The sequence below is a fragment of the Pseudomonas sp. HN11 genome, assembly GCF_021390155.1.
GTDB lineage: Bacteria > Pseudomonadota > Gammaproteobacteria > Pseudomonadales > Pseudomonadaceae > Aquipseudomonas.
This window is the reverse complement of record NZ_CP089985.1, coordinates 515,544-746,229: the sequence shown is the minus strand read 5'-3', so window position 1 is coordinate 746,229 and position 230,686 is coordinate 515,544. Positions and strand designations below refer to the sequence as shown.

186 protein-coding genes, 2 tRNA genes, 2 pseudogenes and 1 riboswitch (2 of these 191 only partly in view) are annotated in these 230,686 nt (G+C 60.6%); of the genes and pseudogenes, 95 read left to right on the top strand and 95 right to left on the bottom strand.

Translation table 11 applies throughout. From position 1 onward, the window contains the following. The 6 genes from LVW35_RS03275 to LVW35_RS03250 all read left to right on the top strand — a co-directional run. Nucleotides 1-214, top strand: the final stretch of a protein-coding gene (locus LVW35_RS03275) for a LysR family transcriptional regulator (protein ID WP_233893711.1). The gene continues 707 nt to the left of window position 1, outside the view; the window shows 214 of its 921 coding nt (coding positions 708-921); its start codon lies beyond the left edge, outside the window; it ends in the stop codon at nucleotides 212-214. Nucleotides 215-294: 80 nt separating this feature from the next. Next, nucleotides 295-1,689 carry a uracil-xanthine permease family protein gene (locus LVW35_RS03270; RefSeq protein WP_233896384.1) on the top strand — a complete coding sequence of 465 codons (1,395 nt, stop codon included), beginning with the start codon at nucleotides 295-297 and terminating at the stop codon, nucleotides 1,687-1,689. A gap of 87 nt (nucleotides 1,690-1,776) precedes the next feature. Continuing rightward, on the top strand, nucleotides 1,777-2,436 hold the full coding sequence (locus tag LVW35_RS03265) for a TetR/AcrR family transcriptional regulator (RefSeq protein WP_233893710.1): 660 nt from the start codon (nucleotides 1,777-1,779) through the stop codon (nucleotides 2,434-2,436). Between the two features lie 12 nt (nucleotides 2,437-2,448). Then, nucleotides 2,449-3,030 (top strand): IMPACT family protein, encoded by a 582-nt coding sequence (locus LVW35_RS03260; protein ID WP_233893709.1) that lies wholly within the window; start codon nucleotides 2,449-2,451, stop codon nucleotides 3,028-3,030. 34 nt (nucleotides 3,031-3,064) lie between these two features. Further along, nucleotides 3,065-3,751: an SDR family oxidoreductase gene (locus tag LVW35_RS03255; protein WP_233893708.1), complete on the top strand. Its 687-nt coding sequence runs from the start codon at nucleotides 3,065-3,067 to the stop codon at nucleotides 3,749-3,751. A 145-nt stretch (nucleotides 3,752-3,896) separates the two neighbouring features. Continuing rightward, a complete protein-coding gene (locus tag LVW35_RS03250) occupies nucleotides 3,897-5,252 on the top strand; it encodes an 8-oxoguanine deaminase (RefSeq protein ID WP_233893707.1) in 1,356 nt (451 codons plus the stop codon). On the opposite strand, the gene LVW35_RS03245 is transcribed toward LVW35_RS03250, so the two are convergent. Further along, complete coding sequence (locus LVW35_RS03245) at nucleotides 5,253-6,344, bottom strand: calcium:proton antiporter (protein WP_233893706.1); 1,092 nt, start codon at nucleotides 6,342-6,344, stop codon at nucleotides 5,253-5,255. Nucleotides 6,345-6,538: 194 nt separating this feature from the next. Between LVW35_RS03245 and LVW35_RS03240 the strand changes: the two genes are divergently transcribed. After that, a complete protein-coding gene (locus LVW35_RS03240; RefSeq protein ID WP_233893705.1) occupies nucleotides 6,539-7,492 on the top strand; it encodes an adenosine deaminase in 954 nt (317 codons plus the stop codon). A 24-nt stretch (nucleotides 7,493-7,516) separates the two neighbouring features. On the opposite strand, the gene LVW35_RS03235 is transcribed toward LVW35_RS03240, so the two are convergent. Together LVW35_RS03235 and LVW35_RS03230 are read right to left on the bottom strand one after the other, a co-directional pair. Next, a complete protein-coding gene (locus tag LVW35_RS03235; RefSeq protein WP_233893704.1) occupies nucleotides 7,517-8,206 on the bottom strand; it encodes an ArsR/SmtB family transcription factor in 690 nt (229 codons plus the stop codon). Nucleotides 8,207-8,343: 137 nt separating this feature from the next. Beyond that, a complete protein-coding gene (locus tag LVW35_RS03230; protein WP_233893703.1) occupies nucleotides 8,344-9,270 on the bottom strand; it encodes a LysR family transcriptional regulator in 927 nt (308 codons plus the stop codon). 118 nt (nucleotides 9,271-9,388) lie between these two features. Between LVW35_RS03230 and LVW35_RS03225 the strand changes: the two genes are divergently transcribed. The 3 genes from LVW35_RS03225 to LVW35_RS03215 all read left to right on the top strand — a co-directional run bounded on the left by LVW35_RS03225 (nucleotide 9,389) and on the right by LVW35_RS03215 (nucleotide 11,046). Further along, nucleotides 9,389-9,682, top strand: coding sequence for a putative quinol monooxygenase (locus LVW35_RS03225; protein WP_010213420.1), 294 nt, complete (start codon nucleotides 9,389-9,391; stop codon nucleotides 9,680-9,682). A 21-nt stretch (nucleotides 9,683-9,703) separates the two neighbouring features. After that, nucleotides 9,704-10,717, top strand: a complete 1,014-nt coding sequence (locus tag LVW35_RS03220; protein ID WP_233893701.1) for a zinc-binding alcohol dehydrogenase family protein — start codon at nucleotides 9,704-9,706, stop codon at nucleotides 10,715-10,717. Nucleotides 10,718-10,863: 146 nt separating this feature from the next. After that, nucleotides 10,864-11,046, top strand: coding sequence for a hypothetical protein (locus LVW35_RS03215; RefSeq protein WP_010213424.1), 183 nt, complete (start codon nucleotides 10,864-10,866; stop codon nucleotides 11,044-11,046). 8 nt (nucleotides 11,047-11,054) lie between these two features. Here LVW35_RS03215 and LVW35_RS03210 read toward each other — a convergent pair whose 3' ends face one another. Further along, entirely contained in the window at nucleotides 11,055-12,248 is a 1,194-nt protein-coding gene (locus tag LVW35_RS03210; protein WP_233893699.1) for a multidrug effflux MFS transporter, read from the bottom strand. 85 nt (nucleotides 12,249-12,333) lie between these two features. Beyond that, the gene (locus tag LVW35_RS03205) at nucleotides 12,334-12,531 is read right to left on the bottom strand and encodes a heavy-metal-associated domain-containing protein (protein WP_233893698.1); all 198 of its coding nucleotides are present in this window, start codon (nucleotides 12,529-12,531) and stop codon (nucleotides 12,334-12,336) included. A gap of 147 nt (nucleotides 12,532-12,678) precedes the next feature. Here LVW35_RS03205 and LVW35_RS03200 point away from each other — a divergent pair, with 147 nt between their 5' ends. The 3 genes from LVW35_RS03200 (at nucleotide 12,679) to cueR (ending at nucleotide 15,726) form a co-directional block, all read left to right on the top strand. Next, complete coding sequence (locus LVW35_RS03200; protein ID WP_233893697.1) at nucleotides 12,679-13,059, top strand: hypothetical protein; 381 nt, start codon at nucleotides 12,679-12,681, stop codon at nucleotides 13,057-13,059. A 67-nt stretch (nucleotides 13,060-13,126) separates the two neighbouring features. After that, nucleotides 13,127-15,328 (top strand): heavy metal translocating P-type ATPase, encoded by a 2,202-nt coding sequence (locus LVW35_RS03195; RefSeq protein WP_233893696.1) that lies wholly within the window; start codon nucleotides 13,127-13,129, stop codon nucleotides 15,326-15,328. Further along, on the top strand, nucleotides 15,325-15,726 hold the full coding sequence (gene cueR / locus LVW35_RS03190) for a Cu(I)-responsive transcriptional regulator (protein ID WP_233893695.1): 402 nt from the start codon (nucleotides 15,325-15,327) through the stop codon (nucleotides 15,724-15,726). The genes LVW35_RS03195 and cueR overlap by 4 nt, the downstream gene beginning before the upstream one ends. Nucleotides 15,727-15,805: 79 nt before the next feature. Here cueR and LVW35_RS03185 read toward each other — a convergent pair whose 3' ends face one another. Both LVW35_RS03185 and LVW35_RS03180 read right to left on the bottom strand, forming a co-directional pair. Continuing rightward, a complete protein-coding gene (locus LVW35_RS03185; protein ID WP_014716761.1) occupies nucleotides 15,806-16,705 on the bottom strand; it encodes a PA4780 family RIO1-like protein kinase in 900 nt (299 codons plus the stop codon). Between the two features lie 124 nt (nucleotides 16,706-16,829). Continuing rightward, complete coding sequence (locus LVW35_RS03180; protein ID WP_233893694.1) at nucleotides 16,830-18,107, bottom strand: acetyl-CoA C-acetyltransferase; 1,278 nt, start codon at nucleotides 18,105-18,107, stop codon at nucleotides 16,830-16,832. 113 nt (nucleotides 18,108-18,220) lie between these two features. On the opposite strand from LVW35_RS03180, the gene LVW35_RS03175 reads away from it, so the two are divergent. The 4 genes from LVW35_RS03175 (at nucleotide 18,221) to LVW35_RS03160 (ending at nucleotide 24,207) form a co-directional block, all read left to right on the top strand. Beyond that, nucleotides 18,221-19,564 carry a 3-oxoacyl-ACP reductase gene (locus tag LVW35_RS03175; RefSeq protein ID WP_233893693.1) on the top strand — a complete coding sequence of 448 codons (1,344 nt, stop codon included), beginning with the start codon at nucleotides 18,221-18,223 and terminating at the stop codon, nucleotides 19,562-19,564. 2 nt (nucleotides 19,565-19,566) lie between these two features. Further along, nucleotides 19,567-20,415 carry a MaoC family dehydratase gene (locus LVW35_RS03170; protein ID WP_233893692.1) on the top strand — a complete coding sequence of 283 codons (849 nt, stop codon included), beginning with the start codon at nucleotides 19,567-19,569 and terminating at the stop codon, nucleotides 20,413-20,415. A 300-nt stretch (nucleotides 20,416-20,715) separates the two neighbouring features. Then, nucleotides 20,716-22,341, top strand: coding sequence for a collagen-like triple helix repeat-containing protein (locus tag LVW35_RS03165; RefSeq protein WP_233893690.1), 1,626 nt, complete (start codon nucleotides 20,716-20,718; stop codon nucleotides 22,339-22,341). A 183-nt stretch (nucleotides 22,342-22,524) separates the two neighbouring features. Further along, nucleotides 22,525-24,207: a ShlB/FhaC/HecB family hemolysin secretion/activation protein gene (locus LVW35_RS03160; RefSeq protein WP_233893688.1), complete on the top strand. Its 1,683-nt coding sequence runs from the start codon at nucleotides 22,525-22,527 to the stop codon at nucleotides 24,205-24,207. A gap of 61 nt (nucleotides 24,208-24,268) precedes the next feature. On the opposite strand, the gene LVW35_RS03155 is transcribed toward LVW35_RS03160, so the two are convergent. Together LVW35_RS03155 and LVW35_RS03150 are read right to left on the bottom strand one after the other, a co-directional pair. Further along, entirely contained in the window at nucleotides 24,269-24,676 is a 408-nt protein-coding gene (locus LVW35_RS03155) for a response regulator (protein WP_233893687.1), read from the bottom strand. Nucleotides 24,677-24,723: 47 nt separating this feature from the next. Then, entirely contained in the window at nucleotides 24,724-24,921 is a 198-nt protein-coding gene (locus LVW35_RS03150) for a Flp family type IVb pilin (RefSeq protein ID WP_233893686.1), read from the bottom strand. 332 nt (nucleotides 24,922-25,253) lie between these two features. Between LVW35_RS03150 and cpaB the strand changes: the two genes are divergently transcribed. The 8 genes from cpaB to LVW35_RS03110 are packed head-to-tail and all read left to right on the top strand — an operon-like array spanning nucleotide 25,254 to nucleotide 32,672. Further along, nucleotides 25,254-26,195, top strand: coding sequence for a Flp pilus assembly protein CpaB (cpaB, locus tag LVW35_RS03145; protein ID WP_233893685.1), 942 nt, complete (start codon nucleotides 25,254-25,256; stop codon nucleotides 26,193-26,195). A 19-nt stretch (nucleotides 26,196-26,214) separates the two neighbouring features. Further along, on the top strand, nucleotides 26,215-27,432 hold the full coding sequence (locus LVW35_RS03140; protein ID WP_233893684.1) for a type II and III secretion system protein family protein: 1,218 nt from the start codon (nucleotides 26,215-26,217) through the stop codon (nucleotides 27,430-27,432). Beyond that, entirely contained in the window at nucleotides 27,429-28,622 is a 1,194-nt protein-coding gene (locus LVW35_RS03135) for a pilus assembly protein (protein ID WP_233893683.1), read from the top strand. Before LVW35_RS03140 ends, LVW35_RS03135 begins: the two co-directional genes overlap by 4 nt. After that, on the top strand, nucleotides 28,619-29,890 hold the full coding sequence (locus LVW35_RS03130) for a CpaF family protein (protein ID WP_233893682.1): 1,272 nt from the start codon (nucleotides 28,619-28,621) through the stop codon (nucleotides 29,888-29,890). The genes LVW35_RS03135 and LVW35_RS03130 overlap by 4 nt, the downstream gene beginning before the upstream one ends. Before the next feature lie 10 nt (nucleotides 29,891-29,900). Further along, nucleotides 29,901-30,782: a type II secretion system F family protein gene (locus tag LVW35_RS03125; RefSeq protein WP_233893681.1), complete on the top strand. Its 882-nt coding sequence runs from the start codon at nucleotides 29,901-29,903 to the stop codon at nucleotides 30,780-30,782. A gap of 1 nt (nucleotide 30,783) precedes the next feature. Beyond that, entirely contained in the window at nucleotides 30,784-31,671 is an 888-nt protein-coding gene (locus LVW35_RS03120; protein ID WP_233893679.1) for a type II secretion system F family protein, read from the top strand. 10 nt (nucleotides 31,672-31,681) lie between these two features. Then, entirely contained in the window at nucleotides 31,682-32,392 is a 711-nt protein-coding gene (locus tag LVW35_RS03115) for a tetratricopeptide repeat protein (RefSeq protein WP_233893678.1), read from the top strand. 10 nt (nucleotides 32,393-32,402) lie between these two features. Further along, nucleotides 32,403-32,672: a DUF3613 domain-containing protein gene (locus tag LVW35_RS03110; RefSeq protein ID WP_233893677.1), complete on the top strand. Its 270-nt coding sequence runs from the start codon at nucleotides 32,403-32,405 to the stop codon at nucleotides 32,670-32,672. Between the two features lie 3 nt (nucleotides 32,673-32,675). Here the strand turns inward: LVW35_RS03110 and LVW35_RS03105 are convergent, their stop codons facing one another. Further along, entirely contained in the window at nucleotides 32,676-33,464 is a 789-nt protein-coding gene (locus tag LVW35_RS03105; RefSeq protein ID WP_233893676.1) for a response regulator transcription factor, read from the bottom strand. A gap of 125 nt (nucleotides 33,465-33,589) precedes the next feature. Then, nucleotides 33,590-34,039 carry a prepilin peptidase gene (locus LVW35_RS03100; protein WP_233893675.1) on the bottom strand — a complete coding sequence of 150 codons (450 nt, stop codon included), beginning with the start codon at nucleotides 34,037-34,039 and terminating at the stop codon, nucleotides 33,590-33,592. A 72-nt stretch (nucleotides 34,040-34,111) separates the two neighbouring features. Here LVW35_RS03100 and LVW35_RS03095 point away from each other — a divergent pair, with 72 nt between their 5' ends. Next, the gene (locus tag LVW35_RS03095) at nucleotides 34,112-34,555 is read left to right on the top strand and encodes a TadE/TadG family type IV pilus assembly protein (protein WP_233893674.1); all 444 of its coding nucleotides are present in this window, start codon (nucleotides 34,112-34,114) and stop codon (nucleotides 34,553-34,555) included. Beyond that, the gene (locus tag LVW35_RS03090) at nucleotides 34,552-37,269 is read left to right on the top strand and encodes a PAS domain-containing sensor histidine kinase (RefSeq protein ID WP_233893672.1); all 2,718 of its coding nucleotides are present in this window, start codon (nucleotides 34,552-34,554) and stop codon (nucleotides 37,267-37,269) included. Before LVW35_RS03095 ends, LVW35_RS03090 begins: the two co-directional genes overlap by 4 nt. On the opposite strand, the gene LVW35_RS03085 is transcribed toward LVW35_RS03090, so the two are convergent. From LVW35_RS03085 to pbpC, 6 genes are all read right to left on the bottom strand, one after another. Continuing rightward, entirely contained in the window at nucleotides 37,266-39,215 is a 1,950-nt protein-coding gene (locus LVW35_RS03085; protein ID WP_233893671.1) for a pilus assembly protein TadG-related protein, read from the bottom strand. The two genes, LVW35_RS03090 and LVW35_RS03085, sit on opposite strands and share 4 nt — an antisense overlap. A gap of 104 nt (nucleotides 39,216-39,319) precedes the next feature. After that, the gene (locus LVW35_RS03080; protein WP_233893669.1) at nucleotides 39,320-39,877 is read right to left on the bottom strand and encodes a DUF4136 domain-containing protein; all 558 of its coding nucleotides are present in this window, start codon (nucleotides 39,875-39,877) and stop codon (nucleotides 39,320-39,322) included. Nucleotides 39,878-39,922: 45 nt separating this feature from the next. Then, nucleotides 39,923-40,525, bottom strand: a complete 603-nt coding sequence (locus LVW35_RS03075) for a DUF4136 domain-containing protein (RefSeq protein WP_233893668.1) — start codon at nucleotides 40,523-40,525, stop codon at nucleotides 39,923-39,925. A 24-nt stretch (nucleotides 40,526-40,549) separates the two neighbouring features. Beyond that, entirely contained in the window at nucleotides 40,550-41,299 is a 750-nt protein-coding gene (locus LVW35_RS03070) for a methyltransferase domain-containing protein (RefSeq protein ID WP_233893667.1), read from the bottom strand. After that, a complete protein-coding gene (locus tag LVW35_RS03065; protein WP_233893666.1) occupies nucleotides 41,292-41,600 on the bottom strand; it encodes a MazG-like family protein in 309 nt (102 codons plus the stop codon). Before LVW35_RS03065 ends, LVW35_RS03070 begins: the two co-directional genes overlap by 8 nt. Nucleotides 41,601-41,651: 51 nt before the next feature. Beyond that, nucleotides 41,652-43,982, bottom strand: a complete 2,331-nt coding sequence (pbpC, locus tag LVW35_RS03060; RefSeq protein ID WP_233893665.1) for a peptidoglycan glycosyltransferase PbpC — start codon at nucleotides 43,980-43,982, stop codon at nucleotides 41,652-41,654. 89 nt (nucleotides 43,983-44,071) lie between these two features. Between pbpC and LVW35_RS03055 the strand changes: the two genes are divergently transcribed. Next, on the top strand, nucleotides 44,072-44,365 hold the full coding sequence (locus LVW35_RS03055; RefSeq protein ID WP_233893664.1) for a hypothetical protein: 294 nt from the start codon (nucleotides 44,072-44,074) through the stop codon (nucleotides 44,363-44,365). Nucleotides 44,366-44,436: 71 nt separating this feature from the next. Here LVW35_RS03055 and LVW35_RS03050 read toward each other — a convergent pair whose 3' ends face one another. After that, nucleotides 44,437-49,335, bottom strand: a complete 4,899-nt coding sequence (locus tag LVW35_RS03050) for an alpha-2-macroglobulin family protein (protein WP_233893663.1) — start codon at nucleotides 49,333-49,335, stop codon at nucleotides 44,437-44,439. Nucleotides 49,336-49,512: 177 nt separating this feature from the next. Between LVW35_RS03050 and LVW35_RS03045 the strand changes: the two genes are divergently transcribed. After that, entirely contained in the window at nucleotides 49,513-50,850 is a 1,338-nt protein-coding gene (locus LVW35_RS03045; RefSeq protein WP_233893661.1) for an MATE family efflux transporter, read from the top strand. Here the strand turns inward: LVW35_RS03045 and LVW35_RS03040 are convergent. From LVW35_RS03040 to LVW35_RS03020, 5 genes and pseudogenes are all read right to left on the bottom strand, one after another. After that, a pseudogene (locus tag LVW35_RS03040) lies at nucleotides 50,795-51,244 on the bottom strand (alpha/beta hydrolase); the annotation flags it as partial. The gene LVW35_RS03045 and the pseudogene LVW35_RS03040 overlap by 56 nt on opposite strands. 177 nt (nucleotides 51,245-51,421) lie before the next feature. Then, nucleotides 51,422-53,335, bottom strand: a complete 1,914-nt coding sequence (speA, locus tag LVW35_RS03035; RefSeq protein ID WP_016977003.1) for an arginine decarboxylase — start codon at nucleotides 53,333-53,335, stop codon at nucleotides 51,422-51,424. Nucleotides 53,336-53,478: 143 nt separating this feature from the next. Further along, complete coding sequence (locus tag LVW35_RS03030; RefSeq protein WP_233893660.1) at nucleotides 53,479-53,850, bottom strand: translation initiation factor Sui1; 372 nt, start codon at nucleotides 53,848-53,850, stop codon at nucleotides 53,479-53,481. Between the two features lie 182 nt (nucleotides 53,851-54,032). Next, complete coding sequence (locus LVW35_RS03025) at nucleotides 54,033-54,569, bottom strand: NUDIX hydrolase (protein WP_233893659.1); 537 nt, start codon at nucleotides 54,567-54,569, stop codon at nucleotides 54,033-54,035. Between the two features lie 2 nt (nucleotides 54,570-54,571). Further along, complete coding sequence (locus LVW35_RS03020; protein WP_371262171.1) at nucleotides 54,572-55,549, bottom strand: DUF2333 family protein; 978 nt, start codon at nucleotides 55,547-55,549, stop codon at nucleotides 54,572-54,574. A gap of 324 nt (nucleotides 55,550-55,873) precedes the next feature. Here LVW35_RS03020 and LVW35_RS03015 point away from each other — a divergent pair, with 324 nt between their 5' ends. The 13 genes from LVW35_RS03015 to LVW35_RS02955 all read left to right on the top strand — a co-directional run bounded on the left by LVW35_RS03015 (nucleotide 55,874) and on the right by LVW35_RS02955 (nucleotide 72,675). Further along, on the top strand, nucleotides 55,874-57,544 hold the full coding sequence (locus LVW35_RS03015; protein WP_233893657.1) for a response regulator: 1,671 nt from the start codon (nucleotides 55,874-55,876) through the stop codon (nucleotides 57,542-57,544). A 1,466-nt stretch (nucleotides 57,545-59,010) separates the two neighbouring features. Then, a complete protein-coding gene (locus tag LVW35_RS29055; RefSeq protein WP_406958492.1) occupies nucleotides 59,011-59,559 on the top strand; it encodes a methyl-accepting chemotaxis protein in 549 nt (182 codons plus the stop codon). Between the two features lie 144 nt (nucleotides 59,560-59,703). Next, nucleotides 59,704-60,159 (top strand): type II 3-dehydroquinate dehydratase, encoded by a 456-nt coding sequence (gene aroQ, locus LVW35_RS03005; protein WP_010213488.1) that lies wholly within the window; start codon nucleotides 59,704-59,706, stop codon nucleotides 60,157-60,159. A 24-nt stretch (nucleotides 60,160-60,183) separates the two neighbouring features. Next, a complete protein-coding gene (gene accB, locus LVW35_RS03000; RefSeq protein WP_233893655.1) occupies nucleotides 60,184-60,648 on the top strand; it encodes an acetyl-CoA carboxylase biotin carboxyl carrier protein in 465 nt (154 codons plus the stop codon). 17 nt (nucleotides 60,649-60,665) lie between these two features. Beyond that, nucleotides 60,666-62,027 (top strand): acetyl-CoA carboxylase biotin carboxylase subunit, encoded by a 1,362-nt coding sequence (accC, locus tag LVW35_RS02995; RefSeq protein WP_233893654.1) that lies wholly within the window; start codon nucleotides 60,666-60,668, stop codon nucleotides 62,025-62,027. 278 nt (nucleotides 62,028-62,305) lie between these two features. Beyond that, a complete protein-coding gene (gene prmA / locus LVW35_RS02990; RefSeq protein ID WP_233893652.1) occupies nucleotides 62,306-63,184 on the top strand; it encodes a 50S ribosomal protein L11 methyltransferase in 879 nt (292 codons plus the stop codon). A 30-nt stretch (nucleotides 63,185-63,214) separates the two neighbouring features. Continuing rightward, the gene (locus tag LVW35_RS02985) at nucleotides 63,215-64,447 is read left to right on the top strand and encodes a DUF3426 domain-containing protein (protein ID WP_233893650.1); all 1,233 of its coding nucleotides are present in this window, start codon (nucleotides 63,215-63,217) and stop codon (nucleotides 64,445-64,447) included. A 185-nt stretch (nucleotides 64,448-64,632) separates the two neighbouring features. Next, nucleotides 64,633-65,646, top strand: a complete 1,014-nt coding sequence (gene dusB / locus LVW35_RS02980; protein WP_233893648.1) for a tRNA dihydrouridine synthase DusB — start codon at nucleotides 64,633-64,635, stop codon at nucleotides 65,644-65,646. Beyond that, nucleotides 65,643-65,963: a DNA-binding transcriptional regulator Fis gene (fis, locus tag LVW35_RS02975; RefSeq protein WP_002555375.1), complete on the top strand. Its 321-nt coding sequence runs from the start codon at nucleotides 65,643-65,645 to the stop codon at nucleotides 65,961-65,963. Before dusB ends, fis begins: the two co-directional genes overlap by 4 nt. A gap of 82 nt (nucleotides 65,964-66,045) precedes the next feature. Then, nucleotides 66,046-67,653, top strand: coding sequence for a bifunctional phosphoribosylaminoimidazolecarboxamide formyltransferase/IMP cyclohydrolase (gene purH, locus LVW35_RS02970; RefSeq protein WP_233893647.1), 1,608 nt, complete (start codon nucleotides 66,046-66,048; stop codon nucleotides 67,651-67,653). 185 nt (nucleotides 67,654-67,838) lie between these two features. Continuing rightward, nucleotides 67,839-69,131: a phosphoribosylamine--glycine ligase gene (gene purD, locus LVW35_RS02965; protein ID WP_233893646.1), complete on the top strand. Its 1,293-nt coding sequence runs from the start codon at nucleotides 67,839-67,841 to the stop codon at nucleotides 69,129-69,131. Nucleotides 69,132-69,231: 100 nt separating this feature from the next. Beyond that, nucleotides 69,232-72,003: a hybrid sensor histidine kinase/response regulator gene (locus tag LVW35_RS02960; RefSeq protein WP_233893645.1), complete on the top strand. Its 2,772-nt coding sequence runs from the start codon at nucleotides 69,232-69,234 to the stop codon at nucleotides 72,001-72,003. A gap of 75 nt (nucleotides 72,004-72,078) precedes the next feature. After that, on the top strand, nucleotides 72,079-72,675 hold the full coding sequence (locus LVW35_RS02955) for a MarC family protein (RefSeq protein ID WP_003217330.1): 597 nt from the start codon (nucleotides 72,079-72,081) through the stop codon (nucleotides 72,673-72,675). On the opposite strand, the gene LVW35_RS02950 is transcribed toward LVW35_RS02955, so the two are convergent. The 5 genes from LVW35_RS02950 to cobG all read right to left on the bottom strand — a co-directional run bounded on the left by LVW35_RS02950 (nucleotide 72,672) and on the right by cobG (nucleotide 78,022). Further along, nucleotides 72,672-73,451 (bottom strand): hypothetical protein, encoded by a 780-nt coding sequence (locus LVW35_RS02950; protein ID WP_233893644.1) that lies wholly within the window; start codon nucleotides 73,449-73,451, stop codon nucleotides 72,672-72,674. The two genes, LVW35_RS02955 and LVW35_RS02950, sit on opposite strands and share 4 nt — an antisense overlap. Nucleotides 73,452-73,688: 237 nt before the next feature. Then, nucleotides 73,689-75,326 (bottom strand): precorrin-3B C(17)-methyltransferase, encoded by a 1,638-nt coding sequence (gene cobJ / locus LVW35_RS02945; RefSeq protein WP_233893643.1) that lies wholly within the window; start codon nucleotides 75,324-75,326, stop codon nucleotides 73,689-73,691. Further along, a complete protein-coding gene (locus LVW35_RS02940) occupies nucleotides 75,326-76,057 on the bottom strand; it encodes a precorrin-2 C(20)-methyltransferase (protein WP_233893642.1) in 732 nt (243 codons plus the stop codon). The genes cobJ and LVW35_RS02940 overlap by 1 nt, the downstream gene beginning before the upstream one ends. Then, nucleotides 76,057-76,683 (bottom strand): precorrin-8X methylmutase, encoded by a 627-nt coding sequence (locus tag LVW35_RS02935; protein ID WP_233893640.1) that lies wholly within the window; start codon nucleotides 76,681-76,683, stop codon nucleotides 76,057-76,059. The genes LVW35_RS02940 and LVW35_RS02935 overlap by 1 nt, the downstream gene beginning before the upstream one ends. After that, nucleotides 76,676-78,022: a precorrin-3B synthase gene (cobG, locus tag LVW35_RS02930; protein WP_233893638.1), complete on the bottom strand. Its 1,347-nt coding sequence runs from the start codon at nucleotides 78,020-78,022 to the stop codon at nucleotides 76,676-76,678. Before cobG ends, LVW35_RS02935 begins: the two co-directional genes overlap by 8 nt. Before the next feature lie 38 nt (nucleotides 78,023-78,060). Between cobG and cbiE the strand changes: the two genes are divergently transcribed. The 9 genes from cbiE (at nucleotide 78,061) to LVW35_RS02885 (ending at nucleotide 86,003) form a co-directional block, all read left to right on the top strand. Then, nucleotides 78,061-79,266: a precorrin-6y C5,15-methyltransferase (decarboxylating) subunit CbiE gene (gene cbiE / locus LVW35_RS02925; protein ID WP_233893636.1), complete on the top strand. Its 1,206-nt coding sequence runs from the start codon at nucleotides 78,061-78,063 to the stop codon at nucleotides 79,264-79,266. Continuing rightward, nucleotides 79,263-79,982, top strand: a complete 720-nt coding sequence (locus tag LVW35_RS02920) for a cobalt-precorrin-6A reductase (RefSeq protein ID WP_233893635.1) — start codon at nucleotides 79,263-79,265, stop codon at nucleotides 79,980-79,982. Before cbiE ends, LVW35_RS02920 begins: the two co-directional genes overlap by 4 nt. Nucleotides 79,983-80,413: 431 nt before the next feature. Then, on the top strand, nucleotides 80,414-80,722 hold the full coding sequence (locus tag LVW35_RS02915; RefSeq protein ID WP_233893634.1) for a type II toxin-antitoxin system RelE/ParE family toxin: 309 nt from the start codon (nucleotides 80,414-80,416) through the stop codon (nucleotides 80,720-80,722). Next, nucleotides 80,719-81,006 carry an addiction module antidote protein gene (locus tag LVW35_RS02910; protein WP_233893633.1) on the top strand — a complete coding sequence of 96 codons (288 nt, stop codon included), beginning with the start codon at nucleotides 80,719-80,721 and terminating at the stop codon, nucleotides 81,004-81,006. Before LVW35_RS02915 ends, LVW35_RS02910 begins: the two co-directional genes overlap by 4 nt. A gap of 97 nt (nucleotides 81,007-81,103) precedes the next feature. Next, nucleotides 81,104-81,499, top strand: coding sequence for a DUF2946 domain-containing protein (locus LVW35_RS02905; protein WP_233893632.1), 396 nt, complete (start codon nucleotides 81,104-81,106; stop codon nucleotides 81,497-81,499). Between the two features lie 46 nt (nucleotides 81,500-81,545). Further along, nucleotides 81,546-82,028: a copper chaperone PCu(A)C gene (locus LVW35_RS02900; RefSeq protein WP_233893631.1), complete on the top strand. Its 483-nt coding sequence runs from the start codon at nucleotides 81,546-81,548 to the stop codon at nucleotides 82,026-82,028. 11 nt (nucleotides 82,029-82,039) lie between these two features. Continuing rightward, on the top strand, nucleotides 82,040-82,429 hold the full coding sequence (locus tag LVW35_RS02895) for a DUF2946 domain-containing protein (RefSeq protein WP_233893630.1): 390 nt from the start codon (nucleotides 82,040-82,042) through the stop codon (nucleotides 82,427-82,429). 93 nt (nucleotides 82,430-82,522) lie between these two features. Beyond that, nucleotides 82,523-84,583, top strand: coding sequence for a TonB-dependent copper receptor (locus LVW35_RS02890; protein WP_233893629.1), 2,061 nt, complete (start codon nucleotides 82,523-82,525; stop codon nucleotides 84,581-84,583). 43 nt (nucleotides 84,584-84,626) lie between these two features. Next, a complete protein-coding gene (locus tag LVW35_RS02885) occupies nucleotides 84,627-86,003 on the top strand; it encodes a PepSY-associated TM helix domain-containing protein (protein WP_233893628.1) in 1,377 nt (458 codons plus the stop codon). Between the two features lie 163 nt (nucleotides 86,004-86,166). On the opposite strand, the gene LVW35_RS02880 is transcribed toward LVW35_RS02885, so the two are convergent. From LVW35_RS02880 to LVW35_RS02870, 3 genes are all read right to left on the bottom strand, one after another. Then, nucleotides 86,167-90,120 carry a DUF4329 domain-containing protein gene (locus LVW35_RS02880; RefSeq protein ID WP_233893627.1) on the bottom strand — a complete coding sequence of 1,318 codons (3,954 nt, stop codon included), beginning with the start codon at nucleotides 90,118-90,120 and terminating at the stop codon, nucleotides 86,167-86,169. Between the two features lie 401 nt (nucleotides 90,121-90,521). Continuing rightward, a complete protein-coding gene (locus LVW35_RS02875; protein WP_233893626.1) occupies nucleotides 90,522-97,724 on the bottom strand; it encodes a DUF4329 domain-containing protein in 7,203 nt (2,400 codons plus the stop codon). Between the two features lie 112 nt (nucleotides 97,725-97,836). Continuing rightward, nucleotides 97,837-103,323 (bottom strand): DUF4329 domain-containing protein, encoded by a 5,487-nt coding sequence (locus LVW35_RS02870; RefSeq protein WP_233893625.1) that lies wholly within the window; start codon nucleotides 103,321-103,323, stop codon nucleotides 97,837-97,839. Between the two features lie 262 nt (nucleotides 103,324-103,585). Between LVW35_RS02870 and urtA the strand changes: the two genes are divergently transcribed. The 11 genes from urtA (at nucleotide 103,586) to ureC (ending at nucleotide 113,567) form a co-directional block, all read left to right on the top strand. Further along, nucleotides 103,586-104,851, top strand: a complete 1,266-nt coding sequence (urtA, locus tag LVW35_RS02865) for an urea ABC transporter substrate-binding protein (protein ID WP_233893623.1) — start codon at nucleotides 103,586-103,588, stop codon at nucleotides 104,849-104,851. Nucleotides 104,852-104,995: 144 nt separating this feature from the next. Next, a complete protein-coding gene (gene urtB, locus LVW35_RS02860; RefSeq protein WP_233893621.1) occupies nucleotides 104,996-106,498 on the top strand; it encodes an urea ABC transporter permease subunit UrtB in 1,503 nt (500 codons plus the stop codon). After that, entirely contained in the window at nucleotides 106,498-107,565 is a 1,068-nt protein-coding gene (urtC, locus tag LVW35_RS02855) for an urea ABC transporter permease subunit UrtC (protein ID WP_233893619.1), read from the top strand. Before urtB ends, urtC begins: the two co-directional genes overlap by 1 nt. Continuing rightward, nucleotides 107,562-108,395 (top strand): urea ABC transporter ATP-binding protein UrtD, encoded by an 834-nt coding sequence (gene urtD, locus LVW35_RS02850; RefSeq protein ID WP_233893618.1) that lies wholly within the window; start codon nucleotides 107,562-107,564, stop codon nucleotides 108,393-108,395. The genes urtC and urtD overlap by 4 nt, the downstream gene beginning before the upstream one ends. Nucleotides 108,396-108,511: 116 nt before the next feature. After that, the gene (gene urtE, locus LVW35_RS02845; protein ID WP_233893617.1) at nucleotides 108,512-109,210 is read left to right on the top strand and encodes an urea ABC transporter ATP-binding subunit UrtE; all 699 of its coding nucleotides are present in this window, start codon (nucleotides 108,512-108,514) and stop codon (nucleotides 109,208-109,210) included. A gap of 31 nt (nucleotides 109,211-109,241) precedes the next feature. Continuing rightward, the gene (locus LVW35_RS02840) at nucleotides 109,242-110,081 is read left to right on the top strand and encodes an urease accessory protein UreD (protein ID WP_233893616.1); all 840 of its coding nucleotides are present in this window, start codon (nucleotides 109,242-109,244) and stop codon (nucleotides 110,079-110,081) included. A gap of 3 nt (nucleotides 110,082-110,084) precedes the next feature. Beyond that, nucleotides 110,085-110,387 carry an urease subunit gamma gene (locus LVW35_RS02835; RefSeq protein ID WP_010213535.1) on the top strand — a complete coding sequence of 101 codons (303 nt, stop codon included), beginning with the start codon at nucleotides 110,085-110,087 and terminating at the stop codon, nucleotides 110,385-110,387. 9 nt (nucleotides 110,388-110,396) lie between these two features. Continuing rightward, the gene (locus LVW35_RS02830) at nucleotides 110,397-110,909 is read left to right on the top strand and encodes a GNAT family N-acetyltransferase (RefSeq protein ID WP_326489599.1); all 513 of its coding nucleotides are present in this window, start codon (nucleotides 110,397-110,399) and stop codon (nucleotides 110,907-110,909) included. Between the two features lie 5 nt (nucleotides 110,910-110,914). Then, nucleotides 110,915-111,448 (top strand): GNAT family N-acetyltransferase, encoded by a 534-nt coding sequence (locus tag LVW35_RS02825; RefSeq protein WP_233893614.1) that lies wholly within the window; start codon nucleotides 110,915-110,917, stop codon nucleotides 111,446-111,448. Continuing rightward, nucleotides 111,445-111,750: an urease subunit beta gene (locus LVW35_RS02820; protein ID WP_233893612.1), complete on the top strand. Its 306-nt coding sequence runs from the start codon at nucleotides 111,445-111,447 to the stop codon at nucleotides 111,748-111,750. Before LVW35_RS02825 ends, LVW35_RS02820 begins: the two co-directional genes overlap by 4 nt. 116 nt (nucleotides 111,751-111,866) lie before the next feature. Next, on the top strand, nucleotides 111,867-113,567 hold the full coding sequence (gene ureC / locus LVW35_RS02815) for an urease subunit alpha (RefSeq protein ID WP_233893611.1): 1,701 nt from the start codon (nucleotides 111,867-111,869) through the stop codon (nucleotides 113,565-113,567). A gap of 281 nt (nucleotides 113,568-113,848) precedes the next feature. Here the strand turns inward: ureC and LVW35_RS02810 are convergent, their stop codons facing one another. Both LVW35_RS02810 and LVW35_RS02805 read right to left on the bottom strand, forming a co-directional pair. Continuing rightward, entirely contained in the window at nucleotides 113,849-121,879 is an 8,031-nt protein-coding gene (locus LVW35_RS02810; protein WP_233893610.1) for an NEL-type E3 ubiquitin ligase domain-containing protein, read from the bottom strand. Nucleotides 121,880-121,964: 85 nt separating this feature from the next. After that, the gene (locus LVW35_RS02805) at nucleotides 121,965-122,900 is read right to left on the bottom strand and encodes a DnaJ C-terminal domain-containing protein (protein ID WP_233893609.1); all 936 of its coding nucleotides are present in this window, start codon (nucleotides 122,898-122,900) and stop codon (nucleotides 121,965-121,967) included. A 237-nt stretch (nucleotides 122,901-123,137) separates the two neighbouring features. Between LVW35_RS02805 and LVW35_RS02800 the strand changes: the two genes are divergently transcribed. Continuing rightward, nucleotides 123,138-124,406, top strand: coding sequence for an Hsp70 family protein (locus LVW35_RS02800; protein ID WP_233893608.1), 1,269 nt, complete (start codon nucleotides 123,138-123,140; stop codon nucleotides 124,404-124,406). An 84-nt stretch (nucleotides 124,407-124,490) separates the two neighbouring features. On the opposite strand, the gene LVW35_RS02795 is transcribed toward LVW35_RS02800, so the two are convergent. The 3 genes from LVW35_RS02795 to LVW35_RS02785 form a co-directional block, all read right to left on the bottom strand. After that, a complete protein-coding gene (locus tag LVW35_RS02795; protein ID WP_016976954.1) occupies nucleotides 124,491-125,504 on the bottom strand; it encodes an AI-2E family transporter in 1,014 nt (337 codons plus the stop codon). Between the two features lie 123 nt (nucleotides 125,505-125,627). Next, complete coding sequence (locus LVW35_RS02790; RefSeq protein ID WP_017849707.1) at nucleotides 125,628-125,927, bottom strand: PsiF family protein; 300 nt, start codon at nucleotides 125,925-125,927, stop codon at nucleotides 125,628-125,630. A gap of 71 nt (nucleotides 125,928-125,998) precedes the next feature. Continuing rightward, nucleotides 125,999-126,787 (bottom strand): AraC family transcriptional regulator, encoded by a 789-nt coding sequence (locus LVW35_RS02785; RefSeq protein ID WP_233893607.1) that lies wholly within the window; start codon nucleotides 126,785-126,787, stop codon nucleotides 125,999-126,001. Between the two features lie 97 nt (nucleotides 126,788-126,884). Between LVW35_RS02785 and LVW35_RS02780 the strand changes: the two genes are divergently transcribed. After that, nucleotides 126,885-127,754 (top strand): DMT family transporter, encoded by an 870-nt coding sequence (locus LVW35_RS02780; protein ID WP_233893606.1) that lies wholly within the window; start codon nucleotides 126,885-126,887, stop codon nucleotides 127,752-127,754. Here the strand turns inward: LVW35_RS02780 and LVW35_RS02775 are convergent. Then, nucleotides 127,751-128,641 (bottom strand): esterase/lipase family protein, encoded by an 891-nt coding sequence (locus LVW35_RS02775; protein ID WP_233893605.1) that lies wholly within the window; start codon nucleotides 128,639-128,641, stop codon nucleotides 127,751-127,753. The two genes, LVW35_RS02780 and LVW35_RS02775, sit on opposite strands and share 4 nt — an antisense overlap. Before the next feature lie 168 nt (nucleotides 128,642-128,809). On the opposite strand from LVW35_RS02775, the gene LVW35_RS02770 reads away from it, so the two are divergent. Beyond that, the gene (locus LVW35_RS02770) at nucleotides 128,810-129,340 is read left to right on the top strand and encodes a ferritin-like domain-containing protein (protein ID WP_233893603.1); all 531 of its coding nucleotides are present in this window, start codon (nucleotides 128,810-128,812) and stop codon (nucleotides 129,338-129,340) included. A gap of 60 nt (nucleotides 129,341-129,400) precedes the next feature. Here the strand turns inward: LVW35_RS02770 and LVW35_RS02765 are convergent, their stop codons facing one another. Further along, nucleotides 129,401-131,470: an AsmA family protein gene (locus LVW35_RS02765; RefSeq protein ID WP_233893602.1), complete on the bottom strand. Its 2,070-nt coding sequence runs from the start codon at nucleotides 131,468-131,470 to the stop codon at nucleotides 129,401-129,403. 360 nt (nucleotides 131,471-131,830) lie between these two features. On the opposite strand from LVW35_RS02765, the gene LVW35_RS02760 reads away from it, so the two are divergent. Continuing rightward, nucleotides 131,831-132,283: a hypothetical protein gene (locus LVW35_RS02760; RefSeq protein WP_233893601.1), complete on the top strand. Its 453-nt coding sequence runs from the start codon at nucleotides 131,831-131,833 to the stop codon at nucleotides 132,281-132,283. A 48-nt stretch (nucleotides 132,284-132,331) separates the two neighbouring features. Here the strand turns inward: LVW35_RS02760 and LVW35_RS02755 are convergent. Next, nucleotides 132,332-133,554 (bottom strand): IS3 family transposase gene (locus tag LVW35_RS02755; RefSeq protein WP_233892000.1). Its coding sequence is split into 2 segments (ribosomal slippage): nucleotides 132,332-133,203 and nucleotides 133,203-133,554, totalling 1,224 coding nucleotides; the frame shifts between segments, so codons are not numbered across the junction. Between the two features lie 196 nt (nucleotides 133,555-133,750). Between LVW35_RS02755 and LVW35_RS02750 the strand changes: the two genes are divergently transcribed. Further along, nucleotides 133,751-134,383, top strand: a complete 633-nt coding sequence (locus tag LVW35_RS02750; protein WP_233896383.1) for a TetR family transcriptional regulator — start codon at nucleotides 133,751-133,753, stop codon at nucleotides 134,381-134,383. A 5-nt stretch (nucleotides 134,384-134,388) separates the two neighbouring features. Here LVW35_RS02750 and LVW35_RS02745 read toward each other — a convergent pair whose 3' ends face one another. After that, nucleotides 134,389-134,886, bottom strand: coding sequence for a C40 family peptidase (locus LVW35_RS02745; protein ID WP_233893600.1), 498 nt, complete (start codon nucleotides 134,884-134,886; stop codon nucleotides 134,389-134,391). A 276-nt stretch (nucleotides 134,887-135,162) separates the two neighbouring features. Here LVW35_RS02745 and ureE point away from each other — a divergent pair, with 276 nt between their 5' ends. The 5 genes from ureE to LVW35_RS02720 all read left to right on the top strand — a co-directional run bounded on the left by ureE (nucleotide 135,163) and on the right by LVW35_RS02720 (nucleotide 138,801). After that, a complete protein-coding gene (ureE, locus tag LVW35_RS02740) occupies nucleotides 135,163-135,663 on the top strand; it encodes an urease accessory protein UreE (protein ID WP_233893599.1) in 501 nt (166 codons plus the stop codon). Then, nucleotides 135,660-136,334: an urease accessory protein UreF gene (locus tag LVW35_RS02735; protein ID WP_233893598.1), complete on the top strand. Its 675-nt coding sequence runs from the start codon at nucleotides 135,660-135,662 to the stop codon at nucleotides 136,332-136,334. The genes ureE and LVW35_RS02735 overlap by 4 nt, the downstream gene beginning before the upstream one ends. A gap of 12 nt (nucleotides 136,335-136,346) precedes the next feature. Next, nucleotides 136,347-136,961, top strand: coding sequence for an urease accessory protein UreG (gene ureG, locus LVW35_RS02730; protein ID WP_016972570.1), 615 nt, complete (start codon nucleotides 136,347-136,349; stop codon nucleotides 136,959-136,961). A 22-nt stretch (nucleotides 136,962-136,983) separates the two neighbouring features. Beyond that, complete coding sequence (locus tag LVW35_RS02725; protein WP_233893597.1) at nucleotides 136,984-137,556, top strand: HupE/UreJ family protein; 573 nt, start codon at nucleotides 136,984-136,986, stop codon at nucleotides 137,554-137,556. A gap of 126 nt (nucleotides 137,557-137,682) precedes the next feature. Next, nucleotides 137,683-138,801, top strand: coding sequence for an AGE family epimerase/isomerase (locus tag LVW35_RS02720; protein ID WP_233893596.1), 1,119 nt, complete (start codon nucleotides 137,683-137,685; stop codon nucleotides 138,799-138,801). Here LVW35_RS02720 and LVW35_RS02715 read toward each other — a convergent pair. The 9 genes from LVW35_RS02715 to amaB form a co-directional block, all read right to left on the bottom strand. Next, nucleotides 138,773-139,678 (bottom strand): cation diffusion facilitator family transporter, encoded by a 906-nt coding sequence (locus tag LVW35_RS02715; RefSeq protein ID WP_233893594.1) that lies wholly within the window; start codon nucleotides 139,676-139,678, stop codon nucleotides 138,773-138,775. The two genes, LVW35_RS02720 and LVW35_RS02715, sit on opposite strands and share 29 nt — an antisense overlap. Before the next feature lie 197 nt (nucleotides 139,679-139,875). Then, nucleotides 139,876-140,640, bottom strand: a complete 765-nt coding sequence (locus tag LVW35_RS02710; protein WP_233893593.1) for an SDR family oxidoreductase — start codon at nucleotides 140,638-140,640, stop codon at nucleotides 139,876-139,878. A 721-nt stretch (nucleotides 140,641-141,361) separates the two neighbouring features. Continuing rightward, a complete protein-coding gene (locus tag LVW35_RS02705) occupies nucleotides 141,362-142,078 on the bottom strand; it encodes an ABC transporter ATP-binding protein (RefSeq protein WP_233893592.1) in 717 nt (238 codons plus the stop codon). After that, nucleotides 142,075-142,950, bottom strand: a complete 876-nt coding sequence (locus tag LVW35_RS02700) for an ABC transporter ATP-binding protein (RefSeq protein WP_233893591.1) — start codon at nucleotides 142,948-142,950, stop codon at nucleotides 142,075-142,077. The genes LVW35_RS02705 and LVW35_RS02700 overlap by 4 nt, the downstream gene beginning before the upstream one ends. Then, nucleotides 142,947-144,224 carry a high-affinity branched-chain amino acid ABC transporter permease LivM gene (livM, locus tag LVW35_RS02695; protein WP_233893590.1) on the bottom strand — a complete coding sequence of 426 codons (1,278 nt, stop codon included), beginning with the start codon at nucleotides 144,222-144,224 and terminating at the stop codon, nucleotides 142,947-142,949. The genes LVW35_RS02700 and livM overlap by 4 nt, the downstream gene beginning before the upstream one ends. A 2-nt stretch (nucleotides 144,225-144,226) precedes the next feature. Continuing rightward, nucleotides 144,227-145,141: an ABC transporter permease subunit gene (locus LVW35_RS02690; protein WP_010213575.1), complete on the bottom strand. Its 915-nt coding sequence runs from the start codon at nucleotides 145,139-145,141 to the stop codon at nucleotides 144,227-144,229. Nucleotides 145,142-145,255: 114 nt separating this feature from the next. Continuing rightward, complete coding sequence (locus tag LVW35_RS02685; RefSeq protein WP_233893589.1) at nucleotides 145,256-146,392, bottom strand: branched-chain amino acid ABC transporter substrate-binding protein; 1,137 nt, start codon at nucleotides 146,390-146,392, stop codon at nucleotides 145,256-145,258. Between the two features lie 374 nt (nucleotides 146,393-146,766). Beyond that, complete coding sequence (gene amaA / locus LVW35_RS02680) at nucleotides 146,767-148,044, bottom strand: L-pipecolate oxidase (protein ID WP_233893587.1); 1,278 nt, start codon at nucleotides 148,042-148,044, stop codon at nucleotides 146,767-146,769. A 102-nt stretch (nucleotides 148,045-148,146) separates the two neighbouring features. Then, the gene (gene amaB / locus LVW35_RS02675; RefSeq protein ID WP_178955045.1) at nucleotides 148,147-149,637 is read right to left on the bottom strand and encodes an L-piperidine-6-carboxylate dehydrogenase; all 1,491 of its coding nucleotides are present in this window, start codon (nucleotides 149,635-149,637) and stop codon (nucleotides 148,147-148,149) included. Between the two features lie 153 nt (nucleotides 149,638-149,790). On the opposite strand from amaB, the gene LVW35_RS02670 reads away from it, so the two are divergent. The 4 genes and pseudogenes from LVW35_RS02670 (at nucleotide 149,791) to nadE (ending at nucleotide 154,399) form a co-directional block, all read left to right on the top strand. Then, nucleotides 149,791-150,681 (top strand): LysR family transcriptional regulator, encoded by an 891-nt coding sequence (locus LVW35_RS02670; protein WP_233893586.1) that lies wholly within the window; start codon nucleotides 149,791-149,793, stop codon nucleotides 150,679-150,681. A gap of 65 nt (nucleotides 150,682-150,746) precedes the next feature. Continuing rightward, nucleotides 150,747-152,122, top strand: a pseudogene (locus LVW35_RS02665) (IS3 family transposase). A 231-nt stretch (nucleotides 152,123-152,353) separates the two neighbouring features. Continuing rightward, entirely contained in the window at nucleotides 152,354-153,568 is a 1,215-nt protein-coding gene (pncB, locus tag LVW35_RS02660) for a nicotinate phosphoribosyltransferase (RefSeq protein WP_233893585.1), read from the top strand. A 3-nt stretch (nucleotides 153,569-153,571) separates the two neighbouring features. Further along, a complete protein-coding gene (nadE, locus tag LVW35_RS02655; protein ID WP_233893584.1) occupies nucleotides 153,572-154,399 on the top strand; it encodes an ammonia-dependent NAD(+) synthetase in 828 nt (275 codons plus the stop codon). Between the two features lie 136 nt (nucleotides 154,400-154,535). Here the strand turns inward: nadE and azu are convergent, their stop codons facing one another. After that, complete coding sequence (azu, locus tag LVW35_RS02650; RefSeq protein ID WP_233893583.1) at nucleotides 154,536-154,982, bottom strand: azurin; 447 nt, start codon at nucleotides 154,980-154,982, stop codon at nucleotides 154,536-154,538. A gap of 332 nt (nucleotides 154,983-155,314) precedes the next feature. On the opposite strand from azu, the gene LVW35_RS02645 reads away from it, so the two are divergent. After that, complete coding sequence (locus tag LVW35_RS02645; RefSeq protein WP_233893582.1) at nucleotides 155,315-155,497, top strand: hypothetical protein; 183 nt, start codon at nucleotides 155,315-155,317, stop codon at nucleotides 155,495-155,497. A gap of 46 nt (nucleotides 155,498-155,543) precedes the next feature. On the opposite strand, the gene LVW35_RS02640 is transcribed toward LVW35_RS02645, so the two are convergent. The 13 genes from LVW35_RS02640 to rnr form a co-directional block, all read right to left on the bottom strand. Then, the gene (locus LVW35_RS02640) at nucleotides 155,544-156,434 is read right to left on the bottom strand and encodes a transglutaminase family protein (RefSeq protein WP_233893581.1); all 891 of its coding nucleotides are present in this window, start codon (nucleotides 156,432-156,434) and stop codon (nucleotides 155,544-155,546) included. After that, nucleotides 156,434-158,920, bottom strand: coding sequence for a circularly permuted type 2 ATP-grasp protein (locus tag LVW35_RS02635; protein WP_233893579.1), 2,487 nt, complete (start codon nucleotides 158,918-158,920; stop codon nucleotides 156,434-156,436). Before LVW35_RS02635 ends, LVW35_RS02640 begins: the two co-directional genes overlap by 1 nt. A gap of 96 nt (nucleotides 158,921-159,016) precedes the next feature. After that, nucleotides 159,017-162,307 carry a transglutaminase family protein gene (locus LVW35_RS02630; RefSeq protein ID WP_233893578.1) on the bottom strand — a complete coding sequence of 1,097 codons (3,291 nt, stop codon included), beginning with the start codon at nucleotides 162,305-162,307 and terminating at the stop codon, nucleotides 159,017-159,019. A gap of 186 nt (nucleotides 162,308-162,493) precedes the next feature. After that, nucleotides 162,494-162,943, bottom strand: a complete 450-nt coding sequence (locus LVW35_RS02625) for a hypothetical protein (RefSeq protein ID WP_233893577.1) — start codon at nucleotides 162,941-162,943, stop codon at nucleotides 162,494-162,496. Continuing rightward, complete coding sequence (locus tag LVW35_RS02620) at nucleotides 162,940-163,860, bottom strand: NAD synthetase (RefSeq protein WP_233893576.1); 921 nt, start codon at nucleotides 163,858-163,860, stop codon at nucleotides 162,940-162,942. Before LVW35_RS02620 ends, LVW35_RS02625 begins: the two co-directional genes overlap by 4 nt. A gap of 211 nt (nucleotides 163,861-164,071) precedes the next feature. Beyond that, entirely contained in the window at nucleotides 164,072-166,375 is a 2,304-nt protein-coding gene (locus LVW35_RS02615; RefSeq protein WP_028615522.1) for a YgiQ family radical SAM protein, read from the bottom strand. 96 nt (nucleotides 166,376-166,471) lie between these two features. After that, entirely contained in the window at nucleotides 166,472-167,869 is a 1,398-nt protein-coding gene (gene dnaB, locus LVW35_RS02610) for a replicative DNA helicase (protein ID WP_233893575.1), read from the bottom strand. 109 nt (nucleotides 167,870-167,978) lie between these two features. Further along, nucleotides 167,979-168,425, bottom strand: coding sequence for a 50S ribosomal protein L9 (gene rplI / locus LVW35_RS02605; RefSeq protein ID WP_003171376.1), 447 nt, complete (start codon nucleotides 168,423-168,425; stop codon nucleotides 167,979-167,981). An 18-nt stretch (nucleotides 168,426-168,443) separates the two neighbouring features. Next, on the bottom strand, nucleotides 168,444-169,337 hold the full coding sequence (locus tag LVW35_RS02600) for a hypothetical protein (protein WP_233893574.1): 894 nt from the start codon (nucleotides 169,335-169,337) through the stop codon (nucleotides 168,444-168,446). Nucleotides 169,338-169,373: 36 nt separating this feature from the next. Further along, nucleotides 169,374-169,604, bottom strand: coding sequence for a 30S ribosomal protein S18 (rpsR, locus tag LVW35_RS02595; protein WP_002551829.1), 231 nt, complete (start codon nucleotides 169,602-169,604; stop codon nucleotides 169,374-169,376). A gap of 28 nt (nucleotides 169,605-169,632) precedes the next feature. Next, nucleotides 169,633-170,055 (bottom strand): 30S ribosomal protein S6, encoded by a 423-nt coding sequence (rpsF, locus tag LVW35_RS02590; protein ID WP_003236224.1) that lies wholly within the window; start codon nucleotides 170,053-170,055, stop codon nucleotides 169,633-169,635. A gap of 200 nt (nucleotides 170,056-170,255) precedes the next feature. Continuing rightward, nucleotides 170,256-171,020 (bottom strand): 23S rRNA (guanosine(2251)-2'-O)-methyltransferase RlmB, encoded by a 765-nt coding sequence (gene rlmB / locus LVW35_RS02585; RefSeq protein ID WP_233893573.1) that lies wholly within the window; start codon nucleotides 171,018-171,020, stop codon nucleotides 170,256-170,258. Beyond that, complete coding sequence (gene rnr, locus LVW35_RS02580) at nucleotides 171,017-173,644, bottom strand: ribonuclease R (RefSeq protein WP_233893572.1); 2,628 nt, start codon at nucleotides 173,642-173,644, stop codon at nucleotides 171,017-171,019. The genes rlmB and rnr overlap by 4 nt, the downstream gene beginning before the upstream one ends. Before the next feature lie 224 nt (nucleotides 173,645-173,868). Here rnr and LVW35_RS02575 point away from each other — a divergent pair. From LVW35_RS02575 to LVW35_RS02560, 4 genes are all read left to right on the top strand, one after another. Next, a tRNA-Leu gene (locus LVW35_RS02575) sits at nucleotides 173,869-173,955 on the top strand. Between the two features lie 152 nt (nucleotides 173,956-174,107). Further along, nucleotides 174,108-174,194 (top strand) — tRNA-Leu (locus LVW35_RS02570). Nucleotides 174,195-174,352: 158 nt separating this feature from the next. Further along, nucleotides 174,353-175,378 (top strand): extracellular solute-binding protein, encoded by a 1,026-nt coding sequence (locus tag LVW35_RS02565; RefSeq protein ID WP_233893571.1) that lies wholly within the window; start codon nucleotides 174,353-174,355, stop codon nucleotides 175,376-175,378. Beyond that, nucleotides 175,378-176,943 (top strand): ABC transporter permease, encoded by a 1,566-nt coding sequence (locus LVW35_RS02560; RefSeq protein ID WP_233893570.1) that lies wholly within the window; start codon nucleotides 175,378-175,380, stop codon nucleotides 176,941-176,943. The genes LVW35_RS02565 and LVW35_RS02560 overlap by 1 nt, the downstream gene beginning before the upstream one ends. A 93-nt stretch (nucleotides 176,944-177,036) precedes the next feature. On the opposite strand, the gene LVW35_RS02555 is transcribed toward LVW35_RS02560, so the two are convergent. The 12 genes from LVW35_RS02555 to LVW35_RS02500 form a co-directional block, all read right to left on the bottom strand. Next, nucleotides 177,037-178,971, bottom strand: a complete 1,935-nt coding sequence (locus LVW35_RS02555; RefSeq protein WP_233893569.1) for a methyl-accepting chemotaxis protein — start codon at nucleotides 178,969-178,971, stop codon at nucleotides 177,037-177,039. Between the two features lie 140 nt (nucleotides 178,972-179,111). Next, entirely contained in the window at nucleotides 179,112-180,401 is a 1,290-nt protein-coding gene (locus LVW35_RS02550) for an adenylosuccinate synthase (protein ID WP_233893568.1), read from the bottom strand. 54 nt (nucleotides 180,402-180,455) lie between these two features. Next, nucleotides 180,456-181,643, bottom strand: coding sequence for an ATP phosphoribosyltransferase regulatory subunit (locus LVW35_RS02545; protein WP_233893567.1), 1,188 nt, complete (start codon nucleotides 181,641-181,643; stop codon nucleotides 180,456-180,458). A gap of 293 nt (nucleotides 181,644-181,936) precedes the next feature. Beyond that, on the bottom strand, nucleotides 181,937-182,803 hold the full coding sequence (gene hflC, locus LVW35_RS02540; protein ID WP_025857365.1) for a protease modulator HflC: 867 nt from the start codon (nucleotides 182,801-182,803) through the stop codon (nucleotides 181,937-181,939). Next, complete coding sequence (gene hflK / locus LVW35_RS02535) at nucleotides 182,803-183,978, bottom strand: FtsH protease activity modulator HflK (RefSeq protein ID WP_028615515.1); 1,176 nt, start codon at nucleotides 183,976-183,978, stop codon at nucleotides 182,803-182,805. The genes hflC and hflK overlap by 1 nt, the downstream gene beginning before the upstream one ends. Nucleotides 183,979-184,074: 96 nt before the next feature. Continuing rightward, nucleotides 184,075-185,376, bottom strand: a complete 1,302-nt coding sequence (gene hflX, locus LVW35_RS02530) for a ribosome rescue GTPase HflX (protein ID WP_233893565.1) — start codon at nucleotides 185,374-185,376, stop codon at nucleotides 184,075-184,077. 12 nt (nucleotides 185,377-185,388) lie between these two features. Next, nucleotides 185,389-185,649 carry an RNA chaperone Hfq gene (gene hfq, locus LVW35_RS02525; RefSeq protein WP_034105706.1) on the bottom strand — a complete coding sequence of 87 codons (261 nt, stop codon included), beginning with the start codon at nucleotides 185,647-185,649 and terminating at the stop codon, nucleotides 185,389-185,391. Nucleotides 185,650-185,744: 95 nt separating this feature from the next. After that, nucleotides 185,745-186,716, bottom strand: coding sequence for a tRNA (adenosine(37)-N6)-dimethylallyltransferase MiaA (gene miaA / locus LVW35_RS02520; RefSeq protein ID WP_233893563.1), 972 nt, complete (start codon nucleotides 186,714-186,716; stop codon nucleotides 185,745-185,747). Continuing rightward, nucleotides 186,716-188,632, bottom strand: a complete 1,917-nt coding sequence (gene mutL / locus LVW35_RS02515; protein WP_442799585.1) for a DNA mismatch repair endonuclease MutL — start codon at nucleotides 188,630-188,632, stop codon at nucleotides 186,716-186,718. Before mutL ends, miaA begins: the two co-directional genes overlap by 1 nt. After that, nucleotides 188,632-190,053, bottom strand: coding sequence for an N-acetylmuramoyl-L-alanine amidase (locus LVW35_RS02510; RefSeq protein WP_233893562.1), 1,422 nt, complete (start codon nucleotides 190,051-190,053; stop codon nucleotides 188,632-188,634). Before LVW35_RS02510 ends, mutL begins: the two co-directional genes overlap by 1 nt. A 15-nt stretch (nucleotides 190,054-190,068) precedes the next feature. Beyond that, on the bottom strand, nucleotides 190,069-190,539 hold the full coding sequence (gene tsaE, locus LVW35_RS02505; protein WP_233893561.1) for a tRNA (adenosine(37)-N6)-threonylcarbamoyltransferase complex ATPase subunit type 1 TsaE: 471 nt from the start codon (nucleotides 190,537-190,539) through the stop codon (nucleotides 190,069-190,071). Beyond that, nucleotides 190,527-191,387 carry an NAD(P)H-hydrate dehydratase gene (locus tag LVW35_RS02500; RefSeq protein WP_233893560.1) on the bottom strand — a complete coding sequence of 287 codons (861 nt, stop codon included), beginning with the start codon at nucleotides 191,385-191,387 and terminating at the stop codon, nucleotides 190,527-190,529. Before LVW35_RS02500 ends, tsaE begins: the two co-directional genes overlap by 13 nt. 63 nt (nucleotides 191,388-191,450) lie before the next feature. Here LVW35_RS02500 and queG point away from each other — a divergent pair, with 63 nt between their 5' ends. Beyond that, a complete protein-coding gene (queG, locus tag LVW35_RS02495; RefSeq protein WP_233893559.1) occupies nucleotides 191,451-192,515 on the top strand; it encodes a tRNA epoxyqueuosine(34) reductase QueG in 1,065 nt (354 codons plus the stop codon). On the opposite strand, the gene LVW35_RS02490 is transcribed toward queG, so the two are convergent. Further along, nucleotides 192,512-193,129 carry a trimeric intracellular cation channel family protein gene (locus LVW35_RS02490; protein WP_175403002.1) on the bottom strand — a complete coding sequence of 206 codons (618 nt, stop codon included), beginning with the start codon at nucleotides 193,127-193,129 and terminating at the stop codon, nucleotides 192,512-192,514. The two genes, queG and LVW35_RS02490, sit on opposite strands and share 4 nt — an antisense overlap. Nucleotides 193,130-193,164: 35 nt before the next feature. Beyond that, nucleotides 193,165-193,707, bottom strand: a complete 543-nt coding sequence (gene orn / locus LVW35_RS02485) for an oligoribonuclease (protein WP_233893557.1) — start codon at nucleotides 193,705-193,707, stop codon at nucleotides 193,165-193,167. A 109-nt stretch (nucleotides 193,708-193,816) separates the two neighbouring features. On the opposite strand from orn, the gene rsgA reads away from it, so the two are divergent. Beyond that, nucleotides 193,817-194,848 carry a small ribosomal subunit biogenesis GTPase RsgA gene (gene rsgA / locus LVW35_RS02480; RefSeq protein WP_233893556.1) on the top strand — a complete coding sequence of 344 codons (1,032 nt, stop codon included), beginning with the start codon at nucleotides 193,817-193,819 and terminating at the stop codon, nucleotides 194,846-194,848. Between the two features lie 51 nt (nucleotides 194,849-194,899). On the opposite strand, the gene motB is transcribed toward rsgA, so the two are convergent. Together motB and motA are read right to left on the bottom strand one after the other, a co-directional pair. After that, nucleotides 194,900-195,919 (bottom strand): flagellar motor protein MotB, encoded by a 1,020-nt coding sequence (gene motB, locus LVW35_RS02475; RefSeq protein ID WP_233893555.1) that lies wholly within the window; start codon nucleotides 195,917-195,919, stop codon nucleotides 194,900-194,902. Between the two features lie 3 nt (nucleotides 195,920-195,922). Beyond that, nucleotides 195,923-196,774 carry a flagellar motor stator protein MotA gene (gene motA / locus LVW35_RS02470; RefSeq protein WP_016976894.1) on the bottom strand — a complete coding sequence of 284 codons (852 nt, stop codon included), beginning with the start codon at nucleotides 196,772-196,774 and terminating at the stop codon, nucleotides 195,923-195,925. 166 nt (nucleotides 196,775-196,940) lie between these two features. Here motA and LVW35_RS02465 point away from each other — a divergent pair, with 166 nt between their 5' ends. Genes LVW35_RS02465 through asd form a run of 3 tightly spaced genes read left to right on the top strand, consistent with a single transcriptional unit; the run spans nucleotide 196,941 to nucleotide 200,225 of the window. Continuing rightward, entirely contained in the window at nucleotides 196,941-198,476 is a 1,536-nt protein-coding gene (locus LVW35_RS02465) for an HDOD domain-containing protein (RefSeq protein WP_233893554.1), read from the top strand. 57 nt (nucleotides 198,477-198,533) lie between these two features. Continuing rightward, the gene (gene rhdA / locus LVW35_RS02460; protein ID WP_233893553.1) at nucleotides 198,534-199,349 is read left to right on the top strand and encodes a thiosulfate sulfurtransferase; all 816 of its coding nucleotides are present in this window, start codon (nucleotides 198,534-198,536) and stop codon (nucleotides 199,347-199,349) included. Between the two features lie 15 nt (nucleotides 199,350-199,364). After that, nucleotides 199,365-200,225, top strand: a complete 861-nt coding sequence (asd, locus tag LVW35_RS02455; protein ID WP_233893552.1) for an archaetidylserine decarboxylase — start codon at nucleotides 199,365-199,367, stop codon at nucleotides 200,223-200,225. Between the two features lie 124 nt (nucleotides 200,226-200,349). Here the strand turns inward: asd and serB are convergent, their stop codons facing one another. Next, a complete protein-coding gene (gene serB / locus LVW35_RS02450) occupies nucleotides 200,350-201,564 on the bottom strand; it encodes a phosphoserine phosphatase SerB (RefSeq protein ID WP_233893551.1) in 1,215 nt (404 codons plus the stop codon). Between the two features lie 133 nt (nucleotides 201,565-201,697). Here serB and LVW35_RS02445 point away from each other — a divergent pair, with 133 nt between their 5' ends. From LVW35_RS02445 to LVW35_RS02435, 3 genes are all read left to right on the top strand, one after another. Next, nucleotides 201,698-203,203, top strand: a complete 1,506-nt coding sequence (locus LVW35_RS02445) for an AhpA/YtjB family protein (protein ID WP_233893550.1) — start codon at nucleotides 201,698-201,700, stop codon at nucleotides 203,201-203,203. A gap of 195 nt (nucleotides 203,204-203,398) precedes the next feature. Continuing rightward, a complete protein-coding gene (locus LVW35_RS02440) occupies nucleotides 203,399-204,730 on the top strand; it encodes an IS4 family transposase (RefSeq protein WP_233893548.1) in 1,332 nt (443 codons plus the stop codon). 93 nt (nucleotides 204,731-204,823) lie between these two features. Then, nucleotides 204,824-206,046, top strand: a protein-coding gene (locus LVW35_RS02435; protein WP_233892000.1) for an IS3 family transposase whose coding sequence is annotated in 2 segments (ribosomal slippage) — nucleotides 204,824-205,175 and nucleotides 205,175-206,046 — 1,224 coding nt in all. Because the reading frame shifts where the segments join, the coding sequence is not laid out codon by codon here. Between the two features lie 48 nt (nucleotides 206,047-206,094). Here the strand turns inward: LVW35_RS02435 and LVW35_RS02430 are convergent. The 8 genes from LVW35_RS02430 to LVW35_RS02395 form a co-directional block, all read right to left on the bottom strand. Further along, the gene (locus LVW35_RS02430; RefSeq protein WP_233893547.1) at nucleotides 206,095-206,805 is read right to left on the bottom strand and encodes a PqiC family protein; all 711 of its coding nucleotides are present in this window, start codon (nucleotides 206,803-206,805) and stop codon (nucleotides 206,095-206,097) included. Between the two features lie 176 nt (nucleotides 206,806-206,981). Continuing rightward, nucleotides 206,982-209,246, bottom strand: coding sequence for a DNA topoisomerase IV subunit A (gene parC, locus LVW35_RS02425; RefSeq protein WP_233893546.1), 2,265 nt, complete (start codon nucleotides 209,244-209,246; stop codon nucleotides 206,982-206,984). A gap of 70 nt (nucleotides 209,247-209,316) precedes the next feature. Continuing rightward, nucleotides 209,317-210,312 carry an esterase-like activity of phytase family protein gene (locus LVW35_RS02420; protein WP_233893545.1) on the bottom strand — a complete coding sequence of 332 codons (996 nt, stop codon included), beginning with the start codon at nucleotides 210,310-210,312 and terminating at the stop codon, nucleotides 209,317-209,319. Continuing rightward, nucleotides 210,312-212,219: a DNA topoisomerase IV subunit B gene (gene parE, locus LVW35_RS02415; protein WP_233893544.1), complete on the bottom strand. Its 1,908-nt coding sequence runs from the start codon at nucleotides 212,217-212,219 to the stop codon at nucleotides 210,312-210,314. Before parE ends, LVW35_RS02420 begins: the two co-directional genes overlap by 1 nt. 46 nt (nucleotides 212,220-212,265) lie before the next feature. Next, nucleotides 212,266-212,874 (bottom strand): YqiA/YcfP family alpha/beta fold hydrolase, encoded by a 609-nt coding sequence (locus LVW35_RS02410; protein WP_233893543.1) that lies wholly within the window; start codon nucleotides 212,872-212,874, stop codon nucleotides 212,266-212,268. A gap of 112 nt (nucleotides 212,875-212,986) precedes the next feature. Continuing rightward, nucleotides 212,987-213,802, bottom strand: coding sequence for a 3',5'-cyclic-AMP phosphodiesterase (gene cpdA, locus LVW35_RS02405; protein ID WP_233893542.1), 816 nt, complete (start codon nucleotides 213,800-213,802; stop codon nucleotides 212,987-212,989). A gap of 97 nt (nucleotides 213,803-213,899) precedes the next feature. Next, nucleotides 213,900-214,349: a DUF1249 domain-containing protein gene (locus LVW35_RS02400; RefSeq protein WP_233893540.1), complete on the bottom strand. Its 450-nt coding sequence runs from the start codon at nucleotides 214,347-214,349 to the stop codon at nucleotides 213,900-213,902. Continuing rightward, nucleotides 214,340-214,957 carry an NUDIX domain-containing protein gene (locus LVW35_RS02395; protein WP_233893539.1) on the bottom strand — a complete coding sequence of 206 codons (618 nt, stop codon included), beginning with the start codon at nucleotides 214,955-214,957 and terminating at the stop codon, nucleotides 214,340-214,342. The genes LVW35_RS02400 and LVW35_RS02395 overlap by 10 nt, the downstream gene beginning before the upstream one ends. Before the next feature lie 193 nt (nucleotides 214,958-215,150). On the opposite strand from LVW35_RS02395, the gene LVW35_RS02390 reads away from it, so the two are divergent. Then, nucleotides 215,151-215,888 carry an RsiV family protein gene (locus LVW35_RS02390; RefSeq protein ID WP_233893538.1) on the top strand — a complete coding sequence of 246 codons (738 nt, stop codon included), beginning with the start codon at nucleotides 215,151-215,153 and terminating at the stop codon, nucleotides 215,886-215,888. Here the strand turns inward: LVW35_RS02390 and cytX are convergent. Continuing rightward, entirely contained in the window at nucleotides 215,857-217,134 is a 1,278-nt protein-coding gene (gene cytX / locus LVW35_RS02385; protein WP_233893537.1) for a putative hydroxymethylpyrimidine transporter CytX, read from the bottom strand. The two genes, LVW35_RS02390 and cytX, sit on opposite strands and share 32 nt — an antisense overlap. A 104-nt stretch (nucleotides 217,135-217,238) precedes the next feature. Next, nucleotides 217,239-219,143 carry a phosphomethylpyrimidine synthase ThiC gene (gene thiC, locus LVW35_RS02380; RefSeq protein ID WP_233893536.1) on the bottom strand — a complete coding sequence of 635 codons (1,905 nt, stop codon included), beginning with the start codon at nucleotides 219,141-219,143 and terminating at the stop codon, nucleotides 217,239-217,241. 149 nt (nucleotides 219,144-219,292) lie between these two features. After that, nucleotides 219,293-219,398, bottom strand: a riboswitch (TPP riboswitch). A gap of 195 nt (nucleotides 219,399-219,593) precedes the next feature. On the opposite strand from thiC, the gene LVW35_RS02375 reads away from it, so the two are divergent. Then, nucleotides 219,594-221,033 (top strand): TolC family outer membrane protein, encoded by a 1,440-nt coding sequence (locus LVW35_RS02375; protein WP_233893535.1) that lies wholly within the window; start codon nucleotides 219,594-219,596, stop codon nucleotides 221,031-221,033. A 43-nt stretch (nucleotides 221,034-221,076) separates the two neighbouring features. Here LVW35_RS02375 and waaA read toward each other — a convergent pair whose 3' ends face one another. Then, the gene (gene waaA, locus LVW35_RS02370; protein ID WP_233893534.1) at nucleotides 221,077-222,354 is read right to left on the bottom strand and encodes a lipid IV(A) 3-deoxy-D-manno-octulosonic acid transferase; all 1,278 of its coding nucleotides are present in this window, start codon (nucleotides 222,352-222,354) and stop codon (nucleotides 221,077-221,079) included. A gap of 23 nt (nucleotides 222,355-222,377) precedes the next feature. Further along, on the bottom strand, nucleotides 222,378-223,268 hold the full coding sequence (locus LVW35_RS02365) for a LysR family transcriptional regulator (RefSeq protein ID WP_233893533.1): 891 nt from the start codon (nucleotides 223,266-223,268) through the stop codon (nucleotides 222,378-222,380). A 102-nt stretch (nucleotides 223,269-223,370) separates the two neighbouring features. Here LVW35_RS02365 and LVW35_RS02360 point away from each other — a divergent pair, with 102 nt between their 5' ends. From LVW35_RS02360 to LVW35_RS02345, 4 genes are all read left to right on the top strand, one after another. Continuing rightward, entirely contained in the window at nucleotides 223,371-223,706 is a 336-nt protein-coding gene (locus LVW35_RS02360) for a DMT family transporter (protein WP_012721885.1), read from the top strand. A gap of 137 nt (nucleotides 223,707-223,843) precedes the next feature. Further along, entirely contained in the window at nucleotides 223,844-225,013 is a 1,170-nt protein-coding gene (locus LVW35_RS02355) for an NAD(P)/FAD-dependent oxidoreductase (RefSeq protein WP_233893532.1), read from the top strand. Further along, entirely contained in the window at nucleotides 225,010-225,822 is an 813-nt protein-coding gene (locus tag LVW35_RS02350) for an aldo/keto reductase (protein ID WP_233893531.1), read from the top strand. Before LVW35_RS02355 ends, LVW35_RS02350 begins: the two co-directional genes overlap by 4 nt. Nucleotides 225,823-225,863: 41 nt before the next feature. Next, nucleotides 225,864-226,823 carry a metal ABC transporter ATPase gene (locus tag LVW35_RS02345; RefSeq protein ID WP_233893530.1) on the top strand — a complete coding sequence of 320 codons (960 nt, stop codon included), beginning with the start codon at nucleotides 225,864-225,866 and terminating at the stop codon, nucleotides 226,821-226,823. Nucleotides 226,824-226,897: 74 nt separating this feature from the next. Here LVW35_RS02345 and LVW35_RS02340 read toward each other — a convergent pair whose 3' ends face one another. From LVW35_RS02340 to msbA, 3 genes are all read right to left on the bottom strand, one after another. Then, the gene (locus tag LVW35_RS02340) at nucleotides 226,898-227,833 is read right to left on the bottom strand and encodes an NAD-dependent epimerase/dehydratase family protein (RefSeq protein ID WP_233893529.1); all 936 of its coding nucleotides are present in this window, start codon (nucleotides 227,831-227,833) and stop codon (nucleotides 226,898-226,900) included. Continuing rightward, on the bottom strand, nucleotides 227,826-229,250 hold the full coding sequence (hldE, locus tag LVW35_RS02335; RefSeq protein WP_233893528.1) for a bifunctional D-glycero-beta-D-manno-heptose-7-phosphate kinase/D-glycero-beta-D-manno-heptose 1-phosphate adenylyltransferase HldE: 1,425 nt from the start codon (nucleotides 229,248-229,250) through the stop codon (nucleotides 227,826-227,828). Before hldE ends, LVW35_RS02340 begins: the two co-directional genes overlap by 8 nt. 309 nt (nucleotides 229,251-229,559) lie before the next feature. Next, nucleotides 229,560-230,686, bottom strand: the 3' portion of a protein-coding gene (gene msbA / locus LVW35_RS02330; protein ID WP_233893527.1) for a lipid A export permease/ATP-binding protein MsbA. The gene runs 682 nt beyond the window's last position; the window shows 1,127 of its 1,809 coding nt (coding positions 683-1,809); the start codon falls outside the window, past its right edge; it ends in the stop codon at nucleotides 229,560-229,562.

Here is a 230,686-nt window from a genome sequence, read left to right as displayed (position 1 = left end):
CCGCGAAGGCATGGCCTTCCTGATTCTTACCGGCCGTTACATCGGCTACCTGCCCGACCACTACGCCAGCCTGTGGGTACAACAAGGCCGACTGCGAGCGATGAAACCGGCTACACGTTTTTACGACTTAAGCCTCGCATCGGTCACGCGCAAGGGCCGTCGCCCCCATTTGGTGCTGGAAAGCTTCCTGGAAAGTCTGGCGGCAACCCGCTAACCCGGCCTCACAGCTGAAAACTGAGCAGTTGGACAGCTTTTTGCAACACCCCAAGGACATAGACCTTGAGTTTGCCCGCCATGCCACCAGAATCCTCCAGCCCCAGCGACCTGATCTACGGCCTCAACGATCGCCCGAAACCCGCCCCGGCATTCCTCGCGGCACTGCAACACGTGCTGGCGGCCTTCGTCGGCATCATCACCCCGCCGCTGATCATCGGCTCCACTCTGGGGCTCACTGCCCATTTGCCTTACCTGATCAGCATGGCGCTGATGGTTTCCGGCGTCGGTACTTTCATTCAGGCACGTAGGCCATTTGGCATCGGTGCCGGGATGATCTGCCTGCAAGGCACCAGCTTTGCGTTTCTCGGCGCAGTGTTGTCGGCGGGCTTTCTGGTGAAACAACGTGGCGGCAGCCCGGAAGACATCATGGCGATGATCTTCGGCGTGTGCTTTTTCGGCGCGGTGGTGCAGATTGTGCTGAGCCGTTTTATCGGGCAACTGCGCCGAGTCATCACGCCATTGGTGACCGGGATTGTCATCACCCTGATCGGCATCAGTTTGATCAAGGTAGGTATCACTGACCTGGGCGGCGGCTTCAATGCTCCCGACTTCGGCGCCCCCACCAATCTGGCGCTGGGCGTATTCGTCGTGTTGACGATCATTCTGCTCAACCGCTCCAACACACCGTGGGTGCGCCTCTCGGCAATCATCATCGGCTTGGCCCTCGGCAGTCTTGCAGCCTGGTTCAGCGGCAAGCTCGTGCCCCAAGCCCTGCCCGAGCTGCCCTTGGTCAGCCTGCCGATCCCGTTCCGTTTCGGGTTCGACTTCGACTGGGGCGCTTTCCTACCCATCGCGCTGATTTATCTGATCAGCAGCATCGAAACCGTCGGTGATCTCACCGCCAACTGCATGATCGCCCGACAGCCCATCAGCGGCCCTTCTTATATAAGCCGGCTTAAAGGTGGCGTACTTGGCGATGGCGTGAGCTGCATGATCGCCGCCACGTTCAGCGCTTTCCCCAACACCACCTTTGCGCAGAACAACGGCGTGATCCAACTCACCGGTGTGGCCAGCCGTTACGTCGGCTTATATATAGGCGTGGTGCTGTTTTGCCTCGGATTGTTTCCGTTGATTGGCGCGGTACTGCAACAAATCCCTAAACCGGTATTGGGCGGCGCGACTCTGGTGATGTTCGGCAGTGTGGCCGCCGCCGGTGTGCGCATCCTCGCCCAGGCGCCGCTGGACCGGCGCTGCATGCTGATTATCGCAACGTCGTTTGGCGTCGGTCTGGGCATCGCCGCCCAACCGAACCTGCTGCACCTGATGCCAACGCTGGTACAGAACCTGTTCGACTCCGCCATCACCAGCGGCGGCTTGACCGCCATTGTGCTGTGCCTGTTATTGCCCGAAGCCAAAGCAACCGAGGCTGCCGCAAACTACGCGCCGGAAAGCGACACACTGGAACCGCTTTGACGGTTTTATTGCATCAGGACTTGTCTGAGGCTTGAGGGTGGGTTATCTGTGCACACGTCGTCTCTATCGATCAGCACGGAAACCTCCATGAGCCTCGAAGTTCCTGCCCACAGCAACCACGCCGGTAAACCCGCCAGCCGCATTCGGCAAAAGAACGAACAAGCGATTCTCCAGGCTGCTGAAGATGAGTTCGCGCGCCATGGCTACAAAGGCACCAGCATGAACACCATTGCTGCCAGTGCCGGGTTGCCAAAGGCCAACCTGCATTATTACTTCACCAACAAGCTGGGCCTGTATATCGCTGTGCTCAGCAACATCCTCGAACTGTGGGACAGCACCTTCAACGCGCTGACCGCCGAAGACGACCCGGCCGTGGCGCTCAGCCGCTACATCCGCACCAAGATGGAGTTTTCGCGTCGCCAACCCCAAGCCTCGCGGATTTTCGCGATGGAGATCATCAGCGGCGGCGAATGCCTCACCGAATATTTCAGCCAGGACTACCGCGCCTGGTTCAGCGGGCGGGCGGCGGTGTTCCAAGCCTGGATTGACGCAGGGAAGATGGACCCGATCGATCCGGTGCACCTGATCTTCCTGCTGTGGGGCAGCACCCAGCACTATGCCGACTTTGCCACTCAGATCTGCCGCGTCACCGGTCGCACCAAGCTGACCAAACAGGACATGGAAGACGCCGGCACCAACCTGATCCACATCATTCTCAAGGGCTGCGGCATCAAGCCCGCCTATTAAACGAAGCGACTTATGCCTTTCACGCTTACCGGCCTTTGCGAGTTTCGCGAAGAAATACGCAAAAGCCGCTTTATCACCCTCGCCGCACCGATCAGCAGTCCGCATGACGCCCAGGCGTTTTTCGAGCAGCACAGCGACCTGAACGCCACACACAATTGCTGGGCCTGGAAACTCGCCGACCACTACCGCAGCAACGACGACGGTGAGCCCGGCGGCACTGCGGGTCGACCGATCCTGGCCGCCATCGAGGCCCAGGGCTTTGATCAGGTCGCGGTGCTGGTGATCCGCTGGTACGGCGGCATTCAGTTGGGCACCGGCGGTCTGGCACGTGCCTACGGCGGCGGCGCCAATAAATGCCTGCAGACTGCCGAACGTATCGAACTGATCAGCCGCGTGCCCTTGAGCTGCGCTTGCGGTTTTGCCGAGCTGAACCTGGTGAAACTGCGCGTGGCTGAAATGGGCGGACTGGTGGTCGAAGAAACCTTCACCGCCAACGGCGTCGAGCTACAACTCGCCTTGGGCGAAGCGCATATCGACACCCTGCAAATTCAACTCGCCGACCTCAGCCGTGGGCGTATCCTGCTACAACGCTGAACTCCCTGAAACGCGACGCTAAAGGAAGCTTTTCATGTCTACGCCAAAAACCGCATTGATCATCGGCGCCTCGCGCGGGCTGGGCCTTGGCCTGGTCAAGCAACTGCTCCAGGACGGCTGGGACGTGACCGCCACCGTGCGAGATCCGAGCAAGGCCGATGCCCTGAAAGCCGTGGGCCCGGTACAGATCGAGAAACTCGACATGGACGATCAGCAAGCCGTGATCGCCCTGAGCCAGCGCCTCAAGGCACGCACCTTTGACCTGCTGTTCGTCAACGCCGGCGTCAAAGGCCCTGCCAATCAGGAGCCGGGCCACGCCACATTGGCGGAAGTCGGCCAACTGTTCTTCACCAACGCAGTGGCGCCGATCAACCTGGCCCAGCGCTTTGTCGGGCAGATCCGCAAAGACAGTGGCGTACTGGCCTTCATGAGTTCGGTACTCGGCAGTGTGACCATCCCCGACGGCTCCGACCTGGCGCTGTATAAAGCCAGCAAGGCGGCACTCAACTCCATGACCAACAGCTTTATCACCCAGTTGGGCGACCACAAGCTGACGGTGCTGTCGCTGCACCCGGGCTGGGTGAAAACCGACATGGGCGGCGAAAACGCGCACATCGACGTAGACACCAGCGTGCGCGGCCTGGTGGACCAAGTGAACGCCTACACCGGTAAAGGCGGCCATCACTTCGTCGATTACAAAGGCGACACCATCGCCTGGTAAACCGCTGGGGATCGTTATCGACCGATTGCCGTCGGTAACGATCCGCGCGTAGACTGCCCCCTCGCCTTTACCGGCGACCCTGGATCAGCAGACAGGGCAACACTGAGCTGGCAAACCTGAACCCATCATTCAGAGGAGCCGGCCAATGCCTGCGACCCGTACCTGGTTAAAAAACCCCCTCGCGATTTTCACTGCCAATGGCCTCGACGCCCGTGGCGGCCTGGTGCTGCAAGACGGTGTGATCACCGAAGTGCTGGCCCAAGGCCAAGAACCCGCGCTGCCCTGCAGCCAAGTGTTCGATGCGCGTGAACATGCGGTCCTGCCGGGGCTGATCAACACCCACCATCACTTCTATCAAACCCTGACCCGCGCCTGGGCGCCTGTCGTCAATCAGCCGTTGTTTCCCTGGTTGAAAACCCTGTACCCAATCTGGGCGCGGCTTACCCCGGAAAAACTCGCCCTCGCCAGCAAAGTCGCGTTGGCCGAATTGCTGCTTTCAGGCTGCACCACGGCGGCAGACCACCACTACCTGTTCCCCGACGGCCTGGAAAACGCCATTGATGTGCAAGTCGAGAGCGTGCGCGAATTGGGCATGCGCGCCATGCTCACCCGCGGTTCCATGAGTTTGGGTGAAGCCGACGGCGGCCTGCCACCGCAACAGACCGTGCAGCAAGGCCAAGTCATCCTTGAAGACAGCCAGCGCCTGATCCACGAATACCACGAGCGTGGTGACGGCGCACAAATCCAGATCGCACTGGCTCCGTGCTCACCCTTTTCTGTCACCCCGGAAATCATGGAAGCCAGCGCCGAACTGGCCAACCGCCTGGATGTACGCCTGCACACCCACCTGGCCGAAACCCTCGACGAAGAAGATTTCTGCCTGCAGCGCTTCGGCCTGCGCACCGTGGACTACCTCGACAGCGTCGGCTGGCTCGGCCCGCGCACTTGGCTCGCGCATGGTATTCACTTCAATCCGGATGAAATTGCGCGCCTGGGCGCCGCGGGCACCGGTATCTGCCATTGCCCAAGCTCGAACATGCGCCTGGCGTCCGGCATCTGCCCCACCCTGGACCTCCTCGCGGCGGGCGCGCCCATCGGCCTGGGCGTGGACGGTTCGGCCTCCAATGATGCGTCGAATATGATCCTTGAAGCCCGTCAGGCCTTGTACATCCAGCGCCTGCGTTACGGCGCGGAAAAGATCACCCCGGAAGGTGTGCTCGGCTGGGCAACCCGAGGTTCGGCGCAGTTGCTGGGTCGTACGGATATCGGTGAACTGGCCGTGGGAAAACAGGCCGACCTGGCGCTGTTCAAGCTCGATGAGCTGCGCTTCTCCGGCAGCCACAATCCGATCTCGGCGCTGCTGCTGTGCGGCGCGGACCGTGCGGACCGGGTGATGATTGCAGGCAAATGGCGCGTTATCGACGGCCAGGTCGAAGGCCTGGACCTCAAAGGCCTGATCGCTGATCACACCCAGGCCGCGCGGCAGTTGATCGCTGGCTGATTACAACCCCAGCAGCGACAGCATGATAAAGGTCGCAAACAGCACAAAATGGGTCATCCCTTCGATGGCGTTGGTTTCGCCATCGTTGAGGTTGATTGCGCTGACAATCAGTGTGATAAACACCATCACGGTCTGTACCGGAGTCATTGCCATCTGGAACGGCTGGCCGGTGTAGAGCGCCATCGCCTCCATCACCGGCACCGTCAGGATCACGGTCGACAGCGAAGCACCCAACGCAATATTGACCACCGACTGCATGCGATTAGCCAACGCGGCGCGCAATGCCGTCAGGATCTCCGGCGCCGCTGAAATCGCCGCGACCACAATCGCCGTAATCACCGGCGGCGCCCCCGTGCCTTCCAAGCCCAGGTCCAGCGTCTTGGACATCACCTCGGCCAGTGCGCCGATCACAATCACCCCAAACACCAGGGTGCCGATGGAAAACGCCAGGTTGACTGGCGGCGCCTGCTCTTCTTCCGGCAGTTTCTTGCGGCGTTTTTCCGGGTAGCTGTAGCTGAAGAAATAACTGTGCGGCCCCACCTGCATGCGCAGGAACAGGGTGTACAACACCACCATCGCGCCAATGGTGAAGGCCGAGTAAATCTTCCAGTCGGCTTCGGGGATGAATTCCGGAACGACCATCGACACGCCCATGGCGGTGAGGATCATCACGCTGTAGGTACGAGCAGAATCATCGTTGTAGGACTGTTCGCCGTGTTTGATGCCGCCCATCAGCGCGGCCAGGCCCAGGATGCCGTTGATATCAAGCATCACCGCTGAATAGATAGTGTCCCGCACCAGGGTGGGCGACGGTTCATTGCTCATCATGATCGCCAGGATCACCACTTCCACCAACACCGCGGCGAGGGTGAGGATCATGGTGCCGTAGGGGTCACCGACTTTTTCCGCCAGTTGCTCGGCATGGTGGGCCACGCGCATCGACGCCACTACGATAAAGCCGATCAACACCACGCCGGCCAGCAACGCCGTGATCTGCCCGCTGTGCAGCATCCAGTGTTCCAACGGGTAGGCGGCGATGGCGGCAATCAGCGCCAACAGCATGAATTTTTCTTGCTTGAGGGATATGAGCATTCCGGGCCTTTTAGTGCGGCAAATCAGTCATTGATGGGGTACAGACTGCGTCACGCCGCTAACGTTTCGTTACACCTTAGTTCACGCAGCCTTTGCGCGAATGCAACGAAAACAATCCTGCTGGTCAGGTTTTGCCGATTATTTCGGCCATGGCCTGTAGAATGCCGCCATTGCACCTGATGAGAATTAAGAAAATGTACGATTGGCTCAACGCCCTGCCCAAGGCTGAACTGCACCTGCACCTGGAAGGCTCCCTGGAGCCTGAGCTGCTGTTCGCCCTGGCCGAGCGCAACAAGATTGCGCTGCCGTGGAACGATGTCGAAACCCTGCGCAAGGCCTACGCCTTCAACAACCTGCAAGAGTTTCTCGACCTGTATTACAAGGGCGCCGATGTGTTGCGCACCTCACAGGATTTTTACGACCTGACCTGGGCCTATCTGCTGCGCTGCAAAGAGCAGAACGTGATCCACACCGAACCCTTCTTCGATCCGCAGACCCACACCGACCGTGGCATCCCGTTCGAAGTGGTGCTCAACGGCATCGCCGCAGCACTCAAAGATGGCGAGCAGCAACTGGGCATCACCAGTGGCCTGATCCTCAGCTTCCTGCGCCACCTGAGCGAAGCCGAGGCCGAGAAAACACTGGACCAGGCCTTGCCGTTCCGTGACGCATTCGTGGCCGTGGGCCTGGACAGCTCGGAAATGGGTCACCCGCCGAGCAAGTTTCAGCGCGTATTCGACCGTGCTCGCCATGAAGGCTTCCTCACCGTGGCCCACGCTGGCGAAGAAGGTCCGCCGGAGTACATCTGGGAAGCCATCGACCTGCTGAAAATCCAGCGTATCGACCACGGCGTGCGCGCCATCGAAGACGAGCGCCTGATGCAGCGCATCATCGACGAACAGATCCCGCTGACCGTGTGCCCACTGTCCAACACCAAGCTGTGCGTGTTTGACGACATGGCCCAGCACAACATCCTCGACATGCTTGAGCGTGGCGTGAAGGTGACGGTGAACTCGGATGACCCGGCGTACTTCGGCGGTTATGTCACCGAGAACTTCCACGCCCTGCACACCTCGTTGGGCATGACCCAGGACCAAGCCAAACGCCTGGCGCAGAACAGCCTGGATGCACGCCTCGTAAAGCCGTAACCAGGTAGAAAAGGATTGGCCATGTCACGCAGGCATGGCCAATCGCGTAATTTCCCGATGTCCTACGGCGTTGACCCGTAAAGCCTGGGACTCGTTGATCACACTGATCCAGTTCGACTGCAGAAATAATTGCAACAACCCCACCCCCAACGCACCACCCAGATGAGGTTGGTGCTGACTCCAGTCGTAACAATTACATACCAGCGGCGACGCCAGGCCTTGGGTAAAAATCCCCAGGTTTGCCAGGCGCTGCGCGCCTTTGACCGTGATATCGGCACGCTGCTCATGGTGCTCGATCCAGCCGGCGTCCAGCAGATGTTGATACAACTGCGCGCCCAATTCCCCGCCGAGGTGTCCATGGCACAACCGGGCATGACGTAACAGCGCCGGAGCAATCAGGGCCGGCGGTAAGGCATCCGGTGCATTGCGTGCGGCGCAAGCCATGGTGGTCCTGGCCAAGGCATCAATGGCAGCGCTGACATCAGGTGCCGCTACGCGAAACAGGCGCTTGCCACGCCTGGCCTCTACCCGCAGCAAACCACCGGCAGTCAGTCGCGCCAGGTGCGCATTGGCGGATGTCGGTGACAACCCGGCGAGCATCGCCAGCTCTACCGGCGACCTGGCCGAGCCATCCATCAACGCCCATATCATGGCGGTGCGCTTGGGTTCGGCGAGCAAGCTGGCGATGCGACTGATGCAAGGTGCTTCTTCCATCGTTTCACTCCCTATTGGCTTATTTTTCTAATGAGGTTGACGCCAAAGTATAGGACCGCAAATCGCCGGTTCCACGGCGTCTGACAGCCTGGATAGGGACGGGATCTGAGTGAAATTTCCTGCTGTGGTGGAGGGCGTTACGTAGAGCTCAATCGTTCCGGTAATTGAGCGGTCAACGTCGCACAACGGGAGACAAGCATTTCCCGCAACAGGTTGATGGGCTTGCTCAGTTGTGCGCGATGAGCACACAACAGATTGAGCGGGGTACGCTCGCCACGCAGCTCCGGCAGGATCAGGCGCAAACGCCCGGCCAACACGTCGGTACACACATCCAGCCAGGATTTGTAGGCAATGCCCACGCCCGCCACCGCCCAGCGGCGGACCACATCCGCATCATCACTGAACCGGTCGCCGGTGACGGTCAGACTGACTTCGCGTTTACCGTCGTGAAAGGTCCAGTGGTCGTGGACCCGGCTACCGAGCATATACAACAGGCAATTGTGCTGGGCCAGTTGCTCCAGGTGCCGGGGCTCGCCGTAGCGCGCAAGGTAGCCGGGCGACGCGCACAGCACACGGACGTTGTTCGGCGCGACGGGCAGTGCAATTAGGCTGGAGTCTTCTGGCTCACCGTAACGCAAGGCGATGTCCACCGGCTGGCGGAACAGATCGGCAATCCGATCACCCAATAACAGGCGCACGGTAAGTTGTGGGTACTCCCGCTGGAATTCATCCAGCCATGGCAGCAATTGGTTGCGCCCAAAATCCGAAGGGGCCGACAGTTGCAGCACCCCGCTGACATGGTCCTGGCCGCTGGCCAATAAGCGCCGCCCCTCGTCCAGCGAGCTCAGCGCAGCGCGGGCATATTCCAGAAAGCCTTCACCTTCGGCGGTCAGGCGCAGGCTTCGGGTGGAGCGTGCGAGCAAACGCGTACCCAGTTGCTGTTCGATACGCTTGAGTGCCGCACTCGCCACGGCAGGCGACAAGTCCATCACCCGTGCCGCAGCCGACAGGCTGCCCAAGTCAGCTGCACGCACAAACAATTGCAAATCATCAAAACGCAGCATGCATCCCCGCCAATTTTCAATATTTTGTTGAAACAGACTGCTGTTTTAGCCGCTTTTATCTGTACGGGAAATAGCCAATCATCTCTGCATCCCGTTCATCACCTGTCTGGAGCTGAAGATGCCCACCGCCTTTAACGTCATCGCCACGCTGATCGCCAAACCTGGCCAACAGGCCACCCTGGAAACTTTGCTGCGCGGCCTGCTGGAACCCACTCGCCTGGAAGCCGGTTGCGAGCAATACGACTTGCACCAGGATCTGCAACACCCCGAAACCTTCTACATGCTCGAACGCTGGAGTGACGACGCGGCGCTGGCCGACCACGACCAGAGCGCGCATATCCAGAGCTTTCGCGCCAAGGCCGCTGATGTGATCGAACACTTCGAACTCAAGCGCCTGAAGTTTCTCGCCTGATCCCCCTTTTCTGGAGCCATCATGAAAGCCATTGCCTACTACGCCTCACTGCCGATCAACGATCCCAACGCCCTGCAAGACATCGAACTGCCAGCGCCCGTCGCTGGCCCGCGTGACCTGTTGGTGGAAGTCAGAGCCATCTCGGTCAACCCGGTGGACACCAAGGTGCGCCAGAACGTCGCCCCGGAAAATGGCGCCGCCAAGGTGCTGGGCTGGGACGTGGCCGGTGTGGTCAAGGCCGTCGGCAGCGACGTGACGCTGTTCAAGGCCGGTGACAAGGTGTTTTACGCGGGTTCACTGGTGCGTCCGGGCGGCAACAGCGAACTGCACACCGTGGATGAACGCATCGTCGGCCATATGCCGAAAAGCCTGGGCTTTGCCGAAGCCGCCGCGCTGCCGCTGACCGCCATCACCGCCTGGGAGTTGCTGTTCGAACGCCTGCAAGTCCAGGAAGGTCAACAGAATGAAGGCCAGAGCCTGCTGATCGTTGGCGCTGCCGGTGGCGTGGGATCGATCCTGACCCAACTCGCCAGCCAGCTCACCGCGTTGAAAGTGATCGGCACCGCTTCTCGCCCGGAAACCCAAGAGTGGGCCAAGGCCCTCGGCGCCGACCTGGTGATCGACCACAGCCAACCGCTGAGCGAAGCGTTGAAAGCCGCCGGCCACCCGCAGGTGACCCACGTCGCCAGCCTGACCCAGACCGATCATCACCTGGACCAGTTGGTCGAAGCTCTGCAACCCCAGGGCAAGCTGGCGCTGATCGACGATCCCAAGGCGCTGGACGTCAGCAAGCTCAAGCGCAAGAGTCTGTCGTTGCACTGGGAGTTCATGTACACGCGTTCGATGTTCGAGACCCCGGACATGATCGAACAGCACAACCTGCTCAACCGCGTGGCCGAACTGATCGACGCCGGCACCCTGAAAACCACGATGGGCGAGCACTTCGGTGTGATCAATGCGGCGAACCTGCGGCGCGCCCATGCATTGCTGGAAAGCGGCAAGGCCAAGGGCAAGATCGTGCTGGAAGGTTTCTGAAATAATAGCTGTCAGGGTCGTCCATTATTCATGTGAGTAATGGACGACACCGCTAGTCAGAGAGTTGACCTTTGTCATCTTTGTGAGCGTATTCGGGTTTATATTGGCCGCCTTTGCCACGATTCTTTTACGTGAGGAAGTCAGCAATGAAAATCCTGATAAAAGCGTTAGCAAAATCCGCAGGCAATAAATGGCAGGTCCGTCTCGACCAGGACGCCTTCACCTTCCGCACCGAGGCCGAGGCCCGTGCCTTTGCCGACACCCTGCAAGCGCGTATCCAGGCCCCTCACCGTTTTCCAAACAGCCAGCAGCGCTCCGCCGCTGGCTGATCCACTGTTCAGACCTGCGCCTGCAAAGCCCGTTTGCGTTGCAGGCGTTGGGTCGACATCGCAATCGTCACCGCCAACACACCGCACAAGCTGATGACCATGGCCATCGGCATCGCCGTGCCGTCGTGCAGAACCCCGACCAACGACGCCGCTCCCGCCGCCACGCCGAACTGGATGCAGCCGAGCAACGCCGAAGCGCTGCCGGCCCGTGCACCCTGCCCGCTCATGGCACAGGCCGAGGTATTGGGCAGAATGCAGCCCAGACTGGCGATGCAGATAAACAAGGGCACCAGCAATGGCCACAGCGCATCGGTGCGCAACGCCGCGATACCCAGCAAAGTCAACGCTGCCAGCAGATAGACCCACACACTGCGCGACAACAGAAACGCCGGGCCACGCTTGGACAGCAATCGCGCGTTGACTTGCGCCACCAGGATAAAGCCCGCAGCGTTGGAACCAAACAGCCAACCATAATGCTCAGCAGGCACGCCGTAGAGCTGGATGAAGACGAAAGGTGAACCGGCGATGTAGGCAAACATCCCGGCAATCGAAATACCACCGGTGAGGGCATACCCCAGATAAACCCGGTCCGACAACAGCGCGGCATAGCGACGCAACGACCCGGACAACGGCTGACGCGGTTGATGGGCCGGGAATGTTTCCGGCAGCCCGACGGCCACGGCGATGGCCGCCATCACGCTGAAGATCGACAGAGCGAGAAAAATCGACTGCCAGCCCCATATTCCCACCATCAGCCCGCCCGCCAGCGGTGCAAGGATCGGCGCCAGCCCGGTGACCAGCATTAGTTGGGAAAACACTTTGGCCGAGCCGACCGCGTCGCATTTGTCACTGACCACCGCGCGGGAAATCACCATGCCGGCGCAGCCACCGAGGGCCTGCACGAAACGCGCGCCGATCAGCCATTCCAGGGATGGCGCAAAGGCGCAGGCAAACGAAGCCAGGGTAAACAGCGTGACACCACTGAGCAGCGGACCGCGTCGACCAAAGCGGTCCGCCAGCGGGCCATAGATCAATTGGCCGATGGCCAGGCCACCGAAATACACCGCCAGGGTCAGTTGGATGTGTTTTTCATCGGTCGCGAAGGCCTTGGCCATGGCCGGAAAACCGGGCAGGTAAAAATCGATCGCTAATGGCGCGAAGGCGCTCAAGGCACCCAAAATCAGGATTATGCGTAGGTTCATCGGGCACCCAAGTGAGACGGCAGCCCGATAGTCTAGCCGCGCTTGGGTGCATTGAACACGATAGCTCGCTAACTATTTGTTCGCGTCAGGCGAGCCTGGCGCTATAGCCCTCTTCGGTGATTGTCGCGATCACTTGCTCGGCAGACAAGCGGCTTTCGACGCCCACTTCCTTGGTCGCCAGGTCGACTTTCACGCTGGCCGCCGGATCCTGGCTCTGCACTGCCTGGGTCACCGCTCGAACGCAATGGCCGCAGGTCATTCCTTCAACGCTGAATACTTGCATGACATGACTCCTTTGATGAGGTAGGACCCAGTCTCGACCTTGCCACGATGGCAAGGTCAAGTTCCGCAAACTTCTGCCGGGCTGGTATTTGGCCGCTTCAAAGGCCAAGCTTCACCCATCTTTGATTCACACCACGGAGCATTCGCCATGCGCTGGTCGTTTTTTGCCCTTGCGGGCCTGATGAGTTTGTCGGCCGCTGCGCCCCAAGCCTTCGCCGCAGAAGACTATGCGGTGTTGATCATTTCCCGGGAACGCCTGGAAGTGCCGACCAACTGCGAAATCGGCCTGTACCTGAATGACCAGCTGGCGGGCCGGCTGTTCCAGGAGCAAGCCACATCGTTCAATCTGCCGGCAGGCAATCTGTCCTTGCGCCTGAAGCTGCTGCCAGGCCAATCCCCTGGCTGCCTGCCGGGCATGTTGGCGCCGCCGGCGCAGAACATCACGCTCAAGGCCGGTGACGTGCGCAAATTGCGTATCGCCCAGGGTCCGGATGGGATGTACCTCAAAGCCGCCAGTTTGGAATATTAAAGGGCGCTTGACCTTCCCCACAGGTCAAGGTTGATCCTAGGCGCAACTTCTCTTGGAGGACTGCCCCATGAATGGATCCACCACCTTTGATCTGCCCATCAGCGGCATGACCTGCGCCAGCTGTGCCGGCCGGGTCGAGCGCGCGTTGGGCAAGGTACCGGGGGTGCAAAGCGTCAGCGTCAACCTGGCCAATGAACGCGCCCACGTTGAAGTGCTGGGCCAGATGGACCCCGGTGTGTTGATCGCCGCTGTCGACAAAGCGGGCTACACCGCCACCCTGTCCCAAAGTGAAACGATCACCGAGGCCCATCAAGCCCAACACCTGCAGCGCGAGCGTTGGTCGCTGCTGCTGGCGATCCTGCTGGCATTGCCACTGGTGCTGCCGATGCTGGTGGAACCGTTTGGCCTGCACTGGATGCTGCCGGCTTGGGCACAGTTCGCCTTGGCTACGCCCGTGCAATTCATCTTCGGCGCACGCTTTTATATCGCCGCCTGGAAAGCCGTGCGTGCCGGTGCCGGTAACATGGACCTGCTGGTGGCCATCGGCACCAGCGCCGGTTACGGCCTGAGTATGTATGAATGGCTCACCGCCCAGCCCGGCATGGCGCCACACCTATACTTCGAAGCCTCGGCGGTGGTGATCGCCCTGGTGCTACTGGGCAAATACCTGGAAAGCCGCGCCAAGCGCCAGACTGCCAGCGCTATTCGCGCCCTGGAAGCCCTGCGTCCTGAACACGCGATTCGGATCATTGAAGGCCGTGAAGAAAATGTCGCCATCAATGCGTTGAAGCTGGGCGACCTGGTCATGATCAAGCCTGGCGAACGCTTCCCGGTGGACGGTGAAGTGGTCGAAGGCCAAAGCCATGCCGACGAATCCTTGATCAGCGGCGAAAGCCTGCCCGTACCGAAACAGCCTGGCGATACAGTCACCGGTGGTGCTATCAACGGCGAAGGCCGCCTGCTGGTGCGTACCCTGGCCCTCGGCGCCGAAAGCGTACTGGCGCGGATCATCCGTTTGGTCGAAGACGCCCAGGCCGCCAAGGCACCGATCCAGAAGCTGGTGGATAAAGTCAGCCAGGTCTTCGTCCCGGCCGTGCTGGTGCTGGCATTGGCCACCCTGGTGGGTTGGTGGCTGTACGGCGCGCCGCTGGAAACCGCGATCATCAACGCCGTGGCCGTGCTGGTAATCGCCTGCCCGTGCGCCCTGGGCCTGGCCACGCCGACTGCGATCATGGCCGGCACGGGTGTCGCCGCGCGCCACGGCATCCTGATCAAGGACGCCGAAGCCCTGGAACGCGCCCATGAGGTGAGCGCCGTGGTCTTCGACAAAACCGGCACCCTCACCTCCGGCACGCCGAAAATCGCCCACCTGGCGGCGCTGGATGCCAACAAGGCTTTACTGCTGCAACAAGCTGGCGCGCTGCAACGCGGCAGTGAGCACCCGTTGGCCAAGGCGGTGCAGGAAGCGTGCAAGGAGCAAGGCCTGGCAGTGGCGGATGTGACAGCCAGCCAATCCCTGACCGGGCGTGGCATCGCTGGCACGCTGGACGGCCGGCAACTGGCCCTGGGCAATCGGCGCCTACTGGAAGAAAGCGGCTTGAGCACGGGTGACCTCGCCGACTCCGCCAACGCCTGGGAAGCCGAGGGCCGCACGCTGTCCTGGTTGATTGAACAAGGTGCTCAACCGCGTGTGCTGGGTTTATTCGCGTTCGGTGACACCCTCAAACCCGGTGCGCTGGAAGCCGTGCAACAACTCAAGGCCCAGCACATCAGCAGCCATTTACTCACCGGCGATAATCGCGGCAGCGCCCGTGTCGTCGCCGAGGCGTTGGGCATCGACAATGTGCACGCCGAAGTGCTGCCCGCCGAAAAAGCCGCCACCGTCGCCCAGTTGAAAAAAACCGGCGTGGTGGCCATGGTCGGCGACGGCATCAACGACGCTCCCGCCCTGGCCGCCGCCGATATCGGCATCGCCATGGGGGGGGGCACCGACGTGGCCATGCACGCCGCCGGTATCACTCTGATGCGCGGCGATCCGCGCCTGGTTCCCGCCGCCCTTGAGATCAGCCGCAAGACCTACGCAAAAATCCGTCAGAACCTGTTCTGGGCATTTGTGTATAACCTTATCGGCATTCCCCTGGCGGCGTTCGGCTTGCTCAACCCGGTATTGGCGGGCGCGGCAATGGCGCTGTCGAGCGTCAGCGTGGTGAGCAATGCATTACTGTTGAAGACTTGGAAACCCAAGGACTTGGAGGATCAACGCCCATGAACATCGGCCAAGCCGCACGCCAGAGCGGGCTCAGCGCCAAAATGATTCGCTACTACGAATCCATCGGCCTGCTCAAAGCCGCCCACCGCACCGACAGTGGCTATCGCGTGTACGGCCAGGATGATTTGCACACGCTGGCGTTTATCAAGCGCTCGCGGGATCTGGGGTTTTCATTGGAAGAGGTCGGCAAGCTGCTGACCCTGTGGCAGGACCGGCAACGGGCCAGCGCTGATGTGAAGGCGTTGGCGCGCCAGCATATCGATGCGCTGAACCAGAAGATTCTGGAACTGGGGCAACTGCGCGATACCTTGCAGGACCTGGTGGAGCACTGCCAGGGCGATCATCGACCGGATTGTCCGATTCTCAAAGAGTTGGCTTCGGGGAATTGTTGCGCCTGAGGGAGTCTATCTGAATACATGCAAACCAAATGTGGGAGCAGGCCCGCTCCCACATTTTTGATCTTCATCTACCCAAAAATCACTGCATCCACGGCGGTGGCGGTGGCTCGTCCGGCACCTTGCTCGGTGGCGCATCATCCGCCGCGCGGATCGCCTGGCGACGTTCTTCATCCAGCCGAGCCGCTTCGATCTCCCGGATCACGCCGCCCACATCCGCCAGTTCTTCCGGCTCGTCGAACTCGCCGGTCAACACGCTGGCCGGGTGCAAGGTACCGGCTTCGTATAGCGCCCACATTTCCTTGGCATACTTGGTCTTCTTCAACTCCGGGGCAAAGCGCCCGAAGTACGAAGCCATGTTGCCCACATCCCGTTCCAGCATACTGAATGCGTGGTTGTTGCCCGCTGCATCCACCGCCTGGGGCAAGTCGATGATCACCGGACCGGTTGGGGTGAGCAGCACGTTGAATTCGGACAGGTCGCCGTGCACCAGGCCGGTACACAGCATCAGTACGATCTGGGAAATCAGGAAGGCGTGGTATTCGCGCGCTTGGTCCGGTTCCAGTACCACGTCGTTCAGACGTGGGGCCGCATCACCGTATTCGTCGGCCACCAACTCCATCAGCAGCACGCCTTCGAGGAAGTCGAACGGTTGAGGCACGCGAACGCCCGCACCGGCCAGGCGGAACAACGCCGCCACTTCAGCGTTCTGCCAGGCATCTTCGGTTTCTTTCTTACCGAACTTTGACCCCTTGGCCATGGCCCGGGCCTGCCGGCTGTTACGGACCTTACGGCCTTCCTGGTATTCGGACGCTTGACGAAAACTTCGTTTATTCGCCTCCTTGTAAACCTTGGCGCAACGCAATTCGTTGCCGCAGCGCACCACATAAACAGCTGCTTCTTTACCACTCATGAGTGGGCGCAGCACTTCGTCGACCAGACCGTCTTCGATCAGGGGTTCAATGCGTTTAGGAGTCTTCATCAGCTTTTATTGTGGGTCCTTTATTACCAAATACGCGTATGGCACTCGTTATACGGCAATCAGCTCGCCGGTGGGAGAGGCTACCGACCATTGATCACTTAAGAATGCATCCTACATGCCAGTTTCAGCGCTCAATGATCGCTGTAACACCCTGCCCACCCGCCGCACAGATGGAAATCAGCCCTCGCCCCTTGCCCGCCGCATCCAGCAACTTGGCCAGATTGGCAACGATGCGTCCACCCGTGGCGGCAAATGGGTGCCCGGCGGCCAGGGAACTGCCCTTCACATTGAGTCGACTGCGGTCGATGGCGCCCAGGGGGGCGTCAAGGCCCAGGCGCGTTTTGCAGTAGTCCGCGTCTTCCCAGGCTTTGAGCGTGCACAACACTTGGGCGGCAAAAGCTTCGTGGATCTCGTAGTAATCGAAGTCCTGCAGCGTCAGACCGTTCCTTGCCAGCAAGCGCGGCACCGCATACACCGGCGCCATCAGCAGGCCTTCGGCGCCGTTGACGAAATCCACTGCCGCCGCTTCGCCATCGCGCAGATACGCGAGGATCGGCAAACCCCGCTCCTGGGCCCAGGCCTCACTGCCCAACAACACCAACGACGCACCATCGGTGAGCGGCGTGGAGTTGCCGGCGGTGAGTGTGCCTTTTTCGCTGCGTTCGAAGGCCGGCTTGAGGGCGGCGAGTTTTTCCAGGGTCAGGTCGGGGCGCAGGTTGTTGTCGCGGGTCAGGCCGAGAAAAGGTGTCAGCAAATCGTTGTGCCAACCTTCGGCGTAGGCGGCGGCCATTTTCTGGTGGCTTTCCAGGGCGAGTTGGTCCTGCTCGGCGCGGGGGATCTGCCAAGTCTGTGCCATCAATTCGCAATGTTGGCCCATTGACAGGCCGGTGCGGGGTTCGCCGTTGCGCGGCAGTTCCGGTTTGAGGTGGTGAGGACGAAGTTGTAACAGGACTTTTAATTTATCCGCCACGGATTTGCTGCGATTGGCTTGCAGCAAGATCTTGCGCAGGTCTTCATTCACTCCAATGGGCGCGTCAGACGTAGTGTCCACTCCGCCAGCAATCCCGCACTCAATCTGGCCCAGGGCGATCTTGTTGGCCACCAGCAGTGCCGCTTCCAGGCCCGTGCCGCACGCCTGCTGAATGTCATAGGCCGGCGTTTGCGGCGACAGCCGAGAGCCCAGCACACATTCACGGGTGAGGTTGAAGTCCCGCGAATGCTTGAGCACCGCCCCGGCAGCCACTTCGCCGATGCGCAGACCGTGCAGGTTGTAGCGTTCGATCAGGCCTTCCAAGGCGGCGGTCAGCATCGCCTGGTTACTCGCCGTGGCATAGGGGCCGTTGGAACGGGCGAAAGGAATGCGATTACCGCCAATGATCGCCACACGGCGCAATTGAGTCATGGAAAGCTCCCTGATGGTTGTGGGTGGAATCACCCAGCCTAGCCTAGGCTGATCGAACGACTGCCACCCCGGGGTGGTCAACCCTTTGAACCCCAGCCTTCGGAGAGCGTTCCATGTCTGACCGTTATATCGACTTCGCCAACTCAAGCCTCGGCCATCGCCTGGTCGCCGCCATTGGCCTGCCGTCACCGGTACGCCTGGAACGCTGGCAAGCCGGGCGTCTGCGCCCAGTGGAAGGTGCGTTGTTGCTAGGCGGCGGCGCGCTGGCGGGCAAGGTCCAGGCGTTTGCCCACAAGCTCACCGATGCGACTTATACCTACGGCGCCCAGACATCGACGTGGATCCCCGGCCACGGCCCCAAGCTCAAGGCCGTGGTGTTCGACGCCAGCGAATTGCAGCACACCGACCAACTCAAGCAACTGCGCGAATTCTTCCAGCCGCTGCTGAAAAACCTGGATAACAGCGCACACCTGGTAATCCTCGGGCGCGCTCCGGAAAGCCTCGGTGATGCCTTCGCCGCCAGTGCCCAGCACGCCCTGGAAGGTTTCAGCCGCTCGCTGGCCAAGGAACTGCGCAACGGCGGCGTGTTGCAATTGCTTTATGTGGGCAACGGAGCCGAGGACCAACTGGAAGGCGCATTGCGTTTCTTCCTCTCACCCAAAAGCGCCTACATCTCTGGCCAGGTCATTCGCCTGCAAGCCTGCGACACGCCGGTCGAGGATTGGACGCGGCCCCTGGCCGGGCGCAAAGCGCTGGTCACTGGCGCAGCCCGAGGCATCGGTGCATCCATCGCCGAAACCCTGGCCCGCGACGGCGCCGAGGTGATCCTGCTCGACGTGCCCCAGGCCAAGGCCGATCTCGAAGCCCTGGCCGCACGTTTGGGGGCTCGCACCGTCGCGCTGGATATCTGCGCTGAAGACGCCGCCAGCCAGTTGATTGAACACCTGCCCGATGGCCTCGACATCCTGGTACACAACGCCGGGATCACCCGTGACAAGACCCTGGCCAACATGACGCCGGATTACTGGGACGCGGTGCTGGCGGTCAACCTCAATGCGCCGCAGGTGCTGACCAAGGCGCTGCTCGACAGCGGAACCCTGCATGACAACGCCCGCGTGGTGTTGCTGGCATCGATCAGCGGCATTGCCGGCAACCGAGGGCAAACCAACTATGCCGCCAGCAAGGCGGGGTTGGTCGGCCTCGCACAAGCGTGGGCACCGCTGCTCAAAGAGCGTGGTATCAGTATCAATGCGGTGGCCCCCGGTTTTATCGAAACCCAGATGACCGCACACATTCCTTTTGCCTTGCGTGAGGCCGGGCGGCGCATGAGTTCGTTGGGCCAGGGCGGCCTGCCGCAAGACGTCGCCGAAGCGGTGGCCTGGCTGGGTCAACCGGGTTCCGGTGCAGTCAGTGGTCAAGCACTGCGGGTGTGTGGTCAAAGTCTTTTGGGAGCGTAGGTATGCAATGGAAGACATTAGGCTCTTCGCCGCTTCTGCCGCCGTTGTATTGGCGTGCGGCGCTCAAGCGCAAGATCACCGGCAGCACGTTGCCCGAGCAGGGGTTGCGCTGCCGGGTAAACATCAATCCCAAACAGGTAGCGGCGTATCGCAAAGTCTGTGGTTTCGCCGACAGTCCGATTTTGCCGGCGACCTATCCGCATATCCTGGCGTTTGGTCTGCAGATGCAGTTGCTGACGGACAAAAGCTTTCCCTTCCCGCTGCTGGGGTTGATTCACCTGAGTAACCGCATCCGCATCCATCGCCCCCTTGGTGGCGTAAGCGAGCTGTCCGTCGCCGTACACACGCAGAACCTCAAGCCCCACCCCAAGGGCGCGACTTTCGATTTGGTCACCACCGTTGAGGACGCCCTCGGCCTGCTGTGGGAAGCAGAAAGCCGCATGTTGTGTCGGGGCGTAAAACTGGAAGGTGAACCTGAGGATCACGCCCAGCCCTCCCCTAACCAGGTCAGCGAACTGACCGGCTGGAAAGCCCCCGCCGATATCGGCCGCCGTTATGCGCGGGTGTCCGGCGATTACAACCCGATTCACTTGAGTGCCCTGACCGCCAAACTGTTCGGTTTCCCCAAGGCCATCGCCCATGGGCTGTGGAACAAGGCGCACACCCTCGCCGCCCTCGGCGAACACCTGCCCGCCGCCAATATCGAGATAGACGTCGAATTCAGGAAACCCGTGCGTCTGCCCGGTGAAGTGACGTTATTGTCCAGCGCCGCTGGCTCCAACGGTGAGTTGTGGTTGAAAGGCGCTGGTGATATTGAACATATGATAGGGAAGTGGCAGCCGATCGCCTGAAACAAACTGATTAATTGTATATATACACCCTAAGTAATAGCGGACTTTTTTACGTCCGCTTTTTTATTCAACCTATTGATTTATAGGATATTTACATCTTGATACATCCCACCCATACACCCTTGGTATTAGTCGCTTAACCGGTATACCGCTGCCGTATACAAATCGTTAATACCAAGTAGAGCATTGAGAGAAAGCACCGCCGAGGCTGTGATAGCCACACGGACAAACACATCGCTACCCGAGAAGTCGTGAGTGTTTGAAGACAACCAAGGTTGTACAGGTGCAAGGAACTCAATCATGAAAACTCAAGTCGTGTTTTGGAAAGCAAGTACCGCGCTGGCCCTGGCAGTAGCACTGGCACTCGGCGGCTGCAGCAGCGGAGGTGGTGGCCACAAATCCAGCGTGGCAGCGTCCTCACCGGATGCGGGTGCAGGAACAGGTGGTGGCACCGGCGGTGGTGATGGTGGAACCGGTGGCGGTACTGGCGGCGGTGATGGTGGAACCGGTGGCGGTACTGGCGGCGGTGATGGTGGAACCGGTGGCGGTACTGGCGGCGGTGATGGTGGAACTGGCGGAGGTACTGGCGGAGGCACTGGCGGCGGCACTGGCGGAGGCACCGGTGGCGGCACGGGTTCGACAACCACTCCTCTGGTGACTGGCCAGATTGCCGGCACTCTGGGCGGTACTGTGGGTAATGTGGGCGCTGCGGTCGGCGACCTTGGCGACACCTTGAACAACATTCCCATCGTTCGCACTACCGCTGGCGGTCTCGTCACCGCTACCGGCAACGCCGTTACCAGCATTGGCACCGGGGTCACTGGCGGCCTGGGCTCTCTGGGCACCAACGCCAACTCCCTCGGCATCACCGTGGCGGGAGTCGGTAACGGCGTTGCCGACTTGGGCGACGGCCTTTCGGTTACCGGCAAATCCCTGTCGACCACACTGGGCGGCATTCCGGTGGTAGGTGGTTTGACCGGCGGTGTCGGCGGTGCCGCCGGCGGCGTGGTCGATAAGGTGGGCCAGACCGTCACCATGCTAGGCGATACGTTGAGCACCGCCAGCACCACCGGGCCGCTGGGTTCTCTCACTAACACGGTCGGCGGCAAAGTGCTGGTGCCTGTAGTCTCGCTGGTGGAAAACACCACCGGCAACCTCGGCAAGGCCACCAGCCTTGGCACCCCGGTCAACGGCCTGCTGGATAAAGTCGGTTCGACAGTGACCGGCCTGGGTGGCCAAGTAGCCAGCGCGGGCGGCACCGGCAACCCCGTCACCAGCATCGTCGGCGGTGCGCTGAGCGGGGTGGGTGGCGTGCTCGATAAGTCCGGGGGCTATGTCGCTCCGACGGGTGGCGCCTCGGCACCTGGCTTGCCTGAACTGGTGGGCGGCCTGGTGGCAAACGTCGGCAGCGGGCTGAATGCCGGCAACACCAATGGCACCGTCAGCGCGGCAGGCGTGACCGGTGGCGCACTGGGCGGCACCGTCGCCTCCCTCGGCACCCTCATCGGAGGCACTGGCGTCGCCAATACGGCCGCCACGGCGCCAGTCGCAGGCCTGACCACCAACGTCGGCGCAGCCCTCAACCCTGTGACTTCGGGTGTCGCCAGCCTGACGCAAAACATTGGCACCACCACCGGCATCGGCGCCCCAGTCAACGGTCTGGTGACTAACGTGGGAGGTGCTGTGGCTAACGTCGGCGCTGCGCTGACCGGAGCCAATGCCAACCCGATCACCAACGCCCTGGGCGGTACCGTCAGTGCAGTCGGTGGCACCGTCAGCTCGGTCGGCGGCCTGGTCACTGGCGGTACCGGCAGCGGTGGCGGTCTGCTCGGCGGCTTGAACGTCGACGCCACTGCCAGCGGCAGTGCAAGTGCGAACACGAACACCGGTGTAGGCGGTCTGTTGAAAGGCCTGACCGGCCAATAGAAATGCACCTGGCCGATTAGACGGCCTCACCTACAGCGCCTACGCTTGGTTGAGACGAGAGACCCCACTAAGTCTCTCGTCTTTTTTATGGCCGCCGCTGGAATGGACATGGCCTCCCCCGAACCGCGTCCAAGAACCCGGCGGGCCGAAAAACGCTGCTGCAGTTTGACCATGGAGTGTCCTATGCGCGTGTTGACCCCGTTGTTATTGCTTACCCTGAGTGCCTACGTTCAGGCCGAGACCCTTCCCAACTTCCTCAACAGCAACGACACCATCCGCACCTTGCCAGTGCCCAACCTGCCCGCCGACGCCTATCGACCGGTCACGCCGCAAACCCAGGTGCCCGAAGCACCGCCCACCCAAGGCGAGCCGCTGTTGATGGACACCAAGGTCACGATTGGCAAGCTGCAGATCGAGGGTGGCACGATCTACCCGCTCGCCGAGACCGCCAAGGCCTACGAACCGTTGATTGGCCATGAGACCAACCTGGCGCAACTCATCGAAGCCACCCGGGGTATTACACGTCGCTACCAGCAAGACGGGTACCTGTTGTCCTACGCATTCCTGCCACAACAGAACTTCGAAAATGGCCTGGTGCGCGTGGTTCTGGTGGAAGGCTATATCAGGGACTACCAGCAAAGTGGCGATATCGGCTCGGTCTCGGTTTACGTCGACAAACTGGCCAATAAACTCCTGGCCGAACGCCCACTGACCCGCAAGACCTTCGAACGCTACACCACACTCATGGGCCGTATCCCCGGCGTCACGCTGCAAGCGCAAGTACCGCCGCCCGGCACCACCGACGGCGGCACGCACATGCAGATTACCGCCAGCCGCAAGCCCTTCACCAGCAGCATGAGCATGACCGACGACAGTCGCGGTGGCCTGCAGGCCCTGCTCACCGGCACAAGCAACTCCCAGACATCAATGGGCGAGCAGCTCAACATCAGCGGGCTGTTCCCACCTGGTGAGGATAAAGAGCACTACTACCGCGTGGGCTACAGCCAGTTCATCAATGCCGAAGGTACCCAGCTGGCGCTCGCCGCCGAACGCTACCGCGCCGACCCCAAGACCCACCTGCAACTGGATGGCGGCTTCGAGCTCAAGCCGCACCAATCCATTGATCGCTATTCCATCGGCCTCAGCCACCCGCTGATTGCCTCACCGAATGAATCGCTGACCCTCGGCACGCGCCTCTACGCTGTGGACCAGACCACACGCTACAAACTGTTGGGCTACCCCCAGCGTTTCGACATTGAAACCGACCTACGCGCCCTGGCCTTCGAGGGTGACTGGCGCAAGTCCGACACCCGCCAACTGCGTATTCTCAGCGCCGGCCTGTATCAGGGCATAAATGGCATGGGCGCCAGGATTCACAGCGATTTCGAAGGGCTCAAGCCCGACCTGGACTTTTTCCGCCTGCGCCTGTCCGGCGTACAAAGCGACAAGTTCTTCGATAATTGGCAAGGCGTCCTATCGGGGGCTTTTTACTGGAGCAATGACACCCTGCCTGATAGCGAACGCGCCACGTTCGGCGGGCAGAACTTTGGTCGTGGTTACCCTGACGATCAGGGTTCCGGCGACAAGGGCTGGGGGGTGGCGTATGAGGTCAATTACAGCTACAACCGAGCCGGCGACTGGGTGAGGATTCTGCAGCCCTACATCGTGCTCGACCGCGCCAAGACCTGGTTCAACGATCTACCGGTCAAGAGCAACGACATGTCGTCGGCTGCGGTAGGGCTACGCTTCGGGGACAACAAGTACTACAACATAGCCCTGGAAGCGGCCAAGCCGATGTCGGATATCGCGCTGGACAGCTTTAATCGCCGCCCGCGGTATTCGTTGAGTTTCAGCTATCAGCTCTGACGAGAGCGGCAAGCAACAAGCAAAGGCCGTGTCCGCCAGCTTGCCGCTTGCCGCTTATCGCTTATCGCTTGACGCTGGTAGCTGCTTTCTTCGGAAACAGGGTGTTTAACGTATCGATCAACCGCACCAGGTAGATCGGCTTGCGAAACAGGTCCAGCACCTGCAGGCGCAGCATGTCGCTTACATCATCCATTTCGGCATGACCCGACATCACAATCACCGGTAGGTGTGAGCGCGAAGTGTGCTCGCGCAGGCGCTTGATCAAGGAGATGCCGCTTTCCTCGGGCATGCGCAGGTCAGTGATGACCAAGGCGATATCCGGATGAAGTGTCAATTCTTGCAGGGCGAAGGTGACGGAAGTGGCGGTGAAACAGACAAATCCCTCATTTTCGAGGGATTCGGCGAGTTCGATCAAGGCGTCCTCTTCGTCGTCCACCAATAAAATTTGCTGGCGTGAAGACGCGCTCATGGCATCACCTGCAAGAGGAGATAATCATAACGGCCACCCCAACTAACTCAAGTCCCGGTCGGCATGCTAGACGTCATGTTGGTGAAAATGGTCTTTATCTTATCTCCAAGCCCCGCCCCTGCACCTACAATAACCAGTGCAACCAACGCTACAACAATCGCGTACTCAATACCTGAAGCACCCTCTTTGCGACCAAAAAAAAGTTGGGTTTGGACATACACTTTCAACATAAGCTCAAGGAACATAAGACTTCTCCCTAAAACGCCACTGGAAGCCGAAAGGGCTCTAGTACCAGATGATCGCGGCGTGCCATTAGAGCATTGTCAACAAAGCGCAGCCTCACAACTGTAATAACGGATTAATCACAAAGTATTAGTCGCAACGTTGACGCCACAAATCTGTAATTTGAACGGGCACTTCAAGAGTTCAGATAAATTTTTCCTGGGGGTAATGGCATTTCGTCCTAGCTGAGCTACCTTCAAATAGCCAAATCGTTAGATGTTCATCACAGCCAGGTTGCGGAATAACCCAATTGGATTAAACGGGTGTGCAGTGCAACAGGAAAGGGAGAGCCGTCATGAACAGTCGCATCAGCATGGTCCTGGCCGGCTTGCTGCTGATCGGGGCATTGATCGCAGGGTACTGGGGGCTTGTTCTGAGCCGCGCACCGGTGCCCGTCGCAGCCCCGGCTGAACCTGTCGTTTCCGTTGGTAATACCGTCGCTGCCGTTGAAGATCAGACCCGCCAACCGGTGGTGGTCCTGGTGCATGACGTGCCCGCCTTTATGCCGCTGACCGCCGCCGACCTGGCCGTAGAAAAACTGCTCACCGCGCCTGCCGGCAGCCTGACCCAACTCGACCAAGCCATCGGTCGTATTCCCTTGCGAACCCTGGGCGCAGGCGCTTGGCTCACCGAAGAAAGCTTCAGCGGCGGCGGCCCGCTCGCACGCATGATCCGCCCCAACGAACGCGCCCTGGCCGTGGCCGTGGATGAGGTGAGCGGCGCCGGAGGCCAACTGACGCCCGGTGATTACGTAGATGTGCTGCTGTTCCTGCGCCAGGATGCCGGCAACGCCGAACAGTCGGCGCAGATCGTCCTTCCGGCCATGCGCTTGCTCAGCGTCGGCGATCAACTGGGCCTGGCCAACGATGGCAAACCCGCTGTTCCGCCCCCAGCTACGCCTGAAGAACGCGCCCAGGCCGCCCAACGCCGAGCTGGCGCACGCACGGTGGTGTTGGCGGTGCCGGAACCACTGTTAAGCCGCCTGATGCTCGCGGCGCAAGCCGGCGTGTTGCGCCTGGCCGTACGCAGCGCCGAGGAACAACTACTCAGCCGCTACTGGGCCGGCGAAAGCGACGCGTCAGAAAGACTGGAAAGCGCCAACCGCGACCTCTACCAATTTGCCCAGCTGGCCCTGACCGGCCCGCCCAAACGCGTCGTACAAGCCACCGCGGGGCCCGTCGTACGCCGTGGCATTGAAGTGATTCGCGGTGCCCAAACAGCGCCACAAAACCCGTAATCGAGCAAGGATGCCGTGAATGAGCCATCGCTACGCCCACCTGTTCACGCACATGGCCTGGGCCCTGATGCTGTCGAGCCTGCCGGTCGGCATAGCGTTGGCGGCGCCGGGCAACTGCAGCGCCCTGGGCCAGTTGCCCGCCGTGGTCGAGGTGGGAGAAGGCCTGCAACAAGAGCTGCAATCACCGGTGGCAATTACGCGCCTGGCTATCGGCGACCCGAAAATTGCCGATGTGCGGGTCAACGGCGACCGGAACTTCCTGTTGACCGGTGTTTCCAGCGGTGCCACCAGCCTGATGGTATGGACCGCCTGCGCCAGCGCGCCGCGCCAAAGCATGGTGTTCGTCAAAGGCAAAGCGACGTCGGCGCTGACCAGCTTGTCGCTGTCGCCGTCGGAAGATCCGCTGTTGCCCAACCAGGTGCAGACGGATATCCGCTTTGTCGAGGTCAGCCGTACCAAACTCAAGGAAGCCAGTACTCGACTGCTGGGCTCGGGCGCAAACTTTTTCCTCGGCAGCCCCAACCTGTTATCGCCCTCGGAAGGCGTGTTCAAACTGCCGGTGAATACAGAAAGCTTCAACGTCGGCTTTGGCGGGGGTCGGGTCAAAGCCATGATCAACGCCCTGGAACGCAGCGGCTTTGCCTACACCCTCGCGCGCCCGAGCCTGGTGGCCATGAGCGGCCAGAGTGCCTCCTTCCTCGCCGGCGGCGAGGTGCCGGTGCCGGTACCCAGCGCCGGCAGCGACACCATCTCTATTGAATACAAGGAGTTCGGCATCCGCCTGACCCTGACTCCCACGGTGATTGACCGCAATCGCATTTCCCTCAAGGTCGCACCCGAGGTCAGCGAGCTGGACTATAGCAACGCCGTACAGATCCAAGGCATCCAGGTGCCGGCCCTGACCGTGCGCCGCACCGACACCAGCGTGTCCCTGGCCGATGGCGAGAGTTTTGTGATCAGCGGCCTGATCAGCAGCAATAACCGCTCCACCATCAACAAGTTTCCAGGGCTGGGCGATATCCCGATCCTCGGTGCGTTCTTCCGCGACTCCAATATCAGCCGTGAAGAAAAAGAACTGCTGATGATCGTCACGCCGCATCTGGTGCAGCCGCTGGCGGCCAACGCCCAACTGCCCTCTTTGCCCGGCGAAAAACTGCGCAGCTATGACCCAAACTGGTATCGCCTGTTTTTCCTCGAAAACGGCAATTTCGACCGTCGCAGTGGACTTTCCCAATGAGCGATAGCCTGAGCCAGACCTTTCTCGCCATCACCCGCAACACCACTGACCTGGAGTGGCTGCAGGGCGCCCTGGCGCCTCTTGGCCAAGTGGTCAGCGCCGGCACCGGCAGCCTGGACGAGCTATTGGCCCTGGTGGACGTGACCTTCGCCAGCCTGGTATTCGTCGGTCTCGACCGCGAAAACGTCGTAGCGCAGAGCGCGCTGATCGAAGGCGCCTTGGAAGCCAAGCCGATGCTTGCCGTGGTCGCCCTGGGCGATGGCATGGACAACCAGCTAGTGCTCAATGCAATGCGGGCCGGCGCCCGCGACTTCGTCGCCTACGGCTCGCGCTCCAGTGAAGTGGCAGGCTTGGTGCGACGCTTGAGTAAGCGCCTGCCCACCGTCACGCCCAGCACACAGTTGGGCGGCCTGACCGTATTGTTCGGCACCCAAAGCAACGCCGATGGGGCAATGCTGGCCACCCACCTGGCGTTGGTCGTACAGAAAAGCGGGCAGCAAACCCTATTGCTCGACCTCGGCCTGCCGCGCAGCGACAGCCTGGCATTGCTGGGCCTGGAGAGCACGTTCAATTTCGGTGATGCGTTGCGGCATTTGCGTCGTCTCGATACCACCTTGATCAACAGCGCCTTCACCACTGCCCTGGATGGCTTGCGCATCCTGGCGTATGCCACCGGTGATGAGCCACTCAAACTCACCAGCGCCGCCGAACTGTTCATGTTGCTCAGTGCGCTGCGCCAACACTTCCAGCACATCGTCGTAAATATCACGGGGCAACCCGACAGCGAAGCCCTGCGCACCTTCGTCAGTCACTGCGACAAGCTGCTGTGGTGCACCGACCAGAGCGTACTGGACTGCCGCCGCAACCTGGCGATACTCAGCCGCTGGCGTGAAAAAGGCATGAAGCTGGAGCACGCCAAATTGGTGGTGGACCGCTACATCAAGGCCTGCGCACCCAACACAGAAGCCCTGGAAAAAAGCTTCGGCCTTGAGTGCATCGCCGTACTGCCCTTGAGTGCCGAGCTGCGCCTGAATGTGAAAAACCAGGGCCAGACCCTGTTTGCCCTGGCCCCCCGTGAACCCTTGACCCAAGCCGTGCGCACCTTGGGCGAGCGCCTGGCAAAACGCTCCGAGGGCCTGGCAAAGCCCTCTATGCGCTGGTTTGAACGCATTCTGGGGTCAGGACGATGAACGGCGAAAAACTGTTTGGCGGCCCGGCCCGCGCTGCCGGTGGCAACAGCGATCACGATGGCCTGAAGCTGGTGCTGCACCGCTACATCATCGACGCCATCGAGGAGTCGGGTAAAAACCTGCTGGAAGGCACGCGCCAGTCCCTGGCGCAATTTGTCATCGACAAGGTCTCCGAATACATCACACGCATGCGCCTGGCGATCTCGCGTTATGAGATGGAACGGCTGGCCGAAGAGATCGTCGACGAGCTCACCGGTTTCGGCCCGCTGGAAGTGCTATTGCGTGACCCGTCGGTGACTGAAATCCTGGTCAACGGCCCGCATCGCGTGTTTATCGAACGCGATGGTCTGCTGCACCAGAGCGACCTGCGTTTCATTGACGACCACCATGTGGAGCGTGTGATGCAACGTGTCCTCGCGCCGCTGGGTCGGCGCCTGGACGAGTCCTCGCCGATGGTGGATGCACGCTTGCCGGACGGTAGCCGGGTCAATGCGATCATCCCGCCGATTGCCCTGGACGGGCCATGCCTGTCGATTCGTAAATTCCGCAAGGACATGCTCAAGAGCAGCGACCTGGTCGCCATGCAGACCATCGACCAGAGCATTTTCGAATTTTTCCAGGAGGCCGTGGGCAAGCGCTGTAACATCCTTATCAGCGGCGGCACCGGTACCGGCAAGACCACGCTGCTGAACATCCTAAGCCAGTTGATCAACCCCCATGAGCGCCTGGTGACCATCGAAGACGTCGCCGAGCTGCAATTGGGCCATCCGCACGTAGTGCGCCTGGAAACCCGCCCGCCCAATGCCGAAGGCCATGGCGAAGTGCGCTCCAGCGACCTGATCCGCAACGCTCTGCGGATGCGCCCGGACCGCATCATCCTTGGTGAAATCCGTGGAGTGGAAGTGCTCGACGTGATGACGGCCATGAACACCGGTCACGACGGTTCCATGAGCACCGTGCACGCCAACAATGCCCAGGATGCCTTGCTGCGCCTGGAGACCCTGGTGGGACTGACCGGTCGTGTGGTCGCGGAAAAAACCCTGCGCCAGATGATCTGCGCCGCGCTGGACGTAATCATCCAATTGACACGTATGCCCGATGGACGCCGCTGCGTGAGCGAAGTGGTGGAAGTGGTCGGCGTGCGCGAAGACGTGTACGTCACTAACACCCTGTTCCGGCTGGACCGACGCACCGGCTTCGGTTTCCTGCGCGAAGCCATCAACCCCGCTGGCGACAAACTGCGCCGCGAATCGGCCTTGCAATCCTAGGGAGCACCAGATGATCGGACCCGTGTTGCTCCTTCTCTGCCTGCTGCTGATCGGCCTGTCGTTCTGGCAATTCCAGCACGGCCTGCGCAAGGCCCAGACGGACCGCGTGCTGGAACGTCTCGGCGACAGTCAGCCCGAGGTTCAGAAAGCCAACACCACCTGGACGGGCCTTGAGCGCATGTTTCAGCGCGCGGGGATGGGCACACCCACGGACCGCCTTGGCCTATGGCTGAGCGCCTGGGTGATCGGCGCACTGCTGGGCTGGCTGTTTGCCGACGTGTTGGGCCTGATCGCGATGATCGTCGGGCCGCCCTTGTTTCTGCGGGTGTACATCGGCTGGTCTTATCAACGTCGCGTGCAACGCATGGTCGAGCAACTGCCTCAATTGCTCGACCACAGCGTGCGCAGCCTCAAATCCGGGCGAACCTTGGCCGACGCGGTACTGGGCGGCGTCGAAAGCGTTGAAGACCCGCTCAAGGAAGCCATAGGCCGTGTGCAGCGCAATGTGCGCATGGGCGTCAGCCTGCCGGACTCGGTCAGCGATTTTGCCGAGTTTTACGAACAGGACGAATTCCGCCTGTTCGCCCTGGGGCTGAAGGTCAACCACCGCTACGGCGGCAATGCCAGCGAACTGCTGGAAAACCTGATCAAAATGATCCGTGAACGGGAACAGGGCGCGCGTCAACTCAAGGCCATGACCGGCGAAACACGCATGACCGCCTACGTACTGGGCGGGTTGCCGATACTGATCGTGGGCTATTTCATCATGGTCAACCCCGATTACCTGATGACCCTGTGGAACGACGATACAGGGCGGATCATGTTGTTCAGCGCACTGGCCATGGACATCAGCGGCACCGTGCTCATGTGGCGCATGCTGAGGAGTGTCTGAGATGGCGCTGCTGGCCTGTGCCTTGTTGTTGCTCGCCGCCTTGGTCCTGGTGGGCGGCCAGTTGCTCGAAAATCGCCGCCGCGAGCGTCGGGTGGCTGAACGCCTGCAAGGGCGCATGGCCGGCGACGCCAGGTTCGGCACGTTCATGCGTCAACTCGGCGGGAGCGCCCTGGCTCAGCGCTCGGTCAGCCTGGACAACGAGACCCAGGCGCTGCTCAACCGCATTGGTTGGCGCAAGGCCAGCCAACGCTCGCTGTATGCAGCCTTTCAGATCGGCTTGCCCGTCGTTTTCTTAGGCTTGTCCCTCCTCGGCCAGCCGATTTTTTTCCCTGGCATGGACCCCGCCTGGATCGCTCCCCTGTTTGGCCTGGGCATCGGCTACCTGCTGCCCAAACGGGTGCTGGCCGCCGCTGCCAAACATCGTCAGCAGACCATCGCCAAGGAAATCTCTACCTTCATTCCGCTGCTGCGCATCCTGTTCGAGTCGGGCATGGCGGTTGAACAGTCGCTGCGCGTATTGGGCACCGAAGCACAGCGCCTACTCCCCCACCTCACCCACGAATTGCGCCTGATCCTGGCGCGGGTCGACTCCGGGTTGGAGCTGGGCGAAGAACTGGGCAAGACCGCGCGCATGCTGGAAGTGGATGAGTTCACCGACACCTGCATCATCCTCCAACAATTGATCCAGCAAGGCGGCGGTGCGATGAAGTCCTTGCTGGCGCTCAAGCAACTGCTCGACGACCGACGCCTGACTCGCCTGCAGGAATACATTTCAAAGATGTCGGCAAAGATGTCGGTGGTGATGATGGTGTTTCTGTTCCCCGCGTTACTGATCGTGCTCGGCGGCCCGGCCTTTATCGGCATCGCCCGTGCGTTGGCGCATTTTTGAGGAGATGTTGATGAGAGTACTGATTGCCGGCTTGGCCTTGTTGATGCTAGGCGGCTGCGCCACCAATGGCCAATCATCCTGGGCAGCATTGACCTCACCAGGCAGTTGCGCCAAGCCGAATTCGGAGCAGGAACTGGCGCTCAACCTGTCCGATGATTTGGCCAACGAAGGCAAGCTGCACGCCAGCCTGGCCAACCTGCAAAGCCTGCCCGAGGGCTTGCCCCAGGTGCGCCAGCGCAAGGCCCGCACTTACCGCCTGCTCGGGCGCAGCGAAGCCGAACCGCTGTACCGCAGTTTGCTCGGCACCTGTATGACCGCCGAAGGCGAGCACGGCCTGGGGCAATTGGCGGCCGCCAAGGGCGACAATGGCCTGGCCATGACCCACCTGCAACGGGCGGCCCAACTGGCGCCCACGGACGAAAAGATCCGCAATGACTTGGGCGTGGTTTACCTCAACCAATTGCGCATGGACGACGCCCGCTTTGAATTCATGACCGCCATCGAACTCAAGCAGGGCGACCCGTTGGCCGCCGTCAACCTGGTGACGTTGTTGATCTACCAGAACGACTGGGGGCAAGCGGCCAAGGTCGTCAGCCAGTTGGGCCTGAGCCGCGAGCAAGTCACCGATGCCCAGGCCCGCGCGGAAAAACTCAAGGGTGCCCGCACAGCGGCGCGCAAAATCGCGGGGGGGCCAAATGTCCTGCCGGTGAGCCTCAAGTAAGGAGTGATCGATGAAAGCACACTACCTGATCGGCCTGGCGCTGTTACCGCTGGGCGTTATGGCCATCGAACCTGGTCCGTCGTCCCCGCAACAGGCGGAAACAGAAAACTGGATGGCCTTGCAGATCAACGGACGGGCCGCTTCACCGACACCGCAAAGGGCCACGCCCGCAGAACGGGAGCAGGCCTCGCAGCGTTGGCTGGACAGTTACAAACATCCGATTCCGGATTTTTTTGAATCGGAGTCGGGCGGGGGGTCTAAAGGCGGGAAGGGCCAATGATGCTCAATGGGCAGTCACCCGCTGGCGCATCGCCAAGTTGGTCGGCGACAAGGCCAGTGCCAGTTGGGTACGGTTATGCATATGCGTCAAGCGCAGCACCTGGGACACGTACAGCTTGACGGTGTTTTCGGTGATCCCCAGCTCACAGGCGATCTGGTAATTGGTCTGGCCCTTGCCCACCAGCCGCGCAACGTCCAATTGGCGTGGCGACAGCTGGTTGAAGATGGTCGGGACTTCCACCGGACCGGCTTCTTCGCCGGGCAGGTCGGCATCATCTGCCAAGGTGGCACCTGGGCTGCGACGCACTTTGTCGAGGTCCTGGTACAGGTCATTGATGGATTCGGAAAGGTATTGCAACTTCTGGTTCAGGTGCCCCAGTTGCAGCTCTTTGCGCCGCTCTTCCAGCGCCGCTTCCTGGCGCTGCAGGCCTTCGAGCAACTCATCGAGGTTGATCGGCTTCTGGTAGTAGTCCGAGATCCCCGCGCGCAGGGCCTTGATCACGTCCTGCTTGTCGGCCCGTCCGGTGAGCATGATCGCCTCGAATGCCCGCGCCTTGCCTGCCATCTTTTGCATGGCTTGTACCAGCTCGATGCCGTCGATGTCCGGCATGTGCAGGTCGCACAACACCAGGCCGATCTCGGCGTCTTCGCTGAAGCGCTGCAAGGCGTGTCGGCTGGACTCACAAGGCACGCAGCGGTAACCACTGGTTTCAAGAAATTCGCAAAGCTCTTCCACGATCAACGGTTGATCGTCGACCACGAGCACTTTCACCGCCGAGGTAAGCTTGTTCACGCGCTACTCCATGCCTGGCAAGCCAAAAGATTGACCTATCCTTTTTGACGAAATTTCCTACACATCTACTCAATAAACGTAGACCACTTTCCGATTATGTACATAGCAATAGAGGCCTTGTTCGACTAATGGATCCAAAACCAGTAGAGCGTAAATCCTATCCATACAAAGGGGGCAAAAGGCTGCTTTGTTGACGCGCGCAGCGACGATACCTGTCGGTGTGCGCTAAGCCTTTGATGGATAAGCACCCAGGCGCCCTGACACGCTGCGGCACCGATCAACGACCACAACAAAGCATCCAGATGACTCGACAAAGCCAGCGCGACCAGCAACTTCACATCCCCTGCGCCAAATCGGCCCAGCGCATAGCCCGGCAAGGTCAACAGCAAGGCCACGGCAAAGGCCCACCCCCCGTCGCCAGCGGGCGCCCCGAGCCAGGTCGTGCCCCTCCATAGCAGGTAGATCAATGCCAGCAGCGCCGCCCCCAGGGTCAGGCCATTGGCGATTTGCCGTTGACGGATGTCCTGCAACGCACAGAGCCCCAGCCAGATCAGAATCACCACGCTATGGATCACGTAAAAAACATCCCTTTTCGCTGAATGATTCTATGCTGATATCAAGTAGTAGCCGTCAGGGTAGACGCAGTCATGAAAACAGGCCTCCCTAGAAAACAAAAAGGTGCAGCGGCGATTGAGTTCGCCCTGGTCTTCGGGATCTTTTTTGCGGTGTTCTATGGGTTGATCAGCTATAGCCTGCCGCTGCTGATGGTGCAGTCGTTCAACCAGGCGGCGGCGGAGGGCGTGCGCCGGGCCATGTCGGTGGACCCGGTGGCGGCTGGCACCGGTTACTCCGCGCAGGTGACCACAGTCGCCAAAACAACAGTGAAAAACCAGTTGAAGTGGATTCCGGCCAGCTTCCAGTTTTCTGACGACTTAATCACCGCCACCTACACCGGCACCACGCTGACCGTCACGATCAAATACCCCACCAGACGCCTCAATTCGGTATTCCCGACGCTGGTGTTGCCGGTCATCGGTACCGTGCCGAATCTACCGGCTAACCTGCTGGTCAGTTCGAGTCTGCAGTTTTGACGTCGGGGGACAAGCTCTTCGGGCGTCTGCTCGGCCGCAGCAACGCGCTCGCACTCGACGCGCCCGGCACACCCACGCCAGGGCTGCACCTGCAACTGGACGCTGTGGGCCACGTGCTGGGCGTCAGCGGTACCCTGCGCCCACTGCTCGCACCCCATGAACCACGCCCGTTGCTGCGCGAACTGTTATGCGCCAGCAGCGCCTTGAGCATCGAAGGCAACCCCGCCGACTGGCAACGCCAGAGTCTGGACCTCGACTTCCAGGGCGCCGCGGGCCAGATCCTGCACACCCGTGGCTGGGTCGAACCCGAGGACGATGGCTGGAGCTTGCGCCTGCTGGACGTCAGCGACTTGCTGGCCGGCAGGCAATTGACCCAACACCGCGAGCAAAACCATCAACTGGCCTGCCAGATGAGCGAGCAGTTACGGGTATGCAGCCTGACCCGCCTGCCCGAGGTGTTCAACGAGCACCTGCGCAGCCTGGCCCAACGCTGGCGAATCCCTTGCGTGGCCATGGCCTTGCTTGATGAAGAAGACCAAAGCTGGCGGGTCTACAACAGCTACGCCGCCCACGATGCCCCGGCGTTGTGGCAGACCGGTCAGCACCTGGGCAACAGCCTGGACAGCGCCAATGGCAACATGCCGGTGAGCCTGGCCCAGGAACGCAGCGACAACCCGCGCCTGCACAGCATCTTTGGCAATGCCGATGGATTGCTGGTGCCTTATCGTGACAGCCAGGGCGTCGCCGCCTGGTTGCTGTGCGGCGTCTACAGCGGCCAGCAACACACCAGCGAACGCGACTGGCTGAACCTCACAGCCGCCCTCGCCGCCCCATTGCTGAGTCGCTTGCGCGAGCAGCGCTACCACCAACAGCTCGACCGTATGGAGGCCTTGCAAAGCCTGCTCGGCACCGGCTGGTGGGAACTGTTGCCGGCCACCCAGGAGATCCAGCTCGCCCCGCAGTTGCTGCGCAGCCTCAGCCTGGAAGACGGTCCACCCCGCCAGCCGCTGGACCAATGGCTTGAACTGGTCCACCCCGCCGATCGCCAGGCGCTCAACAGCCGCCTCCACGACCTGCAGGCCCTGGGCAAACCCCTACTGAGCAGCGTGCGCCTGCAGCGTACCGACGCCGAGCAAAATCCTCTCTGGTATCGCGTCCAGGGCCAGGTATTGGGCGTGGGTGATAACCGGCGCTGGATCGGCTTCATGCTCGACATCAGCGACATCAAGAACCAGCAACTGCAAGCCGCCGCCGCCCATGCACGCCTGGAAAACCTGATCGCCAGCTCACCGGCGGTGATCTATGTGCAACGTTATGCCAGCGGCGCCCTGCACTCGTCGTTCTTCAGCGACAGCCTCCTGCCACTGCTGGGCTGGTCTCTGGCCGACTGCAACCACGACAGCCTGGCCTCGCTGATCCACCCCGAAGACCGCGAACTGTACTTCGAACGCAGCCGCCAGTTGTTGCGCGAAGGTAGCGTACGCAGCCGCTACCGCCTGCGCGATAAACAGGGCAATTACCATTGGCTGCTGGACGAAGCCAAGCTGCTGCGCGACGACCTCGGCCTGCCAGTGGAAGCTGTTGGCCTGTGGCTGGACGTCACCGAGGCGACGCTGGCTGCCGAGCAGATCAAACAGAGCGAAGAACGCTATCGCATCCTGGTCGAAGACTCCCCGGCGATGATCTGTCGCTACCGCCCGGACCTGACCCTGACCTTCGGCAATACACCGCTGACCAACTACCTGGAATGCCCGCCGGCGCAATTGCCGGGGCTGAATCTGGGGCGTTGGCTGTCGGACGAACAGCGTCAGGCCTTTGTGCAACGTATCGGTCAGTTGACCCCGGAATTCCCGGTCAGCACCGCCGAAATCAGCCTGCAATTGCCCGGACGCGAACACGCCTGGTGGGTGTGGTCGGACCGTGGCGTATTCGACGAACAAGGCACATTGGTGGAAGTGCAAGCGGTGGGCCGCGATAACACCGAAGTGCGCCGCTCCCAGCAGCAACTGACCCAAAGCGCCAAAATGGCCACCCTCGGCGAAATGGCCACCGGCCTGGCCCATGAAATCAACCAGCCGCTCAACGTGATGCGCATGGCCATCGTCAATGTGCTCAAGCGTCTGAGCCACGGCGATGCGCAGATCGACTACCTCACCGAAAAGCTCCAGCGCATCGACACCCAGGTGCAGCGCGCGGCACGGGTAGTGGACCACATGCGCGTGTTCGGCCGCCGCTCGGAAATCGAGCAACAACCCTTCGACCCGTCTCAGGCAGTGGAAGGCACTCTGTCGCTGCTCGGCGAAGGCCTGCGCGGCAAGGGTGTGGAACTACGCATCACCCCCGCGGACTTCGAGGTGCAAGTCAAAGGTCATGTCGACCAGCTTGAGCAAGTGCTGATCAACTTGATGGTCAACGCCCGTGATGCGCTGGCGAACAAGCGGGAAAAGGATCCCGGGTTCCGCCCGTGGATCGCCGTGCATTGCGAGCATGACAGCCGGCATGTGCGCATCTGGGTGGAGGATAACGGAGGCGGCATTGACCCACGGTTGCTGGAGCGGATTTTCGAGCCGTTCTTTACCACCAAGCCGATTGGCGTGGGTACGGGATTGGGGTTGTCGGTGAGCTACGGAATTGTGGAAAACATGGGCGGACGCCTGAGCGTCGCCAATGGGGAGCACGGCGCGAGGTTTTGTGTGGAGTTGCCGGTGAATTAGATCACCAGGTAGGCGCGGCCCATGTGGCAACTGAGGTTGGCGCCGACTTCGGCGTTGCCCAGGCTGATGCCGAGGGCTTTCAACAGAGTGTTGACGATAGGATCGAGAATAGGCGCCAGGACATTCTGCACCAGGGTCACCACCGAACTGACAATGGTTGCCAGTGCATTGGTAACGGTGCCGTTCGCCGGGTTGGGTGTGCTGCCGCTTGGCGGTACGTAGGTTACCTGCAGACCGTTCAACGTATCCCCCAGGCTATAAAGGATATTGGCGGTGCCTGGCGCGTTTTTATAGGTCGGCGCCATGTTCATTTCGGCCACAGGTAAAAACAGCATCGAGTTGGTTTGCGCCGCCACATTGGACAACGCCTTCACATTCAACCCCCCGCCTACGCCGGCTGTACGCGGGCCGCAGATCAGCGTGAGCACAACGCAATGACGCTCGCCAAAGTCGATCAGCCTGAGGGGTTGCACGGTGGCGGGCGCCGATGAAGAAAATGCGGCAACCGGGTCCACAGAACCTACGCCCAATGTGGCCAACGACGTGGTGGTTTTAACCGTCAACGACTTGGTGGCGGGCGTGGCACAGTTGTAGTCCGTGACATAGCTTTGCGCACTGGCCGCCTCGATATAAATGGACAGGGTTTTATTAATGTCGACATCCGTGACATTGCACGCCACCAGGCACAAGACACCGCCGACGACCGCCGGAATATTCAGGTTTAAAAGACCGCTGACCACCTTCGACACCGGCGTCCCCAGCCCCGAGAGGATCGATGTGACGCCCGAAACCACCTTGATGATCGGCGCATCAATCGTGACCAACGTGCGTACCTGGGCCGTACGTACAAAGATCTGATCCGTCGCCGGATTATTCAAAAGCCCCATCTTGGCCTTGTCCGGATTGCCAATCGCCGACAGTTGCGGCGGCTCGATGACTTTGGTCTGGATCGAGACGGTACCGACCAGCGGAATATTCACCTGGGCTGCCGCACTGACCGCACTTTTGCTACTGGAGAGCTGCGCCACGGTCTCCAACAACTGAAACAATTGCACGCTGGTGTTCAAGGCGGCAGCCGGCGTTCCGGTGGCGACTTTCAGCAAGTCTCCAACTTTCAGAAGCTGGGTATTCGCAGCGATGGCTTTCACTGTAATCAGATCGTTGATGACTGCCGTGGCCACCGCGCCGTTTTTTTGCAGGATCTTCACGGCGGCGTCGAGCAACTGGCTGGCAGAGACAGCGGTGCTCAGCAGCGCATCGTAGTCCCCCGCTTTCACATTCAATTCAATCGCCAATTGATCCAGATAATTGAGCAGATTCACATTGGTCGTCAGCAAGCCATTCCAGCCCGCGGCCGTCAGTGACAGGCTGCCGCCCAACAGATTGCCGATGACCATGTTCAATAGCGCAGAATTACCCGAGTTCACGGATGCCAGGCTGTTGCGAATCGTCAGTTGCGCCACTGGTGGCGCCGTCGCGGCCACGGCGGTGGCACTCAAGATCGTCCGGGTGGCGCCCGGCGCGCCGCTGAACATATTCCAGATGCCGCTGGCGAGACTGGTCATGACACTGCGCGACGCAACCACGCGCACGGCGTCATTCTTGGTCGCATCGGCGACGAACACGCGGATGTTGCTGGCATTGGTAGGCAAGGTGCCGCAGGTCACGGCCAGGCCCCGACTGTTGTCGCCGGCGACCACGGTGAAACCGTTGCGTGCGGCGTTTTCCTTGGCGTAGTCACTGGCCGTGGTGGTGGGTGTGCACAGGCCGCCACGACTGGCCGCCTCCAACGCCGCGGTGTCGGCGATGGACTGCAACCTGCGTTTTTCCAGGTACAGGCGGCCGCTGTCCACCGCCAGCAGCATAAAAACCATGGCCACCGCCAGGGTGCCTGCCGCCATCAAGCCAATTGCACCACGCTGCCGGGAACCAAGTCGGGGAGACATCAGGCACTCCTTAGCACTTACTCTCCGTAGTTGGGTTGGAGTGTAGACAAGGCTTCAGGTGCGCGCTGGCCAGTCGCCACATTGGCGACTGGCGGGTGTTTTTTCTAGTGCGGAGGGTAGCTGGAGAGGACGCGGGTGACGGTGGTGCGAATGGCTTTGTCACGGTCCTGGGGGTTGGGCGAGCTGGCCATCATCTGTTCGTCGCTGCCGCGCCACACCAACTTGCCGTCCTTGCCGTCGAGCAGGTCGATCTGGAGGGTGGCGACTTTGTAGGTGATGTTGCGCGTTTCATTATACATCGGCGCGCCCCAATAGCCGTTCCACGGTCCGCCCCAGGCGCCACCGTAGTTGGTGGTGACTTGTTGCTGACGGTCCTCGACGATCAGGTAGGCCTGCACGCTCAGGTCAGCCCTGCTGCCCGGTGCCGCTGGACGCAGGCCGCGCTGGTCGAGTTGTTCGCCCACGGCTTGGCGGATGCGTTGTTCGGTGAGGTCGCTCCTGATGCGCGGGTCATCCGGGCGATATTGCAGGGCCGGGTCTTTCCAGACCCAACTGCGGTAGGCGCCGAAATCCCGGCTGGCGTCAAAATCGTGGTTGACCTGGCTGGTCTGGCAACCGCCCAGCAGCACTACAACAGCAAGCGTAGCGATACAACGAAACATGGTTTTTCTCCGAAGAAAGACCCGCGCTAAAGATGAGAATAGCTGTTAACTGGGAGGATACGCCGTCATTGCCTTTTGCACCGCCTGGCGCAAAGCATCTCTCCGCTCGCTGAGGCTTCCCTGGCTGCCAGTTTCCGCACTGGCACTCCACACTGGCTGGCCGGTGCGGGCATCGAACAGATTGATGCGAACCACCACGACCTGCACTTCATAGGTGCGCACGATCGGCACCGAGTTGTACATGCCGTAGCCGTTGCCATAGCGGTTGTAGCCGCCGTAACCGTAGCCGTAGTCATCCTGGACCTGCTTGAGGCGCTTCTCCAGGCGCACATCAGCGCTGACAAACAGGTCTGCCGGGCGATTGTCATGCAACGGGCGCAGTCCGCGTTGATCAAGGGCGCCGCTGACCGCTTCGGCAATCTGCGCCGAATCCGCCCAGGCTGTGCCCGCCGGGAGCTGGCCGTTACGCCAGGCCCAATTGCGATAGGCGCCATAATCGCGCACCGGCGCCGGGTAGGCGCTGGCATCAAAGGTGTTGGCCGCCTGGGGCGGCGCCGGAGGAATAGGTGCCGAAGCGGCGACATAGGGGTTCGGGCTGGAACACGCGCCCAAACCCAGGGAGAACAGGATCAAACAGAGACGACGCATTTCGACCTCCGCAAACTGGGCCGCTTAAACCGGACGGCAGATCCAGTGCAAATAACGCCCAAGTCCGGCAAAGCTCGGGTGACGACGGTGAGCGAGTTCCATCTCCAAAAGGTCCTGCAAATCGGCGCGGGCCTGGAATTCCAACGGCATATAGTCGTGGAACACTCGCACGCCACTTTGGCTTTCGACCTGCCAAAGGCTTTCGAGTTGCGCCGCCAATTCACGTGGGTCGAGCGGCTGTTGCGGTGTGAGGCTCTGCTTTTCGCCGGCCATGTCGTTCTTGCGCATTTTGCGGAAGTGGCCTTTGAGCAGGTTGCGGTAAATCAACGCATCGCGGTTGTAGAACGCCAGAGAAAGCCAGCCGCCAGGGGCCGTGAGCTGGTGCAGCACCGGCAGGATCGCATGGGGTTCGGCCAGCCATTCCAGTACGGCGTGGCACAGCACCAGGTCGTAGGGTTCGGTGAGTTGGCCGAGCAGCTCTTGCCAGGGCGCATGGATGAAAGTAGCGGTCTGTCCGGCCTCCGCGAAGCGTTGCCGGGCGCCTTCGAGCATCGGCTCGGCAGGCTCGGCCAGGGTGACCTCATGGCCTTGCTCGGCCAGCCACAGCGACATGTGGCCCAGGCCAGCGCCGATATCCAGTACGCGCATAGGGCGCTTGGGCAGCACTTCAGTCAGGTCGGCCTGGAGCACCGCCAGGCGAATCGCGCCTTTGGCACCGCCGTAGATTTTCTCGGCGAAACGCGTGGCCAATTGGTCGAAATGACGATCACTCATGGGCAAACCGCCGTTCGCTGTCGGCCAACTTGGCGCGCACCACCTCGTTCATGTCCAGGCCCAACTCGCTACACAACAACAGCAGGTACAGCACGATATCGCCGACTTCCTGCCCGGCATGGGCGAGTTTGTCGGCCGGTAGCTGGCGCGATTGGTCTTCGGTCAGCCATTGGAAGATTTCCACCAGCTCGGCCATTTCCACGCTGGCGGCCATGGCCAGGTTTTTCGGGCTGTGAAACTGCTTCCAGTCGTTGTTATCGCGGATGCGGTGCAGGCGTTCGGTGAGGTGGTCGAGGTTCATGCGGGGCTCCTGAAGGTGGATAGCTTCGGGCCGAAAGCGCCGGAAGGCAAGTTAATCCACCACACTGAACTCGATCCTGGCCGTCTGCCCCGCCTCATCCAGCACACTCAACTGATAGCGGCCCAGGCGCTCGAAACTGGTGTTGATAAAGTCCTGGTTGGCGCTGTCCCCCAACGGCGCGCCATTAAGGAACCACCAACGTCGGCCACTGCCGCCCAAGGCCGATATTTTCAGATGAAGGGCCTGCTGGCTGGCGACGGGCAGGCGCAGTTGATCGCCTTCGCGCACGCCTACAATCGACAGCGGCGACGACGCGGCCAGCGCGGGTGGCGGGCAATCCGGGTCGGCGGCCGGGATGCGTGCTTCGCGGCGTTCGGCCCGTGGCAGCCAGGGTTCCAGGGGCGCGGGCCACAGGGCGATGTTTTTGCGCTCGGCGCCGGGGCAATGGGCGTCTACCCGCAAGCCCTTGGCATTGACCCACACGCTTTCCATCAAGCCCATACTCAATGGTTGGTCCAATGCCTGCAGCGTCGGCGGCGTGGTGTTATCCAGGGTCCAGGCAAACCGCTGGCGGCGGCAATTGGGGTCGCCGCGGCTCATGGGCTGGCCCAGGGGCCAACAGATCGCCGCCACGCCGACATTGGCCGGCACCGGCTTGACGGGCGCGCTGATACCGCGCTGGCTGTCGCGGTTGGTCAGCACGTCGTGCACCTGCAACATCAACGGCGCGGCCGAGGCCAGGCCAAACTGGCCCGGCACCGGCGTGCCGTCCGGGCGGCCGATCCACACGCCGATTAAATAGCGCGGCCCCACGCCGATGGCCCAGGCATCGCGAAAACCGTAGCTGGTGCCGGTCTTCCAGGCCAGCACCGGGCGCTGCACTAGCTCGGCACGCGGGTCACGGTCGGGCCGCGCCTGGCCGCTGAGGATGCGTCGCACAATCCAGGCGGACCCTGGCGACAACAACGGCCGCTCCCTGAGCGTATCGTCCGGCTGCAATCGGATTGTGGCGCTCCTGCCGTCCCGGGCAAAGGCACTGTAGCCACTCACCAGGTCTTCGAGGCGACTGCCTGCGCCGCCCAGAATCAGTGCCAGGTTCGGTTCGGCCAGCGCCGGCAGCGCCAAAGGCACGCCGCCGATGCGCATCTCGGCGGCAAAACGCTTGGGCCCGTAGGCTTCCAGCAACTGCACCGCCGGCAAGTTGAGCGAACTCGACAGCGCCGTACTCGCCGGCACGGCACCGGTAAAGCCCATGGAGAAGTTGCCCGGCCGGTAATCGCCATAACGCCGGGGCACATCCTGCAACAAGGATTCGGAGTGGATCAGCCCATCATCCAGGGCCATGCCATAGAGGAACGGCTTGAGGGTGGAGCCCGGCGAACGCAGGGCGCTGATCATGTCCACATGGCCAAAGCGCTTGGCGTCGTTGATATCCACCGAGCCGAGGTAGGCGCGCACGGCCATGCTTTCCTCTTCAACCACCAGGATGGCGGCGGACGTGTGTTCCGGCAGGCGCGCCCGCCAACCCAGCAGCAAGTCTTCAAGACGGCGTTGCAACGTGGCATCCAGGGTGGTGCGGATCAGCGGCGGGCTGTCAGGGCGATTCAGGCGGCGCGCGAGCAAGGGCGCCAGGCTCGGTTCCAGGCGTGGGGCGAGCAGCAACGGTTCTTCCAGGGCTTCATCGACTGCAGACCGCGGCCAGACCTGGAACTCAGCGAGACGGCGCAGCACTTTGTCGCGGGCTTCCTGGGCGCGCTGGGGATGGCGATCCGGGCGCAAACGGCTGGGTGCCTGGGGCAGCACGGCGAGCAAGGCGGCTTCGGCGTGGGTCAGTTGCGAAGGGGATTTTCCCAAGTACGCCCAACTGGCCGCCGCCACGCCCTGCAATGTGCCGCCAAACGGTGCGCGGTTCAGGTAGAGGTTGAGGATTTCTTCCTTGGACAGGTGCCATTCCAACTGCGCCGTACGCCACAACTGGCGCAACTTGCCATGGAACGTGCGCGAATGCGGATCCAGCAATCGCGCCACCTGCATCGACAAGGTGCTGCCGCCCGATACCACCCGTGCGCCGGTGAGGTTCTGCCACGTCGCCCGCGCCAGCGCCAGCGGATTTACGCCGGGGTGTTGATAGAACCAGCGGTCCTCATAAGTGAGCAAGGCGTCCAGGTAATATGGCGACACCTCGCTGGTCTGTACCGGATAGCGCCACACGCCATTGGCATCGGCAAACCGCCACAACGGCGTGCCATCCTCAGCCAGCACGACCCGCGCAAGATCATCCTTGGGCAGGGGGAGCGGCCAGATGTGGTCGGCCAGCCACAGCAACGCCACCACCAACAACAGGCTGGTCAGGATCCAGCGGGCAACTAAACGCAAACTCAAACGGGCAAACCTCTATGCTGGTAGGGAACTAGCCTGTTGCAATAACAACCAAAGGCACAGATACGCCACCTTCTCATCAGGACATACATATGCAGGTAGAAAGCTTTTTCGGATGGTTGGGCCAGGCGCTCGGCTCCATCATCCGCTTTATCGTCGACGGACTCAGCGGCCTGTTCGGCGCGCTGACCCATGCCGGTGGCAACTTCATCGATGGCCTGTCCCGCACCTTGGGCATGGACACCTCGATCATCAGCATCATCACCCTGATCATCGGCCTGATGCTGCTGTACTCGGCGGTGCGCGCTTTCATGCGGGCATCGATCATCATGGGGATTATCTGGTTACTGCTGGGCCTATGGCTATTGAGCTGGGTCGTCCACTAACCCAAAAACACCACGAATCCCGTGTGGGAGCAAGCCGCTCCCACATTTGATCCCAGTTCAAATTGAGGCCTTCACCGCCCCTTGATCACCAGATCCGCCGGCGTCTCGCCCACCGCCTGCCAGTTCGGCCGGTACATCGACTCCACTTGCGGCGGTGGCACGCGGTAGGTGCCCGGTGTCACGGCACGCGCCAGGTACAGCAGGTGCGTAGTGCCGGAACCTTCCATATTGATCGCCGCCACGTAGCGGTCATCCCTGAACTCCTGGTGCTTGAGCGATGCGTTCTGCATCGACTCACGCCACTCCTTCACCTGGCTGCTGGCGTTTTCCAGGCTGGCGGCGCTTTGCGCCAGATTCTGGTTTTCCAACTCAAGACCAGCGGGCAGCAAATCCACCACCAACGCGTCCGGCACACGCTGCTTGGCACTGACCGCCAGATGCACCAGCACCAAATCGCCGCTGTTGAGGCTGCGCAGGTTCAACGGTTGGCCGTTCATGCCCAAGTATTCGCGGCGGATGCTCAGGTTGTCGCCACCCGGTGCAGGAGGCACCTGTGGATAACCCGAAATCGTCAGTTGTTGGTAAACCGGTGTCTCGCCCTGATTACTCATGGTCAAATCACTGGATAGCAACTTACCTTCCAATTCGAGCGTCGACTGCTGATTGTTCAGTTCTTGCACACCGCCACTGCCAGTCAATGATACCTGCCAGTTCGAGTCCGGCTTGGCAAACCCGAGACGCCCGGCCAGGAACAGCGAATTGCGCTCCTGGGTCGACAGGTACGGGCTGGTCGCCAGTTGATCCGACAGCGTAAACAGACGCTCCTCGCGCTTGCCCTTGGCTAAGTCGTTCTCTTCCAGCAACGCCAGGATCATTGCCTGGTCGCGCAGCGGGCTGCCGTAGTCGGCCAGCCATTCATTCGCATTGCGCTGTGCCGCCAGGCCGGCGAGCAAGGCCTGATCAGCCCGTGGCTGGTCGCCCATCTTCTGCAACGCGATGGCCAACTGCACCAGCGGCAGGCCGGAGCGCGCATCGCTGCGACGTTCGAAAATGCTGCGCAACGCCCCCAACGGCGCCTGCTGACTGCGCGCCAGCACCATGCCCGCGTAGGCCTGTACGGCAAAGCGGGTGTGGTCGGCGTTGTCGCTGTAATCGACGTCGATCAGGTTGCGTTCCTGCACGTAGCGCAGCAGGCGCTCACTGGCTTTTTTCAGAGCCTCAGGCGGTACGGCAAAACCCTGGTCGCGAGCACGCAACAGGAAATCGGTGACGTAAGCCGTCAGCCAATATTCTTCTTCGCCATCGGCGCCCCACAAACCAAAGCTGCCGTTGTAGCGCTGCATGCCCAGCAGGCGCTCGATGCCCAGCTCGATCTTGCGTTTGCGCTCGCTGTCCGACTCACCTTTGATTGACAAGCGCTTGAGCAACGCGTCATCGGCATACAACGATGGGTACAGGCCGCTGGCAGTCTGCTCCAGACAACCATAGGGGTAGGCCTTGAGCGCACTGATCTGTGCACCGAGGTTCAGCGGTGGACGGCTCGATAAGCTCAGCAAAGCCTGGCGGCCCGAGGTATCGAACTGATCCAGAGTGCCGGAAGGCAGGCTCCATGGCTCGCTTTTGAGCACCGCACGATAATGCTTGAGCAACGCGGGATACGCCGGGCGTACGCCCAGGGTCCATTCGCGGCTGAACGGCGGCAGGTTTTCACCCGGCAGGTCCAGCCCATTGACCGTCACCTTGACCTTGCCCTGGCCCAGCCCGCCCCAGGCTTTCACCGGAATCCGCAGGGTGGTGCGCTGGCCTTGTTTGAGTTCAACGGTTTGCGCGCCACTGTTGACCAATTCCAACTGCCCCTCGGCAGTCAATTGCACATCGAGTTTCTGCGCCTTGCCCGACAGGTTGGACAAGTCCAGCGCCAACGTTGTCTGGTCACCGCCCGCCATGAAGCGCGGCGCCGACAGCTCGGCAATCAACGGTGCCGCAATCACCGTCTTGGCTTCAGCCATGCCGTAGCGATCATCGCTCCAGGCCTGGGCCATCAGCCGCAACTCGCCGTTGAAGTCGGGGATATTGACGCTGACTTCGCCCTCGCCTTGCTCATTCAAGGTCACCGGTGCGCTTTGCAGGGCGACGATGGTCACGCTGGTGTCCGGGCGCTTGCCGCCCTTGGCCAATGCCGCGTCGCCACCAAATGCCAGGCTGGCCAATCGACCTTGGCCGGCTTCGATCAACTGGCCATAGATGTCGAACTGATCGACACCATAGGCTTTGCGGCCGAACAGGCTGGAATACGGATCGGGCGTCGGGTATTCGGTGATATTCAGGATGCCCACGTCCACCGCTGCCACCAGCACATGCACCTGTTTCGGCACGCTGCCATCGGCATTCTTGGCGGCGATTTTCACGGTGAGCGGCTGTTTGGGGCGCATTTTTTCCGGCGCGGTGAGGGTCACGCCGAGTTTGCGCTGGGTGCGATCCAGCGGCAGGTGCAGCAGACCCACCGCACGTTTAGGCGTGATGTTGGCTTTACGCTCGCCGGGACGGATCACCAAAGCGCTGACATACAAATCATGGCGCGACCATTTCGGGTCAAGCTTCACGGCAAAGCTTTTGCCTTCAGCCGGCACATCGATTTCCTGCCACCACAGCGGGCCTTCGGCGGATTCCACCAGCAGGTAGCCTTTACCGGCCGCCGGCGGCGTCACGGTGACATTGGCAGTATCGCCGTCGCCATAGGCGGGTTTATCCAGCGCCAGTTTCACCTGATCAGGCCGCACGGCGCCGCCTTCGGTGTTGTCCTGGGCCTGATAGCCTGCCCAGAAGCGCAGGCTGCTGACCAGCCCGGTCTGCGGGTCTTCGACTTCGACGCGATATGGGCCCCACTCCACCTGGAAGCTGACCTTGGCGGTATCGCCAGCCTTGATGTTCAGGGTCTGTTCGTCGAGGTTGAGGAATTTCTCGTTGAAGTGATAGCTCCAGCCATCGTTCTCGGAGTAGTTCCAGTAGTAGTCGCGACGCTCGCGCACCAGGCGCACCTTGAGATTTGGCGCGGCGAGTTTCTGCCCGTCCTGATTGGCCAGCAACACTTCGAGTTCCGCTGGACCATCGCCATTGGTTTCCTTGCCGTCAAACAACCCACGTAGACCCGGCAGTTGCTCGGCCGGCCAGATCGGCTGCACCAGGCGTCGGGTGATCGGCCGTCCGCCCGACTCTTGCAGGCTGGCCTGTACGATCAGTTGCAGCGGCGACTTGGCCTCGGCCCATTTGCTTTCCAGGGTCAGTACTTCCTGGCCCTTGGCGTCGAGCACGCTTTCGTCCAGCTCGAAATCCTGGCTCAGTTCTTCTTCGGTGACCGAACCGAACTGGTAGCCCGGCAGCGACTTGACCGCCTCGCGCAGTGGGCGCACATAGACTTGCCCACTGACCCGGTTGCCTGACGCAGGTGCGCCATACAGATAGCGACCGTTGACCTGAATCACCGGATTGTCTGCCGGGCTCAACGCCGTGTCGCTGCCCTTGAGCTCCAGCGCCAGGCGTTCAGGCAGGAAGTCTTCGACGAGGAATTCATACAACTGCGGTTTGCCATCGCCCAGGTCAAACACCAACTGCCAGCGTCCGGTCGGCGCTTCACCGGCCAGTTGCAGTTGATATTGATAGAGGCCGGATGCATCGGCATCCCAGACGAACTTGCGGCTGACCTGCTCATCCGGACGACGCACTTCGACGCTCACCGGTTGCGGTTTGACGGCATTACCATCCTTGTCCCGCAGCAGGGCGTTGAGCAGCACGGTTTCCCCAGGTCGATACAGATCACGCGGGCCGAACACAAAAAATTGCAAGGGGTGGGACGGTTGGCCGCCGATGTCGAACTCAGCCAGGTCCAGCGCGGCACTGTCGAGGCGCAACATACTGGTTTGCTCGCCCTGCTTGGCCAACAACACCTGGGCTTTTTTCGGCAATGGCAACTCAGCGTGGCCACCCTTCTGGGTCTTACCCTGGCCCAATACGCGGCCCTCGGCATCGAGCACTTCAAGGTCGACGCCGTCCAACGCCTTGCCACCTTCCAGCGCTTGGGTAAACACGTCCAGGCGATTGGCGTAACGGTGTACCGATAGGCCGATATCACTCAGGGTGAACAGCGTGGCCGGTTGGGAATAATTGTAAGTGCCCGAGGCGCGCATCACCGCCAGGTATACGCCTGGCTGCTGCAGTTGCTTGAGGCCGGCGATCGGCAGCAACAGCGTCTCGCGGGTGTTGCGCGCCGGGTTCAGGTCGAAACGACCGCCATAGACCAGGTCGGCCAAGGGCAGCAGTTCGCGGGATTCATAACTTTGCAGACTGGTGTTGCGGCCCCACTGCGCGAGGAATGTTGGCAGGGATTCGGGTTTGATGCGGAAGAATTCGACATCGATCTTATCGACGTTCAGCGCGATCACCGGCAGGCCTTCGGCCAGGCGCGTCGGCAACAAGGTGCCACGGCTGGCGAAGCCGACGGTGGCTTGCAGGTCACGGGTTTCCAGGCGCGCGGTGTATTCGGCGGCAAGCTTGTTGTCATTGACCGCCTTTACGCCGGCATCGACCGTGAGCACCAGTTTGCGCTGCGGCTCCAGGTGGCGCAGGCGCAGTTCCATCAGGTTGTCGGAGATTTCCCAGGCGCCATCGACCTTGCCGGACTTGCTGTCCACCAAGTGAAGTTTGTCGGCGAATTTCTGATCAGGATCCAACGGGATGGAAAAGCTCACGGAAAGCGTGCTGGCGCCGTCGAGTTGCACCTCGGACACGTCCACCACACTCAAGTCACGTCCGGCGTAACGCTGTTTCAGCGCCGCCACATCCACTGCCGCCTTGGCCGGTTTGGGCGCAACCGTCGTTGCTGGGGGAGCGGTCGGGGCAGCCGGTTTATCGGAGGAATCGCAGGCGCTCAGCAGGGCCAGCGCGCAGGCAAGGAACAGTCCTTTGTTAAGCATGGGGCACTCGTTGTGAAGGGGGCCGAGAAGTGACTATATATCAGCCCGCAAGAGGCCGATGTGGTGCTGGTCACATTGACCGACAGAGGGTGGTTTGGTTCTGAGGCCGTCGTTGATCAAGCAAAATCCCACAGCCAAGGGCAGCCAGTTACAATGCCACCCCCCCTAGGAGCCTGCATGCCCACCTTACTCACCGACTGGCGCCACCGCCCCACCCACCGCCGCGTCTGGGCCCTGGCCGCGCCGATGATCCTGTCGAATATTTCGGTGCCGTTGGTGGCGCTGGTCGACAGCATGGTCATCGGCCACCTGCCCCACGCGCACCAGTTGGGCGCCGTTGCGGTCGGGGCCAGCCTGTATACCTTTCTCGCCTGGGCCATGGGTTTCCTGCGCATGGGCTCCACCGGTTTCGCCGCTCAGGCTGCCGGACGCAATGATGGGGCCGCGCTGCGGCAGATCCTGTTGCAAGGCCTGCTGCTCGCACTGGGGCTGGCGATGCTATTGGGTACGGTGGGCATTCCGCTGAGCCATCTCGCGCTGGAGTGGATGCAGCCTTCTGCCGAACTCAGTCAACTGACCCAAGAATTCTTCCACACCCGCCTCTTCGGCTTACCGGCTGCGTTGGCCAGCTACGCGCTGGTCGGCTGGTTCCTGGGCACGCAGAACGCCCGCGCGCCTTTGGCGATTCTGCTGACCACCAACCTGGTCAACATCGCCCTGAACCTGTGGTTCGTACTCGGTCTGGATTGGGGGGTGGTCGGTTCGGCGCGTGCGTCCGTCTTGGCGGAATGGACCGGCGCCCTGCTCGGCCTGGCGATGACGCAAAAAGCCCTGCGTGCCTACCCCGGCCATATCGCCTGGGCTGCGCTTAAACTCTGGGAGAGCTGGCGCCCGCTGCTGGCGGTCAACCGCGACATTTTCATCCGCAGCCTCGCGCTGCAATCGGTGTTTTTCATGATCACGGTGCAAGGCGCACGCCTGGGCGATGCCACCGTGGCCGCCAACGCGTTGCTGCTTAACGGCCTGCTGCTGACCGCTCACGCCTTGGATGGATTGGCCCACGCCGTCGAAGCCCTGTGCGGCCACGCCATTGGCGCCCACGACCGCCAATCCCTGCGCCGCTCACTGGTGGTGGCCGGAGGTTGGTCGTTGATCGCCAGCGTCGGCTTTGCCCTGCTGTTCACCGTCGGCGGCCACCTGTTTATCGCCATGCAGACCGATATCCCCAGCGTGCGCGAGACGGCCGACCTCTACCTGCCTTATCTGGCGGTACTGCCGTTGATTGCGGTGTGGAGTTACTTGCTGGACGGCCTGTTCATCGGCGCCACCCGCGCGCGGGAGATGCGCAATGGCATGCTGCTGACGGTCTTGCTGACACTGCCCCTTGCCTTGGCGCTGCAGGGTTTGGGCAACCACGGACTGTGGATAACCTTCCTGCTGTTCATGGCCTTGCGTAGCCTTACTTTGTGGGCGATTGCCTGGCGCTTGAACCGACAGGATCAGTGGCTTGGATAAATGCTGTGACGCGATCCAAGACCGGCGCCAGCCACCGCAACGGTTTAGCCACGGCCGCCACCAGTGTCTGGTGATTGGTCTTGCCGAAGTAGAACGCCTCCGCGGGCACACCCGCAGCCCGTAATCTCACAGCGAGCCCGCCGGTATTGCGCTCGGGATTGACGAGCTTGTCGTCCGTTGAGGCGATCAACAGGCTTGGCGGTGCATCACGGCTGACGTGGTTGATCGGCTGGGAATCCGGCGGTGAATCGGGGAAGAAAAACACCGGTTTCACGTCAGGATTTTCAATCGGCAGAAAGTCATACGGCCCGGCCAGACCGATCCGGCCCTTGAGCATCGATGGCGACATATCAACAACGCTCAGCCACCGCGCGGTGAATGCCAGGGTGAAGGCTTGCAAGAGTTTGCTCGACATCTTTCAGCCCCCACACAGAAGGTACTACCAAGATGGAGAACCAAATGTGAGAGCGGGCTTGCTCGCGAAAGCAGTGGGTCAGTTAACACATGTGTGACTGAATGTACCGCTTTCGCGAGCAAGCCCGCTCCCACAGGGGATTTACATCAACCCGACTTACGAGGACAGGTACGAAGAACGCGTCAGGCCCAAACGCAGCGCATCCAGGAACTGAGTACGCTCCGAGGCAGAGATCTTCGCACTCGCACATTTATCCCGGTAATGCGTCATCAACTCCTCCGGCGACAAGTGCACATAGCGCAGCATGTCTTCGATGGTGTCGTGGGTCTCGATCCCGGCGCTGTACACCGAACCGTCTTCACGCTGGTAGATATTCACCGAGTCGGTGTCACCGAACAGGTTGTGCATATCGCCGAGGATTTCCTGGTAAGCACCGACCAGGAAGATACCCAGCAAGTAGTCCTCGCCTTCGTTCAAAGCGTGCACCGGCAGGCTGGTCTCGATGGACTGCTCGTCGACGTATTGCTTGATCTTGCCGTCGGAGTCGCAGGTCAGGTCTTGCAGTACCGCACGGCGCAGCGGCTCTTCGTCGAGACGGTGCAACGGCAGGATCGGTAACACCTGGCCGATGGCCCAGGTGTCCGGCAGGCTCTGGAACACCGAGAAGTTGCAGATGTACTTGTCGGCCAGCTTGTCGTTGAGCTCGTCCAGCACCTGGCGGTGCGAGCGCTGACGGGCTTTGAGCGAGTTGTGCAGGCGGCGGCACACAGCGAAATAGCACTGTTCGGCCAGGGCTTTTTCGGCCAGGGTCAGCTTGCCGTCGGCGTACTGGGTGGCCACATCGCTCATGTAGTGAGTGGCACGCCAGTAGGTTTCGGTGACCATCTCGATGTCGGTCGGGCCGAGCAGGTCCACCAGCCATTGCACGGTTTCCGGCAGGCTTTCCTTGTTTTCGATGGTCGGGATTTCGTCGTTGTGTTTCTCGACGTCGGTCACCTGCACCACCAGCATGGCGTGGTGGGCGGTCAGGGAACGGCCGCTTTCAGAGAAGATGTTCGGGTGCGGCAGGCTCTGCGCGTCGCAGAATTCCTTGAGCATGCCCACGACCACGCCGGCGTAGTCGTCCATGTCGTAGTTGATCGAGCTGGCGTTACGCGAGTGCGTACCGTCGTAGTCCACGCCCAGGCCGCCGCCGACGTCGATGTGATCCACCGGCAGGCCGAGGTTGCGCAGTTCGCCGTAATAACGAATGGCTTCCTTGAAACCATGCTGGTAGTCGGCCAGGTTGGCGATTTGCGAGCCCATGTGGAAGTGCAGCAGGCGGATGCCCTGGTCCAGGCCGGCGGCGCGGAAGCGCTCGACCACGGACAACAGCTGTGCCGCCGACAGGCCGAACTTGGACTTTTCGCCGCCAGTGTCCGCCCATTTGCTCGATGCCAGCGACGACAAACGCACACGCAAGCCAACCTGTGGCTTGACCTTGAGGCTCGCCGCTTCTTCGATCACCAGTTCAACTTCGGATTCTTTCTCGATCACGATGAACACGTTGTGGCCAAGTTTCTGGCCCATCAGCGCGAGGCGGATGAACTCACGGTCTTTATAACCGTTGCACACGATGGTGCCGCCCTTCGGCGCCAGGGCCAGCACGGCCAGTAGCTCAGGCTTGGAGCCGGCCTCCAGGCCAATGGAGACGTTCTGGGTGGCGATGATGTTCTCGATCACCGCTTCCTGCTGGTTCACCTTGATCGGGTACAGCGCGGTGTATTTGCTCTGGTATTCCAGGCGCTCGATGTTGGCGTCGAAAGCACCGGTCAGCTGGCGTACGCGGTCTTGCAGGATGTCGGGGAAACGCACCAGCAGCGGCAGCGACAGGCCACTCTTGCGCAGCTCGTCGACTTGTTCGTAAAGGTCGACAGGCGTGCTGTTCGGGCCGTTCGGACGGACTTCTACGCGACCGGCTTCATTGATCGCGAAATACCCGGCCCCCCAATGGCGAATCCCGTAAACACTGCGGCTGTCCGCAACTGTCCATTGGCTGCCATCGTCTTTGCGTGTGCGTCGTACGGACATCGAAGTCCCCTATAAATGAAGTCGAAGGCACCGCCCCTATCAGAGGCTGGCGCAGTCTAAAGAATGAAAATGACGATTTGCCTGCGTGCAAGGTAGGACCCCATGCGCAGGACAGAGTTTAGACACAGGTCGGGAAGAGGCTTTCAGCCGCCGGACTTCTTGGCCTTGTACCCGAGCTTGATCAGCTCGGCCAACAGCAACTCGACGTGATCGCCCTGGATCTCGATGACGCCGTCTTTCAACGAGCCTCCTGTGCCACAGCGTTTTTTCAACGTCGTGGCCAGTTCCTTCAGCGCTTCTTCGGCCAACGGCACGCCAGTGATGGTGGTCACCGTCTTGCCGCCACGGCCCTTGCTCTCGCGTCGCACGCGGGCAATACCGTCGCCTTCAGGGATCAGGGTTTGTCTGCAGGTACACGAATCCACGGGCTGACGACAGTCCGGGCAGTGTCGACCTGCGTCGGTGGAAAATACCAGGCCACCAAGGGCGGCGAAGGATGCGGCTTTTTTGGCCACCGGCAATCCTCTCGGGAGGATGAAGACTGATCGGCGCCCGCAAAGGGAACAACCGACCGCGAAGCCCCACTCAGGCAGGGGCAGCGCTACCGAACCGCCAAGGTGGTTCGGGTGAAAAGTCGCGCAGTGTAACGGCAAAAAGCCGACTTGCTAAGAGCCAAATGGCGCCAATTTCTGCAACTTTAGCGACGTGAAGCCAGATAGCGCCGCAAGCCTTCCTGGGCATCCGGGCAATAAGGCTTTTGTTCAGCTTCCTGCAGGACTGTTTCCAGGGACAAGAAGCGCGCTTCCATGACCTCTTCCGGCTGCAGGCGCAGCGGCCCATCCCAAACGGCGGAATAGGATTTGCACCAGAGCCGGCTGTCGCCATCTTCGAAGTAAAAATGGTCATGTTCGATCAATTCGACCCCGCCGACACCCAGTTCTTCTTCCAACTCCCGGGCCGCCGACAAGGCATAGGACTCACCCGCCGCTACCATCCCACCCGCCGCCGTGTCCCAGAAACCGGGGTACATGGCTTTGCTCAGGGTACGTCGATGCACACACAGCTCGCCTTTGGAGTTGAACAGGAAGATAAAGGTGCAACGGCCGATCAAGCCGCGCTGGCGCAGGTCGGACCTGACGAGGGTGCCGAGCAGGTTGTCCTGCTCGTCGACCCAGCAGATCAGTTCAGCGTCGGAAGCCGCGCGGTGTGCGGCCTCCTTTTGAGTAGCGTCCATCATCAACCCTGATTGAGGAGCTGACGCAAGTCGATCACTGCAGCGTTTGCCCGGGAAATATAGTTGGCCATCACCAGCGAATGGTTCGCCAGTACGCCGAAGCCACTGCCATTAAGAATCATAGGACTCCAAACCGGTTCCTGCGAGGCTTCCAGCTCACGAATGATCTGGCGCACGCTGACGGTGGCGTTCTTCTTGGCGAGTACGTCGGCGAAGTCGACTTCGATGGCGCGCAGCAAGTGCGACAAGGCCCAAGCCTGGCCACGGGCTTCGTAGAACACGTTGTCGATCTGCATCCATGGGGTTTCCACCACCTCTTCATCGACTTGCGGCACTTCACCCGGCGCCAAGGCTTCGGTTTTCAGCGCGGTGTTCAGCTTCACCCTACCCACGCTGGCCGACAGGCGTTGCGACAGCGAACCCAAGCGGGTGGCGACGTCGCCCAACCAGTTGTTCAGGTTGTCGGCACGCGCATAGAACAGCGCGCCGCGTTGGTTGGGGTCAGACAAGCGAGCTTCGTAGCGGCTCAGGGAATTGATACCTTCCTGATATTCCGACTCACTGGAGGGCAGCACCCAGCTCTTGTTGTCGAAGTTGAAGCGTGGCTCGGCCTTGGCCAGATCCGCGTCTTCGGCCGACTGCGACTGCGAACGGGCGAAGTCTTTGCGCAGGGCGCGGGTCAGGTCGCGCACCTGCACCAGCACGCCATATTCCCAGCTTGGCATGTTGTCCATCCACAGGCCTGGCGGGAAGCGATCGTTGGAAATGTAACCACCGGGCTTGTTCAGCAAGGTGCCGACCACGGTTTTGAGGGTTTCGACCGTGGTGTAGCCCACCACCATCTGCTTGCCTTCTTTCTCGGCGGCAAGCTGCGCATTCTGCTGGACCGGAAACAGTGCCGGCTCTTGGCTCCAATACCAACCCAGGCCACCAGTGACCAACAGGTACAGGCCGAGCACGCTGAGCACGGCACGGCTCATCAGCACGGTACGAAAATAGCCACGGTTGGCCGACTTGGGCTCAGGCGCGGGGCCTTTGGCGCTGCCTGCACGGTTTTTCCAGTCCAGCATGGCGATATCCTTTCAATCACTTGAGTTCAGGGCGTACGTTCAAACACTCCGACCATAACCCTACCGTATCGTGCCCACCCGTGCGGGGCTTTTTACCGCGCGCGACCACCCAGTCAGCAACTGAATACTACCTGGACACAGTTTATTGACGTATGACACTCATCCCAGGGAAAAGAGGTGCTAGCATAGAGCCATCAGTCGACCTCAGCATGCACCCTAACTAGTAGTCAGGATATGACCGAGCCAGAAGACCCCAGCCGTGAGCGTCTCAAGCAGCATTTTGCCCAGCGGGTAATTCATCAGGCACGTCAAATTCTTGAGATCTGGCAGCGCCTGCAACGCAGCGAGTGGTCCGGCGCCGACCTGTCCGAACTCAGCGAGGCCAATTTACGCCTGCTGCGTTTTGCCGAGCGCTTCGAACAGCCGGAGCACGGTCAGTTGGCGCGACACATCGGTGAATCCCTCAAGGCGGTGGATGAGAACCGTGGGCGCCTGAGCAGCCACCTGATCACCGAACTCAACCGCTTGATGCAGCGCCTGTCACGCACCGGCCTGCGCCAAGGCGACCAGTTTGAGCAAACGCTCCTGCCGCCGATGCGCAAGCCTATCTACGTAATGCTGGCCGATCACGACCGCGCCGAGCGCCTGGCCAAGCAGTTGGAATTCTTTGGCATGAGCGCCCAGTCCCTGGACAGTGTGGCGGCGTTCCGCGCATCGATGGCCGAGCGGCTACCTTCGGCGATTGTGATGGACGTGGACTTCTGCGGTGCCGGCCTGGGCCTCAAGCTCGCCGCCGAAGCCCAGGAAGGCCTGGAACAAAAGCTGCCGCTACTGTTTTTCAGCCTGCACGAAACCGACACTCCGACCCGCCTCGCCGCCGTACGCGCCGGAGGCCAGGAATTCCTCACCGGCACGCTGGAAGCCTCCAGCCTGCTGGAAAAGATCGAAGTGCTGACCTGTGTCGCCCAGTACGAGCCTTACAAAGTGCTGATCATCGACGACTCGCGGGCCCAGGCGCTGCACACCGAACGCCTGCTCAACAGTGCCGGCATCGTTACCCGCACGCTGATCGAACCGATTCAGGCCATGGCCGAACTGGCGGACTTCCAGCCCGACCTGATCATCCTCGACATGTATATGCCAGCCTGTACCGGTACCGAACTGGCCAAGGTCATCCGCCATAACGACCGTTATGTGAGCGTGCCGATCATCTACCTGTCCGCCGAAGACGACTTGGACAAGCAACTGGATGCCATGAGCGAAGGCGGCGACGACTTCCTCACCAAGCCGATCAAGCCACGTCACCTGATCACCACCGTACGCAATCGTGCGGCGCGGGCGCGCAACCTGAAGGCACGGATGGTGCGTGACAGCCTGACCGGCCTGTACAACCACACCCATATCCTGCAATTGCTCGAAGACTGCAGCTTCCGCGCGCGCCGCGAGAACAAACCGCTGAGCTTTGCCATGCTCGATATCGACCACTTCAAGCGGGTCAATGACAGTCACGGCCACCCCATGGGTGACCGTGTGATCAAGAGCCTGGCGCTGTTTCTCAAGCAACGTCTGCGCAAGACCGACTACATCGGGCGCTACGGTGGTGAAGAGTTCGCCATCGTGATGCCCGATACCGACTTGGAGTCGGCGTGCAGGGTGCTGGATGAGATTCGCGGACGCTTTGCGGAAATTCACTACCCCGCCCAACCCCAGGATTTGTGGTGCACCTTCAGCGCCGGGGTGGTGGAGCTGTGCGACGGTTCCGACAGCCTGATGATGGCGGCTCAGGCCGACGAAGCGCTGTACCGCGCCAAGGATGCCGGACGTAACCGCGTGCAAGCCGCGCGGACATCAAAGCAAAGTGCCATCTTTTCACCAGAATTCACCGATTCGGTCATAACCCTGTAATGGAAACGCAATAACTTCAGGCACTTATCTTTTGCTGTCGGTTGAAACCACGCATGCGCCTGAAGCTGCTGACGAATCTCAACACCCTTCTTCTGGTGGCCGTGTGCCTGGCGCTGGGGGCGACGCTGTGGTGGTCGCAGCGTGCGCTGGAGCGGCCGTATCTGCTGATGGAACGCTACCTGGGCTTATCCCAGACCTTTCAGAACCAGGCCGCGCGCAATATCGACGACTACCTTGCCAGCGGCGATGCCCTGCGCTTGAGCAGCGCCAGCCAGAGCCTAGAAAACCTGTTGCAGCATCTGGACGAGTTGCCGACGGACCTTGCACAGAACCTGCGCCCGAGTCTGGTGGACCTGGATGCGTTCAGCAAAACCGACTTGCTCGCGGCCGGCAAGCTGGCCGGAGATCCACAAGCCTTGTTGTTGCAGGCCGAGCGCGAATTGGGCGCGAACCTGGAGCAGTTGAGCCAGTACGCCACCGGCGTGAATGCCCCTGACGCCGCCCGTTATCTACCCCCCTTGCTGGCTGCATCCCAGCACTTGGGCAAACTGTCCCTGGCCCGCGACAAACTGGTGAGCAGCGGGCGTGCGGAACTGGCCGATGATGTGGAGCGCGAAGTCGGCAATATCCGCAGCCAGGCCGATGTGCTGGGGCAGCTACCGTTGTTGGGCGTGAAAGCCAGCGCAGAATCCAGCGCCGACGATTTTTCCGCGTTGATGGGCCTGGAAAACGCCGAAAAAACCGAAGCCCAGGACACAGGGGTCGACCTCAAGCGCGAACTCAACAGCCTGCTGACCCGCTACCCCGCCGAACTCAAGCGCACCCGCGAGCAGATCCAGCAGCGCACCGACCTGGCCGCCAAAACGAACCAGAAAATCGACACCGTGCAACAAGCCATCGCCGGACTCGAGCCCGTGGTGCGCGCGCAGCACGGCAAGATCCAGGGCGAAGTGCGCCTGATGCAAGGCGTGATGATTGGGCTGATCCTGCTGATCGCGCTGCTGATCGACACCCTGCAACGTCGCCTGGCGCGGGTGCTGACCAACCTGGCACCAGCCCTGTCGATCTGGGCCGAGGGCGATTTCAGCCAGCCGATTACCCTGGGCAAGACCAACCGCGAACTGCACGATATCGAAGCATCCCTGAACCGCCTGCGTGCCTACTTGGTGGACTTGGTGGGCACTATTCGCGGCAACGCCGAGGAAGTCGCCGGCAGTAGCCGTGCGCTGGCCGAGCTGAGCAGCGGCCTGCACGACGGCGCGGAACGCCAGGCCGGGGACACCGCACAGATCCGTGACTCGCTGGGTGAACTGGAAGCGACCATCCAGCAAGTGGCGGGTGATGCCAGCCAGGCCGCGGGCGCCAGTCGCAGTGCCGGCCAAGCAGTTGAGCAAGGCCAGCGCGTGATTGGCCTGAGCCTGACCGGGCTGCACGCCCTGGTGGGTGAAGTGCAGCAAAACGCACAGATGATCGAGAAACTCGCCGAAGAATCCGCCACCATCGGCGGCGTGCTGACGGTGATCCGCGCGATCGCAGACCAGACTAACCTGCTGGCCCTCAACGCCGCCATCGAGGCTGCCCGTGCCGGTGAGGCCGGGCGTGGTTTTGCCGTGGTGGCCGACGAAGTCCGCTCCCTGGCCCAACGGACTGCGGGCGCTACCGCAGAGATCCAGACCCTGATCGCCGGACTGCAAAGCGCCGCCCATCAATCGGTGCAAGGCATGCGCGCCCAGGTCGAACACGCCGAAGCCACCGCCCAGCAAGCCCAGGCAGCGGACGGCGCGCTGGATGAAATCGTCGGGGCTATCCAGACCATTTCCGACACCGCCGTGCGCATCGCCGATGTGACCGCACAGCAGAGCGGAGCCGTCAGCGAGATTCGCGACAACAGTGAGCGGATTCATCAGTTGGGTGAGGATAACTTGCTGCGAATCGGCCAAGGCCGCAGCCAGGGCGAGCATCTGCTGGTGCTCGGTGGGCAGCTCAACACTGCCGTACAGGCGTTTCGTGTGTAACTGACCGAATCCGGCCTCACAGTCACAAATTTCGCGCTATCCTCGCTAATCGTGCTGCCTACTGCATAGAACTGGACAGTCACAAAGGCTTTGCGGCATAGTCGCCGGGTTCTGCCGTACCCACATCAAAACAAGGAACAGCCGATGGCGACCTTACTGGTTCTTCACGGACCCAACCTGAACCTGCTCGGCACCCGTGAACCGGGCGTCTACGGGGCAGTCACCCTGGACCAGATCAACCTCGACCTGGAACGCAGGGCGCGTGAGGCCGGCCACCATCTGCTCTACCTGCAAAGCAATGCCGAGTACGAATTGATTGATCGCATCCATGCCGCGCGCGGCGAAGGCGTGGACTTTATCCTGATCAATCCCGCCGCTTTTACACACACAAGCGTTGCATTACGTGACGCGTTGCTGGCGGTGAGCATCCCATTCATCGAAGTGCATTTGTCGAACGTGCACAAACGCGAAGCTTTCCGCCATCACTCCTACTTCTCCGACGTAGCGGTAGGTGTGATCTGCGGCCTTGGCGCCAGCGGTTACCGACTGGCCCTGGAGGCCGCCCTGGAACAACTTGAACAACCGGCCAAGCGCCCCTGACCGACCCTTGGGAGTTGATGATTCATGGATATCCGTAAAGTTAAGAAACTGATCGAACTGCTGGAAGAATCCGGTATCGACGAGCTGGAAATCAAGGAAGGCGAAGAGTCCGTACGGATCAGCCGCCACAGCAAGACCCCGGCCCAGCAGTTCTACGCGCCACAGATGCAAGCACCGGCTCCAGCCGCTGCCGCACCTGCCGCCGCCCCAGTTGCCGCCGCTGCACCTGCCGCTCCAGCCACTCCTGCGCTGAACGGCTTCGTGGTCAAGTCGCCAATGGTCGGTACGTTCTACCGCACCCCGGCACCGACCTCGCCAGCCTTCGTTGAAGTCGGCGCAACCGTGAAAGTGGGCGACACCATCTGCATCGTTGAAGCGATGAAAATGATGAACCACATCACTGCTGAAAAAGCCGGCGTCATCGAATCCATCCTGGTAGAAAACGGTCAGCCGGTTGAGTACGACCAGCCGCTGTTCACCATCGTTTGAACCGCGGAGCGCCTTCGATGTTGAAACCTGCGAAGAAACTGCAAAAAGTCCTGATCGCCAACCGCGGCGAGATCGCGCTGCGTATCCTGCGCGCCTGTAAGGAAGAGGGCATCAAGACCGTCGCTGTTTACTCGACGGCCGATACTGAATTGATGCACGTGAAACTGGCGGACGAAAGCATCTGCATCGGCCCGCCCCTGGCCACGAACTCGTACCTGAAAGTCTCGAACATCATCGCGGCCGCGGAAGTGACCGGTGCTGATGGCATCCACCCGGGCTACGGCTTCCTCGCGGAAAACGCCGATTTCGCCGAACAGGTGGAAAAATCCGGGTTTGCCTTCATCGGTCCTAAAGCCGAAACCATTCGCCTGATGGGCGACAAGGTGTCGGCCAAGGACGCCATGATCGCGGCCGGCGTGCCCACCGTTCCAGGTTCCGACGGCCCGCTGCCTGAGGACGAGGAAACCGCTCTGCGCATTGGTCGTGAAGTCGGCTACCCGGTGATCATCAAGGCCGCCGGTGGCGGTGGTGGTCGCGGCATGCGCGTGGTACACAAGGAAGAAGAGCTGATCGAAGCCGCCAAGCAGACCCGCTCCGAAGCCGGCGCCTGGTTCGGCAACCCGATGGTCTACCTGGAGAAGTACCTGACCAACCCACGTCACGTGGAAGTTCAGGTTCTGTCCGACGGACAAGGCCACGCCATCCACCTGGGCGACCGCGACTGTTCGCTGCAACGTCGTCACCAGAAGGTCCTGGAAGAAGCACCGGCACCGGGCCTGGACGAAAAAGCGCGCCAGGAAGTACTGGCTCGCTGCGTCAAGGCGTGCATCGACATCAACTACCGTGGCGCGGGTACTTTCGAGTTCCTGTACGAGAACGGTCGTTTCTACTTCATCGAGATGAACACTCGCGTGCAGGTAGAGCACCCGGTGTCGGAAATGGTCACCGGTATCGACATCGTCAAGGAGATGCTCAGCATCGCCGCCGGCAACCCGCTGTCCTTCACCCAGGACGACGTGAAGATGCACGGCCACTCCCTGGAGTGCCGCATCAACGCCGAAGACCCGAAAACCTTTATCCCAAGCCCTGGCCTGGTCAAGCATTTCCACGCGCCCGGCGGCAACGGCGTACGTGTGGATTCGCACCTGTACAGCGGCTACAAGGTTCCGTCCAACTACGACTCGCTGATCGGCAAGCTGATCACCTGGGGCGCCACCCGCGACGAGGCCATGGCCCGTATGCGCAACGCCCTGGACGAAATCGTGGTTGACGGCATCAAGACCAACATCCCGCTGCACCGGGACCTGGTCCGTGATGAAGGCTTCTGCGAAGGTGGTGTGAACATTCACTACCTGGAACACAAGCTGGCCAACCAGTAAGTGCTCCACCCAGCAAAGCCGCCTTCGGGCGGCTTTTGTTGTTTCTGCGGCACTGACTTTGCTGGATGGGTGCAATCTCCCCCTGTGGGAGCGGGCTTGCTCGCGAATGCGGTGCGTCAGCAGGCACATGAGGCGCCTGACCCAACGCCTTCGCGAGCAAGCCCCACATTTGATCGGTGTACACCCCTTGGACAGTCGTCATCTGCCCGCTGCTCGCGTAAACTTGCGCGCTTTCGCGACCCACCCGTCGCACATTCATTTTTTCAAAGGTGCCCGCCATGCCTTGGCTGCAAGTCCGTCTCGCCATCAGCCCAGAACAAGCCGAAACCTATGAAGACGCTTTCCTCGAAGTAGGCGCTGTTTCGGTGACCTTCATGGACGCCGAAGACCAACCGATCTTCGAACCGGAACTCAACACCACCCCGCTGTGGTCCCACACCCACTTGCTGGCCCTGTTCGAAGACGGTACCGATGCCGCCGCTGTGCTGGCCCATATGGAATTGCTCACTGGCAGCCCGCTGCCCGAGCATCACAGTGAAGTCATCGAAAACCAGGACTGGGAACGCAGCTGGATGGACAACTTCCAGCCGATGCGTTTCGGCCAGCGCCTGTGGATCGTGCCGAGCTGGCATGCCGCGCCTGAGCCGGACGCGGTCAACCTGCTGCTCGACCCGGGCCTGGCGTTCGGCACCGGCACCCACCCCACCACTGCGCTGTGCCTGGAATGGCTGGATGGCCAGGACCTGACTGACAGTAACGTGCTGGACTTCGGCTGCGGCTCGGGGATCCTGGCAATTGCCGCGCTATTGCTGGGTGCCAAGCAAGCCGTGGGCACCGACATCGACGTGCAAGCCCTGGAAGCTTCCCGCGATAACGCCGGACGCAACAACATCCCTGAAGGCAAATTCCCACTGTATCTGCCTGAAGACCTGCCCCAGGTGCAGGCCGACGTGCTGGTGGCCAACATCCTCGCCGGCCCGCTGGTGTCCCTGGCGCCGCAGCTGTCGAGCCTGGTCAAACCGGGTGGTCGCCTGGCGCTGTCGGGCATCCTGGCCGAGCAAGGCGAAGACGTCGCTGCCGCCTACGCGCAGGATTTCGAGCTGGATCCGATCGCCAACCGTGACGGCTGGGTACGCATCAGCGGTCGTCGGCGCTAGAATGAGCGCTTGCCTGAATCGGATGGCCGCATGACCGACAGTTTCGTCACCCAGTGCCCACACTGCCAAGCACGCTTTCGCGTCAACCACGCTCAATTGAGCGTGGCCCGCGGCGTGGTGCGCTGCGGCTCGTGCCTGCAGGTGTTCAATGCCGCTCGCCAGTTGCTGGAGCAACGCGGCCAGGCACAGGAGCCGCTGCCCGAGCCGCCGGCCTTCATTGAGCCGGCGCCCGACGCCGCTCCCGAGGCCCCGCGCGCCATCAGCCAGAAGCAGTGGACCGCCGAAGAGCTGGACCTGGACAACCTTGACCTGGACGAAGAACTGGCCAAGCTGGAACGCCGCGAGATTCAGCACACGCTGCCCGTGGGTGCAGATCGTCGCCAGCCCGGCACCGACCGCCGCCAGAAGGAAGAATCCTTCAGCGCCAGCCGTGACACGGTCAAGGCCGAAGAGGAAAAATGGGCGGCGAGCCTGTTCAGCGACCCGCCTGAAGAGCGCCTCCACGTCACCGAAGACGAGCCTGAACCTGCGACCAAGCAGCGCACCGAACCCTCCATGTCGCTCCACACCGACGATCTCGACGATGAGCCGCCACTGCGTTCAACGCCGGACGATGACGACATCGACCCGCCGTTCACGCCACTGACCAAAGCGGCCGAACCCGAAGATCGACTGCCACCTCGCCGCAAACGCCCACGCGCAGAGGCCAGCGTGCATGACGATGTGCTCCAGGACCTGGAAGATGACCCGCTGCACCTCTACGCGCAAAAACGCCCATCGGGCTGGGGCCGTCGGCTGGTCTGGCTGTTGCTGGTACTGATCGCTGCCGGCGGCCTTGCCGGTCAGTACATCGCTTATCAATTCGACGACCTGGCTCGCCAGGACGCCTATCGCCCGTGGTTCCAACAAGTGTGCCCCACACTGGGCTGCACGGTGCCATCACGGGTCGATATCGCCCATATCAAGAGCAGCAACCTGGTCGTGCGCAGCCACCCGGACTTCGCCGGGGCCTTGGTAGTGGATGCGATCATCTATAACCGCGCGACCTTCACCCAGCCCTTCCCGCTGCTGGAGCTGCGATTTGCCGATTTGAATGGCAGCCTGATTGCCAGTCGTCGCTTCAAACCCGCCGAATACCTCAGCGGCGAGTTGGCCGGTGTTAGCGAAATGCCCTCGCAAACCCCGATCCATATCTCCCTGGACATCCTCGATCCGGGCAACAAAGCCGTGAATTACAGCCTGAGCTTTCACTCGCCGGAGTGAATCGGCTCATGCATTGAGATTTGACGGCAGGTTATTGACTTTACTGTGCGCAACCAAACCGGTGGCGATAAAGAAATAACTGTTCAGATTTTATCCAATTCAGCCTTTATCCAGTCATCGAGAGCGGGTATCATGCCAACCCTTTTTCGAACTCTAATGATCCGGCCCCACAACAGGGAAGTCCTATGTCGGCGGTACGCATCGGCCCATACACATTGCAGAACGGCTTGATCCTCGCCCCGATGGCGGGGGTTACCGACCAGCCCTTTCGTCAGCTGTGCAAGCGTTTGGGCGCGGGTCTAGTAGTCTCGGAAATGGTCACCAGCGACATGAGCTTGTGGAACACCCGCAAATCGCGGATGCGCATGATCCACGAAGGTGATCCCGAGCCGCGCTCGGTGCAGATCGCCGGTGGAGATGCACAGATGCTGGCGGATGCGGCCCGGGCCAACGTGGAGTTGGGGGCACAGATCATCGACATCAACATGGGCTGCCCGGCCAAGAAGGTCTGCAATAAGGCCGCCGGTTCCGCGCTGTTGAAAGATGAGCAGTTGGTTGCCGAGATCCTGCAGGCCGTTGTCGCCGCAGTGGATGTACCGGTCACCCTGAAGATCCGTACCGGCTGGGACCGGGACAACAAGAACGGCCTGACAGTGGCGAAGATCGCTGAACAGGCAGGCATTACAGCGCTGGCGGTGCATGGCCGCACCCGCGCCGACCTTTACACCGGTGAAGCCGAGTACGACACCATCGCCGCGATCAAGCAGACGGTGTCGATGCCGGTGTTTGCCAATGGCGACATCGACTCCGCCGAGAAAGCCCGGCGCGTACTGCACGCTACCGGTGCCGATGGCTTGTTGATTGGCCGGGCTGCCCAGGGGCGGCCGTGGATTTTTCGTGAGATCGAGCATTTTCTGCGTACCGGCGAAGTGTTGCCGGCACCGGAGCTGATCGAGGTGGAACGTATTCTGCTAGAGCATCTGGCCGCACTTCATGTTTTCTACGGAGACGTGATGGGCGTGCGCATTGCTCGCAAGCATGTCGGCTGGTACCTCGCCACCTTGCCGGGCGCCAAGGAATTCCGCGCTCAGTTCAATCGTTTGGATGAAACGCAGGCACAGGTCGCCACCGTTCGTGAGTTCTTCGCCGAACGTGACAAGAGCCTGGGAACAGGGGATGCAAAGGGGGTGGCCGCATGACGATGATGACCGAGACTTTAGTGAGTGGAACAACACCCGTGAGCGACAACGTCAATTTGAAACAGCACCTCAACACGCCGAGCGAAGAAGGCCAGACCCTTCGCGGGAGTGTCGAGAAGGCGCTGCACAATTATTTCGCCCACCTTGAGGGCGCTTCCGTCACGGACGTGTACAACCTGGTGCTCTCCGAAGTCGAGGCGCCCTTGCTCGAAAGCGTGATGAATTACGTGAAGGGTAACCAGACCAAAGCCAGTGAGCTGCTGGGCCTCAACCGTGGCACCTTGCGCAAAAAGCTCAAGCAGTACGATTTGTTGTAAGCATTCAATCAAACCAGAAAGGCGCCCGCGTAAAAAACGGTCGCCTTTTTTGCTGACTCCTTTGCTTTTGATGGAAATTGAAATGACCGACCAGACTACCCGCCTGCCGATCCGCCGCGCCTTGATCAGTGTCTCCGACAAGACCGGGATCCTCGAATTTGCCCGGGAGCTGGAAGCCCTGGGCGTGGAAATCCTCTCCACAGGCGGGACCTTCAAACTGCTGCAGGACAACGGCGTGGCCGCAGTGGAAGTGGCGGACTACACCGGTTTCGCAGAAATGATGGACGGTCGGGTCAAGACCCTGCACCCGAAAATCCACGGCGGCATCCTCGGCCGTCGCGGCACCGACGACGCGATCATGGCCGAGCACGGCATCAAGCCGATCGACTTGGTGGCCGTTAACCTCTATCCGTTCGAAGCCACCATCAACAAGCCAGGTTGCGACCTGCCGACCGCCATCGAAAACATCGATATCGGTGGCCCGACCATGGTGCGCTCGGCGGCCAAGAACCACAAAGACGTGGCCATCGTGGTTAACGCCAGCGATTACGCCAACGTGCTGCAAAGCCTGAAAGCCGGTGGCCTGACCTACGCCCAGCGCTTCGACCTGATGCTCAAGGCCTTCGAACACACCGCTGCCTACGACGGCATGATTGCCAACTACATGGGCACCGTTAACCAAACGGTTGAAACCCTGAGCACCGAAGGGCGCAGCCAGTTCCCGCGCACCTTCAACAGCCAGTTCATCAAGGCCCAGGAAATGCGCTACGGCGAGAACCCGCACCAGAGCGCGGCATTCTACGTAGAAGCCAAACCCGCCGAAGTGGGCATCGCTACCGCGACCCAACTGCAGGGCAAAGAGCTGTCCTACAACAACGTGGCCGACACCGACGCCGCGCTGGAATGCGTGAAGAGCTTCGTCAAGCCGGCCTGCGTGATCGTCAAACACGCCAACCCATGCGGCGTGGCCGTGAGCCCGGACGCGGAAGGCGGCATTCGCCAGGCCTACGAACTGGCCTACGCCACCGACACCGAATCGGCGTTCGGCGGCATCATCGCGTTCAACCGTGAACTGGATGCCGAGACCGCCAAGGCGATCGTCGAGCGTCAGTTCGTTGAAGTGATCATTGCCCCAAGCGTCAGCGAAGAAGCCCGCGCCATCGTGGCGGCAAAAGCCAACGTGCGCCTGCTGGCCTGCGGCGAGTGGTCGGCTGAGCGTGCCGCCGCCTGGGACTACAAGCGCGTCAACGGCGGCTTGCTGGTACAGAGCCGTGACATCGGCATGATCGGCAGCCAGGACCTTAAAGTTGTGACCCAGCGCGCCCCGACCGAGCAAGAGATCAATGACCTGATCTTCGCCTGGAAAGTGGCCAAGTACGTGAAGTCCAACGCCATCGTCTACGCCAAGAACCGCCAGACCATCGGTGTCGGCGCCGGCCAGATGAGCCGTGTGAACTCAGCGCGTATCGCCGCGATCAAGGCTGAGCACGCGGGTTTGCAGGTGGTGGGTTCGGTAATGGCTTCCGACGCATTCTTCCCGTTCCGTGACGGTCTGGACAACGCCGCCAAGGCAGGCGTGACCGCCGTGATCCAACCGGGCGGCTCGATGCGTGACGCTGAAGTCATCGCTGCCGCTGATGAAGCCGGCATCGCCATGGTCTTCACCGGTATGCGTCACTTCCGTCACTGATCCACTGGTGTGGAGTGGCAAGTTTTCAGCTGCAAGCGCCAAGTGAGAGCAGACCATGGTCGCTTTTGCTTTCGTTTGCAGCCTCACTAATTCAAAGCTGCAAGCCGCAAGTTGGATCGATACAGATTGCTTTTAACTTGCCGCTTGCCGCTTGCCGCTTTTAACTTCCCTCGAAGGAGTCTGACTTGAACGTCCTTATCATTGGCAGCGGTGGCCGTGAACACGCCCTGGCCTGGAAAGTTGCCCAGGACCCGCGGGTCCAGAAAGTATTCGTTGCACCCGGCAACGCCGGTACCGCCATTGAAGCCAAGTGCGAGAACGTGGCTATCGACGTGCTGGCCCTTGAGCAACTGGCCGACTTCGCTGAAAAAAATGTTTCCCTGACCATCGTTGGTCCGGAAGTCCCATTGGTTGCCGGCGTCGTGGACCTGTTCCGCAGCCGTGGCCTGGACTGCTTCGGCCCTACCGCTGGTGCAGCGCAGCTGGAAGGCTCCAAGGCATTCACCAAGGACTTCCTGGCTCGCCACAAGATCCCAACCGCCGACTATCAGAACTTCACCGAGATCGAGCCGGCCCTGGCTTACCTGCGTGAAAAAGGTGCGCCAATCGTGATCAAGGCTGATGGCCTGGCCGCCGGTAAAGGCGTGATCGTTGCCATGACCCTGCAGGAAGCCGAAGACGCCGTGCGCGACATGCTTGCCGGCAACGCGTTCGGTGACGCTGGTTCGCGCGTGGTAATCGAGGAATTCCTCGATGGCGAAGAAGCCAGCTTTATCGTGATGGTCGACGGCAAGAACGTCTTGCCGATGGCCACCAGCCAGGACCACAAACGCGTCGGCGACGGCGACACCGGCCCGAACACCGGCGGCATGGGCGCCTACTCCCCTGCCCCGGTGGTCACCGCCGATGTGCATCAGCGCGTCATGGACCAGGTGATCTGGCCGACCGTGCGCGGCATGGCTGACGAAGGCAATGTGTACACCGGCTTCCTGTATGCCGGCCTGATGATCGACAAAGCCGGTAACCCGAAAGTCATCGAATTCAACTGCCGCTTCGGCGACCCGGAAACCCAACCGGTGATGTTGCGTCTGCAATCGAGCCTGGTGCTGCTGGTGGAAGCTGCCCTGGCCCAGGCCCTGGACAAGGTTGAAGCGCAATGGGATCCACGTCCGAGCGTCGGCATTGTGCTGGCCGCCGGCGGATACCCTGCCGACTACGCCAAGGGCGACGTGGTTGAAGGCCTCGACGCGGCGGCTATGCTGGAAGGCAAGGTGTTCCATGCGGGCACCGCGCTCAAGGATGGCAAGGTCGTGACTGCCGGTGGCCGTGTGTTGTGCGCTACTGCCATGGGCGCCAGCGTCGACGCCGCGCAGCAACAGGCGTACAAGCTGGCCGCGAAGATCGATTGGAAAGGCTGTTTCTACCGCAAGGACATTGGCTATCGCGCCATTGCGCGAGAGCGCGGCGAGAGCCAGTAAGCCGCTATCCGTTCGGCTAGGCAGGGGCCTCTGGCCCTTGCCGTATGCAGGCCTACCCGCGCATAGTTAACCGTGCATCAACCTACGAAGGGATTTCGCCGTGCGCTGGCTCAGGATCGCCATAGGTTTCACTGTCAGCCTGCTGACACTGCTCTGCTTGCTCCCGGCCCAGGCCGCCGCGCAAGGCAGTGGCTGGGCAGTATTGCTTGATGAACAGGCCGACCTGCAACTGAGCGACATCCGTTCCTCGCGCTACACCAATCAATTCAGCCCCATCGAACTGGACCGCATTACCGCCGCGGAACCGAACGGTGCGTTGTGGGTGCGTTTCAAGTTGCAACCCGGCAAGCACGAGCAAGTGCTGCGGGTATTTGCCCCGGATCTGTCCCACCTGAGCCTCTATGTACTTGACGGCGATACCCTGGTGGAACAACAGAGCACCGGCACACGCCAACCCCAGGCTGAGCGCCCATTACCCAGCAGTGACTTCATGCTGGCGATGCCCCAGAGTCAGAAACCCTTAGAGGTCTACCTGCGCCTGGTGTCGGAACACGAGCTGCGCCCCTATATCACCCTGGAGCCGGCCGTACTCGCCGCCGCTGACCAGACTCAGACGCTGATCTACGGCCTGTTGTTCGGCTGCCTGTTGATGCTGATCCTGCACAACATCACCCGTTTCGCTTACCACCGCTCACGCAGTAGCCTGTGGCTGGCGGCCTGCGAAAGCCTGCTGATGCTCAGCCTTGCGCTGCTGCTCAATCTGATCGGCCCATGGTTGCCGAACTGGCACGCAATCCAGACACCGGGCGCCTACCTGGCTCTGCTGCTGACCGCGCCGTGCGGATTGATGTTCGCCTACCGCTTTTTCATGCCCTTGGGCGCGCACCCGCTGAACAAGCTGTTGATGGCGGACATCCTGTTCATCGTGCTGTGCGGCCTGCTGCTGTTGTTCGTCAACACCTTGCCACTGAACATCATCACCTATGCCCTGGTGGCCCTGGCCGGCTTGAGCATGCTGTTCGTCTCGGCCTATCACTGGCAGAAAGGCTACCGCCCGGCACGCCTGTTCGTGGCGGCGATGGTGGTGTTCAACATCGGTACGTTGATCATCCTGCCGGCGCTGTTGGGCCTGACGATGGTTTCGCCACAGGGCCTGATCGTCACGCTGCTGGCGTTTATCTGCCTCAGCGGCTTGTTGATGAGCCTGGCGTTGGGCGAACGCCAGCGTGCGATTGTCGAAGCGCGCTTCAGCCTCAGCCGCGACCTGGCGGCGAGCAATGCCGAGATCGCCGCCAAGGCCGAGTTCCTGGCCAAGATCAGCCACGAAATCCGCACCCCCATGAATGGCGTGCTGGGTATGACCGAATTATTGCTGGGCACGCCCCTCTCTGTGAAACAGCGCGACTATGTGCAAACCATACACAGCGCCGGTAATGAACTGCTCACGCTGATCAATGAAATCCTCGACATCTCCAAGCTGGAATCTGGCCAGATCGAATTGGATGACGTGCAGTTCGACCTCAACGCGCTGATCGAAGACTGCCTGAGTATTTTCCGCGCCAAGGCCGAGCAACAGAACGTCGAACTGATCAGCTTTATCCAGCCCCAGGTGCCTCGCGTCATCAGCGGCGACCCAACGCGCCTGCGCCAGGCCATGCTGAGCCTGCTGGAAAACGCCCTGCAAAAAACCGACGAAGGCGAAGTACTCATCGTCGTCGCACTGGACGACCGCAGCACCAAGCCGCGCCTGCGCATTGCCGTACAAGACAGCGGCCTGCCGATGGAGCCCGCCGAGCGTGACGCCCTGCTGCACAGCGAACTGCACAGCAAGAATTTCTTCTCGGCCACCCGCCTGAACGGTCACTTGGGCCTGGTCATCGCTCGCCAGTTGATCCTGCTGATGAATGGCGAGTTCGGTATCAAGAGCGGCAGTCATCAGGGCAGCACCTTGTGGCTGACCCTGCCGTTGGACCCGGAACGCCTGGAACACCCGACCTCCGACCTCGACGGTCCACTCAAAGGCGCGCGGGTGTTGGTGGTGGACGACAACGACACCTGCCGCAAGGTGCTGGTGCAGCAATGCTCGGCCTGGGGCCTCAACGTCAGCGCGGTGCCGTCGGGCAAGGAAGCCCTGGCGTTGCTACGCACCAAGGCGCACCTGCGTGACTACTTTGACGTGGTGCTGCTGGACCAGAACATGCCCGGCATGACCGGCATGCAGCTGGCGGCGAAGATCAAGGAAGACCCGAGCCTGAACCACGACATCCTGTTGATCATGCTCACCGGCATCAGCAATGCGCCGAGCAAGATCATCGCGCGCAATTGCGGGATCAAGCGCATCCTCGCCAAACCGGTGGCCGGCTACACACTCAAGACCACCCTGGCCGACGAACTGACCCAGCGCAGCAAGGGCAACGTGCCACCACGCCCGATTCTCAACGCCCCGGCGGCCGTCACCGTGCCGACGGATTTCCGTATCCTGGTGGCCGAAGACAACAGCATCTCCACCAAGGTGATCCGTGGCATGCTCGGCAAGCTCAACCTCAACCCGGACACTGCCAGCAATGGCGAAGAGGCGCTGGAAGCGATGAAAGCCCAGCGTTATGACCTGGTGCTGATGGATTGTGAAATGCCGATTCTCGATGGCTTCTCGGCGACCCAGCAACTGCGCGCGTGGGAAGTCAGCCACCAGCGTATTCGCACACCAGTGGTGGCGCTGACGGCGCACATTCTGTCGGAACATAAAGAGCGTGCGCGCCAGGCCGGAATGGATGGGCATATGGCCAAGCCGGTGGAGTTGTCGCAGCTGCGCGAGCTGGTGGAGTTCTGGGTGGCGCAGCGTCAGCAACGGCCCGAACACGCCCCTTCCTGAGCTGAAATGCAGTCTCACAAATGATCTCTGGCGCCTGATAGACTCGACGCACTTCACTCACCGCGAGCCGCCCTCATGCTCCACGTGTTATTCAGCGTCTACCTGAAAATGCTGGTGCTCTACAGCCCGTTCTTCGTGTTGTCCTGCTTTATCAGCCTCACCCGTGGCTACTCCAGCAAAGAGCGGCGGCGTCTGGCGTGGAAGGTGGCGTTGGCGACCCTGGTATCGAGCGTGTTGCTCTACCTGTTTGGCCGGGTGATTTTCAGTGTGTTCGGCATTACCGTCGATGCCTTCCGCATTGGTGCCGGCAGCGTGCTGTTTATTTCTGCACTGGGCATGGCCCAGGGCAAGTCGGCAGTGCAGACCGACAATGTGCAGCAAGACGTCACCATCGTACCGCTGACCATCCCTCTCACCGTCGGCCCCGGCACCATCGGTGCGTTGCTGGTGATGGGCGTGAGCCAGCCACACTGGGATGACAAGATCACCGCCATCCTCAGCATCGCCCTGGCCAGCCTCACGGTGGGCGTGGTGCTGTACCTGTCCAACCGGATCGAACGTATTCTCGGTGACCAGGGCTTGCAGATTGTCAGTCGGTTGATGGGGTTGTTCGTGTGCGCACTTGCCGCGCAAATCATCTTTACCGGCGTGCGCGGCTACCTAGTACCCTAGATTCGGTACTTTGCGATTGCCAGTTGCACCTTGTCACCCGCGCTTTCGCGCATCAGTTGGATGGTTTTCTCGTTGACTACCGAGGTGTTCAGCACCAGGCACGTCTGCCCGCTGAAGGCCTCGAATGAAGAACTGTCCCACTCCAGGAAGGGCAGCCCTACCTGTTTGCTCACGCCGTGGGTGCTGTAGGTCACCAGCACCATCATCAATTCGCCGTCTGTTTCAGCACAGGAAGCCAGCCCAAAGTCACCTCCCTGGTGCACCGTGCTGTTGCGTTTGAACAACTCAAACGTCGCAGGCGTCTGCTTCAACGACGCCAATGCATCCGCCGCCAATTTCGGCAGTGCGGCGAGCAACGGCCCGGACAATGAGGTAGAGGCCAACATCGCGGCGATCATATTCAACGCCGCCAATTGCACCGTCAGGCCCTTGCCCGAACGTGAGACCCGCTCAAAGCGGCTGCGCACCGGCAGCCAACCCAGGCTGATCATCACCTGAATAAATTCGTCGTACCAACTCTCGGTACCGCGCTGGAGTTTCAACACATCGCTCACGTAGCTGCTGGCCAGCAGATAGCTCTTGCGGATGTATTCCCTGTTCAGCCCGGACAGACCGTCGGCAAACGAAATCACGCTGTTGTTGACCACGGCTGCATTGAAGTCGTCCTCGGTGTCCAGCGGCACAGACGTGTGCGCTCCTGGTGCACCCGGCAACTTGTAGGCGGCAATCAGCTTGCGCCGTTTTTTACTGTTGATCCTTCTGTGATGTCGCTCCATTTTTGGTTCTCCACAAGCACCCCAACTCGGGGCTTATGTCCACCCTAGTCCACAGGTTGTAGGGTTTTCCAGACGACAAACATCCCTTGGCGCTACGGGTCAAACCGCAGCACCCAGCAATCGCGTGGCGTGCCTGGCAAGCTTCCACATTTCGTCGTAAAAAAAAGAAAAAGCCCCGAATGACGCCAGGAGATTCCCTGGATCATTCGGAGCTTTCCGCTAACCTACGGGCCGTTTTCAGCTGGCCGGTTTCTCGCCGTACCAACGCGGCGTGTACACCCACTCACCGCCACCGGCACGCGGAAAAGTGCAGGTCGTGGACGAGCCGATCAGCACCATGGTACGCATGTCCACCTGCCCAGGCGTCAGTTGCCCAAGCGTGGTAACCCGCAGGGTCTGGCCCGGGCGACCGATATCGCGGCCCAGCACCACCGGCGTATCAGGCGTGCGGTGCAGCGCGACGATTTCCAGGGCACGCCCCAGTTGCCACGGCCGCGAGCGCGAAATCGGATTGTAGAACGCCAGGGCCAGGTCAGCCTGGGACGCGAGGTCCAAGCGCTTTTCAATGATCGACCAGGGCTTGAGGTTGTCCGACAGCGACATCACGCAGAAGTCATGGCCCAGCGGAGCACCCGCCTGAGCGGCAGTGGCAAGTGACGCAGAGACGCCCGGCAGGATTTCCAGATCTACCTGATGCCACGCCGGGTCGCTGGACTCGTGCAAGGCCTCGATCACGGCGGCCGCCATGGCGAACACGCCAGGATCGCCGGACGACACCACGACGACCGAACGCCCTTGGGCGGCCAACTCGAAGGCGTGCCGCGCACGCTGCATTTCTTCGCGGTTGTCGGTGCAGTGTTGCACCTGGTCGTCGCGGAACGGCCCGGCCATGCGCACGTAGGTTTCGTAGCCAAGCACGTCGGTGCAATGTGCCAGTTCGGCTTTCACGGCGGGCACCATCAACTCGGCGGCGCCGGGGCCCAGGCCGATCACGGCCAGGCGACCACGCGGGCGGCCGACTTGCGATAAGTCCAGGGGGTGCTCGGCAACATTGATGACGATATCCGCGTCCTGGGTGACGCTGGCAAAACGCAGCGGCACACCCAGTTCCAACGCTGCTTCACGCAACGATGCTGCGGCCATCTGCGTATCGCTGGCCAGCAGGCAGGCCAGGGATTGCACGGCGATACCGGCCTCATGCAATGCCGTGCGCACACGCTCGGCCAATTGCGCGCCAGGCTTGCAGGTTACGCTCACGTTCTTCGGATAAATCAGCAATTCATGGGGTGCTGGTATGCGCTCGGCACTGCCCACGTGAATCGCCAGGCGCGCCAATTGATCCTGGGGCAGATTGGCCTGGTCCAGCCACGGGGCAGCACCTTCGATGCGTACGCTTTCGCCGGCCAGCAGGTCGGAGACGAAACGCTTGCCCAGCTCCAGATCCGCCAGCTCATAACCCGCAGGCGGATTGAGCAGGCAAGTGCCGAAACGCAGCTCGCCACTGGTGGTGATCGCGGCAGCCACGTTCAAGGCAGAGGCGATTTCGCGCGCCATCACGTTCACACCGCCCAGGCCGCCGAGCAACGGCACCACGGCGCTGCCGTCTTCGGCCACGGCCAGCACAGCGGGCTCCTCGCCCTTTTCCAGCAGCAGCGGCGCCAAGGTACGAATGACGATGCCGGCCGCGCACAGCGCAATCAGCGGCGAGCCTTGCTGATACAGCAGACGCAAGGTCGCGCCGAATTCACTGTAGGTCTGGTCCGCGCCTTCAACCCGTCCGGCCAGGCCGTGGATCAGCGCGTCGGGGTACACCTGCTGGATCTTGCGCGCAGTCGCCAGGCTGCCCTGGCCGAGGATGACAATCGCCGGGGTCATCAACCTTGCCACCGTTCACCGGGCACGATGATCAGCGAGAAGTAAGGCGACGAGGCCGGATCCACCTGATCCAGCGGCACGATCTTCTGGTTAGCCATGGTGGCGCGCTCCACGTACAGCGCGCGCCCGGCCAGGCCGAGTTCTTCCAGCACCTGGCGCACTTTCGGGAAGTTGCGACCCAGCTTCATGATCACTGCCGCGTCGGCATCCGCCAGGCGGCGCCTGAGGTCGTCGTGGGGCAACACGCCCGAGAGCACCGACAGGCTCTGATTGCGATACACCAACGGCGCGCCCAGCACCGAGGCGCCGCCGAGCATCGAACACACGCCAGGAATCACTTGCGCTTCATAGCGCTCGGCGAGGCGGTCGTGCAGGTACATGTAAGAGCCGTAGAAGAACGGGTCACCTTCGCAGATCACCGCCACATCACGGCCGGCGTCCAGATGCGCCGCGACGTCGACACTGGCGGCGTCATAGAAATCGCTGATCACCTGCTCGTAGGACATCGGCGCCGGCAACACTTCGGTGGTCACCGGGTACACCAGCGGCATCAAAGTCTGTTGCGGCACCAGATGGTCCTCGATGATGCCAAAGGCGTTGCCCTTCTTGCCCTTGGCCACGAAATACGCCACCACCGGCGATTCGCGCAGCAGGCGCAAGGCCTTGAGGGTGATCAGTTCCGGATCACCGGGGCCTACGCCCAGGCCGATCAAACGTCCACCTGCCGGCATTACTCGACCTCCGTGGCCAGGGCATTCACCGCAGCGGCGGCCATGGCGCTACCGCCCAGGCGACCCTGCATGATCACGAACGGCACGCCACGGCTGTCGGCGGCCAGCATGGCCTTGGACTCGGCGGCGCCGACAAAACCGACCGGGAATCCTAGGATCAACGCCGGTTTCGGTGCGCCAGCGTCGAGCATTTCCAGCAGGTAGAACAAGGCCGTCGGCGCGTTGCCGATCACGACCACGCTGCCCTCCAGGTGCGGGCGCCACAGTTCAAGGGCTGCAGCGGAACGGGTATTGCCCAGTTCGCGCGCCAGCTCCGGCACGCTATCGTCGCGCAGGGTACAGATCACTTCGTTATTGGCCGGCAGGCGCGCACGGGTTACGCCTTCGGAGACCATCCGCGCATCGCACAAAATCGGCGCGCCCGCGGCCAGCGCATCGCGCCCTGCCTTGCCTGCGCCTTCCGAGAACTGCAGGCCGTCAATGGCGTCGACCATGCCGCAGGCATGAATCACCCGCACCGCGAGTTTTTCCAAATCAGCCGGGATGCGGTCCAATTTGGCTTCCGCGCGAATAATGGCGAAGGAGTTGCGATAGATCTCCTGACCGTCGCGGATGTAATCAATCATCGGTGTTGCTCCGTGGGCGAGCGCGCAGCAGGGCGCCCGTCGCTTCAATAGAAAGATTGCGCGCGTGCAGCCGGCCAAAGCCGGGCCAGGCTGCATCGCGAAAATAGAGGTCGTAGTGGCCGGGGCTCACCGCCAGCAAAGTGACCGGCGCGGTGTGCGCGGCGGCGCAGGAGCGGGGACAGCCGGACAGATGCACATCGTGGCTGGTGTCCAGGGCCGCGAGTTGCACGGCGTCGGCCTTGGTGTCGGCCAAGGCCTTGCCGCAGCCGCTGGAGCCGGTGCAGGCGGTCATGCGCGCCAGCGGTTGGTCGATTGAACAAAGAAAGCCAAGCTGCGCCAGGCGTTCGGTGACGGCGCAAGGGTTTACGACGCTGGGCACCAGCACGCCCTGCCAGGGGGTGAAACGCAGCGTGCCGTCGCCGTATTCGCTCGCGAGTTGCGCGACGCCCTTGAGCATCGTCGAATCGAGGCGCCCCAGGGGTGCGATGGCGGCCACGTAGAGCTTGTTATTTTGATGCTGTGGATAAGTGCCGAGGTGCAGCAACGCGCCGCTGGGCGGGCGTTTGAAGCCATCGGCTGGCAGCAGCGCTAGCTTGAGATGACTCAGCAAGTGATCCACAGACAAATGCCGCATGCGGGTCTGCTCGGGAGTGGCGATGTCCAGAAACGCTTCCAGCACGGCCACCACCAGTGCATGGCCCTGCTCCAATGATACGGCGGCGAGCGGCGCATCCAGCCCCGGACAACCCGCCAGGCCGAAGGCGAGAAGCGTCTCGCCATCGCGCACGAACGCCGACAGCCACAGGTCATGGTGATGTTCGAGCATCGCCAACGCCTCGCCGCCATCCAACTGCACAGCGAACTTGGCCGACAGCTCATGGAAACGCGGGTGGTTTTGCAGGGTATTCAGGATCTGTTCGGCCAGCGGGCGCGTATCGAAGAGCATCTGCGGGTCGATACCGGCGCTCGGGCTGAGCATCAGGTTGCGCACGTCGTCGCCGGCGGCATTGCTGGGCCCGAGGTCGGCTGCCAGCAGCATCGCAATCAGCGCGCGTTCTTCAGTGCCGATCCCGCGAATCTGCAGATTGGCGCGGTTGGTCGCCTCGATCACCCCGTGCGCATAAGCCTGGGCTGCATCCGCTACCACGTGGGCTTGGGCGGCGGTGATCGAACCACCGGCCAGTTTGATCCGGCAAATCCCGCCATCCAACGCCTGGACAATACGCAGCAACCCCGGACAAGCCGAGGGGCGCAAGGTATTTACAGCGGGCGTCTGGTTCACGGGGCTACCGGTTGATGGGTAAAGGCGCGGTATTATGCCTGCTTTGTCCGGCGGCATGAAAAGCCTGCCCGTCGGATGTCGTTCAAGGAATTGTTATGTCGCCCTGGCTGACGGTTGTAGGCATCGGTGAAGACGGCTTCAAGGGCCTGGGCAGGAATGCCCGGCATGCCCTGTTGCGCGCCACGCGAATTATAGGTGCTCAGCGCCAGTTGGACCTGTTGCCGGTGTGTATTCGCGGCGAGCGTGAGCTGTGGCCTAGCCCGTTTTCCCTGGAGCCGGTGCTGGCGCGGCGTGGCGAGCCGGTGTGTGTGTTGGCCAGTGGAGATCCGATGTTCTATGGCGTGGGCGCGAGTCTGGCACGACAGGTGGCGGCTGAAGAGTTGTTGATCTTGCCCGCACCGTCGTCGGTGTCGTTGGCGGCAGCGCGGTTGGGCTGGCCGTTGCAAGAGGTGGTGACGTTGTCCGTTGTGGCTCGGCCGTTGGCGGCACTGAATGCGCATTTGGCCAGTGGCGTGCGCTTGTTGGTGTTGAGTAATGACGGTCGCAGTCCGGCGCTGATTGCCTCTTTGCTGGCTGAATCCGGTTTTGGGTCGAGCCGCGTTTCTGTGTTTGAACACCTGGGCGGCGTAGACGAGCGGCGCATTGATGGGCTGGCGGCGGATTGGCTACACGCTTCAGTCGCCGTTTTGAATCTGGTCGCCATCGACTGCGTGGCCTCAAGCAAAACACCTCGCCTGTCGAGCCTGGCGGGCTTGCCGGATTCCGCGTTCAAAAACGACGGCCAACTGACCAAACGCGATGTACGCGCGATGACCCTCGCCCGCCTCGCGCCGATGCCCGGCGAACTGTTGTGGGACGTCGGCGCGGGCAGCGGCTCCATTGGCATTGAATGGATGCGCACTCATCAGAGCTGCCGGGCAGTAGCGATTGAAGCGGATGAAGGTCGCCAGGGCCTGATCGAACACAACCGCGACGCCCTGGGCGTGCCGGGCCTGCAACTGGTTCGCGGCAAAGCGCCGGATGCATTGAACGGCCTGGAAGCCCCGGACGCCATCTTCATCGGCGGCGGCGTCACCCGCGACGGCGTGCTCGACACCTGCTGGCAACAGCTGCGGCCGGGCGGGCGACTGGTCGCCAATGCTGTGACCCTGCAAAGCGAAATAACCTTGATGGACTGGCGTGCGCGTCATGGCGGCGAACTGACGCGTATCCATGTCGCCCAGGCCCAGCCGCTGGGCGAATTCGATACGTGGCGACAGGCGCTGCCGATCATGTTGCTGGAAGTGGTCAAGCCGCTATGAAACGCATCCTGCTGTTGGGCGGCGTGACTGAAGCGCTAGCCATTGCCCGTACATTGGGCCCGGAACATATCTACAGTTTGGCCGGTGTGGGCCGAGTGCCGACTGACCTGATATGCCAAGTACGGGTGGGCGGTTACGGCGGACCCGAGGGCTTGGCGCGGTTTGTTCAGGATGAGGGGATTAGCCTGATTCTCGACGCGACCCATCCGTATGCAGCGCAGATCAGCCGCAATGCGGCCGAGGCTGCGCGGTTGAGCGGCGTGCCTTGTTGGGCCTTGCGCCGCCCGGCGTGGCAGCCGCACGCGGGGGATGACTGGCGCGAGGTCAGTGATTGGGCCGCGTTGATTGAAGCACTCAAACCCTTCAAGCGTCCGCTGTTCACGTTGGGGCGTGAGCCGTTGCAGCACCTTGATGAGATCCCAGCGGAGCAATTCTGGACGCTGCGTGCACTGGATGTTTATCCGGGGAATGAGCGGTGTGAAGTGATTGGAGAGCGGGGACCGTTTTTGATCGAGGACGAGCGTGCACTGTTCGAGCGACGCGGGATTGATGTGTTGATCAGCAAGAACAGCGGCAGTACGGCGACGGAGCCGAAGCTGGAAGTGGCAAGGGAGCTTGGGGTGCCGGTGTTGGTGTTGAAGCGGCCCGTTCTGGCTCAGGTAGATCGAGAGTTCACCACCGTGCCTGCGCTACTACAGGCAATCACCACGCTCTAAGACACCACAAAATCCCCTGTGGGAGCGGACTTGCCCGCGATGGCGTCCTGTCAGCCGACTCATGAGTAACTGAGTACCGCAATCGCGGGCAAGCCCGCTCCCACACTTGAATGGCGTTATCAGGCCGTAGTTGTCATCGGGCTAAAACCCATGTTCACACGATCAGTCAGCAACCGTGCCAGATCAATCAACTGCGCAATGCCGAGCAATTTCTCTCGTTTCAAATAACTCGCTAAATGGCCAACCATTTGGCCTTCTCATAAAAGCCGAATCCCCCTACAAACACCTCCGAACCAGCTGGCTGGTTCAGCCAAAAGCCCCCGCCCTAACCTCTCTCCTCGCGAATTCGCACCAGCATCCGCGATGGAGATGCACTGCTTTTGCAGCGCATCGCAACTTGCCATTCTGTATCCCAAGGAATACGATCAAACATGATTCGATTCAAGAGATCCGACGAGTTTCAAGAGTGGCTTGATTCGTCACGCAGCAGGCCAGCCCGTGGTCGTGTGTTGACAAGATTGGATAACGCAACGAGGGGTAACTTCGGAGACTGCGCACCCGTAGGAAATGGCGTATCAGAAATGCGCATCCACTATGGCCCTGGATACCGGGTTTACTTCACACGCGTTGACGAAGTGGTTTACCTGTTGTTGATAGGTGGCGATAAATCCACGCAAAAACGCGATATCCAGCGCGCTAAAGAAATGGCTGATGAATTTGGAATAAGGAGTGACTCATGACTCAATTTAAAGACTTCGACATCGCTGAGCACCTCAAGACTCCCGAGGACATGGCCGAGTACCTTGAAGCCTCTTTCGAAGAGGACTCCGGCGACGGCTTGCTGATTCGTTCAGCCCTGAACAACATCGCCCGCGCCCAGGGCATGACCCAAATCGCCCGCGACGCCGGTCTCGGACGCGAAAGCCTGTACAAAGCCCTCTCCGCCACTGGCAATCCCGAATTCGCGACTATCATGAAAGTCATGAAAGCGTTGGGCCTCAAACTTCACGCCACCGCTATCTGATAGCACTGCGACACCAAACCACACCGCCCCTTTTTACTTATCCCTACCGATCAGGCTAAATACCTGCCTGATCGTTTAACCCTACGGATTGTCCGCCATGGCCCGTCAACGCTTCGCAATCGCCTGGATCGCCTGCCTCGCAGTGCTGTTCAACGCCTTTGCCATGCCGATGGCCAGCGCGATGCAACAGTCCCAGGACCCGGTGCAGCAGTTGCTGTGGGGCAGTTTCTGTTCCTCCAATGGCGAGAGCCTGAAGACCATCGCCCTGGGCAAGCTGGAGATTCCGGCGCCGCAGCAGGACGATCACTCCACCATGCAGCATTGCTGGTGTTGCTCGGGCTCGACGCCATTGGTGGCGTTGCCGGGGCATGTGCCGCAGTTGTTCCTCACCCAATTCAATACCTCACAGAGCTTGCCGCCGCCCCGGCTGCAAAGCCCTACTCCGCGCCAGCAATGGCCAAGCCTCAACCCACGTGCCTCTCCAACGGTCTGATGTCTTCGCAAGTGAACTGCGTTTAGAACCGTTCTGGAGAACTGCCATGCTCAAATCTTCCCTGCTTCTGGCTGCGCTGTTGCTGCCGGTGTTCAGTGCCGCCAATGCCGAGGACTACAAGACCGGTGACCTAGTGGTCAGCGAACCCTGGTCCCAAGAGTTGCCGCCGAATGCGCCGACTGTTGCGGCCTATTTTGTGATTCATAACACCGGTGAATCCCCAGACCGCCTGCTCAGCGTCGAGACGCCGGTGGCGGACAAGGCCGAGCTGCATGAGCACGTCATGCAAGGCGACCTGATGAAGATGCAGCAGGTGCCCAGCGTCGCCGTGCCGGCCAAGGGTGACCTGACCTTCGCGCCCATGGCGTACCACGTGATGCTGCTGGGCCTCAAAGACCGCAGCCTGTTGGCCGATGGCAAGCAATTCCCGCTGACCCTGACCTTTGAGAAAGCTGGCAAGGTCGAGGTGGAAGTGTCGGTGCAAAAAACGCCGCCGATGGCCACCCACGAGCATAAGCACGCCCAGTAGGCAGACTCCCGATGGGCGCCCCTCGCGCTATGCTCTCTCCACACGCTCGCGTAAGACGCGGCGGTTGGATCAGCCTGTTCGCCATGCTGATGATCTTTATCGGTCCGCTGATTTCCCAAGCGATGCCGATGGATCATCACGCCGGTATGTCAATGGACATGCCGATGGACCACGGCGAGTCCCATCATTCCAAAGCCCCTGACGAACACCACGCCCTCTGGTCCAAGTGCGGCTATTGTGACCTGCTGTACAGTTGCCCCGCCCTGCCCGGCGGCGTTTCCAGCTTCACCCTGAGCAATCCGCCACCCGCCAACACCCTCACCGCCGCCACACGCCTGGGCCATGCCCGGCAGAGCATCTTCCCCGGCGCCCGCAGTCGCGCGCCGCCCATCATCTCGTAAGCCCTTCACAGCGTTACTTCACCCCGGCCGACTTCAGACAGACAGCCGCAGGCTGCTGGCCGTGTTGTTTACGATTGATTGATGGAATTTGTCATGTCCAGGTTTTCTGCTGACACCCGTTTGGGATGTACTCCCGTGTTCGCCGTTCTGTGCGGCGCACTGCTGGCTCCGATGGCTCACGCCGACGAAAATGAATTGAGCCCCACCGTCATTACCGCGATCGGTCCCAGCTCACCGCTGACCGTGATCACCAACCCGAAAGACCCGCGCCAACCGGTGCCCGCCAGCGATGGCGGCGATTACCTCAAGACCATCCCCGGCTTCGCCCTGGTGCGCAATGGCGGCACCAATGGCGACCCGGTGCTGCGCGGCATGTTTGGCTCGCGCCTGAATATCCTCACCAACGGCAGCATGATGCTCGGCGCCTGCCCCGGCCGCATGGATGCGCCCACCTCGTACATCTCACCGGAAACCTACGACAAACTCACCGTGATCAAAGGCCCGCAGACCGTGCTATGGGGCCCCGGTGCTTCGGCCGGCACCGTCCTGTTCGAGCGTGAACCGGAGCAGTTCGGCGAACTGGGCACACGCCTCAACGCCCGTGTGCTGGCCGGTTCCAACGGGCGTTTCGACAAGGTCATCGACGCCGCCGCCGGTGGTCCGCTCGGCTATGTGCGGGTGATCGGCAACCAGGCCCACGCTGACGACTACAAGGACGGCAACAACGACACCGTCGCCTCGCGCTACGACAAATGGAACGGCGACGTGGCCGTCGGCTTTACTCCCGACGCCGACACCTTGCTGGAACTCACCGCCGGCCGTGGCGATGGCGAAGCGCGTTACGCCGGGCGCGGCATGGACGGCTCGCAGTTCCTGCGCGAAAGCCTGGGGCTGCGTTTCGAAAAATCCAACATTGGCGAAGTCCTCGACAAGGTCGAAGCCCGGGTCTACTACAACTATGCCGATCACGTGATGGACAACTACAGCCTACGCACGCCCTCGGGCACCGGCATGATGGCCGGCCCCATGGCGTCCAACGTCGACCGCCGCACCCTCGGCGCGCGCTTCAAGGCCACCTGGCGCTGGGCCGATGTGCAGTTGATCGGCGGCCTCGATGCGCAGACCAACGAACATCGCCAGCGCAGCAGCATGGGTATCGATACCTACAAGGACCTGCCACGGGTCAAGGACGCCAACTTCCACAACTACGGCGTGTTCGGCGAACTCACCTGGTACGCCGCCGACCGCGAACGCCTGATCACCGGAGCGCGGCTGGACCGCGCCTCGGCCAAGGATTTCCGGCAGAGCACCGGTTCCGGCATGATGACACGCCCCAACCCGACCGCCGACAACTCACGCGCCGATACCTTGCCATCAGGCTTCGTGCGTTATGAACACGACATGGCCGACAGCCCCACCACCCTCTATGCAGGCCTGGGCCACTCGGAACGTTTCCCCGACTACTGGGAGCTGTTTTCGCCCAACACCGGCGCGACCGGTTCGGTGAATGCCTTCGACGGCGTGAAGCCGGAGAAAACCACCCAACTCGATTTCGGCGCGCAGTACAAAGCCGAAGACCTTGAAGCCTGGGCGTCGGGTTACATCGGCCGAGTACAGGACTTCATCCTGTTCGACTACCGGCCCGGAATGATGGGCACCACCTCCCAGGCCCGCAACGTCGACGCACGCATCATGGGCGGCGAACTGGGCGCGGCGTACAAGCTGACGCGCAACTGGAAAGCCGATGCCACCCTCGCCTACGCCTGGGGCAAGAACAGCAGCGACGGCAAGGCGCTGCCGCAAATGCCACCGCTGGACGCGCGCCTGGGCCTCACCTACAGCGAGGATGACTGGAGCGCTGGCGCGCTGTGGCGTGTGGTCGCCGCACAAAACCGCATCGACCAGAACAAGGGCAACGTGGTCGGCAAGGACTTCGACAAGAGCGGCGGTTTTGGCGTGTTCTCGCTGAACGCGGCGTATCGCATCAACAAATACTTGAAGGTCAGCACCGGTGTCGACAACCTGTTCGGCAAGGCCTACGCCGAGCACCTGAACCTGGCCGGCAACGCCGGGTTCGGTTACCCGGCCAGTGACCCGCAAGCCATCAAGGAGCCAGGGCGCACGCTCTGGACCCAAGTCGATATGAGCTTCTAAAAGCTTAACTGACAAAATTTTTAAAGCCTTGCGGAGCATCCCGATGAGCACTCAAAAAATTTCCTTCTACAACCTGGCCTGGCGCTGGCACTTCTACGCCGGCCTCTTCGTCGCTCCTTTCATGGTGCTGCTGGCCCTGACCGGCATCATCTACCTGTTCAAACCCCAACTGGACCCGCTGATGTACGGCAACCTGCTCAAAGTCCAGGCCGCCGAGCACGCACTGAGTGCCGATGAGCAACTACAGCGTGCCAAGGCCGCTTACCCCACGGCCACGATCAGCAAATACCTGCCTCCTGCCGACAGCACCAGCAGCGCGCAATTCGTAATGCACAACAGAGGCCGCGAAGTGACCGTCTTCGTCGACCCGTATCACGGCACGGTCCTCGGCGAGCAGGACGCGAAGTACAACCTGCAAGCCATCGCCCGCGCCCTGCACGGCGAGCTGATGATCGGCACCGTCGGCGATCGCCTGGTGGAGCTCGCCGCCGGTTGGGGCGTGGTGCTGGTGGTGTCGGGGCTGTACCTGTGGTGGCCGCGCGGCAAGTCCTCGGCGGGTGTGCTGTGGCCGCGGTTCAACAGTCGCGGCCGGGTGCTTTGGCGCGACCTGCACGCGATCACCGGTTTCTGGGGCGCGTCACTGCTGCTGGTGATGCTGCTCAGCGGCATGACCTGGACCGGCTTCTGGGGCAAGCAATATGCCGACCTGTGGAACACCTTCCCGGCGGCGATGTGGAACAACGTGCCGCAGTCGGACCAGCAGGCCCGCGTGCTCAATACGGCCAGCCAACAGACCGTGCCCTGGGCCATGGAAAACACGCCGATGCCGATGTCCGGCGACCATGCCGAACACATGAACCACGGCGCCATGCACTCAGTCCCGGCGGCGCCCACCTTGCGCCTGCAACAAGTGGTCGACCTGGCCACTGCACGCCATGTCGAGCCCGGCTACAGCATCACCTTCCCCACCACGGCCGAAGGCGTATTCACCGTCGCAGTGTTCGCCAATGACCCACGCAATGACGCCACCCTGCACGTGGACCAGTACACCGGCAAGGTGCTGGCCGATGTGCGCTGGGAACACTACAACACCATTGCGCGCGCCACCGAAACCGGCGTGATGCTGCACGAGGGCAAAATGTTCGGTTGGGTCAATCAGCTGATCGTGCTGCTGATTTGCCTGATGATTCTGCTCAGCGCGGTCAGCGGCGTGGTGATTTGGTGGAAGCGTCGGCCAGTCGGAGTATTGGGGGTTCCACCGCTGCGGCATGACCTGCCGAAGTGGAAAACCGCGACAGTGATCATGCTCAGTCTGGCGATTTTGTTCCCGCTGGTAGGCGCCTCATTGATCCTCGTGTGGGCAGTGGATCGCCTGTTGCTGTCACGCTTTTTTACGCCACGAACGCGTATCAACCCATGATTCATTGATGACCGGTGTGCGGGCCACATCAGCAGTTCCATTGATTTTGTCGAGCTGATGGTGCCGCACATTACCCCCGAAGAATTGCAGATCAGCGTAACGATGGCAGCAATTGACGGCTTTTTTTATCGGCTTGATGCACAAGCGCTGAACCGGCGGGTATTCAGAGTTCGTCCTTGCCCGACACAGCAGGCTGTATCGTCCAAGCCGGTACTTCTTCGCCGTTTACGCTTTTCCAAGCGACGTGAACCACTCCGCGCCGCGTCCAGTATTGGTCCGGGTCCAGCACTTGCACGCGGCCATCAGACGCCAGCCGGGACAGCCATTCGCCAGGAGAAAAACTCGGCGGACCGAACACCACCCCGGAAAACAGCGACGCCTCCCGAGCGCTAAACCGGGGTGCGTACTTCAGCAAGGCGCCCTGGCGAGTCGACACATAGCACATGGCTTCTTTTACCTGGTTCACCCACAGCAGGTTGCGGTAGAACCCCAGCTCATCTCTGCCAACGAAGTGCTGACGCAGTTGTTTGTCCACATCGTTGTCATCCTTGTCGTGCCCCATGGTTTTGAAGAACAGGTGCGCAGCCAGCAGCCGAAAACCGGCGGGATAGGCAGGTTGCGGCGGTGACGGTGCAAACAAGGTGTCTTCGTACAAAAACAGACGCTGCGCGACCGCCGACTCAATGCCGTCGTCTACCAGCGGTTCGGCGGCGATAAACCCTGTGTCTGTGGTATCCCGTACGATCACGCCTATGAGTTCACGGTCTTGGAAGGCGTGAACCTGATGCCGGGCAGCATCGTCAGGATGTGAAAACAGTGGGCCAAAGCTAAGTCCGCTTTGCACAGGCACAGCATCGAGCCAGGCCCCATCATCATGCAATTGATAAACCGGCAGGTAGCCCTGCTTGCCAGGTGCCTTGAGCCTGGGCACGTGGTCCATGGCGCTACCGACAGGGCACACGTACAAGCCAAGCACCTCACACCCCGTCGGCGCCAACCCATCAAGAAGCACGTGCTCCAGGGCCAACGTCTCGTGCTGTACAACGAGCGGGTGACTGGCGATGTAGTACGCCGACTTACGGCTTTTGAGAATCACACCGAAGGTCGATTCTTTGTAGGTGGCCGCCCGGCGATGGACATAGCGCAACACATCCGGCAGTTGCACAAAGACCGGGCTGAGAGCCTTATCCATCGAGGCCACTGCTACCCCGTCGGATTTAATGTTCGCCTGCCACTGTTTGAGCCTGCCACCTGGCCCCCATAGTTCGCTGCCCTCCACCACTCGGAGGTCGCTGGCGCGGGCGACCCGGTTGACGTACTCACTGGGTGTGACTTCTCCATTGCGCATTGCGCGTTCCAGTTCGTTGTCCTTGGGGTGCACATTGGCCCTGCTTGACGGGGCTATTTTTTTCGCGAGTGACTCTTCAAGGGCGCTGCCCGTGGCGGTGAAACAGAGCAAGGCACCGTCCGAACACAGCAGGTATTCGTGACCGATGGTGTGTCGGGCGGGGAACGTGTTCTTGCTGAGCACTGCACCGAGGAAATCGCTGGAAAACATATTCTGGTACACCGCCCGCTCGGTCTCTGTGAGCGCAAACGGTGGCTCGATGGTCAACCGCGAATGGTAACGCGCCACCGCCGTGCTGCCGGCTAAAAACTGAGCCTGGCTGACCAGTGCATTGAATCGAATCCAGGCCGGTGCAAAGTCTTCCACATCCATCGGCAGCGGCTCGGTGACCGTGAACAACCCATCAATGCGCCGCAGAATCAGCCCACCATAGATCCTGTCGCGCTTGCTGCCCAGGCGCGCCAGAGCATAACGGGCCGCATCGTCTTGGGTTATGAATGCAGGCCCCAATTGGCGTCGATTGATTTGAGCGAAGGGTGTCCAGTCCTCCCCGACCGAACCTGACACGTCCCAACACTCACTGGCCGTCAACACCGTCAATTGGCCACTGAGGGCCACTTCCTGGACATAGCTGCGCTGAGTCAGGGTAAACCCCAGCTTGGCCGGCAGCACGCGTGCGTCAACGCGACCATTTTCGTCCACGAACAGCCGGTAGGGATCTTCAGACGTGCGGTACTCCAACAACGCACCGTCAAGTGGCGAGAGGTAAAGGGGCACCGTCTCAAGGCCATTGGCACGTCGCCTCCCCTGATGGTCGTACAGCGCGCAGTAGAAGTCGTCAGCCGCGATAAAATGCCGGGCTATCCAGGCCGCGTGCCCGCTCAGCCCAGCGGCCAGGCCGCGCACCGAGTAATACACCGCGTGCACCTGGAACGTCTGAGTCAACACCGTAGCGCCAAACCGACAGGCCTGCACAAGACGATCCAGCAATGCGCCCGACACCGTGTGTGATGCCACGAACTCATTGCGCGAACGATGCTTGAGCACCAGCCCCAATCCGCGAGATTCCAACCCATAGCGTCTGCGCCAGCGGGCGCACGCATCGACCACTGCCGCCTGGGCGCTGGTGTGAGTCGGGCCCAACTGAGGCAAAACGGGGTCGTTGCGCACGTCTGTGTCATAGGGCGGGGACCAATCACTCTCGATTTTTCCAGGCGGCCCCCATATCGAATTGCCTTCCACTACACGCAACTCACCCGACAGGACGAGCTCGGTGACCACATCACTGGGCATCATGGTGCCGTCTCGTAACTCCTGCTGGATCCGGCTGCCGTCCGACGCAGGCTGGGTCCGCTCGAACAGTTGGCTCCCTTGCCCCTCCAGATGAGTCTGGTAGCTGAGCAGGCAGTCCGCCGCGCCGGACAAGTAAGCCAGGCCCCTTCCAGGCCCAAGCAACAGGATCTTATGGATGTCGACGTCCATGAACATCTGCGTCACCACGCGCGCCTCGTAACCGGTCCAGACGTTCGAAACCTCATCCCCTCTCCACCGCGAACAGTAAACGCCATGAAGTACATGGCCTGGGTACAAGACAGCGGGTAGCCCCGAACGCTCAACGATGAAGACCTGGCTGAAGTCAAAGCGATCGGTCAGATTGACCATCGGTTCGGTCGCGACAAACCGTTGATCGTCACGCTGCAGGATCAACCCGATGTACTCCCGTTCGCGGCGGCTGCCGATGCGTTCGTGGGCATAACGTGCTGCATCGTCAGCCAGTACAAAGGCCGGGCTCAGAGGCGGTTTTTGATAGTGGGTATAGGGTTGCCAATCCTGACCGATTTGGGCGGCGACATCCCACAACGTACTGGTTTTAAGTACCGATAATTCACCGGCGGCGGCGAGTCTCGTAATAAACGTGCGGGGTCGCAGAGAACCCGCCTCCATAGCGGCCTGAAGCCCTCTGTCGATGGGATGAGCCGAGTCGGATCCAGGATAGAAGAACGCCTCCTCAGCTTCGGAATGGGAAAACACGTAGCACAACTGCGCACCGTCGAAAACACTCAGGTACAACGCAAATCCTGGGTTTCCGATACCTCTCGACAAAACCAGCGCGTGGGCCATCGCCCCTGGCGATATAAAGCGTTCGTATAGCCAAGGTTCCTTGACTGTAGCCGGAGCCGGCTGATCATTGACCAAGCAATAAAGTCCCATAAGGATGTAGTCCCTCGGCACATCAAAACCACCCTCCTCGTCCGACGAAAATACCTGCCTCGGATCGAACGCGTCGCCTTTCGTGGGTATTGGCTCGGTCACAATAAACGCCGTACGGTCACGGTGTTTGAGCAAAAAACCAGTCTGCCATTCAGTGGGTTTGAGCAGCATCAAGCGATGCGCAAACGTCATGGCCGCAGACACATTGGCAAAAATCGGGCTCATTCGAGGTTCGGGCACGCCTTGGGCGGGATCGGGTGCATAAGCCCTCCACCTGGCATTCAGGGGGCCCATCCATCCAGCCCAGATGGCGCTGGTTTTAACCACGGACAATTGGCCAGCCGCCATCAAGCTATGAACATAACTTTCCACCGGATCACTCTCGACAGGAAGCGCCGGCTCGGCGTCCTCGCGGAACCGTTCGCGCAACTGCGTGTATAAACCCGGTGCCTTTTCATTAGGTACGAAACGCACCAGGCTGCCCTGGGGCCCTACGGTGTAGAACGCCTGGAATAAGGTGTGGGTTGCCAGTACCGCACGCAGGGGCGGCAGGCTCATGGTCAGGGTAATACGTTGCCGGGTCCAACTCGGCCGTCGGCGCTGAGTATCAGACTCACGGTCCGCGTCACAGAAGTAGTACGCCGCGTACCGGTACCCTGCGGGCAGTAGCCTATTGCCCGCAGTTTCCATGCTAATCACATCGCCTAACAATAGGTCGCTCAATAGCCCTTCGAAAGCCTGTGTTGCACGACAGTAACCGTTGCGATCAGTGATCAGGTAGCCACCCTGGGGCTGAGATTTTCTCCGGTCCAATTGTGTCAACGCATAGTGCGCCGCGTCATCGGCGGTTAGAAACGGTGGGCTGAGATTTTGCAGAAGTTGCTCGACCGAGCGGGTTGTCATGTGTCTATCCATTACCTTGTGTTCCTTGAGAAATGCAGGAGTCGCATGTCGTTTGATTACCGATAGGTCTTACGCAACGCCTGCAATAACCGGGTCTGCACATGCCCACGAGGCTGCCAGAACGTATCCGGCTCCAGAACGTACAAACGGCCGGAGTGAACCAGGGTCGTGATCACCTGGCTTGGTGTAGCGAGAGGCTCTTGGCTGGTGGGATCGATCCAGCCGGAAAACAGCATGTCGGTTTCGGCGGGTTCAAAACTGGGCAGATACACCAACAGCGCACCGTTTCGCGGTGTGAAGTAATAACGAGCACCCGCAACCCGGTTGTCCCGGAACATAGAGACGAACGTCCTGAACTCGGGTTGGCCAACGAAGTTATCGGCGAGCGCCTGCTGGTAGCGGTTTTTCTGAGAACGAGGGGCAGTGAGCTTATACAACTGCTGCACGCCCATGATCCTGTAGCCGTGGGGATATCGGGAGTGGCGCTTCAAGTACTCTGGATTGATGTAGCTGGAAAATAAACGATCCATCGCAGCCGTATCTGGGCGGCCCCATCCGACACTGAGGCCGCTATCGTCAAGCGGATCGGTCACCAGAAATGTATTGTCTGCCGCATTGGCGAGCAGGGCCGCCAACCTTGGCTGGGTCGGGGCATGACGATAACGGCGCCACTGATAGCGAGCTGCATCGTCGGCATGCGCGAATAAGGGGCCCAGAGCCACTCGTTCATCGTTACCTGGCGTATAGGGGGTGACTTGTCTTGGGCGCCAGGTGGAACCCACCGGCCCCTGGGCAGCCCATATGTCCCCCGTAATCAAGACCTCAAGTGCACCGGAGCGCGCCACCTGGTGAATGTAGTCCGCTGGGTTGAAGTCGCCGTTCAGTTTCTCTACATAGGCTTGTAAGCGGCTTTGACTGTCCCAGTCACTGTCGATAAAAGCAGCGCGATAACTGAGCAGCGCCCCGTCGGCGCACGACAGGTAAAGCGGCAGGTACTGTTCGCCTTGACGCAACGCCCACAAAACGGCACGAAGCACACTGGGCGGGATAAAACTGCGATAAACCGGCGAGGTTATCAATTCGTCGGGTTGCCGCGCGGGCGCACACAAATAAAGTCCCTGAAGGGTCCAGCCCAGAGGCAACTGGCCACTTAAAAACACCCGACTCAGTGGAAACTGAAGGTCTTCCCCCTTGACCGGCAGGCAGGCCATCCAGCGTTCGTTTGTCGATTTCAGCAGAACACCAAACGTCAGCTCATCACGCTCGCCGGCAAGCTCATGAACGAACCGCGCCACATCATCAACATGGTGGAACACTGGGCTGCACGCCCGGTCCGCTGAAGCGTGGGTGCTGCTCTCTGGCACGGTAAAACCGTGGGCCGGAAACCATCCTCGGGGCAACAGCTGTGGGTTACCCCACAATTGACTACCCTGTACCACGCTCATCGTCGCGACTTTAAGCACCCGGTTGATAAACTCGGTCGGGGTCTTGACCCCGTCGCGCAGGTGTTGCTGTATCACGTTGCTCTGCGGGTCATGGGGCGTCTGAGCGGCAGGCGCCAAGTCAACTTTGAGCTGCTGGAAATCCAGTGTCTCCTGCTGCTGTTGCTCAGCGCTGAGCAAATCGCGGTTGAGGTCATTGCAGGTGAAACTGATCACCGAGCCATCAAGCCCGAACAGGTACTCATGACTCCACAAATGGTTGCAGTCGAGCGCCTTGGCCAGAACATCGGTGCTGAACATGTTGCGATACACCTTCAGGGCTTCCTCAGACAGCGGGAAGTCCGGCCACGTGTCCCGACGCGAGCGGTAGCGCGCCACAATCTTCATGCCGGGGGCGAGCCAGTCCTGACGCACATCCTCGTCCGGCAGGATGCTTTTCGGATCGAAATTCTCGGTGGTCACGGGCAGCGGCTCGGTCGCCACATACAGCCCATCGACCCGCCGCAACACCAATCCGCCCTCGATTTGATTCGGTTGGGTGGCAGTCAGTGTCCGTGTGTAACGTAGCGCGTCGTCCATGCTGAAAAACGCCGGGCTCAGGGCTCTACGACTGAAATTCGCATAAGGGACCCAATCGGTACCGAGTTTGCCGGTCTCATCCCAACAGTCATTAGGGACCATCACGCTCAGCCAGCACAACGAAATGACTTGAGTCACGAAAGCCTGGGCTGTCAATTGCCCACCCGCCAAGCGCGTATGCACATCTTCAAAATTGCCGGACGGTTGTTTCTGTGCATCGAACAAGCGTGTCGAGAGGGGTGTCTGGTATTTGAGCAGCGCGTTGTCCAGCGTCGAAATGAACACGGGCAACGTAGTGACCGCGTCTTCTTCGCGCTGCTGCTTGGCGATCAGGAACGAACTGTATAGATCAGCCGATGATATGAAGTGCTGGGCCAACCACCGTTCGTGCTTCGGCAATTGCTCCGGCATCCAGCGCCGTGCATAGAACAACCCTTTGAGGGTGAAACCTGAGGGGTAGACATAGGCACCGTCTTCGGCAGTCTTAAACAGGCTTGCCAGGCTGAACAGTGGATGGCTGCCATCGCTCGGCACGATTTCGGACACCACATATTCGTCTTTATGGGCGTGTTTAAGCACAAAACCGAAACCTGTTTGTGACGAGCCACAGCCACGTTTCAAACGTGCATGGGCGTCTTCAACGGCACGGGTGGCGCTGGAAAAAATCGCCCCGAAGGCCACTTGCGCAGGCCGTTCAAACGCTTTTTCTGCAGGGATCGCTTGCCAGTGGTCGGGCAGCGTCCCGGCGGCGCCCCACAGTCGATTGCCCTGCGCAATGCGCAACCCGGTGGTAGCCAGTTTGCGGACCATCGCCTCCGGGCGTAGCTGTCCGCGCACTCGCTGCCTGTCCAACTGACTGCCCTGCGGTCCTGGCGCCAGCTCTGCGCGCAACGCCAACTCAGCAGCGGAGCCACTGAGGTCATAGGCGAGCAGCGCATCCTCGGCGCTCGACAGGTAAGCCACAGAGACCACATGGCGATTGCCGATCAGGCGATGCAGCTCCGGATCGGTAAACAGCTGCCATTCGACCGACGCCTCGGTCCGCGACCAGCCGTAATGACTCATTCGTGCAGTGTCCATCAGCGACAGCGCGCGGCAAGAAGCGTACTGCCCGTACAGCACGTACGGTCGTGGCACGATGAGGGTCCCGGTGTGGTCTGCGGCAAAGACTTCATCAAGTGCAAACCGATCGCCTGCGCGACAGGGCAATGGCAAGGTGGCGACAAACCGTTGATCGAGCGTCTGGAGAATGAAGCCGCATTGCTCGATGGAACGTTCAGAACCGATTTGTTCATGCGCGAAGCGCGCGGCGTCATCCGCAGAGAGAAACGGCGCACTGAACACCGGCGTCGGGTAGCGAGCGAATGGCCGCCAGCCCTCGCCGACCTGCCCCTCCACGTCCCACAATGTACCGGTCTGTCGCACCCAGAGCGTGCCCGCCGCTGCGATACGCTTGACGAAATCGATGGGGGTCAGTTCGCCTGCAACCAACTGCGCCTGCAGGCCGTTATCCGTTACAACGCCCGTAGGCGCAACGCCATAGAGCTGGTCCTCCAGGCCTGTGGCGGAGAACACGTACTCCAGTTGAGCGCCATCACGGGTACTCAACAACAGTCGTTTAACCGTGGAATCAGCCTCACGTGACGCAGCGATCGCCAGAGCCAAGTCAGTGGGTGAGACAAAACACTCGTACAGCCAGTGCTGTTCGATCTTCAAGCCCAACGGTGGACGTGTTGCGTAACACATCCCGTAGATTTCGAAGTCGCTCGGCAGCGCCAAGCGCCCCCTGTCGTCTTCGCCAAAGACTCGCAGCGGCGAAAACAGCGACAGCGCGGTGTTTGACGGTGCGGTAACCGCTGTCGCAACCACATACCGCTCGGCAGCAGGGTCTTTGAGAATAAAGGAAAGTGGGGGATCGCCTGCATTCAGTGCCATCTGGTCATGGCTGAACCGTGCAGCGGATTGCGCGTCCTGAAAAATCCAGCTGTAAACCGGCTGGAGGGGCGAACCCGCGACAAACGGCTGGAGCGGCACCCAACCGGCGGCAGGTAACTTACCTCGGGAACCGCCCCAGATAGCGCTCGATTCCACCACGGAAAACTCACCAACACGCACCAGTTTTCGGACCATTTCCTCAGGCGTGCCATCGAAGCCATCAAGCTGTGGCTTGATTTCATTGTTTTGTATTGCCTCTCGCAGGAAGCCGCTGAAGTTGAGTTCATTCTGCGAACCGCTGCGCACATATTTGACCAGGGAATTGAACGGACTTGAGTAATACAGCGCGGGAATCTTCTGGTTGGTCGCCGTGATACTCGTTGTGTAGACGTAATTCGGCACCGCTGCATACAGGGTCGCTTCTTCGTTCAATGAGAGCTTTGGTTTTGATTCGCCAGGCCGTGTCAACTTGCTCTTGATGATGTCGAATTCATTCTTGAGGGCGACAAAGAAACCGGCAATGCGATACCCGATCGGCATCAGCAGGTTGGCGAACATTTCGCCATCAAACGACAACCCCAGCTGTTGGCTCAGATCGGATTCATAGAGGGGCGGTGTGGACACGAACAGCCCATCACTGCGCTGCAAGACGTAGCCAAGTTGGTCGTAGCTACGGCCGGGGATTCGCTCATGCAGGTAGCGCGCTGCATCGTCCGCCGTGATAAAGGCAGGGCTCAGGCTATTGTGCAAACGCCCGAACGCACCGCCCCCGGGAATCACCCGGCCAGTCTCTGGCCAATTCGCCCCTACCTGCAAGACGGTCAACTGTCCGATATCGGCCAGGCGCATGACGAAATCATTGGTGGTCAGGGTTCCCGCTTTCAGCTGATTTTCCGCTGTTGCGCCCTGCTTACCCAAAAACTGCGCTTCGCCCTCGCCCCCCGAAAAGGCGTAGCTCAGCAGCGCATTATCGCGGGTGCGCAGATAGAGCCGAAAAGCTCTTCGATCAGTGTAAAGTGTCGGGTCAGCGCTCAGTTGCTCTGTCACCGCAGCAAGGACTGCCGGGGTGAAGAATTCTGGGTGTAACCAGCTCGACTGTGGGTACAAACGGCAATAGATACCTTCGATACGAAAACCGTCTGGCAGTATTGCACGCCCATTTGCCCCTGTCGCAAACAGCTTTTTAGGCGCCGTCAGCTTGGGGCGCTCCGACGCGGGCGCAGTCGCTATGTATTCTTCCTTGCCCATGGCCTTGAGCAGATAACCAAACACCGCCTGCCCCTTCACCGCAGGTTCTAAGGGCAACAGGCTGCCAATATCCAGGGTCTGCGATATCGCCGACAGTACAGGTTGCATGCGTTGACCGCCGGACAGGGTCGCGCCCAGCGCCCAGCGTTTGTCGACGCGCCCGCGCTGTCCCCCCCAAACCACGTTGGCCGCAAGGACCCACAACTCACCAGCCCCGAGCAACAACGGCAGATACTGGCCAAAAATGTCGCGCGGCGCTCCGGTTGTCGATTCCACATAGCTCAGAAGCGTCTGCGTCCTGTCTGAATCATGGGGGATATATTTAACCAATGCGTCGACGGCCGCAGACAGATAATGGCTGCCAATCCGGTAACGCTGAGCGTTTTTTATAATGCTTGCCGCTTCGCTTGGCAGAATGGATGAGCGTAACCAGGACACCACGTCTTGCGACGCTATTGCCTGCGAGACCAGAAGCGGATGCGAATGGAAGTACGCGACTAACGTAAAACCCACCGGAGGAACCTGCTGGTCATCCTCATCGATGGGAATAACCGTCGTGAAATCGAACTCCTGCTCATTGCCAGGTTTCGGCAGCGTCGCAAAGAAATGCTTTCCCCGTTGAAGGATTACCCCGCCATACACCTTGTCGCGCTTGCTGCCTATCTGCAGGTGCGCCCAGTGGGCAGCATCGTCTGCACTGATAAAGGCAGCGCTCAACGCCAACTCGGTGAGCGCGCGTGACGGTTCCCACTGAGCAGTCACCGCGCCCGCGGTGTCCCACATTGCATTGACCTTGATGACCGATAACTCACCCGCTGTCGCGACACGCCGGACAAACGTGAGCGGACTGAGTGAGCCCGCCTGGATCTGTGCTTGAATCCCGTTATCACTGACCGTGCCGTCGGCGTTTTGGACGAACAGTTGCGACTCATCGGCCGCGCCTGACACTCGGTAACGCAGGATGGCGTCATCACGCGTGCGGATAAACAACGACGCATGATCGGTCGAGTGAGTGTCTTTGGCATAGTGGCGCATCAGGGCAATCTGCTGCGCCAACGCCAACGGGCTGACGAAATTCATGTACAGCTCAGACTGCTGGGTTGGAGCCTGCGCAAGCACAGGTCGAGCATGAAAATACACCCCATACAGGCTGAATCCGACAGGAAAAGGCGGCAGCGTCCCTGCAGGGGGCTCGGCCACCTGCGGCTCAGAGGCGACAAACACTTGTTGCTTGCCGCGCCGCAGAATCAATACCCGTTGCTTGGCGTCGGGCTGACGGCTCATGCGCAGCTCAGCATAATTAAGCGCCAGGTCCCGAGTAGAAAATACCGGCCCGCAGGGCAGCTGCAAGGTGGGCGCATCGAATGGTTTGGTAGGTTCCCAATCCGCAGGAACGTCGCCCACCGAGCCACCCCAATGAGCGCTGGATACTAAGAACCGCAGCGATCCCACCGAAGCCAGTTTTTTAAACTCCCCCACAACCGTTCCATCGTGTCCATGTGGCGCTGTTGGGAGGCGTCCCGCTTCAATCCAATGGGCATACTCCTGTTCGGCGGTGGAGTAGCTGACTTGATAACGCAACAAAGTACCGTCGGGACCCGATAGATAAGCCCAAGGCAATGTCGAACGCACTTGATGGATGGCAACCACATCGCCCGTGGTGAAAAAGCTCATGATCGTGTGGATCATCGGCAAGGTTAAGTGCGGCTGTGCTTGTCGTGCTTGCTCTTGCGTGTCGGAGTGGGAATGCAAGGAGGCGACAAGGCGATAACCCCGTGGATGGATAAACTCACCCGTTGAACTGTCAGTGTCCAGTATCAGGGAGACATCGAATTGCCGATGCTGATCCGATACCGGTTCAGTGCCGACATACAGCCCGTCAGACAGGCGCTTCATGATCACGCTGCCATATTCGACAGCACGTCGGTTACCGATGCGCTCATGTAAATAACGCGCCACATCATCGGCGCTGATAAAGGCTGGGGTCAGCGGACCAAGCTTGGCATAACCCTGGGGGATGGCGGCGCGTTTGCCGCGTGGGGGGGAGTCGTCCATGTGTACACCTCAAGAGGAATCGAATGTCCCTCCATCCTGAACAACCCCCGCCCCCGTGGGCGCTACATAATTAGCAAGTGCCGACCGGCAATGGTTGGTCGGCAGCCCCCCGTCAGAGTTCGTCGTGGGGGCGAATGTACAAACCGTCATCCACTTCCGGCTCGGCTTGAACACTCTCCGTTTTCCACTCCTTGCCCAATTCCCCCATGCGCGTCCAGAAGGCATCGGTCAACAGAACGCTGAGATGACCGACGCCCCTGAGTCTGCTGACCCACTGGCTGGGTTCCAGTTTATTCCCGGGCCGCAGCAAGGTGGCTTCCTCGGTCGAAAAGGCGGGTACGTACTTGAGCAAGGCGCCGCCTCGTGAGGACAGATAACAACACTCGGCGAACGGTCGGTTACTCTTGAGTACGTCCACGTAACGCCGCAGGTCATCTTGCTCGACGAAGTTTTCCAGCAGGTTTTTGTCCAACTGCAATGCGCTCTGTGTGGAGGCGATGCGTGGATAGAATGCATGCACCGCCGCAATGCTGAAGCTGTGCAAGGGGTTGCGGGCGGGGACGTCGAAGCCCAGATGATCTAGCCAAAAAAACATCTCCAGTGTGGTCAGCGTCGATTCGGTGCGGACCTCCACCGGATCGATTGCCACAAAACCGACAAAGGTTCCAGGGCTCAAAACCGCACCGAGGTATACGGTGCCCGCGTATCGCCCCAACTGCTTCTGGGCCCAGCGTGCGGCGTCGTCGGCATGGTTGAACAACGGCCCGCAAAACGAGTGAAAATGGGGGTTATCGGCAAATGGCCAAGGCATTGCCCTGGGCGCCCATTGAAGGGTGACACGCTCTTCCCTGCCCCATACCGTACTGGTTTTGCGCACATACAAATCACCCTTGGTACCCAGTGTGCGCACGTAATCGGCAACTTTCAAAGTACCTGCCTGCAGTTGCGCCGTAGTCACACGCACATTGCGGGACAGTTCGCTCAGCGACGCGACATCTCGCGTGATCGTGTACTTGAGCAGCGCCCCATCCGCACACAGCAGGTACAGTGGCAAGGGTCCGTTCTTGACGAAGTTATTGACGAAGCTGATGCCCCGGCCAATGTCCTCAGGTGAGAAGAAACTGTGGCTCATTTCATCGCTGGCGACGGCAATTGCGGCTGACGACGCACGCAAGTACAAACCGACGATTTCATAACCCGGCGGCAATTGACCGTCGATAAACACCTGCTCCAGCTTGGCGAAGCGCTTGCGCACCAACGCAAGGCTGGTCATGTACACCTCTTTTTTCTGCGCTTTGAGTACATAACCAAATTGGGTATTGCTGCGCGAGGACGACGTGCGCTGTGCATGGCGCACCGCATCATAGGCTTGGGTGAACACCGGGCTACAGGCTGCGTCAGCGAATACCTGCCGAACCTGCAGAGGATCTACAACAGCAGGGTTCGGCACAAAAGCGACGCTCAGTGTGCGTGCCATTCCCCACAACGCGTTGCCATTGACCACCCGCAGGGTGCCTGCCTTGATGACCTGCGTGACAAAGTCGCTGGGTAACAGCGTGCCCTGGCGTATTTGGCGCTCGATGTCGTTGTCCGCATAGTCACGCTTGAGTGGGTCCAGGGGTGCCAGTGCCCGCTTCAGCATCTCTTCCTGCGCACCGTTGCGCAGGTCAAAACTCAGGATCACTCCATCGGGCTCGACCAGGTAGTCACGTTTGACATGGATGTCACGGTGCACCAGCTCCGCCAGCACCGCGGTCGGCAACATACTCTGATACACCGCTTTCTCAGTCGGCGAGAATAAAACTTGCACCTCTCGCTCGACCACCGAGCGGTAGCGCGCAATCAGGGTACAGCCGGCCGGATACAGCCCTTGGCTAACGGCCGGGTCGGGGTACACCCAGTTGAATGCAAACCCCTGGGGAGGGACAACCAAGGGGTCAGTGGCAACATACAAATTGCCCGGCAGCCTGAGCACCACGCCACCATAGACACGCTCGCGCCCGGAGCCGATCAAGGCGGCGGCATGCCGCACGGCATCATCCGGACTATTGAACATCGGGCTCAAGCGGCGTTTTACAAGGTGCTCATAGCCAGTCCAGGTAGCACTGACCCGCCCCGCTTTATCCCAGCATTGGCTGGTGCGTAACACGTCTAGCTGGCCATCTTTTATGCACTGGCGGACGAACGTCTGCGGCGACACTATACCCGCCGCCAAATCGGTCGTGGCTTCCTTGAACGGCTTATCGGCATCCTCGCCTTTATTGCTGCTGAACGGCAGTGACACATACCTCAACAGTGCACCATCCTGGGTGGAAAAGTAGCTCGACAGCTGCAACCCCTTGTTGTATTTATCGCCGCCTAGCCTGGCCGCGTGAAGCGCTTGATAAAGCACCATCGGCATGACAAAAAACCGTGTCAGCCAGGCATGCCCGACCGCCAGGTCGGCTGGCTGCCACTGCTGTGAACGGAACACTCCATGCAGTACAAAGCCATCGGGAAACTGATAATCGCTGTCGCCCGTGCGGACAAACGCACTATCAAGCCTGAACAGCTCATTTTCAGCATTCACGCCAATGACCTCGGTGGCCATATAGAGCGACATTTCCTGGTGCTTGAGAATAAACGCAAAGCAGGCCTGCTCCGGCAGGTTGCGACCATGCGTGCGCGCATGCAGATCACGGGCGACGGCGTCTTCGGTATCAAACAGTGCGCTGTAGAGTACAACGTCTGGCGGGCCCACCCGGGGCGCATATTCGAAAGCGGGCGTCCAATCCCTGTAGACCGGCGAACGCGGCCCCCACAGTGCATTGCCCTGAATGACCCTCAGGTCACCCATCGTCGCCAAGTGGACAACCCATTGCGCGGGCGTTACCAATCCACTGGCGATGCGTTGCTGCACGGAATTGCCGCCAGACGCCAGCCTCTTCTCTGCGTCCGACCCACTTGGCATATACGACAGCAAGCAGTCCTGGGCACCGGAAAGATAAGCACGCTGCCCCTGCTGGACAACTGAGTGGATCTCATCCGGGGAAAACACTTGCAGATTGATCGACGCCTCTTCACGGCCCCAGCGACGTCGCTGTACCCAGTCGTAATCGACCATCGACAATGCCGGATGAGCGCCGTAGCGCCCCTCTACCACATACGTCTGCGGCGGTATCAAAGGGCCCTTGCCGCCGGCGGGGAAAAACAATGGAGCCGCAAATGGGTTCTCTTCGCTGACCAGAGGCTCAGTGATAACAAAACGTCCATCCTGTGCCTTGAGTACATACCCGCCGTAGTACGAACTGCGCTTGCCGCCAATCTTTTCGTGAGCATGCACGGCCGCGTCAAGCGGCGAAAGAAACGGGCGACTCAACTGCGCCTGGTAAAACGGCGTCAGCACCGCAGCGCTATGGTCCACCGACCCCACGACGCGCCACAAGTCACCTGGCGTCACTACCCTCACATCGGTTACTGACAGCACTCGCCGAACAAACTCACGCGGGCTTAGCGAACCTGCAACCAGCGCCTGCTGGGCGCCTTTGTCGTCAACGCGCCCATCGCTGCTTAACCTGACCAACTCGGCTGCGTCGCTGACCAGCGGCACCTTGAGCGTGAGTAATGCCCCATCAGTGGTTTGCACGTACAACTCCAGGCCGCGAGCCTCGACCTGCAACGCTTCGGTCGCCCTGGCTTGGGTGATCGCCGCAACGATCTCAGCCGGGGAGAAAAACGTCGTGTACAACCAAGGTTCTCTGCTCGGAATATCGTTGGCTGACGGGCTGGACCGATAGTAAATAGCCTCCAGTCGAAACTGGGACGGTAAACGTAGCTTCCCGTCCGGACGCCTTGGAAACAAACCCTGCGGTGAAAAAAGCGGCTCAAGCCGGGGCGACGCCGTCGTGGCAACGTACAGGTCCTGACCGGTGTGCTTGAGCACAAAGCCGACGCCGTCTTTCTGGTTGGATGCACGCGCCGCTGAAAGCGCCCTCGAAATGGCTTCCTGGGAGCTTGAAGAGAGGGCTGTAAAAAACGGCTGTAACAGCGGGGGGCTCGCCGCCGCTACCGGCTCGCGCATACGCCACCCCTTGTTCACACGCCCACGAACGCCTCCCCAAACCGCATTGGCCACCAGCACCCACAGTTCACCCGCTTCGGCCAGCCTCCAGATAACGCTTTCAAAATCACTGCTTGCCTCAAACGTCCCGTCGCGAAGTTGAGCGTAAAACTGTTTTTCACTCGCCGTTCCACTGCTCACATATTTGAGCAGGACATCATCAGGTCCGGAAAAATAATGGACCTTGGCAAAGGCCCGGTTTTCAATGCTGAACGTTTGGTCTGCAACGGAGTAAAAGTTATTGAACAGCGTTACCTGGTCTGCCGTGAAGTCGGCAAAGCGGGCTTTGATCTGCTCGGCATCCGCCGGATGGGAATGATAGAACGCCTCGCAAAGGTAACCCTCAGGCGCAATGAAATTGCCCTCACCCTCTTTGGCCAATAGCAGACCGTGATCGAAGCTGTAACGCTGGTCCGGAACGGGTTCGGTGGCGTAATAACGCAGGTCGCGCTTGAGAATCACACCTCCATACTCTACGTCGCGGCGATTGCCGATGTTTTCGTGAGCCCAGCGCGCCGCGTCGTCGGCGCTGACAAAGCCGGGGCTCAACACCAGCTCAGGGAGCGCCTTTACCGGCTGGGCATTTACATAGAAACCGTCTGACAGAAACCCGGCAGGTAATGGTGGTTGCCGGCCCAGCGTGGGCTCAGCCGATTGCGGCTCGGAGACGAGAAACCGATTTCGTATCCGATGTCGCAGAATCAAGACGCGCTGCCCGGGAATAGACTCACGCTCCATACGGGTTTTGGCATAGGCGAGGGCAAGCTCTCTGGAAGTGAATACCGGCCCGCAGGGCAATTGCAACGCAGGCGCGTCAAACCGCTTATAGGGCTCCCAGTTCGCCGGCACATCCCCCACCGACCCGCCCCATACTGGGCTCGACACCAAAAACCGCAACGAGCCCACCGCAGCAAGCTTCTTGTAGTTACCCTCTACCGTACCGTCATGCCCCTCAGGAGGCTTGCCTGGACTGCCCTGGTTCAGCCATCGCGCATACTGCTGTTCAGCCTTGGAAAAGCGCGTTTGGTACCTGAGCAATGCCCCATCTGGGCCTGACAGGTACGCCAGACCAAGGCTCATGCGGAAATCGCTATTAAAAACGATGTCCCCCCACGAATAAAAACTCATGTGGGCATTTATCTGTTGTGGGGACAGTGCCGGATTCTGCCGCTGGGTTTCAGCGTAAGCATCCGGATGCGAATGCAGGCTCGCAACCAGTTGGTAGCCTTCGGGCGATATGATCGCCCCACCCGGGCTTTCGACATCGAGCAGTAACCTGAAAGAGAAGGTCTTTTCTTCAGCCGGCAGCGGCTCGGTCCCTACGTACAGGCCGTCCGAGAGGCGCTGCATGATCACACTGCCGTACTCCACATCACGCCGGCTACCGATGCGCTCGTGCAAGTGGCGCGCAACATCGTCCGGGCTGATGAAGGCCGCTGTCAGCGGGCCCAGTTTGGCATGACCACGAGGGCCGCTACCCGTTGAATGCTCATCGTCCATCAATGCACCTCTGAAACTCCATCGAATGTCCTGACACCCTGACAAATCGTTGGCTCCAAAGGGGTTACATAGTTAAGCGCATGCGCGCACCATCCCGGTGCCCAGCGTGCACCCACTCTTCCCGAAAGCGCTTATTCAGTGCGTTTTGCCCGCGTACAAACACCCTGAGCGCCTTGATACGAAGCGCCTCGAAAAGCAGGCACAGCCTTTGCAATCACTCCGGTATCTGTCCAACAACATTGGGATTCTCGGAGATCGCACCATGAAGCGTCGCAGCTTGATCAAGGCTTTCACTCTTTCGGCATCCATTGCCGCCATGGGCATGACCTGGACCCTCCAGGCCGCCGAGACCATCAAGGTCGGCATCCTGCATTCGCTGTCGGGCACCATGGCCATCTCCGAAACGTCGCTTAAAGACATGGCATTGATGACCATCGACGAGATCAACGCCAAGGGCGGAGTAAACGGCAAGATGCTCGAACCGGTGGTCGTGGACCCGGCGTCGAACTGGCCGCTGTTCGCCGAAAAAGGCCGACAGTTGCTGACCCAGGACAAAGTCGCCGTGGTGTTCGGTTGCTGGACCTCGGTGTCGCGCAAATCCGTCTTACCTGTGTTTGAAGAACTCAATGGCCTGCTGTTCTACCCAGTGCAATACGAAGGCGAAGAGATGTCGCCGAACGTGTTCTACACCGGCGCGGCGCCGAACCAGCAAGCCATCCCGGCGGTGGAATACCTGATGAGCGAGGAAGGCGGCGGCGCCAAGCGTTTCTTCCTGCTGGGCACCGACTACGTGTACCCACGCACCACCAACAAGATTCTGCGTTCGTTCCTGCATTCCAAAGGCGTGGCGGATAAAGACATCGAAGAGGTCTACACCCCGTTCGGCCACGCCGATTACCAGACCATCGTGGCCAACATCAAAAAGTTCTCGGCCGGCGGCAAGACAGCCGTGATCTCCACGGTGAACGGCGACTCCAACGTGCCGTTCTACAAAGAGTTGGCCAACCAGGGTTTGAAAGCCACCGACGTTCCGGTAGTGGCGTTCTCCGTGGGTGAAGAAGAACTGCGCGGCATCGACACCAAGCCGTTGGTGGGCAACCTCGCCGCCTGGAATTACTTCCAGTCGGTGGAGAACCCGGTGAACCAGAAATTCGTGGCGGATTGGAAAGCCTACGCCAAGAAACACAACCTGCCGGGCGCCGACAAAGCCGTGACCAACGACCCGATGGAAGCCACTTACGTGGGCATCCACATGTGGGCGCAGGCGGCGCAGAAGGCCAAGTCCACCGACGTCGACAAAGTGCGTGAAGCACTGGCCGGCCAGACCTTCGCTGCGCCATCGGGCTTCACCCTGACCATGGACAAGACCAACCACCACCTGCACAAGCCAGTGATGATCGGCGAGATCCAGGCCGATGGGCAGTTCTCGGTGGTGTGGCAGACCCAGGAACCGATCCGCGCCCAGCCGTGGAGCCCGTACATTCCGGGCAATGACAAGAAGCCGGATTACGCGGTGAAAAGTAACTAAGCCCCACTCGGTCTAAAAAATGTGGGAGCGGGCCTGCTCGCGATTGCAATGTGTCAGCCAATGCATCTGTCACTGATCCACCGCATTCGCGAGCAAGCCCGCCTCCACATAAAGCCAGTCCGCGCATGATCAGGACACTTTGTTATGCCCACTGCCCTCTACCGTTTCATCCTTACGGCCCTGCTGTTGCTGCCTTTTGCAGCACACGCCAGCGATGCCGAAGACTTCCTGTCCGCCAACCCCAGCCAACAAGCCAAGCTGCTGCAGGACTGGGCCGCCCAGCCCGACCCGGCCCGCGTCGAGCTGGTTAACGCTTTGCAACAAGGCCAGGTCACGGTCAATGGCGAAACCAAGGCCGTGCGCCTGAACAACCGTCTGCGCAGCCTGATCGACAACGTCCAAGCCAGTCAGCAACTGCTCGCCACCGACCCCAAGGTACGCCTGGCTGCTGCGCAGACCCTGCAAAAAAGCGCACAACCCGCGCAACTGAAATTCCTCGACCAGCAGGTCGCCAGTGAGACCAACGAGGATGTGCATACCGCCCTCAGCCTGGCCCTGGCCAACCTGCAACTGGTCGACCCCGACCCCGTCGTTCGCCTCGCCGCCGTGCGTCTGCTCGGCAGCACCGGTGACCCACTGGCCCGCACTCGCCTTGAGGCGCTGCTCGCCCCTGGCGCCGAAACCGATGCCGCCGTACACACCGCCGCCGAGACCAGCCTGGCCCAGGTCAAACGCAAACTACTGTTCGGCGAGATCCTCGGCCAGGCCTTCAGCGGCATGTCCCTGGGTTCGATCCTGCTGCTGGCGGCCCTGGGCCTGGCGATCACCTTCGGCCTGCTCGGCGTGATCAACATGGCCCACGGCGAAATGCTGATGCTCGGCGCCTACTCAACCTATGTGGTGCAGTTGTTGATGCAGCGTCATGTGCCGCAAGCCATCGAGTTCTACCCGTTGATCGCGCTGCCGGTGGCGTTTTTTGTCACCGCCACCATCGGCATGGCCTTGGAACGCACGGTGATCCGTCACCTGTACGGCCGCCCGCTGGAAACCCTGCTCGCCACATGGGGCATCAGCCTGATGCTGATCCAACTGGTGCGCCTGGTGTTCGGTGCGCAGAACGTCGAAGTGTCCAACCCCGAGTGGCTGTCCGGCGGCATTCAAGTGCTGCCCAACCTGGTGCTGCCGTACAACCGCATCGTGATCATTGCCTTCGCCCTGTGCGTGGTGGTACTGACCTGGCTGCTGCTGAACAAGACGCGCCTGGGCCTGAACGTGCGCGCAGTGACCCAGAACCGCAACATGGCGGCCTGTTGTGGCGTGCCCACCGGGCGTGTGGACATGCTCGCGTTTGGCTTGGGTTCCGGTATCGCAGGTTTGGGCGGCGTCGCGCTGAGCCAGATCGGCAACGTCGGCCCGGACCTCGGTCAAAGCTACATCATCGACTCGTTCCTGGTAGTGGTGCTCGGCGGTGTCGGCCAGTTGGCTGGCAGCGTCATGGCCGCCTTTGGTTTGGGCATCGCCAACAAAATTCTGGAACCCCAGATCGGCGCCGTACTCGGCAAGATCCTGATCCTCGCGCTGATCATTCTGTTTATCCAGAAACGCCCGCAGGGACTCTTCGCACTGAAAGGACGGGTGATCGACTGATGAACCAGCCATTGATGCTGACGGCCACGCAAAAGGCCGGCCCCAAGGTGACGATTACAGTAGGCGCCGTGATGCTCCTCGTGCTGCTGACGCTGCCTTTGCTCTCGCTGTTGCCGCCGGAAAACGCGTTTCATGTCTCGGCCTATACCTTGACGCTGGTGGGCAAGATTCTGTGCTACGCCATCGTCGCGCTCGCCCTGGACCTGGTGTGGGGCTACGCCGGGATGTTGTCCCTTGGTCATGGCTTGTTTTTTGCCCTCGGTGGCTACGCGATGGGCATGTACCTGATGCGCCAGGCGTCCGGTGATGAACTGCCGGCGTTCATGACCTTTCTCTCATGGACCGAACTGCCTTGGTACTGGATCGGCACCGAACACTTCCTCTGGGCCATGTGTCTGGTGGTTTTAGCGCCGGGTCTATTGGCCCTCGTGTTCGGCTTCTTCGCCTTCCGTTCACGGATCAAGGGCGTGTATTTCTCGATCATGACCCAGGCCCTGACCTTCGCCGGCATGCTGCTGTTCTTTCGCAACGAGACCGGCTTTGGCGGCAACAACGGCTTCACCAATTTCCGCAGCATCCTCGGCTTCGGCATTACCGAGCCAGGCACACGGGCGGTTTTGTTTGTGGCCACGGTGCTGTTGTTGGTGGCGAGCCTGTTCATCGGCTGGCGCCTGGCGCGCAGCAAGTTCGGCCGAGTGCTGACCGCCCTGCGTGATGCGGAAAACCGCCTGATGTTCTGCGGCTACGATCCACGCGGCTTCAAGCTGTTCGTGTGGGTACTGAGCGCGGTGCTATGTGGTTTGGCAGGTGCGCTATACGTGCCGCAGGTGGGCATCATCAACCCCAGCGAAATGTCACCGACCAACTCCATCGAAGCCGCCGTGTGGGTTGCTCTTGGCGGACGCGGGACCTTGATCGGCCCGCTGCTCGGCGCTGGCGTGGTCAATGGCATGAAGAGCTGGTTCACCGTGGCCTTTCCGGAATACTGGCTGTTCTTTCTCGGCGCGCTGTTCATCATCGTCACCCTGTACCTGCCCAAGGGCGTTATCGGCCTGCTGAAGAAATGAGGAACGTCATGCTTGAACCTATTTTCGACGCAGGCAGCGGCCGCGATGCGATCGGCCTCGGCCACGCCGCCGGCAAGGGTCTCAACACCCGCCACGGCACCATCCTGAGCCTGGAAGACATCAGCGTCAGCTTCGATGGCTTCAAGGCGCTCAACAACCTGAACCTGTACATCGGCGTCGGCGAACTGCGTTGCATCATCGGCCCCAACGGCGCGGGCAAGACCACGCTGATGGACGTGATCACCGGCAAGACCCGGCCCAGCCACGGCACCGCCTGGTTTGGCGAAAACCTCGACCTCACCCGCATGAGCGAAGTGCAGATCGCCCAGGCCGGCATCGGCCGCAAGTTCCAGAAGCCCACGGTGTTTGAAGCCTTGAGCGTGTTCGAAAACCTGGAGCTGGCGCAGAAGACCGACAAATCCGTGTGGGCCAGCCTGCGCGCACGCTTGAGTGGCGAGCAGAGAGACCGTATCGACGAAGTACTCGACACCATCCGCCTGACCACCTCGGCCCAGCGCCAGGCGGGGTTGCTGTCCCACGGCCAGAAGCAGTTCCTGGAAATCGGCATGTTGCTGATGCAGGACCCGCAGCTGTTGCTGCTGGATGAACCGGTGGCGGGCATGACCGATGCCGAGACCGAATTCACCGCCGAACTGTTCAAGCGCCTGGCGGGCAAGCATTCGCTGATGGTGGTGGAACACGACATGGGGTTTGTCGGCTCGATTGCCGACCATGTGACCGTGTTGCACCAGGGCAGCGTGCTGGCCGAGGGGTCGCTGGAACAGGTGCAGACCGATGAGCGGGTTATTGAAGTGTATTTGGGTCGGTGAATCGGCCAGCATCTAGCCGCCAGCTTCAAGCGGCAAGTTAAAGCAAAAGCCAGGCACCGCCCGCTATTACTTGCAGCTTGAAGCTTGCCGCTTGAAGCCCAACTAACGGAGTTCCAATGCTACAAGTACAACAGCTTCACCAGTACTACGGCGGTAGCCACATCCTGCGCGGGCTGTCGTTTGACGTGAAGATCGGTGAGGTCACCTGCCTGCTCGGTCGTAACGGCGTGGGCAAGACCACCTTGCTCAAGTGCCTGATGGGTTTGCTGCCGGCCAAAGAAGGCGCGGTGAACTGGGAAGGCAAGGCGATTACCGGGTTCAAGCCGCACCAGCGTGTGCATGCCGGGATCGCCTATGTGCCACAAGGCCGGGAAATTTTCGGGCGGCTGACGGTGGAAGAAAACCTGCTGATGGGGCTTTCGCGCTTTCCGGGTTCAGAAGCCAAGGAAGTGCCCGCCTTCATCTACGAACTGTTCCCCGTGTTGCTGCAGATGAAGCATCGGCGTGGCGGCGATCTGTCCGGTGGCCAACAACAACAGCTCGCCATCGGACGTGCGTTGGCCAGTCGCCCGCGCCTGCTGATCCTCGATGAACCCACCGAAGGCATCCAGCCGTCGGTGATCAAGGAGATCGGCATGGTGATCAAGAAACTGGCGGAGCGCGGCGATATGGCGATTCTGCTGGTGGAACAGTTCTACGACTTTGCCGCCGAGTTGGCCGACCAATACCTGGTGATGTCCCGTGGTGAAATCGTGCAGCAGGGCCGAGGTGAAAATATGGAACGCGAGGGTGTGCGCGGCTTGGTAACCATCTAATCTGTAGCCTCCTAACGATAAGCACTCTGCCATGAACCTGCCCGTTTCCCCTGCCCTGTTCACCCCCAGCTGGCACGCCGAGCTGGAACTCGGCTACGCGCGTTTCGGCGACACCACACGGCCGGTGACGCGCCGCCACCTCGGTCCTTTGCGCGTGCAAAAACACCTGTACGCCGAAGGCCCCGAGGTGTGTCAACACATCATCGTGCACCCGCCCGGGGGCATAGCGGGCGGTGACCGCCTGGATATCCGCGCCCATGTCGGTGCGGGTGCCTGGGCGCAACTGACCAGCCCTGGCGCGGCCAAGTGGTACCGCGCCAAGGGTCCTGCGTTTCAGCAGTTGGACCTGACCGTGGAAGCCGGCGCAACGCTGGAATGGCTGCCCCAGGAGACCATCGTGTTCAGCGCCGCACAGGCCGAACTCACCACACGCATCGAGCTGCAAGGCGATGCGCGACTGTTCTACTGGGACGTGGTCGCCCTGGGCCGCCCGGCCAGCGGCGAACGTTTCGACCTCGGCCACTTCCAATCGCACCTGGATATCCGCCGCGACGGCCACTTGCTCTGGCATGAACGCCAGCGCATCGTGGGCGACGACGGTTTGCTCGATTCCCCTATTGGACTCGACGGGCAACCGGTGTTTGCCACGTTGCTGCTGACCGCCGATATCGACCCTGAATTACTTGAAACCTGCCGCGCCCTGCCCCACGCCGTGCGCGGCGACCTGTCCCAATTGCCGGGCCTGCTGGTCGCACGCTGCCTGGCCAGCGAGGCGCTGCATGCCCGCGCCTGGCTGATCGATTTATGGCGCCTGTTACGCCCCGCAGTGCTGGGCCGTGAAGCCGTATCCCCCCGAATCTGGAGTACCTGAACCATGGACCTGACCCCACGGGAAAAAGACAAGCTGCTGATCTTCACCGCAGGCTTGGTGGCCGAACGCCGCCTGGCACGCGGCGTGAAGCTCAACTACCCGGAAACCATCGCCTACATCTCCGCCGCCCTGATGGAGGGCGCCCGCGATGGCCGCACCGTGGCCGACCTGATGCACTTTGGCACCACCCTGCTCAGCCGCGAGCAAGTGATGGAAGGCATCCCGGAAATGATCCCGGATATCCAGGTGGAGGCCACGTTCCCCGACGGTACCAAGTTGGTCACCGTCCACCAGCCGATTGCGTGAGGCCTGATGATGATCCGTGACGCAACCCAGAACGATATGCCGGCGATCCGTGATATCTACAACGACGCGGTGCTGAACACCACGGCGATCTGGAACGAACAGCCAGTGGACCTGGGCAACCGCCAGGCCTGGTTCAGTGCGCGGCATGCCCAGGGTTATCCGATCCTGGTCTCGGTGGAAAACGATGAGGTCACGGGCTACGCCTCGTTTGGCGACTGGCGACCGTTCGAAGGTTTCCGTTACAGCGTCGAGCACTCGGTGTACGTGCGCAGCGATCAGCGCGGCAAGGGCCTCGGTCCGTTGCTGATGACGGCGTTGATCGAACGCGCACGCGCATGCGGCAAACACGTGATGGTCGCCGCCATCGAAAGCGGCAACCGGGCATCGATCCACCTGCATGAACGCCTGGGCTTTATCACCACCGGACAGATGCCCCAAGTGGGCATCAAGTTCGGTCGCTGGCTGGACCTGACCTTCATGCAACTGGCCTTGAACCCGGGCGCCGAACCGCCCAAGGAGTGACATCGATGAACGCCGCGCAACTGCGTCGAGTCAATGCGGAAAGTTTTGCCCACTATCGTCTGGGCTTGATCGAGCTGTTGCTGGACGCGGTCAGGCACGGCGCGTCGGTCGGTTTCATGGCCGACTTCGATGAAGCCCAGGCCCGTGAATATCTGCGTGGCGTGCAAGCCAGTATCGAAGACGCCAGCCTGTTGCTCTGGGTGGTGGTGCGCGACGAACAGGTGATCGCCAGTGTGCAATTGGCGCTGTGCCAGAAAGCCAACGGACTCAACCGCGCCGAGGTGCAAAAGCTTTTGGTGCATAGCAACGCGCGACGCCATGGCCTCGGCCAGCAATTGATGAACACCCTGGAACTCGCCGCGCGCCAGCACAAGCGCGGCCTGCTGTACCTGGACACCGAAGCCGGCTCACCCGCCGAAGCCTTCTACCAGTCGCTGCGCTACACCAAGATCGGTGAACTGCCCGACTACTGCCAAAGCCCGGACGGGCGCTACAGCCCGACCGCCATCTACTTCAAGACCCTGGGGCAACCTGCATGATTCCTGGCGAATATCAGATCCAGCCTGGTGACATCGAACTCAACGCGGGCCGCCGCACCGTCACACTCAGCGTGGCCAACAGCGGCGACCGGCCGATCCAGGTGGGCTCGCACTATCATTTTTTCGAGACCAACGACGCACTGACATTCGACCGTGCGGCAAGCCGTGGCATGCGTTTGAACATTCCGGCGGGAACGGCGGTGCGGTTTGAGCCGGGGCAGGCGAGGACTGTCGAGCTCGTCGACCTGAGCGGAATGCGGCGAGTTTATGGGTTTGCGGGAAGAGTCATGGGCGAGCTTTAGGTCGACTGCAAGCATCAAGCTGCAAGCTGCAAGAAAAAGCAGTTTGTGGCGCCACACCTGCTTTTTCTTGAAGCTTGCAGCTTAAAGCTCGCAGCTCATATCCGAGGACCGAGGCTATGAAAATCACCCGTCAGGCATATGCCGATATGTACGGCCCCACCGTTGGTGACAAGGTCCGCCTGGCCGACACCGAGCTGTTCGTCGAAGTCGAACAGGACTTCACCATCTATGGCGAAGAAGTGAAGTTCGGTGGCGGCAAAGTGATCCGTGACGGCCAGGGCCAAAGCCAGTTGCTCGCCCATGAAGTGGTCGACACCTTGATCACCAACGCACTGATCATTGACCACTGGGGCATCGTCAAAGCCGACGTGGGCCTCAAGAACGGCCGCATCCACGCCATCGGCAAGGCCGGCAACCCGGATATCCAGCCCGGCGTGACCATGGCTATCGGCGCCAGCACCGAAGTGATTGCCGGCGAAGGCATGATCCTCACCACCGGCGGCATCGACAGCCACGTGCACTTCATCTGCCCGCAGCAGATTGAAGAAGCGCTGACCAGCGGCGTCACCACCATGATCGGCGGCGGCACCGGCCCCGCCACGGGCACCAACGCGACTACCTGCACTTCCGGCCCATGGCATTTGGCGCGCATGCTCCAGGCCAGTGATTCGTTCCCGATGAACATCGGCTTCACCGGCAAGGGCAATGCGAGCTTGCCGGAGCCGTTGATCGAACAGGTCAAGGCCGGCGCCATCGGTTTGAAGCTGCACGAAGACTGGGGCACTACACCCGCGAGCATCGACAACTGCCTGAGCGTTGCCGATGAATACGACGTGCAGGTGGCGATCCACAGCGACACTCTCAACGAGTCGGGCTTCGTCGAAACCACCTTGGCCGCGCTCAAGGGCCGCACCATCCACACCTACCACACCGAAGGGGCCGGTGGCGGCCACGCGCCGGACATCATCAAGGCTTGCGGTTTCCCTAACGTGTTGCCCAGCTCCACCAACCCGACGCGGCCCTTCACCCGCAACACCATCGACGAACACCTCGATATGCTGATGGTCTGCCATCATCTGGACCCGAGCATTGCCGAAGACGTGGCCTTCGCCGAAAGCCGCATCCGCCGCGAGACCATCGCCGCCGAAGACATCCTCCATGACCTCGGCGCGTTCTCCATGATCAGCTCCGACAGCCAGGCCATGGGGCGTGTGGGCGAGGTGATCACGCGCACCTGGCAGACCGCCGACAAGATGAAAAAACAGCGCGGCCCACTGCCTGGCGACGGCCCCGGCAACGACAACTTCCGCGTCAAGCGCTACATCGCCAAGTACACCATCAACCCGGCGATCACCCACGGTGTGAGCCACATCGTCGGGTCAATCAAAGTGGGCAAATGGGCCGACCTGGTGCTGTGGCGCCCGGCATTTTTCGGTATCAAGCCGACCCTCATCCTCAAGGGCGGCGCCATTGCCTCGAGCCTCATGGGCGATGCCAACGCCTCGATCCCGACACCACAACCGGTGCACTACCGCCCGATGTTCGCCAGCTTCGGCGCCTCGTTACACGCCACCAGCCTGACCTTCATCAGCCAGGCCGCCCAGGACGCCGGCTTGCCAGAAGCCCTGGGGTTGAAAAAACAGATCGCGGTGGTCAAGGGTTGCCGCGACGTGCAGAAAACCGACCTGATACACAACGATTACCTGCCGGACATCGAAGTGGACCCGCAAACCTACCAAGTCAAGGCAGACGGCGTGCTGCTGTGGTGCGAACCGGCCGAAGTGCTGCCGATGGCCCAGCGTTACTTCCTGTTCTGAGCGTCACGGCCCATCAGCCGGTCGGTTAAACTGCGCAGCACGTTCTTGCGCTCTTCGCCGAGGCTGGCGGGGCCATACATGGGGCGATGGCCTGCCGGATGAACGTATAGTGCCGTCCTTGCTCACCTGGCACGGGCACAGTGGAAGGTTGCGGGATTTAGGAGTCGGGCATGGGATAATCAACTTTCAGGGCTGAAAGAAGGTCATCCTGGGCCCGGCTCCCAAGCGTGCGGCGCTAACTCATTATCGGCGCGCGTCTGTGCCTGTCTCTGCTGGCGGTGTTACGGATACAACGTTTTTATCATCCCTTGGGTGTAGCGATAATCCATCCGCAACTCGCTGCCTGCCGGAATGTCTTCGATGGCCCATACCGTGTTCAACAGTAATTTCTTGCTCACCGATTTCGCCTCCGGCCCCACGCCCAGCAGCATTTGCGCTTCGATATCGAAGGCGACGTTTTCCACGTTATACCCCTGGCGCGCCTGCCGTACCGGCTTGCCGTTGGCATCGTACTCAAACAGGGTATTGATCCTGGAAATAATATTGTCCCCCGACAATGTGATCGGTTCGGTGACCAGCGTACGCCCTTCCAGAACCTGCCGGCTTCCGACGGTCATGGTGAACGTGTTTCCGCCGGTGCCCACCATACCGCTGGGCATTACAGTGCCGGCATATACGCCCACCATCTCGCCTTTGGCAATGCGCCGGTTGGCGACTACCGTGGACTGGCCTACCAATGTGTGTTCCTGGGGAGCTTTCATATCCGCAGCGGTGAACGGGCGCAGTTGGAGTTTTTCGTCATAGAGCCTGGCCACGCTTTCGTGCCCACCAAATTGGATGTAGGGCTTGATCTGGTCCGAGGTGTAGGTGACGCCAGGGCGCACTTGGACCGATCGTTCCAGCTTGCTGATACGCATCGGCCGACCCTGGAAGTCCCTCAGCGGATACTTGCCGTTGAGTGCCCGGTTGTAAGAGCCCAACACATTGCGAGTGGTTGCAAAATGATCGGCACGGCGCATGGTGCTGAGTTCCTCAGCGGTGAAGGGCTGCACGGGCATGGACTCCGACGCCAACTCATACTCATCATCGGAAGACTCGGTCACCATCCCCCCTGGCCGCCCACTGCGCCTCCAGACGCCCGCCACGTCAGGGCTCGCCATGATTCCACTGCTGACCAATGCCTGCGGATCATCGGGCGAAGGCACCCATAAGAGGTAGTTTAGGCCATCACCTGTATCGGGCATGCTCGCGACAAAGTAGGTTCTGTCGTTGAAAACGATCGGTCGGGCCTGGGAACGTACCAGCCCGCGCGGGGTTCCTGGCGCACGCTCTACCAGTACTTCAAGGTCGGGGTCCGCGGCAGGGGGTGCCAGGGCGGCTTCTTCCTGGCGCGACAATGCCAGCAGTTTTGCGTTGCGTTCAAGCCCGCGTTCCACTTCCAGCGACTGCATCGCCTGGGCATAGGCCGGGGTGGAAATATCGGGGTGTTCATCCTCGACCTGGCTCTGTTTTTCTTCCAGGCGGCGCTGCAGATCGCTGAACTGATCGGGGTATTTGTCTTCGAGGTAGCGCACCCAGTAATCACGGCTAATCAGTTCGTCATAGAACTGCTGCGTTGTTTCCGCTTGCTCGATTTCACGCAAGGCGGCGGCGCGTACCTCACCCTCGACAGGCCGGTCGAAACGCATGCTTCGCGGTTGTCCAGGTAGTTGCAAACCGTCGCTCCAACCGCGGGTCAAGCCGATGCGATAGCTCAGGCGTACTTCAGCCGCGTCAGCGTTGCGCGCCATATGCTGGCCGGCGAGGCGTTCCACCTGACCCAGTCGGAACAATTGGCGTGACAGTTTCAACAAGGCTTGCCCACGCTGCTCCAACCCCGCAGGCACGTCGCGCAAGGCGTTGTACTCGAATGTCTTCACTTCCAGGTTGCTGAAGGTCAGGGTACGCCCATCGATACAGGTGCCATGTGTAGCGGCAAGACTGAACAAGGACTCTCGCAGTTCGGTATTGCGATCAGCCGCTTCCAGTACGCTCCAAACCCGACGCGTCAGGTCACCACGGAATACCTGATACTCCTGAGTATCGCGCATCATCAGCAGTAGGTGAAAAAATGCCTGATTGCCCGGCTCAGCCGCCAAGCGTTGCCACAATGCACGGCAATTCTCAACTTCAGTAGGCGCCAACGCCTCCAGCCAAGGTGCCAACTGTTCAGGAATGGCCTGGGTTTCTTCCTCGGAGACCTGTTCATCAGGCTCATCCGGGAGGGGTTCACCATCGCTCTCGCCTTCAAGTTCTTCCAGGGAAAGCCCCAATACGCTGTCGAGCCCCCGGCTGTCTGCATAATCGCGCAACCGTTGCAGACTGGCCGCTGACAAATAGCGGTTATCACTCAGGTCGACACCCGCCATCAGGGTCTCATGGCCCCCCTCGAGCGCACGCTCAGGGATCTCCGCGATCTCGTTACCGCTCAAGTTGAGCCTGCGCAGCCGGGGGGCTTGTAAAGCACCTTGCGGCCAGGCATGCAGTAGGTTTTGACTCAGGTCTAAATCCTCCAGGCGACTCAATTGCTCGACACTGAAAGCAGACAGGTTGTTGTAACCCAGATCCAGCACACGCAACTGCGTCAACTGCCTTAAGGTTGGATACAGCGGTGCCGGGTCGGTGAGGTCGATACTAGCCAGGCCAAGCTGATCCAGATGGGGCATGCCCACTACCGCCTCCGGCAGTGTCGTCAGGGATTGACCGCTGAGTGTCAGCCTGCGCACATGGACGAAGCTTCGCAGGAAACCGTTGGAGCCTTGGGCCGAGAGTCGCACGCCGGTGAGGTCCAGCCGCCCCACATGGGAGAACTCGCCGGATAGTGTCGGCAGGTCACCCAGTTGCAAGCCGTTGAGGTCCAACGTGAAAGGTGCCAGACCGTGGCCGTCCAGTACGCCCTGGCGCCAACACTCGACGATTCGCGAAGCCGCCGTGGTCCTGCTCCGGGAGGATATTTCCCAACCGTCCCCCGTGGAGCGGTGAATGAATGACCAACCATTGAGTTCCCGGGTGAGCCTGTCCAAGGCTTGGTTATGATTGCCGAGCAGGGTATCGAGTGCAGTCTCAATCGGGTGTTCGACGCGCAATTGTTGCAGCGCTTTCCGCACTTGATCCTCCGAATAGTCGGGTCGGATTCGACGGATGCTCTGCTCACGCCAGGTCGGCCCTTCGCCTGTAGGCTGCGGCGCCGGGGTCAACAGGTCATGGGCGACCGTGCTGGCGGTTTCTTGTGGAGGGAAGCGCGGCGTGGCCTCCTCTTCTGCGGCGAATCGCGCCAAGGCGCCAACCGGCAAAGCCCGTGCCTGTTCGACTCGCTGCAGCGCAGTGGTCAAAGCGCTCTGCGACGAAACATCCAGCGCAGCGCCGTGCAGATTGAGACTGAGCACTACGTTATCCCGCACCAGGGCTGCGGAGGGCAGCGCGGTGATGGGGGTGTCGCGCAGGTCGAGCCAACTCAAGTGCACCAAGTGTTCGGCACCTGTCGGCCAGGCTTGCACGCCGGTTCCACTGAGGTTCAGAGCCCGCAAGCCTGACAGGTTGCTGACGTCCACGTGGGTCATCGGGTTTCTGCCCAAGTCCAGGTGCTCCAGCTTCGAAAGGTCACCAGGCTGCATCGGCCATTCGCTGAGGGCGCAATCATTAAGATTCAGGCTGCGCAATTCACTGAACCCACGAATGAACCCACGTACCTGCGCGAGCGGTGCACGCAAGCCTTGCAGGTTCAAGTCTTGCACGTGACTGAAGCCCTGCGTGGGCAAATTCGGCAATTCAAGTGCTGACACGTTCGACAGGTCCAGCGCGGTGGCATAGGTGCCGATCCCATAGCGTTGCAGCACCCCGTTGTACCAGCAGCTATTGAGCGCTTCGGCCGCTCGCATCTGCATCATGTACTGGGGAGTCAGCGTCGGTGCGCCCTTCCAGGCCTCAAGACGCTCGGTCAGTTCGGCATGCTCCGCACGCAGGGCCTCGATGGCGTCGAATCGGGTCTGCGCCCCTATCCAGCGGTTGAGGAAGGCATTGCGCAGGAGTGTCGACTGATCCAACGACAGGGGGAAGTTGATCACCGAACGGCTACGCGCGCTAAGCTGATCCAACTGAGCCTTGCAGTATTCCCCGACCATTTCTTCCTGGTCTGCCAAGTGCTCAGGCTGGATGCGCACGTAGTCATAGGCGCCGCGAAACTGCTCGCCATCGAGCCTCGCCCAATCCAGCGAGAGGCCGCGCCACAGCCGCTCATGTCCAGGGAGCAGCAGCGCCTGCGGCAGCGTGCGCACGGTCGCTCCCTTGAGGTTCAAGCGCTCCAAATGGGGAAGTTGGAGCGCTCCGGTGGGAAGCGAAGCATAAAACCCCCTCGACAACGTCAGACTGCGCAATTGGGTCAGGCGGCTGACATCCAACTCACGGTTCAACTCCGTCACGCCGTCAAGTGTCAAGGACTTTAATTGTGTCAACTGCTCCAGTTTTGCAACCTGCTCTTGCGCAAAGGCCTGCGCCGGCATTTGCGTGGAGATTGTCAGGTCTGTCAGTTGGTTCAAGGTGCCCAGGGTGTCGGGCACCGTGCGAAACTGCTGGCTGGTGACGGTGATCCTGAGGCTCTCGACATTCGGGAAGGTCGCCAGTAACGCTGCGCTATTGGCATCCGTCAGTCCGTAGCCGCCTATGCGCAGGTGCCGCACATAGGAGAAATCGGCTTCCAGCGCAGGCAGTGGCTCATTGCAAAAAAGCTCCAATGTGGCGTAGCGCGAGTCACTGGCCAACGGCGAATGTCGCCAGCTGTCCTTGATTGCTTGGGCAATACTGCTTTTGCTCGTTCCCCAGAACCTACTGTCGGCACTCATCACCGGCGGCTCAGCCACCCACTGATCCAGCGTCGACGCGAGGGTTTGCCATTCACGCTGCAACGTATTAAGCCGGTGAACAATGTCTTGATCCGACCTGTCATTGAGCATCTGCGCCAAGATAAAACCGTCGGCCTGATCGTCAGTCAAGGTCGGATATACCGCCTGGACCCGTGCTCTCAAGTCGACCGCCACGCCCTCCCCTCGTCCGCTGGCCGGATAGCCCAATAGACTAGCGGTGATACGCTGCGGCGGCCTGAACCAAGGCTGATGACGTGAACGCCCGCTGACGATGCGCGCCGACTCCAGGCGATGTTCCACTGCGTACTCGCTGATCTTGCTTTGCAATTGCCCGTACCGGCTGACTTCGGGAACCTTCAATGACTGGCGGGTTTCATCCGGCAAGGCATGCATCAACGAGGCATAAAAGTTATCGCCGTCGACCGGGACACTGTTAAGCGCCTCGCCCCGCTCATCAAATGCCTGATAGCTCGGGCCGCGCTTGACCAGATACTTGCGACTGCCAGCACCTTTTTCGCCAATCGCGTCCAGCAAGGTGCCGCTCACATTGCCATCGCGAACCTCCAGGCGCAGGTCCTGCGGCCAACCCGGCAGCTTGGCCAGTGTTTGCAAGGCCAGATGATAGCTGTCGGGTGAAGCCATATTTTCACCGTACAGCCCCGCATAAGCCCGCGCCAGGCGGCCTTGCCCCGCATACCAACGGCCCTGTTCCAGCAGGTGCAAGGGCAGCTTGTGGGTGGACTGCATACGTGCGACTTCTTCGGCATCGGCTTGAGCCAATACCCTGTGGGCCGCCGCGTCACTCAGCCCTGGACACTCGCGTTGCAGGCGGGCCACCCAGGGCGAGCGCGGCTCATTGCCTTTATAGAGGCTTTCGAAGATCGCCGGTTTGCGCGTACGGGCAAAGTCCGCCAATTGCTTGCTGAACTCTTGCGGCCTGGCCGCAATAACCCGCGCCGGTTCGCCACCGAGCATGGACGTTATTTCCCTTTCGCTCATCTGCGCCAGAATACGCTGGGGCAAGTCGCCGCTGAGCACGTCAGCGCGGCTGATGCGAATGGACGCCTTGCGCTGACGCAAGGGGATGACGCGCTCGGAGCCATATTTGACCGAACGCCCGCGCAACTGCGCCCCCTCGAACACTTCCAAGACCCGGCCCAATGGCCAGCGCGGCATTTGCGTGACCAGGGGCAGGCTGTACAGGTAGCGACCGTTGATCGGCCGTGCGCCCTCTAGTTGCTCGATCACTTGGACAACGCCTTGATCCGCCTCCAGCAGGCGCAGCGCATCGATCAGTGCCGGCGGTGGCAAGTCGTTGTCCAAGTGCATTTTGCGCAAGGTGTTGTCTTCTACGCCGCTGATATCGGCGGCTTTGAGCAGGGTTTCATCACTCAGGCCTTCAGTCACCGTGCCCATGCGCCGCAATAGTGTGAGCCGGTCCCAACTCAGCGGGCGCTCCAGGGTATGGCGCCAGGCACCGCTTCCATTGTGTTCGAGCAAAGGTTGGTAGGCCTCGGTGTCGGTGGGGTGACGAATGCGCCAGCGCTTCTGCGCCGTGTCCCATACCTGTTCGTAGACGTTACCTTCCAGGCGAATATAGGTTTTTCCGTCACGCTGGAACTGGCCTTGGGTGTTGGGTTCACCGTTGAGGGCAATGGCTTGCTCGTAGCCACTCAGGTCAGGTTTCCACAGCCGCGTCTCACCATTGGGCAAGGTCACCGACTCCAGGCTTTCGATCACCGGCTCTGCCTTGACCGACGCCAGCTTGGCCAGGCCCTTGCCTGCGCCTGCCGTCACGGCCAGCAACGCAAGATTCTGCGCTACATCCAACAGGTGCGCCTTGGCTGCCTGTCGATCGCCCTCGCTCCACTCGATGGCGCCAGCGAAACTTTCGTACAACAACTGCCCGGCCATGACCACGAGCATCAACTCCCCCAGCCCCGGTACGAACATCGATACCGTGGTGAGCAGCAACATGCCGAGATTGAGCAGGCGTGCGAGCTTTTCCGAGCGTACCCGCGCATCCACGTCTGCAGTGGGCACCGCGTGGGCACGCGCATCGGCGATCAGCTTGGCGCGTTGCTGATCGAACAAGTACCCCCACAACTCGATGTTTTCCACCCACAGACCATGGCCGGCACGCGGCCAGGCGGTAGGGGCAAGGAAGGGATCGGGGTTGGCCTTTCGGGCAGGGGGTGGTCCGGGTGGCAAGTGGCGGATTTCGGTAAAAATAGAAAATGGGTTGAAGCCATTGGCGAATTCATTGAGCAACGGCGCATACCCCGCTGCGTTGCGCGCAAACGAAGCGTCCGGTACCGCCTCGGTGAGCTGGCTGAAATAATCCGGGAGATCGGCATAGTCTACGAACTGGCTGAAAAACCTCTGGTACGGCGTGGGGTTGCCGTCATTGGGGGCGCGGGCGTCGCGTTCGGTAAAACGCTGCTTGAATGCACGGTCCATGGCCGCGGCGGTATAGCGTTTGAGGGGCGAATAGGGATCGTGGGGAATGTAGACAATCACTTCATCGGTGTAGCGATATTTTTCGCTGATCACAAAGATCACACAGCCGGTCATGCGGTGTTTCATCAGGCTCAGGTCTCGAAACCACACAGGCTTGCCACCCAGGCGCGGGAATTGCTCGCCCGCGATCACTGAAAGAATCATGCGATAGTCATCAGGCTCGATGTCTTTTTTCAGCAGCGCCATCTCTGCCGCGACACGCAGCGCCGCTTTCTGCGCCGTGGTGAACTTCTCACGCAGCACCTGTCCGGCCAGGCCATCTTTAGGGTGCACGTAGTCTTTGAGGTAAACCTGATACTTGGCGCCGACATCCAGGCTGCGACACAGGCCGGTGAACTGCGCGACAGTCAACGTTGTGGCGACGGGCTTGAACAGGCCAGTGATGCTGTCCTTTTCGATAAATCCTGATGTTTCATGGAAGGCGCCTGACTCAGACTCCGACGCCTCGAAGTTATGCAGCGCGGCCTGCAACAGCGGCAGCTTAAGCACGTCGTAGCTGGCAACATCGATACCGAGGATGCCGACTTCCACCGCCTGCCTGAGTTGCAAGAACGTGTTGTTGACGTCGAGAGTGACGTTGAATTGATCCTTCAGGGCCTGGACCAGCAGTGGCTCGACGAATTGATCCACTCCTTGCAGGCCGGCCATGGCTTTATCCAGGCTTATTTGCGCGGTGAAGCTGGCGATGGTTTGCGTGTGCAAGGCCTGGCGCTGGGCAGGGGTTGCCTGGCGATACCAGAGCGGCGGTTGCGCGGGGGCGGCCTTGAAGGCGGCCAGGCGTTCGGGCGTGGCGTTGATCAGCCAGTCGGGAATCGATTGCTCAATGAACACGCCATGCAAGCTGCGCGAAATTGGCGGACGTGACTGCGACGTGGAAGGGATGGTTTCGGGCATGGTGCCGCTCCTTTGATTGGGAGCGTCAGCACACCATGCCCGATGGAACGACCCGCGCTAGATAGTTAGCGCGGTGCCCGATGCCTCAGAAATTCTCCCGAGGGTTGAACGCGGCTTTTTTCGCCAGCGCCTGCCACAGCGCGATGGTTTCATCATCGGCCGTTTTAGGCATCATCGCCTTGAGCTGGATAAACAGATAACCGCGCTGTCCGCTCTTGTTCAGCAAACCATGGCCCTTGGCGCGCATGCGCTGGCCGTTCTGACTGCCGGCGGGCACCTTGAGGTTGATCTTACCGGTGAGGGTCGGCACCGCCACCTCCGTACCCAACGCCAGTTCCCATGGCGCCAGCGGCAGGTTGATGATCAGATTCTCGCCATCCACTTCGAACTTCGGATGCGGCGCAAACTTGATGATCAGATACAAGTCGCCATTGGCGCCACCGCCGATGCCCGGTGCGCCTTGGCCCTTGAGGCGGATGCGCTCGCCATCGGCCACGCCGGCGGGGATCTTCACATTCAGGCTCTTGGTGGTGTTGGTCACGTGACGACCCGAGGCGTCGTACTGCGGCACCTGGAAGCTGATCTGCTTGGATTCAGTGGACAGCGTTTCCTCAAGGAACACCGACAACTGCATCTCTACGTCCTGGCCCTTGCGCCCGGCTGGACGGCGCTGGCCACCACCGAAAGCATCACCGCGGGAGCCGAAGATCGAGCTGAAGAAGTCCGAAAAATCCTCGCCGCCACCGCCGCCAAAGCCGCCACGGCTCTGCCAGCCCGGTGGCCCCTGGAACGGTTGGCCATGCTGGCCGTATTTGCGCAGCTCGTCGTATTCGGCGCGCTTGTCGGCGCTTTTGAGCGCCTCGTAGGCTTCGGACGCATCCTTGAACTTGGCTTCGGCGTCTTTTTCCTTGCTGACGTCGGGGTGATATTTACGTGCGAGCTTGCGATAGGCCGCCTTGATTTCCTTGTCGTCGGCCGTCGGCTCTACGCCCAATATCTTGTAGTAGTCTTTGAAATCCATCGGCGGTTCACCATCCTTAATCGAGATCGCACAGCCCGGGGCACAACGTGCGCTGCATTGCACTTGTTGAGTGATGTGGCCAGGGGGTGCGTCAAAGTGTTATCGGCACTTGCCGTATGCAGCAGATGTGGGGGCAAATTCCGCGCTTTCAAGGCGTATTTACAGATAGCCGGCCTACGCATCCGCCTTCGACTGGCATACACTGCGCGGCCGTTTTTCAACCGGAACCTGATTGTCATGGAAAACTCATCCCCAGCCCGTGCCTGCGGCATCGACTTCGGCACGTCCAACTCCACCGTCGGCTGGATCCGCCCCGGCGAGGAGACGCTCATCGCGCTGGAGGACGACAAGATCACCCTGCCGTCGGTGGTGTTCTTCAACTTCGAGGAGCGCCGCCCGGTGTACGGTCGCCTGGCGCTGCATGAATACCTGGAAAACTATGAAGGCCGGCTGATGCGCTCGCTCAAGAGTCTGCTGGGTTCCAAGCTGATCAAGCACGACACCAGCGTATTGGGCACGGCCATGCCGTTCACCGACCTGCTGGCCCTGTTCATCGGCCAGCTCAAGAGCCGCGCCGAAGCCAACGCCGGCCGTGAGTTCGAAGAAGTGGTGCTGGGCCGCCCAGTGTTTTTTGTCGATGACGACCCCATGGCCGACCAAGAGGCCGAGAACACCCTGGTCGACGTGGCGCGCAAGATCGGCTTCAAGGACATCTCGTTCCAGTACGAGCCGATTGCGGCGGCGTTCGACTACGAGTCCACTATCCAGAAAGAGGAGCTGGTACTGATCGTCGACATCGGCGGCGGTACGTCGGACTTCTCCCTGGTGCGCCTGGCGCCGGACCGTCGCCACAATGACAACCGCCAGAGCGACATCCTCGCCACCGGCGGCGTGCACATCGGCGGCACCGACTTCGACAAGCAACTCTCACTGAACGGCATGATGCCGCTGTTCGGCTACGGCAGCCGCATGAAGAGCGGCGCCTACATGCCCACCAGCCACCACATGAACCTGGCCACCTGGCACACCATCAACTCGGTGTACTCGCAAAAATCCCAGCTGGCCCTGGGCAGCATGCGCTATGACATCGAAGACACCGGCGGTATCGACCGGTTGTTCAAGTTGATTGAACAGCGCGCCGGGCACTGGTTGGCGATGGAAGTGGAGGAAACCAAGATCCAGCTGACCCACGAGGACAGCCGCCATGTGGCGCTGGACCGTATTGAAGCTGGCTTGAGTGTCGACCTGAGCCGAGCGCTGTTCGAATCATCCATCGACAGCTTGCTGGAGCGTGTGCGAGGCAGCGTTACGCAGCTGCTCAACGATGCTTCGGTGAGCGTGGCGCAAGTGGACACGGTGTTCTTTACCGGGGGTTCCAGCGGGATTCCGGCACTGCGCCACAGCATTTCGGCGATGCTGCCGAATGCGCGGCATGTGGAAGGGAATATCTTTGGCAGTATCGGCAGTGGTCTGGCGATTGAGGCCAGCAAACGGTATGGCTTTTAAGCGGTAAGTCTTCAGCTGCAAGCGACAAGTTAAAAGCAAATCCGCTTTTACTTACCGCTTGCAGCTTGCAGCTCAAAGCTGCTTCTAAACCATCCCCCCAAGCTTCAACTCACTCTTGAGATACGCGTAATAAATCGGCCCCGCCACCACGCCGGGTAGCCCAAACGCAGCCTCGAACACCAACATCGCCAGCAGCAATTCCCACGACTTGGCACTGATCTGCCCGCCGACGATCCGCGCATTGAGGAAGTACTCGATCTTGTGGATCACGATCAGATACCCCAACGCTGCTACCGCCACCCAGATCGACAGCGACAGCGCGACGATGGTGATCAGGGTGTTGGACATCAGGTTGCCGATGACCGGCAGTAAGCCGAGCAGGAAGGTCAGCACGATCAGGGTTTTGGTCAGCGGCAGGTGAATCCCGCACAGCGGCAGCACCACGGCAAGGAAAACGGCGGTGAACGCCGTGTTGAGTGCGGCAATCTTGATTTGTGCAAAAACGATGTTGCGAAAGGCTTGGACCAGCAGGTGCAGACGGTCGAACAGTGCGGCAGCCAGGGGCTTGCGTTTGGTCAGGTCGGGCACGCGTTGCAGGGCGATGATGGCGCCTAGCACCATGCCGATCAGCAGGGTGACGAACATGTGGGCGGCATCCTTGCCCACAAGCTGCAGTTCGCTCAGGTGCTTGCTCAGCCAGTCGCCGATGGCGACACGGAACTCGGCGGCGCTGGCGGGCAGGTAGGCATCGAGAAACGGCGGCAACTGGCCCCGCGCGCGGTCGACCACACCCATGAATTTGTCGAGTGAGGCCCCAGGGTTTTCCGCTTCGTGGAGCAGGAAGCTGATGGCACCGGCAAATATCAGGGTGAGCACGCTGACGATCAGGGTGCCGAGCAAGGCCACCGCCAGCCAACGCGCGCGCCGGCCTTCGATCAGCCGTTGCAGTTGGGGGGTGAGCATATTGACCAGCTCGAACACCAACAGACCGGCCAACAGGCTGGGCAGCAATTTGAGCGGCAGTACCAGTAGCAGTCCGCCGAAAATGATGATGTAGCTGGCCAGCAATATCACGTGACGCTGAGAAAACGTTGGCATACAGCCTCAAAACGAACGGCCTTAAAGGATGGGCAGTCTGCCAGCCTTGAGAGAATCAAGCGAGTGGGTCAGAAGTGAATGCGATCAAGTGTGGGAGCAGGCGGCCTGCTCCCACCTGTGGGATCAGCCTTTGAGGCAAGTGCTCATGAATGTTTTGCGCGCATCACCAGTCAGCGCCTTGGTTTTCGCTGAGGCATTGCAATCCTTCATCTTCTGCTGTTGCGGTGTCAGGGTCTTGGCGTCATTGGCCGCTGGGGCGGACAGGCAGGTCTTCATGAACGCCTTGCGTTCGTCTCCCTTGAGCGTCTTGGTGGTCGCTTCGGCATTGCAGGTGGTCATTTTATTTTGCTGGGCGGTGGCAGCAAAGCCTTGGGAACACAGCAGCAGGCCCATCATCAACAGCGGAATTCGCAGCATCTTCATGGAGTTTTCTCCCTGTTACCGTGCCGGGCGGCACGGCCTACCCAGCAGTGTAGTCAAAGCTTGTTACATGTTCATCGACCACGGAGATGTGTCCGCCGGTACTGCTCAGGGGTGCAGCCCGCCTGTCGCTGGAACATGGCGATAAAGGCCGACGCGGTGCTGTAACCCAGGTCAAACGCCACATGTTGCACGCTGCGCTCGCTGTCGAGAGCCTCGATGGCCGCTAGGTAACGCAAGCGCTGGCGCCATTCGCCGAAGCTCATGCCCAGTTCCCGTACAAACAGGCGCGCCAGGGTGCGTTCGCTCACGTGGACTTGCTCGGCCCAATGCGCCAAGGCGCGGTTGTCAGCAGGGTCGGCCTGCATGCCTTCCAGCACGCCGAGCAAACCGGGGTGGCGGGCGTAGGGCAAAAAGCATTCGTGGATCGGCGCCTGCTTGAGCTGGTCTACCAGCACCTGGGCCAGGCGGATGTCGGCGTCGGTCTGCGGCATGTTCACGTCACGCAGGGCGAAATCGCTGAGGATAGCCTTGAGGATATCGCTGATCGCCAGGGTGCAAGGCTGCTGGGGCAACTGCTCGCAGAGTTCCGGCGCCAGCCCTACGGAGTGGTAGACGATCGCCTCGGCATTGTAGGAGCTGTGTTCGGTATGCGGCGGCACCCACACCGCGTATTGCGGCGGCGACATGAAGCGGTTGCCGGCCACTTCCATGCGCATCACACCGCTGGCCGAGTAATCCAGCGAGCCCCAGAAATGCTGGTGCGGCGTGCACTCGGTGTCAGGAGCGAAATCCGAATAGCGAAAGTACACCGGGCTAGGCAGCCGGGTGAAATCCGGAAGGCGTACGTTGTGCTTGGCCATATTGTCTGGATACAGAGGTGGTTTGGCTGGGTCGCAGTATAGGCTTCGATCCAGACAATGGATAATCCTGCCTCATCAACACACTGGGTTCCTTTCGATGCAATACACCTATCCCTTGCTGGCCATTTTCATCTGGGCCGGCAACACCGTCGTCAACAAACTGGCCGTGGGCGCGCTGTTCCCGGCAGAAATCGGTTTTTACCGCTGGTTGCTGGCGGCACTGTTGTTCACGCCGTTCATGATCAAGGCGGTGATCGCTAACTGGGCGCTGATCCGGCCGAACCTGGGCAAGGTGTTCATCCTCGGTGTGCTGGGTATGGCGGTGTACCAGAGCCTGGCGTACTACGCCGCGTCGCTGACCTCCGCGACCAATATGGGCATCATCCTGTCATTGATGCCGTTGATGGCGCTGACGGCGGCGATCATCAGCCTCGGCCAACGCTTGACCTACGGCGCGCTCACCGGTGCAGTGCTGTCGTTCGCCGGCGTGGTGGTGGTGGTCTGCGCCGGCAGCCTCGACGCCTTGCTGCAACACGGGGTCAACCGGGGTGACGGCATGATGCTGGTCGCGACCCTGGCCTACGCGGTCTACAGCACTTTGCTGAAAAAATGGCAGTTGCGTCTGCCGCCGTTGGTGTTGCTGTATTTGCAGGTGTTGGTGGCGGTGATGGTGCTGTTTCCGCTGTTTCTGTTCTCGGCGAAGGCAGGCTTGGGTTGGGCGAACATTCCGCTGGTACTGTATGCGTGCCTGCTGGCCTCGATGGTCGCGCCACTGGCGTGGATGCATTCGGTAAAAACCTTGGGCCCGAGCCGCACCACGCTGTTTTTCAACCTGCTGCCGTTGATCACCGCCTTGATCGCCGCCGTCGTGTTGAAGGAAGAATTGGCGCTGTACCACCTGGTGGGCGGTTTGCTGACCTTGGGCGGGGTGATTCTGTCGGAGCGCTGGACCACGCCGGTGCGTTAAACCCCAGCCTCCTTCAAGCGTCGGGCATGTTCGACAAACAGTCGGATCGGCTCGGCGCCCTTGCCCACCAGGCCCAAGGACTGGTTGACGATATCGAAGTGGTCCAGAGCGTAGTCATCGCCGATCACCAAGCCCAGGTGCGAGCTGTAGCGGCCGACCATGCCGTCGCACTGGCCTTTTTCGCGCACGAAGCTGCGGGCGAACAAGCGGCAACTGCGGTTTGTCCCATCGAACAGGTTGCGCCCACGGTCGGTGATGCCCGGCTGCAACGTCCCGGACCACGAGTAATAACGCACGCCGTTGACCTCTTCAGCCCCCTGCCCGCCCCATGTCTGCGGCAACCCCTGTGGATAGCGCTGATTGAACAGCGCCACGCCCGCACTGGTCAGCGAATGATGGGAGGCCTGCAAATCCATCTTGAAGCGTGGCCCGCGATAGCCGGTTTCCAGCATGCCCATCACCCCGGCAACCAGGTGAAACAGCGCGCTCATGATCCGGCCTTTCACGCCGTCCGCCGGGTAACTCAGGTGAATGTGGTCCGCCAGCTCCGAGCCATGGTTGGGCCCGGCCACGGACGTCACCGACGCCACCCACTCCGGGCGCTTGGCTGCCGCATACCGCGCGGTGAGCGAACCCTGGCTGTGGCCGATCAGGTTGACCTTGTCGGCCCCCGTTTCACGGCGGATGCGCTCGATCTGCACCAGCAATTGCTCGCCACGCACTTCGCTGGAATCCAACGGCGCCACCTGTACGGGAAATACCTGCGCCCCACCCGCCTGTAGCGCCGGGATGATGCCGTACCAATAGGGGAACCACCCGAGGCGCACGAACCCGAGCATCCCGGGGACCAGTACCAGTGGGTAACGCGTGGCTAACGACTGCGGCATGGGCCGAACGTCCTTGATCAGAAAAGACTCACCAGAGGCTAGCCCAGTCACGCGACGCGGTGATGACATAAATCCGATAAAACTTTTTGCGTGACGCGGGACTCACAACTTGGAGCGATCACGCCGGCAGAGCGTGGCGCAAAACCGGATTAGCACCAGGAGAATGAGATGACCGAAGCAAACTTGACTGACGTTGCAACCCTGCGCAATCGCGCTCGTCAGAACGTCGAAAACGGCGCAGTGACCGAAGGCTATGACGCCGACCGCGAAGAAATCATCCGCCTGCTCAACGCATCCCTGGCCACCGAGTTGGTCTGCGTGCTGCGCTACAAGCGCCACTACTTCATGGCCAGCGGCATCAAGGCGTCCGTCGCCGCCGAGGAGTTCCTCGAACACGCCACCCAAGAAGCCGAACACGCTGACAAACTCGCCGAACGCATCGTGCAGTTGGGCGGTGAGCCGGAGTTCAACCCGGACCTGCTGTCGAAGAACTCCCACGCGCAATACGTGGCGGGCAATAACTTGAAGGAAATGGTCTACGAAGACCTGGTCGCCGAGCGGATTGCCGTGGACAGCTACCGCGAAATCATCCAATACATCGGTGATAAAGACCCAACCACCCGCCGTCTGTTTGAAGAAATCCTGGCTCAGGAAGAAGAGCATGCCGACGATATGGCTGACATTCTAGAAAGCCTGTAACTGCGACATACAAAAGGGGGAGCCGGTTAGCCAGCTCCCCCCTTTTATTCATCTGCCGTTTCAGCCTTTAACGGTTTTCGGCGCCTTGCCTTCCTTCATCTGCTGCAGCAACGGTGCACATTCATTCGGTTCACCGCCACTCGGCGCGACCAATGCCAGCAACCCGGCCGCCGGCCCGGCAATCACACCCAACGCCACCATGCCCGCACCGCGCAGTGCCAGCGGAATGGCTTTCACACCTGCATTGGGCTTGATGAATGGCCCCTTGACGTACAGTGGTGAACGCAAGGAAAACAGGCGGAAGCCTTTCGACTCCGGCGTGATGGTCAGGTCCAACTGCTCGGTCGCCATGTTCGCCGTGCCATCGATGTAGATGATGGCGTTCTCGGTATCGAACACAAACAACCGCGTGGTCGCCAGGCCCGTCTTGATACCGAAGTCTGCCGCCGCGCAGTTGATCTTCACTTCCTTGTCGCCAAACAGGCGGCCTACCACGTAGTTGCCGACGTTGAGCCCGGCGATTTCCATCAGGCCACGGCTGATGGCGCCGTCGTTGATCAGCATCTTCAGGTCACCGTTGGAGGTGCCCAGCAGGGCCGCCACGGAATTGCCGCGTCCGGAAATGTCGGCATCGCCGTTGAGTTCGCCAAAGCTGGTTTTCATCGGTTCAAAGGTCGGGAAGAGCTGCTTGAGCTTGAAGTTACGCGCCGTGAGTTTGGCGCGGCCTTCCATTGGCATGATGCGGCCGTTCAGACGAATCTGCGCATCCAGCTTGCCGCCGGCCACGCCGAAACGCAGGGGCTCGAGGCTTAGCTCGCCGTCATTCAGGACCAGATGGGTGTAGAGGTCGGTAAACGGCAGATCGGCACTGTGCACGATGCGCTTGCCGGTGAACTCCACATCGGCATCCATGACGCGCCAGCGCTCGGTACGGAACTCCTCCACCGGCAGCACTTTGGTCGCCGGCTGTTTGCTGTCGCCACCACGAGCCTTTTGCTTGGCGTTGGAGTCGGCGCCGATCAGGGGTGCAAGGTCGGTCATCAGCAGTTGGTTGGACACCAACGCGCCACTGAGCTTGGGTCGTGGCTGGCTGGCGACGTAGGCGAGGTCGCCGTGGATATCGCTGTTGCCGATCTTGCCGTTGAAATTTTCATAGCGGAACGAGGCGCCGCTGGCTTCGTGCAGCTTGGCGATCAGGTGGCCGTCGGTGGAATAGGGCGGCGAATCCGGCAGGGTCACGCCGGTCAACGGGTACAGATTGCCCAGACTGGAGCCGGCGAGTTTCAGGCGCAAGTCGAGCGCGCCGAGGTTCAGCGGATCGGTCAGCGTGCCCGCGAGGGCGATGCGGGTGTCGGCAATCTTGACTTGGGCTTGCAGCGGGAACGGCTTGGCCGCGTCCTGCAAGGCCAGCAGGCCGCCGATCTTGCCACTGCCGTCGAGCTTCTGGCCGTGGTACTGGCCTTTGACCTTGAGGCCAAACGCATAGTCCTGGGGTGCGGAGCCTTTTTCCAGGGCCTTCTTGGCATCAGCGTCGCCGACGATTTCGCCGAAGGGAATGGGTTTACCCAGCGGATCGATGATCACATCCAGCTGAGTCTTGAGGGTCTGGTCGTCGAGGGTCACGTGGCCCTTGTCGAAGCCGATGGCGCCAATGTCCACCACCCAGCTGGAGGGCTCGGCATTCGGGTCCTTGGGGTCGAACTTGAAGGTCCAGTTGGCGCGGCCATCGGCCAGACGCTGCAACTGCGCGCTCGGCTCGGTGAGGTCGATGCGCGGGATGACCACACGCTGCACCAGCAACGCCAGTGGAGAAATGCGCAGTTCGACTTTTTTGAGGGTGACCATTTGCGGGGTTTTCGACCAGTCGGGATTGCCCAGGGTCAAGTCCTCGGCAATCACGTGGGGCCATGGCACCCAGGCGCGCCAGCCGCCTTCATCGGGCTCACGCGCCCACACCACCGCCAGGTTACCGTTGATGGCAAACGGTCGATGCAGCTCTTCGGAAACCTTGGCGTTCAGAGGCGGCTTGATGCGATTCCAGTCAAAGAACACCAGGACCAACACCACCACGGCGATTAACAGAACGAAGCTGGCGCAGCTCCAAGCGACAATTTTACGAGTGCGCGTCATTGCACAGGACTCCTGAATACGACTGGCTGGGTCACAGCCTTTGATGACAGCTTAATAGAACTACGACTGGCAAACCGCCTCGGGGTTTAACCCAATCCCCGATTTGCCGGGAAAAACCTCAATTTCTGACCACTTCGTCAGATTCCCCTTGCAACAGCGCACCATTGTTACCCACGTACGTGTCGAAAATACCCACCCCGGTGCAAAACCGCGTGCTTGAGAGGCCCGGTCTAGAGCCTCCGACCAGAACAATCAATTCTATTGATTATTACCATTGTGTTTATGAACTTTTATATCGACTTATCGAGAGTAGCATTAGCCCTGTACCCACTTTATCGCCCTCCCAAGGAGCAACCCATCATGAAACGCCAACTACTCGCTACCGCCCTGTTATCCATCCTGGCTTCCAGTGCCTTTGCCCTGCCAGCTGCCGAACAAGCTACCCCACAAGTCAAAGCTGACGCCGTTCATTTCAGCCAGACCGTAGCGCGCAGCGGTTCGCAAGAAGAAGAGAACCGTGACTACGCCAAAGGCGCTGTTGCTGAAAATGGTTCGGAACAAGCCAACAAACGCGCTTATACCGAAGGCCTGACCGAAAACGGTCGCAACCGCCTGGAACAAAAAGGCCTGGTCGAAGGTGGTGCTGATCGCCTGCTGGAACGCAACGCTGTTGCCGAAGGTGGCCGTGATCGCCTGGAACAGAAAGGTCTGGTTGAAGGCGGCGCTGAACAAGCCAACGACCGTGCTTACACTCAAGGTATCGCCGAAGGCGGTGCCGATCGTCTGCAAGAACTGCATCAAGCACAGAGCTAACCCCGTGGTGGTGTCTAGTCCTGAAATAGGTTTACACCTGTTTCAGTCTCAAAACGCTCGATGCACCGCATCGGGCGTTTTGTATTTCAGGGACATGTGTGGCCTTTCCCCGTTGTAGATCAGCACCGACTCACCCACCATCTTCACTGCATCCGCCAGATTTTTAGGGCGATACAGCAGAAACTCGGTCTTCAAAATGCCGTTTATCCGTTCCGCCAGAGCATTCTGGTAGCAGTCATAGCCGTCGGTCATCGAGCATCTGATGCCATGACTGGCGTGCAAGCGCTGATAAAGCTCAGAGCAGTATTGGGCTCCGCGGTCTGAATGATGGATTAGTGGAAGCGTGGTTTGGCGTTCACCAACTGCCTTTTCCATCGCTTTGATCACCGACTCGGTATGCAAACTCGCATGCACATGATGGCCTACGATCTTGCGCGAGTAAGCGTCTGTCACCAGGCTCACATAAGCCACGCTTTCCTGTGTCGGCAGGTAGGTTATGTCTGCAACCCACACCTGCTCTGGCCTGTTGGGTACGATCTGCTTCTGGCCCGCTTTGAGCAGGTTAGGATGGCGGCGAAAGCGGTGATGGCTGTCCGTCGTTTTGTGGTAAGCCCGTTTGCGCACAACCAGTTCTCGAGCGTTGCGCAGGATGCTGAACAGGCGGTCTCTGCCGACCTGCACTGATGCGCCAAATTCGACGCTCATCAGGTAATGCAGCTTGCGCGTGCCGATCCGTGGCTGGCGTCGGCGCTTTTCAAGAACAAAGTCCATCACCTCTTGATCTTGGCGAGCCCTCGCGTCGAAAGCCCGATTTCGTTGGTAATATGCTTGGCGCGAAATGCCCATGAACAGGCAAGCCCTGGTGATGCTCAGGTCTTGGATTTGCCCTTGCGAGAGGACTTGCCGGGTCGCTTTTTTACGACAGAAACACCGTAGTCATTCTTCAGAACATTCACGACGGCTTCGAAGAACTGCGCTTTCTGGTTGCTTAGCGCCAACTGCTCTTCGAGCTCTTTGATCCGCTGCTCGGGTGTTAGCGGGAGGGGTGGCTCAGTCATGGACCTGCTCCTCGGTTCTCGAATTGAGGCGCCCTGACTCCAGTCCTGCCGGCCGTGCTTGCGCAGCCAGACCAGTACCGTGGACCGGCCCTGAATGCCGTAGCGCCGTTGAGCCTCTTTATAACTCAACTCGCCCTTTTCGACCTGGTCTACGACCGATAATTTAAAGGCTAGCGTGTAGTCACGCTGGCTTCGCCTTTTGCCCGCATCCATTGGCTCCTCCTGAAGATAGGTCAGAAGGTGTAAACCTTATTCAGGACGGGACATGGCCCAGAAAAAAGCCCGATCTGTCGATCGGGCTTTTGCTTTCCTGTAGATCGCGTCACGCCCTTCCCCTGGCAAGTTCGACGCCACCGGAACTGTTTTGTTAGAGTGCGTCGCTGTACTTGCCGACAAAGCCCACCCGCCAATGCTGCCCCGCGCCGAACAGAAGCAACAGACCAGACTCGCCCTGATGGACGCAGCCCGCCATCTGATGGAGTGTGGCCGTGGGTTTGGCAGCCTCAGCCTGCGTGAAGTGGCGAAGACGGCCGGTATCGTGCCCACCGGTTTCTATCGGCATTTTGCCGACATGGACCAGTTGGGGCTCGTGCTGGTGAGTGAAGTCGGCCAGACCTTCCGCGCCACCATCCGCCTGGTGCGCCACAACGAATTCGTGATGGGCGGCATTATTGATGCCTCCGTACGTATCTTTCTCGATGTGGTCTCGGCCAACCGTTCACAATTCCTGTTTCTGGCCCGCGAGCAATACGGCGGCTGCCTGGCGGTGCGCCAGGCGATCGGTGCATTGCGTGAAGACATCACCCGCGACTTGGCCGCCGACCTGACGTCCATGCCAAAACTCCAGCACCTGGATGCCGAGGGCCTGCATGTGATGGCCGACCTCATCGTCAAAAGTGTGTTCGCCACCCTTCCCGATATCATCGACCCGCCGGCCCAGGCTCTGCCTGACCACCTGACGCCCCAGGCGAAAATCACCCAGCAATTGCGCTTTATCTTTATCGGCTTGAAGCACTGGCAAGGCCTGGGCAGCACCGAATAACGCAATCACCCCGCCGAGTGGAAACGCTTGGCCGTGGTGTAGCTCTTGCTCCAGTAGCTGTTGCTCAACGAATCAATACGGATGTTTTTGCCCGTACGTGGCGAATGAATAAATTTGCCCTCGCCTATATAAAGCCCCACATGGCTGACTTGGCCGCGGCCGTTTGATTTGAAAAACACCGCATCGCCGGGCTTGAGTGCGTTGCGCTTGATAGTCGGAGCCGTGGAGCGGTGCATGGCGGCGGTGGTGCGTGGTATCTGGATATTGGCTTCGGTCTTGAACAGGTACACCAGGAAGCTGCTGCAATCGAAGCCTTGCTGCACCGAAGAGCCACCCCATTTGTACGGCGTGCCAAGCAGTTCATGGGCACGGTCAACCACATCGTCAATGGCGGCTTCTTGTACTGAAGCGCTGAACGTGGGACGGGACTGCAGAGAGGCTGAAGCTGATGAAATGGCGAAAGACAGACTGACAATAACTAAACAACACAATGATCTAAACATGATAAACGTCGCAGTGGGTTGAACACGGCGCACAGACTAATGACACAGCAGGTAACTACTTGAACGGCAATTCCCCGAACAACGTAGGACAAATCCGAAAATGCCCATAACGAGTGCGCCAACCCAACCAGCGCACCATTTTTGATCATGCCAATAATATTCCCGCGCCCTATTTAGTGGCATCACCGCCCTGCTGACAGGGAATTCCTACTCTCCAACCGGGTTGGCAAGCCCCTTGCTCTAGCACTTGCATCGCTCATAGCTGGAAGCTTCCTGATGCTGGTGATCCACCGCCGAATCGCCCCCCAAGCCCTTTGGGTCGCCGAGTTGCTGCTGAACTTCGAAGCACGCAGTAAAAGCCGCCTGCGCTGTTTCAGTGCCGATGGTGAAGACGTCGGCCTTTTCCTGGAGCGTGGCCAGCCGCCGCTACACGATGGCGAATTCCTACAGGCAGAGGACGGACGCGTCGTACGCGTATGCGCCCGGCCTGAACAACTCTTGCACGTGACGTGCAACAGTGCATTTGAGCTGACCCGTGCGGCCTATCACCTGGGCAACCGCCATGTGGCGTTGCAAGTGGGCGATGGCTGGTTGCGCCTGCTCGATGACTATGTGCTCAAGGCCATGCTCGAACAGCTGGGTGCGCAGACCGAGACCATCGAGGCACCGTTCCAGCCGGAGCATGGCGCCTACGGCGGCGGCCACCATCACTCGCGCCATGGTGATGAAGACTTCAACTATCCGCCTAAGCTGCACCAGTTCGGCGTGCGTCTATGAACCCAGCCTGGGCGCTGCTGCGTCTGGCCAGTCCGCAATTGCCGATTGGCGGCTACAGCTATTCCCAAGGCCTGGAAATGGCGGTGGAGAACGGCCGCGTCAATGACGCGGCCAGCGCACGACGCTGGATCAGCGACCAGTTGCTGCTCAACCTTGCGCGTTTCGAGGCGCCGGTCCTGCTCGCCCATTGTCAGGCTGCCTTTGAGGCGGATTGGCGACGCCTGGCGCAGTTATGTGAAGAGCACCGCGCCAGCCGTGAAACCCGTGAGCTGTATCAGGAGAGCCGACAGATGGGCTACTCGCTGCAACAGTTGCTCAATGGTTTGCCGGAACTGGACGGCGCTGCCCGCGAATTTCTTGAGCAGTGCGGTGAGCCCCATCTCGCCCTGGGCTGGGCCTTGGCCGCACGCGCGTGGAGCATCAGCCCCGCCGATGCCCTCGCCGCCTGGCTGTGGAGCTGGCTGGAAAACCAATTGGCCGTGCTGATGAAAACCCTGCCTCTGGGCCAGCAAGCCGCCCAGCGCCTGACCAGCGAACTGCTGCCGCTGCTGCAACAAGCCCAGCAGGACGCCAGCCGCATTCATCCCGATCATTTTGGCAGCGCCGCCTTTGGCCTGTCCCTGGCGTCCATGGCCCATGAGCGCCAGTACAGCCGCCTGTTTCGTTCCTAGGAGAACACACTCATGAACACACAACCTTTACGTGTCGGTATCGGCGGCCCGGTGGGCTCCGGCAAGACGGCCCTGACCCTGGCCCTGTGCCTCGCGCTGCGTGATCGCTACAACCTGGCGGTGGTCACCAACGACATCTACACCCGCGAAGATGCCGACTTCCTGGTACGCAACCAGGCCCTCGCGCCGGAACGCATCATCGGCGTGGAGACCGGCGGCTGCCCGCATACGGCGATCCGCGAAGACGCCTCGATCAACCTGGAGGCGGTGGACCAACTCAACCGCCGCTTCCCGGGCCTGGACCTGATTCTGGTGGAGTCCGGCGGCGACAACCTCTCGGCCACCTTCAGCCCGGAGCTGTCGGACCTGACCATCTACGTGATCGATGTGTCCGCCGGCGACAAGCTTCCACGCAAGGGCGGGCCTGGCATTTGCAAATCCGACTTGCTGGTGATCAACAAGATCGACCTGGCGCCGCTGGTCGGCGCCTCGCTGGAGCTGATGAACAGCGACACCACCCGCATGCGCAACGGTAAACCCTTTGTGTTCAGCAACCAGAAAACCGGTGTCGGCCTGGATGACATCGTCGCCTTCATCGAACGCCAAGGCCTGCTGACCGCCGCCTGATCAACCCATAAGGAACCTGTCCATGAGCCTCAAGAAACTCCTCACCGCCGCCGCCCTGCTGCTAGCCCCTGCCCTCGCCTTCGCTCATCCGGGCCACGGCGACAACGGCCTGGTGGCCGGCATCAGCCATCCCTTGAGTGGCATCGACCACTTGCTGGCGATGGTCGCCGTCGGTTTGTGGGCCGCCCAACAAAAAGGCGCCGCTCGTTGGGCACTGCCTTGCACCTTTGTTGGCACCATGTTGATTGGCGGCGTACTGGGTTTTGAAGGCCTGGAGTTGCCGGCATTGGAAAGCGGAATTGCCGCGTCGGTGCTGGCCCTGGGCCTGGCGGTGGCGCTGGCGGTGCGGCCGCCGCTGTTCATGGCGGTGGGGGCGACAGCCTTGTTCGCACTGTTCCACGGTGTGGCACACGGCCTGGAGCTGCCGGACATGTCCAACCCTTGGACGTATGCGGCGGGTTTTGTCGGTGCAACGGCGGTACTGCACGCGGCCGGTTACGCCGTCGTGCGCCTCCTGCCGACGGCGGCGGCGCCGTTGGTGCGGATTGCGGGGGCGGCTTCGGCGGCGACTGGGGTGTGGCTGCTCGCCAGCTAAAAGCGGCAAGCCAAAAGCTGCAAGTAAAAAGCCAATCCGCTCTTACTTGCAGCTTGCCGCTCACAACTTACAGCTGCCCCTCTGCTACCATGCGCGCCTACGCCCCTGCCGTGACGACGCCAGCCAATGCCCAGCGCTTCCCAACCCTCCTTGAACACCGTGCTTACGCACTTCCACAGCCTGATCGTGCCGCTCTGGAAAGGCCCGGGCTGGAATGCCGAACTGGCATTGCCCTATGAGGCGTTGGACGCCGATCATCAACCGCTGCCTCCGCAACGCTACCGTGCCATGGCCTGCGCCCGTCAGTTGTACCTGTTCGCCAGCCTGATCGGCGAGCCGGGTGCCGCCTTCGCCGAAGACCGTGCGGCGGCACTGTTCCGCTCCCTGCAACGGCACTTCCACGACGCCGAGCACGGCGGCTGGTTCTACAGCGTCGACCCGTCCGGCCAACCGCTGGACAAGCGCAAAGACCTCTATACCCACGCCTTCATCATCTTCGCCTGCGCCCATTACTGGGCCAAGGTACGTGAGCCGTTGGTGGAGTCGGTACTCAATGCCGCCCTTGAAGTGGTCGCCGAGCGCTTTTCCACAGGCGACGGCCTGTACGAGGCCGTATTGGAGCGCAACTGGTCATCGCTCAAGTCGGGCCCGCTGCAAAACCCGCTGATGCACTTGGCCGAAGGTTTCCTCGCCACCCTCGCGGTGCGTGAAGATGCCAACGTGCAAGCCGCCCTGCTGGCGTTGGCGACGGCCATGCAGCAGCGCTTCATCGACCGCCAACACGGCGTGATGATGGAAAAACCGCTGGGCGCTGTGGATAACTGGTTCGAGCCGGGGCACCAGTTCGAATGGTTCTTTTTGCTGGAGTCTTCGGATGTGCTGCGCGGTACGCCGCTGCATGCGTCCCTGACGCGTGCTTTTGCTTACGCAGAGCTCAAGGGTGTGGATAACGTCAGCGGCGCGGTCAGCGGCATGTTGGCGTTGGACGGCACAGTACGCGACGGCACCCAGCGTATCTGGGCTCAGGCCGAGTACCTGCGGGCACTGACCTTGCGACCAAACAGCGAAGCGGTGCTGCAACGCCAATTGCTGGCGCTGCAGCAGCACTTCCTCCATGCAAAAGGCTGGAATGAATGCCTGGATGCCAAGGGCGTCGTGAGCCGACGGGACATGCCGTCGACCACGCCTTATCATTTGGCGACTTGTTACCAGGGCCTCACGCAATCCACTTGCGATCTCCGGTAAAGCTGATCGTCAACCAGCGCGCCGCATCCGGTGTGCCGAGCCCTGTGGATATCTCTTCGCGCAGCCCATCAAGGGTCGCGACGTTATCCACCGGGTAATCCGCCGGCAACACCACATGAATTTCGATAAACCGCGCCCGTCCGTGCTTTTGTACGTAAGACACGTAGTCGTCGAAACCATGCCTGGCCTGGGCCGCATCCATCACTTCGCGCACTTTGTCGTCCAACTGGTCCGGAGCAATGCCCAACACCTCGCGCAAGGCCGGACGCAGGATCTTGAACGCCGGCGCCAGCATGCTCAGGGCCAGCAGGATCAGGATCAGTGGGTCGACATACACCGCCCATTCGGCATAGCCCTGGGACTTGAGCAACAGTGCTGCCAGAAAGCTGATCAGCAGGCCCACCGACAGCATCGCGTCCACCAGCCAACTGATGTTGTCGAACTGGATCAGCGATGATTTCAGCCTGCGATTGCGATATCGCACGTAGAAAAAGTAGGCGAATTCGACAACGGTAAACACCGCCGCGTAGATGATCACCAACCCCAATTCGATCTCGCGTCCGCCATTGATAATGCCGAACACGCCGTTGAGGAACGCATAGATGGCGATCAGTAACAGAAAGCTGCCTTCGATCAGCAGCACCATGGGCTCCAGGTGCCAATAGCCGAACTGGAAACGCTCGTTGCTTTTCTTGGCGATCAGCTTGGCCGTGATCAGCATCAACACCTTGATGGCGGTGGCGATCAGCGAGAAAAAACCGTCGAACAGAATGGATTGGGCGCCAGAAATCACACCCGTGACAATCCCGGCGATCGCTACGGCGAACATCAGGATGGTCGATTGTTTGAGCAGTGCCTGCTCACCTCGGTTACTCACATTTCCTCCCGTCAAAACCTTAAATCCGCACAGTGCGGAGGGGTTTTCAAGAAGGGAGTGTACCTTATGACTTGTTTTGGCCGATCTGACGCCATCGCGAGCAAGCCCGCTCCCACACTTGACCGAGTTCCAACATATGAATGCGGTCGAATGTGGGAGCGGGCTTGCTCGCGAAGCAGGCGACGCGGTCTAGAGCCTTACTTGGCGCTGCGCTCAATCGCAAACCCGGCCCAGGTCTGGCTCACTGGCATCAGCTCCAACCGGTTGATATTCACATGCGCCGGCGTGTTCATCACCCAGAAAATCGTGTCAGCAATATCCTGCGGCTGGATCGGCTCGGCCCCCGCATAGGTCGCGTCATACCGCGCTTGGTCACCGCCGAACCGTACCAGCGAGAACTCGCTCTCGCACAGGCCTGGCTCGATGTTGGTCACGCGCACGCCGGTGCCTTGCAGGTCGCAACGCAGGTTCAGCGAGAACTGCTTCACGAACGCCTTGGAACCGCCATACACGTGGCTGCCCGGATACGGGTAGTTACCGGCAATGGAACCCAGGTTGATGATGCCCGCGCCGCGACCATGAGCGATCAGGCGTGGCAGCAGCAGGTTGGTGGTGGTCAGCAGGCCCTTGATGTTGGTGTCGACCATGGTTTCCCAATCGTCGAGGCTGCATTTGGGCGCAGGGTCGGTGCCCACCGCCAGGCCGGCATTGTTGATCAGCCCGCGCAGCTTGGCGAACGACGGCGGCAGGTTGGCGATGGCGTCTTCCATGCCTTTGCGATCCCGCACGTCCACCACCAGGCCATGCACTTCGGTTTGCTTGGAAAGCTCTTCGACCAGCGCATTCAGGCGGTCGGCGCGACGGCCGGTGAGCACCAGTTTCCAGCCGGCTTCGGCAAAACGACGGGCGCAGGCTTCGCCGAAACCTGAGGTTGCGCCAGTAATAAACAGCGTGTCGGACATGGTGTTCTCCTTGCGGGCATCGGGAAAAAATCAGCCAGCAGAATGCCCTTACGCCGCGTTTGCGGCAACCGCTAAGCACACAACTTGATACATACCTGATCACTTTTTAATCAACTCTCTCAAAGCCATACAAACCTTGGCTTGCAGCTATGTGCGCGCAGGTTATCCACAACTGCGCCCACAGTCTTTGGGGGCAAGTACAAAATGCTTCAGGCCGCTATTCACATGGGCTCCAGGCGGTTTTACAAAGTTTTTTGCTTGACCTTGGCCGGGGCGTATGTAGGCCTTTCCCCGCTTGAAAAATAAGAACGATGGCTCCAGGCCAGTTATTCCGGCCCCTGCGGCGGTCTTTCCAGAGTTTAGTCACAGACTTATCCACAGGTCGGCGAGACATATTCCGGTCATATACCTGTGTCTATAAACAGGTTGACAAAGGCCTCGACTGGTTGCCAAAAACCAGCTGATCAAAAAACAACCATCACGCTACAAGCCACGCAGTTATTGGCTTTCAGGCAGCTACTCCCACGTTACCCACAGCCGGTTCCACAGCGGATGGGGACAAGTCAAAACTGTGACAAAACAGGGATTTGCGGCGGCTATATGTCGCGCTTTGGAGGGAGGCTGGATTTGTTTTCCACAATTTCCAGACTGGCCTGTTGATAGCCTCAAAATGAATGTGGGAGCCGAAGCTCCCACAGGGTCATGCCGAAACATCTATTCGTTAATGCCCGCCCAGATAGGCGTTGCGCACTTCCTCATTCACCAGCAATTCCTTACCGGTGCCCGTCAGGCGAATCTCGCCATTGACCATCACATACGCGCGGTCCGACAGGCGCAGCGCATGGTTGGCGTTCTGCTCCACCAGGAAAATGGTCATGCCGGTTGAGGCCAGCTCGCGCAGGGTCGAGAAGATCTGCTTCACCACAATCGGCGCCAGGCCCAGGCTTGGCTCGTCCAGCAGCAACAGCTTGGGGCGGCTCATCAAAGCGCGGGCGATGGCGAGCATTTGCTGCTCGCCGCCGGACATGGTCATGGCGCGCTGGTTACGTCGCTCCTTGAGCCGTGGAAACAGCTCGAACATGCGCTGCATGTCATCAAAGGCATACTTGTCGCCAATGGGGATGGTGCCCATCAGCAAGTTTTCCTCGACGGTCATGTCGGGGAACACCCGGCGCCCTTCCGGCGACTGCGCAATACCGTTGGATGCGATGTAGTGCGAAGACTTGTGGGTAATGTCGACGCCGTTATAGAGGATCTGCCCCGACTCCGCCCGAGGCTGGCCGAAGATCGACATCAGCAGCGTGGATTTACCCGCGCCATTGGAGCCGATCAGGCTGACGGTTTCGCCTTCGTTGATGTGCAGCGAGACTTTTTTCAGGGCCTGAATCGGACCGTAATACACGTCCAGGTCCTTCATTTCGAGGATAGGTGCACTCATACCAACTCCTCTTCATCGGCGCCCAGGTAGGCGGCAATCACTTTTGGGTCGTTGCGGATCGCGTCTGGCCCGCCCTCGGCGATCACGTTGCCATGGTCAAGCACCACGATGTGGTCGGAAATACTCATCACCATGCCCATGTCGTGTTCGATCAGCACCACCGTCAGGTCGTGTTCGTCGCGCAGCAGGCGAATCATCGCGCTGAGGGCTTCGGTTTCCTGGGGATTGAGGCCCGCTGCGGGTTCGTCCAGGCAGATGATCTGCGGCCGGGTGCACATGGCACGGGCGATTTCCAGACGGCGCTGCTGGCCGTAGGAGAGTTCACCGGCCAGGCGGTTGGCGCAGTCCACCAGGTCCACCACTTCCAGCCAGTAGAAGGCGTGGTCGAGGGCGTCGCTTTCAGCCTTGCGGTAGGCCTTGGTATTGAGGATGCCCGCGAGCATGTTGCGGTTGACCCACATGTGCTGGGCCACCAGCAGGTTTTCCACCACCGACATTTCCTTGAACAGGCGAATGTTCTGGAAGGTCCGCGCCAAGCCAGCGCGGTTCACCAAGTGGGTGCCGCCGAACATCTTGTAGAACACCCGGCTGAAGAAGCTTTTGGGCGACACGAAGTCGGTGGGCTGGAAACGTTCGCCGAGCAGCTGGATTACGTCTGTTTGTTTGCCGCGAATGTTGAGCTGGATCTTGCCGCCGCTGGCTTTGTAGAAGCCGGTGAGGCAGTTGAACACCGTGGTCTTGCCGGCGCCGTTGGGGCCGATCAGCGCGAAGATCGAGTTGCGTTCGACCTTGAGGCTCACATCGCTCAAGGCCTTGATGCCACCAAAGTGCATCATCAAATGTTCCACGGAGAGCACGACTTCCTTGCTCATGGCGCTACCCCCTTGCGTGGCGTCACGCCGGTGCGGCTGATCCGGATCAAGCCGCGCGGTCGCCAGATCATCATCACCACCATCAACACACCAAACAGCAGCACGCGGTATTCGGAGAAGCTGCGCAGCAGTTCAGGCGCAACGGTCAATACGAATGCCGCAATTACCACACCTACCGTCGAGCCCATGCCGCCCAGTACCACGATGGCCAGGATCAGCGCCGACTCGAAGAAGGTGAACGACGACGGGTTGACGAAGCCCTGATAACTGGCAAAGAACACCCCGGCCAAGCCGGCAGTCGATGCCCCGATGGTGAATGCCGAGAGCTTGACCAGCACGTGGTTCAGGCCCATGGAACGGCAGGCGATTTCATCTTCGCGCAGGGCTTCCCAGGCACGGCCGACCGGCATGCGGGTCAGACGATGCTTGATGTACAGCACGGCCAGCACCACCAGGAACAGCACGATGTAGATGAACAGGAATTTGATATTGGGGTTGTAGTCGATGCCGAAGAATTCATGGAAGGGAATCCCGCCATCCTTCGCACGCTTGCCGAACTCAAGGCCGAGGAAGGTCGGCGATGGCACCGGCATGCCGTTTGGACCGCCGGTAAATGACAGCCAGTTATTGAGCACCAGACGGATGATTTCACCAAAGCCCAGGGTCACGATGGCCAAATAGTCGCCATGCATTCGCAACACTGGGAACCCGAGTATGCACCCCGCCAGCGCCGCCGCGATGGCCGCCAGTGGCAGCACCGTCCAGAAACCCAGGCCGAGGTATTGATAACCCAATGCCAGGCCGTAGGCGCCAATGGCGTAGAACGCCACGTAACCCAGGTCGAGCAGCCCCGCCAGGCCGACCACGATATTGAGGCCCAGGCCGAGCAATACATAGATCAGGCCGAGTATCACCACGGTGAGCAGGTATTTGTTGGCGAAAATCGGAAACACGATGGCGATCACGATCAGTGCCGGGATGATCCAGCGCAGCCGCGACTTGTAGTCCGGCGCCAGTACATGCACGCCAGAGCCACTGCTCTCGAAGCCCTGCAGAATCTTCAGGCCCCTGGGGGTTTGCAGGAACAGGCTGATGGCAAAGCGGCCGACCATCACGATGGCCACCAGCAGGCCCACGCGGGCCGGTTCCAGGTTGAAGCTGTAGCCGTCGAGGACCACGCCGACGATGGGGCCGAACACGACCAGGGAAATCAGCCCGGCGAGGACTGTATCGACCACACTTTTCTTGATATCGATAGGTTTGGCAGCAGACATGTTTACACCTTCGCCACGAGTGGGCGACCAAGCAGGCCCTGGGGACGGAAAATCAGAATCACCACCAGCAGGGAGAAACTGAACACGTCTTTGTAATCAGAGTTGATCAACCCTGAGAACAGCGACTCGGAGATACCGAGAATGATCCCACCCAGCATCGCTCCAGGCAGGGAGCCGATGCCGCCGAGCACCGCTGCGGTAAACGCCTTGATGCCGATGATGAAGCCGGCATAGAAGTCGAAAGTGCCGTAGTTGAGGGTGATGAGCACGCCGGCCAGTGCAGCCATGGCGGCGCCGATGACGAATACGTAGGAGATCACCCGGTCGGTGTTGATGCCGAGGATCGACGCCATCTTGCGGTCTTGCTGGGTCGCGCGGCACATGCGGCCGAGCTTGGTGTATTTGATGACGTAAGTGAGCAACGCCATGCCGGCGAAAGCGGCGACCAGAATGAAGACTTTGGTGTACGTCAACTGAACGAAGCCGCTGCCGATGTCGACACGCCACGCCCCGGCCAGCAGGGTGGGAATGCCTTGTTGCTTGGCACCCTGGGCGATTTGCGCGTAGTTCTGCAGGATCAGCGAGATACCGATGGCGCTGATCAGCGGTGCCAGTCGCGTGGAGTTGCGCAGCGGTTTGTAGGCGACACGCTCGATGACCCAACCGTACACGCCGGTGACGACCACGGTGAAGATCAAGGTGCCGAGAATGAGCAGCGGGAAGGATTCGATGCCGAAGTAAGCCAGCAGTGCCAGACTGATCGCCGCGAGGTAAGCGGAAATCATATAAACCTCGCCGTGGGCGAAGTTGATCATGCCAATGATGCCATAGACCATTGTGTAGCCGATGGCGATCAGGCCATAGACCGACCCGAGGGTCAGGCCGTTGACCAGTTGCTGCAGGAAAATACCATCCATAACGCAATCTCACGCGGTGAGCACCTGCACACCGGTGGGTGTGCGGCGCTTCTGGAGGAAAAGACAGATCTCGATCACGACACCGCTCCCACATGGGGAATGCGGTGTTAAGGATTACTTCTGTTTTTCCAACTGGTGGTATTTGCCGTCTTTGTCCCACTGGTAAACCACGTAGTCGGAGATTTTCAGGTCGCCCTTCGAATCCCAGGCTTTTTCGCCCATGACGGTTTTTACCGGATGAGCCTTGAGCCACTTGGCGGCGTCTTCGCCCTTGTTGGACTTGGCGCCATTGAAGCCGGCGGCCAGGGCCTGGACCGAGGCGTAGGCGTACAGGGTATAGCCTTCCGGCTCAGTGCCGTTTTTGCGGAACTCTTCCACCACGGCCTTGCTGTCTGGCAGCAGGCGCGGGTCGGCGCCGAAGGTCATGTACACGCCATCGACGTATTGTTTGCCGCCAGCGGTGGCAACCAGTTCATCGGTCACAACACCGTCATCGGACATGAATTTCACGTCTTTCAAACCGGCTTCACGGATCTGGCGAACCAGAGGACCGGCTTCCGGGTGCAGGCCGCCGAAATACACGACGTCGGCACCGGTAGAGCGGATCTTGGTGACCAGGGCGCTGAAGTCTTTCTCGCCACGGGTCAGGCCTTCTTCCAGCACCGGCTTGACGCCGCGCTTGGTCAACTGGGCAGCGGTGGCATCAGCCAGGCCTTTGCCGTAGGTGTCCTTGTCATTGATGACGGCGACTTTCTTGCCCTTGAGTACGTCGACGATGTAGTCGCCGGCAACGATGCCTTGCTGGTCGTCACGGCCGCACATGCGGAACATCGCGCCCAGGCCACGCTCGGTCACTTGTGGGTTGGTGGAGCCTGGGGTGATGGCAATGATGCCGGCTTCGTCATACACCTCAGAGGCCGGAATGGTGTTGGACGAGCAGAAGTGCCCGACCACGCCGATCACTTTGTCCTGGTCAGCCAGGCGGTTGGCCACGGCCACGGCTTGTTTGGGTTCGCAAGCATCGTCGCCGGCCACCAGCACGATTTTTTCGCCGTTGATGCCGCCAGCCTTATTGATCACATCGGCTGCCGCCTGGGCACCCTTCATGTACTGCTCACCGAAAGCGGCGTTGGCGCCGGTCATGGGCCCCGCTACGCCAATCTTCACATCAGCGTGAACAAACGTAGAAATGCCCAGTGCCGCTGCAACGGCGAGGGCCAGAAAACCTTTCTTGTAAAACGTCTGGGACATGAGTGGTGCTCCGATATTTTTGATTTTTGGCACGACAACTTGCGTTCAAACTTTTCACCGAAAGCCCAGAGCAAGGCGCGTGCCATTACGTTTTTATTCTTCAAAAAGACACGGTGTCATTGTTATTACAGGTGTTTCGCCTCCATTCGCCAGCACGTGCAACCCTCTAGCCTCTAAAGGTGCAACCAAAGAATCCGAAAAGTACAACCACGACAGGTCGCACCTGCAACCAAACCAATAAACGACAGATCCTGACGCTGTAACAGAGGGCGTAACGGAACTGCACATTTACAGTGCGTGACTGCTACGACTTGCACCAATACAGATTAGTAGCCTGCTAAGAAAATGCAGGCTTCTGAGCGCTATTTCGCTGATCAGATCACGATCCTCAGGCATTGCCCCGCGTGATACAGCGAGAATCCAGCTTCATAAAGACAGCTGCGCAGGGCGACTCCGGCCAGCGGTTGCATGGGGGCGAAAGGAATCGGTAAAGCCTGGGGATTCTGGTGACATAAGTAGTCGGCGAACGCCTTGCCGACGACGCTGCCGGTGGTCACGCCACGGCCGTTGTATCCCGTAACTGCCACGAGGCCAGGGGCGGGTTCGAACAACCGCATCAAGTGGTCCGGGGTAAAGGCGATGCAGCCAGTCCAGGTGAAATCCCACTGCACCGATTTGAGGTACGGGAAGTAATGTTGCTGCACCCGATCGGCCCACGCCTTGAGGAACCAGGCCGGTTTCTGGTTGCCGTTGCCCAGGCTGCCGAGCAACAAACGGCCATCGGCATCGCGGCGGATGCTGCTCAACACTTGGCGTGTGTCCCAGGAGCCTTGGCCACCGGGCAGAATCTGATTGGCAGCATCGTCCGTCAGCGGGGCCGACGCAACCTGGTAGTAATAACCGGGGAAAAAATTGCGCCGCAGCGCGGTCCATTCGCCCTCGGTGTAGGCGTTGGAGGCGATCACCACCTGCGCAGCCTGCACTGAACCCTGGGCGGTCTGCACCGACCAGTGCGAACCTTGGCGCTCAAGCTGAGTGACCGGCGAGTGATCGAATAACTGCCCGCCCAGCCCCGCGGCGGCATTGGCCAAGCCACTGGTGTAGGCCATCGGGTTCAACGTGCCGGCGCGCCGGTCCAGCAAGGCGGCGGCGATTTTCCTGGTGCCCGTGGCTTGCTCGCAGGCCTGGCCGGTGAGTAGCTCAACCGGTGCGCCACGGCGTTTCCATTGTGCTTCACGGCTGCGCAAATCCGCCTCGCCGCGGGCGTTGTGCGCCATGTGCAAGGTGCCCTCGCGGCGCAGTTGACAATCGATGTTGTATTTGTCGATCAGGCTGAACACCAGCGACGGCGCCGCGCCCAACATGCGGTTGAGCTGGCTGCCCACCGCTTCGCCGAAACCGGCTTCGATCTCGTCCGGCGGGATCCACAGGCCGGCGTTGACCAACCCCACGTTGCGTCCAGAACCACCATGGCCGGTACGATGAGCCTCCAGCACCGCGACGCTTTTACCTTGTTCCAGCAAATGAATGGCCGCCGACAGCCCCGTAATCCCGGCGCCGATCACGCACACATCCACCTTGACCTCGCCCTTGAGCGCGGCACGGTCCGGCCGGCTGGGGGTCAGGTGTTCCCATAGACATTTTGTCTGCATATCTGCTCCTGGGAGCAGCGGCAAGTTTCAAGCTACAAGCGGCAAGCTAAAAGCCAGATTGCTTCTAACTTGGAGCTTGCAGCGTGCAACTTGAGGCTGGAATCAATCGAATGTAATGCCTTGTGCCAATGGCAGCTCAAGCGAGTAATTGACGGTATTGGTCTGGCGACGCATATACCCGCGCCACGCATCCGAGCCCGATTCACGCCCGCCGCCGGTTTCTTTCTCGCCGCCAAACGCGCCGCCGATTTCCGCGCCGCTCGGGCCGATGTTGACGTTGGCGATGCCGCAGTCGCTGCCCACCGCCGACATGAACTGCTCGGCTTCACGCACGTCGGTGGTAAAGATGCACGACGACAGGCCTTGAGGCACGGCGTTGTTGAGGCGCAGGGCTTCGTTGAAGTCGTTGTAGCCGATCACATAGAGGATCGGGGCAAAGGTCTCGGTGCATACCACGTCGCTTTGCTCGGGCATTTCCACAATGGCTGGCGAGACGTAATAGGCGTTGGGGAATTGGTCTTCCAACTGACGCTTGCCGCCGAACACCTTGCCGCCTTCGCTCAAGGCTTGCTCCAGGGCGTCCTGCATGTTGTCGAAGCCGTGCTTGTCGATCAGCGGGCCGATCAGGTTGCCTTCCAATGGGTGGCCGATGCGCACCTTGGAATAGGCGGCCTTGAGACGGGTGACGATTTCTTCTTTCACCGACTCATGGGCGATCAGGCGCCGCAGGGTGGTGCAACGTTGCCCGGCGGTACCGACGGCGCTGAACAGGATGGCGCGCACGGCCATGTCCAGATCGGCGCTAGGGCCGAGAATCATTGCGTTATTGCCGCCCAGCTCGAGGATGCTGCGGGCAAAACGTGCGGCGACCTTCGGCGCCACCTCGCGCCCCATACGCGTGCTGCCGGTGGCACTGATCAAGGCGACGCGCGGATCATCCACCAATGCGGCGCCGGCGTCGCGGCCGCCGATGATCACTTGGCTCAGGTACTCCGGGGCGCCGTCGAATTTCTTCAGCACACGCTCGAACAATGCCTGGCAGGCCAGGGCCGTGAGCGGGGTCTTTTCAGAGGGTTTCCAGATCACGGCGTTGCCGCATACCAGCGCCAGGGTGGTGTTCCACGCCCACACTGCCACCGGGAAGTTGAACGCGCTGATCACGCCCACCACGCCCAGCGGATGCCAGGTTTCACGCATATGATGGCCAGGGCGCTCGGAGGCGATGGTCAAACCGTACAGCTGGCGCGAGAGGCCGACTGCGAAGTCGCAGATGTCGATCATTTCCTGCACTTCACCCAGGCCTTCCTGGGTGATCTTGCCGGCTTCCCAGGACACCAACTCGCCCAGGTCTGCCTTGTATTCGCGCAACACGTCGCCGAACTGACGCACCAGTTCACCACGGCGCGGTGCCGGCACTTTGCGCCAGGCTTCGAATGCATGCTCGGCGCGACTGACCTGTTGCTCCACCTCGGCGGCACCTTCCCAATGCACACTGCCGATTCGGCTGCCATCAATCGGCGAATGCACGGGCTGCTTGCCCGACTGGTACAGCGCCGGGTTTACCCCGAGACGATCAAGCAATGCGGCAACCATGGGTCACTCCTTCAATCTCAAACAGAAAATTCGCGCCGCCATCGACACGGCGATCCAGAGCTTATTTGTAGCTGGCCCAAGACTTGCCAACAAACGACGATTAGGCGAGATATCATTCCGTTTACTCATGCAAAGAATAAAAAGAGGCGTGCCGTGCTGAACAAAAGACATTTGCCCTCGATCACTGCCCTGCAGTGCTTCGAAGCCGCCACCCGCCACCTGAGCTTCACCCGCGCTGCCGAGGAGCTGAACCTCACGCAGAGCGCAGTGAGCAAGCAGGTGGCGCAGTTGGAAGAATTGCTGCAACACCTGCTGTTCCGCCGCGTGCGCCGGCGCTTGCAGATGACCCCGGCGGGCGATTTGTACCTGGTGGAAGTGCGCAAGATCCTCACGCAAGTGGAAATGTCCACCCATTATCTGCGCTCCTATGGCGGCGAAACCGAAGTGCTGCGGGTGTCCACGCCCTACACCTTCGGCGCGCGCTGGCTGGTGCCGCGCCTCAAGGGCTGGCGGCTGCGCCATCCGCAGATCCACTTGGATCTGTGCAACGAGCAGGAGCCGGACGAACTGCTGCAAGGCAAGGCCGACATGGCCTTCTACTTCGGCCAGGGTTCACGCCCCGGCACCGAAAGCCTCAAATTGTTCAGCGAAGCGTTGGTGCCGGTGTGCGCGCCAGAAAGCCTGCAGGCCCAGCCGTTCACCGATCCCACGCAACTGAGCGACCTGGTGCTGCTGCAAAACGCTTCGCGTCCCCAGGGCTGGCACGACTGGTTTGCCAGCCAGGGCTTCCACACCGAGCACAGCTATCACGGGCCACGCTTCGACACCTTCTATATGTGCATTCGGGCCGCGCAGGTGGGCTGTGGCGTAGCGTTGCTGCCGCGCTTTCTGGTGGAAGAAGAGTTGGCCGAAGGCAAGCTGGTCATTCCCTGGCAGCATGCAATGCCGAGCCAGGATGCGTATTACCTGGCCTACCCCGAACATTCGGCGGAGGTGCCCAAGGTGCGTGAATTTGTGAAGTGGATGATGGAGCAGGTGCTTTAGCGCCTGGAGAATTGAAGTGCGCCCCAGAAGTTGGACACCCATCCAATTCTTGGGGCGTATTTTTCATGAGTAAGTACACGACGCAGTTCAAGCTATCCGCTATTACCACTTTCCTTGAGAAAGGCCGAGGCTTTCGCCGTATCGCCGCTCAATTTCAAATGGACCCTACATTGCTTCGTCGCTGGGTCGAGGCGTATCGATTGCACGGTGAGGCCAGTTTGAGCACCACCGGCCAACGTTACTCCGCCTTGTTCAAGTTCTCCGTCCTACAACGCATGTGGCGTGACTCCCTTTCCTTACGCCGCGCAGCGGCGCTTTTCAATTTGGGTAACTCCACTCAGGTGGGCAGATGGCAGCAGCAGTATTACAGTGGCGGCATTGAAGCCCTGGAGTCAGGGAAAAAAGGACTGTGTACCGTTATGTCTAAGCCACCCATTAAACCACGTAAATCTTCTGCCCCAATCACTGCCCCTGAGCCCGAACACAAGACGTTGCTCGATGAGCTCAAGTATCTGCGCATGGAGAACGCCTACCTAAAAAAGCTTGGGGAGTTAGGCGAGGCAGTGATGAGGCGGGAGAAAGAACAGAAGAAAAAGCCCGATTAGTCAGTGAGCTTAAGCAAGAGTTTTCCTTGAGTGAGTTGCTCAAGCTGGTGAGCCTTGCGCGAAGCACGTACTACTACCAACTCAAAGCGATGGGCGTTGCAGACCGGTTTGCCTCGGTCAAAGCAGCTATCCAGAACCTCCAGAATGAGCATATGGGCTGTCTTGGTTATCGTCGTATGACTTTAGAGCTTCGTAAAGAACGACCACAGATCAACGGGAAAACGGTACGTCGGCTGATGGGGGAGCTGGGTCTGAAATGCACCGTGCGACCAAAGAAATACCGGTCGTATAACGGACCGATGGGAGATGTATCGCCCAATACACTGGCTCGTCAATTCGAGGCTGAGAAACCGAATCAGAAATGGGTAACTGATGTCACCGAGTTCAAAGTGGCTGGCAAGAAGATGTACTTATCTCCAGTTTTAGATTTGTACAACGGCGAGATTGTGGCCTATCAGATGGCCATGCGCCCCCAATATGCTTTGGTGGGCGAGATGTTGGAAAAAGCTCTTCAACGCTTACCTGAGGGGGCTAAGCCTATGCTGCACTCGGATCAGGGCTGGCATTACCGACACTCAAAATACCGAGAGCGACTGGAAAAGGCGGGGCTGGAGCAAAGCATGTCACGCAGAGGAAACTGTTATGACAACGCCACAATGGAGAGTTTTTTCGGCACACTGAAGTCAGAATTTTACTACCGAAAAAACTTCGACAACGTGGAACAGTTGCAAGCTGGGTTGGATGAGTACATCCATTACTACAACTATAAACGAATCAAAGTGAAGCTTGGCGGACTGAGCCCTGTAGCCTATAGGGTCAAGTCCGCTGTAGCCTAACCAACAACTGTCCAACTTTTGGGGCGCACTTCAAATCGCCTTCGCGAGCAAGCCCGCTCCCACACTTGAAATGCATTCCAAAGGTGGGAGCGGGCTTGCTCGCGAAGGCGTCGGTAGCTCCAGCGCAAAAAATCACTGGCAAAACCCCACAGGTCTATGCGCCACTAGCCCCCTTCCTTAATTGTGCGTAAAGGTCGGCGCCCATCGCCGACCCGTCTGGAGATTCCCGTTATGAGCGAGAGTGTGTTTGCCGATCGCATCGTGCAGAACTTGCTCGACACCGACTTCTACAAGCTGACCATGATGCAGGCGGTGCTGCACAACTATCCTAATGTGGAAGTTGAATGGGAGTTCCGTTGCCGTAACAGCGAAGACCTGCGCCCGTACCTGGCGGAGATCCGCTACCAGATCGAACGCCTCGCCGAGCTGAACCTGAGCCCCGACCAACTGGGGTTTCTGGAATGCATCAGCTTCATGAAGCCTGACTTTCTGCGCTTCCTCGGACTGTTTCGCTTCAACCTGCGCTACGTGCAGACCGGCATCGAGAACGGCGAATTATTCATCCGCCTGCGCGGGCCGTGGCTGCATGTGATCCTGTTTGAAGTGCCGATGCTGGCCATCGTCAGCGAAGTGCGTAACCGCTACCGCTACCAGACCGTGATCCTTGAACAGGCGCGCGAGCAGCTGTACCGCAAGTTCGACTGGCTGACCGCCAACGCCAGCAGCGACGAGCTGTCCGAGCTGCAAGTGGCTGACTTCGGTACGCGTCGGCGCTTCTCGTACCGGGTGCAGGAAGAAGTGGTCAGCGTGCTCAAGCACGACTTCCCCGGCCGTTTTGTCGGCACCAGCAACGTGCATCTGGCGCGTGAGCTGGACATGAAACCGCTGGGTACCATGGCCCACGAATGGATCATGGCCCACCAGCAACTCGGCCCACGCCTGATCGACAGCCAGATCGCCGCGTTGGATTGCTGGGTGCGCGAATACCGTGGCCTGCTGGGCATCGCCCTGACCGACTGCATCACCACCGACGCGTTCCTGGGCGACTTCGACTTGTACTTCGCCAAGCTGTTCGACGGTCTGCGCCATGACTCCGGTGATCCGGTGCAATGGGCGGAAAAAGCCATCGCCCATTACCACAAGCTCGGCATCGAGCCGATGAGCAAGACGTTGGTGTTCTCCGACAGCCTGTCGTTACCCAAGGCGCTGGAGATATTCCGTGCGCTGCGTGGTCGCATTAATGTGAGCTTCGGTATCGGCACCAACCTGACCTGCGACATTCCAGGTGTGGAACCCATGAGCATCGTGCTTAAAATGACCGCCTGCAATGGCCAGCCCGTCGCGAAGATCTCCGATGAAGCGGGCAAGACCCACTGCACCGACCCGAATTTCGTCGCCTATTTGCGTCATGTTTTCAAAGTACCTGCCATCTCTAGCAAGGAGTGAATCATGCAAGCCGTACAGCGTGAGATTGCTGAACAGCTCAAGGTCCAAGCGCCGTTCAACGACCAGGCCGCCCTTGAGGCCGAGGTTGCCCGCCGCGTGACCTTTATCCAGGACTGCCTGCGCAATTCCGGGCTCAAAGCATTGGTGCTGGGCATCAGTGGTGGCGTCGACTCCCTGACCGCAGGTCTCTTGGCTCAACGTGCAGTAAAAGAGCTACGCGAGAACAGCGGCGATGAGGCCTACCGTTTTATCGCCGTGCGCCTGCCGTACGAAACCCAGTTCGATGAGATCGACGCCCAGGCGTCGGTGGATTTTATCGAGCCGGACGAGCGCCACACCGTGAACATCGGCCCGGCGGTGAAAGCCCTGGCCAATGAAGTGGCGGCGTTTGAAGGCAAGGCGGCGGTGTCCCGCGATTTCGTGCTGGGCAACACCAAGGCGCGCATGCGCATGGTGGCGCAGTACACCATCGCCGGCGCGGCTGGAGGCCTGGTGATCGGTACCGATCATGCGGCGGAAGCGGTGATGGGCTTTTTCACCAAGTTCGGTGATGGCGCGTGCGACCTGGCGCCGTTGAGCGGCCTGGTGAAGAATCAGGTGCGTGCGATTGCGCGGCACTTTGGCGCGCCGGAGTCGTTGGTGGAGAAAGTGCCGACGGCGGACCTGGAAGACCTGTCGCCGGGCAAGCCCGACGAAACGTCCCATGGCGTGACCTATGCCGAGATCGATGCCTTCCTGCACGGTGAGCCGGTGCGTGAAGAAGCGTTCAGAATTATCTGCGAGACCTATCGCAAGACCGAGCACAAGCGGGTCATGCCGTTTGCGCCGTGAGGTGAACCCTGTAGGTTTGTGTTGATTTTCAGACCGCTTTCGCGAGCAAGCCCGCTCCCACACTTGACCGTTTTCCAACCTGGGAACACGGTCAAGTGTGGGAGCGGGCTTGCTCGCGAAGAACGATAACGCGGTGTTACTTCAGGGTCACAGTGCCTTTCATCATCGAGATGTGGCCTGGGAACGAGCAGAAGAACGCATAGTCAGTCCCGGCGGTCAGCTTCGACACGTCGAAGGTCACCGAGTCTTTCTCGCCAGCGCCAATGATCTTGGTGTGGGCGATGATGCGGTCATCACCTGGTTTCAGGTAGTCCTTGTCGATACCAGCGGCCATGCCATCGGTGGCGACTGGCTGCATGTTGGCGGCGCTGGTCAGCACCCAGTTGTGGCCCATGACATTTTTCGGCAGGTTGCCGGAGTGAGTCAGCTCAACGGTGAAGGTTTTGCAGCTCTTGTCGATTTCAATGGCTTTGGTGTTGAAGGACATTTGGTCGGTGGAGTCGACAGTGACCTTGCACTCTGCAGCAAGCAACTGGCCGCTCGCCAGAGTCAGCAGGGAAACAGCAACGAGTTTGGCAAACATGTGAATCTCCAAGGCAGGGTTTAGAAAACGCGTAGTGCGACAAAGGTGCCTGAATCAGGCAGGAATTCTTATGATCTGAATCAACAGATTGTATACAACTTTAGGCTATCAGACTTATCAACACAATCTACCAGCCAAAGTACAACCACCTGACTATGATCGGCGCATCACCCATCGGAGTCCGCGCCATGCACCTCAACCAACTGTTCAACGGCCTGCTGGCCGCCTACGCCTGCGGTAAGTGAAGGCCAAGCGCACCCTGAAGCTGCTACCATGTCGTCCCAAGGCAGCTGCGCGCCGCCACCCTCACCTTCGACCCTAGAGGATCGCCCATGGCCAAACCTAATTACTCCTTCGCCAAACGTCAGAGAGACTTGGCCAAGGAGCAGAAGAAAGAGGAAAAACTGCAACGCAAGAAAGCCGCTGCAGAAGAAGAGGCCAATGGGCTGAACACCGATGTCGATGGTGAAGAAACGAGCGACGAGACCGAAACACCAAAAGATCCGGCTGAATAAATTTCCTTGTGCTGAGCCGGCCTGTCCGGCTCGGCACAATCAACCGCTATTCCAACGGCATCACCGTCACCCGCACCTCAGGGTCATGGCTCCCTCCCCCCAGAATCACCCCTCGCAACGGCGACACATCGGAAAAATCCCGGCCCCAGGCCAGGGTGATGTGCTCCAGTGCCGGCTGCACATTGTTCGTCGGATCGAAATCCACCCAGCCTGAAACCGGGCAATACACCGAGACCCACGCGTGGGACGCATCGGCGCCGATCAGCCGGGGTTGGCCGGGCGGTGGCTGGGTGAGCAGGTAACCGCTGATATAGCGCGCCGCCAAGCCTCGCGAGCGCAGGCAGGCGAGCATCAGGTGGGCGAAGTCCTGGCACACACCGCGTCGGCGCTCCAACACCTCGACCAGCGGCGTGGCGACCTGAGTCGCTTCGGCGTCGAAGGTGAATTCGCTGAAAATCTTTTCCATCAGCGCCTGCACGCCCAGCAACAGCGGTTTACCAGGGGGAAAGCAGCTTTCGGAGAATTCGACGAAGGTTTTTTTCAGGTGCACATAGGGCGATTCGAAACGGTAGCGGCAAGCTTCAATCAGCTCAGGAGACATGGCCTGGCCGCTGTAGGTCAGGCTACCGCGGGTAGGGTCCCAAGCGGGTGATTGCTGGAAATCCAGCGCGGGCCGCGCCAGCACTTCCACGGTCAGCCCGGCGTTCACCCGCAATTCATCATGGGGCCGTTCGAATGCCAGGCGAGTGATGGGGTTGCCGAACACGTCCAGCTCATCGCGGCGCGACGTAGGCTCCGGGCTGATAGCCAGTTGCTGCAAGCTGCAGCGCTGCCAGGCGCACGGCCGTGGCCAAAGGTGTGCCAACTGCTGGGCCAGGGACACCGGGCTGTCGTAATGGTAATGGGTATCGTGGAAAATCTGGTAGCGCGCACTCATCACACCGACACCGTTTGCTGGCTGACATCATCCACATGGGCGAAATGGCGCAAGGCCAGGCGATCCGACACTTGCCCACTCTCATCGGCCACCGCCTGCAGCAGGTCGGCCAGGCCGTCCAGCGCGGCACGCACGCTGGATTCGCCGAACAATGGGTTCTCCAGGCAACCCAGGTCGAAACGCGCCAGGCGCTCCACCAACAGGCCAAGGCCAGTTTCCCGCGGCACACCAAAATCATCGTTGAGACGCCGCAGCGTGCGGCTCACCAGTTTGAGCTGGAACAACACCGCATGGGGGTTCTGCTCATCCAACAACAACAGGTCGAGCACCGGGATCAACTGCGGCACCGCCAGGTAACGCGAACGGTAGGTGATGCTGCTGTTGCCCAATTCCAGCAACCACTCCAACCCGGCCTGATCGAACACCGCCACGCCGCGCAGGAACGCCGCGAGACTGCTGCTCAGAAATTGCAGACGCTCGATGCGCCGGCCCATCATCAAAAAGCGCCAGCCTTCATCGCGGGTCATGTCGTCCAGGGCAAACCCGGACAGCGCCGCCAGAGACATCACCAAGCGATTGAGGAAATCCAGCAACTCGCCAAAATCCGGTGACTCGCTTTCCAGCTCCATGGCTTCGCGTTGCAGTTCCACCAGGGCCTGCCAGTTTTCTCGGGACAGTTTGCCGCGCACCTGAGACGCCGCCCACTGCAAGCGTTGCAAGTTGGCGCGCAGGCTCGACGGCCAGTCATCACCGAGCAAGGCGGCGAGCAGACGCTCGGGCAATTCCCCCTCCTCCGGCAGCAGGCGCAAGTTTTCTCCCAGCTCGACGGCAGCCTGCAAGGCCAAGGGATCATCACCGTCCACATAACGCGCGAGCACGATACGCAACCAACGCGCACTGTCATCGCAGCGTTCACAGTAACGACCGAACCAATACAGATTCTCCACTACGCGGGACGGCAGATAGGGATCGCGGCGCACCAGGTCATGGGCGCCAATCGCCCGTTGCGCACGCCAGTGTTCGCCAGCGGCGGCGCGTTCGCCGAGCACCCAGGTGTCCTTGCTGGCGCCGCCACGTTGCATCGACACCACTTCAGCGTCGGCCTCGGCGGCCACTCGAGTGAGTCCGCCCGGTAACACGCGATAACCTTCATCGCTCGCCACGGCGTACACGCGCATGCCGATAGCGCGGTGTTGCAGGTGGTCATCCACGATGTGCCACACCGGCGCCTGGGACAGTTGCGCCAACTCCTGGGCGACATAGGCGTAAGGCCGCGCGCGCATGCGTTCGGCCAGGGCCTGGCGTTGTTCGTCGTTCAGGTCACGGCCGAATACCGGGGCGAAACTCTGCGACGCAAATGCGGGTTTGATCAGCAACTCCGGCAGCTTCTCCAGCGCTTCGGCCAGTACCGGCGCTTCACCGCACCACCAGGTGGCAATGGATGGCAGGATCAGTTCTTCACCGAACAGGAATTCGTTGATCTTCGGCAGAAAGCCAAGCAACCCGGGGGATTCCAGTACGCCGCTGCCCAGGGCATTGGCCACCAGTACATTGCCCTGGCGCACCGCATCGAGCAGGCCGGGCACGCCGAGGGCCGAGTCGGTGCGCAGCTCCAGCGGGTCGCAGAAATCATCATCGAGGCGACGCATGATCGCGTGCACCCGGCGCAGACCGCTTAAGGTTTTCAGGAACACGGTGCTGTCACGCACGGTGAGGTCGCCACCTTCTACCAGCGGGTAACCGAGCTGACGGGCGAGGTAGAGATGTTCGAAATAGCTTTCGTTGAAGCGCCCCGGCGTGAGCAGCACGATCAGCGGTGGCTGGTCATCACTGGGCGCCTGACGGGCCAGGGTTTCCTGCAAGGTGCGGAAGAAACCGGTGAGGTGCTGAACCTGCAGGTCACGGTAAAGATCCGGGAAGGCGCGGGATACGATGGTGCGGTTTTCCAGCGCATAACCGGCACCGGACGGCGCCTGGGTACGGTCGGCGGTGACCCACCAGCGGCCATCCGGCGTACGCGCCAGGTCCACGGCATACAGGTGCAGGAACGCACCGTCCGGCGGGTGGATGCCCTGGCACGGCCACAGGAAATTGTTGTGCCCGAATACCAGCTCAGCCGGCAGCAAGCCTTCCTTGATCAGGCGCTGCGGACCGTACAGATCCGCCAGCACGGCATTGAGCAAGCGTGCACGCTGGGCGATACCGGCCGACAGGTGCTGCCACTCATCAGCCGCCAGCACATGGGGCAGCAAGTCCAGCTCCCAAGGGCGGTCAGCGCCCTTGGGGTCGGCGTAGACGTTGTAAGTCACGCCGTTTTCCTGGATCTGCCGGGTCAGCAATGCCTGGCGCTGGGCCAACTGCGCAGGCGTGCTGCGTTGCAGGTGATCGAGCAGTCGCCGCCAATGAGCACGTACCGCGCCGCTGTCGTCCAGCAATTCGTGATAAGTGCCCGCGGTCAGCGGGTAACGGTCGAGCAAGTCGGACATGGAACGCTCGGCAGAGGCAAGGGGGCTCAGATTAACCTAACAAACACTGCAAATCCCCTTGTGAGAGCAAGCCCGCGCCCACATTAGGATCGGCGTTTAATCATTTTTATTGGGGAAACGCCGCAAGTCCAAGGTCATCGGCAACTCATCGTTGATGACGACTGCTGGCACGGGAAGCTTCCCAGGGCTGTGCCCCAACCGGAAAAACCGTGCCATGCGCCGGCTCTCGGCCTCGTTGGCATTCACCGGCAAGCTGTCGTAATTGCGCCCGCCCGGATGGGCAACATGGTATTGGCAGCCGCCCAGCGAGCGTTGCATCCAGGTATCCAGCAAGTCGAACACCAACGGCGCATGCACCGCGATGGTCGGTTGCAGGCAGTTGGCCGGTTGCCAGGCGCGGTAACGCACACCGGCGACGAACTCACCCACCCGTCCTGTCGGCTGCAGCGGCACCGGAATGCCATTGCAGGTCAGCAGATAGCGCTGCGGTGGCAGCCCGGTCAATTTGACTTGCAGGCGCTCAAGGGACGAATCCACATAACGCACCGTGCCGCCCACCGCGCCCTCTTCGCCCAGTACATGCCAGGGTTCCAGGGCCTGGCGCAGTTCCAGTTCGATACCACTGACGGCGTAGTCACCGATCTTGGGGAAGCGGAATTCGAGGTGCGCCGCAAACCACTCGGCGCGCAGCGGATAACCGGCGGCGTTGAGTTCGACGATCACGTCGGCAAAGTCCTGTTCGATGAAATGCGGTAACAGGAAACGGTCGTGCAACTCGGTGCCCCAGCGCGCCAGCTTCGGCGGCGCGTAGGGTTCCCGCCAGAAACGCGCGACCAGCGCCCGCAACAGCAATTGCTGGGTCAGGCTCATGCGCGCATGGGGCGGCATTTCAAATGCGCGCAACTCCAGCAGGCCCAGGCGGCCGGTGGCGCCGTCGGGCGAGTAGAGTTTGTCGATGCAGAATTCGGCGCGATGGGTATTGCCGGTCACGTCGATCAGCAGGTTGCGCAGCAGGCGGTCCACCAACCATGGCGGGCATTCTTCACCGGGTTCGGGCATTTGCGCGAAGGCAATTTCCAGCTCGTACAACGCATCGTTGCGTGCCTCGTCCACCCGTGGCGCCTGGGATGTCGGGCCGATGAACAGGCCGGAAAACAGGTAGGACAACGATGGATGGTTGTGCCAGTAGCTGATCAGGCTGCGCAGCAAATCCGGCCGACGCAGGAACGGCGAGTCCTTGGGGGTCGCACCACCGAGCACAAAGTGGTTACCACCACCGGTGCCGGTGTGGCGCCCGTCGATCATGAATTTCTCAGTGGTCAGGCGGGTTTGCCGGGCCTCTTCGTAGAGGAACTCGGTGCGTTCCACCAACTCGTCCCAGCTGGCGGAGGGCTGCACGTTGACCTCGATCACGCCAGGGTCCGGCGTGACGCGCAAGTTACTCAGACGCGTATCCGCTGGAGGCTCATAGCCTTCGAGCAGTACCGGGCAATGCAGTTCTTCGGCGGTGGCTTCGATGGCGGCCACCAGTTCCAAATAATCCTCGACACGCTCAAGGGGCGGCATGAACAGGTAGAGGCGCCCGTCCCGCGCTTCGGCGCACAGCGCGGTGCGGGTCAGCCAGTCGGCAGACTCGTCCACCTTGGGCACACGTTCGTCGCTGGGTGCAGGTTCGCCGTGGCTTTGCAGTTGGGAGGTGGTCGGCAGATCCGGCTGGTCCTGATTAGGGTCGGTCGGGTGCACAAACGGGTACTCGGCCGCCGTCACCCAAGGCTGCGAGGCCAGTGGCAGACGATAACCCAGGGGCGAATCCCCCGGCACCAGGCGGCAATGGTTGTCACGCAGGTACCAGCGCCCGCTTTGCCAGCGGTCATTGGCCGTCGTGCGCGCCAGCGGCAGCACTTGCCCGATGATTTTATCCAGGCCCTGGGCGAACACTTTGCGCAGGCGTTCGCGCTCCAGTTCGTCGCCCAGGCGTGGGTCTTGGGCGGTGACGTTTTGCGGCAGCGCACCTTCGCGCCACAGGTAGTAGAAGTTGTCTTCAAAGGCCGGGAACACAAAGCGTGCCGGCAGTTTCAGGCGCTCAGCGACGCTGGCCAGGAAACGCCCGGCCAGGGCGCCATCCGCGCCATAGTCCTCTTGCTCATCGGCGATCAATGCACTGTTGTGCCAGATCGGCACACCGTCGCGGCGCCAGTAGCAGTTGAGCGACCAGCGCGGCAGTTGCTCGCCGGGGTACCACTTGCCCTGGCCGAAATGCACCAGGCCCTTTGGCGCGTAGTGCTTACGCATGCGTTGGAACAACTCGGCGGACAGCCGGCGCTTGTCCGGGCCAAGCGCGGCGGTATTCCATTCGGCACCGTCGGGATCATCGATGGAGACGAAGGTCGGCTCGCCGCCCATGGTCAGGCGTACGTCGTCTTTGAGTAAATCGCCATCGATCTGCCGCCCCAGAGCTTGGATCGCCAGCCATTGCTCTTCGGTGTAAGGCTTGGTAACCCGTGGTGCCTCCCAAATCCGCTCAACCGACATTTCGTGGGTGAATTCACACTCGCAGGGCTCCACCAGCCCACTGATGGGTGCGGCAGATGATGGATCGGGACTACACGCCAACGGGATATGACCTTCACCGGCGAACAACCCGGAGGTGGCGTCCAGCCCGATCCAGCCGGCGCCAGGCAAATACACTTCGCACCAGGCGTGCAGGTCGGTGAAGTCCACTTCGGTACCGGAGGGGCCGTCGAGGGCTTTGACGTCGGCGGTGAGTTGAATCAGGTAGCCGGACACAAACCGCGCCGCCAAACCGAGATTGCGCAGTAATTGCACCAGCAACCAGGCCGAATCGCGGCAGGAGCCGGAAGCGTTTTCCAAGGTGAATTCCGGCGTTTGCACACCCGGCTCCATGCGGATCAGGTAGCCGATATCGGCCGCCAGGCGCTGGTTGAGACCCACCAGGAAATCCACCGCCGGCAATGGCGTGCGGTCGATACCGGCCAGGTACGCGGCAAACCTCGGCGTCAGCGGCAAGGTTTCCAGGTACGGCGCCAGCTCGCGTTGCTCATCGGCGGCGTAGTTGAAGGGGATTTTTTCGGCGTAGGGCTCGAGGAAAAAGTCGAACGGATTGAACACCGCCATCTCGGCGACCAGGTCGACCTCGATGCGCAGTTCATCGGTCTTTTCCGGGAACACCAACCGCGCCAGGTAATTGCCCTGGGGGTCCTGCTGCCAGTTGATGAAATGTTGCTCAGGCAGCACTTTCAGCGCGTAGGACAGAATCCGCGTGCGGCTATGGGCCGCCGGGCGCAACCGCACGATCTGTGGGCCGAGTTCGACAGCGCGGTCGTAGCGGTAATGCGTAACGTGGTGCAACGCGACATGAATCGACACGGCGGCCTCCTGCGAGCCAGGGCATGGGAACAAAGCGCGCAAGACTTATGCCAGAGCGGCGGTCATTGCGCTTTATCGTAAGATCCGGTGCAGTACAGCACCAAAACGCGCCGACAGCGATGCTCTGGTGCAAGTGACGCACCCATATGTGGCGCGGGTGTGAAGGTGGGTAGGGAATCTACCCAATTAGCCGGTTTTGCGCCTGGCAAGCGTGGCTTGGCGTAGGTGGCGGATCTCATGCAGCTTCTGGCGCATCTCTCGTTGAACCTTGCTGTTAAGTATTAACAATCCAAGGAACGGGAATAACAGCGCCAACCCATAGAGAACTTTATGAGGCTGGTACTGAAGCATTGGGACGACAAACAATAGACAGACGACGTAGATGCCGACCATTATCCACACCCAGGAGGGTCGGCCCCGCAAAATCATAAAGTTGCTATGGACCGTCAACAGAATGAGCAGCGCCCCGGCAGACATGATCTTGAGCCCCACTTGAGCAATGGGCGCATCACGAAAATAGGTGATGAACGCCAGCGCCACAGCCAACGCCAAAGAAAAACACGCAGCAAATACGCCGCCCATAAACGTCAGAAAGTATTGCCTGAAAAAGTCGCGTAGCGTCATCAATTCGCTCATTCGCTTACCTCCTCGTAGAGTCCAATCGCGATGGTGTTGACGTTTCCGGAGTAGGCACTCCCGCCAAACCCAACGCTTGCGCCCAGGACGTCTTTTATCTGGGTAGTGGTGCTGTGCTTGAGCTGCGTAGGGGTGAAACGCTTGGTGAGTTCGCCCGACGCCTGCCTCAATTTGATCATCTTCGCGGTCAAGCTGGGATGGTTGATGCTCAGCAGCTCTTTCGTCAGCTTGGCTCTTTCCTGGCGATTCAAACCGCGAAGCACATCACGCAGGCTCTTGCCCGTCGATGCTTTGGCGGCCCTGACCAGCTTGACCGTCGTCAAGGCCGAAGCGCCCACGCCTGCCAGTGATACGGCGTCCAGCACGATGGAGGCATTCTGGTACCAGCCTTCACTGTCGAGCGAATCCTTGACCTCAGGTTTGGCGACTTCCAGCGCTGTTCGGGCAATGCCGTTAAAGCACTGAAGCGTACTCGCGCCGGCAGCCGCATACCCCACTACAACGATGACGGAACTGGCGCCAGCGCTGAAAGGCACCAGAATGGTTCCACTGGCGATCGCAGCCCAACTGATGACCGCCCCCAAGCAGGAGATTCCGGTATTCACGGCTTCGCCAATCAGTCGCGACTCTCGAGGATTGCTCACGACATGTTGAGCAAACTGCGTTGGCGCAATGTACTTCTGCGCTTCACGCAAAATGATGCGCTTGGGCTTGATGCTGCAGATGGGCTTGAATTCGCGCAGGGTAATGACGTTGAAGTCGGCGTCGATGTATACGACGCCTGCGCCAACGATACCTGGATCGGCGTCGATGGCCGCAAACAGGCGCGGGAGGTTGATCTGGCTTTCGATGCGCTGGCGCGCCATGAACTGCGAGCGGTTGGAGTCCATGCCGATGCCGGCCAGGGGGTTACCCATGGGGTGTTCTTCCTTGAAATGGGTGGTGACTGAACTGACGCCTTCGCGAGCAAGCCCGCTCCCACATTTTGATTTGCGAATACATTCAAGTGTGGGAGCGGGCTTGCTCGCGAAGGCGATTTAATGCGCGCCACCTTAACAAACAGGCTACCCATCGGCTAGAAAGCAAAACGCCAGCACGAGGCTGGCGATTTACTTATTCAGACTGCGATCAACGCGGCACCACCGGCTTGCGCGCAGGTTTGCCGCCCTTACCCTTGGCTGCATCGGCACGCTCCTTGGCGGCCTGCTTGTTGCGCGCCTGCGCGGCGGCCTTGGCTTGCTCACGTTTGTCCCACGGGTTGCTGCCGTCACTGCCGCGCGGTGGCAGGCCGGTGTGCTGGGTGAGGATCTTCGTGGTGGTTTCCTTGGCGACCTTGTGGCTGCCGGCCGGCGTCGAGTTCTTGCGACGCGCGCTCTGGTAGCTGTCGGTGCTCGGCTGGTGCAGCGGGATCAGTTGGTCCTTGCCTGGCCCGATCAGGTCGGCACGGCCCATGCGGGTCAGTGCTTCACGCAGCATTGGCCAGCCTTTCGGGTCGTGGTAACGCAGGAACGCCTTGTGCAGACGGCGCTGCTCTTCGCTCTTGACGATGGTCACCGCGTCGCTCTTATAGGTGACCTTGCGCAGTGGGTTCTTGCCCGAGTGGTACATCGCGGTGGCGGTGGCCATCGGCGACGGGTAGAACGCCTGCACCTGGTCGGCACGGAAACCGTTGCCCTTGAGCCACAGGGCCAGGTTCATCATGTCTTCATCGGTGGTGCCGGGGTGAGCGGCGATGAAGTAAGGAATCAGGTACTGCTCCTTGCCCGCTTCCTTGGTGTACTTCTCGAACATGCGCTTGAACTTGTCATAGCTGCCAATGCCCGGTTTCATCATCTGGTTGAGCGGACCTTCCTCGGTGTGTTCCGGGGCAATCTTGAGGTAGCCACCGACGTGGTGGGTAACCAGCTCTTTCACATATTCCGGCGACTCAACGGCCAAGTCATAGCGCAGGCCGGAAGCGATCAGGATTTTCTTCACACCCGGCAACGCACGGGCGCTGCGATACAGTTGGATCAGCGACGAGTGGTCGGTGTTCAGGTTCGGGCAGATGCCCGGGAACACGCACGACGGCTTACGGCACGCGGATTCGATTTCCGGGCTCTTGCAGGCGATGCGGTACATGTTCGCGGTTGGGCCGCCGAGGTCGGAGATCACGCCGGTAAAGCCCGGCACTTTGTCACGGATCTCTTCGATTTCGCGGATGATCGATTCTTCGGAACGGTTCTGGATGATGCGGCCTTCGTGCTCGGTGATCGAGCAGAAGGTGCAGCCGCCAAAGCAGCCACGCATGATGTTCACCGAGAAACGGATCATGTCGTAGGCCGGGATCTTTTCCTTGCCATACGCCGGGTGTGGGACACGTGCGTAAGGCATGCCGAACACGTAGTCCATTTCTTCGGTGGTCATCGGAATGGGCGGCGGGTTGAACCACACGTCCACTTCACCGTGTTTCTGCACCAGGGCGCGGGCGTTGCCTGGGTTGGTTTCCAGGTGCAACACGCGGTTGGCGTGGGCGTAGAGCACGGCGTCACCCCGGACTTTTTCCACCGACGGCAGGCGGATCACGGTCTTGTCGCGGGTCATGCGCGGGCTGGCCAGGATCTGTACGACCTTGGCTTCTTCCGGGTCATCCACCGGCCCCTTCTCTTGCTCGATGGCGCAAGCCTGGGTGTCCTGGGTGTTGACGTACGGGTTGATGATCTTGTCGATCTTGCCCGGGCGGTCGATACGCGTTGAGTCCACTTCATACCAGCCCACTGGCGTGTCGCGACGAATGAACGCGGTGCCGCGCACGTCGGTGATGTCTTCGATCTTGTGGCCCCACGACAGGCGCTGGGCAACTTCGACAATGGCGCGTTCGGCGTTGCCGTACAGCAGGATATCGGCGGTGGCGTCGATCAGGATCGAGTTGCGCACGCGGTCCTGCCAGTAGTCATAGTGGGCGATGCGGCGCAGGGAGGCTTCGATGCCACCCAACACGATCGGCACGTTCTTGTAGGCTTCCTTGCAACGCTGGCTGTACACCAGGCTCGCACGGTCCGGGCGTTTGCCGGCCATGCCGCCAGGAGTGTAGGCGTCGTCGGAACGGATCTTTTTATCGGCGGTGTAGCGGTTGATCATCGAGTCCATGTTGCCGGCCGCGACGCCGAAGAACAGGTTCGGCTCGCCGAGCTTCATGAAGTCGTCTTTGGACTGCCAGTTCGGCTGGGCAATGATCCCGACGCGGAAGCCTTGGGACTCCAACAGCCGGCCGATGATCGCCATGCCGAATGACGGGTGGTCAACATACGCATCACCGGTGACGATGATGATGTCACAGGAATCCCAGCCAAGCTGATCCATCTCCTCCCTGCTCATCGGCAGGAATGGCGCTGGGCCGAAACATTCGGCCCAGTACTTGGGATAGTCAAATAACGGCTTGGCTGTTTGCATGACGGTGACCGGTGTTGAGATGAAAAATCGCGGGCGCGGAATATAGCACAAATTTTGACCAATTCCGACGGTAATGGTCGGAATTGAGCAGACGGACTATTCGTCGTCGTCGAAGTTGTAGCTGCCTGGCGCGAGGTTTTCGAAGCGGGTGTACTTACCGATGAAGGCCAGGCGGATAAAGCCGATGGGGCCGTTCCGCTGTTTGCCGATGATGATCTCGGCGATGCCCTTGTGCTCGGTCTCGGGGTGATACACCTCGTCGCGGTACACGAACATGATCACGTCAGCATCCTGCTCGATTGCTCCGGATTCCCGCAAGTCGGAGTTCACCGGGCGCTTGTTGGGACGTTGTTCCAGGGAGCGGTTGAGCTGGGACAGCGCCACCACCGGGCAGTTGAATTCTTTGGCCAGGGCTTTCAAGGACCGGGAGATCTCGGAAATCTCGTTGGTCCGGCTGTCACCGCTGGAACCCGGAATCTGCATCAACTGCAGGTAGTCGATCATGATCAGCGCGATGTCGCCATGTTCACGCGCCAGGCGGCGAGTCCGCGCACGCATCTCCGAAGGGCTGATGCCCGCGGTGTCGTCGATGAACAACTTGCGGTCATTGAGCAGGTTGACCGCCGAGGTCAGGCGCGGCCAGTCGTCATCATCCAGTTGGCCGGAACGCACTTTGGTCTGGTCGATACGACCCAGGGACGAAAGCATCCGCATGATCAGCGATTCACCTGGCATCTCCAGGGAGTACACCAGGACGGTTTTGTCGCTGCGCAACACGGCGTTTTCCACCAGGTTCATCGCAAAGGTGGTCTTACCCATGGAGGGACGGCCGGCGACGATGATCAAGTCGGAAGGCTGCAAGCCGCTGGTTTTTTCGTCAAGGTCGGCATAACCGGTGGAAATACCGGTGATGGCCGCGTCGGTGTTGAACAGCGTGTCGATACGGTCGATGGCCTTGGTCAACAGCTCGTTGACGCCTACCGGGCCGCCGGTTTTCGGGCGGGCCTCGGCGATCTGGAAGATCTGCCGTTCGGCTTCATCGAGGATCTCTTCGGCCGTGCGCCCTTCCGGGTTGAAGGCGCTGTCGGCGATCTCGGTGCTGATGCCGATCAACTGGCGCAGCGTGGCCCGCTGGCGGACGATCTGGGCATAGGCCTTGATGTTGGCGACGGACGGCGTGTTTTTCGCAAGCTCACCGAGGTAACCCAGGCCGCCGACCTGGGAGGTCTGGCCTTCCTTGTCCAGCTGCTCGGCCAGGGTCACTACGTCGATCGGCGAGTTCTGGTCGGCCAGCTTGGCGATGGCGCGGAAAATCAGGCGGTGGTCATGGCGATAGAAGTCACCGTCCGAGACTTGATCCAGCACGCGTTCCCAGGCGTTGTTGTCCAGCATCAAACCACCGAGCACGGCCTGTTCGGCCTCGATGGAATGCGGCGGCACCTTCAGGGCAGCGGTTTGCAGATCGTATTGCTCAGGAGCTGAAATATCGTTCATGGCCACTTGGAATTAGGGGTGTGTAGAAAAACAAAAGGCACGACCTGTAAACAGGATCGTGCCCGATGTTAACCGCCTGACACCGGGGGTGCCAGTCAGTTAGCTTGCTTTAAGCTGCTACCACGACAACGCGTACGGTGGCTTCAACTTCGGCGTGCAGATGCACGGCTACGTCGAATTCGCCTACGTTGCGGATGGTGCCGTTCGGCAGACGAACTTCGCTCTTCTGCACTTCAACGCCGGAGGCGGTCAGTGCATCAGCGATGTCGTGGGTGCCGATCGAACCGAACAGTTTGCCTTCGTCACCGGCAGTGGCAGTGATAGTCACTTCCAGCTCAGCCAGTTGGGCAGCGCGAGTTTCGGCCGAAGCTTTTTTGTCTGCTGCTGCTTTTTCCAGCTCAGCACGACGCTCTTCAAACGCGGCCAGGTTGGCAGCGGTTGCAGCGGTGGCTTTGCCGTATGGCAGCAGGTAGTTACGACCGTAACCGGCCTTAACGTTCACTTTGTCGCCCAGGTTGCCCAGGTTGGCGACTTTTTCCAGAAGGATCAGTTGCATGTGAAAATCCTCTAACTTTTAACCTTCACCGTTCGCGTTATCGGCGTCTTTCGACGCCAGACGACCGCGAAAATCAATCAGGCCGTCGACAATGGCCAAAACCACGAGTAACGGATAGATCAGTTGCATGAATAACAGCATCGTTACGTACATCCCCACCAGCCAGAACTTGGCCAGGCGCTTCTGCGCGACCAGCCCGTGAATCAGGGCCAGTCCGGAAAACACCAGCGGTACGCTGCAAAACAACACCAGCAAGGTGGCTTGTGAACCGAAGGACGGTCCGACCACCATGAGTGCCAGCAACAACATCGCCGGGCCCACGGGGATTCTGATACTGCGAAACTCGCGACCAAAACCACCCGGGTTGTACAACAACGCCTGCCAATACCGCCCAAGCATCAGGCTCAGCAAACTGACGATCTGCATCATTACCGCCATCAGGCCGATCAGGGCCGGTGCAATCAGTGTTGCCAGTCGCGCTCGCTCTTCTACCGACAGCTGCTGGTAGAGTTCCCCGAGGGCCATCGGCAGGATCTTGACGATCTCTTGCGACAGCGCCTCGATCTGCGGGCGGAAAGCCGCGTCAATCAACACCGAAAACACCAACCCCAATGCCACGCTGACCAGCAGCGTGCGGACCCAGGACTCACTTGCGCGCAAAACCAACGCAAGGCTCGACGACCCCAGCAGCACCAGAAGCACTTTGGGTTCGCCCAGTTGCAGCCACCAGATCAAGGCGGCCACGATTCCCAGGGCCAGGATGCCAACGGCATCCTGCAAACCGCGCCGCAGGAGCACAAGGCATCCAGCGGCGGCAGCCAACCAATACAACAACGGCAATGCTGCACATCCAGCCACTACGAGAGTGGCCTGCACACGACCGCGCATGATGAACTCAGCTAAGGCGCGCATGCATTCAATCCCTTACTACTTGTCGACTGCCCGGTCTCAGCGGCCGTGGCTGTCGGTGTAGGCCAGCAGGGCCAGGAAGCGGGCGCGCTTGATAGCGGTGGCCAGCTGACGCTGATAACGTGCTTTGGTACCGGTGATACGGCTTGGAACGATTTTGCCGGTCTCGGATACGTAGGCTTTCAGAGTGTTGAGATCTTTGTAATCGATCTCTTTCACGTCTTCAGCGGTGAAGCGGCAGAATTTACGACGACGGAAGAAACGTGCCATTTGATAGGCTCCTTAAAAGGTCCGTGGATTACTCGTCAGCGTTATCGCTGTTGTCGCTGTCATCACTATCAGCGCTATCAGCGCCTTCGTGCTCAGGACGGTCGCGACGCTCACGGCGCTCACTGCGGTTTTCTTCAGCCTTGAGCATCTCGGATTGGCCGGTAACGGCTTCTTCGCGACGGATGACCAGGTTACGGATCACTGCATCGTTGTAGCGGAAGTTGTCTTCCAGCTCGGCCAGGGCCTTGCCAGTGCACTCAACGTTCAGCATCACGTAGTGAGCCTTGTGAACATTGTTGATTGCGTAGGCCAGTTGACGACGGCCCCAATCTTCCAGACGGTGGATTTTGCCGCCGTCTTCTTCGATCAGCTTGGTGTAACGCTCAACCATGCCGCCGACTTGCTCGCTTTGATCCGGGTGGACCAAAAAGATGATTTCGTAATGACGCATGAATGCTCCTTACGGGTTGTAGCCTGCCGCTCAAAAACGGTCAGACAAGGAGTGAATGACACTTATGGATCTTGCCACAGGGAGGCACATCGGTGCCTGCCAGGACGGCAAGGGGCGCAATAGTAGAGGAGCAGGGGGGAAGCTGCAAGCTGCAAGCTACAAGTGGTCAACCACCTTGCTTCTGACTTGCAGCTCGAAGCTTAAGACTTGCGCGAAGCGACTACCTTTTTGGCACCGCGCTGGCGCCGGGCTTCAAACAGGCAGACGCCAGTGGCAACTGACACGTTGAGGCTGCTGACGCTACCGGCCATCGGCAGATGCACCAGGTAATCGCAATGCTCGCGGGTCAGGCGACGCATGCCTTTGCCTTCGGCGCCCATGATCAGGATGGTCGGGCCGGTGAGGTCTTGGTCATAAATACTGACCTCGGCCTCGCCTGCCGTGCCCACGACCCACAGGCCGCGCTGCTGGAGCTTCTCAAGAGTGCGCGCCAGGTTGGTCACGGCCACCAGCGGAATCACTTCCGCCGCACCACAGGCTACTTTACGCACAACTGGCGTCAGGGTTGCCGACTTGTCTTTAGGCACGATCACCGCCAGCGCGCCGGCAGCGTCCGCCGAACGCAGGCAGGCACCGAGGTTGTGCGGATCGGTCACGCCGTCCAGCACCAGCAGCAACGGCGCACCTTCGGTACGGTCGAGCAACTCGTCGAGCATCGCCTCGCCCCAGACCTGGCTCGGGCTGACGTCCGCGACCACGCCCTGGTGGACGCCTTCGACCCACACGTCCATCTCACGACGCTCGGCCTGACCGATGGCAACCTTGTTTTGGGTGGCCAGTTCAACCAGCGCTTGCACGCGCGGCTCGCTGCGGCCTTCGGCCAGCCACACTTGCTTGACGCGTTTAGGATGGTGACGCAGCAGTGCCTCTACGGCGTGAACGCCGTAGATTTTTTCCAGACTCATGACTTGGCCTTAGGTTTGCGCGACCCGCCGCTTTTCGCGGGGGCCGAACCCGCTTTGGGCGGGCCTTTACGGTGTTTACTTGGCTTGCTCGACGGATTTTCGGCCCCGCGGGACTTTCCCCCAGACGCCGCTTTACCACCGCTTTTGGCTTCGTTGAGCAACTGCTGCTTCAACTCGCGGCTCTTGCGCAGCTCGGCGTTTTTCGCCGCAGCGTCGCTTGGACGGTAGGCTTCGGGAGCCTTTTCCTTGGTCGACGAGCGGCGGCCGGCCTTGGCGGGTGCAGGCTCGGCGGCCGCTGCTTTAGCAGGCGCGGCCTTGCCTTTGCTGGTCGGTTCGCTGCCACGTTTTTTACGGTTGCCCGGCGACTCGGCCGGCTTGTCGGACATGCCGAAGTCGATCTTGCGTTCGTCGAGATCGACGCGCATGACCTGCACTTCCACGGTATCGCCAAGACGGAAGCTACGACCGGTGCGCTCGCCCGCCAAACGGTGGTGCACAGGGTCGAAGTGGTAGTAGTCACCCGGCAAGGCGGTGACGTGCACCAGGCCTTCGACGTAGATGTCGGTCAGTTCGACAAACAGACCAAAACCGGTCACGGCCGTGATCACGCCTGGGAACGTCTCGCCAACGCGGTCTTTCATGAATTCGCACTTGAGCCAGTTCACCACATCGCGGGTGGCCTCGTCAGCGCGGCGCTCGCTCATGGAACACTGCTCGCCCAGCTGTTCCAGGGCCGCTTCGTCGTACGGATAGATCCGTGCTTTCGGAATGGTCATGGCACCGGCGCGCTTGACGTGCGGGGTGTTCTGCTTGGAGTGGATCACGCTGCGGATCGCGCGGTGCGTGAGCAGGTCCGGGTAACGACGGATCGGTGAGGTGAAGTGGGTGTACGCCTCGTAATTCAGGCCGAAATGGCCCTGATTATCAGCGCTGTACACCGCCTGGCTCAGAGAGCGCAGCATGACGGTCTGGATCACGTGGTAATCCGGACGGTCCTTGATGCTTGCCAGCAATGCCTGGTAATCCTTCGGCGTCGGGCCGTCCTTGCCTTTGTGCAGGGACAGGCCGAGCTCGCCAAGGAACGCGCGCAGTTTTTCCAGGCGCTCCGGCGGCGGGCCGTCGTGCACGCGGTACAAGGCTGGAATCTCATGCTTCTTCAGGAATTCGGCGGTGGCCACGTTGGCCGCCAGCATGCATTCCTCGATCAGCTTGTGTGCATCGTTACGCGTGGTCGGGGTAATCGCGGCGATCTTGCGCTCGGAACCGAAGACAATCCGGGTTTCCTGGGTTTCAAAATCGATTGCGCCACGGGTATGACGTGCGCCCAGCAACACCTTGTACAGTGCGTAAAGCTGCTTGAGGTGCGGCACTACGCCAGCGTATTCGCTACGCAGGGCTTTGGCTTCGCTGGTCTTCGGCGTTTCCAGGATGGTGCTGACCTTGTTGTAGGTCAGACGCGCCTGGGAGTGGATCACCGCCTCATAGAACTGGTAGTCGGTCATTTCGCCGGTTTTCGAGATGGTCATCTCGCACACCATGGCCAAACGATCGACTTTCGGGTTCAGGGAGCACAGGCCGTTGGACAGCTGCTCAGGCAGCATCGGGATCACGCGCTCAGGGAAGTACACGGAGTTGCCGCGCACCTGAGCTTCGTTATCCAGGGCAGAACCGATTTTCACGTAGCTGGACACGTCGGCAATCGCGACGAACAACTTCCAACCACCGGAGAACAGGCGCAGCTTGCCGGGTTTGGCTTCGCAGTAAACCGCATCGTCAAAGTCGCGGGCGTCTTCGCCGTCGATGGTGACGAACGGCAGATGGCGCAGGTCGATGCGTTTTTCTTTGTCTTTCTCTTCCACTTCAGGCTTGAGCTTGCCGGCTTCTTTGAGCACAGCCTCAGGCCAGACATGAGGAATATCGTAGGTGCGCAGGGCAACGTCGATTTCCATGCCCGGCGCCATGTAATTGCCGACCACTTCAACAATGTCGCCTTGCGGCTGGAAGCGCGCCGTTGGCCAATGGGTGATTTTCACCTCGACGAACTGGCCGACCTTGGCGGCACCGTTGCGACCCGGGGTGATCAGCACTTCCTGCTGGACCTTCGGGTTATCCGGCACGACAAAGCCGATGCCGCCTTCTTCGAAGTAACGGCCGACGATGGACTCGTGGGCACGGGACACCACTTCGACGATCACGCCTTCACGACGACCGCGCCGATCCAGGCCGCAAACGCGTGCCAGAGCACGGTCGCCATCGAACACCAGGCGCATTTGCGCCGGGCTCATGAACAGGTCATCGCTGCCGTCGTCCGGGATCAGGAAGCCGAAACCGTCTCGGTGACCAGCAATGCGGCCCAGGATCAGGTCGAGCTTATCCACAGGCGCGTAGGTGCCACGGCGGGTGTAGATCAGTTGAGCGTCGCGCTCCATGGCACGCAAACGGCGGCGCAGGGCTTCGAGCTGGTCTTCGGTGGTCAGACCGAACTCTTCAACCAACTGCTCACGGCTAGCAGGCGAACCCCGATCGGCGAGGTGCGCCAGGATCAGTTCGCGGCTAGGAATAGGGTTTTCATATTTTTCCGCTTCACGAGCGGCCTCGGGATCGAGGGACTGCCAATCGGCCATTAGAGAGTTTTCACCTTGTCTATATGCGGGTTAGTTTGGCATACGCGTATTGAAACGGGAAATTTCAGACGCCGACAAGCCTTTAAAAGCCCTTTGCAGCCCCCGCCGCACACCTTGCACGACCACTGGCGAAATTTTCCAGGCTTTTTTCATAGCAGGGCTTTACAGCTTAAATTCCCCTCCGTATAGTGCGCGCCATCGACGACGGCAACGTTGTTGATGCTGCCCAGGTGGTGAAATTGGTAGACACGCCAGCTTCAGGTGCTGGTGATCGCAAGGTCGTGGAAGTTCGAGTCTTCTCCTGGGCACCACATTCAGATCAAACCCGCGAAAGCGGGTTTTTTCGTTTCAGGCCTTTGATTTTTAACAGAAAACTTGATTTATTTTTTCGAATCAGGGGTTTACAGATCAAAAAGCCCTCCGTATAGTTCGTCCCATCAACAGCGCAAGCGCTGCTGATAATGCCCAGGTGGTGAAATTGGTAGACACGCCAGCTTCAGGTGCTGGTGATCGCAAGGTCGTGGAAGTTCGAGTCTTCTCCTGGGCACCAAATTCAGATCAAACCCGCGAAAGCGGGTTTTTTCGTTTCCGGGGCTTGAAAACCTTGGCCGGAAACTATCCCGGCGATTTGCCCCCTCGCCCGCACCTGAGAAACTTTATCGTTTATCCTTGTAAGTATTTGTTGCATACAAGTGAGGAACAACCCGGATGATGCTCCGCGATACCCATCTCAAGACATCCCTTCTGCGTGGCCTGACCATCACTCTGCTCGGCCTGACCCTGCTCTCGCCCACTGCCTATTCCGCCGACAAGGTTTCCCTGACCCTGTACAACGGCCAGCATAAAGAAGTCGGCGATGAACTCGCCAAGGCCTTCGAAGCCAAGACCGGCATCCACGTCAACGTGCGCAAAGGCAGCAGTAACCAGCTCGCCAGCCAAGTCGTGGAAGAAGGCGATCGCTCGCCTGCCGACGTGATCTACACCGAAGAATCGCCACCGCTGAACAAACTCGGCGAACAAGGCCTGCTGGCCAAGATCGACGCCAGCACTCTCGATGTATTGCCCAAGGATTATGTCGGCGCCAATGGCGACTGGATGGGCGTGACCGCGCGCACCCGCGTCGTGGCGTTCAACCCGAAATTGATCGCGGAAAAAGACCTACCCAACTCGGTACTGGATTTTGCCGGTCCCGAGTGGCAAGGCAAGGTCGGCTTCGTGCCGACCAGCGGGGCCTTCCAGGAACAGGCCGTGGCGATCATCAAACTGCACGGTCGCGAAGCGGCTGAAGAATGGCTGACCGGCCTGCGCGCCTTCGGCAAGGTGTACAGCAACAACATGGTTGCGCTGAAAGCCGTCGAAAACGGCGAAGTGGCCACCGTATTGGTGAACAACTACTACTGGTTCGCCTTGAAGAAAGAAAAGACCAACCTGGATTCCCAACTGCACTACTTCACCAATGGCGACGCCGGCGGCTTGATCACGGTGTCTTCGGCTGCGGCGCTGAAATCCAGCAAGCATCCCAAGGAAGCCCAGCAATTGCTCGCATTCATGGCCAGTGAAGAAGGCCAGCGCGTGATCACCAACACCTCGGCCGAATACCCGCTGCGCAAGGGTATGGAATCGAACCGCGGCCTGAAGCCTTTCAGCGAGCTGCAACCGCCGAAAGTCACCCCAGCGGACCTGGGCAACGCCGAAGAAGCCCTGGACCTGGAACGTGACGTTGGCTTGAACTGATGAACCCACCGCTACCCACCCCCGCCTTGCGTGGAGGGTTGCGCCCAAGGCGCAAGCGCCCTTCGATCTGGCTGTTGCTGCCCGTAGTGTTCCTGGTGGGCTTGAGCCTGCTGCCCCTGGTCTATGTCGGGCTCAAAGCCTGGCAAGCTGGCTGGGCTGAGGCGGTGCACCTGCTTTGGCGGCCGTATGTGTTCGGGCTGCTGCGCAACACCTTGGCGCTGATGGTCGGGGTGACGGTGGCGTGTGGCGTGATTGGCTTGTCCCTGGCCTGGCTGCTGGAACGCAGTAACCTGCCGGGGCGGCGCATCTGGGGCGTGATCCTGTGCCTCCCGTTTGCGGTGCCGGCGTTTGTCAGCAGCTTCACCTGGGTGTCCCTGAGTGCCAACTTCGAAGGGCTGGGCGGGGCGATCCTGGTGATGAGCCTGTCCAAGTACCCGCTGGTGTTTTTGCCGGTGGCGGCAACATTGCGCAATCTTGATCCCTCCCTGGAAGAATCGGCCCGCACCCTGGGACTGAACCGGTGGGGCGTATTCTTTCGCATAACTTTGCCTCTGCTGTGGCCGTCGCTGCTGGCCGGCGCACTGTTGATCGCGCTGCACATGCTGGTGGAATTCGGCGCACTGTCGATCATCGGGTTGCAGACATTTACCACCGCGATCTACCAGCAATTCGAACTGGAATTCAGCAATGCGAATGCCGCGATGCTGTCGGCGGTGCTGCTGGTGATGTGCCTGACGCTGCTGTGGCTGGAGCTGCGCGTACGCGGCAAGGGCCGGCATGTGCGCATCGGCCAGGGCGCGGCGCGGCATGCCGAGCAGGTTCGACTGGGCAAGTGGGCGCCACTGGGTCAGGTGTATTGCCTGGTATTGGCGATCATCGGCAGCGGCATTCCGCTGGGCATGCTCGGGTATTGGCTGGCAGTCGGTTCGTCGGCTGCGTTTCCGGTGGCCGAGATCGGTGAGGCGTTGCTGTCTTCCCTGGCACTTTCGCTGGGCGGCGCCGCACTGTGCCTGGTGCTGGCGGTACCGGTGGGGTTATTGGTGGTGCGCTACAAAGGCCAACTGGCGATTTGGGCTGAACGCTTGCCGTACCTGCTGCATGCGCTGCCCGGCCTGGTGATTGCGCTGACCCTGGTGTACTTCGCGCTGCACTACGTGCCGGCGCTGTACCAGACTTCGGCATTGCTGTTGATTGCTTATGCGCTGTTGTTTCTGCCATTGGCCCAGGCGCCGATTCGCACCGCCTTGAACAAGGCCGCCCCGCAACTGGAAGAAGCCGCGCGCACGCTCGGCGCTTCATCGTTCAGCGCGTTTTGCCGGGTGACGCTGCCGATCATCTTCCCAGCGTTGGGCGCGGCGTTTGCGCTGGTGTTCCTGGATGCGATGAAGGAATTGACGGCGACGCTGCTGCTCAGCCCGACGGGGTTGAATACCTTGGCGACGGCGGTGTGGGCGCACACTTCGAATGTGGAATTTGCGGCGGCGGCGCCCTATGCGGCGTTGTTGATTCTGGTGTCGGGGTTGCCGGTGTACCTGCTGACGACCCGGATGTATCTGAGCCGCTGAGAGCGCTATCGCCGGCAAGCCCGAGTCCCACACTTGGAATGCATTCCAAGGTGGGAGCCGGGCTTGCCCGCGATGACGCCGGAACAGGCGATGCTAGGCCCGGAACTGCCCCAGGCTTGCCTTCAATTGCGCCGCCAACCCATCCAACACCTTGCCACTGGCCGTCGTCTCCACCACCGCCTGCGCAGCACGCTCAGCCTGAGCGTGGATCACTTCAACGCGACCACGCACCGCATGGGCGCCCTGGGCCTGATGTTCGGCCGCGCGCGTCGCCAAGCCAATCGCGGCATGCACCTGCTCCACCGAAGCCTGCACCGTCTGCTGCAAGCGCACGCTGTCGCGCAGCACCAGCAAACCTTCACTGGCCTGGCGCCCGGCCTTGCCGATGGTTTCTACCGCCTCACGCGCGCCCTGTTGCAACGCCACGATATGCGCCTGGATATCGCCGGTGGAGCTTTGGGTCTTGCTCGCAAGCGCCCGCACTTCGTCCGCCACCACGGCAAAACCGCGTCCGGTTTCACCGGCACGCGCCGCCTCGATTGCGGCGTTGAGTGCCAGCAAGTTGGTTTGCTCGGCAATGCCGTGGATCACGGTCAGCACCACTTCGATCTGCTGGCTTTGCTGGGCCAGACGCTCGATGACCGTGGAACCTGCCTGCACCTGGCCCGCCAACGCTTCGATCAAACTGCCGACCTGCGCCGAGGTACGCGAGTTCTCGTCGGTGGCCTGTCGAATATCCACCACTTGCTGCAATGCCGCCTGCATCGCATGGCTCTCGGCCTGTGCCTCATCGGCCATTTGCGACAGCGCGCGCAAGCTTTCGGCCACTTCGTCGCGCTGCAAGCCGGCCGCCGCGTCGGCACCGGCATTGCGCAAGGTCATGGCGCCGATTTCCACACCGGTCCGCTGGGCCACATCCCCTGCTTCGCGCACGATGGGCTGCAACTTATCCACGAAGCGATTGACCGCCGAAGCCATGTCGCCGATTTCGTCCTTGCTGCTGATCTGCACGCGCTTGGTGAGGTCACCCTCGCCCGCCGCCAAATCATCCATGGCGGCGATCAGCAGCTTCAGGCGAGTAACCACACGGCGGCCCAGCACGATAGCGATCAACAGCAATACGCCTAGACCAACCAGCGCAAGCCCCATGCCGATGCGCCAGCGCAAGGTGCCAGCAGCGTCCTGCACGGCACTGGTGGTGTTGGCGGTCATTTGGGTGGCAGTCGCCTGCGCGGATTGCAGGCGGGCGCCCATGGCGGCAGCGCTGTCGGATGCTGCTCCTTTGAGGCTATCGCCTACCAGCTGATCACCGCTGGCGATCAGCGCTGCAAAACGCTTGTCGAGCGCTTGCAGATCCGCTTCAACCGACGCGGTCGAAACACCCATGCGGACTTTGCCGATCTCGACCCCATTGGGGCTGATGGATGCTTCGACGTAGTAAACAGAAGGGTCGCTCTTAGCCGCATCCAGCACTTTATCCAGTGCACGGTCACCCGCGCCCTTTGCCAGCAGCGCCTGGTTGATGGGGTTTTCACGGTTAAGGTAGCGGGTCAGATGCTCACCCGCCGCGTCGTCATAGACCACGAACAGCACGTTGGGATTGCGCTGGGCACGCCGGGCGAACTCCGACAGCGTCGGCACGTCGCTGTCCCACATGGCACGCGGCGCCACCGAGGCCAGCAGTTGCGCCATATCATTGGCGGAGTCCTGCAGGTCTTTTTCCAGAGTCGCACGCAGTTGCTTCTGTTCTTCCTGCAAGCGGGTCGAAAGCCCTGCCGTCAGACGCTGACGCGTGCTGGTAGACAGGCTCTCCAAGCTGGACGTGACTTCCTTGCCCGCCTGCGCCAGTTCGCCAGACAGTTTCTGGCTGTCGACACTCAGGCGATTGCCTAAATCGGCTTCCAGCGCCGAGACCGTGCTACGTGTGAGGGCAACTGCCACCAGCACTTGCACCAAAAGAGCGATACCTAGGGTAACGAACACCGGCCGCAACAGACGGCTTTGTAACAATGAGAGAACGGCAGACATCTGGGAATCCCTCCACCACGGGTGCCATTAATTTGATAGCACCGCGAAAGAAAGAAGCAAAGCAAGGGTCGTGCCGCCCATGCGGCAGAAACGACAAAGGGCTCCCGAAGGAACCCTTTGCTTTTTACATCAACAGCTTATTAAGCGAACGGGTGACGAAGAACGATGGTTTCGTTACGGTCCGGACCTGTCGAAATAATGTCGATCGGCGCGCCGATCAGCGCTTCAATACGCTTGATATAGCTACGTGCGTTAGCTGGCAGCTCTTCCAGGGTCTTGGCGCCCACGGTCGATTCGGTCCAGCCCGGCACTTCTTCGTACACTGGCTGCAGGCCGACGTAGCTATCGGCGTCGGTCGGGGCAACATCATTACCGTTTGCGTCTTTGTAGCCGATGCAGATATTGATGGCTTCCAGACCGTCGAGTACGTCCAGCTTGGTCAGGCAGATGCCCGAGATGCTGTTCACATCGATAGCGCGACGCAGGATAACGGCGTCGAACCAGCCGCAACGACGAGCACGGCCGGTAGTTGCACCGAACTCGTGACCTTGCTTGGCGAGGTGGGCACCGACGTCGTCGAACAGCTCAGTCGGGAACGGGCCCGAACCTACGCGAGTGGTGTAAGCCTTGGTGATGCCCAGGATGTAGTCCAGGAACATCGGGCCCACGCCCGAACCGGTCGCAACGCCACCGGCGGTGGTGTTGGAGCTGGTCACGTACGGGTAGGTGCCGTGGTCGATGTCCAGCAGCGAACCTTGGGCGCCTTCGAACATGATGTCTTTGCCGGCGCGACGCAGGTCGTGCAGTTCGGCAGTGACGTCCAGCATCAGCGGCTTGAGCAGCTCAGCGTATTCCTTGCACTCGGCCAGGGTCTTTTCGAACTCGATGGCCGGTTCTTTGTAGTAACCGACCAGCATGAAGTTGTGGTAATCCACCAGTTCACGCAGCTTGTCTTCAAAGCGCGGCATGTTGAGCAGGTCGCCCACACGCAGGCCACGACGTGCAACCTTGTCTTCGTAGGCCGGGCCGATGCCGCGACCGGTGGTACCAATCTTCAGCTCGCCACGGGCCTTCTCACGAGCCTGGTCCAGCGCAACGTGGAAGGACAGGATCAGCGGGCAGGACGGGCTGATACGCAGGCGCTCGCGCACCGGTACGCCTTTCTCTTCCAGCTTGGTGATCTCACGCAGCAGGGCGTCAGGTGCAACAACAACGCCGTTGCCGATCAGGCACTGCACGCCTTCGCGCAGTACGCCCGATGGGATCAGGTGCAAGACGGTTTTTTCGCCATCGATGACCAGGGTGTGGCCAGCGTTGTGGCCACCTTGGTAGCGCACTACGGCGGCAGCATGTTCGGTCAGCAGATCAACGATCTTGCCTTTGCCCTCATCACCCCATTGGGTGCCCAGGACTACGACATTCTTACCCATAACACTTGTCCTCATTCGCGCAAACTTGGTGCCGGCGATGGCCGGCAGGAAAACTCAAGAAGCCAGTGGCGATACTTGCCAAAGCCCGTTCTGCAGAATCAATTGCCGGTCGCAGTCCGCATCACGGGCGGCGGCCAATGGCTGCCCAGGCAAGGCCTGGACGACACGCTGACCCTCACTGCGCAACTGGCAAACCTGCTGCCAGAGTGCTGCGTCCGTACTGTCGGGCATCCAGATGCCACCAGACGGCAGCTCGACCTCAGCACGCCCCAGGGTCACCAGGGTTTTCAAATCGGTGGAAAAACCAGTGGCCGGACGCGCACGACCGAAGTCGGCGCCGATATCGTCATAACGACCACCCTGGGCGATGGCTTGGCCAACACCCGATACAAATACAGCGAACACCACACCGGTGTGGTAGTGGTAGCCGCGCAACTCACCCAGGTCAAAGTACAGCGGCAGCTCCGGGAAGCGCGCCGACAACTGCTCGGCAATCGCCAGTACGTCGTCCAGTGCCGCCAGCACCCGCGCCGGCGCGTTGGCCAGGCGCTCACGCGCGGCCACCAGCACTTCACGGCCACCACACAGGTTGACCAGTGCACGCAGCATGTCAGCCAGATCGGCAGGCACACTCGCCGTCAGGGCAATCACTTCATCGATGGCCTTGCGTTGCAGGGCATCAAACAGCTGTTGTTCTACTTCACCGGACAAACCGGCCGCACGGGCCAGGCCACGGTAGATCCCCACGTGGCCCAGGTCCATGTGGACATCCGGCACATCGGCCAGTTGCAGCATGGCCAGCATCAAGCTGATCACTTCAACGTCGCTGCTCGGGCTGGCATCGCCGTACAACTCGGCACCCAACTGGATCGGGCTACGGGACGACGACAACGCGCGCGGCTGTGCATGCAGCACGCTACCGGCGTAGCACAGACGGCTCGGACCTTCTCGGCGCAGGGTGTGCGCATCGATACGCGCCACTTGCGGCGTGATGTCGGCACGGAAACCCATTTGCCGGCCCGATTGCGGGTCGATGACCTTGAAGGTGCGCAGATCCAGGTCCTGGCCCGCGCCGGTCAGCAGGGATTCCAGGTACTCGATATGGGGGGTCACCACAAACTCGTAACCCCAGCTCTGGAACAGATCCAACACCTGGCGACGCGCTACTTCAATGCGCGCAGCTTCTGGTGGCAGTACTTCTTCGATGCCATCTGGCAGCAGCCAGCGGTCTACCGTTGCCATTACGCCATTCCCCTTTGATCCGGGCGGCCAGCCCTCGGCCGAGCCTTGAGTAGAGCAGAAAACGCCCGCCCCCTGCATAAACCACGCGCAAGAGCGACGTGACGAACGGCCTGTAATCGGCCTCGTCGGGCACTTTCCTCGAAAATCCTGTCACGCCTGCCGAATCAAACACGCAGACGCAAAAAAGCCGGGAATTTCCCGGCTGCCGCATCATACACCCGTTTTCTGAAAGGATCACCCCGCCAGGCGTTTTAGCCGCCCGACGGAGTGTTTCCTACACAGTGGCGAGCTGATTACTTGGCTTTTTCCAGGTAGCGGAAGAAATCGCTACTTGGGTCCAGCACCATGACGTCGGTTTTGTTCGCGAAGCTTTCACGGTAGGCGCGCAGGCTACGGTAGAACGCGTAGAACTCCTGGTCCTGGCCGTAGGCCTTGGCGTAGATCGCCGCCGCTTGAGCGTCGCCATCACCACGGGCCTCTTCAGACTCGCGATAGGCTTCGGCCAGCAGTACACGGCGCTGACGGTCGGCATCCGCACGGATACCTTCTGCCAGCTCGTTACCCTTGGCGCGGTGCTCACGGGCTTCACGCTCACGCTCGGTGCTCATACGCTCGAACACGCTGCGGTTCACTTCCTTCGGCAGGTCGATCGCCTTGACCCGAACATCAACCACTTCGATGCCCAGCTCTTTTTCTGCCATGGTGTTCAGCGAACGCGTGATGTCAGCCATCAGCGCGTCACGCTCACCGGATACCACCTCGTGCAGGGTGCGCTTACCAAACTGGTCACGCAGGCCCGACTCCAGACGGCGCGACAGACGCTCGTCGGCAATCTGCTTGAGGCCGGAAGTCGCGGTGTAGAAGCGCTCGGCATCCTTGACGCGCCACTTGGCGTAGGCGTCAACCATCACGGCTTTCTTTTCCAGGGTCAGGAAGCGCTGTGTCGGTGCATCCAGGGTCATCAGCCGGGCGTCGAACTTGCGCACCTGGTTGACGTAGGGGACTTTCACATGCAGGCCCGGCTGGACATCCGCCTGGACCACGCGACCGAATTGCAGCAGCACCGCACGCTCGGTCTGAGCCACGATGTAGAAGCAGTTCCAGGCAGCGATGACCACGACGACGCCCACAATCAGGGCGGTCAGCGATTTATTGCTCATCAACGACTCTCCCTGGTACGTGTTTGCTGTTGCAGCAAGTCAGCGGCCGCACGGGCGCTCGCTTCGTTGGCAGCGGCATTGGAACCGGTGGACGGTGCGCTGGTGCTGCTACGACCACCTTCGATCATCTTGTCCAGCGGCAGGTACAGCAGGTTGTTCTGTCCACCCTTGCTGCCGGTCACGAGCACCTTGCTGGTGTTGCTGAAGACTTCTTGCATGGTGTCCAGGTACAGACGCTCACGCGTGACTTCCGGCGCCTTGCGGTACTCGGCGACCAGCTTGGTAAAGCGATCCGCCTCACCCTTGGCGCGGGAGACCACTTCGTCGCGGTAACCGTTGGCATCCTCGAGGATGCGCTGGGCCTGACCACGGGCTTCCGGCACGACGCCGTTGGCGTAGGTTTCAGCCTGGTTGCGCGAACGCTGCTCGTCTTCACGGGCGCGGATCACGTCGTCGAAGGCTTCCTGTACTTCACGCGGTGCGGCTGCGCTCTGTACGTTCACCTGGGTCACGGTGATACCGGTGCGATAGGTATCGAGGAACCGTTGCAGACGCTCCTTGATCTCGCTGGCCATCAATTCACGACCTTCGGTCAGCACCTGGTCCATCGCGGTAGAACCGACGACATGGCGCAGCGCACTTTCCGTAGCGTGTTGCAGGCTGATTTCCGGCTGATCAACGTTCAGCACGAAGTCCTGCAGGTTGCTGATCTTGTACTGCACGGTCAGCGGCACTTCGACGATGTTCTCGTCTTCGGTCAGCATCTGGCCCTGCTTGGTGTACGCACGCTCACGCGTGACGTTTTCCATGTACTTCTTGTCGATCGGCGGGAAGTAGATATTCAGGCCAGGGCCGACAGTCTCGTAGTACTTGCCGAAGCGCAGCACCACGGCTTGCTCCTGCTCGTCCACCACGTAGACGGCGCTGTACAGCCATACGGCCGCCAGCACGACAAGACCCAGGCCCAGCAGACCATAGCCACCGCCCTTGCTTGTGCGACCGCCGTCGTCACCACCACGTTTTTTTCCACCACCGAACAACCCATTCAGGCTTTCCTGCAGCTTTCGGAAGGCCTCGTCGAGATCTGGTGGCCCCTTGCGGTCGCCATTATTGCGGCGTTTACCACCCCAAGGATCCTGATTATTCGAGTTGCCACCCGGCTCATTCCAAGCCATAGCGCTCTCCATCTGATAAAGCAAAGACGCACCCACGGCGCGCCGACCAATGCTACAGAATGCCTGCCACTGCGGCACAACCGCTTTAGGAGGCTTTTATTGCAAAGTGTGTTGTTCGATGAACTCTGTCGGTACAACGCCTTCACGGCTGACCAGCCGATTCAGCTCCGAGCGAGGCAATCGAACGGCCAGCAAGCTGACACCTTCTTCGTCGTGTTCTTCTTTCTGTACTGCGCCCAACTCGAAAAACTGTGCACGCAGTCGAGCAAAACGCTGGGGCAAGCGCAAGGTGCCGACGAACAAATCGCTGCCGAGCAACTCGGCAATGGCTTGTTCAAGCAACTCAAGGCCACTGCCATCACGCGCCGAGAGCCAGACCCGCTGGGGTTTGCCGTTCTCATCGCGCTGGATTTGTGGCTCAACGCCTTCAAGCAAATCGAGTTTGTTATAGACCTCAAGGATCGGCAAGTCCTGGGCGCCAATCTCGCCCAGTACCAGCATCACCTGTTCAATCTGCAACATGCGATCCGGTTCAGCCGCATCGATCACGTGCAACAGCAGGTCGGAATTGCTCGATTCTTCGAGCGTAGACCGAAATGCTTCGACCAGCTTGTGCGGCAAGTGACGAATGAAACCCACGGTATCGGCCAGGACAATCGGCCCCAGGTCGTCCAGATCCAGACGGCGCAAGGTCGGGTCGAGGGTGGCGAACAGTTGATCGGCCGCGTACACGTCCGACTTCGTCACGTTGTTGAAGAGCGTGGATTTGCCGGCGTTGGTATAGCCCACCAGGGACACGGTAGGGATATCCGCACGGGAACGGCCACGTCGTGATTGCTCACGCTGGCTGCGCACTTTCTCCAGGCGACCCTTGATCTGGCGCAGGCGAACCCGCAACAGGCGTCGGTCGGTTTCGAGCTGGGTTTCACCCGGCCCCCGCATGCCGATGCCGCCGCCTTGACGCTCAAGGTGAGTCCAGCCGCGAACCAGCCGGGTGCTCATGTGGTCAAGCTGGGCCAGTTCAACCTGGAGCTTGCCCTCATGGGTACGGGCGCGTTGGGCGAAAATATCGAGAATCAGACCGGTACGGTCGATCACGCGACACTCGAAGACTCGTTCGAGGTTACGTTCCTGACTGGGCGTGAGGACGTGATTGAAGATCACCAGATCGGCTTCTTCAGCGTGCACCAGGTCGCGCAGTTCCTCGACCTTGCCGCTGCCAATCAGATATTTGGCGGTTGGCCGATGACGCGGCACGTTAAAAAACGCAACGGTCTCGGCGCCGGCCGAATTTGCCAACTCCTGAAACTCCTGCGGATCTTCGCGCGCCTCAGGGTCCTGTCCATCCAAGTGAACGAGAATGACCCGCTCACCACCACCGTGGCGCTCAAAGAACAAAGGAGACTCCTATCAGGCGTTACCTGGCTCAGCGTCAGCTACGTCATCACCGGCAGCGCTAGGCAGGCGGATTGGACGAACAGGGACGACTGTCGAGATAGCGTGCTTGTAGACCATCTGGCTGACGGTGTTTTTCAGCAGGATCACGAACTGGTCGAACGACTCGATCGTGCCTTGCAGCTTGATACCGTTGACCAGGTAGATGGAAACCCCCACTTTCTCTTTACGTAAAGTATTCAAGTAAGGGTCTTGTAGCGAATGCCCTTTTGACATGTGTCGCACTCCTTTAAGGATCAATAATAAAAAATCGGAAAAATAGATAGCTTATGGCCGTCACACCCCCAAGGATAGACGGCAATTGCAAGGACTCAGCTCAATATGGAGACCGTGCCCAAGTATTTCAAGGCGCGTGACAGATTGTCGCTGTCCAGGCTGTCCAGCCAGTGCAAATCGCTCCAGCTGCGCAACCAGGTGAACTGGCGTTTCGCCAATTGGCGCGTGGCAATGATGCCGCGCTCCTGCATTTCGGCTGACGTCAGCTTGCCATCCAGATGATCCCAGACTTGGCGGTAGCCTACGGCACGTATCGAAGGTAACCCTGGATGCAGGTCACCTCTGGAACGCAGAGCTACGACCTCGTCCACAAACCCCTGTTCCAACATAATTGTGAATCTTTGTGCAATTCGATCATGCAGCACCTGGCGATTTGCCGGAGCGATGGCCAGATTCGCCACAGTATAGGGCAATTGAGACGCGCCAGATGCGCCTGCGTCAGCACTTTGCGCACTTTGTTTCAGCCGATGTTCAGTCATGGTCTGCCCGCTGACACGCCAGACTTCCAGCGCACGAGTGAGGCGCTGGGGGTCATTGGGGTGAATGCGCGCGGCGGACACCGGGTCCACGGCTGCCAATTGGTCGTGCAAGGCTTGCCAGCCAAGGCGTGCGGCCTCTTCCTCGAGTTCGGCACGCACCTGTGCATCGGCCGGCGGCATATCCGCCAGTCCCTCCTGCAAAGCCTTGTAATAGAGCATCGTACCGCCCACCAGCAGCGGAATATTGCCCCGCGCGGTGATGTCAGCCATGGCAGCCAGGGCATCGGTGCGGAAATCCGCGGCCGAATAGCTCTCTGACGGATCGATGATGTCGATCAGCTTATGTGGATATTGGGCCAACAGCTCTTTTGACGGCTTGGCCGTGCCGATGTCCATGTCCCGGTAAACCAGGGCAGAGTCGACGCTGATCAACTCGCACGGCAGCACCTTGGTCAGCTCGATGGCCAGGTCGGTCTTGCCGGCGGCCGTGGGACCCATCAGGAAGATCGCGGGGGGCAAGGCACTCATCAACGGCCGCGCAGGAAGAGTTTGTCCAGATCGTCCAGGCCCATCTGGGTCCAGGTCGGTCGGCCGTGGTTGCATTGGCCGCTGCGTTCGGTGTTTTCCATATCGCGCAGCAGGCCGTTCATTTCCGGCAGGGCCAGGCGGCGGTTGGCTCGGATGGCGCCGTGGCAGGCCATGGTGCCGAGCAGTTCGTTGATGTGCGCCTGGATACGGTCACTGGTGCCGTATTCCATCAGGTCTGCCAGCACGTCGGCGACCAGACGGTTGGCCTCGGCCTGCTTGAGCAGCGCGGGAATCTGGCGGATGGCCAGGGTTTCCGGGCCCAGGCGCTGCAATTCAAAGCCTAGTTTCTGGAAGACGCCGTGGTGTTCTTCGGCACAATCAGCCTCACGCTGGCTGACCGCCAGGGACTCCGGCACCAACAGCGGCTGGCCACTGAGACCTTCGCTGGCCATGGCGATCTTGAGGCGTTCGTACATGATCCGTTCGTGGGCGGCGTGCATGTCCACCAGCACCAGGCCATGGGCGTTTTCCGCCAGGATGTAGATGCCCTTGAGCTGCGCCAATGCGTAGCCCAACGGAGGGATATCTCCACCGCCTTCCGGCAAGGCTACAGGCGCGCCCGGCTCGGCACCCGGCAGCGGCGCGAAAAACTCGCGATAAGCCGCCTGGGCCTCGGCCACCGGCACCGCCGACTGTGGGCGCGACGTGTATTGGTATTGATAACCGGAGCCAGCGCCGGAATTCGGCGCGGTATAAGAAGGTTGTGACTGCGGCGATTGCAGTAGGTTGGCCGCCAGGCTCATTTCGCCCTGAGGCCCGAACTCACCCGCTTGCGGGCCGCTCGGGCGGACCACTGCCGTCACAATCGGCGCGGATAACTGATCGTCCGGGCGCACATCACCCAAGGTGCGGTGCAGGGTGCCGTAGAGGAAGTCATGCACCATGCGTCCATCACGGAAGCGCACTTCGTGCTTGGTGGGGTGCACGTTGACATCCACCACCGACGGGTCGACCTCGAAGAACAACACAAACGTCGGGTGGCGCCCATTGAATAGCACGTCGCGATAAGCCTGGCGCACCGCGTGGGCCACCAGTTTGTCGCGCACCGCTCGACCGTTCACAAAGAAATACTGCAAGTCCGCCTGGCTGCGGGAGAAGGTCGGCAAACCGACCCAACCCCACAACCGCAAGCCATTGCGCTCGATTTCAATCGGCAGCGCCTGCTCCAGGAAACCCGGCCCGCAGATCGCCGACACCCGGCGAGCGCGCGCGGCGTCATCGTGAGCTTCGTGCAGACTGAGGATGGTCTTGCCGTTATGCCGCAGATGAAAAGCCACATCGAAACGGGCCAGGGCCAGACGCTTGATGACTTCTTGCAGGTGATCGAATTCGGTTTTTTCGGCCTTGAGGAATTTGCGCCGCGCCGGAGTGTTGAAGAACAAGTCGCGCACTTCCACCGAAGTTCCCACAGGATGGGCTGCCGGCTGGACCCGAGGCGCCATGTCGCGGCCTTCGGTTTCCACTTGCCAGGCCTGTTCGGCGCTGCGAGTGCGGGACGTCAGGGTCAGGCGGGCTACGGAACTGATAGAGGCCAGGGCCTCACCGCGAAAGCCCAGGCTCATCACCCGCTCAAGGTCTTCCAGGTCGCGGATCTTGCTGGTGGCGTGACGCGCCAGGGCCAGCGGCAAGTCATCGGCGGAAATGCCGCTGCCATCGTCACGCACGCGCAACAGCTTGACGCCACCCTGCTCCACGTCGACATCAATGCGCTTGGCGCCGGAGTCGATGCTGTTTTCCAGCAGCTCCTTGATCACCGATGCCGGACGCTCGACCACTTCACCGGCAGCAATCTGGTTGGCAAGGCGCGGGCTCAGCAGCTCAATGCGCGATCCGCTGTTCAGAAGTGATTCGCTCATTACTGTGCCGCCAATTCAGTGCCGGGGATGGTCAATACCTGGCCGACTTTCAATTCATCGGTCTTCAGGTTGTTGGCACTGCGCAAGGTCGCGGCCGACACCTGGAAACGCACCGCCAGCATCGCCAGGGTGTCGCCCGGCTGCACGCGATGGTCACGGGGGCCCTGGGCGATTTTCCCGGAGTCGCGCAGCCAGGCGATGTAAGTGCCCGGCGGCGGGTTCTGCTGGAAGAACTGACGGATACCGGCACTGATCGAGCGCGCCAATGCCTGCTGGTGACTGGCGCTGGCCAACTTCGAGGCCTCGTTGGAGTTGGAGATAAAGCCTGTCTCGACCAGGATCGACGGGATATCCGGCGACTTCAACACCATGAACCCGGCTTGCTCCACGCGCTGTTTGTGCAACGAGGTCACGCGGCCGATGTTGCTCAGGACCTTCTGGCCCACGTTCAAGCTGGACGTCAGGGATGCGGTCATCGACAGATCGAGCAGGACGCCGGCGAGCATTTTATCCTTGTCATCGAGGGACACGTTGCCGGCCCCGCCGATCAAGTCGGAACGGTTTTCGCTGTCGGCCAGCCAACGCGCGGTTTCGGACGTCGCGCCGCGATCCGACAGAGCAAACACCGAGGCACCAAAGGCCGCGGTCGAAGGCGCGGCGTCGGCGTGGATAGACACGAACAGGTCCGCGCCCTTTTTACGGGCAATTTCGGTACGACCGCGCAATGGAATGAAGTAGTCGCCAGTACGGGTCAACTCGGCACGGTAGCCTTTCATGCCATTGACCTGGCGCTGCAGTTCGCGAGCGATGGCCAGTACCACGTCCTTCTCATGCTGACCGCGCGAACCGGAAGCCCCCGGATCTTCACCACCGTGACCGGCGTCAATCACGACGATAATATCCCGCTTGCCAGCGGGAGCCGGTGGTGGCGGTGGCAGTTTGACCTGCGGTTGCGACGGGTTGACCGGCACAGCTGGTACGGTTGCTACGCTGGGCGTCGGTGCAGGCGGAGGCGCTGCATCGGCGGGGTTGTCGAACAGGTCGACCACCAGCCGATTGCCGTACTGGGCGTTAGGCGCCAGAGAGAAGCTTTTTGGGGTCACGACCTTTTTCAGGTCGATCACCACACGCAGGTCAGTCGGCGTACGCTGGGCCGAGCGCATGGCGGTAATAGGCGTATTGGCAGTAGAGACATTCAGCGGCCCGGCCAGGGTTGCGCCGTTGATGTCGATCACCAGGCGATCAGGCGACGTCAAGGTAAAGACGCTGTGCTGGACCGGGCCAGACAGGTCGAACACCAGGCGTGTGTTATCCGGCGCTCGCCAAAGGCGAACACTTTTCACCTGTGAAGCAGCCAGAGCATTGACAGTCATTGCCGCAAGCAACACCCCCACGACAGCAACCAACGCGCGAAAGCGCATACCTAACCCCACCAATTATTTGAATTCCAATGCCAAAGCGGCGCACCACGACTGGCCGCGCGCGCTCTGGGGCAACAACTTCAACTGACGTCCGTGCTCATGCGGCGTAATGGTAATGGTCAGGTCCGGCTTTGGCAAAAAGCCTGTGCCTTTATCTGGCCACTCGATCAGGCACAACGCATCTTCATCGAAGTAATCGCGGATGCCCATGTATTCGAGTTCTTCGGGATCAACCAGGCGATAGAGGTCGAAATGGAACGCTCGCACCCCTCCAATTTCGTAGGGTTCCACCAGGGTGAACGTAGGGCTTTTTACTGCCCCCTTATGGCCCAATCCTCGGATAATCCCGCGAGACAACGTGGTTTTCCCCGCCCCTAAGTCGCCTTCAAGGAAGATCAGCCCTTTCCCGGTGGTGACCTGGGCGATGCGGTTTCCGAACGCAACCATGGCCTCCTCATCGGCCAAATACAGGATTACTTCAGACACGGCGACTGTTCCTCCAACAATTGACGAATGGCAGGTATCAAGTCGCTGGCAGCCAAGCCGCGACCAAAGGTGCCCTGGCGATCCCCCGCCGTGGCGTGCAGCCACACGGCCAGGCAACTTGCTTCATAAGCGGGCATGCCTTGCGCCAGCAGTGCGCCTACCAGGCCGGCCAATACATCGCCCAGCCCTGCCGTCGCCATCGCCGGGTGACCTTGGTCACACCGCGAAACACGCCCATCCGGGCTGGCAATCAAACTGCCAGCACCTTTGAGGATAGCCACTGCATTGAATTTCTGGCTCAACGCGCGCGCCACCTTAAGACGATCGGCCTGAACCTCGGCTGTCGAAATCCCCAACAACCGCGCGGCCTCACCGGGATGCGGGGTGATCACGCAGTCGGCCGGCAAGCTGACGCTGCCGGTGGCAAGCTGACTCAAGGCGTCGGCGTCCCAGACCTGCGGCAAGCTGGCATTGGCGGCGACAGAAAGCAGGCTTTTGCCCCAGGACGCATCACCCAGCCCAGGCCCGATCACAATGACCGAGATTTTTTCGAGCAAGGCCATCAACTGATTGGCCGAGCTGACGCCGACGGTCATGACTTCCGGCAAACGAGCCAACGCGGCCGGCACGTGTTCCAGGCGCGTCGCCAAGGACACCATGCCGGCGCCACTGCGCAAGGCACTTTCAGCACTCAGCAACGCAGCGCCGCCAAAGCCACGGTCACCGCCAATGACCAGCAGGTGGCCGAACTGGCCTTTATAGGCGTCCGGGTAACGCGCAGCCAGTTGCGGCAAATGGCCGTGCAACAGGGACTGTACGTCGGTTATTGCGTGTTTTGTCTGCGGCATGCGTCTTCGAGCTCCGATGTCTGGCAGAATTATACCTATCTAACCTGCGGTTTCCCTTGTCTCATGCCTGCCATCACCACCGATCTGCCTGCCCTCGCCCAATCGATCAAAGACTGGGGCCGCGAGCTGGGCTTTCAACAAGTCGGCATCAGCGGCCTGGACCTGGCTGAGCACGAACAGCACCTGCAACGCTGGCTCGACGCGGGCTACCACGGCGAGATGGAGTACATGGGCGCCCACGGCAGCAAACGCTCCCACCCTGACGAACTGGTGCCCGGCACCTTGCGCGTAGTGTCGCTACGCATGGATTACCTGCCGGGCGACACACAAATGGCCCAATTGCTGGCCAAGCCGGAAAAAGCCTATATTTCGCGTTACGCCCTGGGCCGCGACTACCACAAGCTGATCCGCAAACGCGTGCAGCAACTGGCTGATCGCATCCAAGCACAGATCGGCCCGTTCGGTTTCCGCGCCTTTGTCGACAGCGCACCCGTGTTGGAAAAAGCCATCGCCGAAAAAGCCGGGCTGGGCTGGATCGGTAAAAACACCCTGGTCCTCAATCGCAAGGCGGGCAGCTACTTCTTCCTGAGTGAGCTGTTCGTCGACCTGCCGCTCCCGGTTGACGCGCCCCACAGCACCGAACACTGCGGCCGCTGCACGGCTTGCCTGGACATCTGCCCCACCAATGCCTTCGTCGGTCCCTATGTGCTGGACGCGCGACGCTGCATTTCCTACCTCACCATCGAGCTGAAGAGCGCGATCCCCGAGGACCTGCGCCCACTGATTGGCAACCGTGTGTTTGGCTGCGATGACTGTCAGATCGTTTGCCCGTGGAATCGTTTCGCCCGCGCCACCGGCGAAAGTGATTTCAAGCCCCGCCACAATCTGGATAACGCAGAACTGGCCGAGTTGTTTATGTGGGACGAGGACAAATTCCTCAGCAGCACCGAGGGCTCACCCTTGCGTCGTGCCGGCTATGAGCGTTGGCTGCGCAACCTTGCGGTGGGCCTGGGCAATGCACCATCGAGCATTCAGGTGCTTGAAGCCTTGAAGGCACGGCGGGATTTTCCGTCGGAACTGGTGCGCGAACACGTGGAGTGGGCGCTGAACCAGCACGCCAGCCGCTAGTGCACGTCGTCGTTATAGACGAACTTGGGCATTTCCCAGTGAAAACGGATTGCCAGCAGGCGCAATAGAAAGCCGCTGAACAGGGTCAGCAATATCGCTTGCTCGCTGGGCAGCTCCAGATAAAGGCACAGCAGGTAGAACCAGGCGGCGAGGAACGACACGCTGGCATACAGCTCGCGGCGGAAGATCAGCGGGATGTCGTTGCAGAAGATGTCGCGCAGGATGCCGCCGAAGACCCCGGTGATCACCCCGCTGACCGACGCCACCAGCATACCGTGGCCCATTTCCAGCGCCGTCATGCAGCCGATCAGGGTAAAGGCCACCAAGCCCACGGCGTCCAGCGCCAGGAACAGCGAACGCAGGCGGCGCATCAGTGGCGCGATGAAGATCGTCACCAGCGCCGCGATTGACGTCAGCACCAGGTATTCCGGGTGCTTGACCCAGGTCAGCGGGTAATGCCCGAGCAGCACGTCACGCACCGAACCGCCCCCCAGCGCCGTCACACACGCGATCAGCACCACCCCGAACCAATCCATCCCACGTCGCCCGGCCGACAGCGCGCCAGTCATGGCTTCGGCGGTGATGGCGATGAGGTAGAGCATCAGCAGCATGATGGCGATCCTTGCGATTTTGTAGTGAGCGGGCCAGATCACGCCTTGATGAAATGCTTGCGGTAATGCTGCAACTCGGCGATCGACTCGCGGATATCATCCAGCGCCAGGTGGGTGCTGCCTTTATGGAAGCTATCTTTGACTTCCGGCGCCCAACGCGCAGCCAGTTCTTTAAGCGTGGACACATCCAGGTTGCGGTAGTGGAAGTAGCTTTCCAGCGCCTTCATGTGCGTATAAAGGAAGCGACGGTCCTGGCAAATGCTATTGCCGCAGATCGGCGACTTGCCCTTGGGTACCCATTTTTCCAGGAAGGCGATGGTTTCGGCTTCGGCTTCGGCCATGCCGATGCGGCTGTCACGCACGCGCTGGGTCAGTCCGGAGTTGCCGTGAGTGCGGGTATTCCACTCGTCCATGGTGGCGAGGACGGCGTCACTGTGGTGGATGGCGATCACCGGACCTTCGGCCAAGGTGTTGAGGTTGCTGTCGGTGACAATCGTAGCCATCTCGATGATGACGTCGGTATCAGGGTTCAGACCGGTCATTTCCAGATCGATCCAAATCAGGTTCTGTGGGTTTTGCATGGCTTGATTCTCTTGGCACCTTGGCGTAGCTGCGCAGTTTAGCAGGCGGGGCCGTGCTAGACTCGCGACCGCTTCATCTAAACCTTTGCATTATCGACACGGAACACCAATGGCCAAACGCCAGCTCAATCGTCGCCAAAACTGGCGCATCGAAAAGATTCAAGGTGAACGCGCCGCGCGCGCCGCCAAACGTGAATCCTCCGCCGTGGAAGCGCTTGAAGGCGGCGACCTGGGCCCCGAACAAACGGGCCTGGTGATCGCACACTTTGGCGTGCAGGTCGAAGTCGAGGCGCTCGAAGGCGAACTCGCAGGCTCTGTGTTCCGTTGCCACTTACGCGCCAACCTGCCTGCGCTGGTTACCGGCGACCAAGTGGTATGGCGTGCCGGTAACCAAGGCATCGGCGTGATCGTCGCCCAGTTGCCGCGTACCACCGAACTGCGCCGTCCGGACAGCCGTGGCCAGCTCAAGCCGGTGGCGGCCAACGTCGACATGATCGTGATCGTGTTCGCGCCGCTGCCTGAGCCGCATGCCAACTTGATCGACCGCTACCTGGTAGCCGCCGAGCATGCCGGTATTCGCCCGTTGTTGCTGCTGAACAAATTCGACCTGATCGACGAGCAGAACGCCCCGGCGCTGAATGCCTTGCTGGCGGTGTACCGCACACTGGGTTATCCGGTGCTGGAAGTCTCGGCCCATCACGGAAACGGCATGGAACAGCTGCAACAGCAGTTGGACGGGCGCATCAGTGTGTTCGTCGGCCAGTCGGGCGTGGGCAAATCCTCGCTGGTCAACAGCCTGCTGCCGGAAGTTGGCACCCGCGTAGGCCCGCTGTCGGAACTGTCCGGCCAGGGCACCCACACCACGACCACCGCGCGGTTGTTCCACTTCCCCGGCGGCGGTGAGCTGATCGACTCCCCAGGCATCCGCGAATTCGGCCTCGGCCACGTCAGCCGCAGCGATGTGGAAGCGGGCTTCATCGAATTCAATGACCTGATCGGCACCTGCCGCTTCCGCGACTGCAAACACGACCGCGAGCCGGGCTGTGCGTTGCTCAAGGCGCTGGAGGATGGGCGTGTGCAGCAGCAGCGGATGAACAGCTATCGGTCGATCATTGCAAGCTTGCCCGAAAGCAGTTACTAAACCGCAGATACAATAAGGCCGCGATCATCGCGGCCTTATTGTATGTGAAGCCTAGGACCCCGTCCCAGGCACCGTAGGATCCTTTACCCCACCCTCATCAAACAGGTTCAGCTTCTGGCGCAGTTCATGTGCCGGCAAAGGCTCCTGCCCGGGTGGAATCGCGTTCGGATCAGCCGGCACCTCACCCGGCGCGCCTGCGCCTGGAGTGGGTTGCGGCGCCGGCGGTTGATCGCCTTCAATCGCACGCTGAGCCTTTTTGGTCAGCACCACGATGTCGATCCGGCGGTTGACCGGGTTGAACGGGTCTTGATGGTCAAACAGCTGCGACGACGCAAACCCCACCACGCGCGCGACTTGCGGGTCTGGGTAGCTGCCGGCCACCAGCGCACGGCGCGCAGCGTTGGCGCGGTTGGCCGAGAGTTCCCAGTTGCCGAAGTCACCCTGGCCCGCATAAGGCTTGGCGTCGGTGTGGCCGCTGATACTGATCTTGTTCGGCACCGCCTTGATGGTGTCGGCCATGGCCAGCAGGATGTCTTCAAAGTACGGCTTCAAGCGTGCACTGCCGGAGTCGAACATCGGCCGGTTGGCGGCGTCGGTGATCTGGATGCGCAAGCCTTCCGGCGTGATCTCGAAGGAGATCTGATCCTTGAATTTCAGCAGTTGCGGGTTTTCTTCGACTTTGGTCTGCAGCTCTTGCAGCAGCAACTCAAGGCGCTCCTGTTCGACCTGTTCGGCCATGGACTCGACGGTGTCGCGCTCGATCGGGATTTTCTCCTGAGGCGACTCGGTCTTGATTTCCGGGTTGATGGTGCGCTCAGGCGCCAGTTGCGGCGAGCCGCCCAGGTCGATCACGAAGGGCGTGCCGCTTTCCGAGAAGCCAATCGGGTCTTTGAAGTAACCGGCGATGGCGATCTTCTGTTCCGGCGTGGCGGTGGACATCAGCCACAACACCAGGAAGAACGCCATCATCGCCGTCGCAAAGTCGGCGAAGGCGATTTTCCAGGCGCCGCCATGGTGCCCCGCAGCGAAGCGCTTGACGCGCTTGATGATTATCGGCTGGTTGTTTTCCATGGCTTAGCGACCGCGCACCGCTTGTTCCAGCTCGGCGAAGCTTGGGCGATGTTTCGGATACAGCACCTTGCGACCGAACTCCACGGCCAGCGACGGCGGCATGCCGGAAGCGGAGGCGACCAGGCTGGCCTTGATCGATTCGTACAGGTTGATTTCTTCCTTGGCGTCATGGGCCAAAGAGGTGGCCAGCGGGCCGAAGAAGCCGTAGGCCGCGAGAATACCGAAGAATGTACCGACGAGCGCCGCACCTACGTGCATGCCGATGGCGGCTTGGTCGCCCTCGCCCAGGGAAGCCATGGTCACCACGATACCGAGTACCGCCGCGACGATACCGAAACCCGGCATACCGTCAGCGATGCCGGTCACAGCGTGGGACGGATGCTCCAGCTCTTCCTTAAGGCTGAACAACTCCATGTCGAACAGGCCTTCCAGCTCATGGGGGGCCATGTTGCCGGAGGACATGATGCGCAGGTAGTCACAGATATAGGCGGTCATGCGCTCATCTTTGAGCACGGCCGGGTACTTGGCGAAAATCGGGCTGGCAGCGGCGTCTTCGATGTCGGCCTCGATGGCCATCATGCCTTCGCGGCGGCTCTTGTTGAGGATCTCATAGACCAGGCCCAGCACCTCAAGATAGAAGGTGTGAGTAAAGCGCGAACCGAACATGCCCAGCGACTTTTTGACCACGTGCATGGTCATGTAGCCGGGGTTTGCCTGCAAGAATGCACCGAACGCCGCACCACCGATGATCAGCACTTCGAAGGGCTGGATCAACGCAGCAATTTTACCGTGGGACAGGACGTAGCCACCGAGCACGCTTGCGATGACGACGATGATGCCGATAATTTTAGCCATAGGGGATGAGTACTTGCGCCGTCGGGTTCATGGACATATTGGGTGTAGCAGAAAACTCTTGTTCTACTTATCGGCAAAACTGCGCCAGACTATAGCCCGTTAAGGCGAAAAGCCAGTTCGGCCCGCTCCGGGCGTGTAGACCGCAAGTGATGATCGCGCCCCTATCATGGCTAATGAAACGACAGTCCCAAGTGCAAAACCCAACTCTCTCGCCGCTTGGATCAAGCGCCTGGACGATGTGCTGCTGCCTGTGCCCCAGGCCAGCCACGACCGTGTGTGCAAAGGCATCCGCGACAGTCGCAGTTCATTGCGAGATATTGCCGAGCTGATGCAAAGCAGCCCGGCGCTCGTGCTCAGCGTGATGCGCGAGGCCAACAGCCATACCCATGGCAGCCTGGCGGAACCGGCGGAAAACCTCGAAGTGGCGCTCAACCGCCTGGGCCTCAAGCGCGCTGAAGAGTTGCTGGCGCGCCTGCCCTCGGTGCCGGCCAACGAGATCCCCGTGGCGCTACGCCAACTGTTACTGATTAGCCAGCACGCGTCGCAACAAGCCAACGGCTTGTTCGGCAGCCGCCTGGCGCGACTGTGGCAGGACATCCACTGGGGCAGCCTGCTGTTTCTGTCGCCGTTGTGGCCGATGGCGGTCGCCTACCCCAAGCTCCTCGAAGAATGGGAGCTGCGGGTTATCCACAAGGGCCAAGCAGCGCGCCTGGTCGAGCAGGAATTGTTCGGCGTACGCTTGCTTGATCTATGTGTTGGCTTGACCGAAGCCTGGCACCTGCCGATCTGGGTGTCCCAGGGCTACACGTTGCTGATGAGCGAGCAACGCTTGCTGGTCAAGGCGCTGCACATCGCCCGCGAAGACGACCCATTGCGCCACCAGCAACTGCTCGACGCCGAACCCAATCTGCGCCGCTGGTTGAACCAGCCGGCCAACACCGTGCTGCTGGCCAACGGCCTGGCGATGTCGGCCCAGGAGTCCTGGACCTGCCCGCATACCGAACGCTGGCAATTGCTCACTGCGCTGTACCTGCAACAGCCTTTGGGCGAGGTGCAGCAACTGGTCCACCAACAGGCTGTCACCAGCGCCCGCACCGCCTTGATGCCCGACCTCTGGCACCCGGCGCTGTCGCTGATCTGGCCGTGGCATGTACAGAAGATTCATCGCGGCCTGCTCCCAGCGCCGCCGCCCACTGCCGAGGCTCTGGCCGTGTGGCGCAAGCGCTGCACCGAGCTGCTGGTAGAGCCGAGCCGCTTTGCCAACGCCATGCACTTGACCACCTGCGCCAAGGAGGCCCTGGTGGCCAGTGGTATGCAGCGGGTCATGTTGTTGATGGCTGACCGCGCCATGAGCACCTTGCGTGTGCACCAGGCTGATGGCCTGCCGAAGGATGCGGCCAATTTGAGCCTGGATGTGGTCAACAGTACGTTGCTGCAGCGCTTGCTGGAAAAGTCCGCCCAAGTACGCCTCAACCCTGAAAACCACGCGCAGTTTTCGGCTTTGCTGCCGCCGATCCTGCGCCGCCTGTTCACCGGCGAACACCTGTTGCTGCGCTCCTTGAGCTGTAATGGCAAGGTGGTGATGCTGATGGTGGCCGACCAGGGCGGCGGGCCGTTCTCGGAAACCACCGTGCAGGCCTTCGGCAAAACTGCCCAATGCATCGAGAAAGCCCTGCACTGCTTTACCAACCGCAGCGCCTGATGCTTGCGCTACAATCGCCATCTTTTATCGCCAACATTTGTGCCCAGGAGACCTCACATGCCTGACTTCTCTGGCTTGCCGCTGGTGATCGAATCCAGCGACCTGCTTGGTCGCCTCGATGCCGAACACCTGATACTGGTGGACCTCACCAGTGCCGCCCGCTACGCCGAAGGGCATATCCCCGGCGCGCATTTCGTTGACCCCAAGCGCACCCAACTGGGTCAGCCGCCGGCACCCGGACTGCTGCCCAACAAGGCGGACCTGGAAAAACTGTTCGGAGAACTGGGCCACACCCCGGACGCGACCTACGTGGTCTACGACGACGAAGGCGGTGGCTGGGCCGGGCGGTTCATCTGGATGCTCGACGTGATCGGCCACCAGAAATATCACTACCTCGACGGCGGCCTGCTGGCCTGGCTGGAAGAGAAGCACCCGCTCTCGACCGAAGCTCCCGCCCCCGTCGGCGGCCCGGTCGACCTCACGCTGCACGACAGCCCAACCGCCACCCGTGAATACCTGCAAAGCCGCCTGGGCGCTGCCGACCTGGGCATCTGGGACGCGCGCGGTCCGCTGGAATATTCCGGCGAAAAGGTGCTCGCAGCCAAAGGCGGGCACATCCCCGGCGCGGTGAACTTCGAATGGACCGCCGGAATGGACAAGGCGCGCAGCCTGCGCATCCGCCGCGACATGCCGCAGATCCTCGAAGACCTCGGGCTGACCAAGGACAAAGAAATCATCACCCACTGCCAGACTCACCACCGCTCTGGCTTCACCTACCTGGTGGCCAAGGCGCTCGGTTATCCACGAGTCAAAGGTTATGCCGGTTCCTGGGGCGAATGGGGCAACCACCCCGACACCCCCGTCGAGATTTAAGGTTTAAGGACAGTTATGAAAAAGCAGTTGTTTATCCTCAGCCAGTACTTGCTGCCGCACCACTTGCTGTCGCGTTTGGCCGGCTGCATCGCCGAATGCCGCGTGCGTTGGTTCAAGAATGCCTTCACCACCTGGTTCGCCAAGCGCTATCAAGTGGACATGTCCCAGGCCCTGGTTGAAGACGTGACCGCCTACGAGCACTTCAACGCCTTCTTCACCCGCGCCCTCAAAGACGGCGCGCGCCCACTGGATCAAACCCCAGGCGCGGTGTTGAGCCCAGCCGATGGTGCTGTCAGCCAGTTGGGCCCGATCGAGCATGGCCGAGTGTTCCAGGCCAAGGGCCATAGTTTCAGCGTGCTGGAACTGCTGGGAGGCGACTCGGCCGTAGCCGCGCCGTTCATGGGCGGAGACTTCGCCACCATCTACCTGTCGCCGAAGGACTACCACCGGGTGCACATGCCACTGGCCGGCACGCTGCGCGAAATGGTCTATATCCCGGGCCGCATCTTCTCGGTCAACCAGACCACCGCTGAAAACGTGCCTGAGTTGTTTGCGCGTAACGAGCGCGTTGCCTGCATCTTCGATACTGAACGCGGCCCGATGGCGGTGGTGTTGGTGGGCGCGATGATTGTGGCGTCGGTTGAAACCGTGTGGGCTGGGCTGGTGACGCCGCCGAAGCGTGAACTGAAGACGTTCCGTTATGACGAAGCTGCGCGTGCACCGATCCATTTGGAGAAAGGTGCGGAGCTGGGTCGCTTCAAACTGGGCTCGACCGCGATCGTGCTGTTTGGGCCGGAACAGGTGAAGTGGGCTGAAGCATTGGTTGCAGGTTCGCCGGTGCAGATGGGCCAGGGCATCGCACTGCCAAAAGCCTAAAGCAAAACCCAATGTAGGAGCGGGCTTGCTCGCGAAGACGTCGGCCCAGCAAACATTGATGTTGACTGGCCCACCGCTTTCGCGAGCAAGCCCGCTCCCACAATTTTTTAACGCATTTATTCAGTTACAGCTGGCCATCGCGATCGCGGAAGCCCAGCAGATACAGCACCCCATCCAACCCCAGCGTCGAAATCGCCTGCTTGGCCGACTGCTTCACCAACGGCTTGGCACGGAACGCGACCCCCAACCCGGCAATCGCCAGCATCGGCAAGTCATTCGCACCGTCGCCGACCGCAATGGTCTGCTCCAGGCGCAACCCTTCCTTGTGCGCCAATTCTTTGAGCAGATCTGCCTTGCGCTGTGCGTCGACAATCGGCTCAACCGCCACACCGGTCACCTTGCCATCCACCACTTCCAGCTCGTTGGCGAACACGTAGTCGATGCCCAGCCTGGCCTGCAATTGCTTGGCGAAGTAGGTGAAGCCGCCGGACAGGATGGCGGTTTTGTAGCCCAGGCGCTTGAGTTCAGCGAACAGGGTTTCGGCGCCTTCAGTCAGGCGCAGGGAGGCGCCGATGGCGTCCAGCACGCTGACGTCCAGGCCTTTAAGCAGCGCGAGGCGCTCCTTGAAGCTGGCGCGAAAGTCGAGCTCACCGGCCATGGCGCGTTCGGTGATCTCGGAAACCTGTTCGCCCACGCCGGCCGCCTTGGCCAATTCGTCGATGACTTCCGCTTCGATCAGTGTGGAGTCCATGTCGAACACCGCCAGGCGGCGGTTACGGCGGAACAGTGAGTCTTCCTGGAACGCGATATCGACATTCAGCTCCTGGGCCACGCTGAGGAACTCGGCGCGCAGCGCTTGCGGGTCAGCCGGCTCACCGCGCACGGAGAACTCGATGCAACCCTTGCCTTTGTCGGCCGGGGTGTCCAGCGGCATGCGACCCGACAGACGGTCGATATGGTCGATATTCAGGCCATATTGCGCAGTGATGGAGCTGACGCGCTGCAGCTGCTCAGCGGTGACCTTGCGGGTCAGCAGCGTCACGATGTGGCGTTTCTTGCCCTGGCCGGCGACCCACTGCTGGTAGTCCTCTTCCGACACTGGGGTGAAACGCACCTGCTGATCCAGCTTGTACGCCGTAAACAGGATGTCCTTGAGCACCGAAGACGCCTGCTCAGTGCTCGGAATCTCAACCAGGATGCCGAACGACAGGGTGTCGTGGATCACCGCCTGGCCGATGTCGAGAATGTTCACACCACCCTGAGCCAGAACACCCGTAATAGCCGCAGTAAGACCCGGGCGGTCTTCACCAGTGATGTTAATCAGGACAATTTCGCGCAAGGCGCACCCCCAGGCTGGAAAAAAACCGCATTCTACCCACTTTCAGTGACCATCGGGCACAGCCAGCGCTTTGCCGGTCCTAGGGCTGTCGCTATACTGCGCGTCAACTTCACGGACCAAGAGCCGAGCGCAAGTGAACCGGCCCACGCCAGTAAAAACCGATAATTTCTTCCTGCTGATCTTCCGGGCACTGCGCCACCGCCGTGTACCGATCGCATTACGCATCGCCAGCCATAACGTGATCCTGGTCGCCCTGGCCCTGGTGATCTACGCCTGCGTGATGGGTTTGCAGTTCAAACAGGCCATGCACGAGCAAGCCGACGCCCTGGGCGAGAGCTTGACCACCCAGACCGCCACTTCGGCGACTGAGCTGTTGGTGTCTAACGACATCCTCAGCCTCAACGTGCTGCTCAACAACCTGACCAAGAACCCGCTGGTGGCCCACGCCGCCATCTACAGCGTGGACAACCGGATCATGGCCGAAGCCGGGCAGCGCCCGAAAAACGGCTTGCTGGGTGAAGCCGAAGGCCTCTACCAGAGCAATATTACGTTTCAGGATGTGAAGGCCGGCCAATTGCGCATCAGCCTGGACATGCAGCAATTCCAGCAGCCGATGACCATCAGCCTGCAAAGCATGGGCATCTTGAGCGCGATCCTGTTGGCATTGGCTTTGGCCTTGAGCCTGCGCCTGGGTCGGCATATCTCCACGCCACTGATGCAGTTGCGCATCTGGCTGCGGGATATCGACGAACACACTCCGGCCACCGACCGCCAGGACGAAATCGGCGACCTCGCCCGCCAGCTGCACGCCAGCTTCGCCCCGGAACCGGTGGTGCGCGAAGTGGAGCCGGAGCCTGAATTCGACGAAACCGACTACGACGACGAGCCTGAGTTTGAAGTGCCAGACGCTCCGGTAGCGGGCTTGAAGCCTGCCACCCGCAAGGCGTTCAAAGCCGAAGAAGACGAGTTGGACGACGAAGACCCGTTCGCCGACCTGCGCGACACCTCGGCCAGCGCCCCGGCCGTCGCACCGAAACCGGCCCCGGTGAAGAGCGCCGAACCCCAGTTCAGCGCCGTATTGGCTGTGCAATTGGGCGCTCAGGATCAGTTGCGTCGCCTACCCCGCGCACGCCTGACCGAACTTCTGGAACGCTACCGCGACTGTCTCGACCAGGCGGCTTCGCTGTACCAGAGCGAACTGCATACCCTGAACGACGGCAGCACGCTGATGCTGTTCCACAGTGAAGACAGCGGCGAAGACTACCTGACCAACGCGATCTGCTGCGGCGAACTGTTGCGCGCCTTGGGCCACGCCCTGCAGATCGAAGTGGCCGACAGCGGCATCACCTTGCAACTGCAACTGGGCCTGACGGTAAGCGATGATCTGTTTGGCATGAGCCAGATCGACCTGCTGCTGACCGAGAGCGCCCAGGACGCCCTGGCCCTGTCCCAACACAGCCGCAACCTGCTGCTGGTAGAGCGCAAGATCAGCGAAGACACACTGATCCGCCAGCGCGCGCGTATCCGCCCGATTGCCAGCCCAGAGGGTGCCAGTTGCGTGGAGCGGTTGATGGAACCGTACCCGTCGATGCTGGAGCGGCAGTTGGCGCGGATGCACGAGACCCGCACCAAGCTATAGAGCACACCGCTAAACCAACTATGGGGTTGTGTGGGAGCGAGCAAGCCCGCTCCCACATTGGGTCTTTGGTGTGGCTCAAATCATGTACAAACAAAAAGGCCCGCTGAATCAGCGTAATGCTGTTCACTTAAGCATTTGAGCTAAAGCGAGGCTTCCTGGAAAATCCGATGCCAGACCTCTGGCATCGGATTTTTTATGTCTGTTCAACAGGACCTGCTCGACCTCGGCGACCTTTTCAACTTCTGCGACCTAAGCACTTTCACCCAGAACATCCCCATAGAATGGGTTGCGTCTGCGCTGGATCTATCCAGTCAGGCCACTATTCGTCGGCGTCGCTTGCCCGCCGATCAGGTACTTTGGTTGGTGCTTGGCATGGCGTCGTTTCGTAATGAGCCTGTTCATGAGGTCGCTAGACGGTTGAACATTTGCGCTCAAGGCCTCGCTTGCGACCACTTGTTGGCCCGAAGCGGTGTCACTGAAGCCCGCAAGCGACTAGGGGCCGATCCAGTTGAGTGGTTATTCCGTAAAACCGGCACTCAATGGGGCTCGGAGCGCTACAACGAGGACGACTGGCACGGTTTGCAGGTCTTCGCGGTGGACGGTGCGCTCTTGCGCACACCGGACACACCCGAGCTTCGAGATCATTTCGGGTCAGGAAATACGCCCAGTGATCGTCAGACTCCCTTCCCCATGATGCGCTTGGTAGCGCTAATGAATGTGCGTTCGCACTTAATCCTGGATGCACAATTAGGGCCTTACCGGCGCAGTGAAATGCGCTTGGCCGACGAGTTTTTGCAGCAAGTCCCCGATCACTCCGTGACGCTATTCGATAAAGGATTTTGGGGCGCAGAAATGCTGTTGAGCCTGAGTAACACCGGAACCCATCGTCATTGGTTGATTCCCGCCAAAAAAGGCATGGTCTGTGAAGAAGTGATCCGTTACGGCGAGCACGACCGCTTGGTGCGCATGAAGGTCTCACCGCAAGCCAGAAAGAGAAATCCGGCTCTTGGTACCCATTGGGAAGCCCGTGAAGTCAGCTATGAAATCCAAGGCAGAGTAAAAACGGTCATGACATCGTTGCCAGCCAACACCTACAGCACCAAGGTCGTTGCCAAACTCTATCAGGAGCGCTGGGAAATCGAGTTGGGCTTCAGGGATATCAAAAGCTCCATGCAGCAGAATGCTGTGACCTTGCGTAGTAAGAGAGTCGACTTGGTCTATCAGGAAGTGTGGGGGCTTTTGCTGGCTTACAACGTGATTCGGCGGGAGGCTGGTCAAGCAGCAGTAGCGTTTGGTCGTGCACCGTCGGATATACGCTTTAAGCCGGTCTGCCAATACATTGCCGTGCAGTTGATCGTGATGGCAGCAGCCAATCCGGTTTCAGCTACAGGAAGACGCTTGGCGGAATTGAGGAAAGGTATTGGCGGATTGTTTCTGGATCACCGCCCCAGACCTGCGAGGCCAAGGACGGTGAAGATCTCAAAGACCCGGTTTCCAGTGGACCGTAAGGCTGCTCCGCTTAAGTGAACAGCATTACGCTGAATCAGCGGGCCTTTTTTGTATCTGCTGTCCCGTCCTGAATAAGGTTTACACCTTCTGACCTATCTTCAGGAGGAGCCAATGGATGCGGGCAAAAGGCGAAGCCAGCGTGACTACACGCTAGCCTTTAAATTATCGGTCGTAGACCAGGTCGAAAAGGGCGAGTTGAGTTATAAAGAGGCTCAACGGCGCTACGGCATTCAGGGCCGGTCCACGGTACTGGTCTGGCTGCGCAAGCACGGCCGGCAGGACTGGAGTCAGGGCGCCTCAATTCGAGAACCGAGGAGCAGGTCCATGACTGAGCCACCCCTCCCGCTAACACCCGAGCAGCGGATCAAAGAGCTCGAAGAGCAGTTGGCGCTAAGCAACCAGAAAGCGCAGTTCTTCGAAGCCGTCGTGAATGTTCTGAAGAATGACTACGGTGTTTCTGTCGTAAAAAAGCGACCCGGCAAGTCCTCTCGCAAGGGCAAATCCAAGACCTGAGCATCACCAGGGCTTGCCTGTTCATGGGCATTTCGCGCCAAGCATATTACCAACGAAATCGGGCTTTCGACGCGAGGGCTCGCCAAGATCAAGAGGTGATGGACTTTGTTCTTGAAAAGCGCCGACGCCAGCCACGGATCGGCACGCGCAAGCTGCATTACCTGATGAGCGTCGAATTTGGCGCATCAGTGCAGGTCGGCAGAGACCGCCTGTTCAGCATCCTGCGCAACGCTCGAGAACTGGTTGTGCGCAAACGGGCTTACCACAAAACGACGGACAGCCATCACCGCTTTCGCCGCCATCCTAACCTGCTCAAAGCGGGCCAGAAGCAGATCGTACCCAACAGGCCAGAGCAGGTGTGGGTTGCAGACATAACCTACCTGCCGACACAGGAAAGCGTGGCTTATGTGAGCCTGGTGACAGACGCTTACTCGCGCAAGATCGTAGGCCATCATGTGCATGCGAGTTTGCATACCGAGTCGGTGATCAAAGCGATGGAAAAGGCAGTTGGTGAACGCCAAACCACGCTTCCACTAATCCATCATTCAGACCGCGGAGCCCAATACTGCTCTGAGCTTTATCAGCGCTTGCACGCCAGTCATGGCATCAGATGCTCGATGACCGACGGCTATGACTGCTACCAGAATGCTCTGGCGGAACGGATAAACGGCATTTTGAAGACCGAGTTTCTGCTGTATCGCCCTAAAAATCTGGCGGATGCAGTGAAGATGGTGGGTGAGTCGGTGCTGATCTACAACGGGGAAAGGCCACACATGTCCCTGAAATACAAAACGCCCGATGCGGTGCATCGAGCGTTTTGAGACTGAAACAGGTGTAAACCTATTTCAGGACTAGACATGCGACTCAGATCAAAATCTGAACACTTCCATATCCGTGCGGATCGGCGTCGCCATCGGCATCTTCGGCTTCTGCGGTAATGCCGGTTTGGCCTGCGCCGGGGCGCTCTGCTTGCGTGGCGCTTCAGCAATCGGCGGTTGGTTGGCCAATGGCTTGAGGGCCACCGACAACTGCTCTGCCAGATGTTGCAACAAAACGCCCTGAGCCTGAACCTGGGACGCGGTGGTGCCGGTGTGCTGTTCCTGCAGGTGCACGATGCGGTTATCACGTACCTGACCACGACGATCGATCAAGCGCCATTGCGCATCGAGAATCGCCGGTTGCGACGTACCGGAGTCGAGGCGGGTAATGGTCAGCAACACCTGCACGTCCGGGGTAAAACCGGTCGGCGCGGGCGCCAGCACCACACGCTGGCTATCCAGGTGACCTGCCACCTGGCGCAACATCAGCTGGTTGATATCCGACGACAAACTACCCGCCCAACGACCATCGGTGGAACCTTGCAGGCTTCCATCGTTCTGACGTTGAAGCAGGGTTTCGCGTTGCAGGTAGTCGGCGACGACCACCGGGCCCAACAAGACGGCCATGCCGGCAGTCTGTGCAGGTTGAGCCGGACTTCCGCTATCCAGCTGGTACAGCGACACAGGTTGGTGTGTGCTGCAACCCGCCAACCCCAAAAGGCCAGCGAGCATAAAAATAAAAGGAAGGCGTGGAGCAGTCATCATCCCATCCAGGTGGCTGCCACAAGGCAAACCACAATGTAATACTAAAAATAACCTAAACGCGCTCGGCCACGCCGGCGCTGGAAAGGCCATATCATCCGTGAATATGCGCCATGACTCCAGCGCCAAAGCGTCGATCTACGCGTTAAATCGTAGATCGAGGGCTCTAATACGCGTTAAACCGGCGTTTCGACCAGCAAAGCATCTACCCGCTGGAAGCCACGCGGCAGTTTGTTACCCCGCCGACCACGCTCACCCTTGTAGTGCTCAAGGTCATCAGGGCGCAGCGACAACGTACGTTTACCGGCTTGAAGCACCAACGTCGCACCTTCCGGGATCACTGCGATGTCGGTCACGTACTCTTCGCGACTGGCCACCCGCTCGCCAGGAATACCAATGATCTTGTTACCTTTGCCTTTGCCCAACTGCGGCAGATCGCTGATCTTGAACACCAGCAAACGCCCTTCGGTGGTTACCGACGCCAGCCAGTTGCTCTCACGGTCGTCCACCGGCCGCGGCAGGATCACCTTGGCGTTGTTCGGCAAGCTCAGCAAAGCCTTGCCCGCCTTGTTCTTGGCTTGCAGATCTTCACCCTTCACCACAAAACCGTAACCCGCGTCGGACGCGATCACGTATAGCGCATCGTCGTCCGGCAGCAACACACACTCGAAATTCGCGCCTGGCGGCGGTGTCAGGCGTCCGGTCAACGGCTCGCCCTGCCCCCGCGCAGACGGCAAGGTGTGGGCCGGCACCGAATAACTGCGCCCGGTAGAGTCGATAAAGACCGCAAACTGGTTGGAACGCCCGGCCGCGGCGGTCTTAAACCCGTCGCCGGCCTTGTAAGACAGGCCAGTGGCGTCAATATCATGCCCTTTGGCTGAACGAACCCAACCCTTTTCCGACAGAACGACGGTAATTTTCTCGTTCGGCAACAACTCAGTTTCTGTCAGCGCTTTCGCTTCAGCACGCTGCACAATCGGTGACCGACGGTCATCACCATAGGTTTCGGCGTCTTTGATCAGCTCGCTGCGCACCAGTTTCTTGAGTTTGGCTTCACTGCCCAGCAGGGCTTGCAGCTTGGCTTGTTCCTTGAGCAGCGCGTCCTGTTCGTCGCGCAGCTTCATTTCTTCCAGCCGCGCCAACTGGCGCAAGCGGGTATCAAGGATATAGTCGGCCTGGATCTCGCTCAGCTCGAAACGCGCGATCAGCTCGGCTTTCGGGTGCTCCGCGGTACGAATGATGTGGATCACTTCATCCAGATTGAGGTAGGCAATCAGCAAACCGTCCAACAGGTGCAGGCGGCGCTCGACCTTATCCAGGCGGAATTGCAGGCGGCGACGCACGGTGTTGACCCGGAACTCCAGCCACTCCACCAGCAGGTTGCGCAGGTTTTTCAGCTGCGGCTTGCCGTCCAGGCCGATGATGTTGACGTTGACTCGGTAGCTGGACTCAAGGTCGGTACTGGCAAACAGATGCTGCATCAATACTTCGTGGTCAACCCGGCTGCTGGTCGGGATGATCACAATGCGGCAGGGGTTTTCGTGGTCGGATTCGTCACGCAGGTCGGCAACCTGCGGCAATTTCGACGGTTTGGCCTGCATCAGCGCGGCAATCTGCTCCAGCACCTTGGCACCGGACACCTGGTGCGGCAGTGCAGTGACGATGATGTCGCCATCTTCGATGTGGTACACGGCACGCATGCGCACCGAGCCCTTGCCGGTCTCGTACATCTTCAGCAAGTCGGCGCGCGGCGTGATGATTTCCGCTTCGGTCGGGTAGTCCGGGCCCTGGATGTGCTCGCAGAGCTGTTCCACCGTGGCTTTCGGCTCATCCAGCAAGCGCACGCACGCGGTGGCGACTTCACGCAAGTTGTGCGGCGGCACGTCAGTGGCCATGCCCACGGCGATGCCGGTAGTGCCATTAAGCAGAATATTCGGCAAACGTGCCGGCAACACCAGCGGTTCGTCGAGAGTACCGTCGAAGTTCGGCCCCCAGTCTGCGGTGCCCTGCCCCAGCTCACTCAGCAGGACTTCCGAGTAACGCGACAGACGGGCTTCGGTGTACCGCATGGCGGCAAAGGACTTGGGATCATCCGGCGCGCCCCAGTTGCCCTGGCCGTCTACCAGTGTATAGCGATAGCTGAACGGCTGGGCCATCAGCACCATGGCTTCGTAGCAGGCAGAATCGCCATGGGGGTGAAACTTACCGAGCACGTCACCGACGGTACGCGCCGACTTCTTGTGCTTGGAATCGGCATCCAGGCCCAACTCACTCATGGCGTAAATGATGCGCCGCTGTACGGGCTTCAGGCCATCGCCGATATGCGGCAAGGCACGGTCCATGATCACGTACATGGAGTAGTTGAGGTAGGCATTTTCGGTGAAGTCAGCCAGCGACCGGCGTTCTACGCCATCTAAGCTGTCTGCGAGGATGTCACTCATGCGGGCCTCATCATTTGGTAAGACGCAGCGAAAATGTCGCGACGTCGGGTCAATTCAAGAAAATTCAAGTTCATGGCTGGGCACTCCAACCACCGGCCGGGGCGGCGAAACGATAGACCACCGGGCGTTTTTCACCGTCGGCACGCGGGCCGAAGTTGTTGTCGATACCAAGCCAGGCACCCTCTGCGTCCACCACCAAGGCTTCAGCCAGGCCATACGGCTGCGAATAACTGCGTTCCGGCGTCAGGGTTTCGTCGGCAAACGACCAGCACAGCTCGACTTTGGCCGTGGCTGCATCACGCCGGCAAATCTGGAACGCATTGCGCTCCAGGGTAAACAGCTTGCCGTTGAACAGCGCCAGGTCGGCGAAATCCTTGGACACCGCCTTGGCATTGGTGAACTTGGCCGGCTGCACTTCCTGGCCGGCCTCGCTTAACAATACGCAAGGGCCATCACAATCCCACAGGCTTTGCGGACGCTTGATCGAAATCAGCCCGCGCCGCTCACGCTCAGCCGCCAGCCAGATCTGATTGCCTTCGGGGTTGATCGCCAGGCCTTCAAACAACGCGTTGAAGTGCAGCAACATGCCGCTGGCCCGCGCTTCACGCACCATGCCCGGCGCGATCTTCAACCACTCCGCCGCGCCCGTCACCGGCACTTGTAGCACCGCCGCATGAGCTTCGCTGACTATGTAGCGGTTGCCGGCGGCATCGCAGGTGATGCCTTCAAAGTCCAGGTCGCCACCGCGAATGAACGAGGCGGCCTTGGTGCGCGAACGCAAACCCCAGGGCAGCCCGGATTCCGGCACCGGTGGCACGTCAATCTTTACCGCCTCGGCCTGCCAGGTCGGCGCGCCGATATGCAGGCGGTAGATTTGGTCGTCATCGCGGTCGGAAACCGTCCACAATTCCTTGCCACACTGGGCCAGGCCCGACAGATTGCCACCGCGCATGCCGTCCACCGGGTGCTCGGACACCAGTTTCAAGTCAGCCACGGGCGCGGCACCCACTGGGGTAGCCGCCAGCCCGCTCAACATCAGGATCGCCAGGGCGAAACCTGTGCGCATCAGCCCAGAACCTCGGCCAGGTTGCCTTTGGATTCCAGCCAGGACTTGCGGTCCGGCGCGCGTTTCTTCGCCAGCAGCATGTCCATCATTTCCGAGGTGGCGGCGAAGTCTTCGCCCAGCGTCAACTGCACCAGGCGCCGGGTGTTCGGGTCCATGGTGGTTTCACGCAGTTGTGGCGGGTTCATTTCACCCAGGCCCTTGAATCGCGTGACCTGTGGCTTGCCGCGTTTCTTCTCGGCGACCAGGCGGTCGAGGATGCCGTCACGCTCGGCTTCGTCCAGGGCGTAGTAAATTTCCTTGCCCAGGTCGATCCGGTACAAAGGCGGCATGGCGACGTAGACGTGACCGGCATCCACCAGCGGGCGGAAATGCTGGACGAACAACGCGCACAGCAGCGTGGCGATGTGCAGGCCGTCGGAATCGGCGTCGGCGAGGATGCAGATCTTGCCGTAGCGCAGCTGGCTCATGTCCGCTGCGCCTGGGTCAACCCCAATGGCCACGGCGATGTTGTGCACTTCCTGGCTGGCCAGGACTTCGCTGCCATCGACTTCCCAGGTGTTGAGGATCTTGCCGCGCAACGGCAGGATCGCCTGGAACTCCTTGTCCCGCGCTTGTTTGGCGGAACCGCCGGCGGAGTCACCTTCCACCAGGAACAGCTCGGAGCGCATCGGGTCCTGCCCGGCGCAATCGGCCAGCTTGCCGGGCAATGCCGGGCCCTGGGTGATGCGCTTGCGTTCGACTTTCTTGCTGGCCTTCAGACGACGGCCGGCGTTGTTGATCGCCAGTTCTGCCAGGGCCAGCCCCAGTTCAGGGTGCTCGTTGAGCCACAGGCTGAAGGCGTCCTTGACCACGCCGGAGACAAACGCCGCCGCCTCGCGGGAGGACAGGCGCTCTTTGGTCTGGCCGGAGAATTGCGGCTCCTGCATTTTCATCGACAGCACGAACGCGATGCGCTCCCACACGTCTTCCGGCGCCAGTTTCACGCCGCGCGGTAACAGGTTGCGGTACTCGCAGAATTCGCGCATGGCATCCAGCAAGCCTTGGCGCAAACCGTTGACGTGGGTGCCACCCTGGGCCGTCGGGATCAGGTTGACGTAGCTTTCCTGCACGCTGTCGCCACCTTCCGGCAACCACAGCAGTGCCCAGTCCACGGCTTCTTTATTACCGGCCAGGCTGCCGCAGAACGGCTCGTTGGGCAGGCGCTCGAAGTCGCTGACGGAATCTTCCAGGTACGAACGCAGGCCATCTTCGTAGTGCCACTCGACCTTCTCGCCGGTGCCTTTGTCTTCAAAGGTCACCAACAGGCCTGGGCACAATACGGCCTTGGCCTTGAGCACGTGCTTGAGGCGGCTGATGGAGAATTTCGGCGAATCGAAGTATTTCGGGTCGGGCGCGAAGTAAACGCTGGTGCCGGTGTTGCGCTTGCCAACGGTGCCGATCACTTCCAGGTCGGTGGCCTTGTAGCCATCGGCGAAGGTCATCTGGTACTCGTTGCCGTCGCGCTTGACCTTGACCCGCACCAGCGTGGACAGGGCGTTGACCACGGAAATACCCACACCGTGCAGGCCGCCGGAGAACTGGTAGTTCTTGTTGGAAAACTTGCCGCCGGCATGCAGTTTGGTGAGGATCAGCTCGACGCCAGGCACACCCTCTTCCGGGTGGATGTCCACCGGCATGCCACGACCATCGTCGGACACTTCAAGGGAGTGGTCAGCGTGGAGAATGACATGCACCGACTTGGCGTGACCGGCCAGGGCTTCGTCGACACTGTTGTCGATGACTTCCTGGGCAAGGTGGTTCGGCCGACTGGTGTCGGTGTACATGCCGGGACGTTTGCGCACCGGGTCGAGGCCCGAGAGGACTTCGATGGCGTCGGCGTTATAAGAGCTAGCGCTGGGAGTGGCCATGGGGTCTCGTCGTGAGTCGTTCGATTAAAAATATGGCCTGCGATTCTTACAATGAAGAAAAATCGAAGGATTGATACTGATCTGCGCCAATGCCGGCAAAGCTCAACATCGCCGGCAATTGCTCGGCGAACCCCTGGTAACCATGGTCTCCGCCGGCCTGGATGCGCAAGGCACAGGCCCGGTAATACTGCTGGGCGAGGCGATAATCCAGGGTTTCATCCCCGGTCTGCAACCACACCTGATACCGCGCGGCGTCCTGGGGCGCCGGTACTTCCAGCTCGGCCAGCGCCGTGACGTGGTCGTGGGTCAGTTCCCAGGTTTCATCGGTATAGAGGTTCTTCTGGGTGCCCAGGTAACCGTCGAACATCCGATGAGGGCTGACCGCCGGGTTCACCAGCAGCGCCTTGAGGCCATGGCGTTCGGCAAGATGGGTTGCATAGTAGCCGCCGAGTGAGCTGCCGACCAGCAGTGGCCGCCCCAGTTCAGCGATCGCCGCTTCCAACTGAGGAATCGCCTGACGGGGATGGTGATGCAGGGCCGGTACGCGCAACTGGTCGGCCAGGCCGAGAGTGTCCATCACGGTGATCAGTTGGCTGGCCTTGTTGGACGCCGGCGCACTGTTGAAACCGTGGATATAGAGGATCGAAGCGGGCATGCCGGGCTCTCCGTGACTCAGCCAAAGAGGCGCAGTTTACAGGGATCGGGGTGGTGTGTGATGACCGCAATCCTTAGTACGCTAAAGATCCAATGTGGGAGCGTTTACAGCTTTAATAGCCGTTGCTGCCGTAATCCACGGTAAATGCGAAATTTTGCAACCGCTCCACGCCTGTATCCAACCGTCCGTCGGCATGCAAGCGCAGCCAGCGATACCCCGGCGCCTGCTCGCTGACCTTGAAATCATCACTGCCCGGAGCGAACTGGATACAGGTAGACGGCGACGCCAACAGCCGCACGCCGTTGCGCTCGCGGTCGATTTCCTGGTGTACGTGGCCCCAGAGTACCGCCCGCACCTGCGGGAAACGGTCGAGCACGGCAAACAACGCCTCAGGATTGCGCAAACCAATGGGCTCCATCCACGCGCAACCGATGGGCACTGGATGGTGATGGAAGCACACCAGGTGGTGTCGGGTCGGCGCTTCGCTCAGGGCCTGGGCCAGCAGTTGCAGTTGCTGGTCTTGCAAGTAGCCCGGCACCGAGCCGGATACAGCAGAATCCAGCAAGGTCACGCGCCAGTTGCCGATATCGACCACCGGTTCCAAGAGATCGCTGTGCACGGCGGCATGGGCCATGATTTGCGGCTCGTCGTGATTGCCGGGGATCCAGCGTGCCGGCGCGTCGATCTGCCGGGTCATATCGCGAAATTGCTGGTACGACTCCAGCGTGCCGTCCTGGGACAGGTCCCCTGTCGCTAACACCAGATCAATGCGCGGCTGCTGCGCGCGCACCAATTCGATGACGCCTTGCAGGCTTTCACAGGTGTTCATGCCCAATAGCGCAGCGTCGGCCTCGGCAAACAGATGGCTGTCGGACAGTTGCACCAGCAATGCAGGCGCGTCGGAACTCACAGTGGATACGCTCGGCAAGGCGCTCTCCCAAGGCAATCACAGGAATGGAGGTTTGGCGTGATTATGCTGGGGCAGGACACAAGAGGAAACCTTGGGAAGCAGATGCAGTTCACATCTACCGCACAACTTCGAACTCATGGCCCAGGGCCAGACAGTGGCTCAACCATTCACCGAGGAACACATTGAGCTGTGCCTTCTCATCGGGCTGGTGCATGAACACGTTGGGGTAGGGATAGATGCTGCGAAAGCGCCGCGCATGTTCGGCGCTGATCACTTCGGCCATGCGCGCATCGTGGTACACCTGCACTTCCAGCTGCGGCACCGGCAGCCATGGCAGGCTGTGCTCCTGGCGCACGCGCAGGGTGGTCGTATAGGGGCAGTTGACGATGACTTCCAGGGCCAGCACGCCGAGCATCTGGTCGCCATGGGTCACGCCGATGCGCCGCGCCTCTGGGGCATGACGCATGTCGGGCAGCAGGCGCATCAGCCGCGCATAGTTGGCCTCGCAGGCGGCTTGCAGGCCGATCAGGTCGACTCGATAACGTTCCCGTGTCTTTACTGCCATAACCCCCTCACTTCCGCGCGGTTAAGCGCAAGCCATTGCAGGGCGATAATGCTGGCTGCGTTGGAAATTTTGCCGTCACGCACCGCTTGCAGGGCATCTTCGAAGGCCCATACGGTGACGCGGATATCTTCAGCTTCTTCTTCCAATCCATGGACGCCCCCTACTCCGGCGCTGTCGCAGCGACCCAGGTACAAGTGCACATATTCTGTACTGCCGCCGGGCGACGGAAAATATTTGGTGATGGGCCACAGCGCGGAGAATGTCAGCCCAGCTTCCTCCTCGGCTTCGCGGTGTGCAACCTCCTCCGGTTGCTCATCCTTGTCGATCAGGCCGGCAACCATCTCGATCAACCAGGGGTTGTCCGTGCGGCCCATGGCGCCGACGCGGAACTGCTCGTTCAACACCACTTCATCGCGCTGCGGATCGTAAGGCAATACACACACGGCATCATGACGAACAAACACTTCGCGGTTGATCACGCGACTCATGCCGCCATCGAATTTTTCGTGGCGCAACTGCAGGCGGTCGAGCTGATAGAACCCCTTGAAGGCATTCTCGCGCTGAACAATTTCGATCTTGTTCGGCGTCGATTTTGCAAAATCCGTCATATCCCATCCTCGTTAAGCCTGCGCAATTGGCGCCATCCTAACGCGCTCACGCCTCTGGATGCAGCCCCTTTCCAGTTGCCGGGATAGACGGCGGGCGTCAAACACACTCTAATCAGCTTAGTGGCGAACTGACTGCCGCGCCGGCAGTCGAAGCTCCACAAATTTCGCTCTTCTCGATAGACGAAGGACTTACATGTCGCTTTTAAAAATCGCCTCCGTGGCCTGCATTGCATTGACCCTCGGCGCTTGCCAGAGCCTGTTCCAACCGAGCTTCAAGACCCCGCTGGAAGCCACTCGCGACGCCACCGAGCAAAGCAAGCCGGGCTGCGGCAGCACCGATTGCCCATTGGTGAATATCGACACCGTGCACTTCGCCAAGGAGCCCAAGCTGGATGCCTTGATCGAACAGCGCCTGCTGGAAATGACCCAGGCCGACCCGCTGCCCACCAGCCTCGCGACGTACAGCGAGCAGTTCCTGCGCACCGCCGCGCCGCGCAACAGCATGTATTTGCAGGCCAAGGTACGGGAGCAGCATGACGGTCTGGTGATCATCGAGTTGTCCAGCTACCTGGATCAGGGCGCGACTCATGGCGAGCCGGGCCGTGCATTCATCAACTATTCGCGTCAGCAGCAAAAGGCCCTGCCCCTCACCGATATGCTGCTGCCCGGCAAGGAAGATGCGTTCTGGAAAGCAGCTCAAGTTGCTCACAACAGCTGGCTGATCAGCACCCGCCTGAGCCTGGAGCCGGAGTTTGTGAAAACCTACCCCTTCCAGAAAACCCCGAACGTGGCGCTGACCTATGGTGGCGTGATCCTCAAATACCCCACCACCACTATCGCACCGTATGCCCTGGGCCACGTCGAGTTGCAGATTCCTTACTCGCGGCTGGACGGCATCCTCAAGCCTGAACTGGTGCCCGCGCGCCGCTGAAAACCCGGCCAAGGATGAGCTGCAACAGCCCTGCCAGCGCCAGTGCCGGCAGGGTCGCACCGATATCCGGATACAGATTGGCCAGCAAGTGGTAAGTCGCAATGCCACCCAACCAGGCGAGTAGCGCTGGCCAACGCAGGCTGGCTACAACACCTGCGCTACGACGGCGCAGGATGAAATGATCCACCAGTACTACCCCAAACAGCGGCGCGAATACCGAGCCGATCAGCAGCAGGAAATTCTGGTATTGAGCCAGGGGTGCGAAACAGGCGATCAGCGTGCAGATCACGCCGATCGCCAGCGCCAGGTGCTCGACCTTCAACCGCAACACTATCCCGCTGGAAACCGCCGCCGAGTGAATATCGGCGAAGGCGTTTTCCGATTCGTCCAACAGAATCAATAGAAGCGGAATCCCCAGGCCAGCCCCGGCCAACGCCAGCAACAGCGCATTCACCTCACCGCTCGGCGCGAATGCCAGGGTGTAGGCCACGCCCAGGCTCATCAACCAGAAGTTACCGATAAAGAAGCCCAGGGCTGTGCCGCCAAACACGCTTTTCGCGCGTTTGCCGAAGCGTGAGTAGTCGGCAATCAGCGGCAGCCACGACAGCGGCATGGCAATAGCAATATCAAAACCCACTGCAAACGACATTGAACCGTCACCGACCTGAGCCCAGAGCGCGGCGAGGTCGGCTTTGGCGAACAGGTTCCAGGTGAGCCACAGACAGGCGGCGAGGAGCAGCCAGATGCCCCATTTACGCAGGATCTGGCGCACGAAGGTCAGCGGACCACTGACCGCCAGCAGTGTCGCCAGGCCGCCGAAGAACAGGGTCCACAGCAATGGAGCGGCCAATAGGCTGCTCTCACTGAACGCCCGTGTGCCCAACAGGCTGGCCGCGTCTCGCATCACGATGATTTCAAACGAGCCCCAGCCGATCAGTTGCAACAGGTTGAGCAGTGCCGGCAGGCTCGCACCCTTTGCGCCCAGGCTGAGCTTAAGGGCCGCCATGGCGGACAGGCCGGTGTCGCTGCCGATTACGCCGACGGCGGCCAGCAACAGTACGCCGACCAGGGTGCCGAGGAAGATGGCCAGCAATGAGCCGGACAGGCCCAGGCCCGGCGCGAGCAGCGCGCCGGTTTGCAGGACCATCAGACCGATGCCGAGGGAGAACCAGAGGGAGAACAGGTCGCGGGCGCCGAAGACACGCCGGGAGGCGGGGACGGCGTTGTCGGGAGAGTAGGTGTTCAAGGCAAATGTCCTTGTGAGCGAATAGGGCCGCAAGTTTCAAGCCGCAAGCTCCAAGTAAAAGCAGAACTGCTTCTGCCTCTAACTTGCAGCTTGCCGCTTGCCGCTTAAACCTTCTTATAAAGCTGACTGCCTTCCTGCTTGAACCGCTCCGCCTGCTCCGCCAAGCCCTTGGCCACATCCACGGCCACCGTTTCAATGCGCTGGTTGGCCGCGTATTCACGCACTTCCTGGGTGATTTTCATCGAGCAGAACTTCGGCCCGCACATCGAGCAGAAGTGCGCGACCTTGGCCGAGTCTTTCGGCAGGGTTTCATCGTGGTACGAACGCGCGGTGTCCGGGTCCAGGCCGAGGTTGAACTGGTCTTCCCAGCGGAACTCGAAGCGCGCCTTGCTTAGGGCGTTATCGCGGATCTGCGCGCCCGGATGGCCTTTTGCGAGGTCTGCCGCATGGGCAGCGATCTTGTAGGTGATGATCCCGGTCTTCACGTCATCCTTGTTCGGCAGGCCCAAGTGCTCCTTGGGCGTGACGTAGCAAAGCATGGCGCAACCAAACCAGCCGATCATCGCCGCGCCGATGCCGGAGGTGATGTGGTCGTAGCCCGGCGCGATGTCGGTAGTCAGCGGGCCGAGGGTGTAGAACGGCGCTTCGTTGCAGCACTCCAGTTGCTTGTCCATGTTCTCCTTGATCAGCTGCATTGGCACGTGACCAGGACCTTCGATCATGGTTTGCACGTCGTGCTTCCAGGCGGTCTTGGTCAGCTCGCCGAGGGTTTCCAGCTCGCCGAATTGCGCGGCGTCGTTGGCATCGGCAATCGAGCCGGGGCGCAGGCCATCGCCGAGGGAGAAGCTGACGTCGTAGGCCTTCATGATTTCGCAGATTTCGTCGAAATGCGTGTAGGTGAAGTTCTCTTTGTGGTGCGCCAGGCACCACTTGGCCATGATCGAACCGCCACGGGACACAATGCCGGTGACACGCTTGGCGGTCAGCGGCACGTAGCGCAACAGCACACCGGCGTGGATGGTGAAGTAGTCGACACCCTGCTCGGCCTGTTCGATCAGCGTGTCGCGGAACAGCTCCCAAGTCAGGTCTTCGGCGGCGCCGCCGACTTTTTCCAGGGCCTGGTAGATCGGCACGGTACCAATCGGTACCGGCGAGTTGCGGATGATCCACTCGCGGGTTTCATGGATGTGCTTGCCGGTGGACAGGTCCATCACCGTGTCCGAGCCCCAGCGAATGCCCCAGGTGAGTTTGGCTACTTCTTCTTCGATGGACGAACCCAGGGCGCTGTTGCCAATGTTGCCGTTGATCTTCACCAGGAAGTTACGGCCGATGATCATCGGTTCCAGTTCGGTGTGGTTGATGTTGGCCGGGATGATCGCGCGGCCGCGGGCGATTTCTTCGCGCACGAACTCGGGGGTGATGATTTTCGGCACGCTGGCGCCGAAGCTGTGGCCGGCGTGTTGCTGGTCAAGCAGGCCGGTGGCGCGGGCTTCTTCGAGCTTCATGTTTTCGCGGATGGCGACGTATTCCATCTCGGCAGTGATGATGCCCTTACGCGCGTAGTGCATCTGGGTGACGTTGGCGCCAGCCTTGGCGCGGCGCGGGTTCTTCACGTGGGCGAAGCGCAGTGCGGTCAGTTCGGCATCGCTGAGGCGCTGCTGACCGAAGTGAGAACTCAGGCCCGACAGGCGTTCGGTGTCGTTGCGCACCTCGATCCACGGCGAGCGCACATCGGCCAGGCCTTTGCGCACGTCGATGATCACGTTGGGGTCGGTGTAGGGGCCGGAGGTATCGTACACGGTGACCGGCGCGTTGATTTCACCGCCGAAATCAGTGGGGGTCACGTCCAGGCTGATTTCGCGCATCGGCACGCGGATGTCCGGGCGAGTGCCCTGCACATAGACTTTCTGCGAGCGTGTAAAGGGCTGCACGGAGCCGGAGTCGACTTTGGCCGATTCACTCAAGTGCACGGTGTTTTTCAGTTTTGTACTTTTTATTTCTGTGCTCATCACGGGCTCTCCAACTTATCCAGGCGGTGGATTTTTGTCGGAGCGAACCTGTGACGGATGGACGCACTGAAACCAGTGCTGTGCTCAATGCACGAGGGCTGCTCAATAAGCGAACAGCATCCCGGACGAAGCACAAGAGGACTCGCCGGGTGACGAGAAATCTTGTTCCCTACGCAGGCGCTAACCTGATCAGGTTCAACGGGATCCGGTATTTACCGATCTCAGCCTTCCAACAAGGCACCCCGACAAGAACGCGGCCAGTCTAGACCATGGTGCGGGCAAATTGCCAATAGCGGTGCATTCAGCGTGATGAATGGCTCTTTTGCAGGATTGTTGTGTGGTGATCGCGCCACTACACTCGGGGACTGCTTCAAGGCTTGACGCCACACAGGGCGAGCCTTAGCCTTGGGCGCTAAATTATATCCATAATATTTATCTAGGGATCGCCTCATGCTGCGCAAACTTTCACTGGCTCTTGCCGTGTCTTGTGCGACCAACGGAATGGTCTGGGCAGCAGAAGCGCCCTTGTCCGCTAAAACTGACTTGGTCAGCGTCTACCAGGAAGCAGTCGACAACAACGCCGACCTGGCCGCCGCGCGCGCGCAATACGGCGCGCAAAAAGAAGTGGTGCCCCAGGCCCGCGCCGGACTGCTGCCGAACCTGACCGGTGGTGCCGATATCAATAACGTGCGCACCCAGATCGACACGCCCGCCGCCACCGCCAACCGCGATGCGCACTCTTGGCGGGCCACTTTGAGCCAGCCGCTGTTCCGCGCTGACCGCTGGTTCCAGTTGCAGGCGGCCGAGGCCACCAATGAGCAGGCCGCGCTGCAACTGTCCGCTACCGAACAAAACCTGATCCTGCAAAGCGCCGAAAACTACTTTGCCGTGCTGCGCGCCCAGGACAACCTGGCGTCGACCAAGGCCGAAGAAAACGCCTTCAAGCGCCAACTGGACCAGTCCAACGAGCGCTTCGACGTCGGCCTATCGGACAAGACCGACGTGCTGCAGTCCCAGGCCAGCTACGACACTGCCCGCGCCAACCGCATCCTGGCCCAGCGCCAGGTCGAAGACGCGTTGGAAGCACTGATCACCCTGACCAACCGTCAGTACAACTCCATACAGGGCATCGTCCACACTCTGCCGGTGTTGCCGCCGCTGCCGAACGACGCCAAGGCCTGGGTCGAAACCGCCGGCCGTCAGAACCTGAACCTGCTTGCCAGCAACTACGCCGTTACCGCCGCCGAGGAAACCCTCAAGCAGCGCAAGGCCGGGCATGCGCCGACCCTGGACGCCGTGGCGCAATACGAAAAAGGTGACAACGACGCCCTGGGCTTCAGCAACCCGAATGCCTTCGGCACGCCGTACCGTGGCGATGTGGAACAACGCACCATCGGTCTGCGCCTGAGCATCCCGATCTACAGCGGTGGGCTGACCAGCTCCCAAGTACGTGAGTCCTACTCACGACTGGGCCAGACCGAGCAGCAGCGCGAAGGCCTGCGCCGCCAGGTGGTGGAAAACACTCGCAACCTGCACCGTGCGGTGAACACCGATGTGGAGCAGGTACAGGCGCGCCGCCAGTCGATCATCTCCAACCAGAGCGCAGTGGAAGCCACGGAAATCGGTTACCAGGTGGGCACGCGCAACATCGTCGATGTGCTGGACTCACAGCGCCAGCTCTACGCGTCGGTGCGCAACTACAACAACAGCCGCTACGACTACATCCTCGACAACCTGCGCCTGAAGCAGGCGGCAGGCACCTTGAACCCAGGCGACTTGCAGGACCTGGCGCGCTACCTCAAGGCGGATTACAACCCGGACCGCGACTTCCTGCCACCGGACTTGGCCAAGGCGGCTGCCGAACAACTCAAGGCCCGCCCCGGTTATTAAGCACATCGCAAACTAATGCGGGCTTGCTCGCGAATGCGGGGTGTCAGTGATTCAGTAGGTTGCCCAAGCCATCCAGCAAACGCTGCAACGCGCCCTGGTTGGCCTGCATCACCTTGAGTCCCGCCTGTGCCATCTTGCGCGCACCCTGTGGCAGTTCGAACAATTGGCGCACGGCTTCGGCCAATCCTTCGGCGTCATCCACCTCTCGCAACGCCCCGGCTTCGCGCATCATCGCGGTGATCTCGAGGAAGTTGAACACGTGGGGCCCCATGATTACCGGCAAGGCCAGTGCAGCGGGTTCCAGTGGATTGTGCCCGCCGGTCGCCACCAGGCTGCCGCCCACGAAGGCGCTGTCGGCCAACGCGTAGAGAAACAGCAACTCGCCCATAGTGTCGCCAAGCAATATCGACGTGTTCGCGGTGACGGGTTCGCCACTGGAACGACGCACCGTGGCAAAACCCTGTTGCTCGCACAGTTCGAACATCGGCGCGAAGCGTTCCTGGTGGCGCGGCACCAGAATCAGCAGCGCGTTGGGATAGCTTTCGAGCAATTGGCGATGGGCCGCCAGCACCACTTCATCTTCACCTGCATGGGTGCTCGCGGCGATCCACACCGGGCGCTCGCGGGCACCCCATTGCTCGCGCAACGCAGCAGCCCGCGCTGGCAGTTCGGGGTCGATGGTCAAGTCGAACTTGATCGAGCCGGTGACCTCAACGGTTTCCGGCCGAGCGCCGAGGCTCAGGAAGCGCTGGGCTTCGGTGTGCGTCTGCACGGCGAACAGGCTCATTTCCGACAGCATCGGCGCTGTCAGCTTGGCAAAGCGCGCGTAGCCCTTGGCCGAACGCGCCGACAACCGTGCATTAGCCAATGCCACCGGGATCCCGCGTTGGGCGCAGGCGTGGATATGGTTGGGCCACAGCTCGGTTTCCATGATCACCGCCAGTTTCGGCTGCACGCGGTCGAGGAAACGTTTGGCGGCGCACGGCAAGTCATACGGCAAGTAGCAATGCTGGATGCGCGGCTCGTTGGCGAACAACGCCTGGATGCGCTCGGACCCGGTTGGCGTCATGCACGTAACGGTGATCGGCAGCGTCGGATAACGCGTCAGCAACCCCCGCACCATCGGCGCGGCGGCAATGCTCTCGCCCACGGACACGGCATGCACCCAGATCCCGCCCGGCTGCATCACCGGCAAGCCATAGGAAAAACGCTCGCCGACGCGCTGGGCATAGGCCGGCGCCTTGCGCGCACGCAGCCACAGACGTAAAGCCACCAGGGGCAGCGCCAGGTAAAACAGACAGCTGTAGAGAGTTCTATTCATGGCGGCGGAGTTTATCGGCTTTTTCAGTCGATCGCCTGCAAGCACTCGGCAAATCGTTCAGCCAGGAAACGCGCAGCGGGGCCCAGGTGCTCGTCGCGGCGCCAGACCAGTTCCACCACCAGGGCCGGCGGCGTCCATTCGCTGTCCAGTTCGACCATTTGTTGCTGATAGGTCGGGTACTGCACGATATGCCGGGGCAGCCAGGCCCAGCCCAGGCCGCTCATCAACCATTCGGCCAACACGTAGAAGCTGTCGGCGCGCCACACCAGCGGGCTGGCGGCTTCGCTGCCGGGGTAGACGCTGGTCTGGGTCGACATCAGCAACTGGCGAAACTGCGCCAGGCGCTGGCATGTCACGTACCGCTCCTTGGCCAGTGGGTGATTCACGCCGCACACCGTGACCATCTCGACGCTGCCGACCACGCGCCGCTCCAGGGCTTCGGGGATCTGGTCATGATAGAACAGCAGGCCCAGGTCAGCCTTGCGCTCTACCAGCTTGCGCGCCACGTCGCCCTGGGCAGCGCTGGAGAGCTGCACCTCTAACAACGGGTACTGCCCGGCCAGCGCTTCAAGGCTATCGAGGACCGGCTGGAACAACATGGCCTCATCCTGGGCCAGACGCAGGCGTGCTTCTTCGCCACGCGTCAAAGATAACGCCCGGCCATTGAGGCGCTCACACTGGCGCAACACTTCGCGCGCTTCCTCCAACAACACGCTGCCGGCCTCGGTCAGCCGAGGTTGGCGGCCGCTGTTACGCTCGAACAGGCTGACGCCGAGGTCTGCCTCCAGCATGGCAATCCCATTGCTCACCGCCGACTGCGCCCTGCGCTGCAGACGCGCCACCGCCGAAAACGAGCGCTGTTCGGCAACGCTGACAAACAGGCGCATTTGCTCCAGATCCCACTGCACGCTCATGGCTCAACCCATCTCAAATTCGGATAGGTAATGACTTTACCCCATCTGACAACACTCTAGAATGCCAGCCTTATCTGATTGCATTACCCCGAGGATTGACCCATGAACGCCGCTTACTGCTACCTGGCCATTGCCATCTGCTCGGAAGTGATCGCCACCGTTTCCATGAAAGCCATCAAGGGCTGGAGTACGCCGATCCCGCTGCTACTGGTGATCGTCGGCTACGGCGTGGCGTTCTGGATGCTGACGCTGGTGGTGCGCACCGTGCCGGTGGGCGTGGCCTACGCCGTGTGGGCCGGGATGGGCATTGTGATGGTGAGCATCGCGGCGCTGTTTATCTACGGGCAAAAGCTGGATATCCCGGCGATGCTGGGGATGGGCCTGATTGTGCTGGGCGTGGTGGTGATCCAGCTTTTTTCGAAAACAGCAGGGCATTAGGAAAGCAGCCGCTAGCTTTAAGCGGCAAGCGACAAGAAAAGCAGCGCGGTCGGCGTCTAACTTGCCGCTTGCAGCTGATAACTTGCAGCTGCGCGCTATACTAGCCCTCCTTTTTCTACGCCAGAGGTCCCGCGCGCATGCCTATTTCCACCGACGTTCTGATTGTCGGCGCCGGGGTTGCCGGCCTCTGGCTGAATGCGCGCCTGCGCCGCCAGGGGTTTTCCACGGTGCTGGTGGAAAGTGCCACCTTGGGTGGCGGGCAAAGCGTGAAGTCCCAGGGGATCATTCACGGCGGTGCGAAATACGCCCTGCATGGCGCCCTCACCGGCGCCTCCGAAGCCATTGCCGACATGCCGCGCCGCTGGCGTGAAGCGCTGGCGGGCAACGGTGAGCTGGATCTGTCCGGTGTGCGCCTGTTGTCCGAAGCACACTACCTGTGGTCCCCCGGCACGATCGCCGGCAACCTCACCAGTTTTTTCGCCAGCAAGGCGGTGCGCGGCCGTGTCGATCAGGTCAAGGGCGACGACCTGCCGCCGGCCCTGCAAGACCGTCGCTTCAAGGGCAAGGTCTACCGCCTGGCAGAGTTGGTCATCGACGTACCGAGCTTGATCGAGCGCCTGGCACAACTGGCCGGCGATGGTTTGCTCGCCGGGCAACAGATCGAGCCGTTGCTGGAAGGCGACGCCCTGGTGGGCTTGAAGGTGGACAGTCGCGAGATCCGCGCCCAGCGCATCGTTCTGAGTGCCGGCGCGGGTACGGCTGATCTGCTGACCGCGCTGAGCCTGAGCCAGCCAGCGATGCAAAAGCGTCCCTTGCACATGATCATCGCCAAAGGCCCCGGCCTGAAACCGCTGTATGCCCACTGCCTGGGCGGCGGCACCAAGCCGCGTATCACCATCACCACCCACCCGGCCGCCGACGGCAACTGGGTGTGGTACATGGGCGGCGACATTGCCGAAGCCGAGGGCGTAGCACGCACGCCGGAAGAACAGATTGCCACCGCGCAGAAAGAGCTGGCGCAATTGCTGCCGTGGATCGACATGAGCCAGACCCAATGGGCCACCCTGCGCGTCGACCGCGCCGAGCCCCTGCAATCAGGCCTCACCCGCCCCGACAACGCCTTCATCGCCGAGGAAGGCCGCCTGTTGGTGGGCTGGCCGACCAAACTGGCCCTGGCGCCGGACTTCTCCGATCGGGTGATCAACAGCCTGGAACGTGACGGCATCCGCCCGAGCGCCAGCGGGCCGCTGCCCGACCTGCCAAAACCCGCCATCGGCGTACCTGCCTGGGAGCAACTGTTGCCATGAGCCTGCCCACTCTGCACGACCTGCATCGCCCGCTCGGCAGCATCGGCCTGATGGTCTCGCCGCTGGGCCTGGGCACCGTCAAACTGGGCCGCGACCAAGGGGTGAAATACCCCAGCGGCTTCCAGATTCCTGGTGACGAAGAGGCCCGCATGCTGTTGCGTCAGGCCCGCGAACTGGGCATCAATCTGATCGACACCGCGCCGGCTTACGGCATGAGTGAGGAGCGCCTGGGGCCACTGCTGCGCGGTCAACGCAAGGATTGGGTGATTGTCAGCAAAGTGGGTGAAGAGTTCGAGAATGGCGCATCCACCCACGACTTCAGCGCCGCTCACACCCGGATGTCCATCGAGCGCAGCTTGAAACGACTTGAAACCGATTTTATCGACTTGGTGCTGGTTCATTCCGACGGCAACGACCTGCACATACTCAACGACTGCGAGGTCTACCACACCCTGGCAGCGCTGAAACAGGAAGGCAAGATCCGTGGTTTCGGCTTCTCCGGAAAAACCGTCGAAGGCGGCGTCAAGGCTTTGGAACAGGGCGATTGCGCCATGGTCACCTACAATCTGAACGAAAAGGCCGAGAAAACCGTCATTGATTATGCAGCGGCTCATGGCAAGGGCATCCTGGTGAAAAAAGCCTTGGCCAGTGGTCACGTTTGTCTGGAACCTGGAATGGATCCAATTCGTGCGAGTTTCATGCTGTTGTTTGCGCAAACGGGCGTCGCCAGTGCTATTGTCGGGACCATTAATCCGCTGCACCTGGCCCATAACGTGGCGACCGCTGCCAAGGTCATTCGTCAACTCTGATGCCGCCGACGCGGCCGACCCCGTCGCAAGAAGGAGCCGACATGCCGCGAACGCTCATAAGAAAAAACCCCAGCAACTTCAAGACACTGCCACTGCACGTCGAAGCCACCCCCGAAGGCCTGAGTTACCAGAGCGTCGGCATGCCGCTCAACTTCGCCCAGACCCTGCAACGGCGCAAGCCGGTGGAGGTGGCAGACCCTGAGCGTTTCGCCCTGGAGCTGGCCAATCTCGGCGTATCCGTACGTCTGACCCTGCATTGGCAGAACCGCGATTATTGGGTGCTGGTACGCCAGCGTCGCCAGGACCGTGGCGATGTGGTGCTCAAGCTGATCTCCGGCTACGTGCCCGCCCATGAACTGAACCTGCCGCTGCACACCGCCATTCAGGAAATCGCCGAAGAGTGCCTGCTGGAGACGCCGGAAGGCTGGCTGGGCGGACGCTTCAACGACACCTGGCTACCGGCGCCTTATTCCGCCGCGCTGCATTATCGCGAAGCCCTACCTTTTCGCCTCAGTCCGCTGTCCGGTGCGGCCCGACCGGTACGCTGCGCCACCACCCAATTGATTGAACGTCCGCGCGCCTACGTGCACCTGCCTACCGCATCGCTGCAATTGATTTACGACCTGCGCCTGGAAGTGCCCAAGGAAGCCAAGTCCCTAAGCCTGTTCCACGTGGACGAACGGCTGGAGGGCGATCAACTGGTGGCACGCCTGGACCGCCAGCGTCCGGACCTGTACCTGATGCCCCTCAAGGATGGCCAACCCCTGGCCGAGCTGTATACCGTCAAGAAAGACCAACTTCACCCGGCGAGCACGCGGGGTTTGTACCTGGCGGAAAGTTTCGCCCAGCAGGAAGGCTGGCTGGTGCGTGATGAGCGGATTCGCTGGAAGGATTGGCTACGTCAGCAAGGCCTGGCGGAGCCTGAGAAAGAATCGAAATTAAAGCGTCTGGCACAGCGCGTGTTGCGCAGGATTGTGCCGAAGAAAAAAGCCAAGGGCTGAATCAGACTGTAGTGAGCGGGCTTGCGTTCGCTAACTGATCGGCATTAGGGCAAGCCCGCTCACTACAAATCGCGTCAGCCTTTGAGCAGACGCTCCAGGCCTACCTTCAACGGTGTGGGGTCGGGCAGCGTGAAGCTCGTCACCAAGCGCTGGTTGTTCGCCCGCGAGTGCCGGATATCCCCAGAGCGTGCCGGCCCGTAAGTCACCGCTGGCAACTTGCCAACGATTGCTTCCAACGCCTGCAGCACATCCTTGAGCGTAGTGGTGCGGCTCCAGCCCACATTGATTGCGCCCAGCGGCGCGACCGGCACTTCGATGGCCTGCACCAACACGTCCACCAGGTCTTCCACGTACATGAAATCACGGGTTTGCTCGCCATCGCCAAACACGGCAATCGGTACGCCCTGCTGCACGCGCTCGCTGAAGATGCTGATCACGCCGGAATACGGCGATGACGGGTCCTGGCGCGGCCCGAAGATATTGAAGAAGCGGAAGATCACCGGCTCCAGGCCATGCTGGCGGCGGTAGAAGTCGAAGTAATACTCGCTGGCCAGCTTGTCGGACGCATAGGGCGTCAGCGGTGCCTTGGTGGTCTCTTCGTCAATCGAGGCACCTTCGCCATTGTCGCCATACACCGCAGCACTGGAGGCATACACCACACGTTTTACACCCGCCTTGCGCATGGCTTCGCAGACATTCAGGGTGCCGACGAAATTGCTCTGGTGCGTGCTCACTGGGTCATCCACCGACGCCTGCACCGAAGCTACAGCCGCCAGGTGCACCACTGCCGTTGTGCCTACAGCGGCGTGAGCAACCAGCGCCGCATCGGCCACATCACCTTCAAGCAGTTCGACGCGTGGATTGCCCAGCGGCAGGTTACTGCGCTTGCCGGTGGACAGGTTATCCAACACCCGCACGCCATAGCCTTTGGAGAGCAGCGCATCGACCAGGTGCGAACCAATAAAACCGGCGCCGCCGGTGATCAGGACCCACTTATCGGCATTACTCATTGTTGCGGATCTTCTCGACAATGGCGGTGGTCGAGCTGTTCTCGACCAGACCCAGCACTTTGACCTTGCCGCCGTAGGCGCTGACGATATCCGCCCCAACCACTTGCTCGACGGAATAGTCACCGCCCTTGACCAGCACGTCCGGCTTGACCTGAGCCAGCAGGTTTTCCGGGGTTGCCTCAGGGAAGCTGATCACCCAGTCCACGGCGCCCAAACCGGCTAGAACGGCCATGCGACGGTCGACGCTATTGATCGGACGACCAGGGCCTTTGAGGCGGCTGACCGAGGCGTCATCGTTGACCGCCACGATCAGGCGATCGCCCTGGGCGCTCGCTTGCTCCAGGTACGTCACGTGACCGGCGTGCAGGATGTCGAAGCAGCCATTGGTGAACACAATGCTTTCGCCATGGGCACGGGCGTCGTCAATCGCCAGCAGCAGTTGCTCGATGGTCAATACGCCGCGCTCCGAGCCTTCGGAACGCTGGATCGCACGGCGCAGCTCAGGCGCGCTGATGGCCGCAGTACCCAATTTGCCCACCACGATGCCCGCCGCCAGGTTGGCCAGGGCCACGGCGTGGGGCAGTTCTTCACCGGCTGCAATCGAGGCAGCCAGGGTGGAAATGACGGTATCGCCGGCGCCGGTAACGTCGAACACTTCACGGGCACGTGCCGGCAAGTGCATCGCCGGATGGCCAGGGCGTAGCAAGGTCATGCCATGCTCACCACGGGTCACCAGCAAGGCGCCCAGGTCGAGGTCGGCCATCAGCGCTGCGCCTTTGGTCACCAGGTCATGCTCATCGACACAACCGCCGACGATCGCTTCGAACTCGCTGAGATTGGGCGTGATCAGGCTGGCCCCACGATAAATCGAGAAGTCCTTGCCCTTGGGATCGGCCAATACCGGAATACCCTTGGCCTTGGCGGCCTGGATCAATGCCTGATGGTTCTTCAAGGCGCCTTTGCCGTAGTCGGACAGCACCAGCACCTTGATGCCTTCGAGCAACTCGTCGACCTGGCCGCTCAGGGCCAGGGCGTCGGTGGCGAAGGGTTCTTCAAAATCGATACGCAACAGTTGCTGGTGACGGCTCATGACCCGCAGCTTGACGATGGTCGGCTGATGGGCAATGCGCTGGAACAGCGCGCGCACGCCAGCACCGCGCAGGCTGTTGGCCAGGCTGTCGGCGGCTTCGTCGTCGCCGGTCACGCCGACCAGGGAGGCCGGAGCGCCGAGGGCGGCAATATTGAGGGCAACGTTGGCAGCGCCGCCTGGACGGTCTTCGATTTGCTCGACCTTGACTACCGGTACCGGCGCCTCAGGGGAAATCCGTGAGGTACCGCCATGCCAGTAACGGTCGAGCATGACATCGCCGACCACCAAGACAGGGGCTTGATCGAATCGCGGCATGGACAACTTCATGGAGCAACCCACATACAAAATGAACAGGGGCGCGATATTAGCACAGGGTGAGCGCCGCCAAGCCCGAGAGCTTTATCCGGGAGGCATCACAGGAAAAATCTGATCGTTTTTTAAACAGGGTCGCTGGTAATGTGATCGAACAGACGTTGCAACATTCCATTACCCACGCAAGAAGGTTAGCCCTCTCAGTCGTCAATCGGATCGAGAAGGCCAACACAATGAACCGCAGGCAACAAATTTACTTGGCAGTGATCAATGCCTGTAAGGGCCTTGATAAAACTACCGGGGCGCATTGCGCGTCCCGGTGTATCAGGTGATGTTGGCCGTTACCGGTTCATCCAGGCCCATGGCGTGCAGGCGCGAGTAATAGCCGCCCATGGCCAGCAGTTCCACGTGTGTACCACGCTCGACAATCTCACCGTGGTCCATCACCAGAATCATGTCGGCTTTCTCGATGGTGGACAGTCGGTGCGCGATCACCAGCGTAGTGCGGCCTTTCATGACCTTGTCCAGCGCGGCTTGAATATGGCGTTCGGACTCGGTGTCGAGCGCCGAAGTCGCCTCATCCAGGATCAGCAGCGGGGCATTTTTGAGCAGCGCACGGGCGATGGCCAAGCGCTGGCGCTGGCCGCCGGAGAGCAGCACGCCGTTTTCACCGACTTCGGTGTCCAGGCCCTTTGGCAGCTCGGCGATGAAGTCCATGGCATAGGCGTCGGTGGCGGCTTTCTCGATGTCTTCACGCGGCGCATCCGCCAGGTCGCCGTAGGCGATGTTGTTGGCGACTGTGTCGTTGAACAACGTGACGTGCTGAGTCACCTGAGCCACATGCCGACGCAGGTTGCGCAGGCGGTAGTCTTCGATCTCCACCTCGTCCAGCAGGATCTCTCCGGTTTCGTGGTGGTAGAAGCGCGGGATCAGGCTGGCCAGTGTGGACTTGCCGCTGCCTGAGCGTCCGACGAGGGCAATCATCTGCCCAGGCTCTGCGGTGAAGCTGATGTTCTTCAATACTTCGCGCTCGGCTCCTGGGTAGGTGAAACTCAGGTTACGAACGTCCAGGCGACCGCTGACACGATCACGCTCCACGGTGCCGCCGTCGACTTCCGGCTCTTCATCCAGCTGTTCGAAAATACTTTCGGCACCGGCGACACCCTTCTGAATCGTCGAGCTGACTTCCGACAACTGGCGGATTGGCTTGGGCAGCAGGCCCGCAGCAGTGATGTAGGCGACCAAGTCACCCGCCGTGGCATCACCACGCAGCAGCAGTACCAGGAACATCAGTGCCGCCATGGCGGTGTAGATCACCAACTGCAGCATCGGCGTGTAGACCGCGCCGGTCTTGTTCATGCGCAGTTGTTTGTCGGTGTTGCCCTGGCTGGCGGCGGCAAAACGCCGTTCCTCGTAGCTTTCGCCGCCGAAGCTGCGCACCACGCGGTAAC

Excerpts from the sequence above, each read along its gene's own strand:
- LVW35_RS02745 (WP_233893600.1), bottom strand. The coding sequence starts at position 134,886 with ATGTTTAGATCATTGTGTTGTTTAGTTATTGTCAGTCTGTCTTTCGCC.
- LVW35_RS02725 (WP_233893597.1), top strand. The coding sequence starts at position 136,984 with ATGAGCCTCAAGAAACTCCTCACCGCCGCCGCCCTGCTGCTAGCCCCT.
- LVW35_RS02500 (WP_233893560.1), bottom strand. The coding sequence starts at position 191,387 with ATGCCGCAGACAAAACACGCAATAACCGACGTACAGTCCCTGTTGCAC.
- orn (WP_233893557.1), bottom strand. The coding sequence starts at position 193,707 with ATGCAAAACCCACAGAACCTGATTTGGATCGATCTGGAAATGACCGGT.
- urtA (WP_233893623.1), top strand. The coding sequence starts at position 103,586 with ATGAAGCGTCGCAGCTTGATCAAGGCTTTCACTCTTTCGGCATCCATT.
- LVW35_RS02955 (WP_003217330.1), top strand. The coding sequence starts at position 72,079 with ATGCTCCACGTGTTATTCAGCGTCTACCTGAAAATGCTGGTGCTCTAC.
- LVW35_RS02645 (WP_233893582.1), top strand. The coding sequence starts at position 155,315 with ATGGCCAAACCTAATTACTCCTTCGCCAAACGTCAGAGAGACTTGGCC.
- LVW35_RS03020 (WP_371262171.1), bottom strand. The coding sequence starts at position 55,549 with ATGAGCCGTGCCGTGCTCAGCGTGCTCGGCCTGTACCTGTTGGTCACT.
- LVW35_RS03155 (WP_233893687.1), bottom strand. The coding sequence starts at position 24,676 with ATGAGCGCGTCTTCACGCCAGCAAATTTTATTGGTGGACGACGAAGAG.
- LVW35_RS02790 (WP_017849707.1), bottom strand. The coding sequence starts at position 125,927 with ATGAAGATGCTGCGAATTCCGCTGTTGATGATGGGCCTGCTGCTGTGT.
- LVW35_RS02820 (WP_233893612.1), top strand. The coding sequence starts at position 111,445 with ATGATTCCTGGCGAATATCAGATCCAGCCTGGTGACATCGAACTCAAC.
- LVW35_RS03185 (WP_014716761.1), bottom strand. The coding sequence starts at position 16,705 with ATGAAGACTCCTAAACGCATTGAACCCCTGATCGAAGACGGTCTGGTC.
- rpsR (WP_002551829.1), bottom strand. The coding sequence starts at position 169,604 with ATGGCACGTTTCTTCCGTCGTCGTAAATTCTGCCGCTTCACCGCTGAA.
- LVW35_RS03250 (WP_233893707.1), top strand. The coding sequence starts at position 3,897 with ATGCCTGCGACCCGTACCTGGTTAAAAAACCCCCTCGCGATTTTCACT.
- LVW35_RS03045 (WP_233893661.1), top strand. The coding sequence starts at position 49,513 with ATGCCCACCTTACTCACCGACTGGCGCCACCGCCCCACCCACCGCCGC.
- LVW35_RS02940 (WP_233893642.1), bottom strand. The coding sequence starts at position 76,057 with ATGCCGGCAGGTGGACGTTTGATCGGCCTGGGCGTAGGCCCCGGTGAT.
- ureE (WP_233893599.1), top strand. The coding sequence starts at position 135,163 with ATGCTGGTGATCCACCGCCGAATCGCCCCCCAAGCCCTTTGGGTCGCC.
- cobG (WP_233893638.1), bottom strand. The coding sequence starts at position 78,022 with ATGCCGCCGGACAAAGCAGGCATAATACCGCGCCTTTACCCATCAACC.
- LVW35_RS02795 (WP_016976954.1), bottom strand. The coding sequence starts at position 125,504 with ATGCCAACGTTTTCTCAGCGTCACGTGATATTGCTGGCCAGCTACATC.
- aroQ (WP_010213488.1), top strand. The coding sequence starts at position 59,704 with ATGGCGACCTTACTGGTTCTTCACGGACCCAACCTGAACCTGCTCGGC.
- mutL (WP_442799585.1), bottom strand. The coding sequence starts at position 188,632 with ATGAGCGAATCACTTCTGAACAGCGGATCGCGCATTGAGCTGCTGAGC.
- LVW35_RS02565 (WP_233893571.1), top strand. The coding sequence starts at position 174,353 with ATGATGCTCCGCGATACCCATCTCAAGACATCCCTTCTGCGTGGCCTG.
- LVW35_RS02760 (WP_233893601.1), top strand. The coding sequence starts at position 131,831 with ATGAAACGCCAACTACTCGCTACCGCCCTGTTATCCATCCTGGCTTCC.
- LVW35_RS03115 (WP_233893678.1), top strand. The coding sequence starts at position 31,682 with ATGAGAGTACTGATTGCCGGCTTGGCCTTGTTGATGCTAGGCGGCTGC.
- LVW35_RS03075 (WP_233893668.1), bottom strand. The coding sequence starts at position 40,525 with ATGCGTCGTCTCTGTTTGATCCTGTTCTCCCTGGGTTTGGGCGCGTGT.
- amaA (WP_233893587.1), bottom strand. The coding sequence starts at position 148,044 with ATGCAGACAAAATGTCTATGGGAACACCTGACCCCCAGCCGGCCGGAC.
- LVW35_RS03200 (WP_233893697.1), top strand. The coding sequence starts at position 12,679 with ATGCGCTGGTCGTTTTTTGCCCTTGCGGGCCTGATGAGTTTGTCGGCC.
- hflC (WP_025857365.1), bottom strand. The coding sequence starts at position 182,803 with ATGAGCAATAAATCGCTGACCGCCCTGATTGTGGGCGTCGTCGTGGTC.
- LVW35_RS03245 (WP_233893706.1), bottom strand. The coding sequence starts at position 6,344 with ATGCTCATATCCCTCAAGCAAGAAAAATTCATGCTGTTGGCGCTGATT.
- LVW35_RS03225 (WP_010213420.1), top strand. The coding sequence starts at position 9,389 with ATGCCCACCGCCTTTAACGTCATCGCCACGCTGATCGCCAAACCTGGC.
- rpsF (WP_003236224.1), bottom strand. The coding sequence starts at position 170,055 with ATGCGTCATTACGAAATCATCTTTTTGGTCCACCCGGATCAAAGCGAG.
- LVW35_RS02690 (WP_010213575.1), bottom strand. The coding sequence starts at position 145,141 with ATGGATGGTATTTTCCTGCAGCAACTGGTCAACGGCCTGACCCTCGGG.
- LVW35_RS03080 (WP_233893669.1), bottom strand. The coding sequence starts at position 39,877 with ATGTTTCGTTGTATCGCTACGCTTGCTGTTGTAGTGCTGCTGGGCGGT.
- LVW35_RS02935 (WP_233893640.1), bottom strand. The coding sequence starts at position 76,683 with ATGATTGATTACATCCGCGACGGTCAGGAGATCTATCGCAACTCCTTC.
- LVW35_RS03205 (WP_233893698.1), bottom strand. The coding sequence starts at position 12,531 with ATGCAAGTATTCAGCGTTGAAGGAATGACCTGCGGCCATTGCGTTCGA.
- LVW35_RS02765 (WP_233893602.1), bottom strand. The coding sequence starts at position 131,470 with ATGACGCGCACTCGTAAAATTGTCGCTTGGAGCTGCGCCAGCTTCGTT.
- cbiE (WP_233893636.1), top strand. The coding sequence starts at position 78,061 with ATGTCGCCCTGGCTGACGGTTGTAGGCATCGGTGAAGACGGCTTCAAG.
- LVW35_RS02390 (WP_233893538.1), top strand. The coding sequence starts at position 215,151 with ATGTCGCTTTTAAAAATCGCCTCCGTGGCCTGCATTGCATTGACCCTC.
- LVW35_RS03070 (WP_233893667.1), bottom strand. The coding sequence starts at position 41,299 with ATGAGTGATCGTCATTTCGACCAATTGGCCACGCGTTTCGCCGAGAAA.
- LVW35_RS02545 (WP_233893567.1), bottom strand. The coding sequence starts at position 181,643 with ATGGCAACGGTAGACCGCTGGCTGCTGCCAGATGGCATCGAAGAAGTA.
- hldE (WP_233893528.1), bottom strand. The coding sequence starts at position 229,250 with ATGAAGTTGTCCATGCCGCGATTCGATCAAGCCCCTGTCTTGGTGGTC.
- miaA (WP_233893563.1), bottom strand. The coding sequence starts at position 186,716 with ATGAGTGCCTTGCCCCCCGCGATCTTCCTGATGGGTCCCACGGCCGCC.
- LVW35_RS02350 (WP_233893531.1), top strand. The coding sequence starts at position 225,010 with ATGAGCCTGCCCACTCTGCACGACCTGCATCGCCCGCTCGGCAGCATC.
- LVW35_RS03150 (WP_233893686.1), bottom strand. The coding sequence starts at position 24,921 with ATGTTCCTTGAGCTTATGTTGAAAGTGTATGTCCAAACCCAACTTTTT.
- LVW35_RS02880 (WP_233893627.1), bottom strand. The coding sequence starts at position 90,120 with ATGAGCCTGCCGCCCCTGCGTGCGGTACTGGCAACCCACACCTTATTC.
- cpaB (WP_233893685.1), top strand. The coding sequence starts at position 25,254 with ATGAACAGTCGCATCAGCATGGTCCTGGCCGGCTTGCTGCTGATCGGG.
- LVW35_RS02395 (WP_233893539.1), bottom strand. The coding sequence starts at position 214,957 with ATGACGGATTTTGCAAAATCGACGCCGAACAAGATCGAAATTGTTCAG.
- LVW35_RS03120 (WP_233893679.1), top strand. The coding sequence starts at position 30,784 with ATGGCGCTGCTGGCCTGTGCCTTGTTGTTGCTCGCCGCCTTGGTCCTG.
- LVW35_RS02875 (WP_233893626.1), bottom strand. The coding sequence starts at position 97,724 with ATGGACGACTCCCCCCCACGCGGCAAACGCGCCGCCATCCCCCAGGGT.
- purH (WP_233893647.1), top strand. The coding sequence starts at position 66,046 with ATGACCGACCAGACTACCCGCCTGCCGATCCGCCGCGCCTTGATCAGT.
- LVW35_RS02890 (WP_233893629.1), top strand. The coding sequence starts at position 82,523 with ATGTCCAGGTTTTCTGCTGACACCCGTTTGGGATGTACTCCCGTGTTC.
- LVW35_RS02870 (WP_233893625.1), bottom strand. The coding sequence starts at position 103,323 with ATGGACGATGAGCATTCAACGGGTAGCGGCCCTCGTGGTCATGCCAAA.
- LVW35_RS02840 (WP_233893616.1), top strand. The coding sequence starts at position 109,242 with ATGAACCTGCCCGTTTCCCCTGCCCTGTTCACCCCCAGCTGGCACGCC.
- parC (WP_233893546.1), bottom strand. The coding sequence starts at position 209,246 with ATGAGTGACATCCTCGCAGACAGCTTAGATGGCGTAGAACGCCGGTCG.
- LVW35_RS02640 (WP_233893581.1), bottom strand. The coding sequence starts at position 156,434 with ATGAGTGCGCGCTACCAGATTTTCCACGATACCCATTACCATTACGAC.
- hflK (WP_028615515.1), bottom strand. The coding sequence starts at position 183,978 with ATGGCTTGGAATGAGCCGGGTGGCAACTCGAATAATCAGGATCCTTGG.
- LVW35_RS02410 (WP_233893543.1), bottom strand. The coding sequence starts at position 212,874 with ATGCCCGCTTCGATCCTCTATATCCACGGTTTCAACAGTGCGCCGGCG.
- LVW35_RS03015 (WP_233893657.1), top strand. The coding sequence starts at position 55,874 with ATGACCGAGCCAGAAGACCCCAGCCGTGAGCGTCTCAAGCAGCATTTT.
- LVW35_RS02510 (WP_233893562.1), bottom strand. The coding sequence starts at position 190,053 with ATGCGCTTTCGCGCGTTGGTTGCTGTCGTGGGGGTGTTGCTTGCGGCA.
- LVW35_RS03195 (WP_233893696.1), top strand. The coding sequence starts at position 13,127 with ATGAATGGATCCACCACCTTTGATCTGCCCATCAGCGGCATGACCTGC.
- LVW35_RS02465 (WP_233893554.1), top strand. The coding sequence starts at position 196,941 with ATGGCTAATGAAACGACAGTCCCAAGTGCAAAACCCAACTCTCTCGCC.
- amaB (WP_178955045.1), bottom strand. The coding sequence starts at position 149,637 with ATGGTTGCCGCATTGCTTGATCGTCTCGGGGTAAACCCGGCGCTGTAC.
- LVW35_RS03160 (WP_233893688.1), top strand. The coding sequence starts at position 22,525 with ATGCGCGTGTTGACCCCGTTGTTATTGCTTACCCTGAGTGCCTACGTT.
- LVW35_RS03085 (WP_233893671.1), bottom strand. The coding sequence starts at position 39,215 with ATGTCTCCCCGACTTGGTTCCCGGCAGCGTGGTGCAATTGGCTTGATG.
- LVW35_RS03025 (WP_233893659.1), bottom strand. The coding sequence starts at position 54,569 with ATGGACGCTACTCAAAAGGAGGCCGCACACCGCGCGGCTTCCGACGCT.
- LVW35_RS02615 (WP_028615522.1), bottom strand. The coding sequence starts at position 166,375 with ATGCAAACAGCCAAGCCGTTATTTGACTATCCCAAGTACTGGGCCGAA.
- LVW35_RS02985 (WP_233893650.1), top strand. The coding sequence starts at position 63,215 with ATGACCGACAGTTTCGTCACCCAGTGCCCACACTGCCAAGCACGCTTT.
- LVW35_RS02810 (WP_233893610.1), bottom strand. The coding sequence starts at position 121,879 with ATGCCCGAAACCATCCCTTCCACGTCGCAGTCACGTCCGCCAATTTCG.
- queG (WP_233893559.1), top strand. The coding sequence starts at position 191,451 with ATGCCTGCCATCACCACCGATCTGCCTGCCCTCGCCCAATCGATCAAA.
- LVW35_RS02430 (WP_233893547.1), bottom strand. The coding sequence starts at position 206,805 with ATGACTGCTCCACGCCTTCCTTTTATTTTTATGCTCGCTGGCCTTTTG.
- dnaB (WP_233893575.1), bottom strand. The coding sequence starts at position 167,869 with ATGAACGATATTTCAGCTCCTGAGCAATACGATCTGCAAACCGCTGCC.
- LVW35_RS02910 (WP_233893633.1), top strand. The coding sequence starts at position 80,719 with ATGACTCAATTTAAAGACTTCGACATCGCTGAGCACCTCAAGACTCCC.
- LVW35_RS02950 (WP_233893644.1), bottom strand. The coding sequence starts at position 73,451 with ATGGAGCGACATCACAGAAGGATCAACAGTAAAAAACGGCGCAAGCTG.
- LVW35_RS02905 (WP_233893632.1), top strand. The coding sequence starts at position 81,104 with ATGGCCCGTCAACGCTTCGCAATCGCCTGGATCGCCTGCCTCGCAGTG.
- LVW35_RS02635 (WP_233893579.1), bottom strand. The coding sequence starts at position 158,920 with ATGTCCGACTTGCTCGACCGTTACCCGCTGACCGCGGGCACTTATCAC.
- LVW35_RS02355 (WP_233893532.1), top strand. The coding sequence starts at position 223,844 with ATGCCTATTTCCACCGACGTTCTGATTGTCGGCGCCGGGGTTGCCGGC.
- LVW35_RS02600 (WP_233893574.1), bottom strand. The coding sequence starts at position 169,337 with ATGCGCGCCTTAGCTGAGTTCATCATGCGCGGTCGTGTGCAGGCCACT.
- rlmB (WP_233893573.1), bottom strand. The coding sequence starts at position 171,020 with ATGAGTCTGGAAAAAATCTACGGCGTTCACGCCGTAGAGGCACTGCTG.
- LVW35_RS02550 (WP_233893568.1), bottom strand. The coding sequence starts at position 180,401 with ATGGGTAAGAATGTCGTAGTCCTGGGCACCCAATGGGGTGATGAGGGC.
- dusB (WP_233893648.1), top strand. The coding sequence starts at position 64,633 with ATGTCGGCGGTACGCATCGGCCCATACACATTGCAGAACGGCTTGATC.
- LVW35_RS02705 (WP_233893592.1), bottom strand. The coding sequence starts at position 142,078 with ATGAGTGCACCTATCCTCGAAATGAAGGACCTGGACGTGTATTACGGT.
- LVW35_RS03180 (WP_233893694.1), bottom strand. The coding sequence starts at position 18,107 with ATGACTCAATTGCGCCGTGTGGCGATCATTGGCGGTAATCGCATTCCT.
- urtB (WP_233893621.1), top strand. The coding sequence starts at position 104,996 with ATGCCCACTGCCCTCTACCGTTTCATCCTTACGGCCCTGCTGTTGCTG.
- LVW35_RS02825 (WP_233893614.1), top strand. The coding sequence starts at position 110,915 with ATGAACGCCGCGCAACTGCGTCGAGTCAATGCGGAAAGTTTTGCCCAC.
- LVW35_RS02800 (WP_233893608.1), top strand. The coding sequence starts at position 123,138 with ATGGAAAACTCATCCCCAGCCCGTGCCTGCGGCATCGACTTCGGCACG.
- cobJ (WP_233893643.1), bottom strand. The coding sequence starts at position 75,326 with ATGACCCCGGCGATTGTCATCCTCGGCCAGGGCAGCCTGGCGACTGCG.
- LVW35_RS03220 (WP_233893701.1), top strand. The coding sequence starts at position 9,704 with ATGAAAGCCATTGCCTACTACGCCTCACTGCCGATCAACGATCCCAAC.
- LVW35_RS02785 (WP_233893607.1), bottom strand. The coding sequence starts at position 126,787 with ATGGCCAAGCACAACGTACGCCTTCCGGATTTCACCCGGCTGCCTAGC.
- motB (WP_233893555.1), bottom strand. The coding sequence starts at position 195,919 with ATGGAAAACAACCAGCCGATAATCATCAAGCGCGTCAAGCGCTTCGCT.
- waaA (WP_233893534.1), bottom strand. The coding sequence starts at position 222,354 with ATGAATAGAACTCTCTACAGCTGTCTGTTTTACCTGGCGCTGCCCCTG.
- LVW35_RS03265 (WP_233893710.1), top strand. The coding sequence starts at position 1,777 with ATGAGCCTCGAAGTTCCTGCCCACAGCAACCACGCCGGTAAACCCGCC.
- LVW35_RS03255 (WP_233893708.1), top strand. The coding sequence starts at position 3,065 with ATGTCTACGCCAAAAACCGCATTGATCATCGGCGCCTCGCGCGGGCTG.
- LVW35_RS02720 (WP_233893596.1), top strand. The coding sequence starts at position 137,683 with ATGCCCAGCGCTTCCCAACCCTCCTTGAACACCGTGCTTACGCACTTC.
- motA (WP_016976894.1), bottom strand. The coding sequence starts at position 196,774 with ATGGCTAAAATTATCGGCATCATCGTCGTCATCGCAAGCGTGCTCGGT.
- LVW35_RS02555 (WP_233893569.1), bottom strand. The coding sequence starts at position 178,971 with ATGTCTGCCGTTCTCTCATTGTTACAAAGCCGTCTGTTGCGGCCGGTG.
- LVW35_RS03270 (WP_233896384.1), top strand. The coding sequence starts at position 295 with ATGCCACCAGAATCCTCCAGCCCCAGCGACCTGATCTACGGCCTCAAC.
- LVW35_RS03110 (WP_233893677.1), top strand. The coding sequence starts at position 32,403 with ATGAAAGCACACTACCTGATCGGCCTGGCGCTGTTACCGCTGGGCGTT.
- LVW35_RS02805 (WP_233893609.1), bottom strand. The coding sequence starts at position 122,900 with ATGGATTTCAAAGACTACTACAAGATATTGGGCGTAGAGCCGACGGCC.
- LVW35_RS03230 (WP_233893703.1), bottom strand. The coding sequence starts at position 9,270 with ATGCTGCGTTTTGATGATTTGCAATTGTTTGTGCGTGCAGCTGACTTG.
- LVW35_RS03135 (WP_233893683.1), top strand. The coding sequence starts at position 27,429 with ATGAGCGATAGCCTGAGCCAGACCTTTCTCGCCATCACCCGCAACACC.
- hfq (WP_034105706.1), bottom strand. The coding sequence starts at position 185,649 with ATGTCAAAAGGGCATTCGCTACAAGACCCTTACTTGAATACTTTACGT.
- LVW35_RS02360 (WP_012721885.1), top strand. The coding sequence starts at position 223,371 with ATGAACGCCGCTTACTGCTACCTGGCCATTGCCATCTGCTCGGAAGTG.
- LVW35_RS03140 (WP_233893684.1), top strand. The coding sequence starts at position 26,215 with ATGAGCCATCGCTACGCCCACCTGTTCACGCACATGGCCTGGGCCCTG.
- LVW35_RS03210 (WP_233893699.1), bottom strand. The coding sequence starts at position 12,248 with ATGAACCTACGCATAATCCTGATTTTGGGTGCCTTGAGCGCCTTCGCG.
- LVW35_RS02885 (WP_233893628.1), top strand. The coding sequence starts at position 84,627 with ATGAGCACTCAAAAAATTTCCTTCTACAACCTGGCCTGGCGCTGGCAC.
- urtD (WP_233893618.1), top strand. The coding sequence starts at position 107,562 with ATGAGGAACGTCATGCTTGAACCTATTTTCGACGCAGGCAGCGGCCGC.
- LVW35_RS29055 (WP_406958492.1), top strand. The coding sequence starts at position 59,011 with ATGATCGAGAAACTCGCCGAAGAATCCGCCACCATCGGCGGCGTGCTG.
- speA (WP_016977003.1), bottom strand. The coding sequence starts at position 53,335 with ATGTCCGTACGACGCACACGCAAAGACGATGGCAGCCAATGGACAGTT.
- LVW35_RS03170 (WP_233893692.1), top strand. The coding sequence starts at position 19,567 with ATGCAATGGAAGACATTAGGCTCTTCGCCGCTTCTGCCGCCGTTGTAT.
- LVW35_RS02420 (WP_233893545.1), bottom strand. The coding sequence starts at position 210,312 with ATGCGCACAGGTTTCGCCCTGGCGATCCTGATGTTGAGCGGGCTGGCG.
- prmA (WP_233893652.1), top strand. The coding sequence starts at position 62,306 with ATGCCTTGGCTGCAAGTCCGTCTCGCCATCAGCCCAGAACAAGCCGAA.
- parE (WP_233893544.1), bottom strand. The coding sequence starts at position 212,219 with ATGGCCACTCCCAGCGCTAGCTCTTATAACGCCGACGCCATCGAAGTC.
- LVW35_RS03125 (WP_233893681.1), top strand. The coding sequence starts at position 29,901 with ATGATCGGACCCGTGTTGCTCCTTCTCTGCCTGCTGCTGATCGGCCTG.
- rsgA (WP_233893556.1), top strand. The coding sequence starts at position 193,817 with ATGGCCAAACGCCAGCTCAATCGTCGCCAAAACTGGCGCATCGAAAAG.
- LVW35_RS03260 (WP_233893709.1), top strand. The coding sequence starts at position 2,449 with ATGCCTTTCACGCTTACCGGCCTTTGCGAGTTTCGCGAAGAAATACGC.
- LVW35_RS03165 (WP_233893690.1), top strand. The coding sequence starts at position 20,716 with ATGAAAACTCAAGTCGTGTTTTGGAAAGCAAGTACCGCGCTGGCCCTG.
- accB (WP_233893655.1), top strand. The coding sequence starts at position 60,184 with ATGGATATCCGTAAAGTTAAGAAACTGATCGAACTGCTGGAAGAATCC.
- LVW35_RS03095 (WP_233893674.1), top strand. The coding sequence starts at position 34,112 with ATGAAAACAGGCCTCCCTAGAAAACAAAAAGGTGCAGCGGCGATTGAG.
- cueR (WP_233893695.1), top strand. The coding sequence starts at position 15,325 with ATGAACATCGGCCAAGCCGCACGCCAGAGCGGGCTCAGCGCCAAAATG.
- nadE (WP_233893584.1), top strand. The coding sequence starts at position 153,572 with ATGCAAGCCGTACAGCGTGAGATTGCTGAACAGCTCAAGGTCCAAGCG.
- LVW35_RS02685 (WP_233893589.1), bottom strand. The coding sequence starts at position 146,392 with ATGTCCCAGACGTTTTACAAGAAAGGTTTTCTGGCCCTCGCCGTTGCA.
- livM (WP_233893590.1), bottom strand. The coding sequence starts at position 144,224 with ATGTCTGCTGCCAAACCTATCGATATCAAGAAAAGTGTGGTCGATACA.
- LVW35_RS02345 (WP_233893530.1), top strand. The coding sequence starts at position 225,864 with ATGCCGCGAACGCTCATAAGAAAAAACCCCAGCAACTTCAAGACACTG.
- LVW35_RS02835 (WP_010213535.1), top strand. The coding sequence starts at position 110,085 with ATGGACCTGACCCCACGGGAAAAAGACAAGCTGCTGATCTTCACCGCA.
- LVW35_RS02620 (WP_233893576.1), bottom strand. The coding sequence starts at position 163,860 with ATGGGTAACCCCCTGGCCGGCATCGGCATGGACTCCAACCGCTCGCAG.
- rhdA (WP_233893553.1), top strand. The coding sequence starts at position 198,534 with ATGCCTGACTTCTCTGGCTTGCCGCTGGTGATCGAATCCAGCGACCTG.
- thiC (WP_233893536.1), bottom strand. The coding sequence starts at position 219,143 with ATGAGCACAGAAATAAAAAGTACAAAACTGAAAAACACCGTGCACTTG.
- LVW35_RS03175 (WP_233893693.1), top strand. The coding sequence starts at position 18,221 with ATGTCTGACCGTTATATCGACTTCGCCAACTCAAGCCTCGGCCATCGC.
- LVW35_RS02365 (WP_233893533.1), bottom strand. The coding sequence starts at position 223,268 with ATGAGCGTGCAGTGGGATCTGGAGCAAATGCGCCTGTTTGTCAGCGTT.
- LVW35_RS02735 (WP_233893598.1), top strand. The coding sequence starts at position 135,660 with ATGAACCCAGCCTGGGCGCTGCTGCGTCTGGCCAGTCCGCAATTGCCG.
- LVW35_RS03240 (WP_233893705.1), top strand. The coding sequence starts at position 6,539 with ATGTACGATTGGCTCAACGCCCTGCCCAAGGCTGAACTGCACCTGCAC.
- LVW35_RS02830 (WP_326489599.1), top strand. The coding sequence starts at position 110,397 with ATGATCCGTGACGCAACCCAGAACGATATGCCGGCGATCCGTGATATC.
- LVW35_RS02340 (WP_233893529.1), bottom strand. The coding sequence starts at position 227,833 with ATGAGTAATGCCGATAAGTGGGTCCTGATCACCGGCGGCGCCGGTTTT.
- ureG (WP_016972570.1), top strand. The coding sequence starts at position 136,347 with ATGAACACACAACCTTTACGTGTCGGTATCGGCGGCCCGGTGGGCTCC.
- LVW35_RS03050 (WP_233893663.1), bottom strand. The coding sequence starts at position 49,335 with ATGCTTAACAAAGGACTGTTCCTTGCCTGCGCGCTGGCCCTGCTGAGC.
- azu (WP_233893583.1), bottom strand. The coding sequence starts at position 154,982 with ATGTTTGCCAAACTCGTTGCTGTTTCCCTGCTGACTCTGGCGAGCGGC.
- urtC (WP_233893619.1), top strand. The coding sequence starts at position 106,498 with ATGAACCAGCCATTGATGCTGACGGCCACGCAAAAGGCCGGCCCCAAG.
- LVW35_RS02895 (WP_233893630.1), top strand. The coding sequence starts at position 82,040 with ATGGGCGCCCCTCGCGCTATGCTCTCTCCACACGCTCGCGTAAGACGC.
- LVW35_RS02625 (WP_233893577.1), bottom strand. The coding sequence starts at position 162,943 with ATGAGCGAATTGATGACGCTACGCGACTTTTTCAGGCAATACTTTCTG.
- LVW35_RS03215 (WP_010213424.1), top strand. The coding sequence starts at position 10,864 with ATGAAAATCCTGATAAAAGCGTTAGCAAAATCCGCAGGCAATAAATGG.
- LVW35_RS03235 (WP_233893704.1), bottom strand. The coding sequence starts at position 8,206 with ATGGAAGAAGCACCTTGCATCAGTCGCATCGCCAGCTTGCTCGCCGAA.
- urtE (WP_233893617.1), top strand. The coding sequence starts at position 108,512 with ATGCTACAAGTACAACAGCTTCACCAGTACTACGGCGGTAGCCACATC.
- LVW35_RS02710 (WP_233893593.1), bottom strand. The coding sequence starts at position 140,640 with ATGTCCGACACGCTGTTTATTACTGGCGCAACCTCAGGTTTCGGCGAA.
- LVW35_RS02440 (WP_233893548.1), top strand. The coding sequence starts at position 203,399 with ATGTCTGTTCAACAGGACCTGCTCGACCTCGGCGACCTTTTCAACTTC.
- rplI (WP_003171376.1), bottom strand. The coding sequence starts at position 168,425 with ATGCAACTGATCCTTCTGGAAAAAGTCGCCAACCTGGGCAACCTGGGC.
- LVW35_RS03130 (WP_233893682.1), top strand. The coding sequence starts at position 28,619 with ATGAACGGCGAAAAACTGTTTGGCGGCCCGGCCCGCGCTGCCGGTGGC.
- fis (WP_002555375.1), top strand. The coding sequence starts at position 65,643 with ATGACGATGATGACCGAGACTTTAGTGAGTGGAACAACACCCGTGAGC.
- LVW35_RS02750 (WP_233896383.1), top strand. The coding sequence starts at position 133,751 with ATGCTGCCCCGCGCCGAACAGAAGCAACAGACCAGACTCGCCCTGATG.
- rnr (WP_233893572.1), bottom strand. The coding sequence starts at position 173,644 with ATGGCCGATTGGCAGTCCCTCGATCCCGAGGCCGCTCGTGAAGCGGAA.
- LVW35_RS03055 (WP_233893664.1), top strand. The coding sequence starts at position 44,072 with ATGCAGGTAGAAAGCTTTTTCGGATGGTTGGGCCAGGCGCTCGGCTCC.
- LVW35_RS02915 (WP_233893634.1), top strand. The coding sequence starts at position 80,414 with ATGATTCGATTCAAGAGATCCGACGAGTTTCAAGAGTGGCTTGATTCG.
- LVW35_RS02900 (WP_233893631.1), top strand. The coding sequence starts at position 81,546 with ATGCTCAAATCTTCCCTGCTTCTGGCTGCGCTGTTGCTGCCGGTGTTC.
- pncB (WP_233893585.1), top strand. The coding sequence starts at position 152,354 with ATGAGCGAGAGTGTGTTTGCCGATCGCATCGTGCAGAACTTGCTCGAC.
- LVW35_RS02400 (WP_233893540.1), bottom strand. The coding sequence starts at position 214,349 with ATGGCAGTAAAGACACGGGAACGTTATCGAGTCGACCTGATCGGCCTG.
- LVW35_RS02560 (WP_233893570.1), top strand. The coding sequence starts at position 175,378 with ATGAACCCACCGCTACCCACCCCCGCCTTGCGTGGAGGGTTGCGCCCA.
- LVW35_RS02375 (WP_233893535.1), top strand. The coding sequence starts at position 219,594 with ATGCTGCGCAAACTTTCACTGGCTCTTGCCGTGTCTTGTGCGACCAAC.
- LVW35_RS02780 (WP_233893606.1), top strand. The coding sequence starts at position 126,885 with ATGCAATACACCTATCCCTTGCTGGCCATTTTCATCTGGGCCGGCAAC.
- LVW35_RS02775 (WP_233893605.1), bottom strand. The coding sequence starts at position 128,641 with ATGCCGCAGTCGTTAGCCACGCGTTACCCACTGGTACTGGTCCCCGGG.
- accC (WP_233893654.1), top strand. The coding sequence starts at position 60,666 with ATGTTGAAACCTGCGAAGAAACTGCAAAAAGTCCTGATCGCCAACCGC.
- asd (WP_233893552.1), top strand. The coding sequence starts at position 199,365 with ATGAAAAAGCAGTTGTTTATCCTCAGCCAGTACTTGCTGCCGCACCAC.
- LVW35_RS02920 (WP_233893635.1), top strand. The coding sequence starts at position 79,263 with ATGAAACGCATCCTGCTGTTGGGCGGCGTGACTGAAGCGCTAGCCATT.
- ureC (WP_233893611.1), top strand. The coding sequence starts at position 111,867 with ATGAAAATCACCCGTCAGGCATATGCCGATATGTACGGCCCCACCGTT.
- LVW35_RS02770 (WP_233893603.1), top strand. The coding sequence starts at position 128,810 with ATGACCGAAGCAAACTTGACTGACGTTGCAACCCTGCGCAATCGCGCT.
- LVW35_RS03065 (WP_233893666.1), bottom strand. The coding sequence starts at position 41,600 with ATGAACCTCGACCACCTCACCGAACGCCTGCACCGCATCCGCGATAAC.
- LVW35_RS02700 (WP_233893591.1), bottom strand. The coding sequence starts at position 142,950 with ATGAGCAAGGAAGTCGTGCTCTCCGTGGAACATTTGATGATGCACTTT.